Source organism: Mesorhizobium sp. BHbdii (assembly GCF_053848045.1).
Genome location: NZ_JBSPKX010000001.1, coordinates 2360747 through 2589479 on the forward strand (window position 1 = coordinate 2360747; position 228733 = coordinate 2589479).

Here is a 228733-nt window from a genome sequence, read left to right on the forward strand (position 1 = left end):
CCGTCGACCTTGATCAGGGCAAGGTCGGTCTTCGGATCGGTGCCGACGACCTTTGCGCTGTAATTCTGCCCGTCATTGGTCGTGACCTCGACCAATTTGGCATGATCGACGACATGGTTGTTGGTCACGGCATAGCCGTCCGCCGAGATGAGGAAGCCGGAGCCCTGGCCGATCATCACTCCGCTTCCGCCACCGCTATCGGGAGAACCGTCTTGACCCTCGTCTGCAGTCTGTTGCGTTCCGTCGAGTTCCACCCGCACGGAAATGACCGCAGGCTTCACCCGCGCAACAATATCGGCAAAATCGCCCGGCTCAGCCGCGGCTGGTGGTGTCGCCGCCTGCGCCGCAGCATTCCAGCCCGGCGCATTAGCACGGTGTAGCGCGACGGGTTCCATCACGATCGCCGCGAGACTCAGTACGGAGACGGACGAAAGGGCTGCCAGAGCCGCCGTCAAGCGGCGAGCCCGCGAGTTCTTGGTTTTTACAGATCTGGCCATGACATGTTTCCTTCTAGTAAGTCGAAGTTGCCGATCGCGGCTATCAAAGGTGATGCACACGGTGTGCCAGATACTAGAGATTGATTTTTCGTGATATTTTCCGACTGATGGGCGATTAGCAGTGGATATCAACCACTCGGATGTGGCTAATCCACCACTTGTGTGGCCTCGGCTCCGGGAAAATCGACAACGACCCGGGTGCCACGGTCGCTTGCGTGGACGGTGACAACGGCTCCGAGCTTCACCGCCATCGCCTCGATGATAAGTTGTCCAAGCCCTGTGGAACCCTCTGCGGAACGTGATCGGGTACCTATTCCATCATCCTCTACGCAAAGGCGAATGTCGCTTCCGGACGGCGCATGCAGAGCCACGCGAACGGGACCCTTCCCGGAGGGGTACGCGTGTTTCATCACGTTGATGATCAATTCGGTAACAATAACGCCCACCGCTACGGCACGGTCCGGGTCAACCGCGACCGGATCGGCCGCAAGCGAGAGCCACCCGTTGCCGGCGGCAGCGGAGGCGCCAATATCTGCGACGAGCGCGTGGAGATGGCTGTCAAGTGCGACTGTGCGCACATCGTCTGACGTATAGAGGCGTTTGTGCACCTGGGCGATGGCAAGCACACGGCCATAGGCGGAGGCGAGAGCGCCCTTTACGTGCGCATCGTGGCTCATGTCGCTTTGCATCAGGAGGAAGGAAGAGACAAGTTGCAGACTGTTGCCGACCCGATGGTTCACTTCGCGAAGCAGCAAGGCTCTTTCGGCCGCGAGTGCCTCAAACCGGTCACGGGTGGCGCGGACCTCCGCTTCCGCCTCCTCCTTTTCGCGCTGCAGCTTCGCCTGAGCCAGGGCGCCCTCGATTGCTACCCGCAATAGCGCGAGAAACTCGCCACCGACATCCTTGATGACGTAGTCTGCCGCGCCTGCCTTCAGCGCCGCGATCGCCACCCGCCCCTCCTCCGAGCCGGTCACATAGACCACCGGCGGCGCATCGGGATCAGCGCGGATGGAGGCGAGCGTCTGAAGCCCATCCTGGCCCGGCATGTAATGATCGAGCGCCACGACATCTATGCCGCCTGCGCGCAAGCGGCGAAGCCCCTCCTCTCCTGTCGCTGCGAGCTGAACGCTATAACCGTGCCGCTCGAACTCCTTGCTGACCAGGCGCCGAAGGGCGGGATCGTCGTCTATATAAAGGAGCCGGATCGGCGCCATCACGAATTCTCTGCCACTTGGATAACCGAGAAGAAGAGCCCCAATTGCCGGATGGAATGGGCGAAGCTTTCATATTCGACCGGCTTGGTAATGTAGACGTTGCAGCCAAGATCATAGCACCGCCTAATCTCGTCCTGATCGTCCGTCGTTGTCAAAATCACCACGGGCGAACGCTTCAGATGCTCGTCTGCTTTGATGCGTTTCAGAATGTCAACGCCCGACATATCCGGCAGGTTGAGGTCGAGCAGTATGAGCAGTGCCCGGCCGGCGTGCGTGCTGCCCGCGCCATTTCCACCGAACAGATAGGCAATCGCGCTCGTGCCGTCGCGGAACGCGACAATGTCGTTGCGTACGCCGGCCCGTCTAATATTTTTCTCGATAAGGCGCGCGTGGCCCTCATCGTCCTCGATCATCACAATCGTGACATGGGTAGTCATTGGTTTTCTCCGGCAAATTGCCCGACGCGTGGCGCGGCAGCGTCACCGCGAAGGTGCTCCCCCGACCAGCATCGGAACGGACGGTAATGGCGCCGCCGAGGCGACGGACAAGAGTTCGTACATATGTGAGGCCAATCCCCTCCCCCGGACGGTCCTGAGGGCCCGAGCGGCGGAATATCTCGAAGATACGTTCGCGGTCCTTGGGATCGATGCCGCGTCCGTTGTCATTCATCTCGTAGACGACCTCCGACGCCGTCGCTCGACCGGTCACACGGATCTCGCCCGGCGTGTCGTCGCGCAGGTACTTCAAGGCGTTCTCCAGGAGATTGGCGAAGATCTGCTCGAGAGCAAGGCGGTCGCCGACGCATGGCGGCAAGGGCTCGATCGTGATCGAAGCGCCGGCCTCCTGTGCCTGATAACTGAACCCATCGGCCGCTGCACGGGCGAGCTCCGTCATGTCGATTTGTTCCAGACGGAGCTCGCGGCGGCCTTCGCGGGTGAGCTTGAGAATGGCCTTGATGAGCCGGTCCATGCGCGTGATCGAGCTTTTGATAAACCCCAGCGCTTCAGCAAATTCCAACGCAAGCCGCTCATCCGGCTCCGAATCGACTTCAAGGCGCGCCCTGAGCAAGGAAATGCGTCCGAAGAGCTCCTTGCGCAGCACTTCCAGCTCACCCGTAAAGCCCATGATGTTGACGAGCGGCGAGCGTAAGTCGTGGCTGACGATATGGGCGAAGTGCTGGATTTCCTTGTTGGCTTCCCGCAGTTCGGCAGTGCGTTTCGCAACCGTTGCCTCGAGAGACTCGTTTGCCTGTTCCAGCGCTCTCTGGGCGGTCTTCAGCCGGCTCGTCGAGTGACGCACCAGGGCAACCGAGGTCGCCGCCAGGGCAATGATTAGGGAGGCTCCGAAAAGGCTAGCGACCAGGAGCAGGTGAGCGGTGCTCTGCGAAGCGCCGATCGCTTGGGAAAGCAACTGCTGTTCGTGCCGGACAAGTTGCGCAATATTTGTCCGAATGTCCTCGGCTCGTGACTGCACCAGCGCATCACCTCTAAGAGAGGGGGAACGCTCGAGTTCGCCGCTTTCCCGTTTGGCAACGGCCTCTTCGAGAAGAGCGACTTCCGCCGTTACGGCCGCGTCAAGCTTTGCGACAAGCGGCAGACGGCTTTCCTCCCCCACGTTACCAGATAGTGCCGCCTTGGCTTCAGCCAGTGCAATTTTCACCGCCTCCACGTCTGCGAGAAAGGCGTCACGATAACGTTCAGCTCCGGTAAGCAGCAATCCGCGCTGATCGCTTTCGGCCCGCCAGATCTGACCCTGCAAATCAAGAAGTTTTTCCTTGGCGTTGAGGGTCCAGATCACCTGCCTGGAATCACCGCGCGACTGGGCCACCAACCATACGGATGTTCCGCTGATCATCACAAGGATCGCGAAGCCGAGCGCGAGAAGGAAGGGTTGGCGGGCGGCGAGAGAAGGAGAAGATCTCGACATCATGTTCCCACTTCAAATCCGCGCGATTGCAAGCTGCCATGGCTCACTGTTGATCGAGGTCGGGCATTACGCACAGCAAACATGTTCCACAAAGGTTCCACGATCAGGACGACGTGACGGGGTCTCTTTCCAACCGGCTGCTATCCCCGCTCCTATTATCGTCTTGCGCTCTTCCGAATTCGACTCCTTTCGCCTCCACACCGAAGCCGGCCAGAAGCACCACAGCGACGGCGACGACGCCGACAACCATGGCAAGGGCGAAAGCATAGTCACCGTTGTAGTGCTCGGCGAGCCCAGCCTGCAGAGTTGCATTGGCGGAGGCGAGGAGGTTGCCTAGTTGATAGGTGAAGCCCGGGAACGTGCCGCGGATTTCGTCGGGCGACAGTTCGTTAAGGTGCGCGGGGATGATGCCCCATGCGCCCTGGACAGCGAACTGCATGAGGAACGCGCCGAGCGCCAGCAGCAGCGGACCGGATGAGTACACCCAAAGCGGAATAACGGGAATGGCAAGTAGGGCTGCGAGCACGATAGCGCGCCGGCGGCCGATCCTTTCCGACAAGAGGCCGAAGGTGATGCCGCCAAAGATCGCGCCGACATTGTAAACCACGGCGATTGCTCCAACGGTCGTCGTTGAGAACTTTTGCTGCACCTCGAGGAAGGTTGGATAGAGATCCTGCGTGCCGTGGCTAAAGAAGTTGAAGGCTGTCATCAGGAGAATCGTATAGATCGCCAAACCCCCGTGCCGCCGCAGTGTGCGCCACAAGGCGCTCCGATCGGGCTTTTGGCGGCGCGCCAGGAAGACGGGCGATTCGTCGATATTCGAGCGGACATAGAACACGATGAGCGCAGGCAGCGCGCCGATCATGAACATACCCCGCCAACCGACCAGCGGAAAAAGCAGGTAGAAGGCAAGAGAGGCCGGAGATAGCCCGCCGGGTAGCCGGCCTGTAGGAGCCCGGAAACGAGGCCGCGAGTCTTCGGCGGGATCGTCTCCATCGTCAACGACGCCCCAACGCCCCATTCACCGCCCATCGCGATGCCATAGAGCGCTCGCAGAATGATGAGCATGGTCAAGGTCGGTGCGAAGCCGGACGCGAATTCAAGGGCCGAATAGAGGAGGATGTTGACCATCAGTACCGGCCGGCGGCCAAAGCGGTCGGCAGCGTAGCCGAAGATGAGCGCTCCCAAGGGGCGCATGGCCAGCGTCAGCGTGAGAGCGATGGTGACCCGTTCAATGTCTGTCCCGAATTCCTCAGCCACATATTTCATGACAAAGACAAGGATGAAGAAGTCGAATGCGTCGAGCATCCAACCAAGAAAACTCGCGACGACGGCGTTGCGCTGCGGCGAGGTCAGTGAGCGCAGATCTGATAGTATTGGCATGTTTTCCTCCTGGTTAGGCGGTTCGCGGCGGCACTGAGTTGGTGCGGTGTCGCTGCGATCATGTGCGCAGACCCAGCGCGCCGGTTTGTCCAGGATGATGGCGCGCATCTTTTTTGCCTCATTAACACTGCCGCCGTGGACCAGGATCACCAATCAAGGAACGGGCCAACAGCCCGATTGGGGCTTTCGATCAGCTTTCCAAGGAAACCCGCACCGCCGAACCTTCACGGTCCCGCCTGCTATGGTTTTCGGATCTGGGCCACTTCAGCCACTTGGTGGTTTTCAACCACCTCTGTAGGAGGTAGCGTAAACAAACCAACAGCCAGGATCGCGCAGCCGCCGAAAGTCGAAGTGCGATGAGTGACGAGCTTCTGATCATCGAGGACGACGCCATGCTAGGCATCGACCTCAAACGATATTTCGAACGCGTGGGCTGGAGGACGCGCCTCGTCCGCAGCCTTGAGGAAGCGGGCTCTTTCGTCTTCGGGTCTGGCTATGAAGGGCTCGTCGTGCTGTCGGATCTGCACTTGCCCGACGGTAACGCGCTCGACCTCTTGGAACGTGCCCGCCGCGAGGGCGACAGCCGCGAATGGATATTCCTCACCGGCTTCGGCGAGGCACCCGATGCGGAGCGAGCCAAGCGTCTCGGCGCCTTCGATTTTCTGACCAAGCCAATGGATCGCGAGCGGCTCGAGCGCATCGTTGCCGCAGCGCGGCGCGGCGCGCGCGCCCAGAGGCGGATCGCCGACGAAGCTTCGCAGCAGCGCAATCGCTACAGCCCGGCCGCCTTCATCGGTCGCAGCAAGGATGCCGCGCGCGCACGCGATACGCTTGAAAGGCTGTGCCAAATCCCGCTCAGCAGCGTCATCATCTCGGGGGAGACCGGCACCGGCAAAGGCCTTGCGGCGCGGATCCTGCATCACAGCGGCACGCGCGCCGATGGCCCTCTCGTCGAGGTTAACTGCGCAGCCTTGCCGCGCGACCTCGTGGAGTCCGAGCTTTTCGGCCATGAGGCCGGTGCCTTTACCGGAGCGAAAGGCAGCCATCGCGGCTTCATGGAACAGGCGAGCGAAGGCACACTGTTTCTCGACGAAATCGGCGAACTCAATCTCGACCTTCAGGCAAAACTCCTCAAGGCGCTCGAGGACAAGGCGATCCGCCGCGTCGGCGGCGAGCGGATGATACCCGTCGACGTGCATGTCGTGGTGGCGAGCAACCGAAATCTGCCGGAACTCGTGGCCGAAAAAGCATTTCGGGCGGATCTCTATCACCGCCTCAGCGTTTTCCAGCTCGATCTGCCTCCATTGCGGGCCCGCAAATCGGATATCGACGAGATCGTCGACGGTCTCATTCGCGAGTTCAACGCGATTGCCGGCAAGCGGGTTAAACGCGTTCCTCAATCCGTGCGCGCGCTCCTTGCCGCATACGACTGGCCGGGAAACGTCCGCGAACTGCGCAATGTGGTGGAGCGGTCGGTGCTTCTTTCCACCGGCGAAGAGCTGCCAGGCGAGTGGCTGCAAATCGCGCCGGCCGGTACCCTCCCGAAGACGATGGCTTCAGGCGACGTCATCTCTCTTCCGTTGGACGGCTCCATGACATTCGATGCGATGGAGAAGTTGATAGTGGAGTCGATCCTGCAGCGCGAGGGCTACAATGTCGTGGCGGCAGCGCGGAGGCTTGGCCTCACGCGCGAAACCCTACGGTACCGCATGGCTCGCCATAACCTGCAGCGGCAGAACGCGCCACGCTGAGAGCCACGCAAGCCACCGATGAGTGGTGGATATCCACCTTCCACTCTCCGGTCCCACCCCAATAGCGTAAGCCCGACAAACGCTTAGCCCACTGGCGCGGCGCTTGCTTCCATTGCTGCGGCGGGCCGCTCCGGTTGCCCGCGGGGTAGTCGTTGAATGGAGGCAAATCGGTGCCGGCCATTCCGACAGAACACTCGCCCGTATATCAGGAGGCTTCGATGCGTTTGGGCCAACTTCACTATCTCCCTCTTCCTGCGCCTCTTTTTTTCGCGCTGACGCTGTCGTTCCTTGTTCTGGTGGCGCTGATTCAGCTCGGAGTGTTGCAATATGCGTATACACGCCTCGGTATCAGCGCCCGTGCTGCGCTGCTCCTTCTCCTCGGCTCACTTCTCGGCAGCTACCTCAATCTTCCTCTGGCGGAATTGCCTGGTCAGGAAGTCCTCTCCGGCCGAGTGGTGGATTACTTCGGCATGCGTTATTTCGTGCCAGTCTTCCTCGATTGGCCTGGGACCATCATCGCGGTGAATGTCGGCGGGGCGCTGATCCCGATATTGATGTCGATCTATCTGCTTTCGAAAAACGGACTGTGGGGCCGCGGCTTGCTGGCGACTGCCGTCGTCGCCGCCGTCTGCCACTGGCTGGCTCGACCGGTGCCCGGGCTCGGCATTGCGTTGCCGGTGTTCGTTCCCGCGATCAGCACCGGTCTCGTGGCTCTGCTGCTTTCCCGACAATATGCGGCGCCGCTTGCTTACGTCGGCGGCAGCCTCGGCACACTCGCCGGCGCGGACCTGCTCAATCTCGGAAATCTGCAAGGACTTGGCGCGCCCGTCGCCTCGATCGGCGGCGCCGGAACATTCGACGGGATCTTCGTCACTGCGATCCTTGCCGTGCTCATCGCGAGCCTCTCTCGCGGTCTGCGCGGCTCGCCGTCGAGCCGGCTGGCCTCAGCCGCGACAATGCCGGAAGCGCCTACATACGGACCCCCTGAGGCTGATGGTCGTCACCCATAAATACAAAGGGGGCGCGGGAGTGATTGCCAACATCGGCTCACGCCGAACGTGCTACCTTTCTTATAATGCAGGAGGGCAGCATGGGCGAACTCATTTCGTGGATGATTTACATCGGCCTGAGCGTTTCCACGCTATCTGGCTCGCGTGAGCGCCAGGGTTAGTCCAAATTCCCAGATCCCGGGAGGATCGCCCGCCATTCTTTTCGTTGCGCTTTCAAGCCTAAAGGCCGAAAACCAGAAATTATGATGTGTAATCAAACTGGTGGGCGATGACGGGCTCGAACCGCCGACATCTTCGGTGTAAACGAAGCGCTCTACCAACTGAGCTAATCGCCCGCTCCGGGCCGGACCTTTAAGCAGTTAGGACGGGGTTCGCAAGGCCAAATGAGCGCACGATGCCCTCACCGTTGATCGTTTTCGGCAACAAAATTCGGCTTGTCAAAAAACCTTCTCCTGTTTGCTGTTATGCTGTCGCGCTCCGCTTGACACCCGGTGGCTTACGCCTTATCCACCGCCCCAACGACGAACACGGCTGACCGTGCTCGTCTTGCGCGGGTGTAGCTCAGTTGGTTAGAGTGCCGGCCTGTCACGCCGGAGGTCGCGGGTTCGAGCCCCGTCACTCGCGCCATTTTCAATCACTTAGCTGATTGGAAATGAAGAAAACTCTGAATGCCGGACCGGCAATTCAGATGTTCGTGTCGACCTTGGCATGCAATAAATTCTAGCGTTTGGTCTGATTTTCAGAGACCCGTTCGATTTGGCTCATCACCGCTTGAGGATCGACGTTCTGAGCTAGCTGGGGCAGTTCGTCATCTGCTGGCGTCGGTACCTTCAAACGCTCCGTCAGAGCGGACATCATTTCGATCAGTCGCGTGGTTTCGTGCTCGTTGAGCAGGCTGATTTGCAGATTCAGCTCAGCGCGGCGCTCGCTGAGCTCAGCCATTCTGTTCTGGTTGATCAGTACAAAGGTAGACAGGAAGATCGCCTCAACCGAGGCTACCATTGCCAATATCACAAAACTTGGGTCCCAGGGTGGAATAGCCCGGATCGCCCCAAGGTTCAGCGCAACCCAGACGATCAGGATTGCAAGGTGCAGATACACGAATGACATGCTCCCCGCGAAACGGGAAATGACGCCGGCAATTCGATCTTGAAACGCCCGATGCTGCTCCTGCTCTCGTCGATGGTCAACCAGAGCCTGAATGTTGTTGTGGAGGACCGACTGCATGTCGGCGGATTGTGGCGCGGCCATGGACATCAAGGCCCGACTTGAAGCGCTAGAGGCGCCGGGGTTTTCCCGACAAACTTGCCAACGAGACCAGCCATTTCCGAATTCCTTTCCCGAATTTTCGTCCAGGAACGCGCAAGACTTGCAGTGATTTATTCACCCGTTTCGTCGGCACTTCCGTGGAAGAAGGATCGGATTTCCTCCCTGTCGATGCTGTCATCGCCGTTCTCGTCGACGGCGTTGAATATCCGCCCGATGAAATCCTGAACTTCGGTTTGAGAAAGCGCACCGTCGCCGTCGGCGTCCACTATGGCGAACATCATTCGCATCCGTGCGCCATGCATCATCCCGCCTCCCATTCGGCGCCCGTCATGCGGACCTCTACGGAAATCCCGATGCCAACGGTCGCCACCTCGTCGTTCTGCTCGGGGTCGGCGATGCTCTTGCATTCTCTCCTCCAGCATCTCGGTCATCATCTGACGCATCATATTGCGCATGGAGTCTTCGGTTGGCCCGCTCACTCCTGGCGCTGGCTCTAAGCCACGATCCTGTGCAGGTGCGGCGGGCGCAGGTGAGCTCGTCTGGGATACTGCCGGGGAAGCCAGCATAGCCAACGCCGCGGCAACTGCTGTGGTCTTGCTTGCTAATGTCATCGTATTCTCCTTGGAGAATGGTGGACCGAACGTGTCGGCATCCAAGCCAAACCCGCTGCTCCCCGCATGGTTCCTGGCGAGTTGGTAGATGATCGCTGTGTGCCGGTTCATCCTTCCAGAAAAATGCGGTCCCTACAGCGACATAGCGCAGCGATTCGCTTTAACAGCGGGCCAGAAGCTATTTCCGACCGGCCGTTTGGGCCTTGTGGCGGTGTTCGAGCCCGAGGGGCTCTCGACCCCTGGCGAGTAACGCCTCACACCGGCGGCTTATCCTCCGCCCCAACGACGAACGCGGCTGACACGTTCTCGTCTATGCGCGGGTGTAGCTCAGTGGTTAGAGTGCCGGCCTGTCACGCAGGAGGTCGCGGATGGTCTTGGTTCCTTAATACAAAAGGTTTCGACTTTCAGTTTCCTGAGAGTTTCAACTTTTTGTATTTGTTGCGTTCCAAGCCTGTCATATGCGTTTGAGCATTGGACTTTCCCGAATCCGGTTCCCACTTTGGGTCCGATGCTCTAACGGAGAAGAAGCCTTGGACGCCCTGAAATCGCTTATCGAATCGCGCCATTTCGACCTCACGATCATGGTCCTGATCCTGATCAATGCCGTCACGCTCGGCCTCGAAACCTCGCCCGATGCGATTGCTGTTTTTGGCCCGCTGCTAACAGCCATCGACCGCGCGATCCTCGCCGTCTTCGTGCTCGAACTCGCGATCCGGGTGGTCGTCTACAGGACGAATTTCTTCCGCGATCCATGGCGCATCTTCGACCTTTTCGTCGTCGGTTTCGCGCTCATCCCCGCGACCGGTTCGCTCTCCGTGCTGCGGGCTCTGCGCATCCTGCGGGTCCTGCGCCTGATCAGCATCGTTCCGTCGCTGCGCCGTGTCGTCACCGGCTTCATCACCGCCCTGCCCGGCATGGGCTCGATCATGCTGTTGCTTGGGCTGGTGTTCTACGTCTTTGCGGTGATGGCGACGAAGCTCTACGGCTCGTCCTTTCCCGAACTGTTCGGCGGCATACCGGAATCGCTCTTCACGCTTTTCCAGGTGATGACTCTCGAAGGCTGGTCGGACGGCGTGGTGCGCCCGGTCATGGCGGTCTATCCGACCGCCTGGCTGTTCTTCATCCCCTTCATCATCGCGACCTCGTTCACCGTGCTCAATCTGTTCATCGGCGTGATCGTTTCGGCGATGGAAGCCGAGCATGAGGCCGTAGAATCAGCCGACAGGGCAACGCTGCACAGCGATCAAGCCATCATCCTCGCGGAGTTACACGCGCTGCGGGCAGAGGTTCGCGAATTGTCCGGCGTTCGCGGCTAGATCGCCTCATTCGGCGCGACAGGTACTTCCCCGCGAACATTGCAGAACACAGCCATTCCTATCCGTCGGCGGTCTCTGATGGTGTAGTGCCGTGAAAAAGCCCGCCGCTCCATTTGCGGAGCGGCGGCCCCCCCAGATTACCCCCCGATTGCGAGGTCAAGGTGCCCCCCGGCATTGCTGACCGTGCAATTGCGGCGCCAGACCCAGTGATCCATTACGGGACACCTATGCCAATGACGCAAGATAGGTTTGCCGATTCATATTAACTGTGGCTAATATGTCACCGTGGTCGGAACGGACTAAAGTCGAGGGCGCCGGCGAGGCTGGGGCGGCCTCACCCCTTGGCGAGCAATGCCTCGACCTCTTGTAGCGTCGGCATCGACGGCGCCGTGCCGGGCCGGGTGACCGAAATGCCGGCGACGGCGCAGGCGAAGCGGACCGCTTGCAGCGGTTCCACCTGTCTCGCAAGTGCTGCGGCCAAGCCGCCATTGAAGGCGTCGCCTGCTCCGGTGGTCTCGACCACAGCGCCGGCATTGATCGCGCCGACATAGTCGGAGCGGCTGGCCGTTTGCAATAGCGCGCCTTTGTCGCCGAGTGTTACAATGACCGCGCCGACGCCCTTTTCGAGCAGGCTGTCGGCGGCGCGGCGGGCGTCGTCGATGGAAGACACCTTGATACCGGTCAGTTCCTCGGCCTCGGTCTCGTTCGGCGTGACATAGTCGCAGAGCGTATAGATGCGGTCAGGAAGCTTTGCCGCCGGCGCCGGGTTGAGGATGGTCGTCACGCCTGCCCCGCGCGCGATCTCTAACGCTCGCATCGCCGCCTCGATCGGCTGCTCGAGCTGGGTGACGAAGACGCCCGCCGAGCGGATCAGGCCGGCGTTAGCCTCGATGTCGTCGGGCGAAATCAGCATGGCCGCACCCGGACTGACGATGATGGCGTTGTTGCCGGTGGTCTCCTCGACGAAGATATAGGCCGCACCCGTATAACTCTCCGGCGTGTCGATGACGGCGCTCTTCACCCCGGCCTGCGCCCAGGTCTGCCTAGCCATATCGGCAAAGGGATCGACGCCGAGGCGCGTCAGGAAAGTGATGTCGGCACCGAGACGGCCGGCCGCAACCGCCTGGTTGGAGCCCTTGCCGCCGGGGCCAAGCGTGAAGGAAGTTCCAAGGAGCGTCTCGCCCATGCGCGGCTGGCGGGCGGCGCGGTAGGCAGTGTCGGCGACGAAGACGCCGAGTATGACGACAGGCTTGCCTGGCATCTCCCTACTCCGCATCCGGCGGAACGACGCCCTTGCGGAAGGCGAAACAACCATAGAAGCGGCGCTCGCCGGTCTGGATGACGCAATAGGCCTTTTTGGCACGTTCGTAGAAGGCGTAGCGTTCGACCGAAATCATCGGCCATGGCTTGCCCTCCGCCGCGTCGATCTCGTCTTGCACTTGCCTCTGCACTGCGGGAATCTCGTCCGGCTTGCCGACGATCTCCATGCGGGCGGCCGCATCGTCGACGAAACTGTCCAGCGGATAGAGCGACAGCACCGCCTTGACCACGTCCGCGGCCGGCGCATCGATGCGCAGCAGTCGGCCGAGGACGGTCTGGCGGGCCACCGAATCGGAGGGGAAATTGGTGTCGGCGATGATCAAATCGTCGCCGTGGCCCATCGCCCGCAGCGCCTGGAGCACATCGGCATTGAGCAGCGGATTGATCCCTTTGAGCATGGCATTCCTCCCGAACGGGCTTTTTGATGTGAAACCTAGCGCGTGATCCCGAAAAGTGTTGTCGGTTTCGAATAAGATCATGCGCAAATTCAAAGTGTTAGAGACGACGGCCGGTCTCTGCGTCGAAGAGGTGGACCTGGTCCAGCCGTGGTTTCAGGTGCAGCGTGTCGCCCGGCTTGAAGTCGTGGCGCTCACGGAACAGCGCCACCATCTCGCCCTCGCCGAAACGCAGAAACACCAGCGTTTCGGAACCGGTCGGCTCGACCACCGAAATCTTCGCCGGCACGCCGTCGGGGTGGATTTCGAGATGCTCGGGCCGGACGCCGTAGACAACATTGCGCCCATCCTCCACGGCGCTGTTCGCGGCGATAGGGAACGGCGTCCCGGCGATCTCGACGACAGGCTTGTCGCCCTTGCGCACCACGCCCTTGAGCAGGTTCATCGACGGCGAGCCGATGAAGCCGGCGACGAACAGATTGGCCGGCCGGTCGAACAGTTCCAGCGGCGCGCCGACTTGCTCGATGCGGCCGTCGCGCATCACGACGATCTTGTCGGCCATGGTCATGGCTTCGATCTGGTCGTGCGTGACATAGATGGTGGTGGTCTTCAGCCGCTGGTGCAGTTCCTTGATCTCGGTGCGCATCTGCACGCGCAGCTTCGCGTCGAGATTGGAGAGCGGCTCGTCGAACAGGAACACCTGCGGGTTGCGCACGATGGCGCGGCCCATGGCGACGCGCTGGCGCTGCCCGCCCGAGAGCTGGCGCGGATAGCGCTTGAGATAGGGATTGAGGTCGAGGATATCGGCGGCGCGCTTGACCCGCTCGGCGACCACAGCCGGATCGGTCTTCCGCAGCTTCAGCGCAAAGGCCATGTTCTGCTCGACCGTCTTGTGCGGATAGAGTGCGTAATTCTGGAACACCATGGCGATGTCGCGCTTGGCCGGCGGCAGATGATTGACGACACGGTCGCCGATGGCGATTGTGCCGCCTGAAACGGTCTCCAGCCCCGCCACCATCCTGAGCAGCGTGGACTTGCCGCACCCCGAAGGACCGACCAGCACCACGAACTGCCCGTCGGCGATGTCAACGCTGACATCGTGCAGGACCTTGACGGTTCCGAACGCCTTGGCCACATTGCTGATCGCGACTTGAGCCATGGGCCCCCCTTTCGTTGCGGTGAAGCTAAACAACGCAAACGGCGAGGGCAAGTCAGTCTTTTATAGATAAAAAACCCCATCCTCGTTGACACGGCACTTGGTTGTGAGAATAGTGAAAGGGCTCGGGTTATGACCCTGTTCCGGGCGCGCCGACACGCTCGTCCGGGCCACGGAAATCGAAGTGTCGCGGAGGAAAACTTGGGCCGCTAATTCTAGGAGTCGCTGTTGTTGGGAACACGTCCAGCGCTCCAGACACCCGAAACAATCACCATTGAGATTCTGGGAGGAACGAAATGAAAGTCAGCCTTTACAACCAATTTATGCGCGCGGGTGCCACTCGCCGCGATGTCCTCAAAGGTGCGGCCAGCATGGCCGCGATCGCAGCGGCGTCTGGCGCCGGGCTCGGCGCGCTGACGCGCCCGGCTTCCGCCGCAAGCGAATTGCGGGCGCAGATCCTGCAAATCCCCGGTGTCGGCAAGGGCCAGCCGACCGATGCCGACTTTCAGCAGGTCGGCGAGCTCTGCCTGGAGGCGACCAAGGCCAATGTCAAGGAGGGCGAGTTCGCCGGCGTTGAGCTCAGTTTCATGGGACTCAACAACCAGAACCTGCACAATGTGCTGTTCCGCGGCTTCCTGAAGCCGTGGGAGGCCTATACCGGCGCCAAGATCAACTGGATCGACCTGGCGCAGGCCGACTACAATCCGCGTCTGCAACAAGCGATCGCAACCAACACCATCGACTTTGATATAGTCGAGATGGGCGCACCGTTCGAGGGCGATGTCTGCGGCAAGGGCCTGACCTCGGAAATGCCTGATTGGGTCAAGAAACAAATCGATATGGACGACTTGGTGGCCTATCTGAAGCCGCCGGTCGGCACCTGGGACGGCAAGCAGTACCGCGTCACCGTCGACGGCGACGCGCATAACTTCAACTACCGCACCGACGTGTTCGCCGATGCCGGACTGGCAGAAGCCTGGAAAGCTGACAGCGGTGACAAGGCGGGCTTGACGGAATGGGGTGTGCCGAAGACCTGGCAGCAGGTTCAGGCGGTGACCAAATTCCTCAAGGGCAAGCAGTTCCAGGGGCAGGACGTCTTTGGTTATCTCGACGCGCCCAAGCCCTGGGGCGGTTTCGGTTTCTATTTCCTCGGCAGCCGCGCTTCCGCCTATGCCAAGCATCCCGACGACAAGGCCTGGCTGTTCGATCCGGATACGATGAAACCGCGCCTCAACAACCCAGCCTGGGTGCGTGCGATCCAAGACGTGATCGATGCGCTGCCTTCCGAACCACCGGACCAGATCAATGCCGATCCGAACCAGACCTGTTTCTCGCAATTCCTGGGCGGCACCGGCTCGATGCTGGCCTGGTGGGGAGACGCCGGCTCGAATGCGAAGACCAACGACAGTTCGGTGGTCGGCGACGTCACCGGCTTCTCGATCTTGCCCGGCTCTGACGATGTCTACAATTCGAAGACAGGCGCCTGGGACAAGCTCGCCAGCGGTCCGAACTATGCACCGAACTGCGCCTATCTCGGCTGGGGCGTCTATGTCATGGCCCGCGTCGATTCCGACGAAAAGAAGAAAAAGGCGGCATGGTCCGCCGCCGCCCATCTCGGCGGCAAGGACCTGTCGCTCTGGTGCGCGGCATACCCGTCCGGCTTTCAGCCCTACCGCAACTCGCATTTCGACATTCCGGAATGGGTGGCGGCCGGTTACGACGAGGCGTTCATCGCCTCGTACCTGAAGTCGGAGGCCGACAGCTACAACCATCCGAACGCCGCGATTGAGCCGCGAATCCCCGGCATCTTCCAGTATTACAGTGCCGCCGAGGACATTCTGGCCAACACGTTCGCCGGCAAGATGACGGCGCAGGAAGGCGCCGATGCCATCGCAGCCGCCTGGGAGAAGCTGACCGACCAGATCGGCCGCGAAAACCAGATCAAGCTCTACAAGGCCTCGCTCGGCATGTAGGCTGAGACTATGGTGAACCTTGGTCCGGCGACGCAAAGCCGCCGGACTGCACCTTGACCGGCCAGCCGGTCATGAAGCCTTCAGTGAACGGACGAGACGCGTGGCTGAACAGACCTTGCCCACCGATGCGTGGCCGGCAAACGCCGCTCCATCCGATCTGATCTCGCCGGGCCGCAAGCGGCTCGGCCGCGCGTTGATGGCCGCTGCGACGCTCGGCCTACTGGCAGTGATCGCAGTTCAGATCCTCTACAAGACCGAGGTCGACACGATCGGCTTCGAGACATGGCGGCCAGTCGTCTATGCCTATGTGCTGTGGGGCGTTGCGCTTGGTATCGGCCAGGTGCTGACGCGTGGCGAAGACGGCCAGCGCGCGCTGTTCCTGCTACCGGCGCTTTTGTTCACCATTGCCATGGTGATCTTCCCGACACTGTTCGGCTTCTACATCGCGCTGACCGACTGGAATCTCTCTTCCTTCGCCGGCCGCAAGTTCAACGGGCTCGACAATTTCTGGCAGATGCTGGCCGACCCCTACTACCGCAACGCGCTGTTCAACATGGTGCTCTATGTGCTCGCGGTCTTTGTCGAATATGTCATCGCCTTCGGGCTGGCGCTGCTGCTCAACGCGCAAATCCGGGCGCGCAAATTCTTCCGCGTCGTCTTCCTGCTGCCGCTGATGCTGTCGCCGGTCGCGGTGTCGTGGATGATCGGCAAATCGCTGATGGAATACCGCTTCGGCCCGGCCGCAACGCTGGCGCGCTATCTCGGCTGGGACAATCCGACCTTCTTCTCGAATCCGATCACCGCCCGCATCTCGATCATGGTGCTCGATGCCTGGACCTTCATCCCTTTCATGATGATCATGCTGCTCGCCGGCCTGCAGGCGATGTCGCGCGAGGTGCTCGAGGCCGCTAGGGTAGACGGCGCCAATGCCTGGCAGACCTTCTGGCAGGTCACCTTCCCGCTAATGCTGCCGGTTTCGGTGACGGCGGTCATCCTGCGCATCATCTTCAAGCTGAAGCTTGCCGACATCATCATCACCGTCACCTCGGGCGGCCCAGGCGGCGCGACCGATTCCGTCTCGAGCTTCATCTACCGCGAGTATCGCGACCGCTCGAATGTCGGCTACGGCACCATGCTGGCGATGGCTTATTTGATCATCATCATCGTGTTCGTGACGTGGTTGTTGAAATTCGCCAACCGCTTCGTGCGCAACGTCAATTGATAGGGGCGGCGACATGAGCGTCCAGACCACCGACTACGCCGCTTCCGAAATCCGCTCGCCGGCGAGCTTTTTCGCCAACCGCGTCTTCGTCTATGGCGCGCTGGTGTTCTGGGCCTTCATCTGCCTGTTCCCGATCTACTGGACGATAACCACCTCGTTCAAAACCGCGGTCGACGTCACCCAGGGCCATCTCATCCCCTTCGTCGACTTCCGGCCGGACTGGAAGGGCTGGCGCTCGCTCGGCCTGTCGCCGGACTCGATCTTCCGGACCTCGACGGTGCGCGACGAGTTCATCAAGCGCTTCATGAACTCGGTCATCACCTCGGTCGGCGCATCGAGCCTCGCCATTGTTATTGGCAGTCTCGCGGCCTACGGCCTCACCCGCTATCGCTATCACTTCGCCTGGTTCAAGAACGAGGACATCTCCTTCTTTTTCCTGTCGCAGCTGATCCTGCCGCCGGTCGTGCTCGCCCTGCCCTTTCTCGTGCTGTACCGGGAAGTCGGCATGCTCGACACGCGCATCGGGCTGATCCTGCTCTACACGCTGATGGTGCTGCCGATCGTCATCTGGATCATGCGCGACCAGTTCAATTCGATCCCGGTCGAACTGGAGGAAGCAGCCCTCGTCGACGGCCTGTCGATCTGGGGCGCCTTCTTCCGCATCGTCATGCCGATTGCGCTGCCGGGCATGGTTGCCGCATTCATCCTGGCGATGGTGCTGTGCTGGAACGAGTATTTCTTCGCCGCACTTCTGACCTCGACCGACGCCAAGACCATTCCCGTGATGGTGGCGAGCCAGACCGGTTCGCAAGGCATCAACTGGTGGTCGATGGCGGCGCTGGCCACCGCCGCAATCACGCCGCTTGCCGTCATCGGCATCGCGCTGGAGCGCTATCTGATCATGGGCATGACTGCCGGCGCGGTGAAGTAGCGGCTCCTTCTTGCCATCTCCCCTTGTGAAGGGGGATCGGCGCGTAGCGCCGAGACGGATGAGGGGTGCTGGAAGAAATGAGGCGTAGCGCTCCCTGGAACACCTCTCACCCGGCCGAGCTTCGCTCGGCCACCTTGTCCCACAAGGGGAGAAGGAAGAACCGCGCTAGGCCCTCAACATCGCCCGCAGGTGATCGAGTATCATCGCGACGCCCTTTTGCCCCAGTTCAATCGAGGCCTCAGGGGCGCTCGCCGTGTACCATCCCGTATTGTCGGTAAAATTTCCGGCGTCCACCGCTTCCGGGCATAGCGCCAGCATCAGCGACGTCTCGCCGATGCCGGCATGATCGAACGGATACTGGCCGTTGATTGCTGCCGGCATCAGCGGATGCACCCGTATCCAGTTGAAGAAATTGGCGCCTTCGGCATGTTCGGCATAATAGCCTGCCATAGCGTCGGAGCCCCACCAGCCCTCGCCGCGCTCCTTCTCCAGAAAACGGAAGATCGCCTGGCGGCCGGCGGTCTTGAAGGCGAGATCGGTCGGCATGCCCGCAACAAAATTCTCGGTCTGGTGATGGATGATGGCGTGGATGTTGCGAAAGCCGATGCGCAGCAGGCTGTAGAACAGTTCATCCGCGAACGGCGCCAACGCATTGCCGCCGACCTGAACCGAGCCATTGCCCTCCGGCGGCGCCACCGCGTAGCTCGCCGCGCCATAGTAGAACGGCGGCAGGATGACGATGTCGGCTTCTTTTTCGAACAGCTCCAGCATCTTGACGACTGCCAGCGTATCCATGCCGACGGCCATGTGCTCACCGTGGTATTCGAGCACGCCGAGCGGGAGCACGACCGGCCAGTTTTCGGCGATCGCCTTGCGGATCTGGTGCGGCAGCATCAGCTCGTAGCGCATGACGCCTACTCCATGTTGGTGTGGCGGGCGGCGTCGATGCGGCTCTCGCCGATCCGAGCCACCACAGTGCCAAGCTCGTCGAGCGCAACCCCGAACAGGTTTTTGCCAGCAAATGGAACCGGAGCCTGCCTGAATGTTTGGGCCACGTTTTTCCCCGAACAGGTTGTTTTTGCTCATGCTATCACCGTGAAAATCCGTGTCCAATGGCTCGGAGTGCTTTTGCAGTGCCCCAGGCGTGATAGTGTCATGGCAATTGCGTAGGTGAGGAAACGGCAGGACATGAAGACACGGCATTTCGACCGCATCGGCAATGGCGGCATCGCGTTCACGGAACTCGGCTTCGGCACGGCGCCGCTGGGAAACCTCTATCGCGCTGTCTCCAACGAGGATGCCAACGCCACCTTGGAGACCGCCTGGCGAGTGGGCTGCCGTTACTACGACACCGCGCCACTCTACGGGCTTGGCCTGTCGGAAACGCGACTCAATCCGTTCCTGCGTTCGAAAAAGCGCGACGACTTGGTGCTGTCGAGCAAAGTCGGCCGCATCATGCGCGCCTGCCCGCCGGACCAACGCACCGGCATCGGCAAGTTCTTCGACACGCCGTCGCGCCGCGAGGTCTACGACTACAGCTATGACGGCGTCATGCGCTCCTTCGAAGCCTCGCTCGAGCGCCTCGGCGTCGACCGCATCGACATCCTTTTCGTGCATGATCTCGACATCTTCACCCATGGCAGTAAGGAGGCCTCGGACCAACGCATCGAGGAGTTCATGCGCTCGGGCTATTACGGGCTGCTGGCCTTGCGTGACCAGGGCGTCATCAAGGCATTCGGCGGCGGCATCAACGAATGGCAGGTTGCCCAGACACTTGCCGAGCGTGGCGACTTCGACCTTTTCCTGCTTGCCGGGCGCTATACGCTGCTGGAGCAGGAGGCGCTGCAATCCTTCCTGCCGCTATGCCAGAAGCGCGGCATCGGCATCGTTCTCGGCGCGCCGTATAATTCCGGCATCCTGGCAACCGGACCGAAGCCCGGCGCCTATTACAATTATTCCGAGGCGCCGCAGGACATCCTCGACCGCGTCGCGCGCATCGAGGCCATTTGCAAACGCCACGGCGTGCGCCTGATCGAGGCGGCATTGCAATTTCCGCTACTGCACCCTTCGGTCGTGTCGGTGATCCCCGGCGGCCAGCGGCCGGGCGAGGTCGAAAGCAACCGGTCGCTGCTCGACGCGAAACTGCCATCGGCACTCTGGGCCGATCTCAAAAAGGAAGGGCTGATGCGCGCGGATGCGCCGACGGCATAGAGCCGTCCGCTGCCCGCCAAAGCGGGTGCAAAGGAAAAGCCGGGGAATGCCCGGCTTTTCTGGTCTCTGAAAAGGGTAAGAAGGCGCTTAGTTGACTGCGTCCTTGAGGCCCTTGCCGGCCGAAAACTTCGGCACGGTGCGCGCCGGAATCTGCACTTCCGCGCCGGTCTGCGGATTGCGGCCGGTCGAGGCAGCGCGTTTTGACACTGTGAAATTTCCGAAGCCGACAAGCCGGACATCGCCGCCCTTCTTCAGTTCGCCGGTGATGACGGAGAACACCGCATCAACCGCCGACTGCGCGTCACCCTTCGAAATACTCGCGGCATCGGCGACAGCGGACACCAGTTCGTTCTTGTTCATAAAAATTCCCTTCCATGAGAAACCGGAACGTACGACTCATCCGGCAGGAAACGGACTTTAGAAAGAAGCGCTTCCGCAACCAAGTCGAAAAGCGTCAAACGAGTCGAAAAAACCCCGGAATTCCGGGGTTTTTCACATGAAAAAGCCGGGCGCTAGGCCCGGCTCTCTCTTGTGCATTGCAACTTTAGCAGTAACTAATGGGCGAGTGACTTGCCGGCGTCGTCCCCGGCATCCACCGCAGCCGGCGCATTGGCTGGTTCGACCCAGTCGATCGGCTCCGGCATACGCACCAGCGCATGGCGCAAGACTTCACCAACCCGCGCGACCGGAACGATCTCCATACCGTTCTTTACGTTGTCCGGAATCTCCGCCAGATCCTTGGCGTTGTCTTCCGGGATCAGCACCTTCTTGATGCCGCCGCGCAGCGCTGCAAGCAGCTTCTCCTTGAGCCCGCCGATCGGCAGCACCCTGCCGCGCAGCGTGATCTCGCCGGTCATCGCCACATCGGCCCTGACCGGGATGCCGGTCAGCACCGAGACGATCGCCGTCGCCATCGCCACACCCGCCGACGGTCCGTCCTTGGGCGTTGCGCCCTCGGGCACGTGGACGTGGATGTCGCGCTTGTCGAACAGCGGCGGCTCGACGCCGAAATCGATAGCCCGCGAGCGGACGTAGGAGGCCGCCGCCGAGATCGATTCCTTCATCACGTCGCGCAGATTGCCGGTCACGGTCATGCGGCCCTTGCCGGGCATCATGACACCTTCGATCGTCAGCAACTCGCCGCCGACTTCCGTCCAGGCAAGCCCGGTGACGACGCCAACCTGATCGTCGGCCTCGACCTGACCGAAGCGGAAGCGCGGAACACCAAGGTAATCGGCGAGATTGTCCGCTGTGATGTCGACCGTCTTCTTCTTGGTCTTCAGGATCTCTGTCACCGCCTTGCGGCCGAGCTTCATCAGCTCGCGCTCCAGGCTCCTGACGCCTGCTTCACGGGTGTAGGTCTGGATGATGCCGCGGATCGCGTCCTCGCCGACGGAGAACTCCTTCGGCTGCAGGGCGTGATCGCGGATCACCTTGGGCATCAGGTGACGCTTGGCGATCTCGATCTTCTCGTCCTCGGTGTAGCCGGCGATACGGATGATCTCCATGCGGTCCATCAAGGGCGCAGGAATGTTCAGCGTGTTCGCCGTCGTCACGAACATCACACTCGACAGGTCGTATTCGACCTCGAGGTAGTGGTCCATGAACGTCGAGTTCTGCTCGGGATCGAGCACCTCAAGCAAGGCCGACGACGGGTCGCCGCGGAAATCCTGGCCCATCTTGTCGATCTCGTCGAGCAGGAAGAGCGGGTTGGACTTCTTCGCCTTCTTCATCGACTGGATGACCTTGCCGGGCATCGAGCCGATATAGGTGCGCCGGTGACCACGGATCTCGGCCTCGTCGCGCACGCCGCCCAGCGCCATGCGGATAAACTCGCGGCCGGTCGCCTTGGCGATCGACTTGCCGAGCGAGGTCTTGCCGACGCCGGGAGGTCCGACGAGGCACAGGATCGGCCCCTTCAGCTTCTTCTGGCGACTCTGCACGGCGAGATATTCGACGATACGGTCCTTGACCTTGTCGAGGCCGAAATGGTCGGTGTCGAGCACGTTCTGCGCGAAGGCCAGATCCTGCTTGACCTTGGAGTTCTTGCCCCACGGTATCGACAGGATCCAGTCGAGATAATTGCGCACGACAGTCGATTCAGCCGACATCGGCGACATCGTCCGCAACTTCTTCAGTTCGGCTTCCGCTTTTTCGCGGGCCTCCTTGGAGAGCTTGGTCTTCTTGATGCGCGCCTCGATCTCGGCGGCCTCGTCGCGGCCGTCCTCGCCCTCGCCGAGCTCCTTCTGGATCGCCTTCATCTGCTCGTTGAGGTAGTATTCGCGCTGGGTCTTCTCCATCTGGCGCTTGACGCGCGAACGGATGCGCTTCTCCACCTGCAGGACGGAGATTTCGGCTTCCATGAAGCCCATCGCCTTTTCCAGCCGCTCCTTGACCGAAAGCGTGGCCAGCATCTCCTGCTTCTCGGGGATCTTAATGGCAAGATGCGAGGCAACCGTATCGGCGAGCTTGGAATAGTCGTCGATCTGGCTGGCGGCACCCACCACTTCGGGCGAGATCTTCTTGTTCAGCTTGACGTAGTTCTCGAAGTCGGTGACGACGGAACGGGCCAGCGCCTCGACCTCGACCTCTTCCTCATCCGGTTCGACCAGCGCCGTGGCGCGGGCCTCGTGGAAGTCGGGACGGTCGGTGAACGAAACGATTTTCGCGCGCGAAGCGCCTTCCACCAGCACCTTCACGGTGCCGTCCGGCAGCTTCAGCAATTGCAGCACATTGGCGAGCGTGCCGATGTCGAAGATGGCATCGGCCTCGGGATCGTCATCGGCGGCATTCATCTGGGTCGCAAGCAGGATCTGCTTTTCCTGACCCATCACCTCCTCCAGCGCCTTGATCGACTTTTCACGCCCGACGAAGAGCGGAACGATCATGTGCGGGAACACCACGATGTCGCGCAGTGGGAGGACTGCGAAGACGCCGTCGCTGGGAGCCCTGGATATTTTGGCCATTGTCCAACCTTTCTTGTCGCGACTGCCAATCGGCCAACCGCGAATCTCATATTAACGACCGAGGATCGATCCGCCTACCACCGTTTGTGACGGGAGTTTTACAGCACAGAATTCGGCACCCCGGCCTTCCTCAGTTAGTTGGAGGCACGGGGGGCAAAGATCAAGGGTCAACACGAAACCGTTCATCCAATCTGTCACAATCCGTTCATCATAAGTCGGCCCGTCCGCAAAGCAAAACGGCGCCTCACGGCGCCGTTTGAAGAATTCCACTGCAGGGGCTCACGTCAGGCGCTGACGTTGCCCTTTTTTTCCTTCTGCTCGGAATAGATGTAGAGCGGCCTGGCGTTACCGGACACCACCTCTTCCGAAATAACCACTTCGCGCACGCCTTCCAGTGCCGGCAGTTCGAACATCGTGTCGAGCAGGATCGCTTCCATGATCGAGCGCAGGCCGCGCGCGCCGGTCTTGCGCTCGATGGCGCGCTTGGCGATCGCCGACAGCGCATTCTCATGGAAGGTCAGGTCGACATTCTCCATCTCGAACAGCCGCTGGTACTGCTTGACCAGCGCGTTCTTCGGCTCAGTCAGGATCTGGATCAGCGCCGGCTCGTCGAGGTCCTCCAGCGTCGCCAGGACTGGCAGACGGCCGACGAACTCGGGAATGAGGCCGAACTTCAACAGATCCTCAGGCTCGACCAGGCGGAAAACGTCGCCGGTGCGGCGATCCTCGGGCGAAGCGACGGTGGCGCCGAAGCCGATCGACGTCTTGCGGCCGCGATCCGAGATGATCTTGTCGAGGCCGGCGAAGGCGCCGCCGCAGATGAACAGGATGTTGGCGGTGTCAACCTGCAGGAATTCCTGCTGAGGATGCTTCCTGCCGCCCTGCGGCGGTACGGAAGCGACCGTACCTTCCATGATCTTCAACAGCGCCTGCTGGACGCCCTCGCCCGACACATCGCGGGTGATCGAAGGATTGTCCGACTTGCGCGAGATCTTGTCGATCTCGTCGATATAGACGATGCCGCGCTGGGCTCGCTCGACATTGTAGTCGGCCGACTGCAAGAGCTTCAGGATGATGTTCTCGACATCCTCGCCGACATATCCGGCCTCTGTCAGCGTCGTCGCATCGGCCATGGTGAACGGCACGTCGATGATGCGGGCCAGCGTCTGCGCAAGCAGCGTCTTGCCGCAACCGGTCGGGCCGATCAGCAAAATGTTGGACTTCGCCAGCTCGACGTCATTGTTCTTGCCGGCATGAGCGAGGCGCTTGTAGTGGTTGTGGACGGCTACCGACAGCACGCGCTTGGCGTAGGGCTGGCCGATGACGTAGTCGTCGAGAACCTTGAGGATCTCCTGCGGGGTCGGCACGCCCTCGCGTGACTTCACCATCGAGGTCTTGTTCTCCTCGCGGATGATGTCCATGCAGAGCTCGACGCATTCGTCGCAGATGAACACCGTCGGGCCGGCGATCAGCTTGCGCACTTCGTGCTGGCTTTTGCCGCAAAACGAGCAATAAAGCGTGTTCTTGGAATCGCCGCCGTTGTTGCCGACCTTGCTCATTTTCATGTCCTTTCATAGCCGCCCGCCGATGGTCTGGTTGAAAGGGCGCATATCTCAATCTATCGCGGGAAATCGCCGCCGCCAGCATTCCGGCTCCCGCAACGCATTCCGTACGAAACACATATCAGAAAACGTCGCAATGATTCGCACCAACCCCGCACAAAGCTAAGCCGTCGAAAATCAACATAGGCTTAACGTAGGCAATTGCTCCCGTCGAGGGAACAGCCAATTGTGGCCGAAATGCCGCAAGCGGCATCAAAAAGCGGGTTTTCCCACCAGTCAACTGCCACCGGTCTTATGTGGCAATACCTTCGAGCGGCTCACGCGACGAAATGACCTTGTCGATGAGGCCGAAATCCTTGGCCTCGTCGGCGGTCATGAAGTGGTCACGGTCGAGCGTCCTTTCGATCTCGTCGTAGCTCTTGCCGGTGTGCTTGACGTAGACCTCGTTGAGACGACGCTTCAGCTTGATGATATCCTGGGCGTGGCGCTCGATGTCGGAAGCCTGGCCCTGGAAGCCACCGGAAGGCTGATGGACCATGATGCGGGCATTCGGCGTAGCGAAGCGCATGCCCTTCTCGCCTGCGGTGAGGAGCAGCGAGCCCATCGAGGCGGCCTGGCCGATGCACAGCGTCGCCACCGCCGGCTTGATGAACTGCATGGTGTCGTAGATGGCCATGCCCGAGGTGACGACGCCACCGGGCGAATTGATGTAGAGGTTGATTTCCTTCTTCGGATTCTCCGCTTCGAGGAACAGAAGCTGCGCGCAGACCAGCGTCGCCATGCCGTCCTCGACCGGACCGGTGATGAAAATGATGCGCTCTTTCAGGAGCCGCGAGAAAATGTCGTAGGCCCGCTCGCCGCGATTGGTCTGCTCGACCACCATCGGAACGAGGTTCATGTAGGTTTCGACGGGGTTCTTCATGGATTATCCCTTATTGAAAGATGGGATTCCGGCGCCGGGAGTTAGCAAATCGGGCAGAATCGGTTCTGGATCGTTATCCTGTAGATAGGATGTCGGCTCACCCTAGCGCAAGGCCGCCCCTCCTAGCCATCCGGTTAAGTCGAATCAAGGTTTCTGCACAGGATTCGCCCGAGGCCGCGTCGGCGCTAATGCGGTGTGGCTGCGCTGCCGAGTAGCACTTTCTTAACCGCGTCGCTTAACGAAATATCTCGAAACTGCTTTCCCGCGATGGCTCTTCCCCTACAATTCAACGTTGAGCTTGCGCTGAAGGTTCAAACAGGGGGAGTGCCATGATCAGGAAAACTGCTTCCTCGGCCATCGCCAGCCTTGCTGTTTTCGGCATGGTGTCCGAAACGGCTGCCGGCGGACGCGCCGTCGAATGCTACGAGCCGGTCAACAGGCCGTCCGTTTACGACACCGTTCACGAAAAGGTGCTAGTCAGCCCCGGTGGCCAGATCGTCGACTACGATCCGCCAATCTACGGCACGCGCGAGAGCGTGGAGCAGATCGCTCCGGCCCGCGTCACTTACGAGGTGGTGCCGGCCGCCACGCGCACCATCTACCACACGGTCAAGGTAGACGACGGCGGCTATGCCTGGGAATGGCGCACAATCCACGGCCGCAAAGTGCTGTGCAAGGTGTGGCGCAAGCCCCGATATGCGCGGGTCGCCGAAACCGTGGTGGTTGAATCCGAACGCACAAGGCGCGTGGTCATCCCTGCCGAGTATGAAAGCGTGGCCCGAGAGGTGCTGGTACGGCCCGAGCAGCGGCGTGTCATCGAAATCTGCCCGTCCTACCAGACGGTGGCACGGCGAGTGCTGGTCAGGGAAGGTTCGTCGGGCTGGCGGCGCGTTCATACACCAAGGCATTGCCGGTATTAGGTCACACGGCCTCCGCCCGCAGCCAGGCCTTCAAGCCGGCGACGTCGTCATTGCCGACCGTCGCCGCCACGCGCCTGCCGACCGCCGCGCCGAACTTGTAGCCGTGGCCGGAGCAGGCCGAGACAACAAGGCATCTGCCTTTTTCATGAGCCAGAAATTTCTCGTCGGCGGTGAAGGTGTAGGCGCAGGTGACGACCTCGGTGATCTTGTATTCTTCGACACGGGCGATCGGCGGCGAAAACAGGTCGCGGATCGCCTCACCCTCGCCCGGCACCGGCTGGCGGTTCCAGTCGGCGTCGCTGGTCGGCACCCTGTGCAGCCCTGAGCCGAATTTCATGCCGGCGCCGCCGGACGGCGGGATCACGTAGCCGTCGACAGCGCCGCCGACATTCAGGATTACGGGGGCTGCCTGCCATGCCGCTTTCAGATCCGCCGGTGGTTCGACATAGGCGAGCGCCGTGCGCCAGGTCTTCAGTTCGCCGTCCAGTTCAGGAAACAGTTTCAGCACCCAGGCGCCGGCGGCGACGACGATGCGGTCGGCCTGCATCGTCTCGCCGCTTTCAAGCACGATGCGGCCGGCCTCGGCGTCAACTTCCACCACCTTGCTGTTTTCGTAGACATTGGCGTGGTTCACGCGCAGCCATCTAGCGAGGCGGGTCGCAATCTTGCGACAATGCAGCGCACCGCCGTCCGGTGAAAAATACGCGTAGCGGAACGAGCCGGGCTTCAGGAACGGCCAGCGTTTAGCCGCGGCGTCCGGCTCGAACAGTTCGAATGGATAGTTCCCGGCTTCCATGCCTTCGCGGTATTCCTCGGCTTCGTCTCCCGGCTCCCGCGAAATGCAGATGAAGCCGCGCGGATCGAGATGGTTTTCGCCGAGATCGGCCCACATCTCGTCCCAGGCCTCATAGGCTTCGGTGATCAGCCTGCCATAGCCCGCCGCTGCGCCATAGGCGCGGCGGATGATGCGATGATGATCGCCCGAGGCAGCAAGCGGATTGGGAATCGGTCCCTGCTCGACGATCGAGACCCGGTGCCCAGCTTTGGCCAGCGACCACGCCGTCGACAGCCCTGCAATGCCTGCGCCAACCACGATCACATTCATCAAGTCAGTCTTTCCGCAGCCGCTTCGGCCGGCTCAACGCGCTTTTGTGCATGTCATTGTCCCAAAACCGCTTCACACTTTTGGGCGACATGCATCGGATTGTCGTGCGCCAACATACGGTCTGGCGCCAAGCTGGCAAGCCTTGGAGCGCCGCGCGTCGATGGACGCGCAAAGGACGCTCCAACACTTTGAATCTGCGCATGATCCCGAAAACCGATTCCGGTTTTCGGGGTCATGCGCTAATGATCCAGAATGACCGATTTGGCACCACCAACTTACCTGGCCTTCGATCCAGCCACCCGCCATGTGCGGCTCGATCCGCACGAGCCGGCTTTCTTCCAGAATCCCTGTGAGGCCTATGCCTTTATGCACGGCCGATCGAATGTCATCTTCTGGGAAGAGTTCGGCTTCTGGTGCTTTGGCGGCTTCGACGACGTCAACCGGCTGCTGCGCGATCGCCGCTTCGGCCGCCAGAACCCGGCCGGCATCCCTGACCGCCGGAGCATAGACCAGGACCGCACGCATCTCAGCGCCTTCGACGGCATCGAGGCCAATTCGATGCTGGAACTGGAACCGCCCGTTCACACCAGGCTCAGAACGCTGGTCAACCGCGCCTTCGTCTCGCGTCAGGTCGAGCGGCTCAGGCCGCGCGTAGAGGCGCTGGCCAACGAGCTGATCGACCGTTTCGAACCGGGCCAGGTCGACCTGCTGCCGGCTTTCGCATCGCCTTTGCCGATCACCATCATTGCCGAAATGCTCGGCGTGCCGGTCGAGATGGGGCCGCAACTACTCGACTGGTCGCATCAGATGGTCGCCATGTACATGCATGGCCGCACACGTGAGACGGAAGAGACGGCCAATCGCGCGGCGCGGGATTTTTCGGATTTCCTGCGCGGCTATGTTGCCGAGCGGCGCAAAAACCCCGGCGACGATCTGTTGTCGCTGCTGATCTCGGCGCAGGACGATGGCCAAAAACTCTCCGAGGACGAACTGGTGTCCTCGGCTGCCCTGCTGCTCAATGCCGGCCACGAGGCGACCGTCCACCAGACCGGCAATGCGGTGCACGCGATCCTCGCGCAAGGCGGCGACCCCCGCCGCTTCTTCACCTCGCCACAAACGACAGCCGCCACGGTCGAGGAATGCCTGCGCTTCGACGCGCCGCTGCACATGTTCACGCGCTATGCCTATGAAAAGATCGAGGTGGGTGCCGGTGTCATCGTGCGGCCGGGCGAGACGATCGGCCTGCTGCTCGGTATGGCCAACCACGACCCGGCGGCGTTTGCCGAACCCTTCGCCTTCAGGCCGGATCGTGCGGACCAGAAGAACGTCTCGTTCGGCGCCGGCATTCATTTCTGCATCGGCGCGCCGCTCGCCCGGCTCGAATTGCAGGTATCGCTGAAAACCCTGTTCGACCGGCTACCGCGGCTCTATCTCGCCGAACAGCCGCGCTTTCGCGACACCTATCATTTCCATGGGCTGGAAACGCTCGCCGTGCACACCGGACAAGTGATCAAAGCTTGATCACATACTCCTTGCGAGTCGTTTCAAGCACTTCCCAGCTGCCCTTAAAGCCCGGCCTGAGCACGAAACTGTCGCCGGCCCTGACGGTGTGCGCCTCCCGGCCCTCCTCAGCGATCACTGAAACGCCCGACAGGATGTGGCAGAACTCCCACTCGTCATACTCGATGCGCCATTTGCCCGGGGTCGCCTCCCAGATGCCGGCATAGAGCCCGCCGTCGCGTTCCTCGACATTCCAGGTGCGAAGTTTCGGATCGCCTGAAATCAGACGATCCGGCGCCGGCGCGCCAAGTTCCGGTTCGATGCTGTCGACATTGACGGAAAGAAATTTCGGCGCGGTCATGGAAGCTCCTTCCAAGCAGAATCAAACCTTGGCGAGAGCCTGTTCCAGATCGGCGACGATGTCGTTGACATCCTCGATGCCAATCGAGAGCCGGACCGTATCCGGCCCTGCGCCTGCCGCGACCTTCTGCTCGTCGGACAGCTGCCGATGCGTGGTCGATGCCGGATGGATGACCAGCGACTTGGTGTCGCCGACATTGGCAAGGTGCGAGAACAGTTCGAGCGCCTCTACGAATTTGATGCCTGCCGGATAGCCGCCCTTCAGGCCGAAGGTGAACACGGCACCGGCGCCAAGCGGCGAGTACTTCTTCTGCAGTGCATTGTTCTTGTCACTGGGCAGGCCAGGATAGGAGACCCAGGCGACCTTTGGGTGGTTAGACAGCCACCCGGCGACGGTGACCGCATTGTCGCAATGGCGCTGCATCCTGAGCGGCAGGGTTTCAAGCCCGGTCAGGATCAGGAATGCATTAAAGGGCGAGATCGCCGGGCCCATGTCGCGCAGGCCAAGCACGCGCGCGGCAATGGCGAAAGCGAAATTGCCGAAGGTTTCGTGCAAGACGAGGCCGCCATATTCGGGCCGCGGCTCCGACAGCATCGGATATTTGCCGGATTTCGACCAGTCGAAGGTGCCGCCGTCGACAATGGCGCCGCCGATCGAATTGCCATGGCCGCCGATGAACTTGGTCAGCGAATGCACGACAATGTCGGCGCCATGCTCGATTGGCCGCACCAGATAGGGCGAGGCCAGCGTGTTGTCGACGATCAGCGGCAGGCCGTGCTTGCGGGCGATATCGCCGATCTTCTCGATGTCGACGAAGACACCGCCCGGATTGGCCAGGCTCTCGATGAAGATCGCCTTGGTCTTTTCGTCGATCTGGCTTTCGAAGGTCGAGATGTCGTTGGTGTCGGCCCAGCGCACCTGCCAGCCGAAATTCTTGAAGGCGTGGCCGAACTGGTTGATCGAGCCGCCGTAAAGTCTTGTCGCGGAGACGAAATTGTCGCCGGGCTGCATCAGATTATGGAAGACGAGCACCTGCGCGGCATGGCCCGACGCCACGGCCAGCCCCGCCGTGCCGCCTTCGAGTGCCGCGATACGCTCTTCCAGCACCGACTGCGTCGGGTTCATGATGCGGGTGTAGATGTTGCCGAAGGCCTTTAGCCCGAACAGCGACGCGGCATGGTCGGCATCATCGAAGACAAAGGAGGTCGTCTGGTAGATCGGCGTGGCACGCGCGCCGGTCGCCGGATCGGGCTTGGCACCGGCATGGACGGCGAGTGTGTTGAAACCGGGCGTGCGGGTCATCGAATACCTCCCCTGAATGCTGAATGCTGAATGCTGAATGGTGAATGGTGAATGGTGATGGCAAAGTCGGCCAGCCTCATCCTGATTGCAAGCGGCTCATATGCCGCTTTGCCCGCCTTCCAGAAAAATCCTTCTATTCACCATTCGCTACCTATTTCTGGCGAACGCCGAAGCTCTGGAATCCCGGCCGCATCAGCGGCTTCTTCGACGACAGCACGCCGGAATTAACGCCGGTCCAGCCGATTTCGCCCGACAGCTTGCCATATTCGATCTTGGGGCAGCGGTTCATCACCACCTTGATGCCGGCGGCCTCTGCGCGCGCCGCCGCCTCGTCATGGCGCACGCCAAGCTGCATCCAGATGACTTTCGGCAACGGATCGAGCCGCAAGACCTCGTCGACGACGCCCGGCACTGCCGTGGAGCCGCGAAAAACGTCGACCATGTCGATCGGCTCGGGAACATCGGCGAGCCTGGCATAGGTCATCCGGCCAAGGATTTCCTTGCCGGCCTGGCCGGGGTTGATCGGGAACACCGAAAATCCCTTGCCCAGCAGGTATTTCAGCACGAAGTAGCTCGGCCGGACATCGTTGGCGGACGCGCCGACCATGGCGATGGTCTTCACCGAATTGAGGATGCCGGCGATATAGGCATTGTCGTAGGCGTCGTGGTTCATGCCTCGTCCTCATACAGAGCTTCGGCGAGAAAACCATCCGGGTCGTTGCAGAAACTGCGCATCATGCGGAAATGATCGGTATCGTGAAAATCGGTCGGGTCGAGGCCGAACCGGCTGATGCGGAACAGCCGCGCGCCGGGACAGGCCATCAGCAGCGGCGAATGCGTCGCCATGACCACTTGCGCCGTGCCTGATAGATCCATCCGCCGCAGCATCCTGATCAGCTCGATCTGACGCGTCGGCGACAACGCGCTTTCGGGCTCGTCGAGGATGTAGATGCCTTGCCGACGGCAGCGCTCCTCGAAGAAGCGGATGAAGCCCTCGCCATGCGACCAGGACAGGAAGTCGGGCGGCGCCGCACCAGAATCCAGCGCCGCTTGGTCGAGATAGCGGGCGACCGAATAGAAAGATTCGGCGCGAAAGAACCAGCCGGCGGTGACCTTTGGCAGCCAGTGGCCGCGCAGCGTTGCGGCGAGCGCCGCGCCGCTCTTGTCGATGGCGCGGGAGTGGTCGATGGGCATGTAGCCCTTGCCGCCGCCGGCTTCATCGTATCCGGCCAGCGCGCCGATCGCCTCGAGCAGCGTCGATTTGCCGGTGCCGTTCTCGCCGACGATGATGGTGATCGGCGTGGTGAATTCGAGTTCGAAATCGTGGCTGCGGAAGATCGGCAGATTCCAGGGATATTTTTCCCAATCTGCGACACGGCTGGGCTCGATCAGTATGCGCTTGAGATAGGGCGCATTCAGCCGCGCCAGTTCCTTGCGAGGAGCCATGCGGCGGCGGTCAGCCCGGCAGCGAGATGCTGCCGTCCTCCGCAATCGGAAAAGCCGGATTGTGCGCCACTTCCCAAACATGCCCTTCCGTGTCGGCGAAATAGCCATACCAGCCGCCCCAAAACGCGCGGCCGGCCGGCTTGACGATACGACCGCCGGCCTTCTCGGCCATGGCAAGCATGTGATCGACTTCCGTGTCGGAGCGGGTGTTGTAAGCGAGGTAGATCGCCGACGGCGCCGTGCCGAAGGTGATGCCTGAATCCTCTTCGGCGCTTTCGCGCGGAAACAGCCCGAGAATGACGCCGCCCATCTGGAAGAAGGCGACGCCATCGGTGATTCCAGCATGGCGGGTCAGGCCCATCGCCTCGTAGAAGCGTGTGGCGCGCTCCAGATCGTCGACGGCGATGGTGATAATGGAGATGCGAGGCTCCATCTCTATTCCTCCGTCCATTCCGGCTTGCGCTTGCCGATGAAGGCGCCGATCCCCTCTTCCGCGTCGCGCGCCAGCATGTTGTCGACCATGACGCGGCCGGTATAGGCATAGGCCTCGGCAAGCCCCATCTCGGCCTGCGCGTAGAAGGCTTCCTTGCCGGTCTTCACGACCAAAGATGATTTGGCGGCAATGGTTTGCGCGTATTTGGTGACAATCGGATTCAGATATTCGCGCGGCACGACCCGGTTGACGAGGCCGAATTCCTTGGCCGTCGCAGCATCGATCGTCTCGCCGGTCAAAAGCATCTCCATAGCGTGCTTTCGCGAGACATTGCGCGACAGCGCCACCATCGGCGTCGAGCAGAACAGGCCGATATTGACGCCTGGCGTGCAGAAGGTCGCCTCATGCGAGGCGATCGCCAGATCACAGCTCGCGACCAGTTGCGCCCCCGCGGCCGTCGCCAGACCATCGACCTCGGCGATCACCGGCCTGGGATGGCGCACGATCGCCTGCATCAGTGCGGCGCAAGCGGTAAACGTTTCCTCGAAGAACGCCTTGCCGCGGTCGGGATCGCCACGGTGCGCGGTCATTTCCTTGAGATCGTGACCGGCGCAGAACACCTTTCCGGCGGCCGCCACGATGATGACGCGGACGGATCTGTCTGATTTCGCGCGGTCGAGTTCCGCCGTCAGCGCCGCCATGAGCGCCAGCGACAGGGCATTGGCCGGCGGATTGGCGAGCGTGAGGCGCAGTACGCCCTTGTCCAGCTTTGCGACGACAGGACCTTCGGCAACAGCCGGCTTGATCGCGACGATTTCAGCCATTTCTCCAACCTCTTCATCGGCCAGCGGCATCGCATGCGCGGGCCATGGAACAAAAGAACTAGCACGCTGCCGATTGAAGAACAGTCGTCAGACGTGTTTTCTCATGAGCAACAATTGGCCCAGCCGCCTTATTCGGCAAGCCGAGATCAGCACCATCAACGAGGAACATAATGGCCGAGCAGAGCAACCTCAAACCGGTGCTAACCGCGACCGAAGTCAATGCCTTGATGGCAAGCGTCTATCCCCAGCTCAACAACCAGTTCACCTTCTACGAGGCGATCGACGTGTTTCCGGGCGGCTGCACGGTGCGGCTGAATGCCGGCGAGCGGCATTTGCGCCCTGGCGGAACGGTGTCCGGCTCGTCGCTGTTCACACTGGCCGACATAGGCGGCTATGTCTGCGTGCTTTCGCATGCCGGGCCCGATGCGCTTTCTGTCACCACCAATCTCAATATCAATTTTGTCCGCAAGGCCGAGGCCGGGCCGATCGACGGCCATTGCCGCATCCTGAAGCTGGGCAAGAGCCTGATGGTGTTCGATATCGACATCGTCGCCGGACCGGACGGACACACGGTGGCGCACGCCACGGGAACCTATTCGATCCCGCCGAGGAAGAGCTTTCAATCGCAAGCCTGATTTGCCGGCGAATACGTTTTGCGCTCGTTCCAAGCGAACCCAACGGAACGAAACGTCCGACAAAACGTTCGCAGCACGAATCAGACCCGCAAAAACATGCCCGAACTTCCCACCTATCTGGCGTTCCTGGTCGCAGTGCTTGGCTATCAGCTGTCCGGCCCCGGACCGGACATGCTTCTGGTGATCAGCCGCGGTATCGGAGAGGGCCGGCGGGCGGCGCTGGCAACGGCGACCGGCTGCGTTTTCGCAGGCGTGATCCAGATTCCGTTGCTGGCAATGGGACTTGCATCGCTAATCACGTCCTCGCCTATCGCGTATGGCCTGCTGCAAGTGCTCGGAGCGGCGTACCTCATTGCAATCGGGACAAAGTTCTTGCTCGTGCGCAACGAAGCGGAAACAAACAGCATCGTCGCGGCCAAGGAGGGAGGCCTGGCGGGCGCCTTTCAGCAAGGCATGATCTGCAACCTGACCAACCCTACCGCACTCGTTTTCATGCTCGCAGTGCTGCCGCAGTTCGTCCATGCCTCCACAGGATCGTCGGCGATGCAGTTTATCGTACTCGGGACCACCATGAAGGCTACGGGCCTTCTGGTCCTGGGGGCTGTGGCCTTGGCCTCAGGTGCGGTCGGCGCCTGGCTGGCACGCAACTCCGGTTTTCTTGTCTGGCAAGAACGCCTGGCCGGTGCGATCATGATCGCCGTCGGCATCAAACTGCTGCTGGCCGCAATTATTCCGGGCCGGCGCTAAACCAAGTTTGATGGATTCGAATGCGGTATAATAATACCTCAACTACAACCCGTTGATTTTACACCATAATCCTTTTAGAGTGACGGGAAAAGTAGCTTGACTGCATAACTCTCCTCCCCTATAAGCCTTCACGAAGCAGCGGCCCCACAAGGCCGCCGTTTTGTTATTGGCGGCGGGCAAGCGCTCACGGTCAATCCAAGCAACAAGAAACGCCTTTCCTTGTCGTTCGTCGATGGGGAAGGTCCGAACCGAAAGCAACAATTCATGGCAACCTTTTCGCAGAAGCCTGCGGATGTGGTGAAGAAGTGGGTGCTGATCGACGCCGAGGGTCTCGTCGTCGGCCGTCTCGCCACTGTCATCGCCAATCATCTTCGCGGCAAACACAAGCCCACCTTCACCCCGCATGTCGACGACGGCGACAACGTCATCGTCATCAATGCCGACAAGGTGGTGTTCACCGGCAAGAAATTCACCGACAAGGTCTATTACTGGCACACCGGCCATCCCGGCGGCATCAAGGAGCGCACCGCGCGGCAGCTGCTCGAGGGCCGTTTTCCCGAGCGTGTCGTCGAGAAGGCCGTCGAACGCATGATCCCGCGTGGCCCGCTCGGCCGTCGCCAGATGAAGAATCTCCGCGTCTATGCAGGCACGGAACATCCGCATGTCGCCCAGCAGCCCGTCACGCTCGACGTGGCCAAGCTGAACGCCAAGAACAAGAAGGTTTCGTAAAATGGCTGAGCTTTCCTCGCTCGCAGAACTCGGAACTGCCACCGGCAACACCAACACGCAGCCGGCTGCACCCGTCCATGTCCAGAAGCTCGACAAGTCGGGCCGCGCCTATGCCACCGGCAAGCGCAAGAACGCCATCGCGCGCGTCTGGGTGAAGCCCGGCTCCGGCAAGATCGTCGTCAACGACAAGGTGTTCGCCGAATATTTCGCGCGTCCGGTCCTGCAGATGATCCTTAACCAGCCGATCATCGCCGCCAACCGCGCCGGCCAGTACGACATCGTCGCCACCGTCATCGGCGGCGGGCTTTCCGGCCAGGCCGGTGCCGTGCGCCACGGCATCTCCAAGGCGCTGACCTATTACGAGCCGGCGCTGCGCGCCGTGCTCAAGAAGGGCGGCTTCCTGACCCGCGACAGCCGCGTCGTCGAGCGCAAGAAGTACGGCAAGGCGAAGGCCCGCCGCTCCTTCCAGTTCTCCAAGCGCTAAACTCTACGCAGCCGCATAGGTCAAAGGCCGCCTTCGGGTGGCCTTTTTCTTTGTGCCGACTTCGCTGAATGTCGGGATCGATCGGCCGATGCCTTGATGAAGTCGATAAACGCGCGCAGTGGAGCCGGCACGAGACGCCGGCCGGGATAATAAAGGAACGGCCCCGAGAAGCTCTGCCACCAGGGTTCGAGGACGGGTTCGAGCACACCGCTTTCGAAATGCGGGCGAAGCCAGTCCTCGAAGAGGCTGACAATGCCGGTACCGGCAATGGCTGCATCGACGGCGAGATCGGCCGCCCGCCCAGGGTCACGAGAAGCGGCCCCGCCGGATCGACCTGCACCACCTCGCCGCCTCGCTCGAATTCCCAAAGCGGCATCGCGCCGCTGGCGAAGCGGCCGCGCAGGCAGGCGTGGCCGAGAAGATCGCGCGGGTGCTCAGGCCGGCCTTGGCGATCAAGGTAGGCGGGGCTGGCAGCGGTGGCGAAGCGCTGCACGCGCGGCCCGATCGGCACCGCGATCACGTCTTGTTCCAGCCGCTCATCGTAACGGATCCCGGCATCGCACCCCGCCGCCAACACATCGACAAAACTCTCCTCGGCGATCACCTCCAGCCGGATGCCGGGATAGGCGGCGAGGAACCGCGGAACAATGCCGGGCAGCACCAGCCGCGCCGCGCTGACCGGCACATTAAGGCGCAACGTACCTGCCGGCCGGTTCGCGGAAGCCGTTCACAACGTCAAGTGCTGCCTCGACCTCGGTTAAGGCTGGACCGAGCCGGGCCAGCAAGCTCGCACCCGCTTCTGTCAGGACGACGCTGCGGGTCGTCCTGTTGAGCAGCCTGACACCGAGCTGCGTCTCGAGCCGGCGCACCGCCTCGCTCAAGCCCGACGCGCTGCCGCCGTTCGCGCGGGCGCCATCGCGAAAACCCTTGGCCCGCGCCACGGCCACGAAGGCGTTCAGGTCTCCGAGATCGATCTTCATTGTTCGATATTCCGTACAGCCCGTGCGGAATGTAGCCAATTATCGTAAGATCGGACAGCGCCTATCTCAGCGTCATCTTTGAACGGAGATAGACTATGTCCAGCATCGACTTTTCCGGCACGTTCACTCTCGGCGACCGCACCGTGAAGCGGCTCGGCTACGGCGCCATGCAGCTCGCAGGATCCGGCGTCTTTGGTCCGCCTAGAGATCACGACGCAGCCTTGGACGTGCTGCGCGAAGCCGTTGCGCGCGGGGTGAACCACATCGACACCAGCGACTTCTACGGCCCGCACGTCACCAATCTGCTGATCCGCGAGGCGCTCGCGCCCTATTCAGACGATCTGACGATCGTCACCAAGATCGGTGCGCGTCGCGGCGCGGATGGCTCGTGGCTCCCCGCCTTCTCGTCCGAAGCGCTAACCCTGGCGGTGCGCGACAATCTGCGCAATCTCGGTCTCGACGTGCTGGACGTGGTCAATCTCAGGATCATGTTCGACGCGCATGGGCCCGCCGAAGGATCGATCGAGGCGCCGTTCACTGTGCTGGCCGAGCTGCAGCGACGCGGTTTTGTGCGCCACATCGGGCTAAGCAACGTCACGTCAGCACAGATCGAAGAGGCGCGACGGATCGCCGAGATCGTCTGCGTGCAGAACCAATACAATCTAGCGCACAGGGACGACGATGCCTTGATCGACAAACTCGCCCGCGACGGCATCGCCTATGTGCCGTTCTTTCCACTCGGCGGCTTCAGCCCGATGCAGTCGTCTACCCTATCCGGCGTCGCTCAGCGCCTCGGCGCCACACCGATGCAGGTCGCGCTCGCCTGGCTACTCGGTCGCGCGCCCAATATCCTGCTCATTCCCGGCACCTCATCGGTCGCACATCTCATTGAGAACCTTGCCGCAGCCGAACTCGATCTGCCGGAGGATGCCGCCAGGGAATTGGACGGAGTAGCGATGGCCGCCTGACAGCAGGCTGGCGACCAGCCAGGGAAGCGGCTCCCTTGCCCCGCTCCGATCCAGTCAGTTGATGCTTGCGGTGTTCGCCGGCTCCGCCGGCCGCGTCTCATCAGAATAAGGCACTCGGTAGCCGTTCGTTGCCAGCCAGTCGATCGCCGCTTTCGGCTCGTCGGTCTGGATGATGGTGGCGCCGCGCTCGGCCCAGAAGCCGTACGTCTCGCGCGGTAGACTGGCGAGCACCGCCAACTCGTCGCCGCGACCGCCGGCAAGGAAGCCGCCCGGCTTATTGACGATAGCGTAGGTATTGGCCCAGATGTGCCAGTCGCCCCTTATCGCGGCCGCGCGCATACGGGGGCTGAACAGCGGACCGCCGGTGTCGGTCAGCGTCTCCGATCCCGCGCGCCAGTTGATCATCTCGACCGCGCGCGGCGAAAAGATCCCGCTGACTTTCTCGGTGAAACCGGCGTCGCGAACCGCGTCATCGGCGATAATCGGCATGAACTGGAAACCACTGCCGATCGCGCCCATGGCGGCTTTGACAGTGGTGATTCTGGCCGGATTCCACAGGTTCTCCTTGACGATCACCTGTTCGGCCATGCCCAGATCGCGCGCGACTGCGATCATGCCGGCCAGGCTGTCGACATCGAGCTTGTTGTCGATGTTGATGAGTATCCTGTCCTTGGTCGCCATCAGCATTTCGCGCAGCGTCGAAACCGGCTCATCGGTGACAGCGCCGGTGCCTTCGATCACCAGTCTGCAGGTTTTGAGCTCGGCCAGCGTGCGCTTGATCACCTCGCCATTGCAATTCGTCGTGCGGTCGAGCCAGCTGTCATGCATGACGACGAACTGGCCATCCTTCGAGCGCCTGACGTCGACCTCGACAATTTCGGCACCCAGCGCGATCGATGCCTCGACGGCGGCGATCGAGTTCTCCGCATAGAGCGTCTTGCGGGCCTGCATACTGCCGGCGCGGTGTGCCGCCACCATGACATGGTCGCGCCACTGGTTGGCGTGTTCGAAACGGTCGAGAATTTGTCTGGCGCGTGTTTCGCCTGCCGATGCCGTGCCTGTGAAGAGCACCGAGGCGGCGGCAAGCAGCAGGTTCAGCCAGGTCGTTCGCATGAGAATCGCTCCGTACCGGATGCAAACCCGGTTAAGCGACACACGTGACAGCCTGGTGAACGAAGCCGGCTTCGCAAATGCCGGAAGTCCGGGTCAATGCCGGCTGAAGCGGCCGTTCTGAAACCTCGAACCGGCAATCAGCAGGTCGCCGGCAATCAGCTTGCCGAGATGCTTGGCGCGCCCATATCTGTTCCGCTCCGCGGCCGACACCATCCCATGCGGAGGCGGCTATCTACTTACGGTTGCATTCATGCTTACCTAAGCAATTTCCGGGTTGGCCATGCGGGCTCACCTGACAAGCAAGAATTTGTGACCGGGCTCGAATGGCCCAGGCCCCGGAAGGGGTCGCATTTCTGAGAATTATATCCAATAAGGTTGCGCCTCGACGCACAGGAGATCGCTTCATGCCGAACAGCAACATCGACCACGCCTTCACCGCCCGGGCCAGGACGGGTGCGTCCTTCGAGCCGACCTATGCCGGCGCGCTGTCGTTCATGCGACGCAAGTACACGAAGGACGTGAAGGGCGCGGACGCGGTGGTGTGGGGCATCCCCTTCGACGCCGCCGTCACCAACCGGCCGGGCGCGCGCTTCGGGCCGCAGGCGATTCGCCGCGCCTCGACCATCCTCGACAACGATCCGCAGTATCCGTTTTCGCGCGATCTGTTCGAATATCTCGCCGTGGTCGACTATGGCGATTGCCTGCTCGACAGCGGCAATCACCAGAAGACTCCGGGTACGATCGAGCGCGAGGCAGCAAAGATCCTGAAATCCGGCGCCTTCCTGCTATCGCTCGGCGGCGACCATTTCGTCACCTGGCCGCTGCTCAAGGCGCATGCCGCCATCCACGGCCCACTTGCCCTCGTGCAGTTCGACGCCCACCAGGACACTTGGCCGGACGATGGCAAGCGCATCGACCACGGCTCCTTCGTCGGCCGTGCGGTCAAGGAGGGCATTGTCGACCCCGACCGTTCGATCCAGATCGGCATCCGCACCCATGCGCCCGAAACCTTCGGCATCAAGATCCTGCACGGCCACGAAGTTGAGGAAATGCGCGCGTCCGATATCGCTTATGCCATCGTCGATCGTACCGGCGGCAAAAAAGCCTACGTCACCTTCGATATCGATTGCCTGGACCCGGCCTTCGCGCCCGGCACCGGCACCCCGGTCGCCGGCGGGCCGTCCTCGGCAAAAATCCTGTCGGTGCTGCGCCAGATCAATCAGGTCGATATCGTCGGCGCCGATGTCGTGGAGGTTGCGCCGGCCTATGATCACGCCGATATAACGGCAATTGCCGGGTCGACAGTCGCCATGCACTATCTCGGGCTCCTGGCGGAACGAAAGGCTCGACTCGAAGAGCTGAACAGCGGCAATCACGCCGTCGCCGCATTGAATCAGGCAAGTGGCATATAACTTCGAAATATCAGGGAATTCAGGCAGGCAATGAAACCGAAAATCTTCATCGACGGCGAGCACGGCACCACCGGTCTGCAGATCAGGGCGCTGCTTGCCGAACGCGGCGACCTGGAGATCATCTCCATCCCGACCGAGCGCCGCAAGGAACCGGCAGCTAGAGCCGAGTTCCTCAACGCCGCCGATGTCGCGATCCTGTGCCTGCCGGATGCAGCCGCAAAAGAAAGCGTTTCGCTGATCACCAACGACACCACAAGGGTTATCGACGCCTCGACCGCGCATCGCGTCGCCGAAGGTTGGGAATATGGCTTCGCCGAAATGGACAAGGATCAGGCGCGGAAAATCGCTTCGGCGAAGCGCGTCGCCAATCCGGGCTGCTGGCCGCAAGGCCCGATCGCGACGCTCAGGCCGCTGGTGGCAGCCGGGCTGTTGCCGCCGGATTTTCCGGTCACCGTCAATGGCATTTCGGGCTATTCGGGCGGCGGCCGGCCGATGATCGAGGACTATGTCGCCAAGGGCGAGAATGCCTCGGAATTCCTGCCCTACGGGCTCACCCTGCAGCACAAGCATGTGCCGGAGCTCAGGACCTATGCGAAGCTGTCGCATGACCCGATCATGCAGCCGGCGGTCGGCAATTTCGCGCAAGGCATGATCACCGTGGTACCGTTGCAGCTCGGCGGCCTCGACTATGTACCGACCGGCGCCGAGCTTCATGCGGCGATTGCCGACCATTTCGCCGCGATAGATGGCGGCGTGGTCGAGGTGGCGTCCTACGCGCATCTTGAACGCGTGCCGGAGATCGACCCCGAAATCTACAACGGAACCAACCGGATGAAGCTCTATGTCTTCGCCAATGACGACAGGGCCCAGGCGCTGCTGCTCGCCGTCTACGACAACCTCGGCAAGGGCGCCTCGGGTGCTGCCGTGCAGAACATGGATCTGATGATCGGCCTCAAGCCCTGAATGGACGCTCCGACATTTCCAGAACGCTGGAAGGTCAGCGCGCCAGAACTGATTGCCGAGACGTTCAGCAGCCGCATCTGGAAGGTTGTTCGCGCGGATGGCGCGCCGGCGATCGTCAAGGCTCTCAAACCCTTCGACGATGTCGAAGACGAGTTGCGCGGCGAGCATTTTCTCGCCTGGCGGCGTGGCGAAGGCGCAGTGCAGCTGCTCGGCAGCGACGGCCACTGCATGCTGCTCGAATATGCCGGTGACAGGATGCTGTCGCAGGTTCTCGCGGAGCAGGGAGACAATGCCGCCACAGCAATCGCGGCCGAGGTGATGGCAAGCCTGTTCTCGCCATCTGACCACCCTGCCCCACCGGATCTGCAGCCGCTGCGGGTACGGTTTTCCAGTCTGTTCAAGAAGGCGAAGATCGATCGCGACGCCGGCGAAAAAAGCCTCTACGTCGAAGCCGCTGCGACCGCGGAACGGCTGTTGGCCGATCCTGTCGACGTGCTGCCGCTGCATGGCGACCTGCATCACGACAATATCATGCAGGGACCGCGCGGCTGGCTGGCGATCGACCCGAAGGGCGTTCTCGGCGATCCCGGCTTCGATGCGGCGAACATGTTCTACAACCCGCTCGACCGCGACGACCTTTGCAGCGATCCCCGGCGGATTGCCCACATGGCTGAGATCTTTGCCGTAACACTCGGCCAAACGCCCCCAGCCATCCTGGATCATGCCATCGCCTATGGCTGCCTGTCGGCATCGTGGCATCATGAGGACGGCAACGCGATCGAGGAAAGCCGCGAGTTGTCCATTGCCACGGCGATCAGGACGGTGCGGCTCAGCCCCTGACGGCGATCTGGTTGGGCAGCGGATAAGCGCCTTTGGTGCCGCGCCAATGCGCTGCGGCAAACCCTAGCAGGACAAGCGCGAATGCCTGATGCGTCAGCGCCATGTGCAGCGGCACCTGCATCAGCAGCGTACCGATGCCGATCAACGCCTGCGCCAGCACCAGCAGAAACAACAACGTCGCGCGGTGCGCATGCGTCGTGCCTGGCTGGCGGCGGTGTGTCGCGATCATGTGCCAAAGTGCTGCGGCGAAGATCGCGTAGGCGCCGAGCCGGTGGATGAACTGAACCGTCTTCGGGCTCTCGAAGAAGTTGCGCCATGCCGGCTCGAGGATCATCAGATCGCCGGGGATGAGCTTGCCGTCCATCAACGGCCAGGTGTTGTAACTCAGGCCGGCATCGAGGCCGGCGACCAGCCCGCCGAGATAGATCTGGATCAGCGCCAGCAGTACCAGAAAGCCGGCCAGACGCTGCGTCGAACGGTCGGCGGCCGGTTCGGAATGAGGCGCGAGCCCGCGCGCCACCACCATGGTCGCGGTGAAGATCAGCGCGGCCAGCGTCAGATGCGTTGCCAGCCGGTATTGGCTGACGGAGACCCGGTCGACCAATCCGGACGCCACCATCCACCAGCCGATCGCGCCCTGCAAGCCGCCGAGAAGAAGAATGCCTGATAGTTTCGGCCCAAGGCCGCGTTCGATGCGGCGCGTCGCCCAGAAAAACACCAGCGGCACGGCGAAAACCACGCCGACACCGCGCGCCAGGATCCGGTGCACCCATTCCCACCAGAAGATCGATTTGAACGCTTCGATGCTCATGCCCTTGTTGAGCTCGGCATATTGCGGGATCTGCTGATAGCGCTGGAATTCCTCCTGCCATTCGGCGTCGTTGAGCGGCGGGATGATGCCGTGGATCGGCTTCCATTCGGTGATCGACAGGCCGGATTCGGTGAGCCTGGTGGCGCCGCCGACCAGCACCAGGACAAACAGCACCAGAAGAACGGCGTAGAGCCAGCCGCGCACCAGCGCCCGGTTGTGCAGGTCGCGGTCGCGAGCCACGAAAGGCGCGGCAGCTGAGATGGCAGCCATAGGCTTGTCCCGGCAGGTTGCAGTCGCGGATTGGTGAACCATCGCAACCCCGCTGGCAAGACCGGACAGCGCGGCACGCCGTCGCGCCGCTTCTTGCGGGTTGCGTGTCTCTTTTGTTGGGCCTAAGCGATAGAGATCAACGGGATCGCGAAATGCCCATTCGCCTGAAAAAGCTGATCGGAACCTTCCTGCTGGTGGCGCTGGTCATCGTCTACGCACTGGTCGCATCGATCGTGGCGGTTGCCCAACTGGCAGAATCGGGACCGTGGGCGCATTTTCTGTTCTTCCTGCTGAGCGGCATGCTGTGGGTGCTGCCGGCTATGGGCATCATCAAGTGGCTGATCCTGGAGCCGCCGCGGCCGAAGAATTGACGCTCGCTTGCCGCCGCTAGATGGTGACAAGCCTGACGCTTGCTACCCGACGTGTAGGGCAACTCAGGGTGGTCTTCTGCCTTCCGTGTCGCCCATCGGAACGCGCAGATAGCGCCTCTTGCCGACCTCAGCACCTCTAAGCGAACGTCTGGTGTGATGCCCGATGCGGGCGTTCATAGGGCATCTCGCTGTTACATCGCGGTGACAAAAGCACCGCCACGGTGGCGTCAACCGGTTACACAGAGCAGGAAATATCTCCGGCCTTCTGGGAGTGCGGGTCAGCGTCCCCAGAGGCTGCGTGGGCGTGTCGCCGGTTGGCTGTTAGCGCGGCGACTGGATCGCTCCACGCCTCGCAAGCGGGATAGCGAAATCTCGTGAAGGCAAGGTCAAGCTGCGTTCTCCGTTCTGAATCGGCGACGGGCGGCGGCTGGGAGAGATGGATGCCATGCACGTTGAGCGTCTGGAAGTTGGCGGGGCATGGGCGCGAGGCAGCCCGCGTGCACGCGCCTGGCCGGGCGGTGCAATGACCGCGCAGCGCCGCCTCGCAGCGATCCTGGCTTGCGACGTGGTCGGCTATTCGCGCCTGATGGAGCGCGACGAGCGCGGCACGCTCGAGCGGCTGAAGACATACCGCAAGGACCTCCTCGAACCGCTGGTCTCCGAGCACCAGGGTCGGATCGTCAAGCTCACCGGCGACGGGATGCTGTGCGAGTTCGCGAGCGTCGTCAACGCGGTGACCTCGGCGATGGCGATCCAGCAGGCCCTGGCAGAACACGAGGCGGAGACGCCCGAGGAAGAGCGGATTCGCTTCCGCATCGGCGTCAATCTCGGCGACGTGGTCTGCGAGGAGGACGGCGACCTCTACGGCGACGGGGTCAACATCGCCGCCCGCCTCGAAAGCATCGCCGATCCCGGCACCGTGGTCGTCTCGGGCACCGCCTACGACCACCTTCAGGGCAAGCTCGACGGCGGCTTCACACTGCTCGGCGACCTGCGCCTCAAGAACATCGAGCGGCCTGTGCGCGCCTACCGCGTCGAGACCGACGCCAGCGCCTCGGGGGCTGCACTGCCTCCCCTGCCCGCGAAACCCTCGATCGCGGTTCTGCCTTTCACCAACATGAGCGGCGATCCCGACCAGGAATACTTCGCCGACGGACTGGTGGAGGACATCATCACGGGATTGAGCCGGGTGAACTCCTTCTTCGTGATCGCCCGCAACTCGTCCTTCACCTACAAGGGCCGAGCGGTGGACCTGCGCCAGGTCGGGCGTGAGCTGGGCGTCCGCTACGTGCTCGAAGGTAGCATCCGCAGAGCAGGATCGCGGGTGCGTATCAGCGGGCAGCTGGTGGACGCGATCAGCGGACACCATGTCTGGGCCGACCGCTTCGAGGGCGACGTGAGCGACATCTTCGACCTACAGGACAAGGTGACCGAGAGCGTCGTCGGTGCGGCCGAGCCGAGCATCCGGCTGGAGGAGATCAAGCAAGCGCGCATGAAGCCGACCGACTACATCGGTGCCTACGACCTCTACCTTCGTGCGCTGCCGCGCTTCTACAGCATGACGCGCGAAGGCTTCGCCGACGTGCGCCGGCTCACCAACGAGGCGCTCAGCATCGACCCAGGTTTCACCCTGGCGAAGGCACTCGGTGCCTATATCCGCAGCCTGTCCGTGAGTCAGTGCTGGCACGAGCCCGACGATATCCGCGTCGCCGTGCGCATGGCCCGCGAGGTGCTGGCGGACGCGCGAGACGACCCGACAAGCTTGCGTTTCGCCGCGCAGGTGATCGCCTACAGCGCCAAGGATTACGAGACGGCGCTGGACACGATCGAACGGTCCCTGCTGCTCAATCCCAATTCGGCGCAGGGCTATACGGGCAGCGGCTGGGTGAACGCCCATTCCGGCCGCCCCCTCGTCGCGATCGAGCACTTCCACAGGGCAATGCGGCTGAGCCCGGTCGACCCCGAGAAGGGCATCGCGCTCTCCGGCATCGGGATGAGCTACCTGATGCTCGAACGCTACGAGGAAGCGCTGGCTTGGGGAGAACGAGCGCTGCGCGAGATGCCGAATTACGGCTCCTCGCACCGGGTGGTGATCATGGCGCTGGTCAAACTCAATCGGCCGGACGAAGCGCAGGCGGCGGCGCGGCGGCTGATGGAAGCGTTCCCGACCTACACGCTCGCCCTGCAGAGGCAGATCAACCCATGGCGGGACAAGGTGTTCGCCGAGCGCTACGTCGAGGCGCTGGGTATTGCCGGCGTGCCGGAGTGATCGTCGCGTTTGCAAAGATGCCCTCTCCTGCGCGTCACGTCCGGCCAGGCGACGTCCCTTGATCCCGCGTCGCTTCTGGAAGGATAGTTCTCTGGCCGGGTTGTCCGAGGACTGAGCGCGTAGAGCAGCTGTGAACAGCCGGCGAGTTCTCTGTTGGGTCCGCGTCGAACTTCCGGTTTCCACCCTGACGAGACCTACCGACGGTCCAGAAAAATGTCGCCTTCGGGTCACGACGTTCCCTTGACCCTCCCATCAGGGATGGTCCTCAAGACGTCGGTTCTTGCCGGACTTTCACCACTAGATGGTGACGACCATCTTGCCGGCATTGGCCAGCGGCGTCGTCACACCCGACAGCATCGTGCGGATATGGGCAACGCTCTGATAGCGACCGTTGACCGAAATGCGCGGCAGCGCTTGCAGGAAACCGGCATGTTCGGCGCGCAGCACGCCGTGGCGTGTCGTCACCGCCGAGGCATAGCCGGCGTCGCGGGCAAAGCCGACTTCGCGGTCGCCAACGGCACTGGCATAGCCATAGGGATAGGCGAAATGGCGCGGCGCCTCGCCGAGTTCGGCCTGCAATATGCGCCTGACGTCGTCGACCTCGTGCCGCGCATCGGCTTCGGAAAGCCGCTTCAGATTGCGATGATTTACGGTGTGCGCGCCGATCGTCACCAGCGAATGCCCTGCAATGGCGCGGATCTCGTCCCAGTTCATCAACATGCTCTGGCGCGCGCCCAACTCGATACCGTTCGACCGCGTCAATTCGCGCAGCACCGCGCGCTGGTCGTCCTCGCGGACGTCCAGCGTCAAATAGTCGTGCAGGCGCGCGAAGGCCTGAAGTTTCCTGCCCGGGGTCGAGCAGTCGATCGTCACCGGACCGTTCGGTGTTGTCAGAATCAACCGGTCCCGCGCGCTGACGATGTCCTCGACCACCTCCCACCACAGATCGGCGGCGCCGTTTATCAGCCCTGGCGCGACATAGATGGTGACCGGCGCGCCGTGCTTTTCCAGCACCGGCAGCGCCTCGGTCATGTTGTCGCGGTAGGCGTCGTCGGCGGTGATCGCCGCGAACTGGCCACCCTTGCCGCCGGCCTTGATGCGCTCTATCGCCTCGTCCAGCGTGACGAACGTATAGCCGTGCGCCTTCATGTCGGCGATCACGGCGTCGAGGAACTCAGGCGCGATGTTGAGATGCCGGTTGACGCCATCAGGCTTTTCCGGCGTGGCGGTGACCCGATGCAGCATCAGGATGGCGCCGATGCCGCCGACGAACGGCTTGGCCAGCGGGGCAAGACCGGTATAACGGACGACGTTGAGCGCCAGTTTCCGGATTGCCTCGCCCCCGTCGATCATTCATTCACCTTTTGCGCCTAGGCTCATCCAAGCACGGAATGCGCCTATGCGGGCCCCAATCGCGGTGAATACGCCCTAAAGGATTGAGGTATGGTTGACGCCACCGCGTCATTTGACGGCAATCGGCTCGAAGCAATGGAGGCGACGCCGCGCGCGTTGCCTGCGGATCATGCCGGCCTGTCGGTCTCGGTCGCCGACGGTGCGGCACTTGCGGCCTATGCCGAGTTCTGCCGTTCGGCGCTGTTCGCGCCGGCGCAGAGCCCGGCCTGGATCCTGAACTGGGCCAGATATGCCGAAGCGGATACTGTTTTGGCGACGCTGAACGCTGAAGGCAGGCCGGCTTTTTCGTTGGCGCTGGAAGTCACCAGCCGCGGTCCGTTCCGCGTCGCCCGTTTCATGGGCGGCCGCCATGCCAACGGCAATTTCGCCGCCGCCGACCCGGATTGGCTGACCAGGGCGGATGGCGCGGCAATCCGGTCGATGCTGGCGGCGGTCGCCAGGGCGCGGCCGGACATCGACCTCGTCGCACTGGAACGGCTGCTGCCCGATCTCGACGGCGTTGCCAATCCGCTTGCCTCGCTTGCGCATTTTCCCAGCCCCAACTTGTCGCTGGCCGTCGACTTGGCGGGAGGCTTTGATGCACTGCTATCCCGCGCGAGCGGCAAGCGCCGGCGTAAGAGGCACCGCTCGCAGGCGCGCAAGTTAGAAGCCGTCGGTAGCCACCGCCGCATCGAGGCCCAGACAGCGGACGAGGCGAACAGACTGCTTGACGCGTTTTTCGAGATGAAGGAGTTCCGCTTCCGCAAGATGGGCATCGCCAACGTCTTCGGTGAGCCGGAGGTTCGTGCTTTCTTCAGCGCGTTGTTCGTCGAAGCGCTTTCCGACGACAAGCCGTCCTTCGTGTTGCATGGGCTCGAAGTCGCCGGCAAGCTTCGCGCCGTCACCGGATCGAGCCGCTCGGGAAAACGCTTGATCTGCGAGTTCGGAGCGATCGCCGACGACGACCTCGCCCATGCCAGCCCCGGCGACTTCCTGTTCTTCGACAACATCGAGGAAGCCTGCGCGAGGGGATTCGAAGTCTATGATTTCTCGGTCGGCGACGAACCCTACAAGCGACTGTGGTGCGATATCGAGACCCAGCATTTCGAGGTCCTGATTCCGCTGACGATGAAGGGCCGCGCGCTGGTGCTTGTCCTGCGGCAAGGCGCGCGCCTGAAAACCTTCGTCAAGAACAGCCCGACGATCTGGAAGCTGACCAAGATGCTGCGCCGCAAGACGGCCGGACAGGCAGCACGTGCCGCGGGCGAAGACGACAGCTGACCGCTGCCGAGATTTCCGGAGCGTTTGAGCAGAATTATCGAACCCGTCTCAGGCGGCGGAGCGTCGTCCGGGTACCGGCGTCCCTGGCGTTTCATAGCCGACCGGCGTCACCAGCGTCAGGTCGGGATAGCCGCTCTCGATCAGCTCGACTGCGGCCTGCGCCACCTCGTCGTTCGGCTCCAGCAGCGACAGGAAGACCTCGGTGCCCTCGCCGACAAGGCGGTCGATGCCTTGCGCGTCGGCGGGTCCGCATTCGACCACGACCAGATCGTAGGCGGTGGTGAGTGACTGCATGATGATCGGCAGCCGGTCGGCGGCGCGCATGGCGCGGACCGGATCGGCAGTGCCGACGGGAATGACGTGGCAGTCCGAATAGAGATCGGGGTGGATCACGTCGCTGAACTGCGCTTCGGAGGCGAGCAGATTGGTAATGCCCGGGAACAGCCCGCTGTCCAGCATCGGCCGTGAGGCGGCGCCCGAGGCGGTGAGATCGAGCAGGAGCACACGCAGGCCGGCGTCGGAGACCTCACGCGCCACTAGCACCGACGAGGCGGCCGCTTCGTCGCCTTCCGGCGACACGAATATGGCGCGCGCCGCCCCGGTTGTGATCAGTTTTTCCACCGCCTTGTCGATTTCGACCTCGCCAAGGGTGGGGCGCGCCGACTTGACGTCCTCGCCAGTTGCCGGGGCAGTTGCTGGCGCCGCGCCAGCCGCCTGCGGCTCTGCCTGGGCTTCCGCCGTCCGATCCTCGAGGTCTTCGATATCGGCCGGTTCGTGATTGGACGGTTCGTGGGCAACCGGCATTGTGACCTGTTCGATCTGATCGAAGCGGGCGCCGGCGGCCGGCCGCATGGCGCGACCCGAAAACAGCTCTTGCAGAAGCGTCACGATCGCCATGAGCAGCAATGAGCCGACGAAGGCCGCAGCGGTGATCGGCAGGATCTTCGGGAAATAGGGCTCGGACGGCGCAACCGCGCGGGAAAAGACACGGGCGTCCACCGGCAGATAGTTGCTGTCCTTGCGCGAAGACGCCTCACGGTAACGGGTCAGGTAGGATTCGAGCAACTGCCGCTGGGCGGTCGCTTCGCGCTGCAGCGCATCCAGTTCGACCTGCTGGTCGCCGGCGCGCGCCGATGCAGCCTTCAGCGTGTTGACGTCGGCGACAAGCTGGTTTTCGCGGGCCTGGGCCGTCTGCGCCTGCGTCATCAGCCCTTTCATGATCTTTTCCGCCTCGTTGCGGATCTGGCGGTCGAGATCGGCAAGCTGCGATCTCAGCGCCCGGATGCGCGGATGATTGTCGAGCAAGGAGGTGGCAAGGTCGGCGATATTGGTCTTGAGCTCGACTTGCCGCTCGCGCAGCCGCTGGATGAGTTCGGAAGACAGCACCTCTGGTACCGCATCCAGCGAGCCGCCATTCTGCAGCGCCCTGCGCACGCTGTCGGCCGTCGCTTCCGCCGATGCGCGATTGGCCCGCACCCGCGACAGTTCGCTGGACAGTTCGGAAAGCTGTTGGGTGGCGAGCACCGAATTGTTGCCGCCCATCAAAAGATCGGACTGGGCGCGGTAGCTTGCTACCTTGGCCTCGGCGTCCTTCACCCGCTTCGACAGGTCGGCGATCTCAGGCGCCAGCCAGTCGGTTGCGGCGGAATTCGATTCGATGTTGGCATTGCCTTGGACGGAGATGTAGGCGTCGGCGATGGCGTTCGGAATTTCGGCGGCGAGCCTAGGATTTTCCGAAGAGAATTCGATGACGATAACCCGTGATTTTTCAACGCGATAGACGTTGAGCTTCTCGCGCATCGTCGTCAGCACGCGTTGTTCAGGCGGAATCTCGTTGGGGTCGCTTTTCAGGCCGGCGATGACAAGCAGACGGCTCAACATCGGCATGTCCGCCGTCTCGTCGAATTCGGGAAGCCGCGACAGATTGAGCTTCTGCGCCACCTGCTTGAGGATGTCGGTCGAAGACACAACCTCGACCTGGCTGGTCACGCCTTCCTCGTCGAGAATCGGCTTGTCGTTGTCATTGGTGCCGTCGGGGCGCGTGTAAACCGATTCGCGCGTCTCGATCAAAAGCCGTGTTTCGGCCCTGTAATGCGGCGTGGCGAGCCAGGTGAGCGCGAACGCCAGGCCGGTTATCAACAGCGCCACGACAAGAATGCGCAGCCAATTTCTCGCAAGGCTTGCGAAGAGCTGCCTGAGATCGACGTCGACATCTGCGGCCACGGATTTAACGGACATGCATCCTGCTCCGGTACTTAAAGCACGTCGCGTTTGAACAGATTGATACGACCCGCTTTAAGCTCTTGTTTTCATGCATGTCGTTGTCCCAAAACCGCTGCGCACTTTTGGGCGACATGCATTGGTCAGGATGCACCGTAAACAACTATGGTAACTCAGCCGTTAATATCGCGGTAAGTATCTGTTAGGTTTTGCTCGCAAGCGGCAACAAAAGCATTAAAACCGGCCGTGTTTTGTCGGTTGCCGCCGCTTCGGACCGCCCGCCTTTACCGGCCATTAACCCTAACGGGATGATAACGGACTTCGATCCCCAGAGTTTGCCGCGGTAACAGCGGCCAATCGAAGGTACGTGTCCGGCCATGAAAAGCACTGCTTCCCTCTTCCGCGCGCTGCTCGCCGTGTCGTTGCTTGCCGGCTGCTCCAGCTACCGGCCGGCGCCGGCCGCCTTCCATAAAATGCTCGACCAGCCTTATCGCCTCGGTGCCGGCGACCGGGTCCGCGTCACCGTGTTCGAGCAGGAAGGATTGACCAACGTCTACAGCGTCGACCAATCCGGTTACCTGTCCATCCCGCTCGTCGGCGCCGTACCGGCGCGCGGCCACACCGCACAGCAACTCGAAGGCGAGATCGCCGACAAATTGCGCCAGGGCTACCTGCGCGATCCGGACGTTTCGGTCGAGATAGACCGCTACCGGCCGATATTCATCATGGGCGAAGTCGGTGCCGCGGGCCAGTACTCCTATGTTCCCGGCCTGACCGTGCAAAAGGCGATTGCCATCGCCGGCGGTTTCAGCCCGCGCGCCAACCAGGAAAGCGTCGACATCACCCGCGACATCAATGGCAAGGTCATGACCGGTCGCGTGGCCACCTCCGACCCACTCCTGCCCGGCGACACGGTCTACGTTCGCGAACGCCTGTTCTAGACCACGTGGCGGACACACTCAGGATCGTCCACTGCTTTCGCTCACCTGTCGGAGGGATTTTTCGTCACGTGCGCGACCTGACCGAGGCGCAGGTCGCCGCCGGGCATGCCGTCGGCATCGTCTGCGATTCGACGACGGGTGGCGATTTTGAGGAACATTTGTTCGAACAAATGAAGGGCAAAATGGCGCTCGGCATCCATCGGACGCCAATGCAGCGGCATGTCGGACCGGGCGATCTCGCCTCGGCCTGGCGCACCTTCGGGCTTATCAAGGGATTGCGGCCGGACGTGCTCCACGGGCACGGCGCCAAGGGTGGCGCCTATGCCCGCCTGTTCGGCTCATTGTTGCGGGTATCAAGGTCTCGCGTAGCCCGCCTTTATTCGCCTCACGGCGGCTCTCTTCACTATGACGAGACTACCGCCACGGGGAAGCTGTTTTTCGCGCTCGAACGGTTCATGGCGCGCTTCACCGACTATCTTCTGTTTGTCTCCGATTATGAAAGGCAGACATATCACAGGAAGGTCGGCGAACCGCCCATCCCGAACAACCTTGTCTACAACGGCTTGAGCGCCGCCGAGTTCGAGCCGGTGCGAACCGGGCAGAATGCGGCCGATGTCCTCTATATCGGCATGATGCGCGACCTCAAGGGACCGGACATCTTCATCGATGCGCTCGTCCTTGCCGGAACGCGGCTCGGCCGCCCGGTGAAAGCGGTGATGGTCGGCGACGGCGACGACCTGCCGCGCTACCATGCGCAAGTGAAGCGCCTCGGTCTCGAAGGCCATACGCGCTTCCTGCCGCCGATGCCGGCGCGCAAAGCCTTCGCGCTGGCCGAACTGGTTATCGTTCCCTCGCGTGCGGAAGCCATGCCTTACATCGTTCTGGAAACGCTCGCCGCCGGCAAATCGATGATCGCCACCGCCGTCGGCGGCATCCCGGAAATCTTTGGCGCCGGCTCCCCTGCCCTGATCCGGCCTGACCCGCGCGAACTCAGCAACAAGATGAGCGCGGCGCTGGCCAACCTCAATGCCTACGGCAGCTTGATGCCCGACAGCGCCGACCTCAAGACGCGATTCGGCGCCGACGTGATGGCCGCCGCGATCGAGACGGCCTATTTCGCCGCGCTCAAGCGGTAACCCCTAAAGGGCGCTAACCCCAGAGCTTCTCTAAAGCCACCTGTTGTTTCAAGGGTTTCTTAGCTCTCTTTTGCTATTCACCTGAGGGAAGCTTTGCGGATGCACCCATGAACGAGATCAATCCCGCACGCCGCTTTTCGATAGACGCGGTGCGCAAATTCGACGGCCCGGCCAGCGGCGATAACCTTGGCGGGATGAACGACGTCGCCCGTCAGGTCGCGTCGCAATACCGGCGCGATACCATGTCGCCGATCATGGTCAGCGGCGTCTTGCGCATGGTCGAATTCGCGCTGCTGTTCCTGTCGGGCCTCTGCGTGTATTTCTACTATGTCGGCTTCTTCAGCCATCTCGCCTGGCAATACCCGCTGACGATTGCCGCCGCCTCGTTCCTCGCAGTGGTGCTGCTCGACGTCACCGATTGCTACCAGGTCGCCTCGTTGATGCGGCCGCTCGCCAATTTCGGCCGTCTCCTGCTGGTCTGGGCCGGCACCTTCGCCTTGATGGCGCTGACGGCATTCGCCATGAAGATGTCGGAAGACTATTCGCGCCTGTTTTTCGGCACCTGGTTCGTCGTCGGCTTCATGCTGATCTTCGGCCTGAGGCTGCTGATGTCGAAGCTGATCCGGCGCTGGGCGCGAGACGGGCGCATGGAGCGCCGCGCCGTCATCGTCGGCGGCGGCACGGCGGCGGAAGTCCTGATCCGCTCCGTCGAAAAGCAGCCCTACAACGACATTCGTATCTGCGGCATCTTCGACGACCGCGGCGACAAGCGCTCGCCACCCATCGTCGCCGGCTATCCGAAGCTCGGCACCGTTTCCGAGCTCATCGAGTTCGCCCGCATCGCCCGCATAGACATGCTGATCGTGTCGCTGCCGCTGACCGCCGAATCGCGCGTCCTGCAGCTTTTGAAGAAGCTGTGGGTGCTGCCGGTCGATATCCGGCTCTCGGCGCATTCGAACGCGCTGCAATTTCGGCCGCGCGCCTATTCCTACATCGGCTCGGTGCCGATGCTCGATATCTTCGATAAGCCGATCAACGACTGGGATTCGGTCGCCAAACGCGCCTTCGACATCGTCTTCTCGATCGTGGGCATCATCGTGTTCTTGCCAGTCATGCTGGTGACCGCGATCGCCATCAAGCTCGACAGCAAGGGACCGGTGCTGTTCCACCAAAAGCGGCATGGCTTCAACAACGAGATCATCGAGGTCTACAAGTTCCGTTCGATGTACACAGACAAGGCGGATCCGACGGCCAAGCAGACGGTGACCAAGAACGACCCGCGCGTCACCCGCGTCGGCCGCTTCATCCGCAAGACCTCGATCGACGAGCTGCCGCAGTTCTTCAATTCGCTTTTCGGTTCGCTGTCGCTGGTTGGGCCGCGCCCGCATGCCATTGCCGCGCAGTCGCACAACCTTCTCTACAATGAGGTGGTCGACGGCTATTTCGCACGCCACAAGGTCAAGCCCGGCGTCACCGGTTGGGCCCAGATCAATGGCTGGCGCGGCGAGATGGACACCAACGAGAAGATCCGCATGCGGACGGAATACGACCTCTATTATATCGAGAACTGGTCGCTGCTGTTCGATCTGAGAATCCTGTTCCTGACACCGATCCGGCTGCTCAATACGGAAAATGCCTATTGAGCGCCGTCGCGCATGAGCTGCCGCCGGCTGCAGTCAACGCCAAGCTGATCGCGCTGATTGCGTCGACCGCGGTTTTCCTCGGCGCCTTCCTGTCCGGCTTCGTCATCGCCGAGCCGGCGCCACACGACCTCTACATGGTCGGGCTGATGGCAGTGTGGGCCTTGTTCGGCCTGCGCATATCGCGCGCGGCGGCGCCACTGCTGGTGCTGCTGGTGGTCATGAACATCGGCGGCATGATCTCGATGACCCAGATGTCGGATATTGCCGGCACCCCGCTCTATCTCTCCGTGTCGCTGTTCCTGGCCTTCACCGCGGTGTTCTTTGCCTCGGTGACATCGATCCAGCCAAACCTCTACCGGGTTATCTTCCTGGCCTATGTGATGTCGGCGGTGCTGACCTCGCTGCTCGGCATAGCAGGCTATTTCCATGCCTTTCCCGGGGCGGAGATCTTCACCAAATACGACCGCGCGACCGGCGCCTTTCAGGATCCGAACGTGTTCGGGCCGTTCCTGGTGCTGCCCGGCATTTACCTGCTCTATCTCTTGCTGACAGGCCCTATCTCACGCATGCCGTTGCTAGCGGTGCCGCTGCTGATCATCACGGCCGGCATTTTCTTCTCCTTCTCGCGCGGCGCCTGGGGCATGTTCGGCGTTTCGGCGATCCTGCTTACCGGCGCCCTGTTCCTGCAGAGCGCCAGCGGCAAGTTCCGGCTGCGTGTCGCCGTCATAACCATCGCCGCCGTCTCGCTGCTGGTCATTGCGATGCTCGTCATCCTGCAACTGCCGGGCGTCTCGGAGATGTTTTCCAGCCGTGCCCAGCTGGAACAGAGCTACGATACCGCCCGCCTCGGCCGTTTCGCCCGCTACACGATCGGTTTCCAGATGGCGCTGGAGCATCCGCTCGGCATCGGCCCGCTCGTCTTCGGCACGATTTTCGGCGAGGACACGCACGACATCTGGCTGAAGATGCTGATGGATTATGGCTGGCTCGGCTTCGTGTCGTTCCTGACGCTGACCTGCTGGACGATAGCGGCCGGTTTCCGCATTCTCCTGCGCGACAGGCCGTGGCAGCCCTATCTTCTGTGCGCCTATGTCGCCTTCGTCGGCAATATCGGGCTGGGCACCTTCATCGACATAGATCACTGGCGCCACGTCTATCTGCTGCTCGGCCTGATCTGGGGCGCCATCGCATTGGAATACCGTCACCAGCGGCAGTTGCGGCCGGTGGAGCTGACCGCGCCGGCGGCTAAGGCATGATGGATTTCTGGGGGCAAGTCGAAGTTTTGAAATGGTCGGAGTGGCCGGATTCGAACCGACGACCCCTTGACCCCCAGTCAAGTGCGCTACCGGGCTGCGCTACACTCCGGACCGGTCGCGATGTATCGTGATAACCCGGTTCGGGTCAACCGAATTCGGCGGCCGTCACGCCGATGCCCAGCACGGTGGATTTGAAGTTCCTGCTCTGTTGGACGTCGTCAACATTCAGAAACTTCAAATCCAGAATTACACTCGTTTGTCTGGCTTGATCCTCTGGCGTCGCTAGCTATCAGACGGGTCGTTGATTTTCCACGGATTGCGTCAGCACGGCTGTATTGATCAGCGCGTTTTCCGGAAGCCGAAGCGCGGAGGCTATTCGCCGAAGCTTCGACGGATCGGCATTCTTGCCGTTCTCGATGTCCGCGATTTCATCGATCGCCAGGCCGCACGTCAGAGACAGCTCTTCCATGCTGTATCCCCTGGTTTCTCGGATGGCCTTGAGGGCGCTGTGGTCGGGCGCAGCTTCGGTCGCCGACAGTTCGGAAAAAGCTTCGCTTCTTGCTATTTGGGGCATTTGGCAACTCCGTGGATTTAAAGAGTTTGATCAAATCAAGATGTTGCCTGAGACGGCGCAGAGAATGCCCTCTCGGTAGTGATTTGCCAAGCGCCAAAGGTGCCGTCACAGCATCGTGATACCGATCGGCGCAACCCCGGCAGGCCTGGGCGGCACCGGCACGGGACCGCCATTCCGATCGAGTTCTTTGACTGGCCGATCGCCGAAATTGTTCGACCTCCCTTGTTTAACCGGCTGTCGCTGGCTCGGCAGCCGTTTTGAAAGGACGGCGGAAGCCTGATGCAACGCAGAACGCATCAGGGCTGCGAATTTTTTTTGACCGACGCGTGAACCTTTCCTCTCCGGGTCGCACCAAGACGGTATGAGACGCCATAAGGCGATAGCCAACCGGGAAGGACGCCCTGACGGCGATCCTCGATGCAGAGAAGGAAATGCTCAAATGACTGATATTTCGAACTTCAAGCGCCTTTCGCTCGCCGCCGCCATTGTTGTCTCGGACTTCGGCTCCATTTCCGTTCCGAGCTCGGCCTTCGCCAACGGCACGCATCCGAGCGGCGGCGGCGCGGTTTGTAAGGGCGCGGGTCACTGCCTAGTGCTGCAGCTCGACTGCAAAGGCACATACACGGATGCCACCGACTCCAACGGCACCGTCTACGGTAAATGCAGCCAGACCGCGCAGGTCAGCCCGAAGAACAAGCTCAAGCTCGCGCGTTGATCAACTTGTTATCAACGAAAATGGCGGCCGTCAGCGCCGCCATTTTCTTGTCTCAACGTGCCGATCTCGTTCTCGTTCGCGACGTTTTCTGCTGGCGGCTGAGGAACAGGCTTGCGACGAGCCCGACCACAACCAGCCCGACAGCAGCCGCTGTCGCCGGGTGATCGCGGGCTGTCTTTTCTATCACTCTGCTATGCCTCCTGATCGCAGGCAGAGCCTCACTGAAGCGCTCGGCAAGATCCGAATAGTAGTCAGAGGCGGTGTCACGCCCGTCCTCGTAATAGGCGCTCCCGCGCCTGGACACGGCTTTTCTCAGCGCCGCCAGTTCCCTGGAGAGGGCTGCGACCTGCTTTTCAAGGTCAATGTCGGAGAGGGTCGAAAATGATACCATGATATGCTTCCTTCCTTTGCGAAAAGGAACGCATGATTTCGGAAGCAGTTCCGGTTTCTGACGCAATCGGTCGGCCCTTAAAGCGCGTCGCGTCTGAAGGGGTTCATGCGACCCGCTTTAAGTTCTTTTATCCATGTCGTTATCCCAGACCGCTGCGCGCCCTCGTGTCAGGCCTGAGGGTATGCCTTTGGGCGACATGGACTACAGCGCCGCGCGTCCTATTGGACGCGCAAAGGTCGCTGTAGCACTTTAATTTTGCGTATGATCCTTTCCGAAATCGATTCCGATTTTTGGGATCATGCGCTAGCGCACCTGATCGAGCAGGCGCTTGCATTCCAGCAGGTCAAACAGCGCTTCCTGCAGCAAGGCACGATTGTCGCGCGAGAGTTTCGACGTGCCTGGCTGCACCGGGCCTTCGTCGTCGGCCTTGCCCAGGCCGAAAAAGCGCCGGCTGGGTTTCACCTTGGGCTCGCCGACCAGCATCTCGTCATCGGCGCCGCGCGGCTGGGCCGCCGGCGTCAGCGGCACCGCATCGGCCTGTCGCCGTTGCGAGATCGCCTCGACGGCCGCCATGTCGCCACTGCCGATGGCGACCAGGAAATGGTTGCCGTTCTCGCGCAGCAGCTTCTGCACGCCCTTGATCGTATAGCCCTGGTCGTAGAGCATGTGGCGGATGCCCTTGATCAGTTCGACATCCTGCGGCCGGTAGTAGCGGCGGCCGCCGCCGCGCTTCATCGGTTTGATCTGGTTGAAACGCGTTTCCCAGAAACGCAGCACATGCTGCGGCAGGTCGAGATCTTCTGCGACCTCACTGATGGTGCGGAAAGCATCGGGGCTCTTGTCCATGGGCGAAATCCTCACGCTGGAGCATGATCCCGAAAAGTGGGAATCGGTTTTCGACCAAGATCACGCTCAACAAAGAGTCATTCCGATCCGGCTTGTTCTGCCGAATCGGGCCATATTTCAGCGGTTTATAAAACAATATTCAAGCCCGGCGTCAAAGGGGGCAACCGTTTTCAACCGGGCTTTTGAAGCGCAGGCGCTATTTGCTGCCCTTGGCCTTGCTGTTCTGGTGGGCGCGCAGGATGCGGTTCTTCAGCACATTCGACGATTTGAAGGTCATCACGCGGCGCGGCAGGATCGGCACTTCCTCGCCGGTTTTCGGATTGCGCCCGATGCGCTCGTTTTTGGAGCGGACATGGAATGTCGCGAACGACGACAATTTCACCGTCTCACCGCGAACGATAGCTTCGCAAATCTCGTCCAGAACCGCTTCGACGAGCTCGGCCGATTCAGTGCGCGACAAGCCAACCTTGCGATAAACGGCTTCAGCAAGATCGGCGCGCGTAAGTGTCTTTCCCCCCATGCGAACCGTCCCCATCAGCGCTCAAAAACATAACTCTATATAAGCAAAGATAGAGCCTAAGTAATTGATCCGGCAAGGTCAAGGACCGAACCTGTCAGTTCGGCACTTACCAGCGAACCAAAACCGCGCCCCAGGTGAAGCCCCCGCCCATCGCCTCGATCAGCACCAGATCACCCTTCTTGATACGGCCGTCGGCGACCGCCACCGACAGAGCCAGCGGCACGGAAGCCGCCGAGGTGTTGCCGTGCAAATCGACCGTAACCACCACCTTTTGCTCTCCTATCCCGAGCTTTTTGGCTGAAGCGTCGATAATCCGTTTATTGGCCTGATGCGGCACGAACCAGTCGAGATCCTCAGCGGTGATGCCGGCAGCTGAGAACGTCGCCTCGATGACGTCGGTGATCATGCCGACCGCGTGCTTGAACACTTCGCGGCCTTCCATCCTGAGATGCCCCACCGTTCCGGTGGTCGACGGTCCACCATCGACGAACAGCTTGTCCTTGTGGGCCCCGTCGGAGCGCAGGCTGGCCGCCAGCACGCCGTGGTCGGCAATGCTGCCCGCCCCCTCTCCTGCCTCCAGCACCATCGCCCCGGCGCCGTCGCCAAACAGGACGCAGGTCGAGCGGTCGCTCCAGTCAAGGATGCGCGAGAAGGTTTCCGAGCCGATCACCAGCACGCGTTTGGCCAGACCGCCGCGGATATAGAGATCGGCTGTCGTAACCGCATAGACGAAGCCCGAGCACACTGCCTGCAGATCGAAGGCGAAGCCGTGATGCATGCCGAGCCGTTTCTGGATGTCGACGGCGGTCGCCGGAAAGGTGTTGTTGGGCGTCGACGTCGCCAGCACGATCAGGTCGATATCGGCAGGCATCAGGCCGGCATTGTCGAGGGCTGCGCGCGCCGCCGCCTCGCCGAGCGAAGCCGTGGTCTCGTCGTCGGCCGCGATATGGCGTTGGCGGATGCCGGTGCGCTGGGCGATCCATTCGTCGGAGGTCTCGACCATGCCTTCGAAATCGGCATTCTTCATGATGCGGCGGGGCAGCGCGGCGCCTGTGCCGCGCACGACTGATCTGATCAAGGCTCTTTCCTATTCCTCTGCGTCGGCAACGACGTCGGATTTCCTGGAAGTCTGGGCATGCGGATTGCGCGCATGGAACAGGTCGAGATCGGCTTCGATGCGATCGAGCAGATTGTTGCGCACCATGTCGTAGCCAAGCTCGATCGCCGCCGCGAAGCCGTCCGAATCAGCCCCGCCATGGCTTTTCACCACGATGCCGTTCAGACCCAGGAAAACCCCGCCATTGGAGCGGCCGACATCCATCTTTTCGCGCAGGCGATCGAAGGCGCCCTTGGCAAATATATAGCCGATCCTGGCCATCAGCGTCCGGTCCATCGCGGCGCGCAGGTACCCGGCGATCTGTCTTACCGTGCCTTCCGCCGTCTTCAGCGCGATGTTGCCGGCAAATCCTTCGGTGACGACCACGTCGACCGTGCCCTTGCCGATGTCGTCGCCCTCGACGAAACCATGGTAGTTCATCGAGGCCATGTTGGCCTCGCGCAACATGCGGCCCGCTTCCTTGACCTCTTCCTGGCCCTTGATCTCCTCGACGCCAACGTTGAGCAGACCGATGCTCGGCCGTTCGATGCCGAACACCGAGCGCGCCATGCCGGTGCCCAAAATGGCGAAATCAACCAGTTGATGCGCATCCGCGCCGATGGTGGCGCCGACGTCCAGCACCACGCTTTCGCCGCGCAATGTCGGCCAGAGCGCCGCGATCGCCGGACGGTCGATGGTCGCCATGGTGCGAAGGCAGAATCTCGACATCGCCATCAGCGCGCCGGTGTTGCCGGCCGAGATGCAGGCGTCGGCAGTGCCTGCCTTGACCGCCTCGACCGCTTTCCACATCGACGATTTCCAGCGGCCATGGCGCAGCGCCTGGCTCGGCTTGTCGTCCATCCTGACTGCTATGTCGCAGTGGATGAACTCGCTCACTTCCGCCAGCTTGGGGAGTTTTGCGAGTTCGGGGCGCACCGCCTCCTCGCGACCATAGATGACGAAGCGGATGTCGGGACGCCGGGTCGCGACCGTCATGAGCGCCGGGATGACCACGCTTGGTCCGTGATCGCCACCCATGGCATCGATGGAAATCCTGATCACGCGGTGTTCATCTCACAGTTTGCTTGAGCGAGCGCCTGGCGCTGGCAACGGTTTTGGGGGCTCGCGAAGGTTCGGCGAAAATAGCGTTTTTGGGCTGCCGCACAACCGGCTTTCTCCGATTGGGTCGGGTTTTCAGGATTTTCCCAGCAGGGAACGCAGCTTTTGCTGGAATTGGCTTTCCGCAGTCCCGGCATCGTCGGCAGCCTCCATTGAAACGCCTTGCTTGCGCGGATAGGGATCGATCGCCAACCCAAAGAACTGTTCGGCGAGCGCCCCGACATCGATCGTATTGCCGGAAAATGTTTCCGGGCTGTCCGGCCCTTCGGCATCGAGCATTATCTCGCCGCCGCCCTCGAAACCCTGCCGCCCGAGCTTGGACTGCTCCGGCAGAAACAGTGCGTCGACCGCCTCGTCGATATGCGCCTCGACCGGGTCGAGGGTGACGACGCAGGCTTGGGTGATATCGGCCTCGACGCGGCCGCTGACCTTGACGCCGTTGCGCTTCCATGGCGCCACCAGCAGTTCGGCGCGGTAGTTCTCGACCGAGAGCAACTCGTGCTCGCCCGCCAGCGCGGCGCGCTGCGCGGCGTCGGCCTCGATCACCACCGGCAGTCCCTTTTGCGGCAGCTTGGCGACATTGGCCACGAAGGACACGGGGCTCTGGTGATCGGGGCTCTGGGAATCGGCGTGTTTCATCTTTTCCTTAGATAGTCTTGGCCATGGGGAATGCCACCGTGCCGGAAACAATCGATTCGGTCGGCTGTTCTGCGAGTCGCCTGGAGACGTCGGCGACGTAGCCGGCCAATTGCGTTGCTTGCGGCCAGGTGGCGGCATCGGGCCTGATATTGCGGGCAAGGGCGGCGATGAGTGCATTATGGTCGTTTCGTTCCAGCGCATCGTCATAGGCGGCGGTGCGACCATAGAACATCTTCGCCAGTTTCTTCATGCGCTTCGGCACGCCGACGTCGCCGATGCCCAGTTCCCGCAGCGAATGCTCGACATCCATGAAGAATTCGTCGATCAGCACCTGCGCGACCTCTCCGGCGACACCGCCCTCGCCGCGCAGCCGGTGCTGAAACAGGAACATGTGCAGCGACAGCATCTCGAAGCGGCCAAGCGGCGTGTCCGGTATATTCCAGTCGGAATAAAACACGGTTTGCCGCGCCGCTGCCACGATTTGTGCGTAAAGCGCCTCGGTGATAGCGCGGTTGGCGTGACGTTCGCGACCAAAAAGGCGCTGGAACATTGAGGGTGGTCTCCTGGGGACCGTTTGTTTGAATTGGCCTTGTTGCATCGGCGACCAAGCTGGTTTACCGGTTTTGCGGCCCAGCGCAAGTTGCGGCCAGCTAATGGAGTTGTAGTTGCGCGCGCTGAAATTCAAGTCGACTTTTCTGTCCAGGTCCGCTTTGTCCAGGTCCACCCGCGCGGTCTCGCTGCTGGTGGTTGCATCGGCGCTGTCCGCCTGCAACTCGTCGAAAATGATTGGCGATCTCAATCCGAGCGAGACGCTGACGCAGGGCTACGTGATCGACCAGCAGGCGATCGACCTGGTGCCGGTCGGCTCGAGCCGCGAACAGGTGCTTCTGGCGCTCGGCACCCCGTCGACGAAGGCGACTTTCGACAACGAGGCCTTCTACTACATCTCGCAGACGCGCAAGCGTTACGTCGCCTTCGACAAGCCGAGGCTGGTCGACCAGAAGGTGCTGGCGGTCTATTTCGGCGAGGACGGGCGCGTTACCCAGATCGCCAATTACGGCCTGAAGGACGGCAAGGTGTTCGACTTCATCTCAAGGACCACGCCGACCGGCGGCAAGGACCAGAACTTCCTCAGTCAGATCATCAACGGCGCCAGCAAGCTGGCGCCCGGCCTCCCTGGCGGCGGCGGCAGCTCGCTCGGCGGCACCTGATCCATCCCGACAGAATCGGCTTCTCATCCCTTCCTTTTGCTTCCCTGAAGCAGCAACATCTCAGGCGACCGAAAACCCGCGGGAGCGATCCTGCGGGTTTTTGTTTTGAGACAGCAAGCCATCATCGCAGGCTGCGGGCCGCAGACGACTTGAACGCGAGCTTTGGAGCCGTCACGGGCATCAATGCCCTGATGCTCTGTACGTCCAAAATAGAAGAACCCGCGGGATAGCTCCCGCGGGTTCGGTTCTGGATTTCGGGCCCGGAAGGGCCGAGCGGCCTCAGCCGTGCGCGAGCACGGCCAACAGCAGCAGGGCGACGATGTTGGTGATCTTGATCGCCGGGTTGACAGCCGGACCGGCGGTGTCCTTGTAGGGATCGCCGACCGTGTCGCCGGTCACCGAGGATTTGTGCGCCTCGGAACCCTTGAGGTGCTTGATGCCGTCCTTGTCGGTGAAGCCGTCCTCGAACGATTTTTTCGCGTTGTCCCAGGCGCCGCCGCCAGAGGTCATCGAGATGGCGACGAACAGGCCGTTGACGATGACGCCGAGCAGCGAGGCACCAAGTGCTGCAAAGGCGGACGCCTTCGAGCCCGAGAGCAGCAGCACGCCGAAATAGACGACCAACGGCGCCAGCACCGGCAGCAGCGACGGAATGATCATTTCCCGGATCGCCGCCTTGGTCAGAAGATCGACCGCACGCGCATAGTTCGGCTTCGACGTGCCGGCCATGATGCCCGGATCCTCGCGGAACTGCTTGCGCACCTCTTGGACGATGGCGCCCGCCGCACGGCCGACGGCGGTCATGGCGATGCCGCCGAACAGATACGGAATCAGACCGCCGAAGATCAGGCCGGCGACGACGTAAGGGTTGGAGAGGTCGAAAGAGACTTCGCTCATACCCTGGAAGTAAGGATATTTGTCGCTATTGGCGGCAAAGAACTTCAGGTCGTTGGAGTAGGCCGCAAACAGCACCAGCGCGCCGAGACCGGCCGAACCGATGGCGTAACCCTTTGTCACCGCCTTGGTGGTGTTGCCGACGGCGTCGAGCGCATCGGTGGACTGGCGCACTTCCTTGGGCAAGCCGGCCATTTCGGCAATGCCGCCGGCATTGTCGGTGACCGGGCCGAAGGCGTCGAGCGCAACGATCATGCCAGCAAGGCCGAGCATCGTGGTGACTGCGATCGCGGTGCCGTAGAGGCCGGCGAGCTGGTAGGTCGATATGATGCCGCCGACGATGACGATCGCCGGAAGTGCCGTCGATTCCAGCGAGACCGCAAGACCCTGGATGACATTGGTGCCGTGACCGGTGACCGAAGCCTGGGCGATGGAGTTCACCGGGCGCTTGCCGGTGCCGGTATAGTATTCGGTGATCACCACGATGAGGCCGGTCACCGCGAGACCGATCAGGCCGCAGATGAACAGGTTCGTGCCGGTGATGGCCATGCCGGCGACCGTTCCGATCTCGCCCCAGCCCAGCGTTGCCGAGGTGGCGATGCCGAGGCCGACGATCGACAGCAGGCCGGTGACGATCAGGCCCTTGTAGAGCGCGCCCATGATCGAGCCGTTGGAGCCGAGCTTGACGAAGAAAGTGCCGACGATGGAGGTCAGGATGCAGGCGCCGCAGATGGCCAGCGGATAGAGCATCGTGGCACTGAGAACGGCGGTGCCGCCGAAGAAGATGGCGGCGAGGACCATGGTGGCGACCACGGTCACCGCATAGGTCTCGAACAGGTCGGCGGCCATACCGGCGCAGTCGCCGACATTGTCGCCGACATTGTCGGCGATGGTGGCTGGATTGCGTGGATCGTCTTCCGGAATGCCGGCTTCGACCTTGCCGACGAGATCGCCGCCGACGTCGGCGCCCTTGGTGAAGATGCCGCCGCCGAGACGGGCGAAGATCGAGATCAGCGAGGCGCCGAAGCCGAGCGAAACCAGCGAGTCGATGACGACACGGTCGTTTGGCTGAAGGCCCATGAATTGGGTGAGGATCAGGTAGTAGATCGAGACGCCGAGCAGGGCCAGGCCAGCGACCAGCATGCCGGTGATGGCGCCCGACTTGAAGGCGATCTCGAGGCCGGCAGCGAGGCTGTTGGAAGCCGCCTGCGCGGTGCGGACATTGGCGCGCACCGAGACGTGCATGCCGATGAAGCCGGCAGCGCCCGACAGAACGGCGCCGATCAGGAAGCCGATGGCGGCGGTGATCGAAAGCAGCCACCAGGCGAGCAGCAGGACCACGACGCCGACGATGGCGATGGTGGTGTACTGGCGCGCCAGATAGGCCTGCGCGCCTTCGCGGATGGCCGCGGAAATTTCCTGCATGCGTGCATTGCCCTGATCGGCCGCGAGGACCGAACGTGTCGCCCAGATGGCGTAAAGGACTGAAAGCAGACCGCAGGCGATGACAGCTGAAATTATAGTCATTGCCGGATTTTCCTCGCTTGATGACCCAAAAGAACCCCTCCCTGGGCCGTTGAGACAGGGGAGCGGATTCCGCGCGCGGAATCCGCTCCCTTCGCACCGGCTTATGCGAAACAGGGTTGCGAACGTCAAGATATTGTTCGGTTTTTGCCCGGCTTTCGCCTAAAGCCTCTCGGTAGAGCCGCTATCTTTCACTTCAGAACCCGGTCGGGTCATGGAAATCACTGTTCCCGTCGAGATAAGCAAGGCGATATCTGAGCTGATTTGTCGGCTACGCCGTCTCCTGCCCCATGCGGCGCGCGGTGTAGCGCTCGATCGCCGACAGCCCGTCATAGATCAGCACGGCAAGGGCGGCAACGATCAGGCCGCCCTGCAGGACGAAGGCGAGGTTGTTCGACAACAGACCGGCGATGATCACCTCGCCCAGCGTCCTGGCCGCCACGGTCGAGCCGATCGTCGCGGTGGCGAGGCTGATGACCACCGACAGCCGGATACCGCCGAGGATGATCGGCGCGCTGAGCGGCAGCTCGATCTTGACCAGCCTTTGCCAGCCGGTCATGCCGGCGCCGCGCGCCGCCTCGACCACGTTGGCCGGCAGCGTCGTCAGCCCGGTCAGCGCGTTCTCGAAGATCGGCAGAAGGCCGTAGAGAAACAGCGCGATCAGTGTCGGCTTCTCGCCAAAGCCGACCGCCGGCACGGCTAGCGCCAGCACCGCCACCGGCGGAAAGGTCTGGCCGATATTGACCAGGCTGCGCGACAGCGGCAGGAATTCGACGCCGGCCGGCCTGGTGACCAGGATGGCGAGCGCCACGGCAACGATGGTCGCCGCCACCGTCGCGATCAGCACGGTCCGCAGATGCAGCAGCGTCAACGTCAAAAGGCTGCCCTGATTGTAGATTGCCGGCGCGTTGTTCTCGGTCAGCGGCTTCAGCAGCGGCTCGAACCAACCGGGATTGGTCACGAACGCAACCAGCAACACCACCAGGACAAGCCTGAGCAGCGACGGAAGCCAGGCTTTTACACCGGCCTCTTTCACGCCGGCCTCGCCGCGCGTTTCACCAGCCCGTCCACGGTCACGCGGCCGAGCGGCTTGCCGTCGGCGCCTTTCACCGGCAGCGCCGGGCGTCCCGACCAGAGGAGTTCAGCCAGCGCATCTCGCTGGCTGGCGTCGTCGGGGATCGCCTCGCCTTCGGCGGTGCCCGTCTCCACCGCGTCGCGCACGCGGCCGAGCGACAGCAGTCTGAACGGTTTTTCGCTGGCGCCGACCAGTGTCTCGACGAAGGCGCTGGCCGGCTTCGCCAGGATCTCGGCGGGCTTGGCATATTGCACGAGCTTGCCGGCATCCATCACCGCGATCTTGTCGCCCATATGGACCGCCTCCTCCATGTCATGGGTGACGAGGATGATGGTGGTGCCAAAGCGCTTCTGGATCGCCAGAAGATCCTCCTGCGCCTTATTGCGGATGATCGGGTCGAGGGCACCGAACGGCTCGTCCATCAGAAGCACGTTCGGCTCGGCGGCAAGCGCGCGGGCAACGCCGACGCGCTGCTGCTGGCCGCCGGAAAGCTCGTGCGGATAGCGCGGCCCGAACGCCTCGGGGTCGAGCTGATAGAGCGTCATTAACTCTTCGACACGGGCCTTGATGCGAGCCTTGTCCCAGCCGAGCAGCACTGGCACGGTGGCGATGTTCTGCGCCACCGTGCGGTGCGGAAACAGGCCGTGGCCCTGGATGGCGTAGCCGATGCTGCGCCGCAGTTCGTAGCCGGGCAGCGAACGGTTGTCGGCGCCGTCTAGCTTGATGACGCCCGAGGTCGGCTCGACCAGCCGGTTGATCATGCGTAGCAGCGTCGTTTTGCCGGAGCCGGAAGTGCCGACAATCACGGCGATGGTGCGTGGTTCTATCAGCATCGACACGTCGTCGACGACGGTCGTCGCGTCATAGCGCTTGGTAATGCCTTCGATCTCGATCATGCCGTTTTAACCCTGCGCTTGGTGGCGGTCATTTCGATCACTGCGTCGAGGATGATAGCGGCGGCAAAGGCCATCGCCACCGTCGGCACGGCGCCGAGCAGCACCAGGTCCATCGCCGTCTGGCCGACGCCCTGGAACACGAACACGCCGAAGCCGCCGCCGCCGATCAGCGCGGCAATGGTGGCGAGGCCGATGTTCTGCACCAGCACGATGCGGATGCCAGTGAGGATGACCGGAAAAGCCAGCGGAAACTCGACGCCGAACAGGCGCTGGCGATCGGTCATGCCCATGCCGCGGGCGGCGTCGTTGGCGGCGCGCGGCACGCCGGCAAGGCCGACCACGGTGTTGGCCACCACCGGCAGCAGCGAATAGAGGAACAGCGCGAGGAAGGCGGGGGCGGTGCCGATGCCGCGAATGCCAAGCGCCGCCGCTCCCGGCACATGCGTGGCGACCCAGCCGAGCGGCGCGATCAGCAGGCCGAACAGCGCGATGGAAGGAATGGTCTGGATGATGTTGAGCACATTCAGCACGCCGGCGCGAAATTTGTCGACGCGGTGGCAGAGGATGCCGAGCGGCAGACCAACGACCACCGCCGCCGCCAGCGAGCCCAGCGCCAGCGTCACATGCTTGGAGCCCTCCGCCCAGAAAGTGTCGGCGCGGTTCGCATATTCCTTGAGGATCGACAGGCTGTTCCAACTTCCCGAAGCCAAAAGCAGGCCGATTGCCAGCGCAGCTATGACGAGCCCGCCGAGGCGTGCCCATGGCGACAGATTCAATCGCGTCAGCACATCGGCAAGCAAAAGCGTGAAGGCGAAGATGAGCAGCCAGAAACCCGAGGCAGGCGAAATGCGCGCGAACGTATTACCCTCAGGCGTCAGGAAGCTGCCGGCGACGCCGATCAGTATGGCAAGGGCTGCAAGCGCGATCACGCTAGCCACAAGGCGCAGGACGAGCGGCGTTTTCAAGAGCGCGATGATTGCCGCGATGACGAGGATCGCCAGCAGCAATGGGCCGACCGCCGCCGGCAAGGAATCAAGGATCGAGCGCGCCTCGCCGGGCACGATGCGGTTGGCGCGGAAGGTGGCGAAGGGTGCTGCGAACGCCGCATAGGCAACGATCGCGACAATGACCACGCCGAGCTTGTCGAACCGGACTGTCATGACTTGCATGTGCGATCGCGGCGACTTGAGGATCTGACGTCAGGACCGTCGCGCTCCGTCGCGCCCCCCTCTGTCCTGCCGGCCATCTCCCCCTCAAGGGGAGAGATTGGCAGCGTCAGCGCCGGTATACACCTTGCACAGCTGAAAGGTGGCGAAAGCCGTCGCGACATCTGATCTCCCCCCTTGAGGGGGAGATGGCCGGCAGGCCAGAGGGGGGCGCCGCGCACCGATGTCACGATTTCAGGAACGGCCTACTTCAAAAACCCGTTCTTCTTCAAAAAGTCTTCGGCGACGCCCTTGACCGGCTCGCCGCCGACCTGCACGCGGCCGTTCAGTTCCTGCAGGGTGACGAGGTCAAGCTTGGCGAAGACCGGCTTCAGCAGCGTCTCGATCTCGGGATGCTCGTTCAGCACCGCCTCGCGGATGATCGGAGCCGGCTGGTAGACCGGCTGCACGCCCTTGTCGTCATCGAGCACGACCAGGCCGGACGGCGCGATGCCGCCATCGGTGCCGTAGACCATGGCGGCATTGGCGCCGTTGGTCTGGTTCGCCGCAGCGGCGATGGTCGCCGCCGTATCGCCGCCGGACAGCGTGATCAGCTGGTCCGGCTTAAGCGTGAAGCCATAGGTGGTCTGGAAGGCCGGCAGCGCGGCAGCCGAATTGACGAACTCGGCCGAGGCCGCCAGCACCACCTGGCCGCCGCCGGCGACATATTTGCCGAAGTCGGACAGCGTCGCCAGCTTGTTGGTCTCGGCGACATCCTTGCGCAGCGCAATCGCCCAGGTGTTATTGGCCGGCGACGGCGACAGCCAGACGATCTTGTTGGCGTCATAGTCGAGCTTCTTGGCCATTTCATAGCCCTTGGCGGCATCCTTCCACACGGGGTCGTCGGCCTTTTCGAAGAAGAAGGCGGCATTGCCGGTGTATTCCGGATAAATGTCGATCTCGCCGGCGGTGATCGCCTTGCGCACCACCGGAGTGCCGCCGAGCTGGATACGGTCGGTGGTCTGGATGTCGTTGGCGTTCAGCACGAGTTGGATGATGTTGCCGAGCACACCGCCCTCAGTGTCGATTTTCGACGACACGACCACCTGAGCGCGCGCCGAGGCTGCGGTGATGCCGAGCGCCAGAGCCGCGCCGGCCAAAACCTTGACTGAAAACATTTCACAAATCCCTTGCTGAGAACCGGACTACGGCTGCCGCATATGAGCATGGCTTCAATGCTCCGTCGGGGTACACGGTTTCATAAGAAGGGGCATGGGCGCAATAATTGTTCAGAAGCGGGTGAGCTCGCGGCTGCCTCGTCATGACAGCGTCATGTCACTACAGCGCCGCGCGTCCGCTTGGACGCGCAAAGGACGCTGTAGCAATTTTGATTTTGCGCATGATCCCCAGCGAAATCGATTCCGATTTCGCCGAAGCGAACCTTCGGTTCGGGGTCATGCGCTGGTCGGCCGCGCGCTTGTCATCTTCAACACACCCAGTGCCACGAAGCACAGCACCGTCACCGGGAAGATGATCCAGTTCAGCATCTCCCAGCCCCAGGCGTTGTAGACGGCGCCCGACATCAGCGATGCGAAAGCGACGGAGCCGAACAGGACGAAGTCGTGAAAACCCTGGACCTTGCCCTTTTCGGATGGCCGGTAGCTGTCGGCGACCATGGCAGTGGCGCCGATAAAGCCGAAATTCCAGCCGAGGCCGAGCAGGATCAGCGCTGTCCAGAACTGCCACAGTGCCAAGCCCGACAGCGCCACCACTGCGCAGCCGACGAGCAACACAAGTCCGGTTGCGACGATCCGTTCGGCGCCAAAGCGATAGATCAGCGAGCCGGTGAAGAAGCTCGGCGCGAACATCGCCATCACATGCCAGGAAATGCCGAGCGTGGCGTCGTCCGTCGACAGGCCGCAGCCGACCATGGCGAGCGGTGCGCCGGTCATGACGAAGCTCATCAGCGCGTAGCTGCCGACGGCACAAAACAGCGCCGCCACGAAGCGCGGCCTTGTGACGATCTCGGAGAGCGGCCGCGCATCGCTGTCGGCGATTTCCACCTTGCCGGCTGCCTTGGCCGGGATGCGCAGGAACGACAGGATGGCGGCGCCGACAGCTGCCAGCCCCAGGATCGACGCGAACGAGCCGGCAAACATCACCGGCGCAAACAATTCGCGGGTGAAGATGACGATCTGCGGCCCAAGGATGGCGGTGACGATGCCGCCGGCCAGTACGAAGGAGATGGCGCGCGCCTTGAATTCAGACGGAGCGTTGTCGGCGGCGGCGAAGCGGAATTGCTGGACGAAGGCACCGCCGATGCCGATCACCAGCAGGCCGAAGGCGAAGAGCCAAAAGCTGGCTTGAAACAGCGCCAGCGTGGCGATCAGACCACCGAGCGCAGTGACGATCGTGCCGGTCATGAAGCCGTCGCGCTGGCCGAGCCGGCTGATGATGGCGGCGGCCGGCAAGGCGCCGAGCGCCACGCCGACGTTGAAGCCGGTGATCGGTGCGGTCGCCAGCGACTTGTCGGAGCCGAGCAGATAATGTCCGGCCAACCCGCCCACGGAAATGGCGATGGGTGCGGCCGAACCGATAATCGCCTGCGAAGCGGCAAGGATGAGCGCGGTGCGGCGCGCTTCCCTGCCAGCCTCGGCGATAGCGACGGCCGTCATGAAGCGTCCTTGCCACGCCCTTCGCCGCGCACCCGGCGCGACACGCGATCGAGCACCGCGTTGACCAGCTTCGGCTCGTCTTCTTCGTAAAACGCCTTGGCTATGTCGACATATTCCGAAACGATGACAGCCACCGGCACGTCCTCTCGCTTCACCAGTTCGTAGACGCCGGCGCGCAATATGGCGCGCAGCGTCGAATCGAGCCTGGACAGCGGCCAGTCCTCGGTCAACGCCTGGCGGATGACCGGATCGATGGTTTTCTGGTTCTCGACGACGCCGGCGAGGATGGCGCGAAACCATTGTGCGTCCGCCTCGCGATAGAGCGCGCCGTCGACTTCCTTGCCGAGCCTGAATGCCTCATATTCGGCGGTGATTTCGAAGACGCCGCTGCCGGCCACATCCATCTGATAGAGCGCCTGCACTGCGGCCAGACGGGCAGCACCGCGCTTGTTGGCGAGGCGTGCTGCGGCCTGGCCGGGTGATGCGGGCCCGCTCACGATCGCTCTCCCAATTGTTGTTTGAGGGCAATCATAGTCAGCGCCGCACGCGCGGCAAAGCCGCCCTTGTCGCCTTCCGAGCGTTTGGCCCGCGTCCAGGCCTGTTCGTCATTTTCGGTGGTCAGGATGCCGTTGCCGATGCAGACCGCTTCCTGCACGGACAAGTCCATCAGGGCGCGGCTCGATTCATTGGCTACGATGTCGAAATGATAGGTGTCACCGCGCACGATGGTACCAAGGGCGACAAAACCGTCATAGCTCGGCCCGCCTTCGGCCGCGCTGTCAAGCGCGAAGGAAATCACCGCGGGAACCTCGAGCGAGCCCGGGACGGTGACGACATCGTATGTCGCGCCCGCTTCCTCGAGCGCGCTTGTCGCGCCTTCGAGCAGCGCATCGGCAAGATCGTCGTGGAAGCGTGCCTCGATGATAAGAAGGTGGGCCTTCTTCTTCGGGCGAATGAACGCTTTGCCGTGTTGGGATGTGCCAGCCATAGATGTCTCCGGGATCGCCGGTGACTTAGGCCGAAGCCGGTTTGATCGCAAGCAGAAGATTGGTGGAGATGCGGGAGGTCTGCCGAAACTATTTTATTTTCCGGCGCGGAGTCTGACGCCGATCCCTGGGATCAAGGCTCAAAGCCCAAGCCTGCACGACATGGTGGTCAATCACATTACCGGCGTCAACATCGGCTAACGCTTCGCGCGTCAGTTGCTCTTCCTGTCTGGAAGTCCTTCTGCCCTCAATCATCAAAGCCCCACTTTCTCGGCCTCGGCCAAACGCGCCGCGTAGCGGGCCATGGTGTCGATCTCAAGGTTGACCCGGTCGCCGACCTGGCGTTCGCCCCAGGTGGTCACCGTCAGCGAGTGATGGATCAGAAGCACGTCGAAGCGCGTGCCCTCAACCTTGTTGACGGTGAGCGAGGTACCGTCGAGCGCGACCGAACCCTTGGGCGCGATAAATTTGGCCAGGTCGCGCGGCGCTTCCAGCGTGAAGCGCACAGCATCGCCCTCGTCCTTGCGTTCGATGATCTCGGCCGTGCCGTCGACATGGCCTGAAACGATGTGGCCACCAAGCTCGTCGCCGATCTTCAGCGCCCGCTCCAGATTGATCCTCGTGCCGGATTTCCAGCCCATGGCGGTTGTCAGCCTGAGCGCCTCTTCCCAGGCCTCGACCTCGAACCAGCGCGCATTGGCGCCGCTTTCCGGCAAGGCCGTCACCGTCAGGCAGACGCCGCCACAACAAATCGAAGCACCGATGGCGATGGTCTGCGGGTCATAGGCGGTGTCGATGCGCAGGCCGACGCCCTCTCTCAGCGGCTTCACCGCAGCGACGGTGCCGACATCGGTGACAATCCCGGTAAACATCAGATGTCCCTTATCCACTCCGCGTAGCTATCTTCGCCGAAACGCATGTCGCGCAATTTGCGAAATCCTGCCGGGATATGGTTGGCGTCGATGGGCGATACAATGCCGCTCCTGCCGATCGGCTCCTGCCCCTGGAACAGCACGATGCGGTCGACCAGCCCTTCGGCGAGGAAGGCCTTGGCCACCTTGGCGCCGCCCTCGACCAGCACGCTCGCCATCCCAAGCGCCGCCAGATCCTCGAGCAGTTCCGGCAACGCTATATCGCCTTCATACGTCTCGGTGCCGATGAAGCGCACGCCGGCGCGTTCCAGCGCGGCCCGCCGGTATGGGTCGGCTTCGGCGCAGGCGGCGACATAGAGCGGAACCCGGTCGACGCCGGCGACCAGCTTCGACGTGTCCGGCAGCCTGATCTGGCGGTCGAGCACGATGCGCGCCGGCGAACGGTTTTCCAGCCCCGGCAACCGCACCGTCAGCGCCGGATCGTCCTCCAGCGCCGTGCCGATGCCGATCAATATGCCGTCGGCTTCGGCCCGCATCAGATAGACTTCGCGCCGGGCGATGTCGCCGGTGATCGAGACTTGCCCCTCGCCTTCCATGCCGATCTTGCCGTCGCTGGAAAGCGCAAGTTTCAGGATCACTTCCGGACGTTTTTTCAGAGATCGAATGAGATAGCCGGCCATCTGCTCGGCGGCTTCTGCCGCGAGCACCCTTTCGACAACCTCGACACCGGCGGCACGCAGGATCGCATAGCCCTTGCCGGACACGCGTGGATCGGGGTCGCTCACAGCCCCAACCACCCGCGTGACGCCGGCATTGAGCAGTGCATTGGCGCAAGGCGGCGTGCGGCCATGGTGGGCGCAGGGCTCCAGTGTGACATAGGCGGTGGCGCCGCGTGCGAGCTCGCCGGCCTCGGCCAGCGCCTCGGTCTCAGCATGCGGCCGGCCGCCGACAGCGGTGACACCGGTGCCGACGATCACCGGTCCGGTGCCGTCGTCACGCACGATCAGCGTGCCGACGGAAGGGTTGGTCCCGGTCCGCCCGGCATTTTTGCGCGACAGCCTGAGTGCTGCCGCCATGAAGCGGCGATCAAGAACCTCTTGTTCGGCTTGGCTACGCCCGGGCCCTGCCATGCTCAGCCGGCGTCCTCTTCCTTGATCTCGTCACCTTTGAGCTCACCCAGCACGTCGTGAAAATCCTTGGCCTCGCGGAAATTGCGATAGACCGAGGCAAAGCGCACATAGGCGACGTCGTCGAGCGATTTCAGCGCCTCCATCACCAGGCGGCCGACCTCGCCCGAGGCGACCTCGGTCTCGCCCGAACTTTCGAGCTGGCGCACGATGCCGGTCACCGCGCGGTCGATGCGCTCGGGATCGACATTGCGCTTGCGCACCGCGATCTCGACCGAGCGCAGCAGCTTGTCGCGGTCGAACGGCACCTTGCGTCCGGACTTCTTTACCACCACGAGGTCGCGCAACTGCACACGCTCGAACGTGGTGAAGCGGCCGCCGCAATCGGGGCAGACGCGCCGCCTGCGGATCGCCGCGCCGTCTTCGGCGGGGCGCGAATCCTTCACCTGCGTATCTTCGGACTGGCAGTAGGGACAGCGCATGGACAGCCTTGTGTTCGCGATTCTCGTGGAGCGAAAGGCTTAGAGGTTTTTGCCGCGATGGCAAAGTATCGGGGTGGTCTCTCGCGTCTCAGAGATAGCGAGGCGCGAGGAAAATTGCCAGATCATACCATCGGCAACACCGGCCGATTACGGCGCGACGTCGACGGTTGGGAATCCACATGACACGCCGAGGCTGCGATAGGCCTTTGTGAAGCCGTCCATCGATACCGTCGCGACCGGTGTGTCGGCGAAGATCACATCGAGTGCGCTGGCGCGGCGCATGGCACGCAGCAGCGCCAGGCTGATCTCGGGCTTGTTTTTCAACATCCATTTTCCGCCGGCACCCGCCATGGCATCGACGGTCGCCTTGACCTTGCCGTTGCTGTCGCCGAACACCGCCGGAATGTTCTCGCCAGTCGGCAAGTCCTTGTTCTTCATGGCGATGACAAGGATTGGATAGCCATCGGGCGGCAGTGCATCACCATTCGAGATGGCGAGCGTGAGGGTGCCGCTGGCACCGCTCGCGTCGAGAAAGGCGGTCGAGGCGACACAGGTCCTGCGCAGATCCTCACTGGTATCGATCTCGTCCACAGTGGTGGACCACTTGCCGAAGGTTTCGGTCTTCGGTGCGGCTGGGGTGGGCGCAGACTGTGCCAAAGCGGACAGCGGCAAGGTGGTCAGTGTCGCCAACACGCCAAGCGCGGCAAAGCCAGCGACACGGAAAATCTGCATCATCATCAAGGCTCCTGTCCGGACTCCGTCCCCACTGAAACAGTGCTTTTCGTCCGGCTGATAAGGGACGACACTTTGCGTGAGCTCAACCGAGATAGGGATAGAGCGGAAAACGATCCGTCAGCGCGGCCACCTTCGCCTTCACCGCTGCCTCGACGGCTGCATTGCCCTCGTCGGAATTCGCGGCCTTGAGCCCGTCCAGCACCTCGGCGATCAGCTTGCCGATCTCGCGGAACTCGGCCTGGCCGAAACCGCGCGTGGTGCCGGCCGGCGTGCCGAGCCGCACGCCCGAGGTGACGAACGGCTTTTCGGGATCGAAAGGGATGCCGTTCTTGTTGCAGGTGATGTTGGCGCGGCCAAGCGCTGCCTCGGCGCGTTTGCCGGTGGCGTTCTTCGGGCGCAGGTCGACCAGCATCAGATGGTTGTCGGTGCCGCCGGAGACGATGTCGAGACCGGTTTCCTTTAGGCTGGAGGCAAGCGCCTTGGCATTGGCGGCAACGCTCTCGGCGTAGAGTTTGAAGCTTGGCTTCAGCGCTTCGCCGAAGGCCACCGCCTTGGCGGCGATGACATGCATCAGCGGGCCACCCTGCAGGCCCGGAAACACGGCCGAATTCATCTTCTTGGCGATATCCTCGTCGTTGCACAGGATCATGCCGCCACGCGGGCCGCGCAGCGACTTGTGCGTGGTGGTGGTCACCACATGGGCATAGGGCAGCGGCGACGGATGCACGCCACCGGCGACCAGGCCGGCAATATGGGCCATGTCGACCATCAGATAGGCGCCGATCGAGTCGGCGATCTCGCGAAAGCGCTTCCAGTCCCAGACGCGCGAATAGGCGGTGCCGCCGGCCAGGATCAGCTTCGGCTTGGTCTCGTGGGCGGTCTTCTCGATCGCATCCATGTCGAGCAGATGATCGTCCCTGCGCACGCCGTAGGAAACGACCTTGAACCATTTGCCGCTCATATTGACCGGCGAGCCATGGGTCAGATGCCCGCCCGAGTTCAGGTCGAGACCCATGAAGGTATCACCGGGCTGCAGCAGCGCCAGGAACACCGCCTGGTTCATCTGGCTGCCGGAATTCGGTTGGACGTTGGCGAAGTTACAGCCGAACAGCTTTTTCGCACGCTCGATGGCTAGTTCCTCGGCCACGTCGACGAACTGGCAGCCGCCATAGTAGCGCTTGCCCGGATAGCCCTCGGCGTATTTGTTGGTCATGATCGACCCCTGCGCTTCCAGCACGGCGCGGGAGACAATGTTTTCCGATGCGATCAGCTCGATCTCGTGGCGCTGGCGGCCGAGTTCGTTGCGGATCGCGCCGAAAATCTCCGGGTCGGCATCGGCAAGCGTGGTTTCGAAGAAGGATTCGAATTTGTTCGACGCTGCCGCTGCTGTTGCCATGCTTGAGATCCTTGTCGTCCGGGGGGTCTGCCGCGCCATTAACACAGTTGATTTCGCCCCGCCACGTTTGCGGCGCGAAATTTGCTGGTCGGATTGCGGCAGCCAGGCCAAAGAGCCACCTATTTTCTTGCCTGCCGGCCGTTCAGCAACGCCTCGGTGAGCGTGATCTCGGTCAGCAGCGCCTGCTTCGTATGGTCGTTGATCTGACGGCTGCGAAACATGGCGAGCACGGCCGCGCGCTCCGCCTCGATGCCGGCGAGTCTCATTTCGAGCTCCAGCCGTCCGGCTTCACGGGCCTTAGCGCGTGCCTCATCGGCCTCGTCGGAGGCGGCGATGCGGCGGCGGTAGCCGGCGACAATGTTGTCGGCCGCGGCAAGCCTGATACCAGGCACCTCGCCTTCGTCCCCGTCTTCGGCTCTGGCGATGCTCTCGATTCGGGCGATGGCCGCCTTGGCCGCGCCGACACGTGCCAGGCGTTCCTCGGCAGCGCCGGCATCTTCGCCCGGCTCGACAAGTCCACGCGCTATCCGGGGCAGCGCTAGGCTGGCGATGGCCAGCGAGCTGATGATGACGCCGGCGGCCAGGAAGATCACCTTGTCGCGCGCCGGAAAGGGCGAGCCATCTGGCATGGCGAGTGGCAGCGACAGGATGCCGGCCAGCGTTATCGCGCCACGCACCCCAGCCACCGAGCCGGCGAGCCGGATACGTAGCCCGAACGGCTCGGCCTTGCGCTTGCGCAATCGCGCTACGGCGCGGGCCGCGATATCGCCAATCCAGATCCAGACAAAGCGCAGCGCGATCAGGCACAGCGTCAGCGCCAACACCGTCAGGATCGGCTGGATGACCGGATAGCGGCCGCTGAGCTCAGGCGGCACGTTGCCGATGATGTCGGGAAGCTGCAGGCCGAGCAGAATGAAGAGAGCGCCGTTGAAAACGAAGGACAGCGTCGTCCACAGCGACATCGTCTGGATGCGAGCCGAAACGCCGAGGAAACGGAAAATCCCGGACCCGCCGGTCAGCACGCCTGCGGTGACCGCTGCCAGAATGCCCGAAGCCCCGAAATGCTCCGCGCCGAGATAGGCGACGAAGGGCAGCAGGATCATGACAAGGACCTGCGCCTCGGCCGGCACGCCGCCGATGCGGCTCAGCAATTGCAGCGCCTTGGCGGCAACGAACAATGCCACCACGCCGGCCAGGATGCCGACTGCCACGGCGTAGAGGAAAGTCAGAGATGCCGCGGCGAAGGAAAAGCTGCCGGTCAACACCGCCGCCACCGCGAAGCGGAACATGACCAGCCCCGACGCATCGTTGAGCAGCGACTCGCCCTCCAGAATGTGCATCAGCCGCGCCGGAACCACATTCTTGTCGACGATCGAGGACACGGCCACCGCGTCAGTCGGCGACAGCACCGCGGCAAGCGCAAAAGCGACGACGAGGGGAACGCTCGGCACCAGCCAGTGCAAGGCGTAGCCGAAGCTGCCAATGGTGAAGAAGACCAGCCCGATGGCAAGATCCAGTATCGGCCCGCGCAGCGCCACCAGTTCGCGCTTCGGCGCGCTATAGGCATCGCTGAACAGCAGCGGCGGAATGAACACCAGCAGGAAAAGCTCGGGATCGATTTCGACATGGATGCCGCGCATCGGCCAGGCGAGTGCGGCACCTATGGCAATCTGCAGCACCGGCAACGGCACCCGTACCAGCCGGACCAGCGCGCCGGAAACGGCGACGAAGACGAGCACGACCAGGATGAAGATGGCGACTTGCATGGCTCTGTACCGAACGGCGCTTTCCGGACCCGGCGCGAAGCGCGCCCTCCAGCCGGATACAAAAAGGCCGCCCTCACCGGCGGCCTTTCAGCAAGAAGATCAGTCGCTTAGAGCGCAGAGGTGATTTGCAGCTCGTTGGCTCCGTCGAGCCCGTAGATGTCGTCGCGGAACTGCACGACGCCAGGCCCCGTCGACCAGGCCGAGATGTAAAGGAAATAGACCGGCACCGGATTGGTGACCTGCACCGGGATGTTCTCGCCGCTCTTGATCGCCGACTCGAAATACTGGCGGTTCCAGCCCGGCGTGTCGCGCAGGATCCAGGTGACGAGGTCGCGCACGTTCTGGACGCGCACGCAGCCCGAGGAATCGAAGCGCATCATCTTGCCGAACAGGCTCTGCTGCGGCGTGTCGTGCATGTAGACGCCGTCCGGGCTCGGGAAATTGATCTTGACCGAGGCCATTGCGTTGTCGGCGCCCGGGTCCTGACGGAAGCGGTATTTCTCCGCGTCGTCGGTCGACCAGTCGACGGTGAGCGGATCGACCTCGCTGCCATCCGGTGCGAACAGGCGGATCTTGCTGTCCTTGAGGTAGTTGGGGTCCTTCCGCATCAGCGGAATGATATCCTTGCGCACGATCGATACCGGCGCGTTCCAGTAGGGATTGACGATGATCTCGTTGATCTTGGAATCGACGATCGGCGTCTGGCGGTCGATCTTGCCGACAACGGCGGTGTGGCGCAGCACGACGCGGTCGTTCTCGACCGCCTCGATCTGGGCGCCCGGGATGTCGACCAACACATAACGGTTGCCCAGCGTGCCGGCGCGTTCGTTCAGCCGCTGCAAATTGGTCTGCAGCTGGCCAAGCCGGACCTGCGCCGAAACATTCATCGCCGCATAGGTATATTGGCCCAGGGTCCCGTCGGAAGGCAGGCCATGGCGCGCCTGGAAGCGCTTGACCGCCGCATCGACATAGGAATCGAAGGCCTCTGACAGGCCGGCGCTCTGCGCCAGGTCGCCCGAAATCATCAAGCGCCTGCGCAATGGCACCACGTCGGGGTCGACAACACCGAGCTGCAATTTCTTGGTATCCGGGACCGGCTCCCAGCCGCCCTGCGCGACAATGTTCTGATACTGCGCTATCGCCTGCTCGGTGTACGCAACGGTCTGCAGGCTGACGATCGGCAGCGTCGAGGCCACCTTGCCGCCCTGGCTGGCGCGGGCGTCGAACTGGTCGTTCCAGTTGCCGCGGCCTGAGGATTTCAGGATATCCGCGATCACGTCCTGCGCGCTGGCACCACCGGCAAGCATCGTCGCGGCCAACGCGGAGGCTCCGGAAAGGAAGAAACGGCGACTGGTTCTCATGTACGCTCCAGACATTCCTGTAACAATTTCACCGGGCGATGCCGCCCGCACTCTAGGGTTGGCATTGTTAACAATTCGCCAACCATGACCCCTATCACTTCGTGAGAGCGCGCCGGGGGCGACGCGCGTTCAGGGAGACGCCGGTTTTCGCCGCAACATCACCCGCATCCTCGCTTTCACCGGGAATATGGCGGCAACGTGGCCCTGACCGTGATTTGGATCGGCCGGTATCACGAAACGGAAAGACCGATGCTTTTCGGCACCGGTCCTTGATTGGCTGTCCCCGACCGCGCTTCTATGGGGCGGCTCCCGATCTCGATGCGGCGCCTTACATCCGATACGCAATCGTGTCGTTCCAGAACCGATCCAGCCGCTGCAGGGCGCGGTTCATCTGCTTAAATTCTTCCGTGTTGATGCCGCCGACCTGCTCGATCGAGCCGACATGGCGCTCATAGAGGCCGCCGACAACTTCCGCCACCTCACTGCCCTTCGGCGTCAGCGAGACCCGCACCGAACGACGGTCGATGCGCGAGCGCTGGTGGTTGATGAAGCCGAGATCAACCAGCTTCTTCAGATTGTAGGAGACGTTCGAGCCGAGATAGTAGCCGCGCGAGCGCAGTTCGCCGGCGGTCAGTTCCGAATTGCCGATGTTGAAGAGCAGCAGCGCCTGGATGGCGTTGATGTCGGAACGGCCGTTGCGGTCGAATTCGTCCTTAATCACGTCAAGCAGACGGCGGTGCAGCCGCTCCACCAGCTGCAGCGATTCCATGTACAGCGAACGGATTGCCTCGCGGCGGTCATCGGATACGTTGGCGGTCTTCGCCGCCGGACGGGAATTGATCATTGTCTTTGCCTCTCGTTTGTCGCCTGGTGATTTTTTTGTTTTTCACCTTGATCGCGACACTATCGAATACTCATAAAATTCGACTTAAACGCTAGGGCTAACAAGAGCTTACCGGTAAGAGGTTTCGAAAGAGGCTTAACGAAGGGTCACCCGAACAAGGATGATTAACCTAAAGATTTAGCCAATGGTTCCGGGCGAAATTTGCGCGTCCAATGGGACGCGCGGCGCTATTCTTGTTGAGTATCGGTCCGATGCTCTATTGCCGGCTCTGGCGCTTCTGCATCCAGATCACCACGCGAAAGACGATGTAGAGCAGCGCCACCGCCGCATGCGAGGCGAGGATCAGCGGCCGGTGGCCGAAGAGCTCGGGAAAGCCGGCATACATGACGATCTCGGTCGCCGCGCAGATGAACCAGATCACCGGCCCCCAGGAGGCCAGCATCCACAGACCGGCGGCGGCGAAGGGGAAGAAGACGGCGAGCGTCACCGCCGCCACCTGCCAATGCACCGGCATCAGGTCGAAGCGCCACAACGAGCCGGGATAGAAGCCGATCAGCCGGATCCAGTACAAAATCCCGAACCACAGGCAGTAGCCCGATATGACGCGCTGGAACCAGGCGAAGATGACCTCGACCGTCGAGGGCTGGAGCACGACGCGTCTCGACGTGACGTCGCTCACAGCTCGAGTTCCCGTTCGCCAAGCGGAGCAAAATAGGCATCGACCTCGGCAGCACTGACGCCGTCGATGCCTGCCGGCCGCCATTGCGGCGTCGAGCCCTTGTCGATGATGGCAGCGCGGATGCCTTCGTAGAAATCGTGGCCGGCAAGCATGCGGTTGAGGATGCGGAATTCCATCCGCATGCACTGGTCGATCGATAGCGTCAGCCCGGCGTTGATCTCGCGCCAGGCGACATGCAGACTGGTCGGCGAGCGGGTACGGATCGTCGCCAGCGTCTTTGTCGCGAACGCATCGGCGGGTGCGGCGCGCTCCAGGCTGCCGATGACGTCACCCAGCGACGTTTGCGCGAAATGCCGGGCGATCGCTTCCAGCGTCCGACTGTCAGTCTCGCGGCGGGCCGGGACGGAAAAGCCGCGCAGCGCCGATTCCGGGTCGCCGGTCGCGACCAGCCGGTCGAGAAAACCGGCCTGGTCCTGCGCCTTGATCGTATGCGTCGCCAGGCCCGACCACAAAGCGTCGCCATAGCGGATGCGGTTTCCGGTCAGGGCCAGATACATGCCGAAACTGCCGCCAAGGTTCGGCAGGAGATGACTGGCGCCGACATCCGGGAAAAAGCCGATGCCGACTTCCGGCATGGCGAATTGGGCGTTTTCGGTCAGCACCCGATGCGAACCGTGGAACGAGATGCCGACGCCGCCGCCCATGACGATGCCGTCGATCAGGGCGACATAGGGTTTTTTGAACCGCGCGATGCGGGCGTTCAGCCGGTATTCGTCGGCGAAGAAATCGACCGGCGGCTTTCCCGCCCCGCCGGCCTCGTAGATGTGGAGGATGTCGCCGCCGGCCGAAAACGCCCTACCCTCGGCCTTGACGACGACGACGTCGACGCCGTCGTCCCGCTCCCAGGCGCGCAGCGCCTTGTCGAGCGCCTTGACCATGCGGTGGGTGACGGCATTGAGCGCTTGCGGTCGCGTCAGCGTGACGATGCGGGCCCTGTCCAATCGTTCGAAGCGGATCTCGTCGCTGCCGCCAAAATCCATCGCCTGACATTCCCTCCCTGCGCCGCCGGGACTGAAGTGCTAAAGCGTGGCGCATGGGTGCGTCAATGCCAAGGTCAATCCTGTCCTGCAACGGTCAGCCGGATTTGGTATACCGATATCCAGGTAATGCCAGCCTGGCACAATCGTGCCGCATTGGTCAGCGGCGGAAGCTCGTGGTAAAAGCTGCCGATCTGGAGTTTTGGCGATGAACAAATTCACCCCAGCAAAGCCTGCCGGCGCGCGCAGCGTCGACGAGATCACCGGCAGCCACCGTTTGCGCCGCATGCGCAAGGCCGACTGGTCGCGCCGCCTCGTCCAGGAGAACCGGCTCTCCGTCGACGACCTGATCTGGCCGATCTTCGTCGTCGATGGGAAGAACATCCGCGAACCGATCGCCGCCATGCCCGGCGTCTTCCGCCTGTCGCTCGACCTTGCCGTCAAGGAGGCCGAGCGCGCGGCAAAGCTCGGCATTCCGGCGATTGCCACCTTCCCGAATGTCGAGCTAGGCCTGCGCGACCAGACCGGCTCGCATATCCTCGATCCGGAAAACGTCATCAATCGCGCCACGCGCGCCATCAAACACGCGGTGCCGGAGATCGGCATCATCACCGATGCCGCGCTCGACCCCTTCACCTCGCACGGCCATGACGGCATTTTGCGCGACGGCATCATTGTCAACGACGAGACGGTGGAACAGGTGACCGCGGCTGCCGTCATCCAGGCGGCGGCAGGCGCCGACATCATCGCGCCTTCCGACATGATGGACGGCCGCATCGGCGCCATTCGCGACGCACTCGACGCCAACGGCTTTTCCGATGTGGCGATCATGTCTTATGCAACGAAGTTCGCCTCCGCCTTCTACGGCCCCTACCGCGAGGCGGTCGGCACCGCCGGTCTGCTCAAGGGCGACAAGAAGACCTACTATCTCGACCACGCCAATTCCGACGAGGCCGTGCGCGAGGCCGAGCAGGACCTCGCCGAGGGCGCCGACATGCTGATGGTCAAGCCCGGCCTGCCCTATCTCGACATCGTCCGCAGACTGAAGGACGAATTCCGGATGCCGACCTTCGCCTATCAGGTGTCGGGCGAATATTCGATGATCAAGGCGGCCGCTGCCAATGGCTGGATCGACGGCGACAAGGCGATGTTGGAATCGCTGCTAGCCTTCAAGCGCGCCGGCTGCGACGGCATCCTCACCTATTTCGCGCCCGAAGTGGCGGCGATGCTGAAGGGGTAGCATCCCCTTAGCCGAACATTGGTTCGCGGCGCGAACAATAGCCGGCGATCCGCTTCGACATACAGGACAATTTCAGTTTCCGGCCGGTGAAACGCAGCGAGAGTCGCCTGGCCCTTCGCTCTCGCCTTGCCGTGTTCCAGAAAACAGCTTGCAATTCGCAATCAGTTAAGCTACCCAATAACTGATTGCAAAACGCAACTGGTTATCGAGGAGGCTCTCATGTCCAAACTTCGCGTCAACGCTTTCACCCTGTCGCTCGACGGGTTCGGCGCCGGTCCTGACCAGGATCTCAGCAATCCTCTCGGTGTCGGCGGAGAAGATCTGCACAAATGGATGGTCGGCACCCGCACATTTCGTGAGATGGTCGGCAAGGAGGGCGGCACCATGGATACCGACGAGGCGTTCACCGTGCGCAGCTTCGAAAATGTCGGCGCCTGGATCCTGGGCCGCAACATGTTCGGCCCGATCCGCGGCGAATGGCCGGACGAGAACTGGAAAGGCTGGTGGGGCGACAATCCACCTTACCACGTACCGGTCTTCGTGCTGACCCACCATCCACGCGACCCTATTGTAATGGAAGGCGGCACGACCTTCTATTTCGTCACCGACGGCATCCACTCGGCGCTGGAACAGGCGAAGGCGGCGGCCGGCGGCAAGGATGTTCGGGTCGGCGGCGGCGTCGCCACCATCCGTCAATATCTGCAGGAGAAGCTGATCGACGAGATGCACCTTGCGGTGTCGCCGCTGCTGCTCGGCAAGGGTGAGAACCTTTTTGCCGGCCTCGACATGCTCAAGCTCGGCTATCAGTGCACCGAACAGGCGGTGACGCCGCTTGCCACGCACGTCATCATCAAGCGGGCTTAGCGGCACTTCTGCAACGTTGGTGATTGGCGAAAGCCCATTTCTCCCCGTCACTATACCGGGAGAAATGCCCGGCAATGCAATGAGGGGCGGCTCCCGATATACTGACGGGGAGAAGGGAACCCTGCCTCAATACTTCTCGGGTACATACAGCTCGCGCGGCAGCACCTGGCGCTCGTATTCGGGATTGAAGACGCGGTCGGGCAGCGTGATCTCTTCGTGCGGCACTTCTTCATAAGGCATCTGCTTGAGGAGATGATCGATGCAGTTCAGCCGCGCCCGCTTCTTGTCGTTGCCTTCGACGATGAACCAGGGGGCTTCGGGAATGTTGGTGCGGGCGAACGTCTCTTCCTTGGCCTTGGTGTACTGCTCCCAGCGCACGCGCGACTGCAGGTCCATCGGCGACAGCTTCCACTGCTTCATCGGATCATGGATGCGCATCTGGAAACGCATCTGCTGCTCCTCGTCGGTGATGGAGAACCAGTATTTGACCAGCGTGATGCCGGAGCGGACGAGCATGCGCTCGAACTCCGGCACGTCGCGAAAAAACTCCTCGACCTGATCCGGTTTGGCAAATCCCATCACCCTTTCGACGCCGGAGCGGTTGTACCAGGAGCGGTCGAACAGCACGATCTCGCCGCCTGCCGGCAGATGCGGGACGTAGCGCTGGAAATACCATTGCGACTTTTCGCGTTCGGTCGGCGCCGGCAAGGCTACGACGCGACAGATGCGCGGATTGAGCCGCTGGGTGATGCGCTTGATGACGCCGCCCTTGCCGGCCGAATCGCGGCCCTCGAAAATCACGACCAGCTTTTTCTTGTGATATGCCACCCAGGACTGCAGCTTGATCAATTCGGATTGCAGCGTGATCAGGTCGCGAAAATATTGCTGGCGATCCATCGAGGGCGGATGCGCTTTCTTGTAGATCTTGGCGATCTCCAGCGACAGCGCCGGTTCCGACATTTCCAGCTCGTAATCTTCGTCAAGTGTGTCGGCGAGCTCCGCCTCCAGCCAGTCCTTGGCAGGAGAATTCTGTTTTGCTTCGGTCATTTATGCTGCTCCGCGTGCGAGCCCCTGTCGGCGTCCGGCGTGCCGGCCAAGATCGAACACCTTGAGCCGACTTGCATACAGGCCGGCCAATGACGGTTTTATTGCAGCCGGCCTGTGTGCCGGTCGCGCAAATCCGTGAGATATGATCGATCAGCCTCCATGGCATGCACGACAAGCGGCTCGAATTGTCCTACAAATGCCAGGCTCCCCTCGGGCGGCCTTCGAAGCAGCCCTTCTCAACGCAATTGCGAGGATCTGACATGGAATACCGCACTCTCGGCCGTTCCGGGCTGAAGGTTTCGACGCTGACCATGGGCACCATGACCTTTGGCGGCGCCGGCGCATTTTCGGCGGTCGGCAAGACCGATCTCGACGAGGCGCGCCGGATGATCGACCTCTGCATCGATTCCGGCATCAATCTCATCGACACCGCCAATGTCTATTCGAACGGGCTTTCGGAAGAGATCATCGGCGAAGCGCTCGGCGGCAAACGCAAGGGCGATGTGCTGATCGCCTCCAAGGCGCGGATGCGGATCGGCACGGGCCCCAACGACGAAGGGCTGTCGCGCTACCATCTGATCCGCGAGTGCGAGAAGAGCCTGAAGCGCCTCAGGACCGACGTCATCGACATCTATTTCCTGCACGAATGGGACGGCACGACGCCGCTCGAGGAGACCGTCGCCGCGCTCGACACGCTCGTCAGCCAGGGCAAGGTCCGCTATGTCGGCTGTTCCAACTATTCCGGCTGGCAAGTGATGAAGGCGCTGGGGATCAGCGACCGCCAGCACCAGCCGCGCTTCGTCACCCAGCAGATCCACTACACGCTGGAAGCACGCGAAGCCGAATATGAACTGCTGCCGATCTCGGTCGACCAGGGGCTTGGCGTGTTGGTGTGGAGCCCGCTCGCCGGTGGACTGCTGTCCGGCAAATACCACCGCGACCAGGCCACCTCCCGCCAGCTCAGCGGCTGGACGGAACCGCCGATCCGTGATGGAGACCGGCTGTGGCGGATCGTCGATGTGCTTGCCTATATCGGCAAGAACCATGGCGTCTCGGCAGCGCAGGTGGCGCTTGCCTGGCTGCTAGGCCGGCCGGCCGTCAGCTCGCTGGTGATCGGCGGACGGACCGAAGCGCAGTTCAAGGACAATATCGCCGCTGCAAGCCTGGTGCTGACCAGCGATGAGCGCGCACGCCTGGACGCTGTGAGCCGCCCGCCCGTTCTGTATCCCTACTGGCACCAGCAATTCACGGCAAAGGACCGGTTTGGTCCGGCCGATCTGGTTCTTGACCGGGAAGATATCTGACAACGGTCCTGATCAGGTCGAAGGTCGCCGCGGGTTAGCCTGAGATAAAACGCCAGACCTCGGGATCAGGCTCGATCTGGCCGCTGAGCACGAAGTACTTGTAGAGCACGAGCAAGCAGATCGCCTGCTCGGCCCGTTCGTCGGCGAACTTGCGGCAATAGGCGTTGGCGGCGGCAACGATGCGCTCGGCCTCAGTCGGATGACGTTCGAGATATTGCACCCGCTCGGCAAGATCCGTGAAATCAGGTTCGAGCGGCACATAGTGAACATCGGCCATGAGTTCGCTTTCGGCGAACCATGTCTCATACGTCGGCGGCGGCATCAGGCACAGCGAATTCGAACTCATGATCCATTTTAGGTTGGTCGCCACATCGTTGCCTTCGAGCGAAATGATATAGCGACAGCGCCGCTGCTGATCGATGCTCAGATAAGATTTGCGATATTCCGGCGCTGCCGTCGGTTTGGGCGTGCCGACATCGCAAAAGGGCAGATCGCGCGCGGCCTCCAGAAGCAAGGTCCTTATCGGGTTGTTGAGCTCGCCGCGCCACACCGCAACCGGAAGCTTGTCCGCGAAGGCTACATCGTCGGCGGGCATGTGGAAGTGGCGGAACTTGTTGAGCTTGAACAGGACCCCGTTCCTGTTGTCGCCGGCGATCGGCCGATCCTTGACGATCGACGGCATCGCAGGCACTTCAATGACGTCGCCGAATTCGAGGTCGATGCGCAAATCGGGATCGAAGTAGCGGGCAAATTCCTTCAGATCGTAGTAATACATGCTCCGACCTCTCGGCAGCCGGCTGACCGGCACGGCGCCGGCGCTCGGCGCGAAAGGGTCCTGCAACCTATTGTAATAATTGAGACGCGCGCGGACCGATCCATCCGAAAGCCTGGCCTGATCGAGCAGCCCGGCGAGCCTGCGGCGGAACATCGCCTGCGGTGCAAAATCGCGTACGGCATTGCGCGCATAGTAGAATAGCTTCTGTGCGTTTCTTTGAAGGGTGGCCATCGGTCACTTGATAAAAAGTCGGCTTGTGATTTGCCCCCCGGCCCCTCCTACACCATTGTGCCAGCTATCTTGCAAGCCACAGAACCGTGTTCAGCTAGCCTGCCGGCTGTGTATGGAGCCGATCGCTCTTTGCGGTGTTGTGTTTGGAGCCCAATGCTCCTAGGCAGGGCTAAGAACCTTGGGATTGTGAAAGGAAGAGATATGGCGCGAGCACCGAATTACGGCCAGGAACGCAAGGAACGCGACCGGCAGAAGGCCGCCAAGAAGGCGGAAAAGCAGGTGGCCAAAGTGGCAGCCAAGGAACGTTCGAAACCCGAAGACGAGACCACGTCCGAGACCGAAACGGAAACGGCAGAGTAAAACGCATCCGGCCCGCGAGGCGGATCGGATTTGGCCTAGGAATCCCGCTGCGTCTTCAGGCCGGCGCCTTGTCGCTGACGAACACGTTCACCTCGCGCGCGGCGGCGATGAAGGCGCGCCTTGCGGTCATCGCCGGTTTGTCCCCGGCCAGCGCATCATGGCAGGCCTGCAGCGCTTCGCGATGCTTTGGACTGCGCTTGCCGGGCCAGCTGTTGAGGAGGTAGTCGGAAGCCTCGCGGACGGTACGCAAGAGCTGAGTGGTTCCTTCCGCGCCCGACTTGACGGTCACGGGTATTTCAAATCGGTTGTTTTCCATCGCCGCTCTTACGCCATCGGCGCTCGCGAAGCGAGGGCGAAAGTGGTTGCCTCCGCAATCACGCCGCGACGACGGCAAATCCCCTGGCGCGCAGGCCGCGCCGGTCATTGTGCAATGACATCACCAGCCGGTCGCGGCTGCCGACGATATGGGCCGAAAGCCGCCGTGCCGCCTCATCGGCATCGCCGGTCCGCACCGCTGCCAGAATGGTATGGTGCTCGGCCCAGGCACGGCCGAGTGCCGCCTCGTCGCGCACCTCCAGCCAACGGGCGCGTGACAGGCGCGTCATGGCATCGCGAACCGCCTTGAACAGGAACTCATTGCCGGACAGGCCTGCCAGCTCGATGTGAAAATCCATGCCGACGCGGTGCCATTCCTCGCGCGGGGTATTTTGGTCGCAGGAATCGAGCATCGCTTCGATAACATCAACGCCGCCTCTGTCACTCTGCGCACAAGTCAGCCTGAGTGCCGCGACCTCGACCGCCTCGCGGTAGACGGCGATCTGCTCGAGCTCGGCGAGATTGATCGGCGATACCGTCCAGCCGCGCCCGTCGCGGCAGACCAGACCTTCTGTTTCGAGCCGCAGCAATGCTGCCCTGACCGGCGTGCGCGAGGCGCCGAAGCGGCTTTCGATCCAGCGTTCTGTCAGCCGCTCGCCCGGACCGACCTCAAGGCCGAGGATCATCTCCCGAAGCTGTTTTTCGACATGCTGCATCTGCGACATGGTGTTCCGTTCTGGCTATTTGTTCTGGCTATCTGGTCGCTGCTCAGCGTTGAGAGCGCCGCATTGACAGCCGTCGAGCTTGCGTCCATGACGGGTACCAACTTGGTATCCCAAAACGGTATCTGCAGCAAGCCGCCGACAGACTTGCCGGACAGGACAGGACATGCCGCAAGACGCGACCCCTGCCACGCAAGGCGCCCACAACATCCACTGGCGCCGCAATCTCGCCGTGTGCTTTGCCGGCTCGTTCAGCACGCTTGTCGCGATGACGCTGCTGTTGCCCTTCCTGCCGCTTTACGTCGAGCAGTTGGGTGCCGAGGGGCACGCGGCGATCGTGCAGTGGTCCGGCATCGCCTATGGCGCGACGTTCTTCGCCGCCGCGCTGGTGGCGCCGCTGTGGGGACGGCTGGGCGACCGCCACGGCCGCAAGCTGATGCTGGTGCGTGCCAGTTTCGGCATGGCCGTCTGCATGTCGCTGACCGGCATGGTGGAGACTGTCTGGCAATTGGTGCTGCTGCGCCTGCTGATCGGTTTCGCCGGCGGCTATTCCTCGGGCTCGACCATTCTCGTCGCCATGCAGACGCCGAAGGACCGGTCAGGCTGGGCGCTTGGCGTGCTGTCGGCCGGCATCACCGCAGGCGCCCTCGTCGGCCCCCTGCTCGGCGGCGCGCTGCCGCCTTTGATCGGCATCCGCGCAACCTTCCTGCTCGCCGGCGGCGTCATTTTCCTGGCGTTCCTGGCAACGACTTTTCTCATCGAGGAGAACCCTCGCCCAGTAGCCGACAAATCAGCATCGACTGAGAAGCCGAAACGCGGCTGGTCGCAAATCTCGGACAAGCGCCCGGTCGTCGCCATGCTGGCGACCGGCACGCTGTTGAGCTTCGCCACAATGTCGATCGAGCCGATCATCACGGTCTACGTCCAACAGCTCATAGCGGATCAAAGCCGCGTCACGCTGATCTCGGGCGTCGTCATGTCGGCGGCAGCACTTGGCGCCATTCTGTCGGCCTCGCGTCTCGGAAAACTCGCCGACCGCGTCGGCCATTGGAACGTCATCATTGGGGCGCTTGCCGTCTCGGCGCTGCTGCTCATCCCGCAAGCCTTCGTCACGCAGGGCTGGCAGCTCGTCGGCCTGCGTTTCCTGATGGGGCTGGCGCTTGGCGGTCTTTTGCCCTGCATCACCAGCGTCATCCGCCACAATGTTCCGGACGGCGTCGGCGGCAATGTGCTCGGCCTATCGATCTCGGCGCAATATGTCGGACAGGTCGCCGGACCACTGCTCGGCGGCTTCGTCGGCGGTCATTTCGGCATGCGCGCGGTGTTTCTCGGCACATCCGTGCTGATGGCGGGCGGAGCTGCGTATAACTGGCTGGTCCAGTCGCGACGCGCGCGCGACATGCTGGTGCAGGCGGGCAAGTCGTGACACCGTTCGCGAGCTATCATTATTTGACGGAGACCACAGACATGAGCACGGCCGAGCAGCCAGCAAGCGGCAGTGGCCGCATTCTCATTTTCACCGGCGGCCTGTGCGGCGCGGCCGGCGTGGCACTCTCCGCCGCGGCCGCGCACCTGGGCGGCGCTTTCGTCGGCACGGCCGCGTCCTTCCTGCTCATGCATGCGCCGGTCTTTCTTGCCGTCGGCCACGTCGGCGCAAACCGGATCCTGCGAAGCGCAAGCCTTGTCCTTCTTGTCGGGCTTGTATTGTTCTGCAGTGATCTCCTCGCCCGTGACTTTCTCGGCTCGCGGCTTTTCCCGATGTCGGCGCCGATCGGCGGCACCCTGCTCATCGCCGGCTGGCTGGCGGTTGCAGCCTCGGCGCTCATGCGGCCGCGCTCCTGAGATGCGCTTGCGGGCAAACGGCCGGGGCCCGTTTCCGCCAAACGACGATCAGTCAGACGATGACCAATCCTGCCGGCGTTCGGGCCGGACCGGCAGGTCGCGATTGCGTGCAGCCGGCTTGGTCAGGCGGCGCCGCTCCGGCCTATCGATGGCCGGCGAGATGCCCCAATAGTTGTGATAGATGTCTTCGAACAGATGATTGATCGGATGCATGGCTGGGCTCCTTTTTCAACTTGAATCGATCCAATCGACACGCCCGAAAATGCCGTGCCGATCAGCTCCGCCTGCGCTCCACCAGAAAACGCAGATCGCGGATCCACGGGCCCGCCCTGCCGCGACGTGTCCGGGTCACCGCGTTCGAGGTTATGCTCCAGTCGTTGCGATAGATGTCTTCGAAAAGATAATTGACGGGATGCATGGCTGTCTCCTTCCTGAATCGAGCTAATTGACAGACGGCACTGGACTTGGATCGATTCAAAAATACACCCAACCGCACCGATGTCAAGCAAAAATTTGAATCGATCCAACGAAAGTGATAGACAGGAGTCTGGAGGCAAACAATGGCGTCATCCACCGAAAGCAATACAAGACCCATCCGGCTGGCCGACATCGCCAAGGCCGCCGGGGTTTCGCACGGCACCGCCTCCAACGTGTTCAGCCGCCCTGAGATCGTGCGCGAGGAGGTCCGCGAACGGGTCAAGGCGGCCGCCGAGGCGCTGGGTTATGCCGGGCCCGACCCCAAGGGCCGGCTGCTGCGCGCCGGCAAGGTCAACGCGATCGGCGTCGCCACGACCGAGCCCCTCGCCTATTTCTTCGACGACCCCTTTGCCCGCGCGATGATGGCCGGGATTTCCGAGGCATGTGACGCCACCGGCGCCGGCATCGCGCTGGTATCGGCCGGCAACCAGGAGAAGCTTGCCTGGAACATCCAGAGCGCCCTGGTCGACGGCTTCATTCTTTTCTGCATCGAGGGAGGTCCGCGCCTCGTCGAGCTAACACGCGAACGCAAGCTCCCCTTCGTTGCGCTCGAGCTCGGTTCCGAGGACGACACCGTCTCGGCGATCGGCGTCGACAATGTCGTCGGCGCCCGCATGGCGGCACGCCATCTGGCGGAGCTTGGTCATCGCCGCTTCGCCGTGCTGTCGCTTGCCCTCGCCGACGGTCGCACCGGTCTGGTCACACCAGAGCAGGTCCGCTCGGCGGTCTACACGGGAACACGCGACCGCTATGCAGGCTATTTCGAGGAGCTCTCCCGCTTCGGCGTGGATACAGCCAGCGTACCGGTCTTCGAGACCGAGAACGACGAGGCCAGCACCAGAGCGGGCCTCGAAACGGTATTCGCCTCGGCCGAGCCGCCCACCGCCATCCTGGCGATGTCGGACAGGATCGCCATGATCGCCATCGAGTGGCTGAAGGCACGTGGCCTCTCGGTTCCCGGTGACGTTTCCATCGTCGGCTTCGATGGCGTGCCGGACGCGGCGCTTTGCGATCCTGCGCTCACCACGATCGCCCAGCCGATCGCCGAGATCGGCCGCCGGGCGGCACGAACGATCCTTGATTTCGACGGCACGGTGCGGCGTGAGACGCTCGGCGTCGAGCTTGTCGTCAGGGCATCTTCCGGACCGCCGCCCAAAACAGCTTGAATCCGGACGCTTACGGATTGCTAGTCGCCATGGCCCCCACACCGAAGGGCGTATGGACAGGCGGCGCCTCGCTACGGACCGGCTTGCTCTTACCGGACTGTCCAATACCCGACAGCCATTCAAGATAATAAGCGAGCGCGAACTGCATGGCGATGCCGGCGGCGATAAGCAAACTGTCATAGGCAAACCCGCCCGGGTTGATCAGCTTCATCACCTGCGCCACCATAGCGATCACCGTGCCGGCGATGAAAACCGGCAGCGAACGTTTGCCCAATATGGCGAGCGGATGGTCGCGACTGGTCCGGAACAGGTTCGAGACAGAAGGAAAGGCCACAATCAGGTAGCTCACCGCCAGGATGTGGACCAGCCTCGGCAGCGACAGGAATGTCTTGTCGAAGCCGGTCAGCACCACGGGCAGGTTCAGCCACGATACGTGCCCCCATAGCGGGCTGTGCACCCAAATCAATGCCGCCGCGACATAGACCGCCGCCGTGCCGACCAGCCAACGGTTGACCGGAATGGTGCCGCCGCGCTTGATATGCAGCATACTCGCCAGGCCGATGTTGAAAAGGAACTGCCACGACAGCGGATTGAGGAACCAGAAGCCGGGCTCAGGATAATTCGGCGGCGCGATCTGATAGATCCCGGCAACCAGCCACAGAGCTCCCGATATCGCGAGCGCCGCCACGGGCCTGTAGCTGATGAACAGCAGGAAGGTTGGCGCCATCAGCAGCAGCACCGCATAGACCGGCAGGATGTTGTTGTAACCGAGCTGATGGCCAAGCGTGACGATGCCGATCAGCACTTGCTGCGGGTTCCTGATCAATGGTTCGATGTTGATCAGCGTCAGCATGTCCGGCCGCTTCTCGAACACCGCCGCCGCGCAGAAAATGGCCACCACCACCATCGTCGTGACGATGTGGGCGACATAGAGCACACCGGCGCGGCGCCACAATTTCAGTATCGCCATGAGCCGGTTTCCGGGCTGGAATTTTGAACCATAGGCGAGCGCAACGGACATGCCGGAGATCAGCACGAAGGCTTCCGCGGCATCCGAAAAGCCGAAATTCTTGTAGGTCAGGGTTTCGAAAACCGTGCCCGGGACATGGTCGACAAATATGATCAGCAGAGCGAGAGCGCGGAACACATCGATACGCGTATCGCGTTCCGAATTTGGCATGGTCATCGATAAAAGGCCTCAAAGCTGGTTGTTCATGCCGGCGATCGATGCGACCGCCCGACGCACCGTTTCGATTCCTCCCCGCAGGAGCATATCGCGAACAAACGGACGGAAATGCGCCCGGTCCAATCAACTTTGAAGGAGCCCGAAAATATTCCGTTTTGAAGCCGGCAAATGAACAAAAACGACGCGAAATCAAAAGGATGCAACTATGGCCGAAAAACCTCCGGAAGACGGCTTTTTGCGGCGCGACCTGCCGTTTTTCTATCGCCTCTACAGACCAGCAGAATCAACCGGCGAATGCCTTTTTCTTCTGCATGGATCCGGTGTCGACGAGACGACGCTGGTGGCGCTGGGGCAGAAAATCGCGCCGCACGCGTTGTTGGTGGCGGTGCGTGGCCGTATCGCTCAGGAGGACGGTTTCCGCTGGTTCAGACGGATCTCGCCCATACGCTTCGAACAGGGTAGCATCCGCAAAGAGGCGGACGCTTTCGCGGCCTTCATCACCGAGGTGGCGAAACGCCACGACCTCGTCCTTTCCCGGGCAATTTTTCTTGGCTATTCGAACGGCGCCAACCTGGTTTCAAGCGTGATGCTGCTGCATCCGCAGCTCATCGCCCGAGCAGCATTGCTGCGGCCCATGCCCGTGCTGGACGAGGTGCCGCCGGCGGATCTCCGCAAGGCACGGGTGGCAATCATATCCGGCGCCGCCGACCTGACCTATGGGCCCTTCGCACTCGCGCTGGTCGGACTGCTCGGCCGGCATGGTGCCGAGGTCGAGGCCCACACGATCGCCTCCGGCCATGAAATCGGCGATCGCGATGCTGAAATCGTCAGGCAATGGCTGGCCGGCCCCGCAACCACTATTGCGCAGGCAAATTGATGAGCCGAGATCTTACCCTCGCCCATCCGGTTCCAGGCATCCAGCCCGGCGATCTTGTAGGCTTCGGCCAGCGTCGGATAGTTGAAGGTGTTGTTGACGAAGAAATCGACGGTGCCATCGAGATTGATCACCGCCTGGACGATATGGATCAGTTCGGTCGCGCCCTCGCCGACGATAGCCGATGACCAGCATGTCGTAATCCATGTCGCCCCGTCCCTCGCCTGCACTTTGTTGCGCTGCAGCAAGCTAGCGCTATCGGCGCTGCAAATTCAACCGATTCCGGCTGTACCCGGTGCTGGTTCCCACCGCCTGCCGCGGAAACGCCGATCTTGATTCCGTCGCAAGACTTCACCATTTCAAAACCAGGCGGCCCGCACCCTATCCCGGGCCTGATTGCGAGGAAATCACATGAACGCGCGCGTTCTCGACGGCGAAATCATCACCTCCCGGCTCGATGATATCAGGGCCTATGACGGCGTGCGCACGCGGCGTGTCCTCGCCTTCGTCATCGACTATTGCATCGTCGCGCTGCTCACCATTCCGTTCGCGATCCTGGTATTCTTCCTTGGGATTCTGACACTCGGCCTCGGCTGGATGCTGTTTTCCGTCCTCGTGCCGGCCGTAGCCATCCTCTACATCTGGAATACGCTCGGCAGCGCCGACCAGGCCACGACAGGCATGAAGATGATGGGGATCCGGCTCGACCGTCTGGACGGCACCCGCATCGACGGGCTGACGGCGGTGGTGCATTCGGTGCTGTTCTGGGCCGGCAACGTCATCCTGACGCCGCTGGTCCTTCTGGTGTCGCTGTTTGCCGACCGCAAACGCACGTTGCACGACCTGCTGCTGGGCACAGTGGTCAGCCGCAGTGACCGCTAAGATCAGCTTTTCATCAGTCCCGCGAGCTTTTATGTGCAAAGTGACGGCTTCCGCTCCCCCACGCCTTCACAATCCTGTTGAATTTTTTGCCGTCCGCGCCAAAGGTATGATGATTCGCAGGAGTGTTTCCAAGGTTCGATGACGCACCATCCTACCCAGTCGCCGCAGTTCTTCCTGACCGCGCCGTCGCCGTGCCCATATCTTGAGGGCCAGTTCGAGCGCAAGGTGTTCACGCATCTGGTCGGCGACAAGGCACCGGAGATGAACGACCTATTGACGCAAGGCGGCTTCCGGCGATCGCAGAACATCGCCTACCGGCCGGCCTGCGAGACCTGCCGCGCCTGCGTTTCGGTACGCATCCTGGCCCAGGAATTCACTGCCAGCCGCAACATGAAGCGAGTGATACAGCACAATTCAGACCTCATCGGCGCCATGCACGATGCGCAACCATCCACCGAGCAGTATTCGCTGTTCCGCAGCTATCTCGATGCCCGCCATCGCCGCGGCGGCATGTCCGACATGACGGTGCTCGACTACGCCATGATGGTCGAGGACACCCATGTTGATACCAAGGTCATCGAATACCGGCGCCGCGGCCCCGACAGCTTCATCACCGGCAAGGGCCAGGGCGAGCTGATCGCGGTGGCGCTCACCGACAAGATGGCCGACGGCCTGTCGATGGTCTATTCCTATTTCAATCCGGACTTCGAGGACCGCTCGCTCGGCACCTTCATGATCCTCGACCACATCGCCCGCGCCAGGGCGATGGGCTTGCCCCATGTCTATCTCGGCTACTGGGTCAACGGCTCGCGCAAGATGAACTATAAGATGCGCTTCATGCCGCAGGAGCATCTCGGCCCGAAAGGCTGGGAACGCTACGACCACGAAGCGGTTTCGCGCTGATCCGCCCTTTCGCCAACCATCCTTAAAACTGTTTCAAGGAGGATGCCGCTGGTTTTCGGCCGCTTGGCTGGAACGACAGACGCTGGGCCAATTTTGCGCCTGCCTCCACATCATTGCGAGAATTGCCATGTCGTCCCACAACGATCACCAGAAGGGCCTTCTCATCACCGCCATCGGCGGGCTGACGCTGACCATCGACATTCCACTGATCCGGCTCGCCGACGGCGGCGCGTGGACGATCCTCCTGCTGCGCACCGGCACCACCTTGGTCGCGGCGCTGATCATTTGGGCCGTCTGGCGCTCGCTGAGCAGGAACGCGCCGCAGCTCATCCCCGGCTGGTCGGGGCTCGTTGTCGCGATATGCTATGGGCTGACCTCGGTCACCTTCGTCACCAGCATCTATTATACCACGACCGCCAATCTGGTCTTCATCCTGGCTTTCAACACCGTGTTCGCGGCACTGCTGTCCTGGCTGTTCCTGAAGGAGCGGCCACGACTGGTCACGGTGGCCGCGATGCTGGTCATGATTGTCGGCGTCGCGATCATCGTCGGCGATTCGATCGGCACCGGGCACCTGTTCGGCGATCTCATGGCGCTGTGCTCGGCTTTCTTCATCGCGCTGGCCATCACCATCTCGCGCGCCAGCGGCAAGGACATGGGGTTCACATCGCTGGTCGGCGTGATCCTGCCCCTGGCCGTCGCAGTGTTCATGGTCTCAGGCGAAGGCCTTCAGGTGAACGCGCCGTGGTGGATCATCTTCAATGGCGCCGTCATCATGCCGATCTCGTTCTTCTGCCTCGCCAACGGGCCGAAATATATTTCCGGACCGGAAGTGGCGATGTTCTATCTACTCGAAACCGTGCTGGCGCCGGTCTGGATGTGGATGATCTTTGCCGAGACGCCGTCGCGCAACAGCCTGATCGGCGGCGCGATCCTGATCGTCACGCTGGTCGCCCATTCGCTGTGGCAGCTGCATGAGGGGCGCAAGCGCCGCGCAAGCCTTGCGGTCAGTCACCCGGCCTGAGACTTCTTCTCGGCAACGATTTCGATTTGCGGCGGCGACCCTTCCAGCTCCGCCGGTGCTGCGGGGGCGAGTTCGTCGGCCAATTCAACCTCGCGCAGCCATTCGCGCCAGATCGCGACCAGCAACGCCATCAGCACCGGGCCGATGAACAGGCCGAGAAAGCCCATCGTCTTGACGCCGCCGATCAGGCCGAAAAAGGTCGGCAGGAACGGCAGCTTTATCGGGCCGCCGACCAGTTTCGGGCGCAATGTCTTGTCGACGATGAACAGTTCGACGCTCCCCCAGATGAACAGCGCCAACCCGGCCATCGGCGAGCCGCTGGCGGCGAGATAGATCGAAACAAGCGTGAAGGACAGCGGTGCGCCGCCGGGGATCAGCGCCATGATGCCGGTCAGGGCGCCGAGCGTCACCGGCGACGGCACGCCGGCCAGCCAGTAGGCCACGCCCAGCACCACTCCCTCGCCGATGGCGATAATGGTCATGCCGGTTACCGTCGAGGAAATCGTCGCCGGCACGACGCGTGAAATCCGCTCCCACCTGGTCGGCAGGATGCGTTCGCCGAGACGGTCGACCTGCCCGGCAAAATGCTCGCCGTCGCGATAGGCAAAGAACAGCGCGATCATCATGAACAGCAGCGCCAGCAGAAGGCCGAAGGCGCTGCCGCCGGCGGCCAGCACGCCGCGGTAGATGCTGCCGATGTTGGCGCCGCTGATCAGCTGGATCAGTTCGCCGATGCCGCCGGGATGGCCGAGATTGCGCGTCCACTGCTCGTTCAGCCAGTCGCCCACCACAGGCAGCGTGGCGATCCAGTGCGGCGTCACCGCGCCTTCGCGGTTGGTCTCGATCGCCCAGCCGACCCATTCGCGGACTTCGTTGCTGGCGTAGGCGCCGGCGAGCGCGATCGGCACCACCAGGAAAGTGAGGATGAACAGGATCGCCAATGTCGCGGCGATCGTGCGGTTGCCGCCGACAGCAGCCAGCAGCCGCCGATAGAGCGGCCAGCTGGCAAAGGCGATGACGAGAGCAGCCAGCACCGGGACCAGGAAACCATGAAAGAAATAGACCCCGGCGGCAACGATCAGCACCAGGAGCCAGCGCGCCGCCGACAGCGGCGGAATGACGGCGGATCTGACCGGCGTCGACAGGCCGAACAAGCGCTGCTGCCCTTCCGGTTTCTTAATCCTGGCTTCTTTCAAATGCCCATTTCTCCCAAAGGCGTGTGTCCCGCCTTATGTAGCGATGCTTATGTACCATCATAGTGCAGCAATCGTGACGACATTCCAAATGTTTGCATGGAGGCGCTAATCTCCCCCCTTGAGGGGGAGACGTCGCCGCAGGGCGACAGAGGGGTCGGGACGTTCAGACGCGACCTCTTATTGCGAACAGGGGAGGCTGGCGCTTCATGCGCGGGGACCCCCTCTGGCCTGCCGGCCATCTCCCCCCTCAAGGGGGAGATTACCTACCCAAACTTCCCCGCCCTCGGGAAGCCCTTCGGCACCATGCGTCCGGCCGAGGCTCGAGCACCGATCCACTCAATCAGCTCTTCGCGTGACTTGACGAAGGTGCGGTCGGCCGAATCCTGCCAGGAGAGACCGCCTGCGAGCGTGAAGGTCTTGAGGTCGAGGACGCCGCCATCCTTGTATTTCTGCAGGCGAACGCCCTTGCCGCGACCCATCTCAGGGATCTCGGCGAGCGGGAAGACCAGCATCTTGCGGTTCTCGCCGACGATGGCGAGATGGTCGCCGGCGACCGGCACACAGCGCTGGGCCTCGTCGGGCGCCTTGACGTTCATCACCTGCTTGCCCTTGCGGGTGTTGGCGACGACTTCCTCTTCCGGCACGATGAAGCCATTGCCGTCGTGAGACACCAGCAGCAGCTTGCGTTTGGGATCATGGACAAAGGCGGTGACGATGTCCTGGTCGTTGTCCATGTCGACAATGATGCGGATCGGTTCGCCATGGCCGCGCCCGCCCGGCAGCCGGTCGGCGCCGATCGTGTAGAACTTGCCGCCGGTGGTGAAGACCAGCACCTTGTCGGTGGTCTGAGCGTGGAAGGCGAGCTTGAGGCTGTCGCCCTCCTTGAAGGTCAGCAACGAATGATCGGTCAGGTGACCTTTCATCGCCCTGAGCCAGCCCTTTTCCGAAACGACCACGGTGACCGGCTCGCGCTCGATCATCGCATGGGCGATATCGGTCAGGTCATGTTCGGGCGCGTCGGCGAACTGGGTCCGGCGCTTACCGAGCTCGGTCTCCGGTCCGAATTTCTCGCGGATGCTGGAGACTTCCCACTTGATCGTCGACCACTGCCTGGCGTCGGACGCAAGCAGCGCCTCGATCTGCTTTTTCTCGATAGTGAGGCCGTCGAATTCCTTGCGGATCTCGAATTCCTCGAGCTTGCGCAGGGCCCTCAGCCGCATGTTGAGGATGGCTTCGGCCTGGTTGTCGGTGAGCGACCAGCGCGCCATCATCACTTGCTTGGGCTCGTCCTCCTCGCGGATGATCCTGATCACCTCGTCGATGTTGAGATAGGCGATCAGATAGCCGGCGAGGATCTCCAGCCGCCTTTCGATCTCGCCCAAGCGATGCCTGGAGCGGCGGATCAGCACCTCGCGGCGGTGCTCCAGCCATTCCTTGAGCACGCCTTTCAGCGACAGCACGTTGGGTATCTTGCCGCGCGACAGGACGTTCATGTTGAGCGGAAAGCGGCTTTCGAGCTCGGTCAGCTTGAACAGCGATTCCATCAGGATGCCGGGATCGACTGAACGGCTCTTCGGCACCAGCACGACGCGGACGTCTTCGGCGCTCTCGTCGCGGATGTCTTCGAGCAGCGGCAATTTGCGCGCCATCAGAAGCTCGGCGATCTTTTCGATTAGCCGCGCCTTCTGGACGCCGTAGGGGATTTCGGTGACGACGATGCTCCAGGTGCCCCTGCCCTGGTCCTCCTGGCCCCATTTCGCCCTGACGCGGAAACCACCGCGACCGGTTTCATAGGCTTCGAGGATCGAGGCGCGGCTATCGACGATGATGCCGCCGGTCGGAAAATCCGGACCTTGGAAGAAGTCCATCAACGCCGTCACCGGCGCATCGGGGTGCTCGATCAGATGCAGCGCGGCGTCGCAGAGCTCGGCGGCATTGTGCGGCGGGATCGAGGTCGCCATGCCCACGGCAATGCCGGACGAGCCGTTGGCGAGCAGGTTCGGGAAGGCGCCGGGCAGCACGACCGGCTCCTCGTCCTCCTCATTGTAGGTCGGCCGGTAGTCGACCGCATCCTCGGTGATGCCGGACAGCAGCTCGGTCGCGACATCGGTCATGCGCGCTTCGGTGTAGCGCATGGCGGCGGCGTTATCGCCGTCGATATTGCCGAAATTGCCCTGCCCGTCGACCAGGGGATAGCGCATCGAAAAATCCTGCGCCAGCCGCACCAGCGCGTCGTAGATCGACTGGTCGCCATGCGGATGAAACTTGCCCATCACCTCGCCGACGATGCGGGCGCATTTGGCGAACCCCTGGTCGGGGTTGAGCCTGAGCAGCCGCATGGCATGCATGATGCGGCGATGGACCGGTTTCAGCCCGTCGCGCACGTCCGGCAGCGCCCGGTGCATGATGGTCGACAGCGCATAGGCGAGATAGCGCTCTTCCAGCGCTTTCTTCAGATCGACCGGCTCGATGTTGTCGCCACCGCCATCGCCAGGCGGCAAAAGCCTTTTTCCCATGGGCTGGGACTAGCCGAGCGGGTGATTCGCGGCAAGAGGCGCTTGACTGCGCCTCCTTCCGCAACACGAACTGGACGCACTGCTGCGCCGACCAACATCAATCGGTTACATCCCGGCTCTATGGCAATGGATCGGATTTGCCTTTCGCCATGGTTTTCGACCATTGTGCGGGAGAACGCCTTTTTCCCGTCCAGTTCATCACGGAAGGGTGACGGCGCAACGAGTTGAAAAAACAATCTTCAGGACACTCTCAGGGGACTCGCGATGACGATCAGACGCTCGACACTCAACAAGCTTGCTTTTTCGACGTTTTTGCTGGCGCTGCCGCTGAACGCGGCCTTGGCGCAGGATGCGGCGGTCGCCGACCGGCTGAAGGCGGCTCTCGCCGCCCAGGGCGTCGACATCTCCTGGACCGGGGTGACGGGCGATGCCTCCAGCATGGTGTTGCAAGGCGTGGCCTTCAAACCGGCGGCCGAAAAGGAAGCGTTCAAGATCGGCGACGTCACACTCGAAGGCGTGACCGAAGCCAATGGCGGCTATGAAATCGAAACCGTCTCTACTACGGCGTTCCGGCACAGCGAGGACGGCGTCACGGTCGACCTCAGCCCATTCATCATCCACGACATCACGGTTCCGGCCGACGGCGCCACAGGCCCGCTGGGCTCAATGATGATGTATAAATCGGCCGAACTCGACAACATGACGGTCAAGGTTGCCGACAAGACCGCATTCTCGATGGACGGACTCGCCATCGAAATCACTCCACCGGCCGACGGCAAGGCGATGGAATTTTCCGGGACCACGGAAAAGTTCAATGCCGACCTGACGCTGGTCGAGGACCCGAAGTCCAAGGACGTGATCAACGCGCTCGGTTACCAGAACATCACCGGGAACCTTGCAATGAAGGGCAGCTGGCAGCCTGCGGACGGCAAGATGGAGCTGTCGAAATACGACATCTCCGTCGACAATGCCGGAACGCTCGGCATGACCTTCGGTCTCGGCGGCTACACGTTGGACGTCATCAAGTCGCTGCAGGAGATGCAGAAGAAGATAGCGGCTCAGCCCGAAGGCGCCGACAACTCGGCGCAAGGCATGGCCATGCTCGGCGTCCTGCAGCAGCTTTCATTCAACAGCGCTTCCATTCGCTTCGACGACGATTCGCTGACCAACAAGGTGCTGGACTACGTCGGCAAGCAGCAAGGCATGTCCGGCAAGGACATCGCCAACCAGGCCAAGGCGATCGTGCCTTTCGGCATGGCGCAGCTCAACAATCCCGAATTGACGGCGCAGGTGTCGGCGGCAGTCGGCAAATTTCTCGACGATCCGCAGAGCCTCGAGATCTTGGCCGAGCCGCCGGCGGCAGTGCCGTTCGCGCTGATCATGGCGGGCGCCATGTCCAACCCGCTCGACCTGCCGAAGACGCTTGGCGTGACGGTCAAGGCGAACGAAGACTGACCGGCACGTCTCTGGCCGGTTCTGCAAAATGCGCTTACATTGGAAGTGTCAGCGCCGCCCCTCATCCGCCCTGCCGGCACCTTCTCCCCGTATAGTGACGGGGAGAAGGGAAATGGCCGCGACCTTGGCGCCCATTTTGCAACGCAGGCAGCTGGCGAAACCATTCGTGACGGCGTCTTTCTCCCCGTCACTATACGGGGAGAAATGCCCGGCAGGGCAATGAGGGGCAGCGCAAACCGACAGCGTTTAGAATCGGTTGCTGGAGGTTTTTAAGCCTCTTTCTTGGTCACGGCGACGCGCAGCGATAGTTCGCGGAGCTGCTGCGGGCTGGCTTCCGACGGCGCGCTCATCAACAGGTCATAGGCCTGCTGGTTCATCGGGAACATCGTCACTTCGCGCAGGTTTTTGGCGCCGACCAGCAGCATGACGACGCGGTCGATGCCGGCCGCCATGCCGCCATGCGGCGGTGCGCCGTACTGGAAGGCGCGGTAGAGGCCGCCGAAGCGCTCCTCGACCGTCTCGCGGTCCAGCCCGACAGTCTCGAACGCCTTGACCATGGTTTCCGGCAGATGGTTGCGGATTCCGCCAGACGCGATCTCGAAACCATTGCAGACCATGTCATACTGGAACGCCTTGATCCCAAGCAGATCCTCGCCGTTGAGCGCGTCGATGCCGCCTTGCGGCATGGAAAACGGATTGTGGGCGAAATCGATCTTTTTCTCGTCCTCGTTCCATTCGAAGAAGGGAAAGTCGACGATCCAGCACAGTTCGAAGCGGTCGCGGTCGACAAGGTTCAGCTCCTCGCCGGCGCGAGTGCGCGCCGCGCCCGCGAACGAGACGAATTTCTTCGGGTCGCCGGCGACGAAGAAGGCGGCGTCGCCATCGGCAAGACCGAGTTGCTGGCGGATCGCCTCGGTGCGCTCCTCGCCGATGTTCTTGGCGAGCGGACCGGCGCCTTCGAGCTTCTCGCCCTCCTTTCGCCAGAAGATATAGCCGAGGCCCGGCTGGCCCTCGCCTTGCGCCCAGGAATTCATGCGGTCGCAGAAGGCGCGCGAACCGCCGGTCTTGGCCGGAATGGCCCAGACCTCGGCCTTCGGGTCGTTGGCGAGGATATTGGCGAACACCTTAAAGCCGGAATCGCGGAAATGATCAGAGACCGCCTGCATCTCGATCGGGTTGCGCAGGTCCGGCTTGTCGGTGCCGTATTTGCGCATGGCGACGTCATAGGCGATGCGCGGAAACTCCTGCGTCACCGGCTTGTCGGCGGCAAAGGTCTCGAACACACCGCGCATCACCGGCTCCATGGTCGCCAGCACGTCGTGTTGCTCGACGAAGCTCATTTCCACGTCGAGCTGGTAGAATTCGCCCGGCAGGCGGTCGGCGCGCGGATCCTCGTCGCGGAAGCACGGCGCGATCTGGAAGTAACGGTCGAAGCCTGAAACCATGATCAGTTGCTTGTATATCTGCGGCGCCTGCGGCAGCGCGTAGAAGGTGCCGGAATGGATGCGCGACGGCACCAGGAAGTCACGCGCCCCTTCAGGCGACGAAGCGGTCAAGATCGGCGTTGAGAATTCGGTGAAGCCGACCTCGCCCATGCGCTTGCGCATCTCGGCGATGATTTTCGTACGCGCCACGATGTTCTTGTGCAGCGTGTCGCGGCGCAGATCGAGGAAGCGATATTTGAGACGTATGTCCTCGGGATAATCCGGCTCGCCGAACACCGGCAGCGGCAGTTCCTTGGCCGCCGACAGCACTTCGATCTCGCGCGCGAAAACCTCGATCTCGCCGGTCGGCAGGTTGGCGTTCGCGGTCTCGGCCAGGCGCGCCTTGACCTCGCCGTCGACACGGATGACCCACTCGCCGCGCACCGTCTCCGCGATCTTGAAGGCCGGCGAATCCGGATCGGCGACGATCTGGGTCAGGCCATAGTGGTCGCGCAAATCGATGAAGAGCAGGCCGCCATGATCGCGCACGCGATGCACCCAGCCCGACAGGCGAACGGAAGAGCCGACGTCGCTCTTCCTCAACTGGGCACAGGTATGGCTGCGGTAACGATGCATTGTCATTGATAAGTCCGGATGTTGATTGCGGCCAAGGCATGATGGCCCGGCCCGAAAATTTGGGCGAAAAGCACATGAGAGGCCGCCTTTGTCAAGGCAGGCGGCGCACGGGCAGCATCTCTCGGTTTGAACTTCGGCTTGTAAACCCTGGCTGTGTGAAAACTCCACACCACAATCAAAGCGTAGAATTTGCTCCGCTTGATCGTGATCGGGGTGGTCAAGCCGTGTACAATGGCCATTACACGGACGGGAGGACTACCATGAGCATTCGCACATTGACTGTCCTGGTGACGCTGCTTGTCGGCACCTGCGCATTTGCACACGCTCAGACAAAGACGATGTCAATCGAGGTGTTTCCATTCGAATTGGAGGACAAGAGCGCTGGGGCGGGAATAATTCCGCCGGATGAACACGATAGGCGCTATCTGTCCGAGTCGGCACAAGTGGCGAAGGACATGCTCTCCCAGTCCGGACGTTTTACAGTGGTTGATGCGCCGGCGACAGATGAGCAGGCGGTTGCACCGCACGGATTGCGCAATTGCGGTGGCTGTGAAAGCAAAATCGCCAAAGAGCACGGCGCATCTCTTGCCTTGCTAGGCGTCGTAACGCGCGTCAACCGAACAGAACATACCATGTTCATTCGCATCCTCGACGCTGAAACCGGGAAACCTGTTTCGCAGGGCTTTACCGATCTTCGCATGGGTCCGAACTACGCGTGGCCCCGCTCCGTGAAATGGCTGATGACAAACAGAATTCTGCGGTAGGACGCCCACACCCCAGCGCCATCGGGAGCGCGAAAGATCGCCCCTCAGCTAAAAATCAAACCGAGAAACTGATTGTCGGCGCTGGTCTGCTAATCGCCGGAACTTGCCGCTGGCATTGGCGCGGGCGATGGTTCAAGAAGGATCAACGACAGGCCTTCCTTCATGTCCTCCATGCGCCCGCTGATCCCGCTCCTTATTGCCGCCGGCATCCTGCTCGGCGGCAACGGCCTGCAGAGCACCCTGATCGCGCTGCGCGGTGCGCAGGAGGGATTTTCGGCCTCGACCATCGGCCTGATGGGCACGTTCTATTTCGCCGGCTTCCTGCTCGGCTGCCTCGCCGTCACCCACATCATGAAGGCCGTCGGCCATGTCCGCGCCTTTTCCGCACTGGCGGCGATCGCTTCCGCCGGGACATTGCTTTTGGTGCTGGTCGTCGACCCGGTCATGTGGTGCGTGTTGCGCCTCGCCGGCGGCTTCTGCTTCGCCGGCCTGTTCACCATCATGGAAGCCTGGCTCAATTCCGGAGCCGCCAACAAGGATCGCGCGCGGGTGCTGGCCATCTACCGGATGGTCGACATCGGTTCGGTCACAGGCGCACAGTTCCTGATCCCGATCGTCGGCGCCGGCGGTTTCGCCATCTTCGCCGTCATGTCGATCATGATCACGCTCTCGCTGGTGCCGGTGTCGCTCGGCGACCGCTCCAACCCGACCCCGCCGGACGACGTCAAGCTAGACCTGGCCCGCGTCTGGCGGATTTCGCCGCTCGGCTGCTTCGGCTGCATTGCCGTCGGTGTCACCAACAGCGCCTTCCGCACATTGTCGCCGGTCTATGCCGAACAGATCGGCATGTCGGTCACCGACGTCGTCACCTTCGTCAGTGTCGGCATCTTCGGCGGCGCCATCATCCAGTATCCGCTCGGCTATCTGTCCGACCGCTGGGACCGGCGTTCCGTGCTGCTGATAACGACGTGCTGCGCGCTGCTCGCATCGCTGGCGCTGGTGTTCTGGGCGCGCAGCGACCCGTCCCTCAACTTTGTGATCGTCTTCATCTTCGGCTGCTTCGCCATGCCGCTCTACTCGCTATCGGCGGCGCATTCCAACGACCGCGCCGACAAGGGCGAGTTTGTGCTGATCAACGCGGCGCTGATGCTGTTCTATTCCTTCGGCGCCATTGGCGGGCCGTTCGCCGCCTCGACAGCGATGCAGTATTTCGGGCCAAGCGCGCTGTTCGTGTTCACCGCCACAGTCTACGCCATCTTTGTCGTCGTCATCCTGTACCGGATGCAGGTGCGATCGGGCGTGCCGGCCGGCCATCGCAGCCGTTTCATCGGCCTTTTGCGCACATCGACGGTGTTCGCCCGACTGGCCAAGCGCAACGATGATTCCGACGGGCCTGCGAAGCAATGATGACGGTCCCCGATGTCTTGAACCCGGGGCTGCCGCTTGACGAAAGCCCGCGCGGCTGAAATTGAAGGAGACCTCCTTTGCCAAAAGCGATTTGATGCACGTCATATCAACCCAAGAAGAGCTCGAAACCGCTGTTGCCGCGTTCGAAAAGTCGGATTTCGTCACCGTCGACACCGAATTCATTCGCGAGACGACCTTTTGGCCGATCCTCTGCCTGATCCAGATGGCGGCGCCCGGGGTGACGGCGCTGATCGATCCGCTGTCACCCGATATCGACCTGAAGCCGTTCTTCAGGCTGATGGCCAACGAGGCCATCGTCAAAGTCTTTCATGCTGCGCGCCAGGACATCGAAATCATCGTTCATCTCGGCGACCTGGTCCCGCATCCGGTGTTCGACACCCAGGTGGCGGCGATGGTTTGCGGCTTCGGCGACAGCGTCTCCTATGATCAGCTCGTCCAGAAGATCACCGGCGCTCGGCTCGACAAGTCCTCACGTTTCACCGACTGGCGCCACCGGCCGCTTTCCGAAAAGCAGCTCGACTACGCGCTCGCCGATGTCACCCATCTAATCGAGGTCTACCAGCGACTCAGCGCCGAACTGGTGCGGGAAAACCGCGCTCATTGGCTGAACGAAGAGATGGAGGTGCTGACTGCGCGTGAGACCTACGATCCGCATCCGGAGGATGCCTGGAAGCGGCTGAAGATGCGGCTGCGCAAGCCGCAGGAGCTGGCGATCGTGCAAGCGGTGGCGGCATGGCGCGAGCGCGAGGCGCGCGAACGCGACGTGCCGCGCGGCCGGGTGCTCAAGGACGACGCCATCTACGAGGTGGCGCAGCAGGCGCCGCGCGATGCGGCAGCACTCGGCAAGCTGCGCACCACGCCGAAGGGTTGGGAACGGTCGGCGACGGCAACGGCGCTGCTTGGCGCGATCAACAGCGCGCTTGCCTTGCCCAGGGAAGAGATGCCGAAGCTGCCGAAGAGTTTTCAGCCGCCCGAAGGCTCCAATGCCGCCGCGGAATTGTTGAAAGTCCTGTTGCGGATCGTCGCCGAAAGGGAGGGCGTCGCTTCGAAGGTGCTGGCCTCCAGCGACGACATCGACCGCATCGCCGCCGAGGGCGAGGCCGCCGCCGTGCCGGCCTTGCAAGGCTGGCGACGCGCCGTGTTCGGCGAGGCCGCGCTCAAACTGGTGCGCGGCGAGATTGCGATCAAGTTCGACAAGCGCAAGATCGCGCTGTTCGATTTGTAACGTCTGCCACATCCTTCTCCCTTTGTTGTGGGAGAAGGAAAGTCAACGCTGGCGCGGCTGACCCGTCAGGTGCAAAACCGCGATGACGATGACCGGTATCGCCAGAAGCGCGAATTTGGTGACGATCAGCGCCGAGGCGAAGGACAGCGAATCCGGATTGGCCGACAGGAAATCCGAGAGCAGGCGGGCCACAGCGATGTTCTGCGCATAATCGGCAAGCGTGTAGGGCAGCACCAGGACAAGCGCGAACAGCGACTGGAGCTGCGCGGGCAGAGCCCGGAAGTTCTTCAACCGCCGCCCCGTGGCCAGGATCAAGCTGACCAGCGTCAGCGACAGCAGCGCCGGGAACAGCAGGTCGAAGGTCAGGTAGTGCCAGACCAGAATGATCTCGCTGCCGCGCCGGCCGAGCGCCGTCAGCCAGGCCATGCCCTCATCCGGGGTGAAGCCGGTCCAGCGCAAATCGAGTGACGGCAGGCCACCACTCAGCTGGCGGAAATAGAGGAATTCCATCGCGGTCATGGCGACGAAAACCGCCGCGCAGGCAAAACAGAGCGCGGCAGCGTGGCGCGACAGCCGCAGCGTCATTGCCGTCAGGCTCCGTGCGAGTTGGTTAGGCTCCGCCGGGGTAATTCGGGCTTTCGCGGGTGATCGTGACGTCATGGGCGTGGCTTTCACGAAGTCCGGCGTTGGATATGCGTACAAAGGTGGCGCGGTCGCGGAAATTGGCAAGATCGCGACCGCCGACATAGCCCATAGCGGCTTTCAGGCCGCCGGCAAGCTGGTGCAGCACGCCGGACACAGGTCCTTTGTAGGGCACCTGCCCTTCGATGCCTTCCGGCACCAGTTTCAGCGTGTCGCGCACCTCGGCCTGAAAGTAACGGTCGGCGGAGCCGCGGGCCATGGCGCCGACCGAGCCCATGCCGCGATAGGCTTTGAACGAGCGGCCTTGGTGCAGATAGACTTCGCCCGGGCTCTCGTCGGTGCCGGCCAGCAGCGAGCCGATCATTGCGGCACTGGCGCCGGCGGCGAGCGCCTTGGCGAGATCGCCGGAATATTTGATGCCGCCATCGGCAATGACCGAGACGCCCGATTTCTGCGCTGTCTCGACCGCCGACATGATTGCCGAAAGCTGCGGCACGCCGACGCCGGCGACGATGCGGGTGGTGCAGATGGAGCCGGGCCCGATGCCGACCTTGACGGCATCGGCGCCGGCATCGATCAGCGCCAGCGTGCCTTCTGACGTGGCGACGTTGCCGGCCAGGATGCGGACCGAATTGGACAGCTTTTTAGCCCGCGTCACCGCATCGAGCACGCGTTGCGAATGACCATGGGCGGTGTCGATCACCAGAAGGTCGACGCCGGCATCGATGAGGCGCTCGGCGCGCTCGAACCCGTCATCGCCGACGCTGGTGGCGGCCGCCGCGCGCAAGCGCCCCTGCACGTCCTTGGTGGCGTGCGGGTTGAGCTGCGACTTCTCGATGTCCTTGACGGTGATCAGGCCGACGCAATTGCCGTCGCTATCGACCACGACCAGCTTTTCGATGCGGTGCTGGTGCAGGAGCCGCTTGGCCTCGTCCTGATCGACATTTTCCTTGACCGTGATCAGGTTCTCACGGGTCATCAGCTCGTAGACTTTCTGGGCCGGGTCGGAAGCGAAGCGCACGTCGCGGTTGGTCAGGATGCCGACCAGCCGTCCGACCTTATGCCCGCCGGCGCCGCCATTCTCGACCACCGGAATGCCCGAGATGCTGTAGGTGCGCATCAGCCCCAAGGCGTCGGCGAGGGTCGCGTCGGGGCCGATGGTAACGGGGTTGACCACCATGCCGGATTCGAATTTCTTGACCTGCCGCACCTGCTCGGCCTGTTCGGCCGGCGAGAAATTGCGGTGGATGACGCCAATGCCGCCAGCCTGGGCCATGGCGATGGCAAGACGCGCCTCGGTCACGGTATCCATGGCGGCGGACAGGATCGGCACGTTGAGGTCGATGTCGCCGGCAATGCGGGTGCGGATGTCGGTCTCGCCCGGCATGACCTCGGAATGACCCGGCTGCAGCAGCACATCGTCAAAGGTCAGCGCCAATGCGCCCGTGGACGTTTCGATAATCTTTGCCATGGCCAGCCCTCGGAATGCATGAAAAGCGCTGGACCGGATGGACAGCGCCGACTCGTCTTCTTCCCTTTCAGGATTGGCGCTGGCTCGTAACACGTCCCGTCGCCGATGAAAAGCCGATTGCTTGTGCACGGCAGGGCTGCGAACTCAGCTTGGTGCCTTCGCGGTGATGGATTGGTGACCGGCATTCGCCGCTGCTCTGCGAGCGCAGCGGGAAAGATACGCGCTCGGATAGTCGCTCGGGTAGTGGGTCAGGTTGAAATTTGAGCGCCGGCAGGCGATGGTGGCCTAATAGTAATCGTAAACGCGCCGCTTGCCCCGCTTGCACTTGATCTCTTCCTTGTATTCGTCACCTTCCCACTTGCGCTCGATCGTGCAGTTGCCGCGCCGATATTCCTCTTTGTAGCTGTAGTGTTCCCGCTTCCGCTCATAATTATCTTCGTATCGGTAGCGGTCCTGCCATTTTCCATGGCCGCTCTCGTCCTTCCACGGATCGGCAGCAGCCACGCTGTTGCCTGCGACGATTGCAACCCACGCGGCAAGTATGGTGCCTAGCATCTTCATGACGCATCTCACTTCAAAGGAGTTTAACTCGGATAAACCCGTTCCGGTTCCCGGCGCTTCCGCGCTCGTGATCCGTTGCTTTTGGCGGCAGTTGATTTGTGCATGGTGCTGATTTGCCCCAACCGACCCGCCGCCGAGGCGGGTCTTTTATTATAAGCGCCATTCTTCGCAAGGCTTCGGACTGGCACGGCTGCCAGGGTCGCACAAATGTGACGGCAAATTAAGGCGACATCCGACCCAACCCGTGGTAACCCGCCCTGCCTGTCGGCCTGCCCCTCCCCTGGACCGGCAAAGCAATCGACGACGCAACATTCAAATCCGGACGCGTTCCATGAACCGCACCATTCCGCTTATCCTGGCGGCCGCTCTGTTCATGGAAAACATGGATTCGACCGTTATCGCAACGTCGCTGCCGGCGATCGCCACCGACCTCCAGACCAGCCCGGTCGCGCTCAAGCTGGCGCTGACCGCCTATCTGGTGTCGCTGGCGGTCTTCATTCCGATCAGCGGCTGGATGGCCGATCGTTTCGGCGCCAAGAACGTGTTTCGGGCGGCGATCGCCGTGTTCATCGTCGGTTCGGTCGCTTGCGCCGTGTCCAATTCGCTGCCGGCTTTCGTGATGTCGCGCTTCCTGCAAGGCATTGGCGGCGCCATGATGACGCCTGTGGGACGGCTTGTGCTGGTGCGCGCCACGCCGAAAAGCGAGCTTGTCGCCGCCATGTCCTGGCTGAGCATCCCGGCGCTGGTCGGGCCGCTGGTCGGTCCGCCGGTCGGCGGTTTCATCACCACCTATTGCAGCTGGCACTGGATCTTCCTGATCAATGTGCCGATCGGGCTGATCGGCATCTGGCTCGCCACGAGCTTCCTGCCGGAGACCGAATCGGCGCAGACGCCGCCGCTCGACTTCATCGGCTTCGTGCTGAGCGGGCTGGCGGCATCGGGCATCGTGTTCGGCCTGTCGGTGGTCAGCCTGCCCGCTTTGCCGCCGATTGCCGGCTTTCTCACCGTGGCTGTCGGGCTGGCGTCAGCCGTGCTTTATCTCCTGCATGCGCGCCGCGCCAAGAATCCGCTATTGGCGCTCGAGCTGTTCCGCAACCAGGTGTTCCGCTCCTCGGTTCTCGGCGGCGGGCTGTTCCGCATCGGCATTGGCGCCGTGCCTTTCCTTTTGCCGCTGATGTTCCAGATCGGCTTCGGGCTGACGCCGTTCCAGTCGGGAATGATCACCTTCGTGGCGGCGATCGGCGCGATCGGCATGAAATTCGTCACGGCGCTGATCTTCAGGGTCGCCGGCTTCCGCCGGGTGCTGATCTTCGGCTCGCTGATAGCGGCGGCGTCGATCGCCATCAACGGCTTGTTCACGCCCAACACGCCCTATGTGCTGATCCTGGCCGCCCTGCTCGTCGGCGGCTTCATCCGCTCGATGTTTTTCACCGGCATCAACGCGCTTGCCTATGCCGAGATTTTGACCGCCGACACCAGCAAGGCAACGCCGATCGCCGCGGTGTTCCAGCAACTGTCGATCGCGCTCGGCGTGGCGCTGGCCGGCGGCATCCTAGAAGTGTCGACGACAATCCATGGCGGACCGCTGATGCTGAGCGACTTCCACATCGCGTTCTTCATCGTCGCGGCGGTGTCGGCGGCCGCATCGCTGTCATTCATGCGGCTGGCGCCGGACGCCGGCAACGCCGTGTCAGGATATGGCGGGCTGACGGCGCCCAAGGCGCTGGAGGCGGGTCCACCGGCGAGTTGAGGCTCCTTCCGTTCTCCCCATGTGGGAGAGGCGCGCAGCGCCGAGACGGATGAGGGGTGTTGCAAGAACGAGGCAATGATAACTGCAGGCGTGTTGCCAAGCTGGAACACCCCTCATCCGACCTCGCTTCGCGAGGCCACCTTCTCCCACAACGAGGGGAGAAGGGAAAGACGCTAACCCTTAAAATCCTTCGCCAGCAGATAAAGCTCGACCGACTCGTCCCGCGAGGCCGGCGGCTTGACGTGATGGACCGAGCGGAAATTCTGCTTGAGCCTGGCGAGCAATTCGTTCTCGGCGCCGCCCTGAAACGTCTTGGCAAGGAAATGGCCGCCCGGCTTCAACACCGAAAGGGCGAAATCAGCCGCCACCTCGCACAGATACATCGTGCGGATGTGATCGGTCCGGCGGTGGCCGGTCGTCGGCGCCGCCATGTCGGACAAAACGATGTCCGGTTGGCCACCGAGCGTTTCGGCGAGCTTTTCCGGCGCCTGCGGGTCGAGGAAATCCATCAACAGCACCGGCGCGCCGGGCACCGCGTCCATCTCCAGATAGTCGATGCCGACGACATGCGGGTGTTCGGCCGTCGATTTCGTCCGCGCGGCGGCGACCTGGCACCAGCCGCCGGGTGCCGCACCAAGGTCGATGACCTTCATGCCGGGCTTAAGCAGATGGTGCTTGTCGTCGATCTCGATCAGCTTGTAGGCCGCGCGCGAGCGGTAGCCGTCGGCCTTGGAGCGCTGGACATAGGGATCGTTGATGTGGCGCTGCAGCCAGCGGCGCGACGATTCCTTCAGGCCGCTCTTCTTCTTGATCCGCGTCTTCAGCACGCGAATGCCGGCTGAGCCTGGTTTTTCCGGCTTCTTGGTCATCGCCTATCACGCCCATTGCTGCGCCAGACGCCGTCGTCGGCCATCAATTCGCTCAATATGCCCTCGCGCAGGCCGCGGTCGGCGACACGCAGCCTTTCGGACGGCCACACCGCGCGGATCGCTTCCAGGATGGCGCAGCCGGCCAGCACCAGATCGGCGCGATCGGCGCCGATGCAAGGGTTGGCGACGCGCTGCTGGAAATCCCAGCCGACCAGCTTCTCGACCATCCGGTCGACGCTGTCGCGGTCCATCCACAGCCCGTCGACCCGGCGGCGGTCGTAGCGTTCCAGGTCAAGGTGGACGCCGGCCAGCGTCGTCACCGTGCCCGAGGTGCCGAGCAAATGAAATTTCGGGCTGGCGAGCACATGGCTGAGCCGGTCGCGCCCATCGAAGGCATGCAGGCGCACAGCCACATCTTCGACCATGGCGGCGAAAACCTCGCGGGTGACGGTGCGGCCGCCGAAGCGCTCGGCCAGCGAAACCACGCCGACCGGCAGCGACGTCCAGGAGACGATATGGTTGGCGAGCCTCGGCGAGCGGTGGCCGGTGAGGTCGATCAGCGCGATTTCCGAGGAGCCGCCGCCGATGTCGAACAGGACGACGCCTTGTGTGTCGCGGTCGACCAGCGAGCCGCAGCCCGACACCGCCAGCCGCGCCTCGGTTTGGCGGTCGATGATTTCGAGCTTCAGGCCCGCCTCGCGCTCGACGCGGTCGAGGAACTCGGCGCCGTTCGCGGCAGTACGGCAGGCTTCGGTGGCGATCAGTCTTGCCTTCCTGATCCTGCGGCTGCGCAATTTGTCGCCGCAGATCTTCAGCGCCTCGACCGCGCGGTCCATTGCGGGCTGCCCGAGCCGGCCATTGGCGGTGAGGCCCTCGCCCAGCCTGACGATGCGCGAGAAAGCGTCGATGACACGGAACTGGCCGTGGCGCGTCGGCACCGCCACCAGCAGCCGGCAATTGTTCGTGCCGAGATCGAGTGCGGCAAACACCGGCAGTTCCTGCAGCGGTGGGCGGCGAACATCCTGCTCCGGCCTTGCCTGCAAGGCTGAGGGCAAAGGCGCGACCGTCACCTCGGGCGGACGGCTGGCGGGAGCGCCGGTTGCGGCAGGCGCTGACAGTCCGGCGGCTGCGAAGTGAGCGTCATCGCGCACGAAAACCTTGCGGCCGCGCCGGCGTTTGCGCCGCTTCCTGGTCTTGGCCTTCTGATTCTGGCCATTCTGATGCTGGGACGCGTCGCCTGCCTGTCCGTGACCGGACCAAGGCTGCACCGGGCGGCCATTCTGCCGGCCGGCGGATGGGCTTGCCTGGCCTGAAGGCGGCGGCGAAGCCCTGGACACGCCCACTTCCGGCGCGCCAGCGCCGGTGTCGTGGTCTTCCACTTCAGTTCCTTCCGGCGCCGCGCGAACCGGAGATCGGACGCAGCAGGCGCTTTCATGTGTTCTAAGTTGCCGCCAGACTAGCAGCGCCGGGCCAGATCACCAAGAGCGCAGAGGCCGAATTTTGCCGGCGGCATGAAGCGGCAGCAGGAAGAGCCGCGCGCTGCCGGTTGAATAGCCGGCTTCGATAAGGCATTTCTGAAATGGCGGAATGGAACATTCGGAATCGCGGCCAGTTTCCCTGACGCGAACCGAAAGAGGGCAACGGGGCTGCAACGCATGATCGTCACGCCATGAACTGGAGGCGCTATTTCTGGCCGGTCGTCGGCATTGCGGCGGTCGTATTCTCGCTGTGGCTGCTACTGCACGAACTGCGCGGCATCTCGCTCGACGATGTCTGGGACGGCATCGTCGCCATCCCTGCCCGCGGCTGGATGCTCGCCGCGCTGAGCTCGGTTATCGCTTATGCATCGCTGGCCGGCTACGACCACATCGCACTCCTGCATATCGGCAAGAAGGTCTCTTGGCTCTTCGTCACCTTCTGCTCATTCACTACCTATGCGCTGTCGCACAACATCGGCGGCTCGGTATTTTCAGGCGCGGTGATCCGCTACCGCGCCTACGGAACCAGGGGCCTCACCGGAAAGGATGTCGGCGTGCTGGTGGCGATCTGCTGGATCACCTTCGTCCTGTCGACGATCCTCGTCTCCGGCCTCGTGCTGGTCTTCGAGCCTGAAATCATCGACCGGTTCTCCGGCGCACCGCATCATGGCCTGACCATGGCCGCGGGCGTCGCCATGCTGCTGCTGGTGGCGGCCTATGTCTTCGGCAGCTGGCTGCATCTCAGGCCGCTGAAGATCGGCAGCTTTCAGATTCATTATCCGGCCCTGCCGATCGTCGCGCGGCAATTGCTGATGGGCCCGATCGAGCTTCTGGCGGCGGCGGCGATCATCTACTTCGCCCTGCCTGCGGCTGGCAATCCCGGCTATTTCGTCGTGCTCGGCGTCTTCCTGGTGTCGTTCTCGGTCGCTCAGATCTCGCATGCGCCGGGCGGACTCGGCGTGTTCGAAGTCGTCTTCCTCGCCGGGCTTTCGCGTATGGACCCGGTCGGCGTGCTGGCAGCGCTGCTGGTGTTCCGGCTGTTCTACCTGATCATCCCGCTGGTGATAGCGCTCGGCGTCGTGCTGTATTTTGAGCACTCGCAACTCGGCCGGAGTGAGAATTGAGATGCCGGGCAATCGTTTCGGACTGCGTGCGAAGAATCCCAACGCCGGGCGAGGCGCCGCCCTGCTGTTCAACGCCTCAGCGCACAGAAGTCACGGCATGGATCCTAGGGTCTCCGCGACGTCGCTTCGCTCCTGCTCCGCCCTAGGATGACGAACGGAGTCTTGTTTCGGCCATCGCGGAGACCCTAGGATCCATGCCGTTACAGTAGCCGAAGAACGCAGCGATGCGGTGGCTTCACTATCTCGCCCGGAATGTGTAAGGGTGAGGGACGCATCAAAAAAACCTGAAACGATTGCCCAAATGAAGCATGGCACAGGCTTGACTATTTTCCGGCGGCGGCTACAAGGCACGCGCGGCGACCATCGTCGCCCTGCCCGCGCAGTTTCTTCAACCGCGCCCTGCTGGGGAATAGGTTAACGGTAGACCCACGGACTCTGACTCCGTTAGTCCTGGTTCGAATCCAGGTTCCCCAGCCAGCAATTTCCTAAGTGAATACAGCAGCTTAGTCCTGCCTGGATTTCCAATTTACGCGATTTCGTGCCGCGACAGGTTGCGACACATTCTCCTTGATTCTTAACGGTTCGCTTCCATTCGCGGCAACTCGACGCGACATGGACGCGACATGAAAGGGCAATGTTGTGGCATGGTCTGACCTTATTTTGTTTGCCCCCGGCATCCTTGGCGTGGGCGCCATGGTACTGTCCAAGCTACCTAACATCATCGACGCCACCACCGGGGACGATCAGGGTCTGTTTGAGAACTTCGTCGACGATGCCCGCCGGCGGCGCCTCAATTATCATGAGATGAACAAGGAGTGGGATGTCCGTACCGTGTTCGCCCAGCTGCGGCGCGAGGCCAGTGCCGCGGTCATGGCTGATATCGAGAACTGGAAGCCGATCCTCGACGCCAAAATTGAGGAGATGCTGAAGGCGAACCCGCAGCATGCCAAAGAACTCGTGGGCATGATGGGAGGGTTAAGCTACGGCCATATCCTTTACGAGCACGAGGCTCGTGCCGTCGACAATCTCTTTCACCGCAGAGCGCTCCGGCAGCGGCTCAGCCAGGATGCCCGCAGCGCGCTGCGAATTGTTGGTTAAGAAGAAATGGCCCTCAAGGGCCATTCAATTGATCCTTTCAGATCAGGGATCCGCGCCCCCCGGCGCCCTTACGCCGGGTTTCCCGCTCCCTTTCCTCTAGGATCGCGCGCCACAGATCATATGTCTCGCGGACCATCAAATCCAAATCGTCAAAGCTATACAGATCAACGCCGCGCGACAGGTGGAGCCGCGTCGTGCGGGAACCGTCATCATTCGCATCCAATTGGAAGATTGCGAATTCCACGTCCGCGAAGTCTTCGTCCGCAGCCCGGATTCGCTCGTGCATCACGGAAAATGCAAACCGGCGGCCTTCGGCGGTAAGCTTCTTCGATTGCCGGGGATCGATGAACGGAACAACTGCCTGATCATCAAGCGCTCCAACCGCAGGAAGCCAAAACTTCACTTTTTCCGAAAGGCCTATTGAAAGCGGAAAGAAATCGTGACGGCGGCCATGAAGATGCGTGACTTCGGCAAAATCAAACAGCGCCTTGGCCACACCCAGATTGGCTTTAGTTTCTTCCGGTGAATGACAGCGCCGCGAAATAGCCGCCGACAACTCTGTCCATGACGCACGCCCAACCACACCTAAAGGACCGGCATCGACGTTGAGCAATTCCAGCGCTGATTTGCGCACGGAGTCGTAGGAATACGGAGGTCGCCCAGCCTTCATTTTTTCGAGGGCGCGGATCTTTTGGTCACGCGGTAGTGGGGCGATGCGAGCTAGATCGATATCAGGCAAAGGGCGTATCTTCACCGGGTTCTCCACTCATCGGCACAGCGCCTACGCTGACCTTGTGAAATTTGAATCGCTCAAGAATCACATTATCAGGGATTCGGAGTCCGAAAGCCATCTTGGACCGGGCTTGATCCACGACATATTCCCAAGGCGCACCCTTGGCGTGGGATATTTCCACCAACCTGCCCGGCGTCAGCTTGCCGTATGAGCTGATGACCCATTTCACCAGACGAATCGTTGAGGTGTCGGCGGGCGTGGGGAGCGTATCTAATTTCCCTGTGAGAAGGTTCTGGCGCTGTGCCCGGAACGAGATGTGCTGGTCACCTGCTGCTTTGAAAGCATTGTATGCCGCAGGATGGACGGGACCGAATTGCCAAGCTTCAAAATATCCAGAAACCAGCGGACGCCCCGTCTCAATCAGATGCCTGGAGTGCGAAAAATAGAGCAATTTTTGCAGAGCCAAATTGCTAATTCCAATACCATCTCGCGCTGCCTCGTCCAGCATGAGATTGCAGATAGCACGAGGATCAATGGGCTGGTGGCTCATGGAGCACCTAATATCTGATGTGACCAGAGTCGACCATCGCAATGTGCCCAGAAAAATGTGACAATCTCAAATGGCAAACTCTTTGCCTTGGAAGCGCCTCCAAACTGGTACCGGCGGAGATCGGTCCAAAATCGTTGTGCGGTCGTCGACGACAGGGCTTTCCGAATGCGGAAAGCTACGCTACCTGTCGTCACGCGCAAGCTCGGCATAAGCATGTGGTGTTCTTACATTGTTCACTGTAGGCTGTGGCAATAAGCAGGAGCTGACAATTTGTTGATATATCGCCGCACGAGCCTTCTAGAATCCTCTGCTCAAACCCTAGTCAACACCGTCAACTGCGTGGGGGTGATGGGAAAGGGCATCGCTCGCGAATTCAAGGAGCGCGAGCCTGATATGTTTCTCGCCTACAAAAAGATATGCGAGCAGAAAAAGCTGCAGCCCGGCAAGCTGTGGCTCTGGAAAGGAGCGGCCCAATGGGTGCTAAATTTTCCTACGAAAATACATTGGAGGAACCCATCCAAGATTGAATGGATCGAATCTGGATTAAGGAGATTCGTCGCCGCCCACGAGAAAGCAGGCATACGCGAGATTTCGTTCCCGCGGCTAGGCTGCGGGAACGGAGGGCTGGACTGGAAAGATGTCCAGCCGCTTATGGAGCGGCACCTCTCAAGGCTCGCGATCCAAGTTTTTATCCACGATTACACGGTAGACATTGGTATTCCCGAGCATCTTGAAGAGGTGGCCAGAAAGCTTCGCCGCCAAAAAACCGATGATTTCTCGTTCAAGGGCTTCGTCACGGCTCTGGAACGAGCCACCTCAATCTCAAACGACTGTTTGGCCGACTTGGAAACCGAAGAGCCGATCGGCGCCGAAATGCGAGAGGGGGCGCTTACGCTGCGAACAACTCGCGGGGTATGGAAATTTGATACGGAAGATTTATGGGGTGTTTGGGTTGCGCTTCAGAAAGGGCTTCTCACCCAGGACAAGGCTGGTTGGTCTGCATCGGAGGCAGGCAAACCACTTCTCTCAGTTCTCAGCCTGCTACCGAACATTCGCCCAATACAAATTCAACGACTGAACTCGGAGCCTGAGCTAGCCGTCGAAGTCCAACGTGGCGGCACTGGAGCGGAGACTGTTCCAGCCCCATCTTCTCAGATGCAGCTTTCATGGCACTGAGCCTCGACGCAATAGAGAGGCATATAACGACATGGGAGGCTAATCTCGACCGGCCTTTCTATTCTTTTCGAAAAAAATGGCCGAGTAGGCTCTTTCATCACGCTCCGTTGGAGAATGCGGTAGACATTCTTAGAGACGGGTGTCTGCGTTCTCGGCAGGACCCAAAAAACACCAAACGACGCGATGTCGCGGGTGCCGGGGTGATAGATGCTCGGACACACGCCCATAGCTCGGCTCGGCTTTATTTTCGACCGAGAACCCCGACGCAATATCACATCGAGGGCATCCGCAAGAGCAACGAATGCAATTACGGACCAGATGCACATGCACCTGTCCTCTTCATGATGGTTTTCGACGCACGTGCGGTTCTTAGCCAAAAGGGGGTAATGGTATCGGACCGAAATATGCAACTGGGTGACGCCTGTCCCAGTGACGAAGATGCCTATTTCGAGGTCATCCCATTCGGTAAGGTCTACCATGAGGGCGGTATCGGCGGCGATCGGACGATAGTTGCTCACCGGTGCGCAGAGGTTTTGGTGCCCTCGCCTTTGATGCTCGATGGATCCCTCCAATGGGTATACTGCAGAAGTGTCGCAGAGCGCGCCACCCTTTTGCATCTGCTCGGACCGGCCGCAAAGAACTGGCTTTCGAGGATTATCGTTTCAGATGATCTGCTCGTGTTCCTGCGTGATTTCGTTTTCGTTGAAGATGTAACGATCGGACCAGAGGGCTTGGTATTTCAGCTGAACTCGAGGCGCGATCTGGCTGAAGTTGATGTGCAGATAACAGCGCAAAATTCCAAGGGCGTTGTGTTCGTAAATTTTGGCAACAAAGCGATGAAAGCTCGCCCTCCTGGCGGTAAGCGCTGGAGGATTGAAGCGAAGTTTCCATCTGGCACTTACCATGTGCAAGTGAGACTTGAGCAGCATTTGGCCTTTGATGCTTTGATAAATTTCGGCACTGGCCTGATCTGACTTCGATGACCAACGTCGACCGGTCATTCGAAATCCCCGTGACAGTTCGCATTGGCGCGACGTTGCCGCGCGCCTGCGGCCCACCGCTCAAGAATGTGGTCGGAATCGATCTTAGAGCTGATTCAGCGCGGCGTCGCCCGGAGCCGATCGGCGAGCTTCAAGGCAAGTCGAAAGCTGAATCGATCTGGCGGTGATCGCCAGCCGATTTGTAGTAAGAAATGACGGGTCGCGCATTGGCGAGTTCATGCGACAGCAACAACTAGCAAAGATCGGGAAACCTCGCCTGGTCTTTGATGCACGTGGCAGTCGCAGATTGGCAGAAAGACGACACCGGATCATAGCCCGCCTGCTTACAAAGACGAATTGTTCTCTCCAACACGGTATGGTCGAACTCATCTTTTTTGGCCTGCTTTTCCGCAGTCGACTTTTGGTATGATTCCGAAATAGACGACCATACGAATTGGCCGACATAGACGGCCGCAGCAACCCCAACCAAAGCAAAAACAGCGTTCCTCATTAATTTCCCCCGTTGACCAGATCGGGGAGTTGAGAAGCCTTCAGGTGGAAGGCCGCATACGTCTTTAGGCTTTCGCCTGGACATACACGTATGCCTCCCCGACCTTGGTCGGAGAGTGCGGGTATCGGCAGCACTGATGCCGCCACCTGAAGGGGTTCTCACGCCCCTGAGCGTTAGCTCCAAGGGCGTTATAGAGATCAAAGCCGCCTATGCCATGGCGCCCTGGCCGGCTGCCGAAATCGGTCGTACCTGCCGATCACACACGGACACTTTTGGGAGCGGGATTTCTAAGACGTTCGGCCACTTTCACGTCGCCCAGCCGATATGGGTCCACAATTGCCTCGCGCTCATCATAGTAGGACTCGTCTGCGCGCAACACGAACACGGCCTCTGCCGGAACAGTTGTTTCCAGGATCACGCCGTCTCCAAGGACATCAGACCAATGAAGAGCGAAGCCTCGAGCTGTTTCCTTGTCGGTTGTCCATGAAAATCCGTAAATGCGGCGAGTACGCTCGGATTGTCGCGTTCCGCGGTAGAGTGTGAGGGGGCCGCCTGAATAGGCGCGCGGCATAAGTAGCCGAAGGGCAGAAGCCGTCAGGGCCCGGTTGCCTATCCTGTATGCCAGCTGCTTGGACTGAATCCAGATTTCGAGAAATGCCGCCGCGATTTTCGGATTGGCAACTTCGTTGGCTTGCACGATGCGCCGAAGCCCATGCGACCAGCCATCCGCCGCATTCACCGCATCGATAGCTTGCCAGAAGAGTTCGGGGTCGTCACCCCGGCTTGCATTGAATAGGAACGAGCCGGCCTGAGCCGCCTCTCGATAGTCGCGTCGTACCTCCTCATCCCATTCGGCAATTCCAGTTAGGCGGTAGCCAGCCACTGTTCTACTCCATGGCGATCTTTATGGGCGGGCGCTTCGATCATTCGACGATGTTTCAGACGCATTAGCGTTCGGCAGAGTGGCCGCTAGCGCCTTTTTGCGGAGGCGCATTTCCGTTTCGGTCAGCGGCAGAGTTTCTGCTATCGTCACCGGGGCCTCCACTTGGGGCGTGACAGTTGTCACATCGTCGGACTTCCGCGCCTCACTTGGACCCCGGCTATTTCGCCTCTTTCGTTGACGATCGGATCCCATCTCCTGACTCAACGATAACGAAGTGATCTTGTCACTAGTTTGTCAGCACGACACTCCGAACACTGACCGGTGCTTCTATCAAAATCGGTAGTTAAGCCAAGCGAACGGGCAACCACATTCACCTGCTGTCGAGGCGAGGTGCCTGTCATGCTGGCCATGCAATCATCGCAAATTCGCGCCGGCGTCCGGACGGTTAGCAGTCGGTGAATTTGTTCGGGATTGTCCATAGGTCCACGAGCCGTATTGACGATGCGGTGAGCGCCAAGCTCCAAGCCTGCTGCATCAATTTCAACGACGCAATTAAGGATCTTGCGGTCCAAATCGTCCCGCCTGGATCGGAGATAGAGGAAAAGCTCAACATCGTCCTGAAAGAGGTAGAGAAGAGAAGGTACCTTTCCTAGGGAGGTGGTGAAAATCATCCGCGCCGAAGGGTGGAACGGGTTTACTAAAGATGCTCACAACAAGCTGTGGAAGAAGCTTGAGGCCAAAAAAGCCGTGAAAGGCTACGGGCAATTGCCGTTGGCAAGACTTGGTGCTGGTATGAGACTTGGCTCAATCGTGTTCGGGAAGAATGCAAGCGCTACCCGGATCGATATCGAAAGCCCAAACTGCCGCCATGGCCGGGTCCGCTCCCTGGAGCTAGACAAAGCACCAAAACCCGAGAAGATTGTCCCGAATGTTGAACCAGTCCGGTTTGCCGGGAGCTATCGCCGCCGTGCCGAAAGGTGCGGCGGGCTTTTTGCGTCTGAAACAAACGCAACGGAAGGCGGTTCGGGTCCTGCGCATCTCCTGTGCTGCGAGATCGGGATTGCACCCTCCGATCAGCCCGCGATAGCCATGCGAACTAGCTGTAGACCGGCCCGTTCACCGCGGTCGTTTGGGGCACTCTCTCTGATGCGCTCGCGGAGCTTCTCGGAAAAATCCTGTTCCGTTTCGCCCATTTGATCCTTCTGGCTGCGCGATCGTATTAAGCGCAACGAACTGCAGTCTGCTCTAACGCTGGATTGCGGTTACTCGCTGATCCTGCCCGGCAATCGTGAAGATCTAAGTTTGGAACAGCTGTTAGCTTCGGCTACACAGTGGGGCCGTACGCCGTCCCAAATACCCGGTTCGCAATCTTCTTGCCGCTCGCAGACCCCTCAGTCGAATCGAAGGTCCAATGCACGCCTAAGAAGACGCGTGAAATGGAGTTGCCCATATCGAGATCGTCAATTGTATGAAAATTCATAAGCACTTTGTCTCGGTCAATCCCGGTGAAGTTATCACGTGAGATGATGTTGTCGGCGACTCTTCGATTAACCTCTCCTGATCGCACTCCTCGCAAACGGATTCTGTTAGCGGCACCTTCGCTGATAAGGGTTTCCTTCCTGATAAGCCGCAGCATCTCAAAGCAAGCACCTCCGAAAGTAGCGTGACCTGATGGATAGGCTGGGAAATTCGGTGTAAACGCAGCCATTGGGTACGGAATTTTACGCGTGCCGGTCACAACCTCCATCGCCGCTGGTGCCGCTTCTGAGGGCAAAGCCTCCAACCGAGTTGCACCTAGCAGGACCTGAGTCGTATTTATTTCAAACTCTGCAGCCCCCGGTGCGGTCAGGCCAGAGTTGGTCCTTGGTGCGCCGAGCGGATGCCAGTTTGTATCGCCCATCTCATAAATCGCGCGAACAGGCCTCCAAACTTCGTGGAAGTATTTAGACGCCCAAGCTACAATTCCCCCATCTGCCATCGCTATGTTACACAACGCCAGCAGGCGGGCTACAGAAGCGTCTGTCATTGACGTATCAGTGTCTGCGTATTGCCATAAGATCTCATTGTAAAGAACGGGAGGAGTACCGAGATACCGGGCGCCATCGTAAGCCCAAAAGAGTCCAATGTTAGTCTCCGGGCCTGTTCGTGCTTTTTCGCCGTCGACGTCAACGGGATTCAGCCCGCCCTTCGCTTTGACAAATGCGATCTCCTTGGGCGTGATTGCAGGCGGAGGCGGAGGAGCCAACGGGCCCTTGTCCGGGTTCACATCGCTCGCTGTAAGAACCAGAGGCGGGTGTGAGCCCCAGCCAGCCCCATAGAACCCCTGCCCTTTATTAAAAGGATCGACATTATGCTTGCCCGGTTTGGTGTCATAGTCTTGGAACAGCTTCTCCTTGATGACTTTGGCGTCCCACCTCTTCAAGAACTCGGCACTAACGAAATCTTGCCCGCCCTTCCACGATACAGGAACCCGCAGGTCCCCTTCCCCTAACGCCCTACGGAATGTTCCTTTTCTCGCATCGAGTTCCGATTCATGGAGCGGGGAATTCTCGAAAATCGCAGTGAGAACGCGGAATGCTGCGCCCCCTACGAACGCAGCTGGATGATCGATCGGACCCGGCTTAGCGCCCTTGTGGAACTGGGGCTCATACCTGGCCCCGTACGCGTAGCGCGCCGCATCGGCTATAGCCGCGTGGACCAACGCAAGTGCGAGAGACGAGGCGCATGGTCCAGGCGCGATGGCCTGTTCCGGCTTAACCGAATGATCAAGAGCGATCATGTCTAAAGCGGCAAAACTCCAGAACCTGACAGCGTAAAACTTGGCGTCAGGCTTGATGTTGCTGAAAAGACCGATGCCGTTGAAACTCAGCTCTTGAGCAAATGATCCACGGACCCGCAGATTGGCCGTACTGGCTAAAAGAGCCATTCCCAGTACAGAGCGCCTAGACAGTCTTTTCATCAGAACCTCCCTCTCTGGCTAGCAAGCAGTTGGACCACTCCTAAAAGTAGTAGTTAATTAACAAAGGGCACGCTGAGGATGTGAATTGCATTCGGATGCGCGACAGGCGCCGGCTACAGCCGAAGCACGGCCATTGAACATCATAATGTCTGGATCTCTACCATTCGTATGCCACGATGACATCTGCCCCGACGGCCACATTCCATCTGGAAAGCTGCCGCTCGGCTCATCTGCAGAACGAGCATGTTGCGCCAAAAGCGGCGTCTTTAGCCGCCGTTTGATGTTCAGCCATCGTCTCCAAGCGCTTCTCGGGCCAAGTGAGAAATGGAGGCTGCGTTCCGCGACGAACCAACAGCGAATGCTCGATCCCAAGTATCTTCCGCACACTCGCCAGTGCCGCCTCATTCACCTCGATATAAGCGACGATGTACCATTCGCCGTTCTCTTCCCTGGCCATACCCATCGGCTCGACTCGCCATTTGAGGGCACCGTGGTGGGGCATGAAGTAGGTTTCCTGGACGCCGCCGACGGCGCTGAGACCCTCATCGAGGGCGTATTCCATAACCGCGCAGCACAGCTGCGTCAGCGTCCCCCGCAACCCGGTCGAGCGTTTGTCGGGAACGACGAAGGTGCGTGTCCATTCGGCCCAATCGGGACGTCTCGGGACGCCCGATTTTTCGCACATGTGAGAAAAGACCTCCGAGACCATGTGCGGCTCGCTCGTTGGGATCAATCGAGCCGAGGTCACGACGCGACCGTCTTCAATACCCAGCAGGTAGGTCGCCGCGTCCGTATCGAACTGGTCTAGCTCGCGACCGTCCGGGCTCGGAGGGCGCCAATGTTTTTGATGCACGAAAAAATCGTGCCGCCGGCGCAGGAATTCGTCGAATTCGTTCTCGTACAGATGCTTGTTGTACGCATTGATTACGTGAGCCGTGATCATGGCCGCGATCCCCCGATCGTTCTCGGGGGATAGTTGCAGTGTTCCTAATATAGGTCACCTGTCCGATCGGACAGTTGACGCGTTCAGGGATGAATCAGGCGCCTGCGTACTGCTTCAACGACGGCTTGCGTGGTCGTGGCGACGCCAAATGCCTCGCGAGCTCGCATCGAATGCCATTTGACAGTGCGCTCGGTCAGGCCAAGGATTTGGGATGTCTCCGCCGATGTCTTGCCGGCCGCAGCCCACAAGAGCACCTCTTTTTCCCGGTCGGTCAGCAGGCCTTCATCGCCGTCAACGTCATTCGACAAAGCCTGGATCGACATGCCGGCATAGACCGCCATGGTGACCAGTTGCACTTGATGTCGCGGCGACAGGATGCAGGACTTTGCGGACGACGCAAACGACAGAACGGACTGCCAATGGTGGACGCTGAGCATCGGGACGGCAAAGCCGCTCCAGATGCCGAACTCCGTCGCCTCGCCGGCGACGCGTCGTGAGCCTTCTGTATCTGACCACTTTGCCGGGACTTCGGACCAAAGGAACGGCTTCAAGGTCTTTGCCGAGTAGATGCAAACACCATCGACCGCGGCATGCTCGGCTTCGACATAGCGTTCGAACCAGCCGGCCGGCCAGCCATTCAGTTCAACCATCGGTGCAAGTTTCTGACCACTGAGCGGCACACCGCTCAGGATAAGATGCTCGAAGCCGAGATTCCTCACGGTTTCAAGAAGGTCGCTCAGCAGCGGCCCGGTAGCTGTGTGCTTCCTGCAGCGTTCGACAAAGTCGAACACGTCTGAATCGATCATGCCAGAGACCCCGTCTCCTCGTCGAAATATTAGCATACCTCAAATTAGAATCTTCAAATATACGATTGCTATCTTGCCCAATCAAAGCGGTTGCGCCCCCCATCGTGCCAGCGCAAAGTGATCGCAATCGGCACAGGCTCGCCGGCTGGCATAACTTACGTGAGAAGAGAGTGGATCGCTTCAACCGCGGCACCCGTCGGCGACCCATCTCCGGTGCAACGCTGCGCGCAGCAGTAATTCTTGAAAGCCGCCGCTGAGAACAGCAAACGGACTCTCGATGCTATCTTCGCCATAGGCACGCGCATCGGACGAACGAATGAAAAAGGCCAGCGCCTCTGGCGGAGAGCGGGCGCGATCGGATTAGGCCCGACCTGCAGCGGGGAAGCGCGAGATGGCACTCCCACTGCTGACGGACAATCATTAGAGATCGCTAATTTTACGCTTGACGATCGCTTCGCCAGCACCAAAATCATGGGGTTCAAACGGGGGGATATCGCCATGCCTGACGGCATCGAAATCTACTTCAGTGCGAGCCTGGCACCGGGTCAGCGCGAGATAGTCGAGCGGTCGATCGCGTCGGCGGTGGAGCGCACGCGTGCGGAGGCCGACGCCGCGCGCGAGCGAGCGGCCGAGGAGGACAAGCTGCATGACGCGATCACGGCGCGCCTTGCGAAGCTGATCCGAGCGGACCCCGGAGTTGCAGAGGCGCGCGAAGGGGTCGGCATGCGGCCATTCAAGGCTAAGGACAGCCTGCGCCTGCAGGGCCCGCCTGGCGGAGGGCGCGATCACGTGATCCCTGCGTCGCCGACCGACAGCAGCGTCGAGCAGCGGCTTCCTCCCTACGACTTCGCCTGGAGATGGCATCACAACGGAGGGGCCCCTCCGTTCAGCCAGAGCGGCGACCAACGGGGACGCCTCGGCGTGGATGCGCGGGCCGGCGGCGGGGTCGCAGGCGGCGCCAGCCGTTTTGTCCACGCACACATCGGCGTCGGCTGCATCGTGCGGACCGATCGTCCGATCGCGGTTGAGTTGTTCGCGCCGCGCTCATCGCGCCATTCCTTCACCATTGGCGCACGCGGCATTGGTGCGAGCGCCACCTCGGAGGGTGGCCTGGAGACGACTTTTATGAAGGGTGGCCAGGTCTTGATGGCGGGCACCTTTCCGTGGTGGCGCAGGCGCGGGAGCAGCCTCTCAGAGAATGAGAGCGTTCGGACCAACTTCACGAGCGTCTTCCCCAGTGGCATGGGAGGACGAATCGACCCCGGCGAATACACCTTCAACGTGGGCATCTGGGCATTCGCCGATTACGCTTCAGGCATTGGAAGCGCGGGAGTGCAGTCGCTGGTCGAGAGCAACATCATCGAGATGCGTATCCATCGCCGAGACTGAACCGGTCGAAAGACAGATTCACGCACCAAGCCAGTCATACACCGCTGCCGTACAAGCCTCGTCGTGTGCGTGCAGAACCAGCCGCTTCCCTGCCGGAGGCCTTGAGGCGGACGTCAACAGTTAGCTGGCCGTGCGCAGACGCCGAGATCGAACAAAGGCCTTTAGTCCTTCGGAATCCAACGCATGCCCGAAGGCATAACCCTGCAGTATGTCGCAGCCCAAGCTCTTGAGTGTCTGTGCGTGCTCCATCGTCTCGACACCCTCCGCTACGACCTCAATACCCAGGGATTTGCCGATTTCAATGATCGACGAGACGACCTGCCTTCGTTGCGGCGATTTGACAATTGGGACGACCAGCTGGCGATCTATCTTCAGCCGGCGAGGCTGCAGCTTGAGCAAGCTGACTATTGAGGCATAGCCCGTACCAAAATCGTCTATTTCTATGTCAATGCCGAGATCTTTTATCTGCTCAAGATTCCAGGTAACAAAATCATCATTTTCGTCAAGGAAAATTGACTCAACGAGCTCGAATGAAATCGTTCCTTTCTTGATATTCAGCTTCCTAAGACTCTTTATGAGTTCGTCATCTTGAAGGCGGCGCGCCGAAACGTTGACTGACACCCGCGGAATGTGAAGATTCGCAGCAGACCACCCTTCGAAATCCAAAAGCGATTGCTCTAATATGGTTCGATCGATGATCGAGACGACATTCAGTTCTTCCGCAATCCTTAGGAATACATCGGGCGCCAAAATACCCTTCTCCGGATGTCTCCATCGCGCCAGCGCCTCAACCCCAACAATTTCGAGCGTTTTTGCGTCAAATTGCGGCTGGTAGAAGGGAATGAACTCGTTGCGCTCAAGGCCGCCGAGAATTTCGTCGGCAATCCGTTTTGTGTCGACGATTTCGCTTTGCATCGCCTCGGTGAAGAATTCGTATCGATTGCGCCCACGCCCCTTTGCTCGGTAAAGCGCGATGTCAGCGTTGACCAGCAGGTGTTTGGCTTCGACATCTTTTCCGTTGTCGACTGCAATTCCCACGCTCACGCCAAAACGGCATCGATGGCCCTGATAGTAGACGGGTTCGCGCATCTGGCTGATGATCCGGTCAGCGAGCCGCGCCAGTTGCTCGACATCGTCATGCACCACGCACAGGACGATGAATTCGTCTCCTCCGATCCGAGCGACGAATCCCTCACCATCGACCTTGGATCGGAGGACAGTTGACGCGTGAACAAGCATTGCGTCGCCTGCGGCGTGGCCAAGCGTATCGTTGATGTGCTTGAACCGATCCAGATCTATGTGAAGCAGTGCCGCATACCCGCCGGCGCGCCTGGCGTTTGCTGCGTAATCTTCCAGCACTTGGTCGAGGTAACGCCGGTTGGGCAAACCGGTCAGCGAATCGTGGAGCGCAATGTGCTCTATGCGCGCCTTGGCCGACTCGAGTTCTGCGTTTTTCGACTCGGAAAGCTGTTTTGCGCGAACCAGGTCCTTGTTCAGCAGGACATCGGCTGTCACATCCCATTCGGCGCCAATCATTTTTGGGGTGTCGTTTGCGACCCGGTGAATTATCGCTTTGGATCGGACATGGCGAATCTCGCCATCCGGCCGAATGATCCGGTACTCCGACAAATATGGCCCGCCGACGGCCATCGCGCTGTCGAAATCGGCGTGGGCGCCAGCCAAATCATCCGGGTGGATTGCTCCCGCCCAGTCCAGGTAGCCGCGGTGCTCCCCAGTCGGTTTGCCGTATATTTCGTTGACGCGGTCGTCCCACGTAAGTTCGTTGGTCGCGAGATCGTGTTCCCAAACGCCAATAGCTGACGCTTCCAGGGCGAGTTCCAGGCGTCTCGACAATCGACTCAGTTCCGCATAGTTGCGCTGTCTCTCGCCAATCAGTCGACCCGTAACCAGGAATGGGATCACAACCAACGCCCCGGCCACCGCCATGATTGCGCGCAAGAACAACGCGTTGTCGGGCGTCGAAGGCCAGCCGTTTTTGGGAATGGCTGCGATACGCCACGAACCGGACGGGAGCAGAACGTCGGCTGTCACCGGATTGCTTTTGGCGACGCCCTCATTGCCGAAGAATTGATCTCCACTTGGACCGAGAGCGTCCTTGCCGATCAGCGCTATGTCAATCCCGAGATCGTCGTCAAGCAGGCCGCTCGCCTTATAAAGGCGCTGAACGTCGACAACGGCCGAAATGATGCCCCAGAACCTTTCGGTGTTGCCCGCACTCCGTACAAAAACCGGAATACGACCGACGAAGCCTTGCCCTCCCTGCCTCAAGTCGACGGGACCGGCAAGAATTAGCTCGCGCTCGTCTCGCGCCCTTAGCGCGGCCACACGCTGGCGCTCGTCCTTGCGGTAATCGAGGCCTATCGCCTTCTCGTTGCCCTCCATCGGGTACATCAGGGAAATGACCAGATCGGGCGCGCCGGCAATATTTTTCAATTGCGAGCCCCCGCCAAACAGGTTGCTCGCGAGCGAGGCGAAGCGTTGCTGTCCCATATAGGGCTCAGTCACGACTGCCGCGACCAGGCCCTGCACCAGTTGAAGGTTTCCGTTGATGTTACCTTCAAGCTTGGCGCGGATAAGATTGACCTTGGCCAGGACATCCGCACGGGCGGCTTGATCCGAGACGACTTTGTTCTGGTGGTCCGCAAACGCTGCGCCAACGGCAATAACTATCACTGCCATTGCCGCCGGGATATTTGCCGACGAAAAAACAGCCTTCTTAATACCGCCGAACTTAGCGCGGAAAAGAGCCAATAGGCGATTCCTCAGCTGCTATTCAGGTTCTCGGGCAACCCGACCAAGGAATATTAGCTATCAATATTTAATTTTGACCTTCACGGGTCCTAAAATTTTTGCACTTTCCGACCGCCTGGTGGCCGCCGGAGTGGTTGGAACAGACCTGCGGCTCGCTTGACACCTCAGAATTGCTTGCAGTTGCTGAAGGTGCATGGGTTGCTCTCGTGGAGGGATAACCGTGCTCACCTTTCCGGCATCAGATCGACGAGATGACAATGCAAAATCTGGAATAAGAGTAGGATTAGTGGCCCTCAATTGTCTTGGGGGTAACAAGATATGGGATCTTGCCGACGCTACGCTTCGTCGCGCCAATGGAATAGGCCATTGGGATCTTGGGAGAGTTCTCTGGCAAGCCGTACATATCCTTGCCGGCCCTCACGGCAAATGAAAAGTGCTGCCACGAAACCGTGTCATGCTCATTGAGAAAATCAAGCGTCAGCCCAGCTGAAATCAGCGCGTTCACCACGTCACTGACCGGATGAATCCACTCATAGTAGCGAGGATGCTTCAAGATGCGGTCGTCGCCGGTATAGGTGAGTTCCTCATTCCATGCGAGTGGTCGAGCTATTGGCGTTCGCCAGTCATGCTTGAACTCCAGCGCCGCAGCCTTGCGGTCACACTGGAACATCAACGGGTGGCCCTCGGCCAGATAGAGCCGGCCGCCGGGGCGCAGGAGATCGGCAACCACTCGCGCCCAGCGGAACACGTCGTCCAGCCAGTTTACCGAACCCCAGGTAACGTAAGCGATGTCAAAGGTTCGGCCGAGCGCCTCGACTGCCTCGAACAGTGGCGCCTCCACGAAGCGCACATTAGTCCCTGCCTTTGCAGCGAAATCCCGCGCCGCTGCGATCGCTGTCGGCGAAAAGTCGAGGCCGGTCACGCTGCCCGCGCCCAGGTTCTTCAAGCTGATTGTGTCGAGCCCGATATGACATTGCAGATGGACGATATCTTTGCCGAGAATGTCACCGACCTCGCGCGTTTCCAACTCATAGAGATTGGATCCGCCTGCCAGCACATTTTCTATGTGGTAGCTGCCCGTTGTGTCGGTCGAATGCAGTTCGGCCCGATCATCCCAATTAAGGCGGTTCGCACCCAGAAACGGTTCCAAATTGCCCCCCCAGTCCCTGCCGAGACTAATATTTGGTAAACAGAACGTTAATATACTTTGCAGCTTAAGGATCGCGCGTCAATCCGAGGCGGGCCGGTGCACCATCGCTGCAGGCCAGGCCTGGCCAAGGTGGAGGTGCCCGTCACGTGTCGGTGCAGAACGAGCGCGCAATCAGGACAAGGCTGCTGTCATGAAGGTGCCGGCTTCTCGCCCTATCAGCCTCGCGGCGCGATTTCACGCGGCGGCGTCCAGCCCCTGCGCCGGCACATAGTTCAGGATCGGGCCGAGCCAGCGCTCGACCTCGGCGAGCGGCATGCGCTTGCGGCGCGCGTAATCCTCGACCTGGTCGCGTTCGACCTTGGCCACGCCGAAATAATAGCTTTCGGGATGCGACAGGTAGATGCCGGACACCGAGGAGCCCGGCCACATCGCAAAACTTTCGGTCAGGCTGACGCCGGCATTGCGCTCGCCGTCGAGCAGGCGAAACAGCGTCGCTTTCTCGGTGTGATCGGGCTGCGCCGGATAGCCGGGCGCCGGGCGGATGCCGCGATAGGGTTCGCCGATCAGCTCGTCCGGCGCCAGATCCTCATCCGGGGCATAGGCCCAGAATTCCTTGCGCACGCGTTCGTGCAGGCGCTCGGCGAAGGCTTCGGCGAAACGGTCGGCCAGCGCCTTGACCATGATGGACGAGTAGTCGTCGTTCGCCCGCTCGAAGCGCTCGGCGATTGCCGCTTCCTCGATGCCGGCGGTGACGATGAAGCCGCCGAGATAGTCGGCCTTGCCGCTGTCAAAAGGCGCGACGAAATCCGAGAGTGCGACATTCGCCTTGCCGTCGCGCTTGGTCAGCTGCTGGCGCAGCGTGAAGAAGCTCGCCAGTTCCTGCGATCGCGCGTCGTCGGTGAACAGCCTGATGTCGTCGCCGACAGCGTTGGCCGGCCAGAAGCCGATGACGCCCTTCGGCGCGAACCATTTTTCCGCGATGATCTTCGCCAGCATCGCCTGGGCGTCCTCGAAGAGCTGGCGTGCCGCCGGCCCTTGAGTCTCGTCGTCGAGGATTTTCGGGTAACGGCCCTTCAGCTCCCAGGTCTGGAAGAACGGCGTCCAGTCGATATAGCGCGCGAGCTCGGCCAGATCCCAGCCTTCGAAGACTTTCACGCCGAGGAAGGACGGCTTCGGGGGCGCGTAGGCCGACCAGTCGATCCTGTGGGCGTTGGCACGCGCCTTGACGAGCGGCAAGCGCTGCTTGTCGGCTTCGCTGCGCGCGTGCGCATCGGCAACCTTCTTGTATTCGGCACGAACGTTGTCGACATAGCCGCCCTTGGTCTCGTTCGACAGCAGTGCCGACACCACGCCGACCGCGCGGCTGGCATCGGTGACGTAGACCGTCTGGCCCCTGATATAGCGCGGATGAATCTTTACCGCCGTATGCACGCGGCTGGTCGTCGCGCCGCCGATCAACAGCGGAATGTCAAAACCTTCGCGCTCCATCTCGGCGGCCATATGCGCCATCTCGTCGAGCGAAGGCGTGATCAGGCCGGATAGGCCGATGATGTCGACCTGCTGCTCGCGCGCCGTCTGCAGGATCTTCGCCGCCGGCACCATGACGCCGAGGTCAATGATCTCGTAATTGTTGCAGGCCAGAACCACACCGACGATGTTCTTGCCGATATCGTGCACATCGCCCTTCACCGTCGCCATCAGGATCTTTCCGGCGGTCTGGCGCTCGCCGGTGTCGACGCCATTGGCGGCGTTCGCCAGCTTCTCCGCCTCCATGTGCGGAAGCAAGCCGGCAACGGCCTGCTTCATGACGCGGGCGGACTTCACCACTTGCGGCAGGAACATCTTGCCGGCACCAAACAGATCGCCGACGACATTCATTCCTGCCATCAAAGGACCTTCGATGACATGCAGCGGGCGCTCGGCGGCAAGTCGTGCTTCGTCCGTGTCCTGGTCGATGAATTCGGTGATGCCGTTGACCAGTGCGTGCGAAATGCGCTGCTCGACCGGCCAGTCGCGCCAGGCGAGATCGCGTCCCTGCGCCTCCTTGCCCGCTGTGCCCTTGAAGCGTTCGGCGAGTTCCAGCATGCGTTCGGTCGCTGTGCCGCCGCCCTTCGGCTGACGGTTGTTGACGACGTCCTCGCAGGCTTCGCGCAGTTCCGGATCGATGGACTCGTAAACGGCAAGCTGCCCGGCGTTGACGATGCCCATGTCCATGCCGGCCTGGATGGCATGATAAAGGAATACGGCATGCATGGCCTCGCGCACCGGCTCGTTGCCGCGAAACGAGAAGGAGAGGTTCGACACGCCACCCGATATGTGGACATGGGGAAGCGTCGCGGTGATCTGCCGTGCTGCTTCGATGAAGTCGACGCCGTAATTGTTGTGCTCGTCGATGCCGGTGGCGATGGCAAAGATGTTCGGGTCGAAAACGATATCCTCGGGCGAGAATCCGGCCTGCTCGGTCAGCAGCTTATAGGCGCGGGTGCAGATTTCGACCTTGCGCGCCTGTGTGTCGGCCTGACCGTCTTCGTCGAAGGCCATGACGACCACTGCCGCGCCATACGCGCGGACGAGCTTCGCATGGTGCAGAAAGGCCGCTTCGCCTTCCTTCATGGAAATGGAGTTCACCAGCGGCTTGCCTTGCACGCATTTCAGGCCGGCTTCGATGATCTCCCATTTGGAGCTGTCGATCATCACGGGAACGCGGGCGATATCCGGCTCGGCTGCGATCAGGTTGAGATATTCGACCATCGCCTTTTTCGAATCGATCAGGCCTTCGTCCATGTTGATGTCGATGATCTGCGCGCCATTGGCGACCTGGTCGCGGGCGACTTCGAGCGCGGCGGCATAATCGCCCGCCGTGATCAGCTTCCTGAACCTGGCCGAGCCCGTGACATTGGTGCGCTCGCCGACATTCACGAATGGAATCTCGTTGGTCAACGTGAACGGCTCGAGCCCCGAAAGGCGCATCTTCGGCTCGATGTCGGGAACAGCGCGCGGCGGATATTCCTTCACCGCCTGTGCGATGGCGCGGATGTGGTCCGGCGTCGAGCCGCAGCAGCCGCCGACGACATTGACCAATCCGTCGCGTGCGAACTCCTCGATCTGCGCGGCCATGAATTCCGGGCTCTCGTCATAACGGCCGAATTCATTGGGCAGACCGGCATTCGGATAGGCACAAACAAAGGTGTCGGCGACACCGGAAATTTCGTCCAGATGCGCGCGCATGGCCTTGGCGCCCAGCGCGCAATTGAGGCCTATTGTGAACGGGTTGGCGTGACGGACTGAATGCCAGAAAGCCGTCGGCGTCTGGCCGGACAGCGTGCGGCCGGACAGGTCGGTGATCGTGCCGGAGATCATGACCGGCAGATGCATATCCTTCTCGATGAAGATCTCTTCTGCTGCGAAGATCGCCGCCTTGGCGTTCAACGTATCGAAGATGGTCTCGATCAGGATGATGTCGGCGCCGCCGTCGATCAGACCGCGCAGCTGCTCGCCATAGGCAAGGCGCAATTCGTCGAATGTCACGGCCCGGTAGCCGGGATTGTTGACATCCGGCGACATCGAGGCGGTGCGGTTGGTTGGCCCCAGCGCACCGGCGACGAAACGACGCCTGCCGTCCTCCTGCTCAGCCCTCACCGCTGCCCTACGCACCAGCCGCGCACCGTCGCGGTTCAGCGCGTAGACCGCATCCTCCATGCCGTAATCCGCCTGGGCGATGGCGGTCGAGGAGAAGGTGTTGGTCTCAAGAATGTCCGCCCCGGCGATGGCGTATTGATAGTGAATCTCCTCGATCGCCCTGGGCTGCGTCAAGATCAGCAGGTCGTTGTTGCCCTGCTGATGGCAGGCGCAATCGGCGAATTTGTCACCACGGAAGTGGTTCTCGTCGAAGCCCAGGCCCTGGATCTGCGTGCCCATGGCGCCGTCGAGAATGAGGATGCGCTCGCGCGCCGCCGCCGTCAGCGCCGCACGGACTTCCGACCTATCGGGCGCAGCCGCGGCGTGACCGAACAGGTCGTCCAGCGATGATGGGGTTTGCGACATATTCCGTCCTCGAGGCGACAGTCGCGCTTAAGCGACATAAAGACATCTTTATGTCAATATACGCTATTCGCTTGTTGCTGTCACCCCTGCCGCGGAGAATGCTGCCCGCTTATGCTACGAGGCCGCCTGCGCGGTCTTTCAGGCGATCGCCGACGGGACGGCAGGTAAGGTCTCCGACGCGGATGTCGCATTCATGATGTGGTAGGCGGGAGCGACCTCTCTCGTCAGGAGAAGATTTCCGCCAATTCATCGACGCTGGTGCCTTCCTTAACCTGCCGCAACTCGACATAGCTAACCGCGGTGGCGACCGAGGATCGGACGCAAGATCGGCTCAACGCCGCAGGCGCATGATGCCCGCCCGTTCCTGACGGCGTATTACGGCAGCTCCGAGCCCATCTCGAGCGGAAGCTGCTGCTCGGCAACCGCAAGGCCGACAAGCATGTGCGCGGTAGACTGAAGAGGCCGGAGGCGATGCAGATCAAAATAAGCGGGACTGAAGAATCCAGAATTGAGCGCGCAATTCAGGCAGCAGTGTCTGGGTCTTGGGAAGAGTTTAGCAGACTCACTGATGCACCTTTTCCAAACGACGAATCGATGAAGGAGCAATTCGACGATTCTTCCCGCCGACTTCAGCAGGCGGGAGGAAATTGGAAAACGGGCTCCGGCATCGAACTCCTAGCAGACGGAGCCCGCTTCATAATAACAAGGATAGAGGCGCCACCGGAGGTGGATATCGTACTTTCACTGCACAGCACGAGTGAGCACAGTGACAGCACAATCAGTATCTGGACGTTTCATCAGCAGTTGAACTGGGAAGACTAGCCACCGGCCGACCTCTCAAGCCGCTGCCTTACCCCACCCACTTCTCGTAGTCGGACACGAGCAGGTGCAGCGGCGCGACATCCTCGTCGATGTCCGCGAAGCGGCCGATCGGTTCGCGGAAGACATTGTCGGTGAGATCGTCATTGACGGTCGAGACCTCGCCGATCAGCACGTCCTTGCCTTCGGCCCAGAAGGCGTGCCAGACACCCGGAAGAAGCGTGACGCTCTGGCCCGGGTCGAGCTTCAGCAGCCCGCCCGCAGGCAGCCTGTGGATGGTTCCGTCGACAGGCACCGATACCTCGGCCTTCGGATCAATGCCGCCATCGCGATCGTGCATGAACAGTTCCAGCACAAGCTTGCCGCCGCCACGATTGATGATGTCCTCGGCCTTGATGTTGTGGCGGTGCATCGGCGACAGCTGATCCTTGCGCGAGATCATGATCTTCTCGGCATAGAGCATGCCCATGCCCTTCTTCATGTCCTCGTAGCGACCGTTGCGGACAGTGAACAGGAAGAGGCCAAGATCGCTGAACTTGCCCTGGCCGTAATCGGTGATGTCCCAGCCAAGCCGGGACGAGAAGATGGCCGACGAATCCTGCCGGCGCGCCTTCATCTCTTCGGGTGACCAATAGGCGAAGGGCGGCATTATGTAGCCGAACGAGCGAATGAAGGTGTCGGCGTCGCGGATGATGTCGTTGATAGCGGAGCGTTTCATGATCGTGGTTCCTTCCAGTCGGCCTAGGCGATCTCCAAACCGAATAGCCGAACGCCGATCCGGTGTCGACGTAAACTGCATGAGCTGGCCTCATGACATCCGGTTCGATCGAGGTCATAACGGCAACCAGTTTCCTGATGATGGCATTCCATGCTGAGTATAGAAGATCTCGATACGCCGGCGATCCTGATCGATGTCGACCGCGCCGAAGCCAACATCGCGCGGGCGCAGGCCCATGCCGATCGCCATGGTCTGAAGCTCAGGCCGCACATCAAGACCCACAAACTGCCTTACTGGGCAAAGAAGCAGATCGCAGCGGGTGCGGTCGGCATCACCTGCCAGAAGATCGGTGAAGCCGAGGTGATGGCCGATTCCGGCCTCACCGATATTTTTCTCCCTTATAACATTCTGGGCAAGGCCAAGCTGGAGCGCCTCAAGGCGCTGCACGGTCGTGTGACGCTGTCGGTGACATCAGACAGCCTGGAAACACTTGCGGGTCTCGCCGCCACCTTCACCGATCCAGGCCAGCCGCTACAGGTGCTGGTGGAATGCGACACCGGCATGGGCCGCTGCGGCGTCCAGTCGGCCAGCGAGGCGGTCGCATTGGCCAGAGAGATCGACAAGGCCAAGGGGCTCGCCTTCGGCGGGCTGATGACTTATCCAGCGGCACGCCGCGCTGCCGAGGCCGAGACGTGGCTCGCCGGCGCGCGCCAAGCGCTCGCCGCATCCGGCTTTGGCTGCGAATGCATCTCCAGCGGCGGCACGCCGGATATGTGGCGCTCAAACGAGGCTTCCGTCGTTACCGAGTACCGCCCCGGCACCTACATCTATCTCGACCGCTACCAGGTCGCCAAAGGCGTCGGCAGTCTCGACGACTGCGCGCTGACGGTGCTGTCGACGGTGGTCAGCCATCCGACGCCGACACGGGCCATCCTCGATGCCGGCAGCAAGGCCTTGTCCAGCGATACGCTGGGGCTGCCTGATTTCGGCGAATTGCTGGGTATTCCGGGCGCTACCGTCACCGGCCTCAGCGAAGAGCACGGCAACGTCACGCTTTCCGGCGACGCCAGGCTGCGTATCGGCGATCGCGTGCGAATCGTGCCCGACCATTGCTGCGTCGTCACCAATCTGTTCGACGAGGTCCACCTGATCGCCGGAGAACGGGTGCTGGAGACGCTGCCGGTGGCGGCGCGTGGCCGCATGGGATGAGGTCGACGTCGTTCGGACCGAACGACCGTTTAATCAAAGTTGGACAAGCGGACCCAGTGCAGCCTTCAATGGATCGAGGGCATCGCCGTACAGTTTCCAGCGCTCTACAGAGGACGAATAGATCGGCTGGCGCACCTGCCAGCGGCTTGGCGTTCGTACCGTGCGCTCGGTTTCGTGGAAATGCAGGCAAGCATCGTCCCATTCCATGCCGAGAAATCCGATCAATCCACGGGCGCGGGTTTCGAAATCGGCCACGGTTTCTTCGTAAGGCATGTCGTGGATGGCCAGCGGAACGACCTTGGCCCAGTGGCGCATCAAGCGATCATATTGCCGGTAATACTGCCCAAGCTTGGTCAGATCGGCATTGTAGCCGTGGGCATCGGAAAAATTATGCATGAAACAGGACGTGCAATTGTCCATCGGGTCACGCCGGCAGTGGACGATGCGGGCATTTGGCAAAATGAGACCGATGAAAGCCAGCAGCTCGAAATTATGCGGCATCTTGTCGACGACACGCGCCGCCTTGCCGTTGCGCTTATTGAGATGGCCTAGATATTTCGAGCCAAGCTCCTTCGCCTTCGTCGGTGTGAGCGAAACCATGGCCTTGGCGAAAATCGCCGGATCAGGCTGGTCGAATCCAAGTTCGCCGACCAATGAACGGATGGTCGGCAACTCGCCGGCGCCATAGATATCGTGATGGCTGGCGCAAATCTGCTCGGTCAGCGTCGTTCCTGAACGTGGCATACCGACGATGAAGACCGGCCGTTCGGATGGATTGCCGAAATTTGGCCGCGCTTCGAAAAAGCCGGCGTCGAAAGTTTCGATGAAACTGTCATACAGCCGCGTGTGCAGGGCAATGTCGAAATCATTGCCGGAGATTGCCTTGGCCCTGGCGAAATGGCGGATGGCCAGGCCATACTCGTGCTGGTCGTTGAGGATTTTTCCGGCGGCGTGATGCAGGATAACCCGCTCGCGATCGGTGGTCATCGGCAGTTCGAGGCGGGCCTGCACCAAAGCCAGAGCTGGATCGCCCTTGACGGCCCGACGCGCGAGCGCCAGCCCGGACAGCGCCTCGACATTTGCCTTGTCGATGGCGATGGCACGGCCAAAGCATTCGACCGCCTCGGCTTGCCGGCCCATGTCGGTGAGCAGGTCGCCCATACCGACCAGCGCCGTCAGCGATTTGCTGTCGACCGCCAGCGCACGGCGATAGAAACCCTCGGCGATGTCGCCCTCGAGTTGGCTCCGGTAGGATTTCCCGAGATTGCACAATGCCTCGACAAGCCGGCCGTCGAGCTCGATCGCTTTTCTCAGCTGTTTGCGCGCCAGCTCGATGTTGCCGATCAGGTTGTAGGCGTTGCCGAGATTGTTGCGGAAAATGGCGTTGCCCGGTTCGATCTTGACCGCACGCTTCATGAAGTCGATGGCCGTCTCATTTTGCTGGGCCTCGATCGCCAGCGTGCCCATCAAATTGAGCGCCATGGCATTTTTGGGCTGACGTCGAAGCACGGTTTGATAGCAGAACTCGGCTTCGCGAAAGCGCTTGCGGCGCTGCAGGTCGATGCCGCGCTGCAATGTCTCCGGCGCCGGCTCGCCAGCGCTCGGCAGTAAACCCTGGACCATGGCCGGCACGCCGAAGGGTTGCCGGCGCGGCAGATGCGGCATCCTTCACCCCCAATCGCTGCGTGCGACGGCAGTCAGCCTGAACCAACAGGAATTCGAAGCAATCAGAATTTGAATGTAACGCCAAGTTGCAGATTGTGGGAATTCAACTTGCCGTTCGAGAATACAGCATCGCCTTCGCGGGAGGAATCGAAGTCGACGCCTGAAACGGCCTTGAACCTGTAGCCGAAATCGAGGTCGATATTCTGCGCCAGCGCGTAGGTGACGCCGGCTCCCAACTGGCCGGCGAAACCCCACCCACCACGCCCGTATCCGTACAAGTGACCACCCCAAGTTGTGTCGGCGGTCACATGGGCGGCGCCGATGCCGCCGCCGACGTAGAGCTTGGCATCTCCAAAATGAGCAACGTCGGCCCAGACATTGGCGAGCAGATAGGTAGCGGACAAATCGCCGTCAGCCGGAAACCAGGCACTCACACCCTCCTGATACGAATTCGCCTTGTAGCGGGCATAGGACAGTTCGCCTTCGACCCGAAACACATCGTTGATCCGCCTACCGACGACGCCGCCGATCACGAAGCCGGTGTCGAAGTCCATCGAAAAGTCGTTGTTGTAGTAATCGGCATGTGTTTTCACGCGATTCGGGAAGCTGGCGCCACCAAACAGCGTGACATACCAGAGATCCTGGGCCGCCGGAATTTCGACCGCCGCTTCGGCGGCATTGGCCGAATTCCAGCCAAGCATCAGGGCCATTGCGGACACGCCAGCCAGCAAGCGCATTTTCATCGACAAATCCCCCACGACAATTAACAGGCAAATATCACGTCCAGTGCACGCATAACGTCCAGTGCATGGCTGAACTGTCAACGTGGAAACCAGGGTGGGGTCGACCTCCGGAAATCGCTGTTGCAAAGTTGCAACATTTTTACTTGCGCCTCATCGTGTCGGGTGCATTCGAATGAAGGCTCAAAGACCGGTAGTCAGGGTGCAACCTAGCCGGGCTTGTCTGCCTGCCTCGCCGCGACTCGGCGCATGGAGATGACGCGGCGGCGGCGAATTTCCGTGCGCATCGCCATCAAATGCAACGCGAAGAACAGCACGGTAAAGCCTAGAGTCATCACCAGCAACGGCCTCAGCATAGAGGGGTCAATGGTCGAGCCACCCATGCGGAACACCGAAGCCGGCTGATGCAGCGTGTTCCACCAGTCGACCGAGAACTTGATGATCGGGATGTTTATGAAGCCGACCAGGGTGATGATTGCGGCGGCCCAGGCGGCGCGCGCCGCATCGTCGAGTGCCCGCGTCAGCGCGATGATGCCGAGATACATCAGAAACAGCACGAACACCGAGGTCAGCCGCGCGTCCCACACCCACCAGGTGCCCCACATCGGCTTGCCCCAGATCGAGCCGGTGATCAGCGCGAGTGCTGTAAAGACGGCGCCGATGGGTGCCGCCGATTTCAGCGCGACATCGGCCAGCGGATGGCGCCATACCAGCGTGCCCAACGCGAAAACCGCCATCAGCGTGAAACACATCATGGCCAGCCAGGCGAAGGGCACATGGATATACATGATGCGCACGGTGATGCCTTGCTGGAAATCCTCCGGCGCAGCGAAGCTCATATAGAGCCCGGCGGCCAAGATGAGTGCGGCGATGGTCGCCAGCCACGGCACCACCTTGTCGGCCAACCAGACAAACCGCGTCGGGTTGGCGAAATCCATCCAGCCGCTGAGGCGTGAAGTCAGGTAACTCATGCGGCTTTACATAAACCGGCGACGCTTTTGGGGCAATCGAGTGGTGGTGTCGCAGGCTGCCTTCCTTTCTCCCATAGGACAGGTGAGAAGGGAAGGCAGCCTGGCCGCTCAGGCGGCCTCGTCCGTGATGGCGCGACTGAGGCGGCGGACTTCCTCGTCGTTGAGCAGGCCGCCGGCGCGCAGCAGGCTGGCGAAGCGGCCATTGCGCATCGACAATTCGGCGAAGCCACCCATTTCGACCACCTTGCCCTTGTCCATGAACACAACCAGATCGGCATCTCGAACGGTGGTCAAGCGGTGGGCGATGATGAAGGTAGTGCGGCCGCGCCGCAATTCGTCGATCGCTTCCTTGACGCGGTCTTCCGTCTCGACATCGAGCGCGCTGGTCGCTTCGTCGAGCACCAGGATGGGCGAATCCTTCAGCACGGCGCGCGCGATCGCGATACGCTGGCGCTCGCCGCCCGAAAGCTGTCCCCCGCGTTCGCCGACGACCGTGTCGTAGCCGTTGCTCTTCGACAGAATGAAATCCTGCGCGGCAGCGGCATTGGCGGCAGCGTGGACCTCATCATAGGTCGCCTCGGCGCGCCCGACGCGGATATTGTCCTCGATCGAGCGGTTGAGCAGGCCCGCATCCTGGAACACGGTGGCGATCGAGTGGCGCAGCGACTTGCGGGTCACCGTACGGGTATCGATGCCATCGATCAGAATCCGGCCGCTGGACGGCGCAAAGACGCGCTGCAAAAGATTGATGAGCGTGGTCTTGCCCGCGCCCGTCGGACCGACGACGGCGACGGTCTGGCCGGCATGGACCTCGAACGACACGTCGTTCACGCCCTGCCCCGAATTGGCGAATTCGAAGCTGACGTTTTCAAAACGCACATGACCAGTGACGTTGCCGAGGTCACGCAACCCGTCCGGCTCGGCGGCGTCGGCCGCGGAGTCCTCGAGGCGGAAAAATTCCTCGAGCTTGGCCCTGGCCTCCGAAATCTGGTTGGCGAAGGCCGACATCTGGTCGAGCCGGGCGATCAGCAGCGTTGCAAAGCCGGTAAAGGCGATGACGTCACCGATACGCAATTGGCCATGCATGACCAGATAGGAGCCGATCAACAGCACGACCATCATCGAAATGGTGGACGACAGGCGGTGCAGGGCGTTGGCCAATGCCCACCAGTCGAGCACCGGATATTGGGCATCAAGCAGATTCTTGACATAACGCTTCAAGGCGTCGGTCTCGTGGCCGATTCGATTGTAGCTCTGCAGCACGGCGACGTTGCTGACCGAGTCGCTCACATGCGCGAACACCTGGTGAAAATGCCGCTCCACGGACGCCTGGCCTTCCCTGGTACGACGCATCACCAGCCGCCCGATTCCGACATAGAGCGCGCCCAGCGCCAGCAGGACCATCGACATGCGAATATCCATGCTGAGCGCCGTCGGCACCAGCAGGACCAGTGCCACGACAGTGGCCAAATGCTGCCTCATGAACTCGAGCCAGAGGCTGAACAGGGTCTCGACCGCGCGCAGAAGCGTATGCAGAGAATTGGAGGTGCCGCGCTGATGATGCCAAGCAAGCGGCATGGTGATCACGCGCTCGAATGACTGACAAAGCACCTCGCTGCGTCGTGCATGGGCAAAGCGGTCAGCGCCGCGCGCCACCAGAACGAAGGCGACGACGTTGAAGACGCCTATACCGGCCCATACGGCGAGCGTCGAAAAGACCGAGCCGCCGTCCGAAATAGCATCGATCACCCGTCCGAACATGATCGGCTCAAGGATGGCGATAATGGCCAGCGCGACATTCGCCCCGCAGATAAACGCTACGCGTTTTCTGTCGGCAGCGAGATAACCAAGCGCTCTCCAGTAGATCTGCAGAAGGGACACTTCAGCTACTCCGGCAAATTGTTATTGTGCACTGCATCATTTTCTACACGTACCCGTTGACGTGTCGCGAAACAATGCTCGTGTACCCCTTCAGTTCCCAATTCGCGAACAAAAGATGGCGACGCTGCGAAATCTGTCGTGATCACCTAACGGTTTGAGAAAAAAGGTAAAATGTCAGCCCTGCGGCAAAATCGTGGCAGGCTGCAAGCACTGCCGCAATTTTAATCAGCAACCGGTCATGTACGAATCCCTAAAGGCTGCACCGGCTTTTGGGAAAGCTCATGCGCAATAGAATTTCTAGAGAGAACCTTAAACAACGCGCATCCCCAAGACGTGCAAAAACGCCAAAATCCTTGGAGCTACGCCGGTATCCTGACGACCACCTCGGCCTTGTCGCCGGCTTTCGGTTCGAAAGACGAAGCCTTCGTCTTTTTACCATCTACCTCTAACGAGATGGCTTTGACCTTGGCGTCGCGGACAACGCGAACCCTGAGTTCGGCCCCCAGCACCTTGAGCGTTGCTGTATAACCATTCCAATGGCTGGGGAGTTTCGGCCTGAACTGAATGCGCTCGCCCCTGCGCTCAATGCCGAGGATGCCCTCGACCGCCGCGCGATAAAGCCAGCCGGCCGAGCCGGTGTACCAGGTCCAGCCACCGCGGCCGCCCTTGCCTTGCCCGGCGTAGACGTCGGCCGCGACGACATAAGGCTCGACGCGGTAGTGCTCGGCAGCGGCCTCGTCGAGCGCGTGGTTGACCGGGTTGAGCATCGAGAGACAGCGATAGGCGTCGTCGGTGCGCCCCATTTCGGCGAGCGCAATGACGAACCATGTCGCCGCGTGGGTGTACTGGCCGCCGTTTTCACGGACACCCGGCGGGTAGCTCTTGATGTAGCCTGGATTCTGTTCCGTCCTGGAGAAGGGCGGGGTGAAGAGCTTGACGATCTTGAGCTCGTCGTCGACGAGCATTTTCATCGCCTGCTGCATCGCCGTCGTCGACCGCGCCGGATCGCCCTCGCCCGACAGCACGCTCCACGACTGGGCAATCGAGTCGATCTTGCACTCCTGCGAACCGCGCGACCCAAGTGGCGTGCCGTCGTCGAAGCTGCCGCGACGATACCATTCACCATCCCAAGCCGTGCTTTCGAGCCCCCGCTTCAGCACGTCAGCGTGTTTTGTCCAGGCTTGCGCGCGCTTGGTATCGCCTTCCGCCTTGGCGACAGGGGCAAAGTCGCCCAGCGTCTTCAGCAGGAACCAGCCCAGCCAGACGCTCTCGCCCTTACCGTGCTCGCCGACACGGTTCATGCCGTCGTTCCAGTCGCCACCGAGGATCAGCGGCAGTCCGGCGGGGCTGCTGCGCTTGATCGCAAGGTCAAGTGCGCGTGCGCAATGATCATAGAGTGAAGCGGTCTTCTTCGAGATCTCCGGGGTGAAGAAGGCGTCGTGCTCGCCTTCTTCCAGAGGCGGCCCGTCGATGAAGGGCAGTTGTTCCCTGAGGATCGCGGTATCGCCGGTCACCTGCAAGTAGTGTGACGTGGCGTGGGCGAGCCAGACAACGTCGTCGGAAATCATGGTGCGGACGCCTGCCTCGGTGCGCGGAAGCCACCAGTGCTGCACGTCACCTTCGGGGAATTGCCGCCGCGCCGCGTTGAGGATCTGGTCGCGCGCCAATTTCGGATCATGGACAAGCAGAGCCAGCGTGTCCTGCAACTGATCGCGGAAGCCAAAAGCGCCGCTCGCCTGGTAAAACGCGGAGCGGGCGCGGATGCGGCAGGCAAGGCTCTGATAGGGCAGCCAGTGGTTGACCATGGCGTTGAGGGCCTTGTCCGGCGTCTCGACCTGGATGGTGTCGAGAAACCCCCGCCAGGTGCGTTCGTTGTCAGCCAGCCTCTGATCGAAATCCTTGCTGCTATGATGCTGCACCAGTGCGCTGGCTTCCCCGGCAGAGGCTGCATCGCCGAGCAGCCAGAGCAGCGTCACGTCCCCGCCGGCAGGGATGTCGATGTCGCGAGCAATTGCTGCACAAGGGTCGTCGCCGGCCTCGACGCGGCCCGACAGGCTGGCGCCGCTGAGCACGGCATGCGGAAGTTCGCTGGTGCCGTGCCGGCCGATGAACTCGCCGCGGTCGGCCGTCACAGAATGTGCCGCGCTGTCGGTGGCCAGGAAGGCGACCCGGTCGCTGAAGTCGAGCCCGTACGGATTTTGCGCCAGCAACGCGCCCGTCGCAGCATCCCTGGACGGAACGATGGTCGCCGCCGTGCGCGAACGATGGCTGCCAAGAACCCATTCCGCATAGGCATAAACGCGCAGGCGCGCCGGCACCGAACCCGAATTCTGGATGCGCAATCGGGAGATTTTCACCGGATCGACAGGATCCACCACATGGGTCAGGTCCATCGACAGCGGTCCGCGCTTCGAACGGAAGGTCGAAAAACCCTGTCCGTGCCATGTTTCGTAGGTCATGGCGGGATCGCGCACCACTGCGGCCAGCGGCGAGAACGCCCGGCCGTTGGCGTGATCGTAGATATAGATGCCCTCGCCGGGCCGGTTGGTGACCGGGTCGTTCGCCCACGGGGTCAATTGATAGTCGCGGCTGTTTCGGCTCCAGGTGAAGGCAGCGCCTTCAGCCGAAACATGGAAACCGAACGAGGCGTTGGAGACGACGTTGATCCAGGGCTGCGGCGTCGTGCGCCGGCCAGAAAGGCGCACGACATAGTGGCGTCCGTCGCCCTCGAAGCCGCCAAAACCGTTCCACTGGTTGAGCCCGCTGCCGTCGGCACTGCCTTCGATCGTGACTTGGGCAGCCGATGGCTGCGGCACCTGCGGAGACGGTTCGCGAAGCGCTGCTGCACCTGCCAGCTGCAAAGCGTCCCGTGCTTGCAGCGCAGCGGCCTCGGCGCGCTCGATCTGATCGAAGATGGTGCCGTTTCGCGTGTGCAGGGCGACGCGGGCGACGGCGAGCAGCGTCTTGTAGGTCGTTTCGTCCATGAGATCGCGGCGCACGGCGAAGATGTGCTGGCGGGGTCCGAGCTCCTTGCCGCGCAGACGGCTGTTTTCGCACAGCGTCTCGACTGCCCGTTGCAGATCCTGCACGTAGGATGAAGCCTGCTCGTTGACCACGACAAAGTCGATCATCATGCCGCGGGCGCGCATATATTCCTGGAAGCGGAGCGCCTGGGCAACGATTTCGAGATCGGCGACATCGCCGATCCTGACCAGGAAAATCGGAAAGTCGCCGGATATGCTGGTCGGCCAAAGACTGGACTGCTTACCGAGCCCGGAGGCGATCGATTCGGCCGGAAGGCGCAGGAACGGATCAGGATAGATCAGATAACGCGCCAGATTCTGCACATTGGCGGCATCGGCAAGGCTGAGGCCGAGATGACGGGTCTGCACCTGCGAGCGGGTCCAAGCGAGCATCGCCTGACGGGCGAAGGCTTCCGGATGATCGAGCCGCGCAATGGCATCTTCGAGTTCGGCACGGTTGGCGCCGACGGCAGTCCAGAAGGTCAGCGATATCTTCTTGTTGGCCGGCACGCGCACCTGTCGGCGAAGTGCTGCGACCGGATCCAGCGTGAAGCCGGAATGGCCGCCAAGCTTGGCGCCGGGATCGAAGGCGGCGGCCTCGGTTATGGTGCGGCCGCGGCCGATGAAGGCGCGCCGGTCGGTTTCGGCCTCGGCGTCGCGCGTCGACCCAGACGGGTCGGTGACGAAGTGCACCATGGTGACATCAGGCTCGTCCGTTTCCCGCTTGCGTCTTGTGGCGAAGATCGCCCCGTTATTCGCAGCGATTTCGGTTTCCACGAACATTTTCGAGAAGGCCGGATGCGCGTTGTCGGATGCGTCGGAGCCCAGCACCAGTTCGGCAAAGGAGGTCACTTCGATATGCCGATCGACCGGGCCGTCATTGTAGAGCGTCACCCGCCGGCCTTCGCCGTTTCCTTCCGAGATGACGATGCATTCAACCTCCGAACGCAGTGATCCCACCGACTTGATGAAGCTCGCCTTGTCGTCGGAGAACAGCGTTTGCACTTCTTCATCGGTGGCACGCTTCGGCTCGGCGGTGGCCGACCACCAGTCGCCGGTGCCGGCGTCGCGCAGGAAGATATAGGAGCCAAGCCGATCCTCGGTTGGATCCGGCTGCCAGCGCGTGACGGCAAGCTCGCCCCAGCGGCTATAGCCGGAGCCGGTCGCGGTGACCATGACCGAGTAGCGGCCATTGGACATGACGCTGGTCGAACGCAGCGCCTTGAGCGGGTTGAGCACGATGCGCGTATCGGGGCTCTCGACTTCCGTTTCGTCCTTCGACCGTTCGTCGGCCTCTGTCCTGACGGTGGCGGTCGGGATGTCGCGCGGTGCTCTTTCCTGCAGCAGCAACTCGGCCGACTCGATCACCGGATCGCTGTGGAAGCGATCGCGCAGGCGTCCTTCGAAGATGGCGTCGGCAACGGCGGCGATCGACATCCCGGAATGGTGGGCCATGTAGTTCAGCACGACGACATGGTCGGTGCCCTCCGGCACGCGCTGCGGCGTGAAATCGACCGCATCGTAGAAGCCGTGCCGGCCAAGGGCGCCAAGCCGCCTCAGCCTGGCAAGGTTCTGCACCGATTCACGCGGGGTGAACTGCGCCGCCAGCACGGTCGCATAAGGCGCAATCACCGTGTTCTGGCCAAGACCTCGCTTCAGGCCCAGCCCGGGCACGCCGAAATTGGTGTATTGGTAGGTCAGTTCGCGGTCGCGGGCATTGTAGGCCGCTTCCGAGATCCCCCAGGGCACGTTCTTCGAGCGGCCGTACTGGATCTGACGTTTGATGATGAGCTTGCTGGTCTGGTTGAGGATGCTGCCTTGCGCCTCCTTCATCACCAACGGCGGCATCAGATACTCGAACATCGAGCCGGACCAGGACATCAGTGCGCCCTTGAACCCGATCTCGACGATCGGCCGGCCGAGGTGGAACCAGTGCTCCGTCGGCAGATCGCCCTTGGCGATGGCGAACAGGCTGGTCAGCCGCGCCTCGGAAGCCAGGAGGTCGTAGCAGCTTTCGTCGAGCTGATGCTCCTCGACCCGGTAGCCGATCGACAGGAGCTTGCGTTCCTTCCGCATGAGGAAGGAGAAATCCATCTCGAAGGCGAAGCGACGCGTACGCTCGCGCAGCGAAAGAAGCTTGGCCCGCAAGGCTTCGACGGCATTGTCGTCGCTATGCGCGTCATGGACATGCGCTTCGCAGGTTGCTTCCAGTCTCGCCGCCCAGTCGGCAATGGTATCGCTCTGTGTCGATGCGGCCTCGGTATGGATGGCGATGGCGAGCTTGCGAATCTCGCCGGCCAGAACGGCCAGGTTGATGGTGCGGATCGATGCCATTTCGGGCTGTGCTTTGATCGATTCGACCGCGCGCCGCATGCCGTCGAGGCGATCGGCGAGCCGCTGGCGCAACGGCCGCAACTGGCGACGGTCGTCAGGCAACTCCGCCAGGCTTTCGTCGAGGATCGTCACCGTATCGAGGATACCCTCGAAGTCGCCCTGAAGGTGGACTGCAGGCGCTTCCGCCCATTCGGCGCAGGCGGCCGCCACCGCCACCAGATGGCCGGCAAGATTGCCGCTATCAACGGCGGAAATATAGAGCGGATAGAGCGGTTTCAGCGTCGTCGTGTCATACCAGTTGAAGAGATGGCCGCGCTCACGCGGCATGCTCTCGATGGTCGACATCGTCGCGTCGATGCGGGTGGTCGCGTCGGACAGACTGATCCAGCCGAAGTCGCGCGCTGAAATCACCGACAGGAGATAGACGCCGATATTGGTCGGCGAGGTGCGGGGCGCCACGACAGGCGCCGGACTTTCCTGGAAATTATCGGGCGGCAGGTTGTGATGCTCGGCCGTCACGAAGGTCTCGAAATAATGCCATGTGCGCCGCGCAACGGTGCGCAGCGCATGGATGTCAGCCGCCGATATGCGCAAACGGTCCTCGGTTTCGGCCGAGCGACTGATCCAGAAAGCGAACGCCGGCGAGCCGATCCAGAACAGCGCGAAGAAGAATGCGACGAAAGCTCCGGTGGAATCGGCCAGAACCGGGATGGCGAGGCCGACGACCCCGACAATCACCGCGCCGTACATCATGCCGTAATAGGAGCCGAGATCGTTGTCGCCATTCTTGTGCGCCTGCGAGGCAGTGCGCCATTCGAGCAGATTCTGCCGACTGACGAACAGACGGTAGAGTGTGCGAATGATGGCGTCGCCCATCATCCAGGCCAGATGCGCCATCAGCACGATCTTCAGCGCCACCAGGGCGGTGCCGAAGACAACGTCGCGCGCCAGCGCCGAGAAATGGCCGCGCGGCGTCTGGTCGCCGCTTTTCGGCAGGATGGCGTGGACGATATCGAATGTCGGCGCCATGAACAGCGTGAGGATCAGCAGCGCCTGCCATTGCGCGGCCTGCGTGAAAGGCAGCAACGTCCAGCCGGCGATCGCCGCCATCACCCAGAAGATCGGCGTCAGCGAGCGGCGCAGATTGTCGACCATCTTCCAGCGCGACAGCGCCGGTACGCCGGAGCGCGGATCGAGAATGAAGCCCAGAAGCTGCCAGTCGCCGCGTGCCCAGCGATGGTGGCGCGACGCGTCGACCGAATAGCGGGTCGGATAGTCCTCGACCAGTTCGACGTCCGTGACCAGTGCCGCGCGTGCCAAGGCGCCTTCGAGCAGATCGTGGCTGAGGATGGTGTTTTCGTCGATGCGGCCCTTCAGCGCCGCTTCGAAGGCGTCGACATGATAGAGGCCCTTACCGGTGAAGGAGCCGTCGCCGAAGACGTCCTGGTAGATATCCGAGACGGCAAATACGTAGGGATCAAGGCCTCGATTGGCGGAAAACACCCGCTGGAAGAAGGATGCATCGTCGCCGCTGGTCAGGGAAGCGGTGATGCGCGGCTGCAGGATGGTGTAGCCGGCGGTGACAACGCGCTTTGCCGCATCGTAATGCGGGCGGTTGAGCGGATGGCAAAGCTTGCCAACCAAACTGGCAACCGCATCGCGGGTGGTGCGCGTGTCGGCGTCGAGCGTCATCACATGGATAACGTTTTCTGGCAACGGCACATCCAGCGGCAGGAAGGTGGTGTCGCTGTCACCGCGCAACAGAAGATTCAGTTCGTGCAGCTTGCCGCGCTTGCGTTCCCAGCCCATCCAGGCGCCCTGGGATTCATTGTAGAGCCGCCGGCGATGCAGGACGTAGAAGCGCGGCGCCCCTTCGCTGGGATAACGGGCGTTCAGCCGTGCGATCTCGTCGCGAGCATATTGGAGGATCTCAATATCCGCCGCATCGATTTCGGTTTTGCTGTCCGGCCAATCCGAAAGCAGAGCGAAATGGATTTCGTCCGCCGTGTTGGCTAGGTGATGCACTTCGATATTGCGGATGTTCTCCTCGACGTCGTCGCGCGAGCCGATCAGCGACGGCACCACTACCAGCGTTCGGGCCTCGGGCGGCATGCCGCGTCTGTAGTCGTAGCCGACGAGGCGCGTGGGCTTCAGGAACAACGATACGACAGTGTTGAAGAAGGCAAGCGCGCCTTCGCTGGCCGGCACGGCAAACAGCGCCAGCATCAAGGCGATCGACCATTTGGACAGGCCGAGATTGGCAAGGGCGTTGCCGGAGAGGACCAGAAGCAGGACCGTCAGCGCGAACACCGGCAAGACAATGCCCAGCCATCCGATCTTGCGGAACGCCCGTTTGATCGTGACGCTGACGGTCGGCCGATAGCCGATCGCCTTTTCCAGTTCCAGCCGACGCGGCCCGACCAGAAAGAACCCGACGTCGGTGTGAGTGGTCGGACCGGTGCCGGTGGTATCGGCGACAGCGGCATGGCCGGCGAGTTCGATCGCCTTTTCGGCAACGCGGAATTCGGAACGATCGGAGCGGCGCGCCATTTCTTCGATCGCGGTCCGGTACTGGTCGCGCGAGAAGAAATCGAGCGCGGCGAAATCGGTGCGCTCGCGCAGCAAGGTATCGATGCGGCTGACACCTTCGAACCAAACCGTCCAGTCGATATCGTTGATCAGCCTGAGGCCACGGATGATGTTGCCGGTGGTTACATTGCCGCCGGACAGCGTGCGATGCTCGCTGATTATGATTTCCTCGGCATCGGAGCCGGACTTTTCGAGTTCGCCCTCCAGCCATTCCAGCGCCCTGCCGGCATTTTGCGACCCGTCGCGCAGGCGGTAGAGCAATTGGGTGGCAAAGGTGGTGTCTTGTGCATGGGCGACGTAGTTCGACAGGATCGCCTGACGGTCGGCGCTGTCGTCGACCGCCAGCACGCGGTCGGCAACCTCGTTGGCAATCTGGCGCATCTGCCGGGTACGATTGACCCGGACCGCGATCCGGCGAAGATTTTCGATCAGAACGAAGCGCAGCAGCGACGGCAGCGCCCAGAGTTCGCCGATCTTCAGCGGCTCGACGGACTGAAAGCCTTCGACGATCGCCTTGAACATGGTAGCCGAGACGGAACTGTCCGAATGCGCGACATAGGTCCAGGCCAGCGCAAGCGCGCGCGGCACGCTGGCGCCGTCGGACAGCTTCAGCGTCGGCAACTGCCGATAGAAACGGCGGGGCAGGTCGCGCTTGACCTGGAAGATGGTTTCCTCAACCAGATAGTTGTTGTCGAGCAGCCATTGCGCGGCCGGCGTGATCGTCTCGCCCCTCGCCTGCGCGGCATTGGTCGAGCGGTAGACTTCGAGGATCTTGCTGGCACTGTCGCGGACGCGTGGCTGGAAATCGAACGGCTCCAGGCCGAACAGATCCTTGACGTCGCCCTTGGCGAGGGTTGTACCCAGCGTGCGCAGGCGCTCTTCCGGCAGGAAATTGGAGCGTATCGGCTCTTCCGTGATGGCCGGGAAGCTCGCGCTCGTCTTTTCCATTTGGGTGGGGTCTGTTTGGATATTCATTGAAAATTCCGTATGGGGGACGCGTTAGCGGCGTCACCGCCACGGCAATGTCCCTGAAACCGATTGAAATGCAATGGTTGCATCGAAACAAGGGCCGAAAGTTTGTTTTCGCACCGCAACTTACAGACGAACCACCTCTCCCGCAGGGACTTGATCGACGGAAGGATTCGGGCTTTTTCGTGATCTGGGCTTGAGCTTACGGCATATTTTGCCGGGGTTGTGATCATGTTTCGAAACAGGCGTTAATCGTTTGCAGCAACGCGATCGATGCGGATCACGAACAGCGTCGCCGGTCGCGCAGGCTCCAGGCACCACTTCAAGGCGTCCGGCCCGAGCAACAGCGTATCGCGCGGTCCGATGCGGACAGGCGCCGCACCGGCCACCGTGATCTCGCCGTCAAAACACAGGATGAGAGTCACATCGGCCACCGAGTGGATATCCGTCGAGGTCGAAATCATCACGCGTTCGACGGCATGGGTCATCCGTCCGCGCCGCGTCATGACATTGAGATCGATAATCGGACCGGCGATCAGCGCCGCTTGCGTCGGCACATCGGCCGGAAAGGCAAGCGGGGCGGAAGCCTTGGTCACCGTAGCGGCCGGGCGGCCGGCGATGTCAAGGACAATCCCCTCGCCTTCCAGCACGGCCAAGGTTCGATCCACTTTGGCAAACCCGGAGAATGGCCCACCGCTTTCGACGCGCGCCATGGAGATGCGCCAGTCAAAATCGTCGAGCGCAGCACCTGCGGGCGAGACTGCGATTTCCGTCGTCACCCCGCCGCCGTTCTTCCACGGCATAGACCGGTATTCGGCTGCCCGGAGAATGCGCAAGGCGCGGTTCAGCCGAGGATGCCTGGCAGGTTGAGCTGGTGCTCCCTGGCGCAGTCGATGGCGAGATCATAGCCGGCATCGGCGTGGCGCATGACGCCGGTTGCGGGGTCGTTCCACAGCACCCGCTCCAGGCGTTTGGCCGCTTCGCGCGTGCCATCGGCGACGATAACCATGCCGGCATGCTGCGAAAAACCCATGCCGACGCCACCGCCATGGTGCAGCGACACCCAGGTTGCGCCGGAGGCGGTGTTGAGCAGCGCGTTGAGCAGCGGCCAGTCGGACACGGCGTCCGAGCCATCCTTCATCGATTCCGTCTCGCGGTTCGGCGATGCAACCGAGCCGGAATCGAGATGATCGCGGCCGATGACCACCGGCGCCTTGAGCTCGCCCTTCGCCACCATTTCGTTGAAGGCGAGGCCGAGCCGGTGGCGATCGCCGAGACCGACCCAGCAGATGCGCGCCGGCAGGCCCTGGAAGGCGATACGCTCGCGCGCCATGTCGAGCCAGTTGTGCAGGTGGGTGTTGCCGGGCGTCAATTCGCGCACCTTGGCATCGGTCTTGTAGATGTCCTCGGGATCGCCGGAGAGGGCTGCCCAGCGAAACGGGCCGATGCCGCGACAAAACAGCGGTCGGATATAGGCCGGCACGAAACCCGGGAAGGCAAAGGCGTTCTCGAATCCTTCCTCCTTCGCCACCTGACGGATGTTGTTGCCGTAATCAAGCGTCGGCACGCCGGCGTTCCAGAACGCCACCATCGCCTCGACATGTTCGCGCATCGACGCGCGCGCCGCCTTCTCGACCGCCTTCGGGTCGCTGGTGCGCTTCTCGCGCCATTCGGCGAGCGACCAGCCCTTGGGCAGATAGCCGTTGAGCGGATCATGCGCCGACGTCTGGTCGGTGACCATATCGGGGCGCACGCCACGCCGCACCAGTTCCGGCACGATGTCGGCGGTGTTGCCGACCAGACCGACCGATTTCGCCTCGCCGGCCCTGGTCCAGCGCTCGATCTTTTCCAGCGCCTCGTCGAGCGTGTCGGCGCGCTCGTCGACATAGCGGGTGCGCCGCCTGAAATCGATACGGTCGGGATCGCATTCGATCGCCAGGCAGCAGGCGCCGGCCATCACCGCGGCCAGCGGCTGGGCGCCGCCCATGCCGCCGAGGCCGCCGGTCAGGATCCATTTGCCCCTGAGATTGCCGCCGTAATGCTGGCGGCCGGCCTCGACGAAGGTCTCATAGGTGCCCTGCACGATGCCTTGTGTGCCGATGTATATCCACGAGCCGGCCGTCATCTGGCCGTACATCATCAGGCCTTTCTTATCGAGCTCGTTGAATTTCTCCCATGTCGCCCAGTGCGGCACGAGGTTGGAATTGGCGATCAGCACGCGCGGCGCATCGGTGTGAGTCCGGAACACGCCGACCGGCTTGCCGGACTGCACCAGAAGCGTCTCGTCATCTCCAAGCGTCTTCAGCGAGGCGACGATGCGATCAAAGTCGTTCCAGGTACGCGCCGCCCGGCCGATGCCGCCATAGACGACCAGTTCGTTGGGGTTTTCGGCGACGTCGGGATCGAGATTGTTCATCAGCATGCGCAACGGCGCTTCCGTCAGCCACGAGCGGGCATTGAGCTCGCTGCCGCGTGGGCTGCGGACTTCGCGGATGTTATGACGAGGATCGGTCATGGCGTCACTTTCCTTTCGAATGAGCTGCGCGGCGGAGCGTCAGCGCCCGGCCCAGGCAATCGCGCTTTCCAGGATCCGCTTCAGCGTGGCGCGGATCGGCGCGGCGAATGCGGGGTCGTAAGGCACCGGCCAATTGTCGGGCGTCCCCTTGCCCTCGGGCTCGCGCATATAGCCGCGGTTGGAGAGTTCCATTTGCAGCGCGTGGACGTTGTTCTGCGGCTGGCCGAAATGGCGCGTGATCCAGCCACCCTTGAAGCGGCCATTTACAACGTATGTCTCGCCGGTTCCGGCGAGGATCTCTTCGACCATCGCCTGCAAGGCCGGATCGGCGCTCTTGCCGTCATTGGTGCCGAGATTGAACACCGGCAGCGTTCCCTCGAACAGCCGCGGCAGCACCGAGCGGATCGAGTGGCAGTCATAGACCACGGCCCTGCCATGAGCGCCCTTTATCCGCGCAACTTCTCCAGCAATTGCGCTGTGATACGGATGAAAAAAGCGACGGCTCCGATGCTCTATCTCTTCAGCGTCTGGTTCCAAACCGGGGCGATAGAGCGGATCGCCGTCAAACGTCTCCGTTGGGCAAAGACCGGTAGTAGTTTGGCCGGGATACAGAGAAACACCAGCCGGATCGCGATTGACGTCGATGACGCTGCGCGAGATCGACGTCCGGACAACACTGGCGCCAAGATCAGCCGCAAAGTCATAGAGTTGCTCGATCCACCAGTCCGTGTCGCGACGTGCAAGCCACGGCGAAACGAACCGATCTTCCAAACCAGCCAGATCGGTGCCGGTATGCGGCAAGCTGACAAGCAGCGGCTTGGTTCCCTCACGGACGGTAAGCCAGTCGCGCTCGTTCATCATGCGGCTCCAGAAATCGCCGGCAGCGCCACCGCGCTCGCCGCCCTCACCGCCGCGCCGCTGCGCACCATAGCAATGGCTTTTTCCATGTCGGGATGGAAATGCCGGTCATTGTCGAGATGCGGCACTTCCGCCCTGACCAGCCTGCGCACCGCTTCGAGCGGCGCACTCGATGCGAGTGGCGCATGGAAATCGCAACCTTGCGCCGCGGCCAGCAATTCAATGCCGATGACGGCCGTCGCATTCTCGACCATGCCGATCAACCGGCGCGCACCATGTGCCGCCATCGAGACGTGGTCTTCCTGATTGGCAGAGGTCGGGATCGAATCGACGCTGGCCGGATAAGCCTTCTGCTTGTTTTCCGAGACGAGTGCTGCCGCCGTCACCTGCGGGATCATGAAACCGGAATTCAGGCCGGGCTTCGGTGTCAGGAAAGCCGGCATGCCCGACAGCGCCGGGTCGACCAGCATGGCAATGCGCCGCTCCGACAGCGAACCGATCTCGCAGACGGCGAGCGCGATCATGTCAGCAGCGAAGGCCACAGGCTCGGCGTGGAAATTGCCGCCGGAAAGCGCAGTGTCGTCCTCGGCGAAGATCAGCGGATTGTCGGTGACGCCGTTGGCCTCGGTGCCCAGTGTGTCGGCAGCCTGGCGCAGGACACTGAGCGCCGCGCCCATCACCTGCGGCTGGCAGCGGAGGCAGTACGGATCCTGCACCCGCTCGTCGCCGACCCGGTGCGATTCACGGATGGCACTGCCGGCCATCAGGTTGCGCAGCGCCTCTGCCGTCTCGATCTGGCCAGGATGCTTCCTGAGCAGATGGATGCGCGGATCGAAGGGGGCGTCGGAGCCCTTGGCGGCATCGGTCGAAAGCGCGCCGGTGACCAGCGCCGACTGATAAAGCACTTCAGAGTCGAACAGGGCGGCCAATGCATAGGCGGTCGAGAACTGCGTTCCGTTGAGCAGCGCCAACCCCTCCTTGGCGCCAAGCGTGACCGGCTCCAGCCCGTGTGAGACAAAAGCGACCTTGGCCGGAAACCGGCCATGCGGGGTAAAGCACTCGCCGACGCCGATCATCACCGCCGTCATATGCGACAGCGGCGCAAGGTCGCCGGATGCGCCGACCGAGCCTTGCGCCGGCACCACCGGAATGACGTCGTTGGCCAGCATTGCTTCCAGCAATTCGATGGTCTGCGGCCGAACGCCGGAGGCGCCTTGCGCCAGGCTGGCAAGCTTCAGTGCCATCATGAGCCGGCAAACAGCAACCGGCATCGGCTCGCCGACGCCGGCGGCATGCGACAGCACGATGTTGCGCTGGAGCGTCTCGAGGTCGGCAGGGGGAATGCGGACGCTGGCCAATTTGCCGAAACCGGTGTTGATGCCATAGACCGGCTCACCCCTGCCGACGATCCGCTCAACCGCCTCGGCGCTCGCCCTAATCTTCGGCCGGCAGGCAGCGTCCAGCTTCGGCACGGCGCCACGATAGATTTCGCGCCAGTCGGCCAGCGTTGTATTGCCCGGCTTGAGTTTGAGTTCGCTCATCGTCCTCTCCAGATTCGGGCATGCAGCGGGTTGAAACCCATACGATAGACGAGCTCGGCCGGGCGCTCGATGTCCCAGATCGCCAGATCTGCTGACTTTCCGGCCTCCAGCGTGCCGGTCTGTCCGAGCAGCCCCAGCGCGCGAGCAGCCTCGCGGGTGACACCGGCAAGGCATTCGTCAACAGTCAGACCAAACAAAGTCGCCGCCATGTTCATGGTCAGCAGCAGCGAGGTCAGCGGCGATGTGCCGGGATTGCAGTCCGTGGCGACCGCCATTTTGACGCCGTGCTGGCGAAACAGACCGATCGGCGGCTTCTTGGTCTCACGGATGAAATAGTAGGCGCCAGGCAGGATCGTCGCCACGGTTCCTGCCCTCGCCATCGCCGCCGCACCCGCCTCGTCAGTGTATTCGAGATGGTCGGCCGACAGGGCGCCATAACGCGCCGCAAGTTCTGCGCCGTGCAGATTGGACAATTGGTCAGCGTGGAGTTTCACCGGCAGACTTAGCGGCTTGGCCGCGTCGAACACGCGAGAAATCTGCTCGGGCGAAAAGGCGATGCCCTCGCAAAAGCCATCGACCGCATCGGCCAGGCCTTCGGCAGCGACGGCCGGCAAAATCTCGTTTGCGACCAGATTGATAAAAGCGTCCTTGTCGCCTTTCGCTTCAGGCGGCAGGGCATGTGCGCCGAGGAAGCTCGTCCTCACTGTTACTGGACGATGTTCGCCTAGGAGCCGCGCGGCGCGCAGCGATTTCCTCTCGTTTTCAAGATCGAGCCCGTAGCCCGACTTGATCTCGATGGTGGTGAGGCCTTCCGCGATCAACGCGTTGAGGCGCGGCACCGACTGCGCAACCAGTTCGTGCTCGCTGGCAGCCCGCAGCGCCTTGACCGACGAGACGATGCCGCCGCCCGCTCGAGTCACCTCCTCATAAGTCGCGCCGGCCAGCCGCATCTCGAATTCGTTAGCGCGGTTGCCTGCATGGACCAGATGAGTGTGGCAGTCGATCAGGCCCGGCGTTATCCAACGCCCTTCGCAATCGATAATCTCGGCTGCTTGGCCCAGCGCTGCCGGCATGTCGGCTTCGGGGCCGGCATAGACGATCAGGCCATCGCGCGCGGCGATCGCGCCGTCTTCGACGATACCCAGTGCGGCGGCGCTGTCAGCCATGGTTGCCAGACGCGCATTGCGCCAGAGGCGAACCTCCCCTGCCCGACCTTTGCTCTCTCCAGCCATCATCTTTTCCGTTTCAATCTGCGGCGATTATGTATATACATATTGAGATGCACTGCAAGTGGTATCATTGCACGGGACACAGGGAATCGGAGAGAAAAACGTGACGGCGATCTTTGCGGAACAGGTGCTTCTGCCCGACGGCTGGCATTCCAATGCCCGGATCGTCGCCAGTGAAGGCCGCATCGCCACGGTCGAACCTAACACCACCCCCCGGCCCGGCGACGAACGCCATGCCATTCTGCTGCCAGGCATGCCGAACCTGCACAGCCACGCCTTTCAGCGCGGCATGGCCGGTCTCGCCGAGTTGCGCGGCCCTTCTGCCGACAGCTTCTGGAGCTGGCGCGAGGTGATGTACCGCTTCGCGCTGTCGATGACGCCGGACCAGGTCGAGGCGGTCGCCACCCAGCTCTATGTCGAGATGCTTGAGGCCGGGTTCTCCCGGGTCGGCGAGTTTCACTATCTCCACCACGACCGTGACGGCCAGCCCTATGCCAACGTCGCCGAGATGGCTGAGCGCATCACTGCCGCGGCTGCCGACACCGGCATTGGGCTGACGCTGCTGCCGGTCTTCTATGCGCATTCCTCCCTCGGCGGCGCTGCGCCGAACGAAGGCCAGCGGCGATTCATCAACGATGTGAAACGGTTCTCGCGGCTTGTTGAGAAATGCCGCGAATCCGTTCGCACCTTGAATCACGCGGTCGTCGGCATCGCCCCGCACAGTCTGCGCGCCGTGACACCGGAGGAGTTGGAAAACATCGCGGCAATGGTACCCGGCGGACCGATCCACATCCATATCGCCGAGCAAGTGAAGGAGGTTGAGGACTGCCTTGCCTGGTCCGGGGCGCGGCCGGTCGAATGGCTGCTCGCCAATGCCAATGTCGATAAGCGCTGGTGCCTGATCCACGCCACCCACATGACCGAGACCGAGACCGCGGCCATGGCGAAAAGCGGGGCCATCGCCGGCCTCTGCCCGATCACCGAGGCCAATCTCGGCGACGGCACCTTTGCAGCACCTTTGTTTAAACAACATGGCGGCCGCTTCGGCGTCGGCTCCGATTCCAACGTGCTGATCGGCCTGCCCGACGAATTGCGGCAGCTTGAATATTCGCAGCGCCTCGCCAACCGTGCCCGCAACATGCTGGCGGTCGCCGGCGGTTCGACCGGCCGCGCACTGTTCGATGCCGCGCTCGACGGCGGCAGCGCCGCGCTTGGCACAGGCCTCTCGCGGATCGCCACTGGTGCCTCAGCCGATTTCGTCTCGCTGGACGGTGATCACCCTTCGCTTGCCGGCAAGACGGGCGATGCGGTGCTCGACGCCTGGATCTTCGCCAACGCCACCAAGGTCGATTGCGTCTGGGTGCATGGCAAGAAACTGGTCAGCGGCGGCAGGCATGCAAGGCGCGATGCCATTGCCGAGCGTTTTCGCAAGGTGATGACGGCGCTTTCGGCATGAGCATGATCGGAACAATCGATGTGGACGTCGGCGAGCCTCTCTCGCTGCATCAGCGCATCCTGTCCGACATCAGCGAGCGGATTCTGTCCGGCGCCTGGGCGCCCGGCCACCGCATTCCGTTCGAGCACGAACTGACGGCCGAGTACAACTGTTCGCGCATGACGGTGAACAAGGCGCTGTCGCAGCTTGCCAAGGCCGGGCTGATCGAGCGCCGCCGCCGCTCCGGCAGCTTTGTCCGGCGGCCGCATTCGCAAGCCGCGGTACTGGAAATCCACGACATCAGGATCGAGGTCGAAGCGCTCGGCCTGCCCTATCGCTACGAGCGTGTGGCGCGACATAAAAGGCGCAGCAGCGCGGAGGATCGCGCCTTGCTGGAACTCGCTTCTGCCGGACCTGTGCTGGCGCTGGAATGCCGGCATTTCGCCGGCAAGCGGCCGTTCGCCCACGAACAGCGGCTGATCAACCTGGCCGCCGTGGCCGAGGCCGCCGACGAGGAATTTCATGCCATCGCGCCCGGGCCGTGGCTGATCGCCCGCGTGCCATGGAGCGCCGCCGAGCACCGCATCCGCGCCGTCGCCGCCGACAGGCACATTGGGGCGGCACTCGACATCGAGGCCGGCGCACCGTGCCTGGTGGTCGAGCGGCGGACTTGGAGCGCCGAGCACCCCGTCACCCATGCCCGTTTCACCTATGCGGCCGAGAGCCACACGCTGGTGGCAAGATTCACGCCTTCGCAGGGGTAACTCTTACCCTCCCCCTTGAGGGGAGGGTCGCGGTGCAAATGCCGCAGGGCGGCTTTTTGCGACGCGGGGTGGGGTCGGTGCAGCTTCGCCGACCCCACCCCGTCTCGCAGTTTCCGCTTCGCTTCGACTGTTCGCCCGACCTCCCCTCAAGGGGGAGGGTAAAGAGCTCTGCCTCAGATCGCGGCCGTGACAATGATCTCGACCAGATATTCCGGTCCGGCAAGCTTGGCCTCGCCGGTGGCGCGCGCCGGGGTATGGCCCTGCGGCACCCACTTGTCCCACTCCGCGTTCATCTCGGCGAACGTGCTCATGTCGGCCAGCCAGATGATCGCCTGCAGGATCTTGGTCTTGTCGGTACCGGCCTTGGCCAGCAATTCGTCGATGGCCCCCAGTATGTCCCTTGTCTGGGCGCCGACGTTTCCGCCCGGCTCGCCGACCTGACCGGCCAGATAGACGGTATTGCCGTGGATGACGATCTGGCTCATGCGCGGGCCAACATCGATGCGACGAATGCTCATGGGACGTTTCCTTCCTTTGTGGGTCGCGCCTCTTTAGAGTCGCGGTCCGCCGGGGGCAAGGTTGCATGAGCGAATCCTCTTGAGCCAGCAGGCGTGGGGCGAAAATAGGCACACGCCAAATTGCTCCGGTCGCCGCAATTCCGCCGGATTGACTTGTTGACTAATGTAATAACATCACATATCAACCGCCGCTGCCGTATTAGTCGTGTCCCACGGATCGTCACATGACCAAAACCTGCCTGACCTTCCGCGACCTGACACTGGGCTACAACAGCCATCCGGCAATCCATCATCTCGACGGCACGATCCGCCGGGGATCGCTGACCGCCGTCGTCGGCGCCAACGGCTCGGGCAAGTCGACCCTGATGAAGGGTATCGTTGGCGTGTTGAAACCGATGGCCGGAACGGTTGTCCGGGCGCCCGGCGTGCGCGCCGCCTATCTGCCGCAACAGTCGGAGCTCGACCGCTCCTTTCCGGCTAGGGTCGTCGATCTGGTTTCGCTCGGGCTGTGGCCACGGCGCGGGCTGCTCGGCCGCTACACCAGGGAAGATCGCGAGTCGGTCAGCCAGGCGCTGATGGCCGTCGGCCTCGGCGGCTTCGAGAAACGCCCGATCGACACGCTGTCGGGCGGCCAGTTGCAGCGCACGCTGTTTGCCCGCGTGCTGCTGCAGGATGCCGATCTCATCCTGCTCGACGAGCCGTTCAACGCCGTCGACACCAAGACCGTCGGCGACCTGATCGCACTGATCAAGCGCTGGCATGGTGAGGAGCGCACCATCATGGTCGTTGTCCACGACCTGGATCTGGTGCGCCAGAATTTCCCCGAAACGCTGCTGCTGGCGCGCCAGCCGATCGCCTGGGGCGAGACAAAGGAAACGCTGCGGCCGGAAAACCTGTTGCGCGCGCGCCGCTTCCATGAAGCCTGGGAGGAGAACGCGCCCTGGTGCGAGCCCGACAACCACGAGCACGATGATCACGCTCACGACCATAATCACGGCTCCGGGCCGAGGGCGGCATGATGGACACGCTCTACGGTCTTTTCATCGCTCCGTTTGCCGATTTCGCCTTTATGCAGCGGGCGCTTGCCGGGTCGCTGATGCTGTCGCTCGGCGCCTGCCCGGTCGGCGTGTTCCTGATGCTGCGCCGCATGAGCCTTTCCGGCGACGCCATGGCCCACGCCATCCTGCCAGGTGCCGCCGCCGGTTTCCTGTTCTATGGGCTGGAGATCCTGCCGATGACCATCGGCGGGTTGATTGCCGGCATCATCGTCGCGCTCGGCGCCGGCGCCGTCTCGCGCTTTACCATCCAGCGCGAGGATGCCTCGATGGCGGCCTTCTATCTGATTTCGCTGGCCATCGGTGTGCTGATGGTGTCGATCCGCGGCTCCAGTGTCGATCTCATGCATGTGTTGTTCGGCACCGTGCTGGCGCTCAACAATGAAGCGCTGACGCTGATCGGCGGCATCGTGCTGGTTACGCTGGTCAGCCTCGCCATCTTCTGGCGGGCGCTGGTTGCCGAATGTCTCGACCCGCTGTTCCTGCGTTCGGTTAGCCGGTTAGGCAGTCCGGTGCATTTCATCTTCCTCGGCCTCGTCGTGCTCAACCTGGTCGGCGGCTTTCAGGCGCTCGGCACGCTGCTTTCCGTGGGGCTGATGATGCTGCCTGCGGCCGCCGCCCGCTTCTGGACCATGCGCGTCGAGCCGATGTGCGTGCTGGCGGTGCTGATCGGCTTTGCCTCCTGCGTCGCGGGGCTGCTTCTGTCCTATCACGTGTCGCTGCCTTCCGGCCCGGCCATCATCCTGTCTGCGGGCGTCGTCTATTTTGCCTCGATCCTGTTCGGCACGCGCGGTATCCTGCGCGCCCGTATTATCCATCACCGCCACAGAACCGCCTGATCAACAGAGGAGAGCTGTCCATGCTGAAATCGATCCGCGCCGCCTTGGCAATGAGCGTTATAACGTTAACTGCCTTTGGTGCGTCATCGGCCGTCGCGGAGCCGTTGAAAGTGGTCGCCAGCTTCACGATCATTGCCGATTTCGCAAAAAATGTCGGCGGCGACCGCATCAATCTGACCACCATCGTCGGGCCGGATGGCGATGCCCATGTCTACGAGCCGAGCCCGGCTGACGCGGTGGCGATGGCGAGTGCGGATGTGGTGCTGGTAAACGGCCTGCATTTCGAAGGCTTTCTGCAGCGCCTGGTCGACGCCAGCGCCACCAAGGCGACGATCGCCGTTCTGACCAAGGGCGTCACGCCGATCAACTTCAAACCCGAATTCGCCGATGCCGATGCCGCTGAAGGCGCCCATACCGATGGCGAAACGGCCACCGATCCGCATGCCTTCCAGTCGATTGCTAATGCCAAAATCTATGTGAAGAACATCGCCGACGCCTTCTGCACCGCCGACGCCGCGGGTTGCGACAGCTACAACGCCAATGCCGCAGCATACACCGCGAAGCTCGATGCGGTCGAAGGCCAAGTGAAGGCGGCAATCCAGTCGATCCCGGAAGAGAAACGCGTCGTCATCACCTCGCATGACGCCTTCGGCTATTTCGAGAAGGCCTATGGTCTCACCTTCCTGGCACCCGAGGGGGTGTCGACCGAGTCGGAGCCGTCCGCTGCCGACGTCGCCAAGCTGGTCAGCCAGGTGAAGCAGGACAAGGCGGCGGCTGTCTTCATCGAAAACATCACCAACGCGCGGCTGATCGAGCAGATCGCCAGCGAGACCGGCATCAAGGTGGGCGGCACGCTCTATTCGGATGCGCTGTCGCAGCCCGACGGCCCGGCCTCGACCTATATCGACCTGATGCACAACAACATCGCCCAGATCAAAGGCGCGATCCTCGGAAGCTGACTCGAGCGTGTCTATGCGATCGGGGGCATTATCGCCCCGGTTGGATTTTCCGGCCTGCAATATCTATTTGGCAGAGAATTCCCCCGATGCGGATTGCCGCGCATGCCAGGGAGTGGCAAGACTGCCGCTAAATTCAGATTGCGAGGACAGAGCCATGGAATACCGTCAGATCAGCGAGGACTATTCGGTCTCCGGCCAGATCCAGCCCGAGGACGTCGCCGCCATCAAGGACGCCGGCTTCAAGAGCGTGATCTGCAACCGGCCCGACGACGAGCAACCCGGCCAGCCATCGGCCGACACCGTCAAGGCAGCAGTGGAGGGAGCCGGGCTTGCCTTCCGCTACATCCCGGTGATCAGCGGCCAGATCACGGCCGAAAACGTCGAGGACCAGGCCGAGGCCCTCGACGAACTCGAAGGCCCGGTGTTCGCCTATTGCCGTTCGGGCGCACGCTGCACCAATCTTTACGGACTGATCCAGCAGTCGAAGGGCTAAATCGGCAGCGCGCCGGTTTCCTTCAGCGTTTCGAGCACGATCGCCGTCTTCACGTGCTGCACGGATTCGTGCGGCAGAAGCACGCCGTTGACGAATTCCGACAGTGACTTCAGGTCCGGCGTCACCACCTTCAGGATGTAGTCCATCTCACCGGTCAGCGCGTGTGCCTCCTGCACTTCCGGCAGCCGCGCCACCAATTCGCCGAAGCGTTGCGCATTGTCGCGGTTGTGGGTGGCGAGCGTCACTGAGATGACATTGACAAGCGAGAAGCCGAGCTTGTCGCGATCGAGCACCGCCCGATAGCCCCTGATGTAACCGTCCTCTTCCAGCCTCTGACGCCGGCGCGAACATTGCGACGCCGACAGGTTCACCCGTTCTGACAAATCGTTGTTGGTCAGCCGCGCGTCGCCCTGCAACAGAGCCATTATCTTGCGGTCAAACTGATCGACACGCGCATCATCCATGGATTACTTCCTATGTATGCACAGTCCGCGCATCACCTGATCATTTCAAGCGTTTGAATGCAAGCACCATGCACCCGCTCCGCTCTATAATCGGGTTGAAGTGGCCTTTTCTGGCCACGCCAGCTTTTTTGGAGGAAAATGCCATGGGTCCCTTCCCGCACGACGCACCGCCCGCAAAGATCAGCAAGGCCAATCCCGCCGGAACCGACGGCTTCGAATTCGTCGAGTTCGCGCATCCCGAACCGGAAAAGCTGGCCGAGCTTTTCACCCGCATGGGTTATATGCCGGTGGCCAAGCATCGCACCAAGAACATCACCGTCTGGCGGCAGGGCGACATCAACTATGTCGTCAATGCCGAATCCGGCTCGCATGCGATGAAGTTCGTCGACAAGCATGGGCCGTGCGCTGCCTCGATGGCCTGGAGGGTGGTTGACGCCAAGCATGCCTTCGACCATGCCGTCGCCAAGGGCGCCACACCCTATGAAGGCAAGGACAAGGCACTCGATGTGCCGGCGATATCAGGCATCGGCGGTTCGCTGCTCTATTTCATCGAAGCCTACGGCAAGAAAGGCTCGGCCTATGATGCCGAGTTCGACTGGCTGGGCGCGCGCGACCCGAAGCCGGAAGGCGTCGGCTTCTATTATCTCGACCACCTCACCCACAATGTCTATCGCGGCAACATGGACAAATGGTGGGATTTCTATCGCGACCTGTTCGGCTTCAAGCAGATCCATTTCTTCGACATCGACGGCAAGATCACCGGCCTGGTCAGCCGCGCCATCACTTCGCCCTGCGGCAAGATCCGTATCCCGCTCAACGAGTCCAAGGACGACACCAGCCAGATCGCCGAATATTTGAAAAAATATAATGGCGAAGGCATCCAGCACATCGCCGTCGGCACGGACGAGATCTACGGCGCCACCGACAGACTGGCAGCTAACGGGCTGAAGTTCATGCCGGGCCCGCCGGAAACCTATTATGAGATGTCCCATGCCCGCGTGCACGGCCATGACGAGCCGATCGAGCGGATGAAAAAGCACGGCATCCTGATCGACGGCGAAGGCGTGGTTGACGGCGGCACGACCAAGATCCTGCTGCAGATCTTTTCAAAAACCGTAATCGGCCCGATCTTCTTCGAATTCATCCAGAGGAAGGGCGACGAAGGCTTTGGCGAGGGCAATTTCCGCGCTTTGTTCGAATCGATCGAGCAGGACCAGATCAAGCGCGGCGTGCTGAAGGTGCAGGCTGCGGAATAAGCGGCCGGTCGAGTGGCTTACAGTCCCAGCCGCTCGACCTCTTCTTTCCTCAGCTTCAGATCATAATCGAGGAAGAACTCGTCGAGCTGCGGCGGCTTCACCGAAGTGCCGGACAGCATCGCGTGCACCTGCCCGCGATGGTGGATGTCGTGGATGAAGAGATGAGCGAGCAGATCGCCGACCCGCTCCGGTATCCGGCCATCCTCGCGCCGGTCGGTGATGACGCTGCGGTCGAGATCATCCGCCGACAAATGATCGCAAAAGTCGATCAGCCGCCGGTCGGCCGCAACTTGGGCGGCAAACAGCGCTGGTGGTTCATCGATCGGCACGAAATCGTCATGGGCCGCGGCGCCTACGCCGCCCTCTTCGAGAAAATCGAGATAGAGATGATCGACCGCCAGGATGTGATTGAGCGTTTCCTTGATTGACGGGAAGAAGCTGGTTCGCTCGGCTTCGAATTCACCAGGCTTAAGCTGCAGAACGGCGCGATAGAGCCGGTCGTTCGACCAGAGGTTGTTGCGCGCCATGCGGCGATTATGGTCCAGCAGGTCCACGTCACATACTCGCCCAACCAGCCCCGGCAATCAAGTTCACAGCAATACCGATAGCACCTATAGCTAGCAGACGAGCGATCATGCCGCGCCGCAGCGCTTGCGTTTCAACATCGCTTGCAAACGTCCCGGTTCAAAGCGACGTAAATAAGCTTCGCCCGACGCGCAACGCTGCTGAAGTTGCGGAGTCTTTCAGATCGGTCCTCAACCTGATGGCAAAGTCGGATTGCCGAAATTAGAAGCCAGGCAGTAGCGATGCCACAAATTCCCACAAACCAGAGATAAGTAGCAGTGTACGGCATCCTGATCCTGCCAGCGCTTCGGAACGACGCTAGATATAGGATTGCTTCAAATTGCGTACTTCTCGACCTTCTGCTCGATCGCACCAAAAACCGAATGTCCGGTCCTGTCCTTCATTTCGATGCGCACCGTGTCGCCGAAGCGCAGGAATGGCGTTTTCGGTTCGCCGGCCTCGATGGTCTCGATCATACGCAACTCGGCAATGCAGGAATAGCCGGCGCCGCCCGCCGAGACTGGCTTGCCCGGGCCGCCGTCGAGCTTGTTGGAGACCGTGCCCGAACCGATGATCGTGCCGGCGGCCAGCGGCCGGGTCTTCGCGGCGTGCACAATCAGCGCCGGAAAATCGAAGGTCATGTCGACGCCGGCGTTTGCCCGGCCAAACGGCTTGCCGTTGAGATCGACCAGCAGCGGCAGTTTGATCTTGCCGCCATCCCAGGCTTCGCCGAGCTCGTCCGGGGTCACGGCGACCGGCGAAAACGCGGAGGACGGCTTTGATTGGAAGAAGCCGAAGCCCTTGGCCAGCTCTGGCGCAGTGAGGGAGCGCAGCGTGACGTCATTGACCAGCATGACCAGCCGGATCGCGGCCCGCGTCTCATCCAGGCTTGCTCCCATCGGGACATCATCGACAATGACGGCGACCTCCCCTTCCATATCGACGCCAAAGGCCTCGTCGGCCGCCCGGATCGGGTCACGCGGCGCGATGAAGGCGTCCGAACCGCCCTGATAGATCAGCGGATCGGTCCAGAAGCTTGCCGGCATCTCGGCGCCGCGCGCCTTCCGCACCAGTTCGACATGGTTCACATAGGCCGAGCCATCCGCCCATTGATAGGCGCGCGGCAACGGCGAATGGGCGTTATGCTCGTGAAAGCGCGCTGACGGCACCGCATTATTCTCCAGCGATTCCGCCATGGCGGCGAGATGCGGCGCTATCCGGCTCCAGTCGTCGAGCGCGGCCTGCAGCGTCCTCACGAGGAACGAGGCATCGGTAAAGCGCGTCAGGTCGCGCGAGACGACGACCAACTTTCCGTCGCGCGTCCCGTCCTTCAATGTGGCAAGCTTCATGTGTCCTCCCAGGGCGTTTACTCGTAGTATTTGCCGGCATAGATAACTCTGGCTGCGGCTTTCCAGGGATTGTCACCCGCCAAAAAAGCCGAGTCGCCCCGCCCATTGTCTTCGAACCAAGCGACCGCTGATTCAAGAAATGTGCTGAGCGAGCCATTATTCCATCCGTTCCAGCCGGTATCAGATCCTGCTGGCGTCGTTGCCTCCTTGCGGTCCGCGTCCTTACGGTCCTTGCTCAGCGCGTCGATCAACCGGACGAACGATGGCAGATCCTGCACCTTCTCTAGAAGCATCGAGAGTTGCGTCGCGGATCTCTCCTCGGATTCGCGCACCTCTTCCCAAAGCTAGTCGTTGGCCATCCTCACTCCCTAAGCCCCACAACAAGGCCGTCGCGGGCGATCGTCAAGTCGCCGGCCCATGTTTTCCTGACAGCGGCGATCCAGTCGGCCTCGCCAATCTCGGGGTCGTCGGCCGGAATGAGGTGGTTGAGCACCAGTCTGCCTACCCCGGCATCGGTGGCGATTCGCCCCGCCTCGCCGGCAAAACTGTGGCTGGCGAGCAGATGCTCCCTCAGCCGCGCGCCGTTGCCGGTTTTCGCGACGAGCCGCTCGATGCCTTCCTCCAGCATGGCTTCGTGGACGAGGATATCGGCGCCTTTGGCAAAGTCGGCCAATGGCGGGAAGAATGCCGTATCGGCGGAGAACACGACGCTTTGTCCGGCATGCTCGAAGCGAAGCGCAAAGCAATCGGTCACCGGCGGATGGTCGACGCATAGCGCTGAAGCCTTCAGGCCGCGCTCCTCCATCACCCGGCCTTCGCCGAACTCGACAATCGAAACCATATCTTCGATATCAGGCCGGCCTTCGTCGACAATGCGTGTCTCTATGTCGAATTCCATCGCCTGGCAAAAACGCTGCCAGTAATGGCCGGTGCCGGGCGGGCCGAACACGGTGACCGGTGTCGCCAGACCCGCCGTCCAGGCGGTGTGGACCAGCGGACCGAGTTCCAGCACATGGTCGGAATGCAGATGCGTGATGAAGACCAGGTCTAGCGCCTTCAGGCTGATGCCGGAGTCGGCCAGCCCGCGCGTCACGCCAAGCCCGCAATCGACGACGATGTTGCGCCCGCCGATCTCCAACACCGACGAGTTCGGCCACGGTCCGCCCGGCCGAAGTGCCGGGCCGCCCTTCGAGCCCAGCAGCACCAGCCGATCCCGCGTTGGATCAGCACTCAAGACCAGTCGCCCTCGGGCGTGCCGTTGAAACGCTTCTTCAGATCGGCCCAGCAGTCGATGTAATTGTCCTGCCGGGTTTCGAGCTCGGCGGCGTAGCGGGTCAGCATCTGCGGGAATCGCGTCTCGAACATGAAGGCCATGGTGTTGTCGAGCTTGACCGGTTTCAGTTCAGCGCGCGAGGCCTTTTCGAAGCCAGACGCGTCAGGCCCGTGGGCCAGCATCAGATTGTGCAGGCTGATGCCGCCCGGAACGAACCCCTCCTCCTTGGCGTCGTACTGGCCGTGGATCAGGCCCATGAACTCGCTCATGATGTTGCGGTGGTACCAAGGCGGGCGGAACGTGTTTTCGGCCACCAGCCAGCGCGGCGGGAAGATGACGAAGTCGATGTTGGCGGTGCCCTCCTCGCCGCTCGGCGCGGTCAGCACCGTGAAGATCGATGGATCGGGATGGTCGAACAGGATCGCGCCGACCGGCGAAAAGGTCGCAAGATCATATTTATAGGGCGCGTAATTGCCGTGCCACGCTACCACGTCGAGCGGCGAATGGCCGATCTCGGTGACATGGAATTGGCCGCACCATTTCACGGTCAGCCGGCACGGCGTCTCCTTGTCCTCGAACCAGGCGCAAGGCGTCTTGAAATCGCGCGGATTGGCCAGGCAATTGGCGCCGATCGGGCCACGATCCGGCAGCGTCAGCTTGGCGCCGTAATTCTCGCAGACATAGCCGCGCACTGTTTCATCGACCAGTTCGACCTTGAACACGAGGCCGCGCGGCAGCACGGCGATCTCGCCCGGTCGCAATTCGATGACGCCCATTTCGGTAACGAAGCGCAGGCTGCCGACCTGCGGCACGACCAGCAGCTCACCGTCGGCGTTGAAGTAGTGGTCGTCGACCATCGAACGGTTGGCGACATAGACATGAGCCGCCATGCCGGTCTGGCCGAGCACGTCGCCAGCGGTGGTGATGCTGCGGATGCCGGCAATGAAGTCGGTCGGCTCCTTCGGCATCGGCACCGGGCTCCAGCGATATTGGCCGAGCGCCAGTTCGTGATCGCCGACATTCGGCGCGCTCTTCCACAGCGGATAGTTCGCTGGTTTGAAGCGGCCGGTGTGCCTGACGCTCGGCCTGATGCGATATAGCCAGGAGCGCTCGTTGGTGCCGCGCGGCGCGGTGAAGGGCGAGCCGGAAAGCTGCTCGGCATAGAGACCGTAGGCCGGCCGCTGCGGCGAATTCCGCCCCTGCGGCAGCGAGCCAGGCAAGGTTTCGGTTTCGAAGTCGTTGCCGAACCCCGGCATGTAGGAATAGGCCATGGCATCCTCCCTGGAAACTGACAGAGCGCTCCTCGCCTCCAACGGTTGCGGCACGCTGGCATTGACGTAATTGGTTTCATTTGTAACCATCGAAAATGTAACTATCAACCGCGGTGTCTGCCGGGATACAAAATCATGGACGTCCTGGAACTCGAAAGCTTCCTGCCCTACCGGCTCTACCGGCTCGCCGATGCCGTCAGCCGCGAATTCTCAAGGATTTACAAGGATCGCCACGGCCTGACGCGGCCCGAATGGCGCACGCTGGCCGGCCTCGGACAGCACGGCAGCATGACCGCAACGGCGCTCGGCGAACAGTCGGCGATGCACAAGACCAAGGTTTCGCGCGCCGTCGCCGAGCTCGAACGGCGCCGCTGGCTCACGCGAAAACCGGATGAAAATGACCGCCGAATCGAGCACCTGATGCTGACTGGAGCGGGCCTTGCCGCCTATCGCGAGATGGTGCCGCTAGCAAAGGCGTTCGAGCAGGAATTGCTGGCAAAGCTCAGTGCTGGCGAGCGCACCGCGATCACAAATGGATTGGGTGCGCTCAAGGAGGCTCTGGGCAAGGATTAGGCGCTCACCAGTCCATCACCACCTTGCCCGAATTGCCGCTGCGCATCGCGTCGAATCCGGTCTGGAAATCGTCGATGCCGATGCGGTGGGTGATGAGGCCGGTGACGTCGAGCGGGCCTTGCACCAGTGCGATCATCTTGTACCAGGTCTCGAACATCTCGCGGCCATAGATGCCCTTGAGATGCAGCATCTTGAAGATGACCTTGTTCCAGTCGATCTCGAAGCCGGTCGGCGCGATGCCGAGAATGGCGATCTTGCCGCCATTGTTCATGGCGTCGATCACGTCGCGGAAGGCGGGTGCGGCGCCAGACATTTCGAGGCCGACGTCAAAACCTTCGGTCATGCCGAGCGCCGGCATGATATCGCGCAGCTTTTCCTTCGACGCGTCGACCACATGCTGGACGCCGAGCTTTTTCGCCAGTGCCAGCCGCACCGGGTTGATGTCGGTGATGACTACTTTTCGCGCGCCGACGCACTGCGCCACCAGCGCACCCATGATACCGATCGGCCCGGCGCCGGTGACCAGCACGTCCTCGCCGACGAGATCGAAGGACAATGCGGTGTGCACGGCATTGCCTAAGGGATCGAAGATTGCGGCAATCTCGTCGGGCACGTCGTCGGGGATCGGCACGACATTGTGCTGCGGGATCGCCAGATATTCGCCGAAGGCGCCCGGCCGGTTGACGCCGACGCCGAGCGTGTTGCGGCACAGATGCCCCCTGCCCGCCCTGCAGTTGCGGCAATGACCGCAGACGATATGGCCTTCGCCCGAAACACGCTGGCCGACCTTGTATTCGGTGACCGCCGCGCCGAAGTCGGCGACCGTACCGACGAACTCGTGGCCGGTCACCATCGGCACCGGCACGGTCTTTTGCGCCCACTGGTCCCAGTTGTAGATGTGAACGTCGGTACCGCAGATCGCTGTCTTCCTGATCTTGATCAGAACGTCGTTCGGGCCGATTTCCGGCACCGGCACCTCTTCCATCCAGATGCCCGGCTCGGCCTTGGCCTTGACCAGCGCCTTCATCATGTTCGACATTCTTTTGTCCCTTGAATCTCTTGATCCGAATGACCCGAATCGCTTTTCTGCCGGCCGTTCAGGAAATCACACCGAGTTCGCGCCCGATCGCGCCGAACGCCTCGACCGCGCGATCGATGTCGGCGCTGGAATGGGCGGCCGACATTTGCGTGCGGATGCGCGCCTGGCCCTTCGGCACCACCGGAAACGAGAAGCCGATGACATAGATGCCGCGCTTCAGCATGCGCGCCGCCATCTCCTGCGCCAGCGTCGCATCGCCCAGCATGACCGGGATGATCGGATGATCGGCGCCGGCAAGCGTAAAGCCGAGCTTACCCATTTCAGACCGGAAGCGCGCCGCATTGGCATAGAGGCGCTGACGCAGCGCATCGCCATTGCCGATCAGTTCGAAAACCCGGATCGAGGCGCCCGCAATCGCCGGCATCAGCGTGTTGGAAAACAGATAGGGACGCGAGCGCTGGCGCAACCAGTCGACCACCTGGCTCTTGCCCGATGTATAGCCGCCCGACGCGCCGCCCAGCGCCTTGCCGAGCGTGCCGGTGATGATATCCACCCTGCCCTCAACGCCGCAATGCTCGGCCGAGCCGCGGCCGTTCCTGCCAACGAAGCCGACTGCATGGCTGTCATCCACCATTACCATTGCATCGTACTTCTCGGCGAGATCGCAGACGCCCTTCAGATTGGCGATGATGCCGTCCATGGAAAATACACCATCGGTGGCGATCAGCCGAAATCGGCAATCCCTTGCCTCCTTCAGCCGCGCCTCCAGATCGGCCATGTCGTTGTTGGCATAGCGGAAGCGCTTCGCCTTCGACAGCCGCACGCCGTCGATGATCGAAGCGTGGTTCAGCGCGTCGGAGATGACCGCATCCTCCTCGCCCAGCAGCGTCTCGAACAGGCCGCCATTGGCATCGAAGCACGAGCCGTAGAGGATCGTATCCTCCATGCCGAGGAAGCCAGAAATCGTCGCCTCGAGCTGCTTGTGCTCTTCCTGCGTGCCGCAGATGAAGCGCACCGACGCCATGCCATAACCATAGCGGTCGAGTGCCTGCTTGGCCGCGTCGCGCAATTCGGCGCTGTCTGCGAGGCCGAGATAATTGTTGGCGCAGAAATTCAGCACCTTTTCGCCGCCCACCTCGATCTCGGCCGACTGCGTCGAGGTGATCACCCGCTCGGATTTGTAGAGGCCGGCCGATTTCAGCCCTTGAAGCTCGCTATCGATATGGGAGAGGAATGCCGCACTCATGATCAGGCCCTGTTGAGATTGAATGGACTGTCGCCCCGCGCGGGCGAAAAATCCACCGCAAAAGCGACCGCTTCGGTGATGCGACGTTCAGTGACCAGAATGTGGCCCCAGAATGCCGCCAACTGGCGGATGCTCAAATGCAGCTGCGGCGCGAAAGAACGCGATAACCATTTCGCGAGCTTTCCACCGCCGCCGCTGTCGCAGCTCTGTCGACTTCCAGAGCTGTTAACACTTTCAAGCCAATGGTTCTCACACCTAACAATCTGTCGGCGAGAGGGACCGCCTCAGAGAATGTCGCAGCAACCGGCGCAAACCATTTCGGGCAGGCTTATACTGTTGATCAAGGCCGGCTATTGGCTGGCGCTGCTGATCATTGCAGCCATGGTGATGGCCTCCTTCATCCTTCTCCAGCAGATGATGGCTGACCAGCGGCACGACGATACGCTGCTCAATATTGTCGGCATGCAAAAGACGCTGTCGCAACGCATTGTCTTCCTTGCCAACGCGGCAGGTACTGCTTCGCGCAACCAACAACCGGCTCTGGTCACCGCATTCAAACAGGCAACGGCGGAGTTCGAGAGGAACTATGACCTTCTGCTCGAGCGGGTCGTCGCCGACCCGGCGTCACCGGCAAGGTTCGATCCGAAATCAGTCGAGAGCGTGCTTTTCGCCAAGCCGTTTCATCTCGACTACTTCTCGGTCGGGCTTATCGCCAACGGCCAACGCCTGGTTTCGGCGTTCGAATCACGACTCGGTATGGCAGATAATGGCGGCTACAAGGGCGGCGGCGAACGCGTCAACCTCGACGCTTCCATCGCCAATGCGACCCTGTCGGGCTATGCGGCACTCGGCCAGCGCATCAGCGCCCATGCCGATGCGCGATCGGAAACACTTCTCGATCTCCATCGAACGCTGTTCTACACCACCATCGGCGTCATCGTGCTGGTGGCACTTTTCATCTTCAGGCCGATGTCGAAGGCCATTCTGCGCAAGACACATGAACTGATCGATGCCCGCAATTCCATGGCTTTCATCGCCGTGCATGACGGCCTTACCGGCCTGCACAACCGCACGTTCCTGACCGACCATTTCGATACGCTGATCAAGGGTGCACAGCGTCGGCGAGAGCGGCTTGCGGCGGTCCACCTCGACCTCGACCGGTTCAAGCAGATCAACGACACGCTTGGCCACGCCGCCGGCGACTATGTGCTGGTGGTGACGGCGCAGCGCATGCGCGATTCCTGCCGGGCATCGGATCTCTGCGTGCGTCTCGGCAGCGACGAGTTCGTAATGATCCTCAATGGTGCCGGCGGCACCGAGGACATCAACATGGTCGCCAGGCGCGTCCTGACGCAGATCAACGAACCGATCGTCTTTCAGGGCACGACCATCCTTCCAGGCGCCAGCGCCGGCGTCGCCGTCTATCCGGTCGACGCCGACAATGCGCAAGATCTGCTCGTCCATGCCGACCTCGCGCTCCACTCCGCCAAGAAGCAGAGTGGCAGTCTCTCATTCTTCTCCGAGGAATTGCGGCATGAACTCGATTACCGCAAGCAGCTCGAGCATGACATCAGGATCGCAATCGCGGAGAAGGCGTTCCAGGTCTATTTCCAGCCACAGGTTTCGTTGTCGAACGGTACGATCGGCGGCATCGAGGCGCTGGTTCGCTGGGAACATGCCGAGCGCGGCATGATCGCACCGGGCGAGTTCATTCCCGTCGCCGAGAAATGCGGACTCATGCCTGCGATCGGCCGCATTGTCATCGCCAAGGCAATCAGCGAGGCGGCCGAGTGGAACCACGCCGGCGTCGCCTTCGGACGGCTCGCGGTCAACGTATCCGGCAGCGAATTGCGCGAGCCCGATTTCGACGCCTTCCTCTTCGATACGCTGGAAAAGGCCGGCCTGCCGCCACAAAGACTTTCGCTGGAAATCGTCGAATCCGTCATTCTCGACGACGAGAAGACCGGCATCGCGGCAAAGCTACGGCACATCCGCGCCGCCGGTGTTCATCTCGAACTCGACGATTTCGGCACCGGCTACGCCTCGCTCAGCCACGTCAACCCGAACGAGATCGACCGGCTGAAGATCGATCGCCGCTTCGTCCAGAACATCAATGAGAACGGCGACAACACCAAGATCGTGCGAGCCATCACCGAACTCGCCCGCGGCCTCGGCATCTCGATCGTCGCCGAGGGCGCAGAAACCGAGGCCGAGCTCGATTCGCTGATGGCGATCGGCTGCGACCAGGTGCAGGGCTATTCCATCGCTTTCCCGATGCCGCCGGAGCGGGTGCGCGACTGGCTGGTGGCACGGACGCCAAAGAAAGCCAGGCTAACGGTGCTGCAGGGCTGCCGGGCGTAGATCCGTTTTCCTATCCTAATTTCTAACCCTCGACATTGGCCCGTAGCGCAGCCAGCACCTCTGCAAACTCCGCCAGCCTGTCGTTGGACAGTCCTTTCCGCAGCCGTTTGTCGAAGGCTAACGCGGCGGTGCGCAATTTCAGGAACAACGCTTCTCCGGCTTGAGTCAGCTCGACCTGATGGACCCGGCGGTTTTCCGGATCGCGGCGCCGGGTCAGCAGGCCTTGCGTCTCCATCGCGTTCAGATGATGGGTCAGCGTCGCGCCTTGGATTCCGATCATGCCGGCGAGCTCGCGCTGGTTGGCCAGCTCGCGCGACTTGATCGACAACAGAGTGACCCAGACCGGTAGCGTGCCGCCAGCCTCGACCAAGGCGGCGTCGAATGCCTGTGCGACAAGCTTTGCGGTGCGGGCGAGATTCATCCCGATTGGCGGGGGATCAAAAGGCGTCATGATCCGACACTAGAGCAAGGGAAAGGCCGATGGAACTGGCGCACGCTTATACATTGACACCTAATCATTAGATATCTAACCTTATGGTGAGCGTGGGGAAAGGAGGAAATGCGGTCATGCAGTATGTCTACATCATTGTCCTCGGCCTTCACGTATTGGCCGGTGTGTTCTGGGCTGGAACGACCATCGCTGTCGCCCGCGATCCGGAGATTCGGATCGAACGGTTTTTCCGGCCGCAAATGCGGGCGGCCGGCATGGTTTTCCTGACCGGCGCCCTCCTCTGGTATTTCTTCCACGGCGGCTATTTCGGTTCGATGGAAATGGTTCTGGCCCTGGGTATCGCCACAGCCCTGATTGCCGCCGGCGTCCAGGGCGCGCTGGTCGGCTCTGCCAGCAGGCAGCTCGCCGGCACCGACGCGGCGACGGAAACCCAGCTGCGCGCGAAAATGACAAGGGGCGAACGCATCGCTGGTGGGCTGCTGGTCATCACCGTACTTTGTATGGCTACCGCCAGGTTGTTCTGAGCGGGGCCCGCCGCAATTGACAAGATCGTACGATTTCCGGCCGCAAGCCGGCGGCGGGTGGCGCGCAGATCGGTCCGACTTGCCTGGTGGCTCTCCGTACGGAGGTTCGGCTGCGCGCCACCAATCCAAAGCGATCCTCAGATCCTCAGGCCGAACCTGATGCCGTCGTAGATTGCGGCGTGGATGTTGCGCGAGGCGACCGCATCGCCGATGCGGAAGAGCACGAAACCGCCTTGCTGATTGCGCGCCGGAAAAATGTCGCCGCCATTGACCAGCCGCTCGTAGTCGACCGCGCCGCCATTCTTCGACAGCGGCTTCAGTGCGAGATAGAGGTCATCGAGCGGCAGCGTGCCGTGCTCGACCACCACCTGATCGACCCGCCGCTCGCCGCGCCAGCCGTCGGCGAAGTCTGAGCCGAGCTCCGCAACCAGTTGATTGCCCTCGCGCCGTACCGAGCGCAGCCGTGTGTTTATAGTGATGGTGACGCCCTTCTCATGGAAGGCGCGCATATACGGCACGTGATTCATGCCGCCCATTTCCGGGGCGAAGAAGCGTTCGGGCGAAACAAGCTCCAGCCTTGCGCCGCTGCCCGCGATCAGCTCGGCGGCTCCCATGCCTTGATGACCGCCATTGTCGTCATAGAGCAGCACGTTTTCGGCCGGCTTGACGCTGCCGGCCATGATATCCCAGCTCGACGTGACGAGATTGTCGCCCGCCGCCAGCGGCGGGTTCTGGGGCAGGCCGCCGGTGGCTATCACCACTACGTCGGGCGACAGCGCCAGAACATCGTCCTTCTCCGCCCAGGTGTCATAGCGGATCTCGACGCCGAGCCGGTCGAGTTCGGCCAGCCGCCAGTCGATGATGCCGATCAGTTCCTTGCGGCGCGGGTTCTGTGTCGCCAGCCGCACCTGGCCGCCGGCCTGGCTCGACGCTTCCAGCACCGTGACCTGGTGCCCGCGCTCGGCAGCGACACGCGCCGCCTCCAGCCCGCCGGCCCCAGCGCCGACGACGACCACGTTTCGCTTCGGTCCCTCGGTCCTGGGGATGATGTGCGGGATATCAGCCTCCCGGCCGGTTGCCGCGTTGTGGATGCACAGGGCCTCGCCGCCTTCATAGATGCGGTCGAGGCAGTAAGTGGCGCCGACGCAAGGGCGGATCTCGTGCTCGCGGCCCTCCATCACTTTCCGAACGATGTGCGGATCGGCGATGTGGGCGCGGGTCATGCCGACCATGTCGAGCTTGCCGGTGGCGATGGCGTGACGCGCGGTGGCGACATCCGCAATCCGCGCCGCATGGAAGGTCGGGAATTTCGTCGCCGCCCTGACCTCACCGGCGAAGTCGAGATGCGGCGACGAGCGCATGCCGGTCACCGGGATGACCCTGGTCAGCGCGGCATCGGTTTCGATCGAGCCGCGGATGATGTTGAGGAAATCGACCTTGCCGGAGCCGGCCAGCCGCCTAGCGATCTCGACGCCTTCCTGCTTAGACAGGCCCTTCTCAAAATCCTCGTCGGCGACCATACGGATGCCGACGACGAATTTGTCGCCGACCGCTGCCCGCACCGCGTCGAGCACCATGCCGGTGAAGCGCAAGCGGTTGTCTAGCGAGCCGCCGAAATCGTCGTCACGCTGGTTGGTCGCGGGCGACCAGAAGCCGTCCATCAGGTGGCCATAGGCTTCGAACTCGATGCCGTCGAGGCCGGCGGCCTGGCAGCGCTGGGCGGCGGCGGCGTAGTCGGCGACGATGCGCTCTATATCCCAGTCCTCGATGGTCTTTGGGAAGGCGCGGTGCGCCGGCTCGCGCACCGGCGAGGCGGACAGCACCGGAAGCCAGTCGGCCTTGTTCCAGCCGGTGCGGCGGCCGAGATGGGTGATCTGGATCATCACCTTGCAGTCATGCTCGTGGCAGGCATCGGCGAGTTCGGTGAGCCACGGCATGATGCGGTCGTCATAGACATGCAGGTTGCCAAAGGCGGCCGGGCTGTCGCGCGAGACGATCGCCGAACCGGCGGTCATGGTCAGCGCCATGCCGCCTTTGGCCTTTTCGGCGTGGTAGAGCCGGTAGCGCTCTTTCGGCATGCCGTCCTCGGAATAGGCCGGCTCATGGCTGGTCGACATGACCCGGTTCTTCAGCGTCAGATGTTTGAGCTGATAAGGCCGGAGAAGCGGATCGTTGGTGGTCATGGTCTTCCTACTGTTTCAAATTGTGCTAAAGAGCGGCAAATTTTTGTTTTTACGCTCGTTGTCCAAAACCGCTGCGCACCCTCGGGTCTGGCCCGTGGGCAGGCTTTGGGCGACATGCAGTAGGGAACCCGCCCATGACCGATACGAAAAACCTTACCCAGCTCGGCACCAACGTCGAGACGCCACAGAGCCCTGAGGCGGCAGTCCTGGAAACCGTGCCGTTTTCCCGCGGCGACGGGCCCCCGGCCATCGTCCGCTTCACCTGCCCGGAATTCACGTCGCTTTGCCCGGTCACCGGCCAGCCGGACTTCGCCCATATCGTCATCGACTATGCACCCGATACGCTGCTGGTGGAATCGAAGTCGCTCAAGCTGTTCATGACCTCGTTTCGCAACCACGGCGCCTTTCATGAAGAGTGCACCGTCATGATCGGCCGCCGCATCATCGCCGCGACCAAACCACTGTGGTTGCGCATTGGCGGCTACTGGTATCCGCGCGGCGGCATTCCGATCGATGTGTTCTGGCAGACCGGCGCGCCGCCTGGAGGCGCCTGGCTGCCCGACACCGGCGTCGCACCCTATCGCGGGCGCGGCTGAGCGGGCACGGCGGCTCAGTTGACCTCGGTCCGGCACAGGTTTTTCTCCAGGAATGGCACCACGCGATCGCGATAAGATTGTTCGTCGAAGCGATAGAGATCGACATGCCGCGCGCCATCGAACCAGACCAGTTCGGCGTCGGCGGCATCTTTCAGCGCCAGTGTCTGTGTGCGATCGACAAAGGGATCAGCGCTGCCGGCAAGCAGCAATATCGGTCGATCGATTGTGCCGATGTAATCGACCGGCCTGACATCGGCTGCGCCAAAGCCAAGGCGCATCGGCATCTGCGCCAACAGGACGGTCGCCTGCACGTCACGCAGCATTGCCAATGGCGCCCGCAATGCCGTGGTTTCGCGCAAGGTCGCGTAGAGCTGCTCCAGCACATAGGCATCGGCATGCTGTTGCGGCGCGGCAAACACAAAGGCCGCAGCGCCGAGCGATGAGCCGACGGCCGCGACCTTGTGGCCGGCGAAGCGTTGCCGCGCGAAAGCGAGGATGCGGCTGGCATCCTGCCGTTCTGCATAACCAAAGCCTCGGACATTGCCGTCGCTCTCGCCATGCCCTGACAAATCGAACAACATGACGGAATAGCCTGTTTCGAAAAGCAATTTTGCCCTTGGAACCATGGCCCGCTTGTTCGAGCCTCGCCCATGCAACAACACGACTGTGCCGCAACTGCCCTTTCGATCAGCGACCCAGCCGGCAAGACCGGGCGCGCCATCCTGCTTCAGGACAACGCGCTCCACGAGCAAACTGGCAGGCAGCATGAAACTTTGCTGGGGTTCGCGGGCGACCGCATGGGTTCCCACGGTCCAGGTTGCAGCGCACACCGCGATGCAAAACCCCGCAAAGGCAGCCGTGAGCACAACGCCTCGTCTCATCGATCGATCTTGTCCTGCAGCGCGTTGCATCAGTTGAGCGGCAGCCGCCGGTAGCGGCCAGGGTTGTTCGGGTCGCTGAAATGGCCCATCGGCCCATGCTCGGCGAAGTGCCCCGCCCAGCGCTTCATCGCAGCGGGGTCAAGCTCAACGCCCAATCCGTTGCCCTCCGGCACCCGCACCGTGTTGCCCGCCTGCCGGAACGGACCGTCCTTGATAACGTCGCCGATCTGCCAGCGAAACAGCGATTGCGATGCTTCGGTAATCCATGGCGTCGCCGCCACGACATGCAGATAGGCTGATGTCATGATGCCGAGGTCGTTGGAATAGCACCAAAAACCCTTGCCCATCGCCTCACAGGCGGCAATGAACTTCAGGGTTTTCGACAAGCCGCCGAGTGCTGCGAAATTGCAGACGAAGTAATCCGGCGCGCCAAGCGCGACGGCCCGTCTGAGGTCCGGGATGTGCGTGGAGAACGGAATGCGCGAATGCTGGCGCAGCGCCGCCATCTCCTCGAAGGTCGCGACCGGATCCTCATAATTGCGGATGTTGAACGGCTCGATCTCGCGCAGCACCCAGCGCGCCGTGGTCAGCGACCACTGCATGTTGGAATCGAGTTTGATCTGCGCCTTATCGCCAAGCGCCTCGCGCAGCAGGCGCACGGTCCTGATCTCGAGCTCGGGATCGCCCAAGATCAGCTTGCCCTCGAAGATGGTCGAGCCATGCTCCTCGCGCATCTTTAGGCAGTACTCGACGATCGCTTCGGACGTCATTTCGCCGCCCGCTCCATTCTGCGCGGCGCGAAACGAAAAATATTCCGAAAACGGAATGTCCTTGCGCACCGCGCCGCCGAGGACTTTGTAGAGCGGCATGCCGAAGACCTTGCCTCTGATGTCCCACAGCGCCAGCTCGACGGCTCCGAACGCCACGGATGCGGCATTCTCGCCGGTGTTGGCGGTAATCTGCCAGGGCGGCACGCAGCGCGCCTCGCAGTCGGCAATGTCGAGCGGATCGGCGCCGATCAGCGCCGGCGCGATCTCGGCCTTGATCACCTCGCCGAAATGCCACCACGGCGCCTCGCCTAGTCCGACTACCCCTTCGTCCGTCTCGACCTCGATGATCGACTTCGAGGCGCCGCCATAAAGTCCGGCCGTCCACCAGAATGGCGCGTCTAGCGGAACGTTGACATGGGTGACGCGGATGTTGGTGATCTTCATCGTCTGCCTACTCGCATTGGTACTGGCTGAGCGCCCATTCGCCGGTCACCGACAGAAGGTCTGATACCTTCCAGTCGCCGTCGACTTTCCTGAATTTCCACTCCAGCCGGTGCGGAATGCCGGCGACGACGAAGGCGACGACCACCTTGGCTTCGTCGCCCTTGACCGCTTCAATGGTCTTCAGGCTCTTATCGATTTCGGTCTTGTCGTATTCCGCATTGTCCAGCGCCATGTTGGGATCGAGGCATTCGCCCTGCCCGGATTTCCGCAGCGCATCGCTCTTGTCGAGCACCGACTTCGCGGGATCGGCGAAGTGGCTGCGCTGGGCCGGATCGAGCTCGAGCCCGACATGCTCGTAGAACGGTTTCACCACCGCCGTTGGCGAACCCAGCCGCACCGGCGCTGCCGGGGCGCTATCACTGGGCTGGGACGCGGTCGGCGAAGTTGCAGCATTATCGGCCGGCGCATTTGCGGGCGGCGCGCCGAACAGGCCCTGAGCGGCGGTGCTGCTCAACCCCGCTGCCAGCAGGCACACAGTCGCCAGGGCCAGGGCGCGGGCCATAGCATCACTCCGGAGTCTGGCCAGCCAGGCACTCGAGCGCACTCAGTGTCCAGCCACTGGTCTTCGAGGTGATGTCGGCGACCTTCCATTTGCCGTCAACCTTCTTCAGCGACCAGACCATTTCGCGTTTGGAGTCATCGCCTTCCGGGAAAAGGTTAAACGTCACTGTCACGCTGGCGCTGTCGCCATCCACTGTTTCAGACAGCTTCAGTGTCTTGGCGACTGTCTCCTCGTCATAGTCCTGCGCGTCGAGACCGGGGGCGAAGTCGATGCAAGGCACCTCGTCCGGCTTGTTCTTCTGTGCCTGGTCGTTGAGGCCGAACAACTTGGTCACCGGCTCGGTGAAACGGTCGCGGTATTTCGCGTCGGGCTCGAATTTGACCTCGGGCAAGTAGAAGAACTTCACCGCATTGGCTGCCGGCCCGGCCAGGGCGGCCGCAGGCGCTGCGATCGAGAGAGCGGCGGCAAGAACAGTCAGTCTCATCCGATAATCTCCAGGTTTTCGTGGTGAGAACCGTTCAATACCACGAATCCTGCATCCCGGATTTTTTGCGGCCCATGAAATCCTCTTGGGCGCTAACTCAGGCGTCCAACCAGACGTTCTGGAGATCCATCTCGAAAGTCTGGTGGACAGCGTAATTCTTCACCTTCTTGTCCATGTGGCTGTACAGCTTCTGCCAGAACGGCTGAATGATGACGCCCGAATCCTGCAGGATCTGCTCGATGTCCTTCATCACCTCGCGCCGCTTCTCCACGTCGACGAGCGACAGGGCCTGCTTGAGCTTGGCGTCGAAATCGGGATTCGAATACGCCGTCTCATTCCAGGCCTCGCCGGTGCGATAGCCGAGCGCCAACACCTGAACCCCTAGCGGGCGCATGTACCAGATCGTCATGGAATAAGGATATTTCGTCCAGTCGTTCCAGAAGGTCGAGCCCGGCAGCACCGTTCGCTTCACCTTGATGCCGGCATCGCGCAACTGGCCGGCGATCGCATCGCCGGTGTTCTTCTGCCACTCGTCCTCGACGGTGATCAGCTCATGCTCGAAGTCCGCCTGCCCCGCGTCGGCCATCAGCTTCTTGGCGCCGGCCGCGTCCCGCGTCTTCTTGGGCAGCGGATAATATTCCGGATGGATTGGGCTGACATGGTGGTTCTCGCCGACGGTCCCTCGCCCGGCATAGCCAAGTTGCAGCACGGCGCCGTTGTCGACCGCCATCTGCAGCGCGTTGCGCACCTTTTGGTTGTCATAGGGCTTGTGGGTGATGTTGGTGCGGGCAACCAGTGTGGTCGCTGTCGCGACCTCCGATTTCACCAAATCCATCTTGTCGAGGATGTCGATGAAGTCTGCGGGCGTCTCGAAGTTGATGTCGATCTCGCCGGACTCGAACGCGTTCACGGTGGCGTTGAAGTCGGTGCCGTAGTCGATGAATTCGACACTGTCGAGAGGCGCCTCGCCGCCCCACCACTTGCCGTTCTCACGACGCTTGACGACCGCTTTCTGGCCGACATCATAAGAGACAAGCTCGAAAGGTCCAGTACCGATCGGCTTCTTGATCGGGTCGGCGCCGTCGGCGTCAAAGTTGCGGTGGACGACGAGCGCCGGATAGTCGGTGAAGTTCGGGATCAGCGAGATATCAGGCTCGTTCAGCTTCAGCTTGACGGTGTTGTCGTCAACCTTGGTTATGGCGCCATCCCTTGCCTTGCCGGTCTTTGCGTCGATCAGCGCGCCGACGCGCGCGGCCATCGAATTGCCCGAGGCGCCTTTCTCGCACCAGCGCGTCAGATTGAAGACAACGTCATCGGCGTTGAAGGCATCGCCATTGTTCCAGGTCACGCCCTTGCGCAGGTGCAGCGTATATTCGGTGGCGTCGTCATTGACGTCCCAGCTTTCGAGCAGAACCGGTTCGAAGGTGAACTGTTTGGTGTAGCGCACCAGCGGCTCCAGCCAGGTGCGGGTGACGTTTGCCATCTCCACCCAGTCATAAGTGCGGGGATCCTTCTGCGCCTTCACCGACATCGAAACGTGCAGCGTTCCGCCCTTCTTCGGTTCCTCGGCCAAAGCCTGCTCCGGCACGGCCAGACCGATCATGCCGTAGGCAAGGGCCGTCGATGCCCCAAAGGCGCTTGCCAGCGCCAGAAACTCGCGCCGGTCCATCCGGCCTGCACGCGTCTCTGCCGCCATTGCCTCGATCGCATTCGGCACGCGATCGCCGTTGCTTCTGAAGATTGTCATTTTTTCCTCCCGTCTGATTCCCGTCAGATCTTCGCCTGTCCTATTAACTAACGCTGTCCGGCAGCTTCTCCTCACGCAGCGCAATCAAATCTTCGAGACCATCGGCAATGCCCTCATCGAGCTTCGGCTCCTCATAATCCGCGAGCATGTTGCGCGCTTTCTCGCGGCCGCGCGTGTCGTGGTCCTTTGCCCCTTCAGCCTTCCACTGTTCGTAGGAATTGAAATCCATGATGCTGGGCATGAAGAAGGCGGACTCGAAATGTTCAAGCGTGTGCTGGGTGCCGAGGAAGTGGCCCTGCGGCCCTACCTCGCGGATCGCCGACATCGCTTCCTTGAAATCGTCGAACGGAAGGCCGCCAGCATATTTGTACCAGCCAACAAGCTGTTCGCAGTCCGTCGCAAATTTTGAATAGCCGCAGGTCAGGCCGGCCTCGAGCCATCCGGCGGAGTGCCAGATGTAGTTGGCGCCGGCAAGGATGGCGGCATGCATCAGCATGTTCGCCTCGTAGCCCGCCTGGGCGTCATTCAGCTTCGATCCGACATGGAAGCCCGACGTGCGCCAGGGCAGCCGGTATTTCCGCGCCAGCGCCCCCATCAGATACATCATCTGGGCCGCCTCAGGCGTGCCGCCCATGGGAGCGCCGGTCTTCATGTCCACCGTAACCATGAACTGCCCGTAGATCTGCGGCGAACCTGGACGGAGGAGCTGTGTGAACGCGACGCCAGCCAGCGCTTCCGCATTGACCTGCGCGACCGCACCTACGGCAGAGGCCGAAGTCGAGGCGCCGCAGAGGGCGAACGGCGCCAGGATCAGCGGCTGGTTGTGACGCGCATAGACCTTCATCGCGTCCAGCATGGTGGCGTCCCATACCAGTGGTGAGTTGCAATTGGTGATCGCCACCAACACAGGGTTGTCACGGACGTAGTCCTCGCCGAAAACGATGCCTGCCATCGCCATCGTGTCTTCGGCTCGCTCCCTGGACGTCACGATGCCCATGAACGGCTTGTCGGAATGCTTCAGCGCCGAATGAATGATGTGGAGGTGACGCTTCGGCACCGCAATTTCCATCGGCTCGCAGATGATCGAGCTCGACGAGTGCAGCGCTGGCGCCATGTAAGCGAGCTTATGAAAATTCTGAAGGTCGGCGAGCGTGCCATAGCGCCTGTTGTTGTCGAGGTCGCGCACGTAAGGCGCGCCATACATCGGCACGAAGATGGAATTCTTACCGCCGACGCGGACCGAGCGCTCAGGGTTGCGCGCATTGAGCGTGAACTCCGGCGGGACTTTCGAGACGAGTTCCATCAAGAGCGCGCGGTCAATGCGGACGCGCGTCTCAGAGACATCGGCTCCGGCGGCCATCCACAGTGCTATGGCCTCGTCGTCGCGGAACTCGCAGCCAACCTCTTCGAGGATGGCGAGCGACTCCTGGTGGATAAGCTCGACAGCCTCGTCCGGGACGATTTGGTATGCGGGTATGTTGCGAACGAGCGTCGGAAACGACGCCATGGGAGTTCCCCGCAGCGCCTTGCGGCCCAGGCGGCCGCCACCTCGGCGGCTGGCGTGTTCGGTGACTTCGGCGGCCGGTGCGTTCATGGCAACTCTATCCTCCCAATGATGACCAGCGTAGCGAGAGAAAATATGGCTGTGACGCTGGAAAATCCTGATCTCTTGTATAAGCTCAGCTTATGCGAAGCTTGCGCCATCTGCTGCCGTCGGCCGGCAGCCTGATCGTTTTCGAGGCCGCCGGGCGGTTGTCGAGCTTTACCGCCGCCGGGCGAGAGCTCGGCATGACGCAGGCTGCCGTGTCCTATGCGATCCGCGGCCTCGAAGAGCAGCTGGGCGCGAAACTGTTCCAGCGCCGCCATCGGCAGGTCAGCCTTACCGAAGCCGGCGACCGCTTCCACGCCGACGTCTCGCTCGGCCTGTCGCACATCCGCAGGTCAGCGGAGGACCTGCGCCAGCAGGCGACCGGCGGCCATGTGACGCTCGCCGCGTCGACGGCCTTCGCCTCGTTCTGGATGATGCCGCGCCTGCAGCAGTTTCGCGACGAACTGCCGGGTATCGACCTGCGCATCCAGACCGCCGACCGTGATCTCGACATCATCGCCGAAGACATCCCGCTCGGCGTTCGCGGCGGCGAACCGAGGGAATGGCCGGACTATCATTCGCTGCCGTTGGCCGATGAAGAAATATTCCCAGTTGCGGGCGCGAGCTATGTGGCGCGATTCGGGCTGCCGGAAACGGTCGAGGATCTCCCATCACACCGGCTCATCCATCTCGAAGAGCCGTTTCGCGATGCCGCGAGCTGGGACGAGTGGTTCCAGTCGGCCGGGGTCAACATCGCCGATGCCGGGCGCGGCTTGCGCATCAACGATTATGCGCTGGTGATCCAGGCGGTCATGGAAGGCCAAGGCATTGCGCTCGGCTGGGGTCACCTCGCCGAGCGGCTGCTGGCGTCAGGACTGCTGGTGCGCGCGACCGGCCACACGATGACGACCGGCAAGGGATTTCATATCATCTGGTCGAGAAACCGCGAGCTCAGCGACAACGCCCGCAAGGTTCGGGACTGGCTGGCCGCGCAAGCGCGAGGCTCCCATTAATGCTCGTCAGATCGTCACGACGATCTTGCCGAATTGCTCGTTCGACTCGAGAAAGCGATGCGCCTCGACGATCTGCTCGAATGGAAAGGTTTTGGCGATCACCGGCCGAAGCGACCCCGACATCAACCCGTCAAGGATGAACGTCTTGGCGGCCTCCAACCGCGCCGGATCGCCAGTGATTTCGTGGACGAGATAGCCGCGCAGCGTCAGCGTCTTGGCCAGCACGGCGAATAGCGGGAACGGCGTTGGCTCGGGGCTCAAGCCGCCATATTCGATGAGAATGCCACCCCGTGCCATCGCCGCCGTCAGAGGCGCGAATATCGGGCCGCCGACTGCGTCGAACACCACTCGGATGTCCTCCGGGCCGGCGATGTCCTTCAGCCGGGCTTCCAGATCTTCGTCCGCTAAAGAAATAACATGGGCGGCGCCGAACTCGAGCAAGGCCTCTCTCTTGGCAGATGTCCGCGTGGCCGCGATCGGGGTCGCGCCAACCATGTTGGCAATCTGGATCGCGGCGAGGCCGACACTGCTTGATGCCGCGGTAATGACGACAAAATCGTCCCTGCTGAGCTTGGCAATGTCGATCAGTGCGCCATAGGCGGTGAGATACTGCGTCCAGACGGCTGCCGCCTCTTCCCAGCTGAGCGATGGCGGGTGCTTGACCACGAGATGGGCGGGATATGTGGCAATCTCACCATAGGCGGGCCAGCGGGCCATCGATGGTGGCGGCACGACACTGACGGCCTCACCTGGCGCAAAACCGCCCACGCCTTCGCCGACCGCTTCGACGACACCGGCTGCCTCAAGGCCAAGACCGGAAGGCAATGGCGGCGTCTGGATATAGGTGCCCCAACGCATCAGCGCCTCGGCCCGGTTGAGCCCCAACGCCTTGACCCGGATCTGAATCTCGCCCCGACTAGGCCTGGGAATATCGACATTCTCGATGCGCAGAACCTCGGGACCACCATGCTGATGAAAACGAACAACGCGTGCCATCTTGCCATAACTCCAAAATACTTGAACCGAATACGCTATGCCAACAGCCGCCTGACGGATAAATAGCTGCTTGGGCAAGACAGTAGAAACTGAGAGTTTTGAATATGGATCGCCTTACCAGCATGGCCGTGTTCGTCAAAGCCGTTGATCTGGGCTCGTTCGCGGCGGCTGCTGCCGCTCTCGATCTGTCCGGACCGATGATCGGCAAGCATGTCCGGTTTCTTGAAGAGCGTCTGGGTGTGCGCCTCATCAACCGGACCACTCGCCGCCAGAGCCTGACAGACTTCGGGCGCGCCTATTATGAGCGCTGCCGGCTGGTGCTCGCTGAAGCCGAGGCTGCAGATGCACTCGCGGCCGATCAACTTTCCGAACCACGCGGAAAGCTGCGCGTCATCATGCCTGTGCATTTCGGCCGGCGCTGCGTAGCCCCGATCCTGCTGGAGCTTGCGCAGCGATATCCTGCTCTGGAACTCGACCTGTCGTTCAGCGATCCCATCGCCGATCTTGCAGAGGATGGCTGCGATCTTGCCATCCGGACCGGCAATCTGGAGGATCAGGCCGGCGTGATCGCCCGGCGCATCGCGCGCCAGCGCATGGTCGTCTGCGCGTCGCCATCCTATCTCGAGATGCACGGGTGGCCACGGCAGCTAGGGGATCTCGGCAGCCACCAGGCCATCATCTACCGCCGTTCGGGCCGTGTCGTTCAACCGTGGCTGTTTCCGCGCGATGAACAGGCCGCGGTGGAGGTCATGCCGGTCAGCCGCTTGCGGCTCGACGACCTCGCTGCGATCGCCGATGCCGCGGCAGCGGGCATGGGGCTTGCCTGGCTGCCATACTGGCTGGTCCGTGAACACATTCAGGCCGGCGCACTTCTCGTGCTGCTGCCGAAACAGCCGGGATTTCTTTACGACGCCTATGCGCTATGGCTGCAGACGCCTCACTTGCCGCTGAAGGTCCGTCTGGCCGTCGATGCGCTGGCGGCAGCACTGCCCAGGCTGATGACGTGAAATGCAGGAGTGCGGCGGGCGGCGCGGATTCCTCAATTCTGCCTCTCCCGCATGGGCGGCGAATCCGCGTATAGTGCCTTCATGCCCATCCGTCAGCTTTCCGAAACGATGATCAACCAGATCGCCGCCGGCGAAGTCATCGAGCGTCCGGCAAGCGTGGTCAAGGAACTGGTCGAGAACGCACTCGATGCCGGCGCTGCCCGAGTCGAGATCGTCACCGCCGGAGGCGGGCTCAACCTGATCCGCGTCACCGACGACGGCTGCGGCATCCCGGAGAATGAACTGGCGCTGGCGATCGCACGCCATTGCACCTCGAAGCTCGCCGACAACATTCACGACATCCGCTCGCTCGGCTTTCGCGGCGAAGCGCTGCCGTCGATCGGCTCGGTGGCACGGCTGTCGATCCGCTCGCGCACGGCCAACGGCGACAGCGCCGCCGAGATCGGCATCGAGGGCGGGCGCGTGTCCGCCGTCAGGCCGGCGGCCGCCAATCGCGGCACCACGATCGAGGTGCGCGACCTGTTCTTCGCCACGCCGGCGCGGCTCAAATTCATGAAGGGCGAGCGCGCCGAAAGCTCGGCGACCAGCGATGTGATCAAGCGCATCGCCATCGCTTTCCCCGCCGTGCGCTTCACGCTGGCCGGTTCCGACCGCTCGACGCTGGAACTGCCGGCGACCGACGACAGCCCGGAAGGCCGGCTGCGCCGCGTTGCGCAAGTGATGGGCGCCGACTTTCCGGAGAATGCCATTGCCATCGACGCCGTGCGGGACGGCGTGCATCTCGCCGGTCACGTCTCGATCCCGTCGTTCAGCCGCGCCAATGCGCTGCAGCAGTACGCCTATGTCAATGGCCGGCCGGTCCGGGACAAGCTGATCGCCGGCGCTATCCGCGGCGCCTTCGCCGACGTGCTGCCGCGCGACCGCCATGCAGTGACGGTGCTGTTCCTGACGCTCGATCCGGCCATCGTCGACGTCAATGTCCATCCGGCCAAGGCCGATGTCCGCTTCCGCGATCCGGGGCTGGTGCGCGGGCTGATCGTCGGCGCCATCGGCGAGGCGCTGGCCAATGCCGGCATCCGTGCCGCCTCCACCGGGGCGGCCGGCATGATGGCGGCGTTCCGGCCGGGCGCGGCGTCCTATGCCCATGCCGGTCCGGCAAACGGCCATCGCAGCTACGAAGCGGCCTACCGGGCCTCCGGCTTCGCCGGTTTCGACGCCTCCCGCTCGCCGCAACGACCGCTGGACATGGGGCTTGAAGACACGGAATTCAGAAATGGTGGCTTCGGCGAAAACGATCAGGCGGCGTTCGACGCCGGACCGCTTCACAGCGCCGACGCGCGTGCCGGGCAAGCCGAAGCGGCGGAGACGCTGCTTGGCATGGCGCTGGGCGCCGCACGCGCGCAGGTGCACGAGAACTACATCGTCGCGCAGACCAAGGATTCGCTTGTCATCGTCGACCAGCATGCAGCGCATGAGCGGCTGGTCTACGAGGCGCTGAAGAACGCGCTGCATGCGCGCGCCGTGCCGTCGCAGATGCTGCTTTTGCCCGAGATCGTCGACCTGCCGGAAGAGGATGCCGAGCGGCTTGCCATGCATTCCAAAACGCTGGCACGCTTTGGCCTCGCCGTCGAGCGCTTCGGCCCGGGTGCGGTCGCGGTACGCGAGACGCCATCGATGCTCGGCGAAACCAATGTCCAGCAGCTGGTGCGCGACCTTGCCGACGAGATCGCCGACAACGACACGGTCGACACGCTGAAGGAGCGGCTGGACAAAATAGCCGCGACCATGGCCTGCCACGGCTCGGTAAGGTCCGGCCGCCTGCTCAAGGCCGAGGAGATGAACGCGCTGCTGCGCCAGATGGAGGCGACGCCGGGGTCCGGCACCTGCAACCATGGACGGCCGACCTACATCGAGCTGAAGCTTGCCGACATTGAGAGACTTTTTGGAAGGCGGTAGGGAACTCGCAGGGCGCAGACCCCCGCCCGGACCTTCGGTCCGGCCTCGCCACAAGGGGAGGTAGGGAGCTTAGCCGCGGACGCTTCGCGAAGAGCTTACCCTCCCCCTTGTGGGGAGGGTCGCTGCGAAGCAGCGGGTGGGTCCGAAAGAGCCGCTGTACAGCGGCTCTTTCGAGTCAAGACACAGCCCCAACCCTCAGATTCACCTCTTCAAATTCACCACGATCACGCCTCCCAGCGCCAGTGCACCACCGAGAATACCGAGCAGCGTCGGTACCTCGCCCAGCCAGAAGAAGCCGATCAGCGTCGCCACCGGCGAAACCAGATAGAGGAAGTTCGAGGCACGGGCTGCAGGCAGACGGGAAAGTGCTGTTGCCCAGGCGGCGTAGGCGATGAGGCTGGGCACGATGCCGAGAAAGATCACGGCGCCGAGGCCGGCGCTATCGGCAACCGCCGCCTGCTTCAGGCTGCTCGGCAGGAAAGGCAGCAGGCAGAGCGCGCCGAGCACCATGTTCGAGGCCGAAATGGTCAGTGGATGATGACGGGCAAAGAGCGGCTTTTGCACGATGGTGTTGACGGCCGAGCACAGCGCCGAGCCGAGGATGAGCAGCGCGCCAGTGTTGAAATGCAAGCCTTGCCCCTCGCCCATGGCGATGATGCCGATGCCTGCGAACGAAATCGCGGTGCCGGCCCAGGCCAGGCCTGAGAAGCGTTCGCCGAGCAGCACCATCGCCATGATCGCGGTAAAGATCGGGCTGACATTGATGATGAAGCCGGCAGCACCAGCCGAGACGGTCAGCTCGCCGAAATTGAGCATTGCCGTGTAGAGCGCAACGAAGACGGCGCCGCCGAAGGCAAAGCGCCAAAATTCATCGAGCCGGGGCAGTGCCGGCCGCTTGACGGCGAGGAAGATCGCCGCCGGTACCGCCGCGATGGCGAAGCGCAGCGCGCCGAGTTCCAGCGGCCCGAAGGCGGCGAGGCCGGCGCGGATCGCCGGAAAGGCGGAGGCCCAGCCAACCACTGTCAGTGCCACAGCAATGACTGCTGTGGTGTCCATCCGCTGTGTCGAATTCAACGTGCCGGTATAGGCGTTCATCTCGTACCCTCGGGCCTTTATTGTCCTGAAGACACAAACGCCTTTCCTGGCCGGTTGACAAACGACCAAATCGAGGATCACCTGTGACTATGGATCACAGCTCGGATGCGATGTTGCCGCTTGAAACCCTGCGCGCCTTCGACGCCGCGGCGCGGACGGGCAGCTTTTCGGCCGCTGCCGAAAAACTCAATCTCACCCATGGCGCCGTCAGCCGGCAGATCGCCAAGCTCGAGGACTGGCTCGGGCTGAAAGTGTTCGATCGCGGCGCGCGCGGCGTTTCGCTCACGATCGAAGGCAACCGGCTGCATCTGCGCACCACTGAGGCCTTTGCGCTGATATCCAGCAATTCGGACCGCTGGATCGAGCCGCGCGGCACCGCCGTGGTGCGGCTGACCTCTATCCCCTCGGTCAGCGGGCTGTGGCTGATGCCGCGCATGGCGGCGCTGGAAAACAACCCATCCAAGCTGCGCATCGTGCTCGACGTCGATATCCGTCAGGCGGATCTTGCCGAAGAGGGCATCGATCTGTCCATCCGCTGCGGCCGCGGCCGCATTCCCAGCCGCGTCTCGGTACAGCTGTTCGAGGAACATGTGTTTCCGGTCGCCTCGCCGGACCTCGCTAGGGAGATCGGCCGTGGCGACCCAGCCCGGCTGCTCAAATTTCCGTTGATCAATGATTCGGATGCTTCGGCCTGGCGCGCCTGGTTTGCCGCCCAGGACATGGACTATCGCCCGCGTCCACAGGACCGCCGCTTCGAGGACTACAATCTGGTGCTCGATGCTGCCGCCCACGGCCTCGGTATTGCGCTGGCGCGGCCGCCAATGATCGAGCATCAACTGAAGTCAGGCCGCATCGTCGCTGTGGACGACCGCATCGTTCTCAGCCCGATATCCTACTGGCTAGACCGGCCTATAGGGCGACCGCGCGCCGCCGCCGCCGAGCTTGCCCGGCGCATTGCGGCCCAGGCCGGGCTGGCGCCGGACAAGATCGAGGATTTCATCGTAGCCGAGCAGTAGGGTGCCGGACATCCACTTAGCCGGCTTGCTCGGCTGGTTGTCGTCTGAAACAGAGCCGACCAAACCCAATCTTGCCTCGCTCCAAGCTTGACCTTGCCGGCATTTTGTGGCGATGACATCCTCATGAACCTTGGCTCCCTGTCATGATGAACCGCTTCGAAGGCCCCGGCGGCAAGGAAGCCCGTATCCGCTACCTAGACGGCGACTTCCAGGTGACCAGCCCCGGCGCCTTCGTGCGCTGCGCGGTCACCGGCGAAAGCATCCCGCTCGATGAGCTCAAATATTGGAGCGTCGCCAGGCAGGAGCCCTATGCGAGTGCCGCGGCCTCGCTGCGCCGCGAGATCGAGGCAAATCCCGAAATGCGCAGCCGGCGCTAAACCAGCTTCCGGATCGGCTGCAAAGTCAGCCCTGAAGCTTGCGCTGCCGCCAGGCATCCAGCGTCTCGTCGATGATGCGTTCAGGCACGTGGTCGGGATCGAACACGGTGTCGATCTCCAGCACATCGAGCTGTCCGAGGAAATCGGCGGACGCGGCATCATGGCGCAGCCGGGCGGCGTCCTTGGCGGTGGTGATGAGGCCAAGTCCGGCACCTCGCGCTGACGTTGCCAGTTCGGCAAGCTCGTCCTCGCCATAGAAATGATGGTCCGGAAACGACCGGGTCAGCGCAATCTCGCCGCCGGCCTCACGGACCGTGTCGAAGAATTTGTCGGGATGGCCGATGCCGGCAAAGGCGAGATATCGGTTGCCGGCCAGCCCCGCCTTGCTGCTTGGCCGTGTACGCGCCTCGAAGATCGGCCGGCCGGCACGCGCCGCTTGGCGGACGACCGCATCGGCAGCAAGGCCCTCGCCCATCTTCAGCAGCGCGCTGGTGAAAACCAGTTGGTCGACGATACCAGCCCTGAGCGGACCGCCAGGAATGACATGGCCGTTGCCGACGCCGTAGCGTGCATCGACGACGACCAGCGCATAGTCGATATGGATGCGCGCGCTCTGGAAACCGTCGTCCATGATCAGGAAATCGCAGCCATGCTTTTCCAGCAGAAGGCGCGCGCCGGCGGCACGGTTCGGCGTCACTGCGACCGGCGCGTGCTCGGCCAAAAGCAGCGGCTCGTCGCCGACATGCTTGGCGGCGTCATGATGCGGATGGACGACATGCGGCTGCGCGAAGGAGCCGCCATGGCCGCGCGACAGGAAACCGGGATTGAGCTGCATGCGCCTGGCCTGCCGGGCCAGGGCGATCGCCACCGGCGTCTTGCCGGTGCCGCCGACGGTGAAGTTGCCGACGCACAGCACCGGCGCCTCGATCTTTTCGCGCGCTGCTGAGCGCATGCGGCGGCCGGCAATGAGCGCATAGATCGCGGACAGCGGCGCCAGCGCCAGCGCCCGCCAGTCCGGTTCTTCCCACCAGAAGGGGGGCGCTTCGCTGGCCATTTTAGCGGCCGTTGGCGCCCTTGAGGCGCGACTTGACGACCAACGGCTGAATGTAGGGTTCGAGCGACTTCAACGTGAGCGCCAGCGCGCCGCGCATCTCGTCGACGGTCGCCGCGCCGGCCGCCATCATCTCATGGCGAGCCACCTCGTTGCTCAACAGGAAATTGACGGCGCCGGCCAGCATGTCGCGGTCGCGCACCAGCTTGGCGCCGCCGCTGTCGAGCAGGCGCTGATAGGTTTCGCGAAAATTCTGGACATTGCGGCCGGCCAGCACCGCCGTGTCGAGCATGGCCGGCTCCAGCGGGTTCTGGCCGCCCTCCGAGGTGAGCGAACGACCAACGAAGGCGATCTCTGTCAGCCGGAGATAAAGCCCCATCTCGCCCATCGTGTCGCCGAGCAGAATGTCCGTATCGGCGATGATCCGGTCGCCCTTGCTGCGCCGAGCGACTTTCAGGCCCATGCCGGAAATCTGCGTGGCAAGCGCTTCGGCGCGATCGGGATGGCGCGGCACGACGATCGTCAAAAGACCGTGGTGACGCTTGTGCAGCATCGCGTGAACCTCGGCAGCGACCACCTCCTCGCCGTCATGGGTCGAGATCGCCGCCCAGGTCGGGCGGGCGCCGATCTGGCGCTTCAGCGTGTACAGCGCCCTTTCATCGGCCGGCGGCGGCGTGGTGTCGACCTTGAGATTGCCGGATACGGTGACCGGCCGGGCGCCGAGCGAGAGGAAGCGCTCGCCGTCGACATCCGACTGGGCAACAACATGGGCGAGATTCTCGAACAGCGCCTCGGCGATGTTGGCGCGTTTCTTCCAGGATTTGAACGAACGGTCCGACAGCCTGCCATTGACCAGCACCTGCGGCACACGGCGCGCACCAAGCTCCAGGATGGTCATCGGCCAGATCTCCGATTCGGCGATGATCGCCAGATCCGGCCGCCAATGGTCGAGGAAGCGGCTGACCGCCGGCTTGAGGTCGAGCGGCACATATTGGTGGATGATGCGATCGCCGAGCCGTTCGTCGGCAACCTGAGCGGAGGTGACAGTCCCCGTCGTCAGCACGATGTTGACGCCGTAGTCGAGGATGCTCTCGACCAGCGGCACGACGGCGATTGTCTCGCCGACGCTCGCCGCGTGGATCCAGATCACCGGTCCCTCGGGGCGCTCGCGCCCGGCGATGCCATAGCGTTCGCGCCGGCGAATTCGGTCCTCCTTGCCCCTGGAGGTGCGCCAGGCGACATAGGGTCCGATCAGCGGGTAGGCGACTGCGCCTGCGAAACGATACGCCGTCAGGAAGGTGCGCGCCCAGCGCTCGCTCATTTTGAGCCATCCACGAGGCGATAGGCCTCGGCGGTCGCGGCGTTGAGCGCGGCCGTGACCTCCTGGCGCTTGCGTTCCATTTCGGCCTCATCCGCATTGGCCGGAACGAAAACCGGCGCTCCGACGACAATCGAGGAGCGGCCGAACGGCAGGTTGATCGTGGTCTTGTCCCAGCTGCGCTCCAGCACCTTGCGGCGGCTGGTGGCGATGGCGGCGGGCAGGATCGGTCGGCCCGAAAGCCGCGCCAGGAGAACGATGCCAAGCCCCGCATCGCGCGGCGTGCCATGCGGAATATCAGCGATCATGGCGACGTTCTTGCCGGTGGCGAGTGACTTTTTCAGGGCGATCAGCGCTGTGGCGCCGCCCTTGTCGCGACGCTTCGAGCTTTCGCGTCCGCCCGAGCCGCGCACCGCCTCGATGCCGAATTTCTCGATCATCAGTGCGTTGAGCTCGGCATCGGCACTACGCGACACCATGGCGACCAGCGGCCGTCCTTTGGGATAGTAGGCCGGAGTCAGAAGATGCTGGCCGTGCCATAGCGCGATGATGATGGGTTCGAACTGCGAGTAGGCGCCGCCCGACATCTGCGCCGACCCGTCGACGACACGGTTGGTCAGGCGGATGATGCGAACGAACTGCGCAAATAGGCTGGCGATGGCGTTCTTGACGAATCGCGATTGCGCCAGCGGTTCACGTATTTTGCGCCAGAATGTCTTCGAGGTGCCACCGCGGCGCCCCCTTACCGCGGACCTCGTGGGCGGCCCTTTCACGGCTTCATGATCCATCAATGTCAACCGGCGGCCTTGTTGTCGGGGTCGAGCAACCGGTGCAGGTGAACGACGAAATAACGCATGTGGGCGTTGTCCACGCTGGCTTGGGCCTTGGCTTTCCACGCCGTTTGCGCGGACTGATAATCCGGATAGATGCCGACGATGTCGAGCGCGTCGAGATCACGGAATTCTGTCCCGCCCAGCGTCTTCAGTTCGCCGCCGAACACCAGGTGCAAAAGCTGCTTCTTTCCGTCTTCCGCGGTCATGTCGGTCCTTCACATATCGTGAGTTTGTGACAGGTCTAGACCAAAGCCGCCGACTTTGGAACCTTTGATGATATGTTCAACCGTCCAGTCCTGCGATGATGCCGGAGAGCACGGCGAGCAGTTCGCCGCTGCCGGCAACCAGCGCGCCGTGGTGGATCACTTCGCCGGCATAGCGCGGTGCGCGGCCATTCTGGTCGAGCAATGCGCCGCCGGCCTCGCGCAGGATGAGATCCGCCGCGGCGATGTCCCAGTCATGGGCGTTGGGTTTGACGAAGGTCGCGTCGAGCCTGCCATTGGCGACCATCGCCAGCCGGTATGCGAGCGAGGGAATATAGGGCACGCGGCTCAGCCGGCCCTGCCATTCCGCCGGCATCAGCCCTATCAATGGCTTCGGCCCGCCGATTTCGACCATTGCTGCCGGGCGGCGCACGGCAATGCGACGGCCATTCAGGAACGCCCCCTCACCGGGCAGCGCCCAATAGGTCTCCTCGGTGGCGGGACATTCGAGAACGCCGGCAAGGGTGCGACCGTCTTCGACCACCGCGACGCTGACGCACCAGGAGCGAAGGCCTTCGAGGAAGCCGCGCGTGCCGTCGATCGGATCGACGACAAAGGTGCGGCGGGCGGCAAGCCTTGCCGGATCGTCGGCCGTCTCCTCCGACAGCCAGCCATAGTCCGGCCGCGCTGCAAGCAAGGTTTCGCGCAGATAGGCGTCGGCGGCGTGATCGGCCTCGCTCACCGGCGAGGTGCCGCCCTTCATCCACACCTGCGGATTGTTGCCGAAATAGCGCATGGCGATGGCGCCCGCCTCGCGGGCCGCATCGCGCAGCAGTGACAGATCCTCGCGAGCCCCGGCGGAGGTGACCTGGTCAAGCTCCGGCAAGGGTCATGCCTTCGATCAGAAGCGTTGGTGCGGCGGTGCCGAAATTGCGATCGAGATCGCTCGCCGGAACCATGTTGAGGAACATGGACTTCAGGTTCGAGGCGATGGTCACTTCCGCAACCGGATAGGCGAGCTCGCCATTCTCGATCCAGAAGCCGGAAGCGCCGCGACTGTACTCGCCAGTCACCATGTCGACGCCCTGGCCGAACACTTCGGTGACGTAAAAGCCTGATTTGAGCGACTTGATGAGGTCTTCGGGCGTCCGCTCGCCCGGCTCGATAGCGAGGTTGGTTGATGACGGCGAGACGGAGGAGCCGTTGCGCGAACCGCGCCCGTTGGTGGTCAGCCCCAATTCCCGCGCGGCCGAGGTTGAGAGGAACCAGTGGTTCAAAACGCCCTTCTCAACCATGAGCAGCTTTTCGCCCTCGATGCCTTCACCGTCGAACGGACGCGACGCCTGGCCGCGGAGCCGGAGCGGCTCGTCGGTGACGGTGACCGCGGCCGCCGCCACCTGCTTGCCCATCATGTCGCGCAGAAAGCTGGTCTTGCGCGCGACGGACCCGCCGTTGATGGCGCCGGCGAGATGACCGGCAATGCCGCGGGCGACGCGCGGGTCGAACACCACATCGACCGGCCCGGTCGCTGCCTTGCGCGCGCCGATGCGCCGCGCGGCGCGTTCGCCGGCCTTGCGGCCGATGTCCTCGGGCGCGTCCAGGTCGGAGAAATGCTGGCGCGAGGAGAATTCATAATCGCGTTCCATGCCGGTGCCCTCGCCGGCGATGACGCTGGTCGAGCGCGAAAAGCGCGACGCGACGTAGTGGCCGACAAAGCCGTGCGAGGTGGCGAGCACCAGCCCGCCAAGCCCGGCGCTGGCGCCGCTGCCGGCCGAATTGGTAACGCCCTTGACGGCAAGGGCCGCCGCTTCCGCGGCCAGCGCCGCTTCCTTCAACTGGTCGGCCGAGATTTCCGTTGGATCGAACAGATCGAGGTCGCGCGGCTTCTTGACCAGCAAGGCCGGATCGGCGAGGCCCTGATAGGGATCTTCCGGCGAGACTTTCGCCATCGCCACGGCGCGCTCGGCTAGCGCTTTCGGGTCGGAGGCAGCGGTTGCCGAGACGCTCGCCACGCGCTTGCCGACGAAGACGCGTAGCGAAACATCCTCGCTCTCGGACGCCTCGGTGCCCTCGACCTTGCCAAGCCGCACTGACACGCCGGTCGAACGGCCGCGCACCGCAACCGCGTCGGCGGCGTCGGCGCCGGCCCGTTTGGCAGCCTCGACCAGGGCCGCGACGCGGTCGGTCAATTTCGCTGAGTCCAGCGTATCGGTCATGTGCATAGTCCTGTTTTCCCGCCGGGCGGCCGCTCCGCACCATCTATTGTTCCGATGTGGCTTGTGCAATGGCAGAAGTGGCACGCAGGACAGATCGGCCAGCAGACACTCGGCTTTAGTCGGCATGATCGGAGCGGGTCCTCAAAGGCTGCTTCGCAGCGATTTCGGACTGGCCGATGGCCCTTTGACGCCGTTCTCCGACCATATGCGGACGTGCGATTGCAGTAACGCCTTTGTCCTTTCCACTCATGATCGGCACCTGCCCGAAACCGCTAAATTTAGCGATTTCTTGTGTGTCCTTGGAACTTTGTAGCTTGCGTTCCATTTTCAATCGCATGCGAGACTCTGTGATCCAAAGCATCAGGACTGCGGTGAACGTGTCGCCGCCGCGGTACTCGCTGGTCCTTCCCATATACAATGAAGAACAGGTGCTGCCTCGACTGATCGAGCGGATCAGTTCGCTGATCTGCCGGTTGGACGGCGAGGCTGAGGCGATCTTCGTCGATGACGGAAGCCTCGATGGGAGCGTCGAATACCTTCGGAACGTCGTCGCCGTCGAGCCGCGCTTCCGGCTGATCGAGCTTTCCCGCAATTTCGGCCATCAGGTCGCGATCACGGCAGGCATGGACGCGGCTGCGGGTGATGCCGTCATCGTCATGGATGCCGACCTGCAAGACCCGCCGGAGGTGGTTCTCGATCTGGTGGCGAAGTGGAAGGAAGGCTTCGAGATCGTCTATGCCCGCCGTGTCAAGCGTGAGGGCGAATCTTGGTTCAAGCGCTTGACGGCGAGTCTCTTCTACCGCCTGCTGGAGAAGATGACGTCGGTCGACATCCCGCGCGACGTCGGCGATTTTCGCCTGGTCGGGCGCAAGGCTCTGGAAACCTTCAAGCAAATGCCCGAACGTGATCGTTTCGTCAGGGGCATGTTCGCCTGGATGGGGTTCAAGCAGACGGCGGTGCCTTTCGAACGCCCCGCGCGGACCCTTGGCCAGACCAAATACCCATTCTGGAAGATGATGCACCTTGCCGTTCACGGCATCGTCAGCTTCTCCGAGAAGCCGCTGCGCATGGCGCTGTGGGGCGGATTGGCCATCTCCGCGCTTGCGCTGGTGTTCGGTACCTTCGCCATCTTCGCCTGGATTTTTGAAACCGGCATCATTGCCGGCTGGACATCCACTGTGGTGATCGTGTCGCTCCTTTGCGGCATCAATCTTTTCATGACCGGCGTGGTCGGGCTCTATGTCGGCGGTATCCACGCCGAGGTCAAACGCCGTCCGCTTTACGTGATCGATCGGGTCGCCGGCTTCGACACGGCAGTGCGTGCTGCCACCCCGGGTGATAGCCGTCGATCGTTTCGGAAACCCAGAAACGGAGCCTCGGCCGATGGCCGAACTCTTCGACAGCTATAAATCAAATTATGGCGAGGCGGTCGCAGGATCCATCCGGTTTTCCGGACTCAAGCACGACTTCTTTCTGATCGCCAAGGCCGACCTGCTGCGGCGTCTCGTGGTCGAGCGAAGGCTTCGGCAGAGTGGTGCCGGTGTGCGGGCGCTGGATGTCGGCTGCGGCGTCGGGTCGCTCCACCCTTATCTCGAAGGCGTCTTCGAGCGCCTGGATGGCTGCGACGTCTCGGAAGAATCGATCCTGCGCGCCGGCCAGGACAATCCAGGTGTGGCCTACCGCGCCTGTACCACGCCGAGCCTGCCTTACGAGGACGGCGCGTTCGATCTGGCTTTCGCCAGTTGCGTCGTCCATCATGTTCCGCCCGTCTCCTGGCTCGATTTCTTCCAGGAGATGCGACGCGTGGTGCGGCCGGGCGGCGTCGCCTGCATCATCGAACACAATCCCTATAACCTGCTGACGCGTCTTGCGGTGTTGCGGTGTCCGTTCGATCAGGACGCGGTCCTGCTCAACGCGGCCAAAGCAAGGTCTCTCTTTCAGGAGACGGGCTTCAGCGATATCCGATCCGAGCATTTCCTGCTGCTGCCCTCGGCCAGGCCCATCGCCCGAAGACTCGAACGCGTGCTCGCGCCCATGCCGCTTGGAGCCCAGTACGCGTGCAGTGCGTATGTCTGAGGGCCGTTCGACCGCCCGCATCGGGCTGAAGCTGCTGGCCCGCTTCGGGTTGGTCGGCATCGCCGCGACAATCCTGTATGCTGCCTTGGCTATCGGTTTGGTCAAATCGGAATGGATCGGCTTCTCGCCCGTCCAAGCATCGCTTGCAGCTTACGCCGCGGCTGCCGTGTTCTCGTATCTCGCCCATAAGTCAGTAACGTTCATGTCGAGTGGATCGCACCGATCGGAAGCTGCGCGTTTTCTCCTGCTGACGGCGACAGGCTTCGCCGTGGCTTACGCGGCGCCGGCGCTTTTGACCGCGAAGCTCGGCCTGCCGCCCATCATTGCCATTCTGGTTACATGCCTGCTTATTCCAGCGGTCAATCTGCTCATGCTCGACCGATGGGTTTTTGCGCAGCGTAGACCCGGCCAGCAAGGCGACCGCTCTACCTAATCCACCTCAATGGCATCCAGCCGGAACGCCACCAGCTTGATCGAGCGCTTATAGATGTTGCTGGCGGCCGGAGTTGGCGGAATGCCGTCGAGATAATCGAAGGCAATTTCGAGTGTATCGGCCTTGCCGAGCGCCGCCGGTGGAATGACGAACGAGACCATTCGTGGTTCTTTGCCAGACAGCGTCACCGCATGCGCTCGAACACCGTTCACCGAGATCACAACCCTCTGCGTGATCTGTGGAGGACGAATGACGGCGGCCATCTGCAGCGTGGCTGTCAGCCCGTTGCGCAGCGGCGGTATTTTCACGCGGAGCCGCGAGGTCTCGCCCAGGGAATGGGTGCCGTCGGCGACGGGTCCCGACCAGCCGCAAACCTTTATGCCGGCTGCTTGCTTGGCGCCGTCGTTCCGGAACGATATCGTCTGGCCAAGTGTGTAGCTGCCGACGGCATCGCGGTTGAGGCAGGTCGTCGTCCGATCGATGTAATATGCACGATAATCGGCATTGACGTTCGGATTGAGAGCAAGCGTTAGGATGACAATCTCGGACCCGGCCAGAACCGCCGCGAGCACGTAGCCGCCGAGCGAGGCGGCGCATCTGTAAGGCCCCAGAGTGTCAGACCAAGGCAAGGTAGCCTCCGATCCACGCCACCGTCGTGAAATAACAGGCGCCGAGGAAGAGAACCAAAGCTGCGAGCCAAATGAGCCTCGACGCCGACAACAGGACGGCGAGCAACATTGTCAGAGGCGCAAGCCCAACGACATATCTGACCATCGAGGCCAGGTTGGTGATCAGCGGCAGGATGATGCAGAGCGCGCAGAAGAGTGCCGCGCCATATTGTCTTCGAGCCGCCAGAACGGCCGACAGCGCCAATCCGGTGATCGCGGCCAGCGCGCTCCATTGCGGCGCCGTGGGCAGCCATCCGATGGTCGGAACAGTTGAGAGCCCGTCCCATAGGAAGACCAGCGGATTGCCGGCCACGCGTCCGAAGGCGCGCTGGACGTGCAAGAACGCAAAGCCGTCCCCGACCGTAAGGTAAAGAAACAGGATGTAAGCGAACAAACCGGCAGGCGAGATGAGGACAGCGACCAGCAGATCCGGCCGGCCAAGCACCCAGCGCGGGAAAGACAGCGTCGACCCGCCCTGCTCGCGGTGCTCCCTGAACATTTGAATCACGGTCGCAAATACGACGAAGACCCCGACTAGCCTGGTCGCCGACAGCAGCGCGGATGAAACACCCGCGGCGAGATAGCTGGAGCGCTTGAGCGCCAGAAAAACGCACGAGGTCAGGAGCACGAAAAGAGGTTCGCTCAGAAAGGTCGTGAAGTGAAAGGAGAACGGGCCGCTGAGCAGAAAAGCGCAATACAGCACATAGGCCCGCATGTTCTTGTCGAGCAGCGGCCATGCCACCAGACAGGCGGCGTAGCTGCAGACAATGGAGGTGATGGTGGCGACCAGTATCGTCTGGAAAGGGAAGATAACCCGAATCGTCGCCACCAGCATCGGGTAGAGCGGGAAGAAGCCCCAGCGACCGACATTGCTGTGGTCAGGAATGGGAAAGCGCTCGTAACCTTGTTCGCTGATGTCAATATACCAGGCGCAATCCCAGCGGCAGAGCGCGCGGGCATAAGCCGCGAAACCTGGTTCCTCCGACACAGAAGCAAATGCTGCGTAGCGAATGGCCAGTCCGCTGATCACGAACAGCAACGGCACCGCTGCGACGGTCAGGACCATGGCGCGAGCGCCAGCGCTTGCACGCGCGACATCTTCGAGCGCCAACTCTGCCTCCACCCATTCGAGTGGCTGGCGCCACTCTCCCGTCTAAACTAGCGCCGCCGGGGCAAATTCAAGACATCCCTTTCGTCGGCGGCATCATCTTCGTCCCCGGATCACGAGTCTCTCAGCCAGACGAGCATCTCGCCGGGATCGCGGTTGTCCCAGGCAAAATAGGGAACGGCGGTGACTTTCGTCTCCTCCACCGCCGGTGGTTCGGTGCGGTAGAGCCCGTCTTTCCAGTTTTCAAAGACCTCTTTCTCGGCAACTGCCGAGAGCGTTACGACGCCGCCCAACAGGTTCGGCTCCTCACGCGCCTCGATGTTTGCCGTCCGTGGCAAGGCGATGCGATGCAGCTGGCCGGCATTGTCGGTCTCCTCGACGCAATAGATCAGCGGACCGCGGGCAAGCGCGACGCGGCCGATATCCTGCCGGACCTCCGGATTGGCGTAGAGCCGATCGACGGCCATTTCGAGATCGAGCTCGACTTGATCGCCCTTGCGCCATTCGCGGCGGATTGCGGCGTAGCCGTCGCTGATTACATCCTCCAGATCGACCGCCTCCCCGTTCACCTTGAGCGCCGCCTTGCGGCACCAGGCTGGCAGGCGCAGGTGCAAGGTAAACTCGGTCTGCGCCTCGGGCTCGATCGTGATCGAAACTGCCCCGTCCCACGGATAATTGCTGGCCTGGGTCAGCTCCATTTGCGTCCCCGCGATATCGAAACGAGCCGTGCTGTTTCCATAGAGATGGACGGCGAGTGCATCGTCCGACAGACTGTAGAAATAGCTGCCGATCGAAGCCACCATGCGCCCGATATTGGGCGGACAGCACGGGCAGCGATGCCATTTCCAGCGGTTGTGCTCCCCCCGGCTTTCCAGCGGATTTTCATAGAAGAACAGCGAACCGTCGAGCGACAGGCCCGAGATCGAGCCGTTGTAGAGAGCTCGCTCCATCATGTCGGCGTAGCGGGCATTCGGACCCATGCCGAGCATGCGGCTTGCCCAGAACACCAATCCGACCGAAGCGCAGGTCTCGGCATAGGCGGTGTCATTGGGCAGGTCGTAGTCGGCGGTAAAACCCTCATTGTGCGACGACGGTCCAATGCCACCGGTGACGTAGAGGTTCTTGGTCGTGAGATCGTCCCACAGCCGGTCGAGCGCCACCCGCAGCGTGTCGTCGCCATATTCGGTGGCGATATCGGCCATGCCCGAATAGAGATACATCGCCCTGACCGCGTGGCCGACGACCTTGTCCTGATCGCGCACCGGCTTGTGCGACTGGCTGTATTCGTAGGTCTTGAAATGATAGGCTCTCGGGTCGGCGCCGCGGGCACGCGCCTCCTCGTCGAAGTAATGCGGCTGCTGCCCGCGCTGGTCGATGAAGTATTTTGCGAGGTCCATGTATTTCTGCTGGCCTGTGACCCGCGCGAGCTTGACCAGCGCCAGCTCGATCTCCTCGTGGCCGCAATAACCCTTCTTCTTGCCGAGCTCGGGACCGAACGTCTCGGCGATATGGTCGACATAGCGGCACATGATGTCGAGCAGCTTGCGCTTTCCCGTCGCCTGGTAATAGGCGACCGCGCCCTCGATCAGGTGGCCGGCGCAATAGAGCTCGTGACAGTCGCGCAGGTTGGTCCAGCGCAGGCCGGGCTGGATACGCTGGTACCAGCTCGACAGATAACCGTCGGGCTGCTGCAGCTTGCCGTACATGTCGATGACGGCGTCGATCTTCTTCTCTAGCGCGTCATTGCGAAGGCGATAGAGCGAGTAGGCTGCGGTCTCGATGGTCTTGCCCCAATCGCTGTCCCAGAACATCTGGGTCGTCACCGTAGATCCCGTGAACTCGTTGCCGGCGGTGGCTGCCTCGTCCGGCGAGGGTGAGTGGAACGGAATGACGACGCCCGGCGATGGCCGGTCCGGGTCGATCTGCTCCAGCATGCGCGCCTCGACGCAGCGCTCGTAGAGGATGTCGGCGGTCCTAGTGGCGACGGCATCGACACGGTCGCCCCAGAAGCCGCGCACATCGACCTGCGGCACGGGCAGCGGACGGAAGGCGAGTTTTGGCTTGCCCAACTTGCTGGTTTGGCCCGGCGTAGTGCCCTGACTGACGGATTGCGATGCTGTCATCAATTTACTCCGGTTCGATTCGATTGGTCACTTCACGGCCCCTGCCATGAGGCCGCGGATGTAGAAGCGCTGCAGCAACAGGAAGAGCACCAGGCATGGCACCATCATCACGGTGACGCCGGCCTGCACCGCGCCCCAGTCGATGGCGCCGAAGCGGCCGGACTGCAGCGCAGTCATCATGATCGGCAGCGTGAATTTGGACTGGTCCGTCATCAGCACCAGCGCCGCCAGGAATTCGTTCCAGGCGCCGAGGAATGCGAACAGCGCGATGGTGACGATGCCCGGCCAGACCAGCGGCAGCATCACCCTCAGCAGCATGGTGACATTGTTGGCGCCGTCCATGCGGGCGGCTTCCTCGATCTCGCGCGGCACCGCGTCGAAGGCGTTACGCATCATGAAGATCGAGAACGGCAGCTGCAGCGTGACATAGACGCAGACCAGCCCGGTCAGCGTGTTGTGCAGGCCGATCTTGGTCAGCACCAGGAAGATCGGCGTCAGGATCGACTGGAACGGGATCATGATCGTCGACAGGATGAGGACGAAGAGCAGGTTCTTCAGCGGAAAGCGGAAGCGCGAGAAACCGTAGCCGGCCAGCACGCTGACGATCACCGACAGCACCACCGTCATGGCAGAGACATAGATGCTGTTTTGCGCCGGCAGCCAGAGGCCGTCGCCGAAAGTGTTGAGCGTGGCGTAATTCTCGACCGAAAAACCCGTCGTCGGCCAGGGCGGCAGCGGCGGCTGACGCGACTCCTGCGCCGGCTTGAACGCCGAAAGCACGGTCCAGACGATCGGCGCCAGGAACAGCAATGAGGCCATGATGCCCGTCGAGTGCTCGGCGATCTGCATGCCGATGCGGGTTTTGCGGCTCCTTGCCTGCCCCATCAGTCAACGCCCTCCGGTTGGCGCAGCAGCCGCAGCTGGATCAGGCTGAGCGCGACCAGGATGATCAGCAGGATCATCGACAATGCGGCGCCGTAGCCGAGCTTGAACGACACGAATGACTGGTTGAAAATCCAGTAGACGGCAGTCAGCGTCTGGTTGCGCGGCCCGCCGCGCAGGATGATGTAGAACTGGTCAAAGGCGAGCACCGAGCCGGCAACCGACAGGATCAATGCCAGCGCCAGGGTGCGGCGCATCAACGGCAGAGTGATGGCGCGAAACCGCGCCAGCGGCCCTGCCCCGTCGATCATCGCCGCCTCCTGCAGATCCGGCGGGATGGATTGCAGGCCGGTCATCAGTATGATCATGGTGAAGCCCGCCACCTTCCAGACGACCATGGCGATGATCGACCAGAAGGCCGGCTGGAACGTCGCCAGCAGATTGACCTTCTTCTCGGTCAGGCCGAGTTCGAAGGCGGCCGGGCTGAACAGGCCGGAATCGACATTGAGAAGCCAAGACCAGAGCAGGCTGGCCGAGGCGAAGCCGATGACCGCCGGCATGAAGAACGACGTCCGGTAGAAGCCGGTCAGCGGCCGCGGCCTTTCGATGAAAAGCGCCAGCGGAAAGGCGACGGCGAAGATCGCGATCGTCACCACCACCGTGTAGTAGCCGGTGAATTTGAGTGCGTTCCAGAACCTGGTGTCGCGCAGGATCGCCCAGTAATTGTCGAAGCCAATGAAGCTGTGCGCGCCCATCAGCGGCCAGTTGTGCAGCGACATCCACGCCGTCATGCAAAGCGGGATGATGAAGAAGACGACGACAAGGGCGACGGCCGGTGCGACGTAGAGCAGGCCGATCCACTGCCGGCGGCCGGCGCCGACCAGTTTGCGGCGACGCGCTGGGGTGGAAATTGCTGCGATGGAGGTCATGCCTGTTCTTCCGTTAGCGCTACGTCCCCCTCCCCCTTGAGGGGAGGGTCCGGCCGAAGGCCGGGGGTGGGGTCGCCTCCGACGCGCGCCGACGCAAAAGAACGTCGAGCACTGCCGAGATGACCCCACCCGGACCTGCGTCCGACCTGCCCTCGAGGGGGAGGTAACGGCGCCTACTGTTGCGGCGCCGAGTCGATGATCGACTGCATGGTTTCCTGCGCATTGGCGATGGCGCCATCGACGTCTTCGCCGAAGAAGACCTCGTTGACCATCTGGTTCCACGGACCGTTGGCGGAGTTGATCAGGTCGTTGAACACCACCGAATAGGGCGTGCGGCCCTTGGCCATGGCCTCTGCGGCGACCTTGTAGCGCGGGTCGAGCTCCTTCAGCGCCTCATTGGCGATGTCGCCGCGCACCGGAAGGCTGCCATATTTCGCCAGGATGGTCTGGCCTTCGAGCGAATAGGCGAAATCGAGGAACTCCTTCACCACCGCGATCTTGGTGGTGCCCTTGGTGACGACGAAATTGTCGCCGCCGGCGAACGACGACCAGCCGCCATCCTTGCCAGGCAGGAAGGTGACGCCGTAGTCGATGTCTGGGTATTGCGTGTTCAGCGCGCCGATGGCGAAGGCGCCAGACGGTGAGATGCCGATATTGCCGGCGGCAAACGCAGCAAAGAAGTTGGAGCCGGTGTCGGTCTGCGCGCCTGCCGGCACCAGGTCCTTCTTGACCATCGAGCGGTAGAGGTCGATGGCGCCGCGCAGCTGCGGGCTGTCGAGCGTCGCCTTCGAGCCGTCCTCGGTGAGGATGTCGCCGCCCGAGGCCCAGATCAGCGGCGTGAAGGTGAAGATGTTGCAGCCGCCGCAATTGCCGGAGAAATAGAACCCCTTGGTGTCGCCGCCAAGCGCGTTGACCTTTTCGGCATAGGCTTCGATCTCGGCCCAGTTGGTCGGGCCCTTTTCAGGGTCGAGCCCGGCCTGCTTGAACAGCTTCTTGTTCCAGATCAGCACCGAACTATCGGCCGAGAACGGCAGCCCGTAGATGCGGCCCTTGTAGGTGCCGGTCTTGACGTGCGCCGGCGACAGGCTCGCGAAATAAGGCAGCGATTTCGCCCAGTCGGTGATGTCTTCCAACTGGCCGGCGGCAGCAAAGGACGGCGTGTAGATCAGGTCGAGCGACAGCGCATCGGGTGCTGTGCCGCCAGCGGCGGCCGCGCCGTATTTCGGGATGATCTCGGCATTGGGGATGATGTCCAGCTTGATCTGGTTCTCATGCCCCTTGTTGAAGGCGTCGACGATGCGCGGCATGAAGTTCGAGCCGTCGGCCCGAACCCAGATGTTGGCAGTGTCGGCGGCGGCCGGCCCGACTGTTGCGAGCGTGCCCAAAACGCTCGCGGCAAAGGCGAGCCCGGTAATGATGGTCCTCATGTTCTCCTCCTCATGGTTTTGTGTTCCTGCGGCCGCGCTCCCAAGCGGGTGACTATCGGCACGGCTGCCTCTAGTTTCATGCATGTCATTATCCCAAAACCGCTATGCACTTTTGGGCGACATGCATTCGTTCAGCCGTCCGGCAGACGGCCGCATGACTGACGCACCACCAGCCGGCACGGCAGTTTTCGGATGCCCGGCTCGGCGGGTTCGCCGCCGACGAGCGAAAGCAAGGTGAGGCCGGCCTCGCGCCCGAGTGCCGCCAGGTTCATGTCGACGGAGGTCAGCGGCGGGCGGGTTGCCTCGGCCACGATCTGCCAATTGTCGAAACCGATGACGCCGACATCGTCCGGCACGCCAAGGCCGCGCTCGCGCAGCGCGTCGATGACGCCGCGCGCGATCTGGTCGTTGCCGCAAAAGACGGCATCGGGTTTTTCGCCATTTCCCTTGAAGAGTCGGCCGTCGAAGAGCTTCTTCACCGCCTCGTGACCCCAGGCCTCCGACCAAGATCCGAGCAATGGTTCCATGACCGGCAAGCCTTTCTCGGTCAGCACGTCACGATAGGCCTGTGCACGCGCGTGCACCACCGCAAAACTCGCCGGCCCGGTGACATGGGCGATGCGGCGCCGTCCGAGCCGGCAAAAGTGCTCGACCGCCAGGCGCGCGCCGCCGGCGTCGTCAGACACAAAGGCGATGGCGCCGGGATCGGGCTGGGTGAAAGCATAGATCGTGGGAACGCCGAGATTGGACAGGTCGACCGGCAGATGGCGATCGATGCGCTTGCCGGTGGCGATGATGCCGTCGACGCGCTTGTCGAGCATGGCGTCGACATGGAGCTGGCCGAGGCGCTGGTCGTCCTCGACATTGCAGAGAAACACCGAGACGCCCTTGTCGACCAGCGCATCCGAAATGCCCGACATGACCGGCAGCGAAAAGCGGCCATAGGTATCGTTAGTGAGCAGCCCGACGGTGAAGGAGCGCCGCCGCAACAGGCTCTGGGCCAGGCTGTTCGGGCGAAAGCCAAGCCGCTGTGCCGTCTCGCGAATGCGCTCGCGCGTCTCGGCCGTCATCCGCCCCTGCCCGTTCAGCGCTTTTGAGGCCGTGGCGACGCTGACGCCGGCAAGGGCGGCCACCTCGCGCAGGGTGACGGGCTTGGTGAAGACTGGCTGGGCGTCGGAAGCCATGATGTGCGCGACGAATCCCCTTAGTTGGAAAAAGGTTTTCTCTTATCGTCCTGCGAGGCGCTGACTGGTGAAAGCGGATGCGGGCGATTTGGGAAAAGGTTTTCTCAGAGAGATTAGTGCAAGGATGCCGGGATGGCAAGAGGAACAGCTTTGGTTTTGGGCGTGTCTAAGATTTCTTGCTAGGGCGCCATTTGCAGAGGTCAGCGAGTGCAGCCACAATGGCCCAAACTCGTGTTCATATCGGACGTTTCCGGTCTGACGCCGCGCGGATCCCTCCCGCCATTGATGCGATCGAGTTCGCAGCCACCTGGCGGAAGAGGAAGGTTCTGATCCGCCCTTTCTTGCTGCTGCGGTAGGAAGACTTCTTGATTCAGCCGCAAGCCCAAATTGCTGGATTTGGCAGCCCAGGAAGGATAGGCTTGGTTTTTGGTTCAAGCGATGGAACAGAGACTAGCCGCAATTCTGGCTGCCGATATGGCGGGCTACAGTCGGCTAATGGAGGCCGACGAATCCGGCACGCTCGCGCGCCTTCGGACCCATCGCATAGAACTGCTCGATCCCGCCATCGCGAAGAACAAGGGCCGGATCATCAAGACCACCGGAGACGGCATGCTCGTTGAATTCCAGAGCGTGACCGATGCCGTGAAATGCGCCGTGGAAATCCAACAGCGCATGAAACGCCGCAATTCGGATGTGCCGCAAGAACGGCGTATCGAATTCAGGATCGGCATAAATCTCGGCGACATCATTTTCGAAGATGAGGACATTTTCGGCGACGGCGTCAATATTGCCTCGCGCATTGAACAACTCGCCGACGTCGGCGGCATCTGCGTGACCGCAGCGGTGGCGACCCAAATTGCCGACCGTCTCGAAATTGCCATGGAGGACCTGGGCGAGAAGACGTTAAAGAACATCAGCCGCCCGGTTCGCCTCTATCGCATTGGGTTTGACAGTCCTGTCCTGCCGGAAGTCGAGGCAAAGCGATCCATCTCGAAACCTTCGATAGTGGTGCTGCCATTCAACAACATGAGCGGCGACCCCGAGCAGGAATTTTTCGCGGACGGACTGACCGAGGACATCATCACCGAACTGTCCCGCCACCATGAGCTGTTCGTCATCTCGCGCAATTCCAGCTTCGTCTACAAGAACCGCGCCGTGAATGTGCGCGAGGTGGCCGAGAAACTCGACGTCCAATACCTGGTGGAGGGAAGCGTCCGCAAGATCGGCGACAGGGTGCGCGTGACGGTTCAGCTCATCGACACGGCGAATGACGCTCATATTTGGGCAGACAAATATGACCGGAAGCTGGACGACATATTTGCGATTCAGGATGAGGTGACCGCGGCGATCGCAGCCACGCTGCCCGGTCGTGTCGAGGCGGCTCAGCGGGACCAGCTCGCGCGGGCGAAACCTGCAAACATGGCCGCCTATGAATGTGTGCTTGCTGCCAAGGTGCTGCATCACCGAAGCACGATTGCGGATAATGAACGCGCGCAAACTTTGATTGGCAGGGCCGTCGCGCTCGACCCCGATTATGCTCATGCCCATGCCTGGCGGGCCTGCATCCTTGGCCAGGCCTGGGTCCATAACTGGTGCGAAGACAGGGATGGCGTCTGGAACGAAATCATGGCAGCGCTGGACAGGGCGCTGGCGCTGGACGACAACGATGCCGATGTCCACCGCATCCTCGCCGCAGTGAACGTGAACAACAATGAGCTGACCACAGCGCGCTACCATCAAGAGCGCGCCCTCGCCCTCAATCCCAATTACGACCTCGTGGTGGTGCAGCAAGGCGAGTTATTGACGTGGCTGGGGAGGCCGGAAGAGGGAATTGAATGGATCCGCAAGGCAATGCAGCTGAACCCGCACCACCCGGAGAGGTTCTGGAGCCATCTGGGAAAGGCGCATTTCGCCGCGCGCCAGTATGGCGAGGCGATCGAAGCTTTCATGCATCTGTCAACCATGGACTCGGTTCAGCACGCTTTCGCCGCTGCCTGCTACGGCTGGCTCGGCGACGAAATCGCGGCCGCGGCGCATCTAGGCAAGATCAGAACGCTCGATCCGCAATTCGACCTCGATTCATTTATCGCCACCCTGCACTTCGCCCAGGAGTCTGATGTGCAGCACGTCCGCGAAGGACTGCTGAAAGCCGGTATTGCCGACCTGTAGCCAGCCCGCAACTGCGAACCACATCCAATCGGGGACAGGCAAAAAAGACCGGCCCCACCCGATTCGGACCTTGTGGCATGACCGAAAGACGGGCGGCTTAGGGTCAGAGGCGGCCGTTCCACTCACCTACCAACACGCTGCCACGCCGGCGGTGCTTCACTGCTTGAAGCAGTGGTCGCGGTGCCAGCCGAGGCGCTGGTCGTCCTCGACATTGCAGAGGAACACCGAGACGCCGGCATCGACCAGCGCATCGGAAACGCCGGCCATCAGCGGCAGCGAGAAGCGGCCATAGGTGTCGTTGGTGAGCAGCCCGACGGTGAAGGAACGCCGGCGCAAAAGACTCTGCGCCAGGCTGTTCGGGCGAAAGCCGAGCCGCCGCGCCGTCTCGCGAATACGCTCGCGCGTGTCGGCCGTCATCCGCCCCGGCCCGTTCAGCGCCTTCGACGCCGTGGCCACGCTGACGCCGGCGGCCACCTCGCGGAGAGTGACGGGGGCGGGCACTGGCGAGGTGTCGGATGCCATAGTGCGCGGCGGATTCCTTAGTTGGGAAAAGGTTTTCTCTTGTTGGCCTGCAAGGTGCTGAGTGGTGAGGTCAGCGAGCGCGGGGCGATTTGGGAAAGGTTTTCTCAGAGGAAGATTAGGGGAAGGAGCAAGGGATGGCAAGGGGGACTTAGCCCAGCTTTAGGATCACATTTGCCACTAGGTCCGTTATCATGTCGTCAGCTTGGTGCTGGGTGATTGTAACCCGCGAAGGGTGTGCAGCCATGTTGCGGCGGCCCAATTTGTCCTTAAGGATTTGAGTTGTGTTCTTGTCGAGCAGATTCGCAGCTCGCGCGGACTCGATGAACTCAGATTCCTTCAATGCATCCGCATCCTCGTGCTTCGCCACCACTAGATTCTTCTTCGGATATTTTGACGCGATCCCAGCATTAAAGGACTGTACACGGCTTGGGTCACTGAACACCCAGCGCACTAGGTGATCGTAGGCAAGATTCCACGCCATGATGATGGTCGCACGGAATGCCCGAACGCGATAGCAATTCAGCGCCTCGGTCAAAAACTCTCGCTCTGCCAAGTCTGGTACCTGTGCGGGAAGATCGGTCAGAGCTTTCGTTACAGCGGCCACGGTTGGATCGCCGCCGAGGCGCGTATCCAGTACACGACGAACAGCGCCTGCAAGCCGATAGCCGCCCTTTTCCCTTATGAGTTGGGGAGGCTTCTTCGCGGCTAACCGCGGCAGATAAACGCTCGTATCAGGGGGATCGATACCTGCTTCTTTAAAACACTGTCGTATGTACGCGCCGTCGAAGCAGGCGCGCTGCTGACGTGCTTCCACGAACCATGCGAGCGCTAAAAGTTGATCAACCGCTGTCTTGCGATAGAAACCCGGTGAAGAGCCAGCAAAATCAGCGATGGCGCTCAAGAGGCTGCGCCCAACTTCTCAACTCTCGCGATGCCGAGGTGGTTGATGGCATACTGCCCTCGGTGGGGGCTTGTCACGAGTTGCTCCTTCTTCAAGGCTCGCAGTGGCCACGAGAAATCATCGATCCCTGAAGGCCATTTCATAGCGCGATAGCAGGTATAAACGTGGTTCGCAGTTACCGCCTCGTCCGGACGATGCTCTTTAAACCATGCGAGCACGACGAGATTGCGCTCTGTGTCGTTCTTGGGCGCATGTTCGCTAGCGAATGCCTCGAACGAAGCTCCGGAAGTGAGGTCTAGTTCCAAAACCTTCGGTACGGTCGGCCTGCGAGGGCGCGCTTCGCGTGAGGGCCGTACAGCGGCAGATTCCGTCTGGGCGTCCTCGCCAGCATCGACCAGTTCATCTTCCGCCTCCATTTCTTCGTCCTGCACACCATTCTGCAAGGCGGCAGGCGTTTGGGAAAGTAAACGTCGCTGGACGATTGTAGTTGTCGGCTTTAGGGCATTTTGGATAGCCAAGGTGATCTGACTCAGGTCGCCCTCTGGAATCTCAGCGTCGAGCATGATGAACCGAATGCGTGAAGTTCCATTCTTCGAGGTCGGCTGTTTGGCCATAAAAGGCTCCATTCTACGTGTCCGTTGGTGAACATTAGTAGAACATTGTAGTCGTGACAAGTAATGACCGCGACTTCGAATTCTTCTTAAAAGGTGTGACCGCTTTGGCGAACGCAATGGAACGTGGTAAGAAGTTTGGACCAATCCAGCCTATGGCATACGGTTGGTTAGTAACGTTCTCAGTTCAAAATCTAAGAGCAACATATCACTTACTAAAAAACAGTACTCTTCCTCGATCTACTTCGCACATATCCTGACGAACGTCTGGATACCACCTTAGCTTGTTAGCTATGATCGGTTACATCCTTACCCGGGCGGCATCGACGGTTCAAGTTAACCTTCCGACGGTTTCACTGCCGGCAGACCTAGTCGCAATCGGTCCGTCTCAGCAATTGGCTGATCCACAGATGTTTGCACTTGCGTGCGGCACCAATCGTAGAATCCGCGATGAACGAGTCGCAGTTCGAGTCGCTCAAACAGGTTAAGGCGCGAGAAAAAGATATAACGCAGCGGCCCGACCGTAAGGGTAGAATGAAAAGCGTTAGGGCCACCGGTCTTCCTGTCCCCGTAGATCACCAAGCCACCGTGTGCAGCATATCGATGCGCGCCAAACTCAGCTGAGATTTGCTTGTAAGTCCAGTCATGATCCACATCGAGCCAAACGCAATTTGTCCTCGCTTGACCGAGTGCAAAGCGAGACAGATGTTGAGGGCAAGGACCGGCAACATCTGCCAAATGGCAGCACAACAACTTTGCGAAGTAGCGAAATACATTTAAGTAGGTTTCTGATCCCACCTCGTAACGCTTATCTTTGAAAACCAGCTTGGGATCCTCTCCCCTGGCCATAAGTTCACGTGCAGCTTTGTGAAAGAAGTCAAACTCACGATCGGCGGGTTGCGTGCGAGTGTTGTTGCAGGGGCCGCACATCCGGGCGGCGAAGTGAAGAACTTTCGACTTTACTCCTTGGGCTAACCTCATGCTTTCTTTCTGTTCGCCGAAACCCCCGATCATCATTTGATCTGCACCAAACTCCGTCCGCAAAGCAGACGCCTTTATCTTATGCTCGCCAGTCAAGTCGCTGGCAGAGCCGCATAAACAGCAAGCGTTTTGCCGATAAGGGCTGAGCGTAAGTCCCGTTGGCGTTTTCCTTCTCATCCTTGCGGTCCGATGCGAACTCATGAACATTGGACGCTATCTATTGGCACCTCTGATATTTCCTCGCTTCTCGGCACCTCCTCCACCACCTTCTGATGTCTGCGGCCTTTTCAATCGGATCGAACGGCTCAATCAGATCGAACGGCACGGGCTGTAGATGCCGCAATCAATCAGACTCCTCAGCCCAATGTACACCTTCGCGCCCTTCGCCCTCGGGTGAAACCAGCATATGTCCTGGCAATGGCCAGCGGGTGCGATGAGATCCGATCTTGTATGGCACCATCGTCTCAGTGATAGCCCAACTCTCATCCTTCCGCGTTGTTGCCTCAGGAACGAAGTAGTTCCCATAGACCCATCGTAGACGCGACTTGCTTGGTTCGAAAGAGCGAGCCTCAAAAGTATTGAAAATGTGGCGTGCGAGATCAACATTCGCGCCAGCATAGGTTTCTACGCCAATATGAATCACGCCCGGCCGATCGGATGGCAGCTGTCCCTCGGCATTCGCGAGAACACTACGGAAATGCCGCGCCTTTTGGCGAATAGCTGCTCTCGACCGGCTTCGCCAACTGACGACACTTGCTTGGTAGACAGCTTCTGCATACGAGGGTCTTGATGGAGCTGGCCGCCACTTCGCAGCCATGCTGTGATCTGCCTCGTGGATATAGTAACCAACCAAGAGTTCGATCATCCGGCTAGCACCGAAGTATACGTCGTCCTTAGCTAGCACCTTTCGCGCTAGTGACCAGCTGACAGGTTTGATGCGCCCTGTGGCGAATTCATCGTCCCAAGTTCTCGAAACTCTCTTCTCAATAGCCCCTCGTGCATGCGCGAGAAGATAATCTTCGGGTACGTCAGCAAGCTCGATCTTGTAATTCACCTCGACCACAACAGATACGCCCGTTTCTAGTGAAATGGCATGGATCGGATCGGCCAACTTCATGCCGCGCAGCTTTTCCCGCGCCGCGTACGGCGACGGTGCGAGCCGCTTGCATTCCACCGCCCACCGACTCTTTGGCCGAAAAACGTGCAGGTCCGGAGTTCGTCCACGCCCCGGGGTTTCCTTTACAAACTCCACTCGCTCCCATCCGCCCCGCTGGTACGCTAGCGCGACGAGCAACTCAAATATGCCGCCATCAGGCTGGCGTCGTTCTGCCAGCATTGTGCGAGCCGCTCGTTCCTCAACGTCTTTCACTCTCAGCAAGAGCGGGAGCTCCTTTCCAATTCGGGTGAGAAAGGGAACGACCCGCATCACACCTTCCGGGCTCCAGTAGGCGCGGTCAGTAGCAAAGGTTTCCGCCTGAAGGATGTACCAAGCCATCGTATCTGCCGGATCGTAGAGGGGCGTCAGCACACCGTCACGCATGCGCTCTCGCGACGCTGCGAGGTAGGCCTTCACGGCGTCAATTCGACGTTCCATGTCCCTGCTCGGCACAAAGGACTTGAGCCAGGCAACAGCGAGCATCAATTCTTCGTCGCGCCAGTCCTGACCGATGCGGGGCGCGGTCCAATCCGGATCGATCAGCTTCATCCAAGCACAATTCGTTTGAGTTGGCAGGGGTGCGAAACGTTGGCTACAAATACCTATCCGAGTGCAAAAAGATTCGCCATTCGAGCGGAGTTGTCGCTATTGGAGCGAAGTGCCATGTTGGCATGTGCTCGCATGATCTGCCTCTGGCACTATGAATCAATTGCAATCACCAATTGGCGCCAGGCACGAGGTCGATGATTCGAAGCTCGTGCCTGACATCGGCCAAAAACAACAAAGCGCTGCGCCATTTTTCTCACGTAGCGTGTCGCATCAGCCCCGCGCCATCCGTCCTCCGCCAAAAGGAGAGCGCCATGAGAAAACTCATCGTCACCGAATTCATCAGCGTCGATGGCATCGCCGAGGTCGAGAAGCTGCCTGGCGTGACCTGGAACGATGAGATGAACAGGTTCAAGGAGGACGAGCTTGCCGACAGCGGCGCCATGCTTTTGGGGCGCACGACCTATGAGATCTTCGCCGGCTCCTGGCCCAAGGAAACCGGAGACTTCGCCGACCGGTTCAACGCGCTGCCGAAATATGTCGCGTCGACCAGCTTGAAGGCGCTCGACTGGAAGCCGGCCGATCTGCTGAAGGGCGCCTTGCCGGATGCGGTCAGGGAACTGAAGCAAGGCAACGGCGGCAACATCTATGTGCATGGCAGCCTCAGCGTGGCGCAGGAGTTGCTGCGCCATGGTCTGGTGGACCGCGTCAGGCTGCTCAGTTATCCCGGCGCCGTCGGCCAGGGCAAGCCGCTGTTCCCGCCCGGCGAGCCAGTGCCGCTCGAGCTCATTTCGGCCACGCCATTCAGCAACGGCGTGGTTGCGCTTGAGTATGCGCCGGTAATAGCGAGGTCGTAATACGCTTTACCGCTCCTCGCCCCTCCCCGTTTCACCCCATCTGCTGCTCAGCCGCAACGAGGCCTGGGCTCCGGCTTGAAACGAGAACAAGCCGCCCCAATTCCCTCCAGCAAGTCAGCTTGTATTCGGAGGGCGCCCATGGACGTTTTTTCCCCTAAGGCCGGGTTCCTTTCCGCTAGAATTGGGCTTCTCGCTCTCGTCTCGGTCGCGGCGGCCGCCTCTGGCGTGGCTCTCGCCCCCGGACCCGCGCGGGCTGAGGTTCTCGCCCGCGTTCCCGCCGCGCGCGAAATGGCGGTCTGCGGCAACGTACTGTTCGTCGGAACCAAACGTTCTTCGGTCTACGCGGTGCCGGTGTCCGGCGGCCGCGCCTGGCGGGTCGCCTCCGGATTCTCCGCTCCGAATGGAGTCGCATGCTCACGCGGTCGTTTGTTCGTAGCTTCGAGCGACCGCGTGACCGCGTTCGACATCGGGCCGGGGGGCGCTCTGAGCGGCAGGCGCGACATTCGCCGAGGGCTGCCGAATTCGGGAGCCCACAGTCTTCGCTATATTGCCGTCGGCCCCGATTCCCGGCTCTATGTCTCGTTCGGATCGCCTTGCAACATTTGTTTGCCGCGTGGACTGCAAAGCATGATCGTCAGCATGAACCAGGACGGGTCCGATCTTCGACGCGTCGCCTGGGGCGTTCGCAATTCGGTCGGCTTCGACTGGCGCGGCGGCACCATGTTCTTCACTGACAACGGCGCCGACCGAATGGGCGACGATATCCCGCCGGATGAGCTGAACGCGCTTCGGCCGGGCGGCTTTTATGGCTTTCCCTACTTCGGAGGCCGAATTCGGCTTAAAGGGTTCCGGGACGCACGGCCGCCCGCGCAGCAGATTCCGCCCGTCTTCGAATTTCAAGCGCATGTCGCAACCCTCGGAATCCATTTCTTCCGCAGCCTCGGCGGCGACGCTCTAGTCGCCGAGCACGGCAGTTGGAACAGGTCAGTTCCAGTCGGACGTCAGGTCGTGCGCGTGCGCTTCAAGGGCGGCCGGCCCGTCTCGGCGACGACTTTCCTCAGAGGCGTCGGTCGGCCCGTGGATGTCAAGGAAGCGCCGGACGGTTCCGTGCTCGTATCCGACGACGCCGGAGGCGCGATTCACATCTTCAGGCGATGACGTTTCCTTTCAGGCGAAGCGCCTAGGGTTGGCGGATTGGTTTGGCGGTTGAGCGCTTCGAAGTGGTTGGCGGGACAGCGCCCCCTCTGGCCTGCCGGCCATCTCCCCCACTTGGGGGGAGATCGGCTGTTCGGGTCTTGGCGCTCATCCTGCAACACTGGTGATCGGCGAAGGCGCGGATGACGGCCAATCTCCCCCCTTGAGGGGTTGATGCCGGGCAGGGTAGAGGGGGTCGGTTCGACCGGGCCCGGCCTCCTCTCTTGCGACAGTGGAGGTTGGCGCATTACGCTAGACGACCCCCTCTGGCCTGCCGGCCATCTCCCCCTCAAGGGGGGAGATCGGCAGCTTCAGCCTCCTCGCCCCTGCCCGACCGGCCCCATCTCCTGCTCGGCCGCGACCAGCATCTCGACAAACCTCGTCACCTTGGGCGGCCGAAAACGCGCGGCGGGGTAGACTGTGTAGATGCCTCCGGAGGGCAGCCGCCACTCGGGCAGGATGTGGACGAGCCGCCCTGCGGCCAGTTCATTCCGCACCAAAAAATCCGGCAGCACCGACAGGCCGGCGCCGGCGCGGACGGCCGCCAGCACTGCCGGCGTCGCGTCGATTGCGATCGTTGCCTGCATGGGCACGGTTTGCACGGCGTCGCCGCGCGAAAATTGCCATAGCAGCGGTTCGCGCAGCGCCATGTTGGCGACGAAGGGCAGCCCGGCCAAGTCTTGCGGTTCGCCGGCCTTAAAGCTCCCTGCGAACTCGGCGCCGCACACCATGAATTGCCCAAATGTGCCGATCCGCCGCGCCTGCAGGCTGGAATCGGCCAGCCAGCCGACGCGGATCGCCACGTCCATTCCACCGGACGCCAGGTCGATGGTCTCGTCGCCCAGCGTCAGTTCCACCCGACAGGCGGGATGGCGCGCGCTGAAGGCGGCGACCACCGGCACCACCGCCGACGTGCCGTAGTCGTTGGGCGCCGCGATCCTGAGCGTGCCGGTCGGCTCGGCGGCCGCCTGCGCGAACTCGTCGAAGGCATCCTCGGCCTGCTGCAGGACGTTTAGGCAGCGGGCATGGAATGTCCGGCCGGCCTCGGTCGGATGGACGCGCCGCGTCGTGCGGATCAGCAGCGTCGTTCCGACATCGCGCTCCAGCCGCGCCACCTGCTGGCTGACGACCGCCTTGGTGATGCCCAGCCGCTCGGCAGCTCGGGTGAACGAGCCGGCGTCGACCGGCGCGGCGAAATAGGCCAGCCGGTTCAGGTTCATGCGTGGTTCATGGCAGGGGCGATCCTATTGTCAGGCAATGGCATACATTACGTCTATTTTGTTGGCCTTCAATACGCATTCCGGCTTTGCCATCTTCCGGACATCGAGGCTGCGTGGGGGAGATGCGCCCGCCTCGCCCGAATTCCGCATCTCCCAGGAGACATCCATGTTCACACGGAGAGCCATCATGAAAACCACCCTCGCCGCCGGCGCCGCCGCCGTCTTCGCTCCCGCCGGGCTTGGCCATGCCGCCGCAGGGCTTTCCTGGAAGCATTTTCCGGCCGGCGAAAACGGCTTCTTTCGCGCCCCCGTGCTGATCACCGGCGCCTCCGAGGCGCTGCTGATCGACGGCGGTTTCACCTATTCCGACGGCCGCGCCGTGGCCGAGGCGATCAAGGCGACCGGCAAGACGCTCACCACCATCTATGTCAGCCAGTCCGACCCGGACTATTATTTCGGCCTCAAGGCCATCAAGGAGGTTTTTCCGCAGGCACGGGTGATAGCCGCTGCCGAGACGGTGGCCGCCATCAATGGCAGCGTCGACAAGAAAATCGCCGTCTGGGGGCCGCAGCTCAAGGAGAACGGCCCGCAGGCGCTCGCCGATGTCGTCATCCCCGAAGTCTTCGACGGCAAGGCGCTCACCGTCGATAGCGAGACCATCGAGATCGTCGACGCGGAAGGCCTTGCCAACCGGCGCTATCTCTCGGTGCCGTCGCTGAATGCGGTGTTCGGCGGGGTGATGATTTTTGCGGGCGTGCATGTCTGGACCGCCGACACGTCGAGCAAGGAACAGCGCGCCGCCTGGCTCGCCAATCTCGAAAAGATTGTTGCCGCCAAGCCTGAAATCGTCGTGCCCGGCCACATGACGCCGCAGGCCGCCACCGACCTTTCGGGCGTCGAGCACACCAAATCCTATCTCATCGCGTTCGAGGAAGAGCTGGCCAAGGCCAAGGACGCGGCCGCGCTCAAGGGCGCCATGGAGGCCCGCTTCCCCGGCCTCGGCATGGGCGTTGCGCTCGACATCGGCTCCAAGGTCGCCACCGGCGAGATGAAGTGGGGCTGAGGGCACGACCTGGGTTCCCCGCCCCCACCGAAAGGTGGGGGAGAGGTGGCCGCGAAGCGGCCGGAGAGAGGGCTTTCGTAAGGCGCAGTCCCCTCTCCGTCTCGGCTTCGCCGAGCCACCTCTCCCCACTTTCGTGGGGCGAGGAACCCAAGCTGGAACGAGGCCGCTCAGCCCTCTCACCCAATATTCTGAATCCGCCCCCAGGTGCTCTTGGTTCCCCAGATGCCGGAGCGTAGCGCTTCGAGCTGCACGATCTGGCTGTGGTCGACGAACAGATTGACCTCGTTGCCGTAGTTCTTGATGTACCATTCGAAGACCGCCGGGTCAGCGGCCTCGAACATCACCTTCTCCAGGCCGAGCTCGTTGATTATGCGGGCTACCATTTCGGTGCGCCAGGACGTGACGTTTTCGGTGATCCCTTCACTCTCGATCATGATGATGTCGGCACCGGCGTCGAGGGCGCGCCTGGCCTGCGCGACCAGCCAGCCGGCATCCCTGGTGCCTTCGGCTTCGAGCTCCCTGGCCGATGCGTCGCCACCGGCCCCGAACTGGATGCCCAGTTCCGGCTTGGCTTTTAGCCCGGCCTTTTTCACCGTTTCGATCAGGCGCAGCAGCGCTTCCGTCGGCAGGCTGATGAAGCCGGTCGAGATCTCGATCACGTCGAACCCGAGCGCCTTGGCTTCCTCGATGTAGCGGTCGACGGCGTCCGGGCCGAAGCGGAGGACATTCTCGATCCAGCCGCCGGTCGACACATAGGCATCGTGATCGTGCGCCAGCCTGTTGATCGATTTCACCGCTTCCGGCGGCATCAGGGCGAATGATCCGCCGGCAAACTTGATGCCGTCGATCCAGTTGCCCATGGTTTCCAGGAGGTCGGCCAAATGGCGCGGCCCATAGGCGCTGTAATAGGGTCCGCGAATCTCGGTCAGGCCGGTTTTGCGCGGCTTGGGAGAGCGTGCGGCGCGCGGGATGAAGGAGAAGGCTGGGTCGGTCATTTCTGGCCTCGGCTGTCGGTTCTCCTTGGTTAACTCGGTTCTCCTGCGTTAACGACTGGGCGCGCGATCCGATCCGCGCAACTTGGGCTGGAACCCTTGGCGTCACGGGGTGTTGGCGGGGAAGGAGGTCTGGGATGCCGCAGATCGCGAACAATGCCGCCGCAGGACCTGAACGGCCTGTCCGAAGCAGCGCAAAGCTGTTCCTGTGCGGCGACGTCATGCTCGGGCGCGGGATCGACCAGATCCTCGCCAATCCGGGTGATCCGCACCTGTACGAGCGCCACGTCAGGTCCGCGACGACCTATGTCGAGCTTGCCGAACGCACCAATGGCCCGATCCCGGGAAAGGTCGACGATGCGTATGTCTGGGGCGATGCACTCGCCGAACTGGACCGTGAAGCTCCCGACGCGCGGATCATCAACCTCGAGACCAGCATTACCACCAGCCTGTCTTTGGCGCCCAAGGGCATCAATTACAAAATGAACCCCGCAAACATCGGCTGCCTGGCGGCGGCGCGGGTAAGCTGTTGCGTGCTCGCCAACAACCATGTGCTCGACTGGGATGAGCCCGGCCTCGTCGAAACCCTCGATACGCTCCGGCATGCCGGCCTCGCCTATGCCGGGGCCGGGCTTGACGCGGATGAGGCGGCGGCGCCTGCCGTAATCGAACTGGCCGGCGGAGGCCGCGTGCTCGCCTTCGGCTTCGCGCTCGAGACGAGCGGCGTTCCGGCTTCATGGGCAGCCGGAACCTACAAGCCAGGGGTCAACCTGCTGGCGGATGTCTCGGCCCGCTCGCTCGCGCAGATCGCCCGATCCGTGGAGGCCGTAAAACAGCCTGGCGACCTCGCGGTGGCCTCGATCCACTGGGGCGGCAACTGGGGCTACGAAGTCCCCACGGAAGAACGAGCGCTTGCCCATGCTCTCATCGATGTTGCAGGTTTCGACGTCGTGCATGGGCACTCCTCCCACCATCCCAAGCCGATCGAAATCCATGACGGCCGGCTGATCCTTTATGGATGCGGCGACTTCCTCACCGACTATGAGGGAATCACAGGCTACAAGATCTTTCGCGGTGGGCTTGCGCTGATGTACCTGCCGCGGCTCGCGATGCCTGAGGGCAGGCTTCTTTCGCTCGAGTTGGTGCCGTTCGAGCTCCGCAAATTCCGGCTAAACCGCGCCTCGCCCGAAGATGTCGCCTGGCTCGCGGCCGTGCTTGAGCGAGAGAGTTCGCCCTTCGGCACTCATGTGGCGCTCGATAACCGTCTCACTGTCCTTTGGTGAAGCTGGCAGCCTGCGATATCTAGCGTTCAAGCCGCTCAGGCCGTCCTCGGCCAAGCGCACCGTCGGCGCGGGCCTGCAGATAGGCGTAGATGTCGTCGATGTAAGGAGCGACGTTGGGGTCGTCGGCGAAGCCCTTCATCACTGAAGGGCCGCTGCGCACGCCGTCGCGAACGCTGCGCCGGAAGACCTCGATGCCGGGCAGCCGGTCGACAAGGGCCGAGGCGAACGTCGAGCCCATGCCGTCGGGACCATGGCAGTGATTGCAGCTGCCATGGTAGCGACGGAAGCCATTATAAGTCCGCGCATCGACCTTGCCGCCGACAATTTCGTAGAACTTGCCCGAGGCCAGCTCGGCTTGCGAAGACGCGCCGAAGCCGGCGGCGACGGTAAAGACGGCGACAGACGGGAGGACGAGCCACAGGGGCATCGTCTGTCGCCCACGTTGCAGGCTCATCCAGCGCCGTCGCAACGCGCATGCCCCCGGATCACTCGACCTTGGATCACTCGACGGCGGTCATCAGTCGACGGCGGGCTTCGGAGAAGAAACCACGATGCCGTCTATCGGTTGTGGGCTGACGACAAGCTTGCCGCCGACACGGGATATCTTGATGATCTGGTCCGACTCTCCCAGCTTGCCCGGCACGGAGACCGCGACTATCTGGTTCTCGGTCAGTGTCGCCACGAAACGCACGGGCAAGCCAGCCTCGCCCTGCGCGATTGTGGTGACCACCCGATAGCCGTCCTCCTGAGGCGTATAATAGACGACACCAAGGAAGCCGGCGAGATCGATGCTTTCAGCCTTCATGGCTCCAAGCTCGTCGGCATGCGCGGGCATCGCCGCCGTGCAGAGTGCTGCAAAAGCAATGTATCTGTACATAATGCTGCTCCATCCCGAATTGTCCGGGTCGAGCCCGGCTTAACGTTTCAGCAATAGGCGGTCGCGCGCCGTGATAGTCGGCGCACGCAGGCAGAATTCTTGATTAATCCCCCCGGCTGCATCACAGTAGCGAAGGCCCGCGAGCCAGGAACGCGCTGAACCGCACTGGTGTCACAGCTAAGTGTGACCTTGTCTTCTGGGGCGCGAGTATTTCACCGCCCGGGTGCTTGCGCATCCCCTGTTTGGGGGAGATAATCAGAATTTAAGCGATCGCTAACATTTGGAGAGGCGAGAGCACCTGTGAGAGCGCGCTGCTTTCCGCGTCGGACGCGCTGTCGACATGCGGGGGGCCGTCGATGGCCAAGGCATTGTCGCATCATGATCTGTCGAAGCTGATCGGCTCAATCTACGATTGCGCACTCAACCCGGGGCGATGGGAACACGCGCTGGCTGGGATCAGGGATGCGCTCGATGCCCAGACTGCGGTCCTGCACCTTGACGACCTCGCCAACGACCGGCTGCTGATCTACAGGACCGTGGGAATAGAGCCATACTGGCTGGAGCAACAGGCGAAATATATCCCCGAGATCCACGCCCGGCTGCTCGAGGATCTCTCGACATGGCCTTCGCTCGATGTGCCGCATTTGGTCTCGCGTCATATCCCTCAGACCTACCTGGAGACCTCCCGATATTTTCAGGAGTGGCTGAAGCCGCAAGGCCTGATCGACGTCATGTCGTTCTTCCTGATCCACAGCCCTACCCGTCTTGCCGGCTTCGCCGTTGCCCGACACAAGCGGCAAGGCATTATCACCGAGCGCGAAATCAAGCTTGGCAGACTGTTGCTGCCGCACGTGCGCCGTTCGGTGATAATCAGCAACATGCTGGACATCGGCACTGTCGAGCGCGCAGGAATGGCCGAGGCGCTCGATGCGCTCACATGCGCCGTGGTCCTCACCAATGAACGTGGCGCCGTCCTGCACGCCAACCGCTCGGCCAAGCACATGCTGCAGAGCGGCGGCCCGATCCAGGATGTCCGGGGCATTCTGCAAGCGAAGATCCCGTCGGCTTCCAGGGAACTTCACAGCGCCATCATGCTTGCGGCTCAGGATGAGGTCAGCATCGGCAAGACAGGGCTTGCCGTCCTCCTCACCGAATCCGGCCTGCCGCCCGTCTTCGCCCGCGTGCTGCCGATGGCCGGCGGCGACCTGCGCGCCGGCATGGAACCCGCGGCGGTAGCCGCGGTGTTCATCGGCAATGCACCGGACGAGCATGACGCCGCCGGAATGCTGGCGAGAGCCTTTGGGCTTACGCTGGCCGAAACCCGTGTGCTCGCCAGCCTTGTGGCCGGGCACACCCTGGCCGAGACCGCCGCCAGCCTTCATATTGCCAACGCGACCGCCAAGACGCATCTCGACAATATCTTCCAGAAGACCGGCGCCTCCCGTCAGGCCGACCTGATGCGCCTTGTCATGCAGATCGTTCCACCCGCGGGGCAGCCTGGTCCCTGATCACACTCATTCACCGTCTTGGATACAGGTATCCCACACCGCGGATCGTCTTGATCAGTTCCGGCTTGGCCGCGTCCTTTTCGAGCCGGCGGCGCAGCCGGGTGATGCGGCTGTCGATGCTGCGATCGAACGGCTCGTCGCCCCTGGGCGGCGCCAGATCGAGCAATTCGTCGCGACCAATGACCTGGCCGGCCCGGGTGGCGAAGGCCGCCACCAGATCGAGCTCCATCGGCGTCAGCGGAATGGCCACGCCGTCGGCGTCGACGAGGTTTCTCGCGCGGGCCTCGAACACATAGGTTCCGAAGGCGAAATGCCCGGCCGGCAAAGCGTCGGCATCGTTCGACCCCTTCGGCCTGCGCCGGCGCAGCACCGCGGCGATCCGCGCTTCCAGCTCGACCGGTGCAAAGGGCTTTGCCAGATAGTCGTCGGCACCGATCTCGAGGCCCGCCACCTTGTCGAACACCGAATCGGCACCGGTCAGCATCAGGATGCCGGTGTCGTGATGTTCGCGCAGCCAGCGGGCCAGGCTAAAGCCGTTCTCGCCCGGCATGTTGAGGTCGAGAACGACAAGATCGGCCTTCGCCGACGCGATCGCCTCGCGCAATTCGGCGCCGCCGGATGCCATGCGAATGCGGTAGCCTTTCGCCTGCAAATAGTCAGCGATCATGAACGCCACGTCGGTCTCGTCGTCCACGATAATGATGTCGGCCATGCGTTCCCCCGCGGCGAGCGACGGCGCAAACCTACATGGCGCATTCACCCCGGGTCAATCGCAGGGCAACCTCATCTGCTGGCGATTTCGGGCGGGTTCGACACAATTGAAACAATAGAAGCCGGGAAATCGGTCGTACGGCATCATCGTGAAACATCCCCACGGTTATGTTCAACGACGTCGGGCAGAAGGCCGGGCAGGCCGGCTTGACAGGCCGTGGGCCGTTCAGTCCACTGGCCGCACGGGAACAGCAACCGTCGTGACGGCGCATCCGTCTGTGGAGACCTCGCCGTGCCGACCTCCTCGAAGCTGTCCAGGCATTACGCGTTGTTGATGGCAGCCTGCGTTCTGCCGCTGCTCGTGCTTGTCGTCGGCATCGGCGTCTACCAGTCCTACGCCCAGCAACAGTCGTTTATTCCTTATGCGGTCATTTTGATCGGGTCGCTTGTCTGCGTATATGCTTTGAACAGAGTGCTTCTGAGGGAGATCGTCGATCCTGCGATCTCGCTCGTCGACCATGTGCGCTCCGGCGCCGTCGGCGAGCCCACCGACAACCGCGGGGCCGCCCTCAAAAGCTCGGCGCTTTGGCAGCCCTGGATCGACATGGCCTCAAGCATCTTCGCCGAAAACCGCGCTGCCTTGCGCGAACTGGCCGACAGCGAACAGCGCTACCGCAATGTAGTCGAGGCACAGACGGAATATATCATCCGGGTTGCGCCGGATGGGCGCATGAGCTTCGCCAATGACGCGTATTGCCGCCTTGTCGGCAAGACACGCGAAGAGTTGCTGAGCCCGGACTGGCACTATTTCAACTCGTTTTCCGCCGATTTCGGCAGCTTCGACGAAATCATCGGTCGAGTGACCCCGGAACGGCCCGTTTGCGAAGTGGAAGAGACCGGCGCCCTGTACGATGGGCGCGAGATCCACATCCATTGGACCGATCGCGGCATCTTCGACGACAGCGGCAAGCTCATCGAAATACAGTCGATCGGACGCGACATAGCCGAGCAGAAACTCGCCCGTCAGGCACTCGAGGCCAGCGAGCAGCGCTACCGCAGCGTGGTCGAGCTGCAGACAGAATTCGTCGTCCGGATGTCGCCGGAGGGTCATTTGAGCTTCGTCAACGACGCCTATTGCCGGGCG

Annotated in this window: 206 protein-coding genes, 4 tRNA genes and 4 pseudogenes (2 of these 214 cut by a window edge); 78 read left to right on the forward strand and 136 right to left on the reverse strand. The window is 62.0% G+C overall.

Annotated elements, in window-relative coordinates; translation table 11 throughout:
• The 5 genes and pseudogenes from ACWTU8_RS11510 to ACWTU8_RS11530 form a co-directional block, all read right to left on the reverse strand.
• On the reverse strand, positions 1–497 hold the 5' end (the start) of the coding sequence (locus ACWTU8_RS11510) for a trypsin-like peptidase domain-containing protein (protein ID WP_455848164.1). The gene continues 976 nt to the left of window position 1, outside the view; the window shows 497 of its 1473 coding nt (coding positions 1–497); its start codon is at positions 495–497; its stop codon lies off the left edge, out of view.
• A 146-nt stretch (positions 498–643) separates the two neighbouring features.
• A complete protein-coding gene (locus tag ACWTU8_RS11515) occupies positions 644–1711 on the reverse strand; it encodes a sensor histidine kinase (protein WP_455848439.1) in 1068 nt (355 codons plus the stop codon).
• On the reverse strand, positions 1711–2148 hold the full coding sequence (locus ACWTU8_RS11520) for a response regulator (RefSeq protein WP_029353524.1): 438 nt from the start codon (positions 2146–2148) through the stop codon (positions 1711–1713). The genes ACWTU8_RS11515 and ACWTU8_RS11520 overlap by 1 nt, the downstream gene beginning before the upstream one ends.
• On the reverse strand, positions 2108–3640 hold the full coding sequence (locus tag ACWTU8_RS11525) for a sensor histidine kinase (RefSeq protein WP_455848165.1): 1533 nt from the start codon (positions 3638–3640) through the stop codon (positions 2108–2110). Before ACWTU8_RS11525 ends, ACWTU8_RS11520 begins: the two co-directional genes overlap by 41 nt.
• A gap of 100 nt (positions 3641–3740) precedes the next feature.
• A pseudogene (locus tag ACWTU8_RS11530) lies at positions 3741–5020 on the reverse strand (MFS transporter).
• Between the two features lie 356 nt (positions 5021–5376).
• Here ACWTU8_RS11530 and ACWTU8_RS11535 point away from each other — a divergent pair.
• Positions 5377–6771, forward strand: coding sequence for a sigma-54-dependent transcriptional regulator (locus ACWTU8_RS11535; RefSeq protein ID WP_455848166.1), 1395 nt, complete (start codon positions 5377–5379; stop codon positions 6769–6771).
• Positions 6772–6989: 218 nt separating this feature from the next.
• Complete coding sequence (locus ACWTU8_RS11540) at positions 6990–7781, forward strand: DUF1614 domain-containing protein (RefSeq protein ID WP_455848167.1); 792 nt, start codon at positions 6990–6992, stop codon at positions 7779–7781.
• Between the two features lie 259 nt (positions 7782–8040).
• Here ACWTU8_RS11540 and ACWTU8_RS11545 read toward each other — a convergent pair.
• Positions 8041–8116, reverse strand: a tRNA-Val gene (locus ACWTU8_RS11545).
• A gap of 215 nt (positions 8117–8331) precedes the next feature.
• Between ACWTU8_RS11545 and ACWTU8_RS11550 the strand changes: the two genes are divergently transcribed.
• Positions 8332–8408 (forward strand) — tRNA-Asp (locus tag ACWTU8_RS11550).
• A 93-nt stretch (positions 8409–8501) separates the two neighbouring features.
• Here ACWTU8_RS11550 and ACWTU8_RS11555 read toward each other — a convergent pair.
• Complete coding sequence (locus ACWTU8_RS11555; RefSeq protein ID WP_455848168.1) at positions 8502–9032, reverse strand: DUF1003 domain-containing protein; 531 nt, start codon at positions 9030–9032, stop codon at positions 8502–8504.
• A gap of 128 nt (positions 9033–9160) precedes the next feature.
• A complete protein-coding gene (locus ACWTU8_RS11560) occupies positions 9161–9661 on the reverse strand; it encodes an EF-hand domain-containing protein (protein WP_455848169.1) in 501 nt (166 codons plus the stop codon).
• A 530-nt stretch (positions 9662–10191) separates the two neighbouring features.
• Between ACWTU8_RS11560 and ACWTU8_RS11565 the strand changes: the two genes are divergently transcribed.
• Positions 10192–10977 (forward strand): ion transporter, encoded by a 786-nt coding sequence (locus ACWTU8_RS11565; RefSeq protein ID WP_455848170.1) that lies wholly within the window; start codon positions 10192–10194, stop codon positions 10975–10977.
• A gap of 334 nt (positions 10978–11311) precedes the next feature.
• Here the strand turns inward: ACWTU8_RS11565 and rbsK are convergent, their stop codons facing one another.
• The 3 genes from rbsK to ACWTU8_RS11580 all read right to left on the reverse strand — a co-directional run bounded on the left by rbsK (position 11312) and on the right by ACWTU8_RS11580 (position 13851).
• Positions 11312–12238: a ribokinase gene (gene rbsK, locus ACWTU8_RS11570; protein WP_455848171.1), complete on the reverse strand. Its 927-nt coding sequence runs from the start codon at positions 12236–12238 to the stop codon at positions 11312–11314.
• Between the two features lie 4 nt (positions 12239–12242).
• Positions 12243–12695 (reverse strand): RbsD/FucU family protein, encoded by a 453-nt coding sequence (locus tag ACWTU8_RS11575; RefSeq protein ID WP_127316286.1) that lies wholly within the window; start codon positions 12693–12695, stop codon positions 12243–12245.
• A gap of 97 nt (positions 12696–12792) precedes the next feature.
• Positions 12793–13851: an ABC transporter ATP-binding protein gene (locus ACWTU8_RS11580; RefSeq protein ID WP_455848172.1), complete on the reverse strand. Its 1059-nt coding sequence runs from the start codon at positions 13849–13851 to the stop codon at positions 12793–12795.
• 293 nt (positions 13852–14144) lie between these two features.
• On the opposite strand from ACWTU8_RS11580, the gene ACWTU8_RS11585 reads away from it, so the two are divergent.
• The 3 genes from ACWTU8_RS11585 (at position 14145) to ACWTU8_RS11595 (ending at position 17974) form a co-directional block, all read left to right on the forward strand.
• Positions 14145–15821, forward strand: a complete 1677-nt coding sequence (locus ACWTU8_RS11585) for an ABC transporter substrate-binding protein (RefSeq protein WP_455848173.1) — start codon at positions 14145–14147, stop codon at positions 15819–15821.
• A 100-nt stretch (positions 15822–15921) separates the two neighbouring features.
• Positions 15922–17043 (forward strand): carbohydrate ABC transporter permease, encoded by a 1122-nt coding sequence (locus ACWTU8_RS11590; protein WP_127209351.1) that lies wholly within the window; start codon positions 15922–15924, stop codon positions 17041–17043.
• Positions 17044–17056: 13 nt separating this feature from the next.
• A complete protein-coding gene (locus tag ACWTU8_RS11595) occupies positions 17057–17974 on the forward strand; it encodes a carbohydrate ABC transporter permease (RefSeq protein WP_455848174.1) in 918 nt (305 codons plus the stop codon).
• Positions 17975–18139: 165 nt separating this feature from the next.
• Here the strand turns inward: ACWTU8_RS11595 and ACWTU8_RS11600 are convergent, their stop codons facing one another.
• Positions 18140–18883: a creatininase family protein gene (locus ACWTU8_RS11600; protein ID WP_455848175.1), complete on the reverse strand. Its 744-nt coding sequence runs from the start codon at positions 18881–18883 to the stop codon at positions 18140–18142.
• Between the two features lie 5 nt (positions 18884–18888).
• Positions 18889–19029 carry a hypothetical protein gene (locus tag ACWTU8_RS11605; RefSeq protein ID WP_455848176.1) on the reverse strand — a complete coding sequence of 47 codons (141 nt, stop codon included), beginning with the start codon at positions 19027–19029 and terminating at the stop codon, positions 18889–18891.
• A gap of 133 nt (positions 19030–19162) precedes the next feature.
• On the opposite strand from ACWTU8_RS11605, the gene ACWTU8_RS11610 reads away from it, so the two are divergent.
• Positions 19163–20185, forward strand: coding sequence for an aldo/keto reductase (locus ACWTU8_RS11610; protein ID WP_455848177.1), 1023 nt, complete (start codon positions 19163–19165; stop codon positions 20183–20185).
• A gap of 87 nt (positions 20186–20272) precedes the next feature.
• Here the strand turns inward: ACWTU8_RS11610 and ACWTU8_RS11615 are convergent, their stop codons facing one another.
• From ACWTU8_RS11615 to clpP, 4 genes are all read right to left on the reverse strand, one after another.
• Positions 20273–20545: an HU family DNA-binding protein gene (locus ACWTU8_RS11615; RefSeq protein ID WP_023798342.1), complete on the reverse strand. Its 273-nt coding sequence runs from the start codon at positions 20543–20545 to the stop codon at positions 20273–20275.
• Positions 20546–20739: 194 nt separating this feature from the next.
• Complete coding sequence (lon, locus tag ACWTU8_RS11620) at positions 20740–23151, reverse strand: endopeptidase La (protein WP_029353488.1); 2412 nt, start codon at positions 23149–23151, stop codon at positions 20740–20742.
• A gap of 284 nt (positions 23152–23435) precedes the next feature.
• The gene (clpX, locus tag ACWTU8_RS11625; protein ID WP_029353486.1) at positions 23436–24710 is read right to left on the reverse strand and encodes an ATP-dependent Clp protease ATP-binding subunit ClpX; all 1275 of its coding nucleotides are present in this window, start codon (positions 24708–24710) and stop codon (positions 23436–23438) included.
• A 295-nt stretch (positions 24711–25005) separates the two neighbouring features.
• Positions 25006–25635 carry an ATP-dependent Clp endopeptidase proteolytic subunit ClpP gene (clpP, locus tag ACWTU8_RS11630; RefSeq protein ID WP_455848178.1) on the reverse strand — a complete coding sequence of 210 codons (630 nt, stop codon included), beginning with the start codon at positions 25633–25635 and terminating at the stop codon, positions 25006–25008.
• A gap of 329 nt (positions 25636–25964) precedes the next feature.
• Here clpP and ACWTU8_RS11635 point away from each other — a divergent pair, with 329 nt between their 5' ends.
• Complete coding sequence (locus tag ACWTU8_RS11635; protein ID WP_455848179.1) at positions 25965–26555, forward strand: hypothetical protein; 591 nt, start codon at positions 25965–25967, stop codon at positions 26553–26555.
• 1 nt (position 26556) lies between these two features.
• Here ACWTU8_RS11635 and ACWTU8_RS11640 read toward each other — a convergent pair whose 3' ends face one another.
• On the reverse strand, positions 26557–27660 hold the full coding sequence (locus ACWTU8_RS11640; protein ID WP_455848440.1) for an NAD(P)/FAD-dependent oxidoreductase: 1104 nt from the start codon (positions 27658–27660) through the stop codon (positions 26557–26559).
• Between the two features lie 252 nt (positions 27661–27912).
• On the opposite strand from ACWTU8_RS11640, the gene ACWTU8_RS11645 reads away from it, so the two are divergent.
• On the forward strand, positions 27913–29181 hold the full coding sequence (locus ACWTU8_RS11645) for a cytochrome P450 (RefSeq protein ID WP_455848180.1): 1269 nt from the start codon (positions 27913–27915) through the stop codon (positions 29179–29181).
• On the opposite strand, the gene ACWTU8_RS11650 is transcribed toward ACWTU8_RS11645, so the two are convergent.
• From ACWTU8_RS11650 to ACWTU8_RS11675, 6 genes are all read right to left on the reverse strand, one after another.
• The gene (locus ACWTU8_RS11650; RefSeq protein ID WP_455848181.1) at positions 29171–29521 is read right to left on the reverse strand and encodes a cupin domain-containing protein; all 351 of its coding nucleotides are present in this window, start codon (positions 29519–29521) and stop codon (positions 29171–29173) included. The two genes, ACWTU8_RS11645 and ACWTU8_RS11650, sit on opposite strands and share 11 nt — an antisense overlap.
• Before the next feature lie 21 nt (positions 29522–29542).
• Entirely contained in the window at positions 29543–30823 is a 1281-nt protein-coding gene (locus tag ACWTU8_RS11655) for an O-acetylhomoserine aminocarboxypropyltransferase (RefSeq protein ID WP_455848182.1), read from the reverse strand.
• Between the two features lie 151 nt (positions 30824–30974).
• A complete protein-coding gene (locus tag ACWTU8_RS11660; protein ID WP_065008091.1) occupies positions 30975–31496 on the reverse strand; it encodes a CoA-binding protein in 522 nt (173 codons plus the stop codon).
• Positions 31493–32269, reverse strand: a complete 777-nt coding sequence (locus ACWTU8_RS11665; RefSeq protein WP_455848183.1) for an AAA family ATPase — start codon at positions 32267–32269, stop codon at positions 31493–31495. Before ACWTU8_RS11665 ends, ACWTU8_RS11660 begins: the two co-directional genes overlap by 4 nt.
• Before the next feature lie 10 nt (positions 32270–32279).
• The gene (locus ACWTU8_RS11670; RefSeq protein WP_065008089.1) at positions 32280–32702 is read right to left on the reverse strand and encodes a VOC family protein; all 423 of its coding nucleotides are present in this window, start codon (positions 32700–32702) and stop codon (positions 32280–32282) included.
• A 2-nt stretch (positions 32703–32704) separates the two neighbouring features.
• Positions 32705–33526 (reverse strand): enoyl-CoA hydratase, encoded by an 822-nt coding sequence (locus ACWTU8_RS11675; protein WP_455848184.1) that lies wholly within the window; start codon positions 33524–33526, stop codon positions 32705–32707.
• A gap of 170 nt (positions 33527–33696) precedes the next feature.
• On the opposite strand from ACWTU8_RS11675, the gene ACWTU8_RS11680 reads away from it, so the two are divergent.
• The 4 genes from ACWTU8_RS11680 (at position 33697) to rpsI (ending at position 36121) form a co-directional block, all read left to right on the forward strand.
• Entirely contained in the window at positions 33697–34161 is a 465-nt protein-coding gene (locus tag ACWTU8_RS11680) for a PaaI family thioesterase (protein ID WP_455848185.1), read from the forward strand.
• A 96-nt stretch (positions 34162–34257) separates the two neighbouring features.
• Complete coding sequence (locus ACWTU8_RS11685; protein ID WP_455848186.1) at positions 34258–34908, forward strand: LysE family translocator; 651 nt, start codon at positions 34258–34260, stop codon at positions 34906–34908.
• Positions 34909–35172: 264 nt separating this feature from the next.
• Positions 35173–35637: a 50S ribosomal protein L13 gene (gene rplM / locus ACWTU8_RS11690; protein WP_023798353.1), complete on the forward strand. Its 465-nt coding sequence runs from the start codon at positions 35173–35175 to the stop codon at positions 35635–35637.
• A gap of 1 nt (position 35638) precedes the next feature.
• On the forward strand, positions 35639–36121 hold the full coding sequence (gene rpsI / locus ACWTU8_RS11695; RefSeq protein ID WP_023717316.1) for a 30S ribosomal protein S9: 483 nt from the start codon (positions 35639–35641) through the stop codon (positions 36119–36121).
• A gap of 20 nt (positions 36122–36141) precedes the next feature.
• Here the strand turns inward: rpsI and ACWTU8_RS11700 are convergent.
• Positions 36142–37101, reverse strand: a pseudogene (locus tag ACWTU8_RS11700) (LysR family transcriptional regulator).
• Positions 37102–37196: 95 nt separating this feature from the next.
• Between ACWTU8_RS11700 and ACWTU8_RS11705 the strand changes: the two are divergent.
• Positions 37197–38069, forward strand: coding sequence for an aldo/keto reductase family oxidoreductase (locus ACWTU8_RS11705; RefSeq protein WP_455848187.1), 873 nt, complete (start codon positions 37197–37199; stop codon positions 38067–38069).
• A gap of 54 nt (positions 38070–38123) precedes the next feature.
• Here the strand turns inward: ACWTU8_RS11705 and ACWTU8_RS11710 are convergent, their stop codons facing one another.
• Positions 38124–39182, reverse strand: a complete 1059-nt coding sequence (locus ACWTU8_RS11710) for a glycerophosphodiester phosphodiesterase family protein (protein ID WP_455848188.1) — start codon at positions 39180–39182, stop codon at positions 38124–38126.
• Between the two features lie 404 nt (positions 39183–39586).
• Here ACWTU8_RS11710 and speB point away from each other — a divergent pair, with 404 nt between their 5' ends.
• Genes speB through ACWTU8_RS11725 form a run of 3 tightly spaced genes read left to right on the forward strand, consistent with a single transcriptional unit; the run spans position 39587 to position 42397 of the window.
• The gene (gene speB / locus ACWTU8_RS11715; RefSeq protein ID WP_455848189.1) at positions 39587–40594 is read left to right on the forward strand and encodes an agmatinase; all 1008 of its coding nucleotides are present in this window, start codon (positions 39587–39589) and stop codon (positions 40592–40594) included.
• A 30-nt stretch (positions 40595–40624) separates the two neighbouring features.
• Positions 40625–41557, forward strand: coding sequence for an N-acetyl-gamma-glutamyl-phosphate reductase (gene argC, locus ACWTU8_RS11720; RefSeq protein WP_455848190.1), 933 nt, complete (start codon positions 40625–40627; stop codon positions 41555–41557).
• Positions 41558–42397, forward strand: a complete 840-nt coding sequence (locus ACWTU8_RS11725; protein WP_455848191.1) for an aminoglycoside phosphotransferase family protein — start codon at positions 41558–41560, stop codon at positions 42395–42397.
• Here ACWTU8_RS11725 and ACWTU8_RS11730 read toward each other — a convergent pair.
• Positions 42387–43478, reverse strand: coding sequence for a COX15/CtaA family protein (locus ACWTU8_RS11730; protein ID WP_455848192.1), 1092 nt, complete (start codon positions 43476–43478; stop codon positions 42387–42389). The two genes, ACWTU8_RS11725 and ACWTU8_RS11730, sit on opposite strands and share 11 nt — an antisense overlap.
• Positions 43479–43630: 152 nt before the next feature.
• On the opposite strand from ACWTU8_RS11730, the gene ACWTU8_RS11735 reads away from it, so the two are divergent.
• Positions 43631–43849, forward strand: a complete 219-nt coding sequence (locus ACWTU8_RS11735; protein WP_029353452.1) for a DUF2842 domain-containing protein — start codon at positions 43631–43633, stop codon at positions 43847–43849.
• A gap of 523 nt (positions 43850–44372) precedes the next feature.
• Entirely contained in the window at positions 44373–46118 is a 1746-nt protein-coding gene (locus ACWTU8_RS11740; RefSeq protein ID WP_455848193.1) for an adenylate/guanylate cyclase domain-containing protein, read from the forward strand.
• 297 nt (positions 46119–46415) lie between these two features.
• Here ACWTU8_RS11740 and ACWTU8_RS11745 read toward each other — a convergent pair whose 3' ends face one another.
• Positions 46416–47471, reverse strand: coding sequence for a polysaccharide deacetylase family protein (locus ACWTU8_RS11745; protein ID WP_455848194.1), 1056 nt, complete (start codon positions 47469–47471; stop codon positions 46416–46418).
• Between the two features lie 90 nt (positions 47472–47561).
• Between ACWTU8_RS11745 and ACWTU8_RS11750 the strand changes: the two genes are divergently transcribed.
• A complete protein-coding gene (locus ACWTU8_RS11750; protein ID WP_455848195.1) occupies positions 47562–48791 on the forward strand; it encodes a GNAT family N-acetyltransferase in 1230 nt (409 codons plus the stop codon).
• 48 nt (positions 48792–48839) lie between these two features.
• Here the strand turns inward: ACWTU8_RS11750 and ACWTU8_RS11755 are convergent, their stop codons facing one another.
• The gene (locus ACWTU8_RS11755; protein WP_455848196.1) at positions 48840–51029 is read right to left on the reverse strand and encodes a GumC family protein; all 2190 of its coding nucleotides are present in this window, start codon (positions 51027–51029) and stop codon (positions 48840–48842) included.
• 359 nt (positions 51030–51388) lie between these two features.
• On the opposite strand from ACWTU8_RS11755, the gene ACWTU8_RS11760 reads away from it, so the two are divergent.
• From ACWTU8_RS11760 to ACWTU8_RS11775, 4 genes are all read left to right on the forward strand, one after another.
• Positions 51389–51952 (forward strand): polysaccharide biosynthesis/export family protein, encoded by a 564-nt coding sequence (locus ACWTU8_RS11760; RefSeq protein ID WP_029353441.1) that lies wholly within the window; start codon positions 51389–51391, stop codon positions 51950–51952.
• A 5-nt stretch (positions 51953–51957) separates the two neighbouring features.
• Positions 51958–53088 carry a glycosyltransferase family 4 protein gene (locus ACWTU8_RS11765; RefSeq protein ID WP_455848197.1) on the forward strand — a complete coding sequence of 377 codons (1131 nt, stop codon included), beginning with the start codon at positions 51958–51960 and terminating at the stop codon, positions 53086–53088.
• Positions 53089–53195: 107 nt separating this feature from the next.
• The gene (locus tag ACWTU8_RS11770) at positions 53196–54731 is read left to right on the forward strand and encodes an undecaprenyl-phosphate glucose phosphotransferase (protein WP_455848198.1); all 1536 of its coding nucleotides are present in this window, start codon (positions 53196–53198) and stop codon (positions 54729–54731) included.
• Positions 54728–55987, forward strand: coding sequence for an O-antigen ligase family protein (locus tag ACWTU8_RS11775; protein WP_455848199.1), 1260 nt, complete (start codon positions 54728–54730; stop codon positions 55985–55987). Before ACWTU8_RS11770 ends, ACWTU8_RS11775 begins: the two co-directional genes overlap by 4 nt.
• Before the next feature lie 32 nt (positions 55988–56019).
• On the opposite strand, the gene ACWTU8_RS11780 is transcribed toward ACWTU8_RS11775, so the two are convergent.
• A tRNA-Pro gene (locus ACWTU8_RS11780) sits at positions 56020–56096 on the reverse strand.
• Between the two features lie 180 nt (positions 56097–56276).
• Positions 56277–56561, reverse strand: coding sequence for a helix-turn-helix domain-containing protein (locus tag ACWTU8_RS11785; protein WP_455848200.1), 285 nt, complete (start codon positions 56559–56561; stop codon positions 56277–56279).
• A gap of 439 nt (positions 56562–57000) precedes the next feature.
• Between ACWTU8_RS11785 and ACWTU8_RS11790 the strand changes: the two genes are divergently transcribed.
• The gene (locus tag ACWTU8_RS11790; protein WP_455848201.1) at positions 57001–57276 is read left to right on the forward strand and encodes a hypothetical protein; all 276 of its coding nucleotides are present in this window, start codon (positions 57001–57003) and stop codon (positions 57274–57276) included.
• A gap of 52 nt (positions 57277–57328) precedes the next feature.
• On the opposite strand, the gene ACWTU8_RS11795 is transcribed toward ACWTU8_RS11790, so the two are convergent.
• The 7 genes from ACWTU8_RS11795 to ACWTU8_RS11825 form a co-directional block, all read right to left on the reverse strand.
• The gene (locus tag ACWTU8_RS11795; RefSeq protein WP_455848202.1) at positions 57329–57667 is read right to left on the reverse strand and encodes a hypothetical protein; all 339 of its coding nucleotides are present in this window, start codon (positions 57665–57667) and stop codon (positions 57329–57331) included.
• A 303-nt stretch (positions 57668–57970) separates the two neighbouring features.
• A complete protein-coding gene (locus ACWTU8_RS11800) occupies positions 57971–58513 on the reverse strand; it encodes a MerR family transcriptional regulator (protein WP_455848203.1) in 543 nt (180 codons plus the stop codon).
• Between the two features lie 196 nt (positions 58514–58709).
• Complete coding sequence (locus tag ACWTU8_RS11805) at positions 58710–59033, reverse strand: integration host factor subunit alpha (RefSeq protein ID WP_095485783.1); 324 nt, start codon at positions 59031–59033, stop codon at positions 58710–58712.
• A 106-nt stretch (positions 59034–59139) separates the two neighbouring features.
• The gene (locus ACWTU8_RS11810; protein WP_455848204.1) at positions 59140–60111 is read right to left on the reverse strand and encodes a beta-ketoacyl-ACP synthase III; all 972 of its coding nucleotides are present in this window, start codon (positions 60109–60111) and stop codon (positions 59140–59142) included.
• A 9-nt stretch (positions 60112–60120) separates the two neighbouring features.
• Positions 60121–61191: a phosphate acyltransferase PlsX gene (gene plsX / locus ACWTU8_RS11815; protein WP_029353422.1), complete on the reverse strand. Its 1071-nt coding sequence runs from the start codon at positions 61189–61191 to the stop codon at positions 60121–60123.
• Positions 61192–61323: 132 nt separating this feature from the next.
• The gene (locus tag ACWTU8_RS11820; RefSeq protein ID WP_455848205.1) at positions 61324–61887 is read right to left on the reverse strand and encodes a YceD family protein; all 564 of its coding nucleotides are present in this window, start codon (positions 61885–61887) and stop codon (positions 61324–61326) included.
• A gap of 7 nt (positions 61888–61894) precedes the next feature.
• Positions 61895–62437, reverse strand: coding sequence for a ubiquinol-cytochrome C chaperone family protein (locus tag ACWTU8_RS11825; protein WP_455848441.1), 543 nt, complete (start codon positions 62435–62437; stop codon positions 61895–61897).
• 115 nt (positions 62438–62552) lie between these two features.
• Here ACWTU8_RS11825 and ACWTU8_RS11830 point away from each other — a divergent pair, with 115 nt between their 5' ends.
• Positions 62553–63098, forward strand: coding sequence for an outer membrane protein assembly factor BamE (locus ACWTU8_RS11830; RefSeq protein ID WP_455848206.1), 546 nt, complete (start codon positions 62553–62555; stop codon positions 63096–63098).
• A 279-nt stretch (positions 63099–63377) separates the two neighbouring features.
• Here ACWTU8_RS11830 and ACWTU8_RS11835 read toward each other — a convergent pair whose 3' ends face one another.
• From ACWTU8_RS11835 to ACWTU8_RS11920, 18 genes are all read right to left on the reverse strand, one after another.
• Complete coding sequence (locus ACWTU8_RS11835; protein ID WP_455838128.1) at positions 63378–65519, reverse strand: sodium-translocating pyrophosphatase; 2142 nt, start codon at positions 65517–65519, stop codon at positions 63378–63380.
• Positions 65520–65787: 268 nt separating this feature from the next.
• Positions 65788–66552, reverse strand: coding sequence for an ABC transporter permease (locus ACWTU8_RS11840; protein WP_455848207.1), 765 nt, complete (start codon positions 66550–66552; stop codon positions 65788–65790).
• A complete protein-coding gene (locus ACWTU8_RS11845; protein ID WP_455848208.1) occupies positions 66549–67487 on the reverse strand; it encodes an ABC transporter ATP-binding protein in 939 nt (312 codons plus the stop codon). The genes ACWTU8_RS11840 and ACWTU8_RS11845 overlap by 4 nt, the downstream gene beginning before the upstream one ends.
• Complete coding sequence (locus tag ACWTU8_RS11850) at positions 67484–68647, reverse strand: ABC transporter permease (protein ID WP_455848442.1); 1164 nt, start codon at positions 68645–68647, stop codon at positions 67484–67486. Before ACWTU8_RS11850 ends, ACWTU8_RS11845 begins: the two co-directional genes overlap by 4 nt.
• A 251-nt stretch (positions 68648–68898) precedes the next feature.
• A complete protein-coding gene (gene osmF, locus ACWTU8_RS11855; protein WP_455848209.1) occupies positions 68899–69810 on the reverse strand; it encodes a glycine betaine ABC transporter substrate-binding protein OsmF in 912 nt (303 codons plus the stop codon).
• A gap of 276 nt (positions 69811–70086) precedes the next feature.
• Entirely contained in the window at positions 70087–71307 is a 1221-nt protein-coding gene (locus ACWTU8_RS11860) for an MFS transporter (RefSeq protein ID WP_455848210.1), read from the reverse strand.
• A complete protein-coding gene (gene nusB, locus ACWTU8_RS11865; RefSeq protein ID WP_455848211.1) occupies positions 71304–71804 on the reverse strand; it encodes a transcription antitermination factor NusB in 501 nt (166 codons plus the stop codon). The genes ACWTU8_RS11860 and nusB overlap by 4 nt, the downstream gene beginning before the upstream one ends.
• Entirely contained in the window at positions 71801–72295 is a 495-nt protein-coding gene (gene ribH / locus ACWTU8_RS11870; protein ID WP_455848212.1) for a 6,7-dimethyl-8-ribityllumazine synthase, read from the reverse strand. The genes nusB and ribH overlap by 4 nt, the downstream gene beginning before the upstream one ends.
• 252 nt (positions 72296–72547) lie before the next feature.
• A complete protein-coding gene (locus ACWTU8_RS11875; protein WP_455848213.1) occupies positions 72548–73165 on the reverse strand; it encodes a riboflavin synthase in 618 nt (205 codons plus the stop codon).
• On the reverse strand, positions 73165–74295 hold the full coding sequence (ribD, locus tag ACWTU8_RS11880; protein WP_455848214.1) for a bifunctional diaminohydroxyphosphoribosylaminopyrimidine deaminase/5-amino-6-(5-phosphoribosylamino)uracil reductase RibD: 1131 nt from the start codon (positions 74293–74295) through the stop codon (positions 73165–73167). The genes ACWTU8_RS11875 and ribD overlap by 1 nt, the downstream gene beginning before the upstream one ends.
• A gap of 2 nt (positions 74296–74297) precedes the next feature.
• On the reverse strand, positions 74298–74774 hold the full coding sequence (gene nrdR / locus ACWTU8_RS11885) for a transcriptional regulator NrdR (protein ID WP_455848215.1): 477 nt from the start codon (positions 74772–74774) through the stop codon (positions 74298–74300).
• A 147-nt stretch (positions 74775–74921) separates the two neighbouring features.
• Positions 74922–75509 carry a hypothetical protein gene (locus ACWTU8_RS11890; protein WP_455848443.1) on the reverse strand — a complete coding sequence of 196 codons (588 nt, stop codon included), beginning with the start codon at positions 75507–75509 and terminating at the stop codon, positions 74922–74924.
• Between the two features lie 82 nt (positions 75510–75591).
• Entirely contained in the window at positions 75592–76905 is a 1314-nt protein-coding gene (gene glyA, locus ACWTU8_RS11895; protein ID WP_455848216.1) for a serine hydroxymethyltransferase, read from the reverse strand.
• Positions 76906–77024: 119 nt separating this feature from the next.
• The gene (locus tag ACWTU8_RS11900) at positions 77025–78671 is read right to left on the reverse strand and encodes a Na+/H+ antiporter (protein ID WP_455848217.1); all 1647 of its coding nucleotides are present in this window, start codon (positions 78669–78671) and stop codon (positions 77025–77027) included.
• A 107-nt stretch (positions 78672–78778) separates the two neighbouring features.
• Positions 78779–80032, reverse strand: coding sequence for a L,D-transpeptidase family protein (locus ACWTU8_RS11905; protein ID WP_455848218.1), 1254 nt, complete (start codon positions 80030–80032; stop codon positions 78779–78781).
• A gap of 328 nt (positions 80033–80360) precedes the next feature.
• Positions 80361–80876 (reverse strand): transcriptional regulator LdtR, encoded by a 516-nt coding sequence (gene ldtR / locus ACWTU8_RS11910; RefSeq protein ID WP_095485756.1) that lies wholly within the window; start codon positions 80874–80876, stop codon positions 80361–80363.
• Between the two features lie 256 nt (positions 80877–81132).
• Positions 81133–81555: a DUF6163 family protein gene (locus ACWTU8_RS11915; RefSeq protein ID WP_455848219.1), complete on the reverse strand. Its 423-nt coding sequence runs from the start codon at positions 81553–81555 to the stop codon at positions 81133–81135.
• Positions 81552–82595 carry a 3-hydroxyisobutyryl-CoA hydrolase gene (locus ACWTU8_RS11920; protein ID WP_455848220.1) on the reverse strand — a complete coding sequence of 348 codons (1044 nt, stop codon included), beginning with the start codon at positions 82593–82595 and terminating at the stop codon, positions 81552–81554. The genes ACWTU8_RS11915 and ACWTU8_RS11920 overlap by 4 nt, the downstream gene beginning before the upstream one ends.
• A 205-nt stretch (positions 82596–82800) precedes the next feature.
• Between ACWTU8_RS11920 and hemB the strand changes: the two genes are divergently transcribed.
• Positions 82801–83832, forward strand: a complete 1032-nt coding sequence (gene hemB / locus ACWTU8_RS11925) for a porphobilinogen synthase (protein ID WP_455848221.1) — start codon at positions 82801–82803, stop codon at positions 83830–83832.
• A 219-nt stretch (positions 83833–84051) separates the two neighbouring features.
• Positions 84052–84696, forward strand: coding sequence for a dihydrofolate reductase family protein (locus ACWTU8_RS11930; RefSeq protein WP_455848222.1), 645 nt, complete (start codon positions 84052–84054; stop codon positions 84694–84696).
• A gap of 126 nt (positions 84697–84822) precedes the next feature.
• Here ACWTU8_RS11930 and ppk2 read toward each other — a convergent pair whose 3' ends face one another.
• Positions 84823–85743 (reverse strand): polyphosphate kinase 2, encoded by a 921-nt coding sequence (gene ppk2 / locus ACWTU8_RS11935; RefSeq protein ID WP_455848223.1) that lies wholly within the window; start codon positions 85741–85743, stop codon positions 84823–84825.
• Between the two features lie 260 nt (positions 85744–86003).
• Between ppk2 and ACWTU8_RS11940 the strand changes: the two genes are divergently transcribed.
• Positions 86004–87047, forward strand: a complete 1044-nt coding sequence (locus ACWTU8_RS11940; protein WP_455848224.1) for an aldo/keto reductase — start codon at positions 86004–86006, stop codon at positions 87045–87047.
• 34 nt (positions 87048–87081) lie between these two features.
• Here ACWTU8_RS11940 and ACWTU8_RS11945 read toward each other — a convergent pair whose 3' ends face one another.
• Complete coding sequence (locus ACWTU8_RS11945; RefSeq protein WP_455848225.1) at positions 87082–88053, reverse strand: glycosyl transferase family 90; 972 nt, start codon at positions 88051–88053, stop codon at positions 87082–87084.
• Positions 88054–88254: 201 nt separating this feature from the next.
• Here ACWTU8_RS11945 and ACWTU8_RS11950 point away from each other — a divergent pair, with 201 nt between their 5' ends.
• Positions 88255–88413: a hypothetical protein gene (locus ACWTU8_RS11950; RefSeq protein WP_455848226.1), complete on the forward strand. Its 159-nt coding sequence runs from the start codon at positions 88255–88257 to the stop codon at positions 88411–88413.
• Between the two features lie 55 nt (positions 88414–88468).
• On the opposite strand, the gene ACWTU8_RS11955 is transcribed toward ACWTU8_RS11950, so the two are convergent.
• Together ACWTU8_RS11955 and ACWTU8_RS11960 are read right to left on the reverse strand one after the other, a co-directional pair.
• A complete protein-coding gene (locus tag ACWTU8_RS11955) occupies positions 88469–88702 on the reverse strand; it encodes a DUF982 domain-containing protein (protein ID WP_245316534.1) in 234 nt (77 codons plus the stop codon).
• Between the two features lie 85 nt (positions 88703–88787).
• A complete protein-coding gene (locus tag ACWTU8_RS11960; RefSeq protein WP_455848227.1) occupies positions 88788–89453 on the reverse strand; it encodes a GntR family transcriptional regulator in 666 nt (221 codons plus the stop codon).
• A 163-nt stretch (positions 89454–89616) separates the two neighbouring features.
• On the opposite strand from ACWTU8_RS11960, the gene ACWTU8_RS11965 reads away from it, so the two are divergent.
• Together ACWTU8_RS11965 and ACWTU8_RS11970 are read left to right on the forward strand one after the other, a co-directional pair.
• Positions 89617–90876 carry a multidrug efflux MFS transporter gene (locus tag ACWTU8_RS11965; RefSeq protein WP_455848228.1) on the forward strand — a complete coding sequence of 420 codons (1260 nt, stop codon included), beginning with the start codon at positions 89617–89619 and terminating at the stop codon, positions 90874–90876.
• Between the two features lie 41 nt (positions 90877–90917).
• A complete protein-coding gene (locus ACWTU8_RS11970) occupies positions 90918–91292 on the forward strand; it encodes a DUF423 domain-containing protein (protein ID WP_455848229.1) in 375 nt (124 codons plus the stop codon).
• A 48-nt stretch (positions 91293–91340) separates the two neighbouring features.
• Here ACWTU8_RS11970 and ACWTU8_RS11975 read toward each other — a convergent pair whose 3' ends face one another.
• Entirely contained in the window at positions 91341–91505 is a 165-nt protein-coding gene (locus tag ACWTU8_RS11975) for a hypothetical protein (protein ID WP_455848230.1), read from the reverse strand.
• Positions 91506–91566: 61 nt separating this feature from the next.
• Positions 91567–91710, reverse strand: a complete 144-nt coding sequence (locus ACWTU8_RS11980) for a hypothetical protein (protein ID WP_455848231.1) — start codon at positions 91708–91710, stop codon at positions 91567–91569.
• Between the two features lie 142 nt (positions 91711–91852).
• Between ACWTU8_RS11980 and ACWTU8_RS11985 the strand changes: the two genes are divergently transcribed.
• A complete protein-coding gene (locus tag ACWTU8_RS11985) occupies positions 91853–92935 on the forward strand; it encodes a LacI family DNA-binding transcriptional regulator (RefSeq protein ID WP_287149634.1) in 1083 nt (360 codons plus the stop codon).
• A 10-nt stretch (positions 92936–92945) separates the two neighbouring features.
• On the opposite strand, the gene ACWTU8_RS11990 is transcribed toward ACWTU8_RS11985, so the two are convergent.
• Positions 92946–94121 (reverse strand): OpgC family protein, encoded by a 1176-nt coding sequence (locus ACWTU8_RS11990; protein WP_455848232.1) that lies wholly within the window; start codon positions 94119–94121, stop codon positions 92946–92948.
• A 205-nt stretch (positions 94122–94326) separates the two neighbouring features.
• Between ACWTU8_RS11990 and ACWTU8_RS11995 the strand changes: the two genes are divergently transcribed.
• Positions 94327–94998, forward strand: coding sequence for an alpha/beta hydrolase (locus ACWTU8_RS11995; protein ID WP_455848233.1), 672 nt, complete (start codon positions 94327–94329; stop codon positions 94996–94998).
• An 11-nt stretch (positions 94999–95009) separates the two neighbouring features.
• Here ACWTU8_RS11995 and ACWTU8_RS12000 read toward each other — a convergent pair.
• Positions 95010–95174 (reverse strand): annotated as a pseudogene (locus tag ACWTU8_RS12000) (Si-specific NAD(P)(+) transhydrogenase); the annotation flags it as partial.
• Positions 95175–95406: 232 nt separating this feature from the next.
• Here ACWTU8_RS12000 and ACWTU8_RS12005 point away from each other — a divergent pair.
• The 3 genes from ACWTU8_RS12005 (at position 95407) to ACWTU8_RS12015 (ending at position 97804) form a co-directional block, all read left to right on the forward strand.
• Complete coding sequence (locus tag ACWTU8_RS12005) at positions 95407–95877, forward strand: RDD family protein (protein ID WP_029353972.1); 471 nt, start codon at positions 95407–95409, stop codon at positions 95875–95877.
• A gap of 138 nt (positions 95878–96015) precedes the next feature.
• Positions 96016–96780, forward strand: a complete 765-nt coding sequence (locus ACWTU8_RS12010) for an arginyltransferase (RefSeq protein ID WP_029353973.1) — start codon at positions 96016–96018, stop codon at positions 96778–96780.
• A gap of 127 nt (positions 96781–96907) precedes the next feature.
• The gene (locus ACWTU8_RS12015; protein ID WP_455848234.1) at positions 96908–97804 is read left to right on the forward strand and encodes a DMT family transporter; all 897 of its coding nucleotides are present in this window, start codon (positions 96908–96910) and stop codon (positions 97802–97804) included.
• Here the strand turns inward: ACWTU8_RS12015 and ACWTU8_RS12020 are convergent.
• Both ACWTU8_RS12020 and parC read right to left on the reverse strand, forming a co-directional pair.
• Positions 97792–99000 (reverse strand): AI-2E family transporter, encoded by a 1209-nt coding sequence (locus ACWTU8_RS12020; RefSeq protein WP_029353978.1) that lies wholly within the window; start codon positions 98998–99000, stop codon positions 97792–97794. The genes ACWTU8_RS12015 and ACWTU8_RS12020 overlap by 13 nt on opposite strands.
• A 263-nt stretch (positions 99001–99263) precedes the next feature.
• Positions 99264–101516 carry a DNA topoisomerase IV subunit A gene (gene parC, locus ACWTU8_RS12025; RefSeq protein WP_455848235.1) on the reverse strand — a complete coding sequence of 751 codons (2253 nt, stop codon included), beginning with the start codon at positions 101514–101516 and terminating at the stop codon, positions 99264–99266.
• Between the two features lie 264 nt (positions 101517–101780).
• Here parC and ACWTU8_RS12030 point away from each other — a divergent pair, with 264 nt between their 5' ends.
• The gene (locus tag ACWTU8_RS12030) at positions 101781–102971 is read left to right on the forward strand and encodes a hypothetical protein (RefSeq protein WP_455848236.1); all 1191 of its coding nucleotides are present in this window, start codon (positions 101781–101783) and stop codon (positions 102969–102971) included.
• A gap of 269 nt (positions 102972–103240) precedes the next feature.
• On the opposite strand, the gene aspS is transcribed toward ACWTU8_RS12030, so the two are convergent.
• Positions 103241–105031 (reverse strand): aspartate--tRNA ligase, encoded by a 1791-nt coding sequence (gene aspS, locus ACWTU8_RS12035; RefSeq protein WP_455848444.1) that lies wholly within the window; start codon positions 105029–105031, stop codon positions 103241–103243.
• A gap of 260 nt (positions 105032–105291) precedes the next feature.
• Between aspS and ACWTU8_RS12040 the strand changes: the two genes are divergently transcribed.
• From ACWTU8_RS12040 to rnd, 3 genes are all read left to right on the forward strand, one after another.
• Entirely contained in the window at positions 105292–105795 is a 504-nt protein-coding gene (locus tag ACWTU8_RS12040; RefSeq protein ID WP_455848237.1) for a DUF3280 domain-containing protein, read from the forward strand.
• Positions 105796–105957: 162 nt separating this feature from the next.
• Positions 105958–107202 carry an MFS transporter gene (locus ACWTU8_RS12045; RefSeq protein WP_455848238.1) on the forward strand — a complete coding sequence of 415 codons (1245 nt, stop codon included), beginning with the start codon at positions 105958–105960 and terminating at the stop codon, positions 107200–107202.
• A 94-nt stretch (positions 107203–107296) separates the two neighbouring features.
• Positions 107297–108448, forward strand: coding sequence for a ribonuclease D (gene rnd / locus ACWTU8_RS12050; RefSeq protein ID WP_455848239.1), 1152 nt, complete (start codon positions 107297–107299; stop codon positions 108446–108448).
• Between the two features lie 42 nt (positions 108449–108490).
• On the opposite strand, the gene ACWTU8_RS12055 is transcribed toward rnd, so the two are convergent.
• The 3 genes from ACWTU8_RS12055 to ACWTU8_RS12065 all read right to left on the reverse strand — a co-directional run bounded on the left by ACWTU8_RS12055 (position 108491) and on the right by ACWTU8_RS12065 (position 111122).
• Positions 108491–109033 (reverse strand): hypothetical protein, encoded by a 543-nt coding sequence (locus ACWTU8_RS12055; protein ID WP_455848240.1) that lies wholly within the window; start codon positions 109031–109033, stop codon positions 108491–108493.
• 25 nt (positions 109034–109058) lie between these two features.
• Positions 109059–110561 carry an IMP dehydrogenase gene (gene guaB / locus ACWTU8_RS12060; protein WP_455848241.1) on the reverse strand — a complete coding sequence of 501 codons (1503 nt, stop codon included), beginning with the start codon at positions 110559–110561 and terminating at the stop codon, positions 109059–109061.
• Positions 110562–110846: 285 nt separating this feature from the next.
• Positions 110847–111122 (reverse strand): hypothetical protein, encoded by a 276-nt coding sequence (locus ACWTU8_RS12065; protein ID WP_455848242.1) that lies wholly within the window; start codon positions 111120–111122, stop codon positions 110847–110849.
• Between the two features lie 331 nt (positions 111123–111453).
• On the opposite strand from ACWTU8_RS12065, the gene ACWTU8_RS12070 reads away from it, so the two are divergent.
• A complete protein-coding gene (locus ACWTU8_RS12070; protein WP_455848243.1) occupies positions 111454–112872 on the forward strand; it encodes an MFS transporter in 1419 nt (472 codons plus the stop codon).
• 173 nt (positions 112873–113045) lie between these two features.
• Here the strand turns inward: ACWTU8_RS12070 and ACWTU8_RS12075 are convergent, their stop codons facing one another.
• Together ACWTU8_RS12075 and ACWTU8_RS12080 are read right to left on the reverse strand one after the other, a co-directional pair.
• On the reverse strand, positions 113046–113741 hold the full coding sequence (locus tag ACWTU8_RS12075; RefSeq protein WP_065008018.1) for an RlmE family RNA methyltransferase: 696 nt from the start codon (positions 113739–113741) through the stop codon (positions 113046–113048).
• Entirely contained in the window at positions 113738–115120 is a 1383-nt protein-coding gene (locus tag ACWTU8_RS12080; RefSeq protein ID WP_455848244.1) for a Ppx/GppA phosphatase family protein, read from the reverse strand. The genes ACWTU8_RS12075 and ACWTU8_RS12080 overlap by 4 nt, the downstream gene beginning before the upstream one ends.
• A gap of 290 nt (positions 115121–115410) precedes the next feature.
• Between ACWTU8_RS12080 and ACWTU8_RS12085 the strand changes: the two genes are divergently transcribed.
• The 3 genes from ACWTU8_RS12085 (at position 115411) to ACWTU8_RS12095 (ending at position 117441) form a co-directional block, all read left to right on the forward strand.
• Positions 115411–116343 carry a lysylphosphatidylglycerol synthase domain-containing protein gene (locus ACWTU8_RS12085; protein WP_455848245.1) on the forward strand — a complete coding sequence of 311 codons (933 nt, stop codon included), beginning with the start codon at positions 115411–115413 and terminating at the stop codon, positions 116341–116343.
• Positions 116344–116746: 403 nt separating this feature from the next.
• A tRNA-Gln gene (locus tag ACWTU8_RS12090) sits at positions 116747–116820 on the forward strand.
• A 162-nt stretch (positions 116821–116982) separates the two neighbouring features.
• A complete protein-coding gene (locus ACWTU8_RS12095; protein WP_455848246.1) occupies positions 116983–117441 on the forward strand; it encodes a hypothetical protein in 459 nt (152 codons plus the stop codon).
• 37 nt (positions 117442–117478) lie between these two features.
• Here the strand turns inward: ACWTU8_RS12095 and socB are convergent, their stop codons facing one another.
• Both socB and socA read right to left on the reverse strand, forming a co-directional pair.
• Complete coding sequence (socB, locus tag ACWTU8_RS12100) at positions 117479–118195, reverse strand: type VI toxin-antitoxin system SocB family DNA replication inhibitor toxin (RefSeq protein WP_455848247.1); 717 nt, start codon at positions 118193–118195, stop codon at positions 117479–117481.
• Positions 118173–118724 carry a type VI toxin-antitoxin system SocA family antitoxin gene (gene socA / locus ACWTU8_RS12105; protein ID WP_455848248.1) on the reverse strand — a complete coding sequence of 184 codons (552 nt, stop codon included), beginning with the start codon at positions 118722–118724 and terminating at the stop codon, positions 118173–118175. The genes socB and socA overlap by 23 nt, the downstream gene beginning before the upstream one ends.
• A gap of 270 nt (positions 118725–118994) precedes the next feature.
• Between socA and ACWTU8_RS12110 the strand changes: the two genes are divergently transcribed.
• From ACWTU8_RS12110 to ACWTU8_RS12120, 3 genes are read left to right on the forward strand one after another with little or no spacing between them, the layout of a single operon-like run.
• Positions 118995–119900 (forward strand): macro domain-containing protein, encoded by a 906-nt coding sequence (locus ACWTU8_RS12110; RefSeq protein WP_455848249.1) that lies wholly within the window; start codon positions 118995–118997, stop codon positions 119898–119900.
• Positions 119891–120874 carry a DarT ssDNA thymidine ADP-ribosyltransferase family protein gene (locus tag ACWTU8_RS12115; protein ID WP_455848250.1) on the forward strand — a complete coding sequence of 328 codons (984 nt, stop codon included), beginning with the start codon at positions 119891–119893 and terminating at the stop codon, positions 120872–120874. Before ACWTU8_RS12110 ends, ACWTU8_RS12115 begins: the two co-directional genes overlap by 10 nt.
• Before the next feature lie 5 nt (positions 120875–120879).
• Positions 120880–121068: a hypothetical protein gene (locus tag ACWTU8_RS12120; protein WP_455848251.1), complete on the forward strand. Its 189-nt coding sequence runs from the start codon at positions 120880–120882 to the stop codon at positions 121066–121068.
• Between the two features lie 579 nt (positions 121069–121647).
• Here the strand turns inward: ACWTU8_RS12120 and ACWTU8_RS12125 are convergent.
• The 4 genes from ACWTU8_RS12125 to ACWTU8_RS12140 all read right to left on the reverse strand — a co-directional run bounded on the left by ACWTU8_RS12125 (position 121648) and on the right by ACWTU8_RS12140 (position 126982).
• The gene (locus ACWTU8_RS12125; RefSeq protein WP_455848252.1) at positions 121648–122274 is read right to left on the reverse strand and encodes a hypothetical protein; all 627 of its coding nucleotides are present in this window, start codon (positions 122272–122274) and stop codon (positions 121648–121650) included.
• A 1324-nt stretch (positions 122275–123598) separates the two neighbouring features.
• Positions 123599–125233, reverse strand: a complete 1635-nt coding sequence (locus ACWTU8_RS12130; protein WP_455848253.1) for a vanadium-dependent haloperoxidase — start codon at positions 125231–125233, stop codon at positions 123599–123601.
• A gap of 226 nt (positions 125234–125459) precedes the next feature.
• Positions 125460–126176, reverse strand: coding sequence for an acyl-homoserine-lactone synthase (locus tag ACWTU8_RS12135; protein ID WP_455848254.1), 717 nt, complete (start codon positions 126174–126176; stop codon positions 125460–125462).
• Positions 126177–126259: 83 nt separating this feature from the next.
• Positions 126260–126982 (reverse strand): helix-turn-helix transcriptional regulator, encoded by a 723-nt coding sequence (locus tag ACWTU8_RS12140; protein ID WP_455848255.1) that lies wholly within the window; start codon positions 126980–126982, stop codon positions 126260–126262.
• Between the two features lie 240 nt (positions 126983–127222).
• Between ACWTU8_RS12140 and ACWTU8_RS12145 the strand changes: the two genes are divergently transcribed.
• Positions 127223–128371: a hypothetical protein gene (locus tag ACWTU8_RS12145; RefSeq protein WP_455848256.1), complete on the forward strand. Its 1149-nt coding sequence runs from the start codon at positions 127223–127225 to the stop codon at positions 128369–128371.
• Between the two features lie 120 nt (positions 128372–128491).
• On the opposite strand, the gene ACWTU8_RS12150 is transcribed toward ACWTU8_RS12145, so the two are convergent.
• From ACWTU8_RS12150 to metH, 3 genes are all read right to left on the reverse strand, one after another.
• Positions 128492–131071, reverse strand: a complete 2580-nt coding sequence (locus ACWTU8_RS12150) for a bifunctional diguanylate cyclase/phosphodiesterase (RefSeq protein ID WP_455848445.1) — start codon at positions 131069–131071, stop codon at positions 128492–128494.
• A 355-nt stretch (positions 131072–131426) separates the two neighbouring features.
• Entirely contained in the window at positions 131427–132293 is an 867-nt protein-coding gene (locus ACWTU8_RS12155) for a class I SAM-dependent methyltransferase (protein ID WP_455848257.1), read from the reverse strand.
• Positions 132294–132527: 234 nt separating this feature from the next.
• On the reverse strand, positions 132528–136337 hold the full coding sequence (metH, locus tag ACWTU8_RS12160) for a methionine synthase (RefSeq protein ID WP_455848258.1): 3810 nt from the start codon (positions 136335–136337) through the stop codon (positions 132528–132530).
• 471 nt (positions 136338–136808) lie between these two features.
• Between metH and ACWTU8_RS12165 the strand changes: the two genes are divergently transcribed.
• Entirely contained in the window at positions 136809–137159 is a 351-nt protein-coding gene (locus tag ACWTU8_RS12165; RefSeq protein WP_455848259.1) for a hypothetical protein, read from the forward strand.
• Between the two features lie 28 nt (positions 137160–137187).
• Here ACWTU8_RS12165 and ACWTU8_RS12170 read toward each other — a convergent pair whose 3' ends face one another.
• Positions 137188–137874, reverse strand: coding sequence for a D-lyxose/D-mannose family sugar isomerase (locus ACWTU8_RS12170; RefSeq protein WP_095521782.1), 687 nt, complete (start codon positions 137872–137874; stop codon positions 137188–137190).
• 150 nt (positions 137875–138024) lie between these two features.
• On the opposite strand from ACWTU8_RS12170, the gene ACWTU8_RS12175 reads away from it, so the two are divergent.
• Positions 138025–139083, forward strand: coding sequence for a D-TA family PLP-dependent enzyme (locus ACWTU8_RS12175; RefSeq protein WP_455848260.1), 1059 nt, complete (start codon positions 138025–138027; stop codon positions 139081–139083).
• 33 nt (positions 139084–139116) lie between these two features.
• Here the strand turns inward: ACWTU8_RS12175 and ACWTU8_RS12180 are convergent, their stop codons facing one another.
• The 10 genes from ACWTU8_RS12180 to hutI all read right to left on the reverse strand — a co-directional run bounded on the left by ACWTU8_RS12180 (position 139117) and on the right by hutI (position 159401).
• Positions 139117–140748: a tetratricopeptide repeat-containing sulfotransferase family protein gene (locus ACWTU8_RS12180; RefSeq protein WP_455848261.1), complete on the reverse strand. Its 1632-nt coding sequence runs from the start codon at positions 140746–140748 to the stop codon at positions 139117–139119.
• A gap of 62 nt (positions 140749–140810) precedes the next feature.
• Positions 140811–141572, reverse strand: coding sequence for an outer membrane protein (locus ACWTU8_RS12185; protein WP_455848262.1), 762 nt, complete (start codon positions 141570–141572; stop codon positions 140811–140813).
• A gap of 125 nt (positions 141573–141697) precedes the next feature.
• Complete coding sequence (locus ACWTU8_RS12190; RefSeq protein WP_455848263.1) at positions 141698–142459, reverse strand: heme ABC transporter permease; 762 nt, start codon at positions 142457–142459, stop codon at positions 141698–141700.
• Between the two features lie 108 nt (positions 142460–142567).
• Positions 142568–144340: a glucan ABC transporter ATP-binding protein/ permease gene (locus ACWTU8_RS12195; RefSeq protein WP_455848264.1), complete on the reverse strand. Its 1773-nt coding sequence runs from the start codon at positions 144338–144340 to the stop codon at positions 142568–142570.
• Between the two features lie 359 nt (positions 144341–144699).
• Positions 144700–153261, reverse strand: coding sequence for a GH36-type glycosyl hydrolase domain-containing protein (locus ACWTU8_RS12200; protein WP_455848265.1), 8562 nt, complete (start codon positions 153259–153261; stop codon positions 144700–144702).
• A 242-nt stretch (positions 153262–153503) separates the two neighbouring features.
• A complete protein-coding gene (locus tag ACWTU8_RS12205; protein ID WP_455848266.1) occupies positions 153504–154091 on the reverse strand; it encodes a HutD/Ves family protein in 588 nt (195 codons plus the stop codon).
• Between the two features lie 8 nt (positions 154092–154099).
• Complete coding sequence (gene hutU / locus ACWTU8_RS12210; RefSeq protein WP_455848267.1) at positions 154100–155770, reverse strand: urocanate hydratase; 1671 nt, start codon at positions 155768–155770, stop codon at positions 154100–154102.
• A 39-nt stretch (positions 155771–155809) separates the two neighbouring features.
• Positions 155810–156628, reverse strand: coding sequence for an N-formylglutamate deformylase (hutG, locus tag ACWTU8_RS12215; RefSeq protein ID WP_455848446.1), 819 nt, complete (start codon positions 156626–156628; stop codon positions 155810–155812).
• Positions 156628–158169 carry a histidine ammonia-lyase gene (gene hutH, locus ACWTU8_RS12220; RefSeq protein ID WP_455848268.1) on the reverse strand — a complete coding sequence of 514 codons (1542 nt, stop codon included), beginning with the start codon at positions 158167–158169 and terminating at the stop codon, positions 156628–156630. The genes hutG and hutH overlap by 1 nt, the downstream gene beginning before the upstream one ends.
• A complete protein-coding gene (gene hutI / locus ACWTU8_RS12225) occupies positions 158166–159401 on the reverse strand; it encodes an imidazolonepropionase (RefSeq protein ID WP_455838295.1) in 1236 nt (411 codons plus the stop codon). Before hutI ends, hutH begins: the two co-directional genes overlap by 4 nt.
• 100 nt (positions 159402–159501) lie before the next feature.
• On the opposite strand from hutI, the gene ACWTU8_RS12230 reads away from it, so the two are divergent.
• Together ACWTU8_RS12230 and hutC are read left to right on the forward strand one after the other, a co-directional pair.
• A complete protein-coding gene (locus tag ACWTU8_RS12230; protein ID WP_455848269.1) occupies positions 159502–160854 on the forward strand; it encodes a formimidoylglutamate deiminase in 1353 nt (450 codons plus the stop codon).
• Positions 160851–161597: a histidine utilization repressor gene (gene hutC / locus ACWTU8_RS12235; RefSeq protein WP_455848270.1), complete on the forward strand. Its 747-nt coding sequence runs from the start codon at positions 160851–160853 to the stop codon at positions 161595–161597. The genes ACWTU8_RS12230 and hutC overlap by 4 nt, the downstream gene beginning before the upstream one ends.
• A 173-nt stretch (positions 161598–161770) precedes the next feature.
• On the opposite strand, the gene ACWTU8_RS12240 is transcribed toward hutC, so the two are convergent.
• On the reverse strand, positions 161771–162115 hold the full coding sequence (locus tag ACWTU8_RS12240; protein ID WP_095521795.1) for a RidA family protein: 345 nt from the start codon (positions 162113–162115) through the stop codon (positions 161771–161773).
• Positions 162116–162339: 224 nt separating this feature from the next.
• Between ACWTU8_RS12240 and aztA the strand changes: the two genes are divergently transcribed.
• From aztA to ACWTU8_RS12260, 4 genes are all read left to right on the forward strand, one after another.
• Positions 162340–163134, forward strand: coding sequence for a zinc ABC transporter ATP-binding protein AztA (aztA, locus tag ACWTU8_RS12245; protein WP_455848271.1), 795 nt, complete (start codon positions 162340–162342; stop codon positions 163132–163134).
• Positions 163134–164009: a zinc ABC transporter permease AztB gene (gene aztB / locus ACWTU8_RS12250; protein ID WP_455838294.1), complete on the forward strand. Its 876-nt coding sequence runs from the start codon at positions 163134–163136 to the stop codon at positions 164007–164009. Before aztA ends, aztB begins: the two co-directional genes overlap by 1 nt.
• Before the next feature lie 20 nt (positions 164010–164029).
• A complete protein-coding gene (aztC, locus tag ACWTU8_RS12255; protein ID WP_455848272.1) occupies positions 164030–164968 on the forward strand; it encodes a zinc ABC transporter substrate-binding protein AztC in 939 nt (312 codons plus the stop codon).
• 154 nt (positions 164969–165122) lie between these two features.
• Positions 165123–165461: a TIGR01244 family sulfur transferase gene (locus tag ACWTU8_RS12260; RefSeq protein ID WP_095521799.1), complete on the forward strand. Its 339-nt coding sequence runs from the start codon at positions 165123–165125 to the stop codon at positions 165459–165461.
• Here ACWTU8_RS12260 and ACWTU8_RS12265 read toward each other — a convergent pair.
• Positions 165458–165925 carry an Lrp/AsnC family transcriptional regulator gene (locus tag ACWTU8_RS12265; protein ID WP_077372472.1) on the reverse strand — a complete coding sequence of 156 codons (468 nt, stop codon included), beginning with the start codon at positions 165923–165925 and terminating at the stop codon, positions 165458–165460. The genes ACWTU8_RS12260 and ACWTU8_RS12265 overlap by 4 nt on opposite strands.
• A gap of 143 nt (positions 165926–166068) precedes the next feature.
• On the opposite strand from ACWTU8_RS12265, the gene hppD reads away from it, so the two are divergent.
• Positions 166069–167181, forward strand: coding sequence for a 4-hydroxyphenylpyruvate dioxygenase (gene hppD, locus ACWTU8_RS12270; RefSeq protein WP_455848273.1), 1113 nt, complete (start codon positions 166069–166071; stop codon positions 167179–167181).
• 17 nt (positions 167182–167198) lie between these two features.
• Here the strand turns inward: hppD and ACWTU8_RS12275 are convergent, their stop codons facing one another.
• The 5 genes from ACWTU8_RS12275 to hmgA form a co-directional block, all read right to left on the reverse strand.
• Positions 167199–167735: a DinB family protein gene (locus ACWTU8_RS12275; RefSeq protein ID WP_455848274.1), complete on the reverse strand. Its 537-nt coding sequence runs from the start codon at positions 167733–167735 to the stop codon at positions 167199–167201.
• A 345-nt stretch (positions 167736–168080) separates the two neighbouring features.
• The gene (locus ACWTU8_RS12280) at positions 168081–169094 is read right to left on the reverse strand and encodes a fumarylacetoacetate hydrolase family protein (RefSeq protein WP_455848275.1); all 1014 of its coding nucleotides are present in this window, start codon (positions 169092–169094) and stop codon (positions 168081–168083) included.
• Between the two features lie 17 nt (positions 169095–169111).
• A complete protein-coding gene (locus tag ACWTU8_RS12285; protein ID WP_455848276.1) occupies positions 169112–169426 on the reverse strand; it encodes a hypothetical protein in 315 nt (104 codons plus the stop codon).
• A gap of 29 nt (positions 169427–169455) precedes the next feature.
• Complete coding sequence (locus tag ACWTU8_RS12290) at positions 169456–170328, reverse strand: MBL fold metallo-hydrolase (protein WP_455848277.1); 873 nt, start codon at positions 170326–170328, stop codon at positions 169456–169458.
• Positions 170325–171638: a homogentisate 1,2-dioxygenase gene (hmgA, locus tag ACWTU8_RS12295; protein WP_455848278.1), complete on the reverse strand. Its 1314-nt coding sequence runs from the start codon at positions 171636–171638 to the stop codon at positions 170325–170327. The genes ACWTU8_RS12290 and hmgA overlap by 4 nt, the downstream gene beginning before the upstream one ends.
• A gap of 135 nt (positions 171639–171773) precedes the next feature.
• Here hmgA and ACWTU8_RS12300 point away from each other — a divergent pair, with 135 nt between their 5' ends.
• Positions 171774–172211 (forward strand): MarR family winged helix-turn-helix transcriptional regulator, encoded by a 438-nt coding sequence (locus ACWTU8_RS12300; RefSeq protein WP_029354053.1) that lies wholly within the window; start codon positions 171774–171776, stop codon positions 172209–172211.
• Between the two features lie 4 nt (positions 172212–172215).
• Here ACWTU8_RS12300 and tdh read toward each other — a convergent pair whose 3' ends face one another.
• From tdh to ACWTU8_RS12315, 3 genes are read right to left on the reverse strand one after another with little or no spacing between them, the layout of a single operon-like run.
• A complete protein-coding gene (gene tdh / locus ACWTU8_RS12305) occupies positions 172216–173250 on the reverse strand; it encodes an L-threonine 3-dehydrogenase (protein ID WP_455848279.1) in 1035 nt (344 codons plus the stop codon).
• 58 nt (positions 173251–173308) lie between these two features.
• Positions 173309–174496, reverse strand: coding sequence for a glycine C-acetyltransferase (locus ACWTU8_RS12310; RefSeq protein WP_029354057.1), 1188 nt, complete (start codon positions 174494–174496; stop codon positions 173309–173311).
• 2 nt (positions 174497–174498) lie between these two features.
• Positions 174499–174633: a hypothetical protein gene (locus tag ACWTU8_RS12315; RefSeq protein ID WP_455848280.1), complete on the reverse strand. Its 135-nt coding sequence runs from the start codon at positions 174631–174633 to the stop codon at positions 174499–174501.
• Between the two features lie 154 nt (positions 174634–174787).
• Here ACWTU8_RS12315 and ACWTU8_RS12320 point away from each other — a divergent pair, with 154 nt between their 5' ends.
• Complete coding sequence (locus tag ACWTU8_RS12320; RefSeq protein ID WP_455848281.1) at positions 174788–176857, forward strand: putative bifunctional diguanylate cyclase/phosphodiesterase; 2070 nt, start codon at positions 174788–174790, stop codon at positions 176855–176857.
• A gap of 22 nt (positions 176858–176879) precedes the next feature.
• Here ACWTU8_RS12320 and ACWTU8_RS12325 read toward each other — a convergent pair whose 3' ends face one another.
• A complete protein-coding gene (locus ACWTU8_RS12325) occupies positions 176880–177227 on the reverse strand; it encodes a MarR family winged helix-turn-helix transcriptional regulator (RefSeq protein WP_455848282.1) in 348 nt (115 codons plus the stop codon).
• Between the two features lie 197 nt (positions 177228–177424).
• Here ACWTU8_RS12325 and ACWTU8_RS12330 point away from each other — a divergent pair, with 197 nt between their 5' ends.
• Complete coding sequence (locus tag ACWTU8_RS12330) at positions 177425–177832, forward strand: hypothetical protein (protein WP_128344251.1); 408 nt, start codon at positions 177425–177427, stop codon at positions 177830–177832.
• Between the two features lie 137 nt (positions 177833–177969).
• Here the strand turns inward: ACWTU8_RS12330 and ACWTU8_RS12335 are convergent, their stop codons facing one another.
• Complete coding sequence (locus ACWTU8_RS12335) at positions 177970–180015, reverse strand: oxidoreductase (RefSeq protein WP_455848283.1); 2046 nt, start codon at positions 180013–180015, stop codon at positions 177970–177972.
• A gap of 134 nt (positions 180016–180149) precedes the next feature.
• Between ACWTU8_RS12335 and queF the strand changes: the two genes are divergently transcribed.
• Positions 180150–180611: a preQ(1) synthase gene (gene queF, locus ACWTU8_RS12340; RefSeq protein WP_455848284.1), complete on the forward strand. Its 462-nt coding sequence runs from the start codon at positions 180150–180152 to the stop codon at positions 180609–180611.
• Between the two features lie 14 nt (positions 180612–180625).
• Here the strand turns inward: queF and ACWTU8_RS12345 are convergent, their stop codons facing one another.
• From ACWTU8_RS12345 to ACWTU8_RS12370, 6 genes are all read right to left on the reverse strand, one after another.
• Positions 180626–181378, reverse strand: a complete 753-nt coding sequence (locus ACWTU8_RS12345) for an alpha/beta hydrolase (RefSeq protein WP_455848285.1) — start codon at positions 181376–181378, stop codon at positions 180626–180628.
• Between the two features lie 143 nt (positions 181379–181521).
• The gene (locus ACWTU8_RS12350; RefSeq protein WP_455848286.1) at positions 181522–182706 is read right to left on the reverse strand and encodes a mandelate racemase/muconate lactonizing enzyme family protein; all 1185 of its coding nucleotides are present in this window, start codon (positions 182704–182706) and stop codon (positions 181522–181524) included.
• A gap of 7 nt (positions 182707–182713) precedes the next feature.
• On the reverse strand, positions 182714–183268 hold the full coding sequence (locus tag ACWTU8_RS12355) for a hypothetical protein (RefSeq protein WP_455848287.1): 555 nt from the start codon (positions 183266–183268) through the stop codon (positions 182714–182716).
• Between the two features lie 4 nt (positions 183269–183272).
• Positions 183273–183752, reverse strand: coding sequence for a DUF3828 domain-containing protein (locus tag ACWTU8_RS12360; RefSeq protein WP_455848288.1), 480 nt, complete (start codon positions 183750–183752; stop codon positions 183273–183275).
• A gap of 97 nt (positions 183753–183849) precedes the next feature.
• Positions 183850–185499, reverse strand: a complete 1650-nt coding sequence (locus ACWTU8_RS12365) for an ABC transporter substrate-binding protein (RefSeq protein ID WP_095521814.1) — start codon at positions 185497–185499, stop codon at positions 183850–183852.
• Between the two features lie 43 nt (positions 185500–185542).
• Entirely contained in the window at positions 185543–187093 is a 1551-nt protein-coding gene (locus tag ACWTU8_RS12370) for a trimethylamine methyltransferase family protein (protein ID WP_455848289.1), read from the reverse strand.
• Positions 187094–187185: 92 nt separating this feature from the next.
• On the opposite strand from ACWTU8_RS12370, the gene ACWTU8_RS12375 reads away from it, so the two are divergent.
• The gene (locus tag ACWTU8_RS12375; RefSeq protein ID WP_287338769.1) at positions 187186–188100 is read left to right on the forward strand and encodes a LysR substrate-binding domain-containing protein; all 915 of its coding nucleotides are present in this window, start codon (positions 187186–187188) and stop codon (positions 188098–188100) included.
• Between the two features lie 6 nt (positions 188101–188106).
• On the opposite strand, the gene ACWTU8_RS12380 is transcribed toward ACWTU8_RS12375, so the two are convergent.
• Positions 188107–189096, reverse strand: coding sequence for a zinc-dependent alcohol dehydrogenase family protein (locus ACWTU8_RS12380; RefSeq protein ID WP_455848290.1), 990 nt, complete (start codon positions 189094–189096; stop codon positions 188107–188109).
• A 104-nt stretch (positions 189097–189200) separates the two neighbouring features.
• Between ACWTU8_RS12380 and ACWTU8_RS12385 the strand changes: the two genes are divergently transcribed.
• Positions 189201–190103: a LysR family transcriptional regulator gene (locus tag ACWTU8_RS12385; RefSeq protein WP_455848291.1), complete on the forward strand. Its 903-nt coding sequence runs from the start codon at positions 189201–189203 to the stop codon at positions 190101–190103.
• An 81-nt stretch (positions 190104–190184) separates the two neighbouring features.
• Positions 190185–192059, forward strand: a complete 1875-nt coding sequence (gene mutL, locus ACWTU8_RS12390) for a DNA mismatch repair endonuclease MutL (RefSeq protein ID WP_455848292.1) — start codon at positions 190185–190187, stop codon at positions 192057–192059.
• 201 nt (positions 192060–192260) lie between these two features.
• Here the strand turns inward: mutL and ACWTU8_RS12395 are convergent, their stop codons facing one another.
• A complete protein-coding gene (locus tag ACWTU8_RS12395; RefSeq protein ID WP_287338772.1) occupies positions 192261–193154 on the reverse strand; it encodes a DMT family transporter in 894 nt (297 codons plus the stop codon).
• Positions 193155–193243: 89 nt separating this feature from the next.
• On the opposite strand from ACWTU8_RS12395, the gene ACWTU8_RS12400 reads away from it, so the two are divergent.
• Positions 193244–194170 carry a LysR substrate-binding domain-containing protein gene (locus tag ACWTU8_RS12400; RefSeq protein ID WP_455848293.1) on the forward strand — a complete coding sequence of 309 codons (927 nt, stop codon included), beginning with the start codon at positions 193244–193246 and terminating at the stop codon, positions 194168–194170.
• 143 nt (positions 194171–194313) lie between these two features.
• Positions 194314–194547, forward strand: a complete 234-nt coding sequence (locus ACWTU8_RS12405) for a DUF2093 domain-containing protein (protein WP_029354089.1) — start codon at positions 194314–194316, stop codon at positions 194545–194547.
• Positions 194548–194572: 25 nt separating this feature from the next.
• Here the strand turns inward: ACWTU8_RS12405 and lpxK are convergent, their stop codons facing one another.
• The 7 genes from lpxK to ACWTU8_RS12440 all read right to left on the reverse strand — a co-directional run bounded on the left by lpxK (position 194573) and on the right by ACWTU8_RS12440 (position 200493).
• Positions 194573–195601 carry a tetraacyldisaccharide 4'-kinase gene (gene lpxK, locus ACWTU8_RS12410; protein WP_455848294.1) on the reverse strand — a complete coding sequence of 343 codons (1029 nt, stop codon included), beginning with the start codon at positions 195599–195601 and terminating at the stop codon, positions 194573–194575.
• 1 nt (position 195602) lies between these two features.
• A complete protein-coding gene (waaA, locus tag ACWTU8_RS12415) occupies positions 195603–196919 on the reverse strand; it encodes a lipid IV(A) 3-deoxy-D-manno-octulosonic acid transferase (protein ID WP_455838056.1) in 1317 nt (438 codons plus the stop codon).
• Positions 196916–197704: a lysophospholipid acyltransferase family protein gene (locus ACWTU8_RS12420; RefSeq protein WP_029354095.1), complete on the reverse strand. Its 789-nt coding sequence runs from the start codon at positions 197702–197704 to the stop codon at positions 196916–196918. The genes waaA and ACWTU8_RS12420 overlap by 4 nt, the downstream gene beginning before the upstream one ends.
• A gap of 5 nt (positions 197705–197709) precedes the next feature.
• Positions 197710–197955, reverse strand: a complete 246-nt coding sequence (locus tag ACWTU8_RS12425) for a DUF4170 domain-containing protein (protein ID WP_029354097.1) — start codon at positions 197953–197955, stop codon at positions 197710–197712.
• 76 nt (positions 197956–198031) lie between these two features.
• Complete coding sequence (locus ACWTU8_RS12430; protein WP_455838055.1) at positions 198032–198838, reverse strand: 3'(2'),5'-bisphosphate nucleotidase CysQ; 807 nt, start codon at positions 198836–198838, stop codon at positions 198032–198034.
• Positions 198825–200168: a TldD/PmbA family protein gene (locus tag ACWTU8_RS12435; protein WP_455848295.1), complete on the reverse strand. Its 1344-nt coding sequence runs from the start codon at positions 200166–200168 to the stop codon at positions 198825–198827. Before ACWTU8_RS12435 ends, ACWTU8_RS12430 begins: the two co-directional genes overlap by 14 nt.
• Before the next feature lie 115 nt (positions 200169–200283).
• Entirely contained in the window at positions 200284–200493 is a 210-nt protein-coding gene (locus tag ACWTU8_RS12440; protein WP_455848296.1) for a hypothetical protein, read from the reverse strand.
• Between the two features lie 10 nt (positions 200494–200503).
• On the opposite strand from ACWTU8_RS12440, the gene ACWTU8_RS12445 reads away from it, so the two are divergent.
• From ACWTU8_RS12445 to ACWTU8_RS12455, 3 genes are read left to right on the forward strand one after another with little or no spacing between them, the layout of a single operon-like run.
• Positions 200504–201577, forward strand: coding sequence for a glycosyltransferase family 2 protein (locus ACWTU8_RS12445; protein WP_455848447.1), 1074 nt, complete (start codon positions 200504–200506; stop codon positions 201575–201577).
• On the forward strand, positions 201552–202244 hold the full coding sequence (locus tag ACWTU8_RS12450; protein ID WP_455848297.1) for a class I SAM-dependent methyltransferase: 693 nt from the start codon (positions 201552–201554) through the stop codon (positions 202242–202244). The genes ACWTU8_RS12445 and ACWTU8_RS12450 overlap by 26 nt, the downstream gene beginning before the upstream one ends.
• Positions 202237–202677 (forward strand): GtrA family protein, encoded by a 441-nt coding sequence (locus ACWTU8_RS12455; RefSeq protein ID WP_029354108.1) that lies wholly within the window; start codon positions 202237–202239, stop codon positions 202675–202677. The genes ACWTU8_RS12450 and ACWTU8_RS12455 overlap by 8 nt, the downstream gene beginning before the upstream one ends.
• Here the strand turns inward: ACWTU8_RS12455 and ACWTU8_RS12460 are convergent.
• The 7 genes from ACWTU8_RS12460 to ACWTU8_RS12490 form a co-directional block, all read right to left on the reverse strand.
• A complete protein-coding gene (locus ACWTU8_RS12460) occupies positions 202674–203306 on the reverse strand; it encodes a hypothetical protein (RefSeq protein ID WP_455848298.1) in 633 nt (210 codons plus the stop codon). The two genes, ACWTU8_RS12455 and ACWTU8_RS12460, sit on opposite strands and share 4 nt — an antisense overlap.
• Complete coding sequence (locus ACWTU8_RS12465; protein ID WP_455848448.1) at positions 203293–204390, reverse strand: hypothetical protein; 1098 nt, start codon at positions 204388–204390, stop codon at positions 203293–203295. Before ACWTU8_RS12465 ends, ACWTU8_RS12460 begins: the two co-directional genes overlap by 14 nt.
• 176 nt (positions 204391–204566) lie before the next feature.
• Positions 204567–206576 carry a glycoside hydrolase family 127 protein gene (locus tag ACWTU8_RS12470; protein ID WP_455848299.1) on the reverse strand — a complete coding sequence of 670 codons (2010 nt, stop codon included), beginning with the start codon at positions 206574–206576 and terminating at the stop codon, positions 204567–204569.
• 27 nt (positions 206577–206603) lie between these two features.
• Positions 206604–207461: a carbohydrate ABC transporter permease gene (locus tag ACWTU8_RS12475; protein ID WP_455848300.1), complete on the reverse strand. Its 858-nt coding sequence runs from the start codon at positions 207459–207461 to the stop codon at positions 206604–206606.
• Complete coding sequence (locus ACWTU8_RS12480; protein WP_455848301.1) at positions 207461–208387, reverse strand: carbohydrate ABC transporter permease; 927 nt, start codon at positions 208385–208387, stop codon at positions 207461–207463. The genes ACWTU8_RS12475 and ACWTU8_RS12480 overlap by 1 nt, the downstream gene beginning before the upstream one ends.
• A gap of 173 nt (positions 208388–208560) precedes the next feature.
• Entirely contained in the window at positions 208561–209814 is a 1254-nt protein-coding gene (locus ACWTU8_RS12485; protein ID WP_455848302.1) for an ABC transporter substrate-binding protein, read from the reverse strand.
• A 131-nt stretch (positions 209815–209945) separates the two neighbouring features.
• Positions 209946–210998: a LacI family DNA-binding transcriptional regulator gene (locus tag ACWTU8_RS12490; protein WP_455848303.1), complete on the reverse strand. Its 1053-nt coding sequence runs from the start codon at positions 210996–210998 to the stop codon at positions 209946–209948.
• Positions 210999–211436: 438 nt separating this feature from the next.
• Here ACWTU8_RS12490 and ACWTU8_RS12495 point away from each other — a divergent pair, with 438 nt between their 5' ends.
• On the forward strand, positions 211437–213167 hold the full coding sequence (locus ACWTU8_RS12495; RefSeq protein WP_455848304.1) for an adenylate/guanylate cyclase domain-containing protein: 1731 nt from the start codon (positions 211437–211439) through the stop codon (positions 213165–213167).
• A gap of 186 nt (positions 213168–213353) precedes the next feature.
• On the opposite strand, the pseudogene ACWTU8_RS12500 reads toward ACWTU8_RS12495, so the two are convergent.
• The 5 genes and pseudogenes from ACWTU8_RS12500 to ACWTU8_RS12520 all read right to left on the reverse strand — a co-directional run.
• Positions 213354–213689, reverse strand: a pseudogene (locus ACWTU8_RS12500) (LacI family DNA-binding transcriptional regulator); the annotation flags it as partial.
• A 148-nt stretch (positions 213690–213837) separates the two neighbouring features.
• Positions 213838–214590, reverse strand: coding sequence for a hypothetical protein (locus ACWTU8_RS12505; RefSeq protein WP_455848305.1), 753 nt, complete (start codon positions 214588–214590; stop codon positions 213838–213840).
• Positions 214587–215204 carry a hypothetical protein gene (locus tag ACWTU8_RS12510; RefSeq protein WP_455848306.1) on the reverse strand — a complete coding sequence of 206 codons (618 nt, stop codon included), beginning with the start codon at positions 215202–215204 and terminating at the stop codon, positions 214587–214589. The genes ACWTU8_RS12505 and ACWTU8_RS12510 overlap by 4 nt, the downstream gene beginning before the upstream one ends.
• A 333-nt stretch (positions 215205–215537) precedes the next feature.
• On the reverse strand, positions 215538–216359 hold the full coding sequence (locus ACWTU8_RS12515; RefSeq protein WP_455848307.1) for a hypothetical protein: 822 nt from the start codon (positions 216357–216359) through the stop codon (positions 215538–215540).
• 166 nt (positions 216360–216525) lie between these two features.
• Positions 216526–217887 carry a hypothetical protein gene (locus ACWTU8_RS12520; RefSeq protein WP_455848308.1) on the reverse strand — a complete coding sequence of 454 codons (1362 nt, stop codon included), beginning with the start codon at positions 217885–217887 and terminating at the stop codon, positions 216526–216528.
• A 311-nt stretch (positions 217888–218198) separates the two neighbouring features.
• On the opposite strand from ACWTU8_RS12520, the gene ACWTU8_RS12525 reads away from it, so the two are divergent.
• The gene (locus ACWTU8_RS12525; RefSeq protein WP_455838042.1) at positions 218199–218741 is read left to right on the forward strand and encodes a dihydrofolate reductase family protein; all 543 of its coding nucleotides are present in this window, start codon (positions 218199–218201) and stop codon (positions 218739–218741) included.
• Positions 218742–218879: 138 nt separating this feature from the next.
• Positions 218880–219899: a PQQ-dependent sugar dehydrogenase gene (locus tag ACWTU8_RS12530; protein ID WP_455848309.1), complete on the forward strand. Its 1020-nt coding sequence runs from the start codon at positions 218880–218882 to the stop codon at positions 219897–219899.
• A 347-nt stretch (positions 219900–220246) separates the two neighbouring features.
• Here the strand turns inward: ACWTU8_RS12530 and ACWTU8_RS12535 are convergent, their stop codons facing one another.
• A complete protein-coding gene (locus tag ACWTU8_RS12535; RefSeq protein ID WP_455848310.1) occupies positions 220247–221155 on the reverse strand; it encodes a LysR family transcriptional regulator in 909 nt (302 codons plus the stop codon).
• Between the two features lie 166 nt (positions 221156–221321).
• Between ACWTU8_RS12535 and ACWTU8_RS12540 the strand changes: the two genes are divergently transcribed.
• On the forward strand, positions 221322–222218 hold the full coding sequence (locus ACWTU8_RS12540) for an MBL fold metallo-hydrolase (RefSeq protein WP_455848311.1): 897 nt from the start codon (positions 221322–221324) through the stop codon (positions 222216–222218).
• Positions 222219–222394: 176 nt separating this feature from the next.
• On the opposite strand, the gene ACWTU8_RS12545 is transcribed toward ACWTU8_RS12540, so the two are convergent.
• Positions 222395–223213 (reverse strand): phosphosulfolactate synthase, encoded by an 819-nt coding sequence (locus tag ACWTU8_RS12545; protein WP_455848312.1) that lies wholly within the window; start codon positions 223211–223213, stop codon positions 222395–222397.
• 134 nt (positions 223214–223347) lie between these two features.
• On the opposite strand from ACWTU8_RS12545, the gene ACWTU8_RS12550 reads away from it, so the two are divergent.
• Positions 223348–224493, forward strand: a complete 1146-nt coding sequence (locus tag ACWTU8_RS12550; RefSeq protein ID WP_455848313.1) for a CapA family protein — start codon at positions 223348–223350, stop codon at positions 224491–224493.
• Between the two features lie 19 nt (positions 224494–224512).
• Here the strand turns inward: ACWTU8_RS12550 and ACWTU8_RS12555 are convergent, their stop codons facing one another.
• Positions 224513–224920, reverse strand: a complete 408-nt coding sequence (locus ACWTU8_RS12555; RefSeq protein WP_455848314.1) for a c-type cytochrome — start codon at positions 224918–224920, stop codon at positions 224513–224515.
• A gap of 90 nt (positions 224921–225010) precedes the next feature.
• The gene (locus ACWTU8_RS12560) at positions 225011–225370 is read right to left on the reverse strand and encodes a hypothetical protein (RefSeq protein ID WP_455848315.1); all 360 of its coding nucleotides are present in this window, start codon (positions 225368–225370) and stop codon (positions 225011–225013) included.
• A 356-nt stretch (positions 225371–225726) separates the two neighbouring features.
• Between ACWTU8_RS12560 and ACWTU8_RS12565 the strand changes: the two genes are divergently transcribed.
• Entirely contained in the window at positions 225727–226878 is a 1152-nt protein-coding gene (locus ACWTU8_RS12565) for a helix-turn-helix transcriptional regulator (protein WP_455848316.1), read from the forward strand.
• Between the two features lie 10 nt (positions 226879–226888).
• Here ACWTU8_RS12565 and ACWTU8_RS12570 read toward each other — a convergent pair whose 3' ends face one another.
• Positions 226889–227590 (reverse strand): response regulator transcription factor, encoded by a 702-nt coding sequence (locus tag ACWTU8_RS12570; protein ID WP_455848317.1) that lies wholly within the window; start codon positions 227588–227590, stop codon positions 226889–226891.
• Between the two features lie 291 nt (positions 227591–227881).
• On the opposite strand from ACWTU8_RS12570, the gene ACWTU8_RS12575 reads away from it, so the two are divergent.
• Positions 227882–228733: the beginning of a hybrid sensor histidine kinase/response regulator gene (locus ACWTU8_RS12575; protein WP_455848318.1), read on the forward strand. Its footprint extends 1812 nt past the window's final position; 852 of the gene's 2664 nt are visible here — the first part of the coding sequence; the start codon lies at positions 227882–227884; the stop codon falls past the right edge of the window.

Coding starts and splice junctions, on each gene's coding strand:
- ACWTU8_RS11515 (WP_455848439.1), bottom strand. CDS start 1,711: ATGGCGCCGATCCGGCTCCTTTATATAGACGACGATCCCGCCCTTCGG.
- ACWTU8_RS11520 (WP_029353524.1), bottom strand. CDS start 2,148: ATGACTACCCATGTCACGATTGTGATGATCGAGGACGATGAGGGCCAC.
- ACWTU8_RS11525 (WP_455848165.1), bottom strand. CDS start 3,640: ATGATGTCGAGATCTTCTCCTTCTCTCGCCGCCCGCCAACCCTTCCTT.
- ACWTU8_RS11535 (WP_455848166.1), top strand. CDS start 5,377: ATGAGTGACGAGCTTCTGATCATCGAGGACGACGCCATGCTAGGCATC.
- ACWTU8_RS11540 (WP_455848167.1), top strand. CDS start 6,990: ATGCGTTTGGGCCAACTTCACTATCTCCCTCTTCCTGCGCCTCTTTTT.
- ACWTU8_RS11555 (WP_455848168.1), bottom strand. CDS start 9,032: ATGGCCGCGCCACAATCCGCCGACATGCAGTCGGTCCTCCACAACAAC.
- ACWTU8_RS11560 (WP_455848169.1), bottom strand. CDS start 9,661: ATGACATTAGCAAGCAAGACCACAGCAGTTGCCGCGGCGTTGGCTATG.
- rbsK (WP_455848171.1), bottom strand. CDS start 12,238: ATGCCAGGCAAGCCTGTCGTCATACTCGGCGTCTTCGTCGCCGACACT.
- ACWTU8_RS11575 (WP_127316286.1), bottom strand. CDS start 12,695: ATGCTCAAAGGGATCAATCCGCTGCTCAATGCCGATGTGCTCCAGGCG.
- ACWTU8_RS11580 (WP_455848172.1), bottom strand. CDS start 13,851: ATGGCTCAAGTCGCGATCAGCAATGTGGCCAAGGCGTTCGGAACCGTC.
- ACWTU8_RS11585 (WP_455848173.1), top strand. CDS start 14,145: ATGAAAGTCAGCCTTTACAACCAATTTATGCGCGCGGGTGCCACTCGC.
- ACWTU8_RS11595 (WP_455848174.1), top strand. CDS start 17,057: ATGAGCGTCCAGACCACCGACTACGCCGCTTCCGAAATCCGCTCGCCG.
- ACWTU8_RS11600 (WP_455848175.1), bottom strand. CDS start 18,883: ATGCGCTACGAGCTGATGCTGCCGCACCAGATCCGCAAGGCGATCGCC.
- ACWTU8_RS11610 (WP_455848177.1), top strand. CDS start 19,163: ATGAAGACACGGCATTTCGACCGCATCGGCAATGGCGGCATCGCGTTC.
- ACWTU8_RS11615 (WP_023798342.1), bottom strand. CDS start 20,545: ATGAACAAGAACGAACTGGTGTCCGCTGTCGCCGATGCCGCGAGTATT.
- lon (WP_029353488.1), bottom strand. CDS start 23,151: ATGGCCAAAATATCCAGGGCTCCCAGCGACGGCGTCTTCGCAGTCCTC.
- clpX (WP_029353486.1), bottom strand. CDS start 24,710: ATGAGCAAGGTCGGCAACAACGGCGGCGATTCCAAGAACACGCTTTAT.
- clpP (WP_455848178.1), bottom strand. CDS start 25,635: ATGAAGAACCCCGTCGAAACCTACATGAACCTCGTTCCGATGGTGGTC.
- ACWTU8_RS11635 (WP_455848179.1), top strand. CDS start 25,965: ATGATCAGGAAAACTGCTTCCTCGGCCATCGCCAGCCTTGCTGTTTTC.
- ACWTU8_RS11640 (WP_455848440.1), bottom strand. CDS start 27,660: ATGAATGTGATCGTGGTTGGCGCAGGCATTGCAGGGCTGTCGACGGCG.
- ACWTU8_RS11645 (WP_455848180.1), top strand. CDS start 27,913: ATGACCGATTTGGCACCACCAACTTACCTGGCCTTCGATCCAGCCACC.
- ACWTU8_RS11650 (WP_455848181.1), bottom strand. CDS start 29,521: ATGACCGCGCCGAAATTTCTTTCCGTCAATGTCGACAGCATCGAACCG.
- ACWTU8_RS11655 (WP_455848182.1), bottom strand. CDS start 30,823: ATGACCCGCACGCCCGGTTTCAACACACTCGCCGTCCATGCCGGTGCC.
- ACWTU8_RS11660 (WP_065008091.1), bottom strand. CDS start 31,496: ATGAACCACGACGCCTACGACAATGCCTATATCGCCGGCATCCTCAAT.
- ACWTU8_RS11665 (WP_455848183.1), bottom strand. CDS start 32,269: ATGGCTCCTCGCAAGGAACTGGCGCGGCTGAATGCGCCCTATCTCAAG.
- ACWTU8_RS11670 (WP_065008089.1), bottom strand. CDS start 32,702: ATGGAGCCTCGCATCTCCATTATCACCATCGCCGTCGACGATCTGGAG.
- ACWTU8_RS11675 (WP_455848184.1), bottom strand. CDS start 33,526: ATGGCTGAAATCGTCGCGATCAAGCCGGCTGTTGCCGAAGGTCCTGTC.
- ACWTU8_RS11680 (WP_455848185.1), top strand. CDS start 33,697: ATGGCCGAGCAGAGCAACCTCAAACCGGTGCTAACCGCGACCGAAGTC.
- ACWTU8_RS11685 (WP_455848186.1), top strand. CDS start 34,258: ATGCCCGAACTTCCCACCTATCTGGCGTTCCTGGTCGCAGTGCTTGGC.
- rplM (WP_023798353.1), top strand. CDS start 35,173: ATGGCAACCTTTTCGCAGAAGCCTGCGGATGTGGTGAAGAAGTGGGTG.
- rpsI (WP_023717316.1), top strand. CDS start 35,639: ATGGCTGAGCTTTCCTCGCTCGCAGAACTCGGAACTGCCACCGGCAAC.
- ACWTU8_RS11705 (WP_455848187.1), top strand. CDS start 37,197: ATGTCCAGCATCGACTTTTCCGGCACGTTCACTCTCGGCGACCGCACC.
- ACWTU8_RS11710 (WP_455848188.1), bottom strand. CDS start 39,182: ATGCGAACGACCTGGCTGAACCTGCTGCTTGCCGCCGCCTCGGTGCTC.
- speB (WP_455848189.1), top strand. CDS start 39,587: ATGCCGAACAGCAACATCGACCACGCCTTCACCGCCCGGGCCAGGACG.
- argC (WP_455848190.1), top strand. CDS start 40,625: ATGAAACCGAAAATCTTCATCGACGGCGAGCACGGCACCACCGGTCTG.
- ACWTU8_RS11725 (WP_455848191.1), top strand. CDS start 41,558: ATGGACGCTCCGACATTTCCAGAACGCTGGAAGGTCAGCGCGCCAGAA.
- ACWTU8_RS11730 (WP_455848192.1), bottom strand. CDS start 43,478: ATGGCTGCCATCTCAGCTGCCGCGCCTTTCGTGGCTCGCGACCGCGAC.
- ACWTU8_RS11735 (WP_029353452.1), top strand. CDS start 43,631: ATGCCCATTCGCCTGAAAAAGCTGATCGGAACCTTCCTGCTGGTGGCG.
- ACWTU8_RS11740 (WP_455848193.1), top strand. CDS start 44,373: ATGACCGCGCAGCGCCGCCTCGCAGCGATCCTGGCTTGCGACGTGGTC.
- ACWTU8_RS11745 (WP_455848194.1), bottom strand. CDS start 47,471: ATGATCGACGGGGGCGAGGCAATCCGGAAACTGGCGCTCAACGTCGTC.
- ACWTU8_RS11750 (WP_455848195.1), top strand. CDS start 47,562: ATGGTTGACGCCACCGCGTCATTTGACGGCAATCGGCTCGAAGCAATG.
- ACWTU8_RS11755 (WP_455848196.1), bottom strand. CDS start 51,029: ATGTCCGTTAAATCCGTGGCCGCAGATGTCGACGTCGATCTCAGGCAG.
- ACWTU8_RS11760 (WP_029353441.1), top strand. CDS start 51,389: ATGAAAAGCACTGCTTCCCTCTTCCGCGCGCTGCTCGCCGTGTCGTTG.
- ACWTU8_RS11770 (WP_455848198.1), top strand. CDS start 53,196: ATGAACGAGATCAATCCCGCACGCCGCTTTTCGATAGACGCGGTGCGC.
- ACWTU8_RS11785 (WP_455848200.1), bottom strand. CDS start 56,561: ATGCCCCAAATAGCAAGAAGCGAAGCTTTTTCCGAACTGTCGGCGACC.
- ACWTU8_RS11790 (WP_455848201.1), top strand. CDS start 57,001: ATGACTGATATTTCGAACTTCAAGCGCCTTTCGCTCGCCGCCGCCATT.
- ACWTU8_RS11795 (WP_455848202.1), bottom strand. CDS start 57,667: ATGGTATCATTTTCGACCCTCTCCGACATTGACCTTGAAAAGCAGGTC.
- ACWTU8_RS11800 (WP_455848203.1), bottom strand. CDS start 58,513: ATGGACAAGAGCCCCGATGCTTTCCGCACCATCAGTGAGGTCGCAGAA.
- ACWTU8_RS11805 (WP_095485783.1), bottom strand. CDS start 59,033: ATGGGGGGAAAGACACTTACGCGCGCCGATCTTGCTGAAGCCGTTTAT.
- ACWTU8_RS11820 (WP_455848205.1), bottom strand. CDS start 61,887: ATGAAACACGCCGATTCCCAGAGCCCCGATCACCAGAGCCCCGTGTCC.
- ACWTU8_RS11825 (WP_455848441.1), bottom strand. CDS start 62,437: ATGTTCCAGCGCCTTTTTGGTCGCGAACGTCACGCCAACCGCGCTATC.
- ACWTU8_RS11835 (WP_455838128.1), bottom strand. CDS start 65,519: ATGACTATAATTTCAGCTGTCATCGCCTGCGGTCTGCTTTCAGTCCTT.
- ACWTU8_RS11845 (WP_455848208.1), bottom strand. CDS start 67,487: ATGATCGAGATCGAAGGCATTACCAAGCGCTATGACGCGACGACCGTC.
- ACWTU8_RS11850 (WP_455848442.1), bottom strand. CDS start 68,647: ATGACAGTCCGGTTCGACAAGCTCGGCGTGGTCATTGTCGCGATCGTT.
- osmF (WP_455848209.1), bottom strand. CDS start 69,810: ATGTTTTCAGTCAAGGTTTTGGCCGGCGCGGCTCTGGCGCTCGGCATC.
- ACWTU8_RS11860 (WP_455848210.1), bottom strand. CDS start 71,307: ATGACGGCCGTCGCTATCGCCGAGGCTGGCAGGGAAGCGCGCCGCACC.
- ribH (WP_455848212.1), bottom strand. CDS start 72,295: ATGGCTGGCACATCCCAACACGGCAAAGCGTTCATTCGCCCGAAGAAG.
- ACWTU8_RS11875 (WP_455848213.1), bottom strand. CDS start 73,165: ATGTTTACCGGGATTGTCACCGATGTCGGCACCGTCGCTGCGGTGAAG.
- ribD (WP_455848214.1), bottom strand. CDS start 74,295: ATGGCAGGGCCCGGGCGTAGCCAAGCCGAACAAGAGGTTCTTGATCGC.
- nrdR (WP_455848215.1), bottom strand. CDS start 74,774: ATGCGCTGTCCCTACTGCCAGTCCGAAGATACGCAGGTGAAGGATTCG.
- ACWTU8_RS11890 (WP_455848443.1), bottom strand. CDS start 75,509: ATGATGCAGATTTTCCGTGTCGCTGGCTTTGCCGCGCTTGGCGTGTTG.
- glyA (WP_455848216.1), bottom strand. CDS start 76,905: ATGGCAACAGCAGCGGCAGCGTCGAACAAATTCGAATCCTTCTTCGAA.
- ACWTU8_RS11900 (WP_455848217.1), bottom strand. CDS start 78,671: ATGCAAGTCGCCATCTTCATCCTGGTCGTGCTCGTCTTCGTCGCCGTT.
- ACWTU8_RS11905 (WP_455848218.1), bottom strand. CDS start 80,032: ATGAGAACCAGTCGCCGTTTCTTCCTTTCCGGAGCCTCCGCGTTGGCC.
- ldtR (WP_095485756.1), bottom strand. CDS start 80,876: ATGATCAATTCCCGTCCGGCGGCGAAGACCGCCAACGTATCCGATGAC.
- ACWTU8_RS11920 (WP_455848220.1), bottom strand. CDS start 82,595: ATGGATTTTGGCGGCAGCGACGAGATCCGCTTCGAACGATTGGACAGG.
- hemB (WP_455848221.1), top strand. CDS start 82,801: ATGAACAAATTCACCCCAGCAAAGCCTGCCGGCGCGCGCAGCGTCGAC.
- ACWTU8_RS11930 (WP_455848222.1), top strand. CDS start 84,052: ATGTCCAAACTTCGCGTCAACGCTTTCACCCTGTCGCTCGACGGGTTC.
- ppk2 (WP_455848223.1), bottom strand. CDS start 85,743: ATGACCGAAGCAAAACAGAATTCTCCTGCCAAGGACTGGCTGGAGGCG.
- ACWTU8_RS11940 (WP_455848224.1), top strand. CDS start 86,004: ATGGAATACCGCACTCTCGGCCGTTCCGGGCTGAAGGTTTCGACGCTG.
- ACWTU8_RS11945 (WP_455848225.1), bottom strand. CDS start 88,053: ATGGCCACCCTTCAAAGAAACGCACAGAAGCTATTCTACTATGCGCGC.
- ACWTU8_RS11950 (WP_455848226.1), top strand. CDS start 88,255: ATGGCGCGAGCACCGAATTACGGCCAGGAACGCAAGGAACGCGACCGG.
- ACWTU8_RS11960 (WP_455848227.1), bottom strand. CDS start 89,453: ATGTCGCAGATGCAGCATGTCGAAAAACAGCTTCGGGAGATGATCCTC.
- ACWTU8_RS11965 (WP_455848228.1), top strand. CDS start 89,617: ATGCCGCAAGACGCGACCCCTGCCACGCAAGGCGCCCACAACATCCAC.
- ACWTU8_RS11970 (WP_455848229.1), top strand. CDS start 90,918: ATGAGCACGGCCGAGCAGCCAGCAAGCGGCAGTGGCCGCATTCTCATT.
- ACWTU8_RS11975 (WP_455848230.1), bottom strand. CDS start 91,505: ATGCATCCGATCAATCATCTGTTCGAAGACATCTATCACAACTATTGG.
- ACWTU8_RS11980 (WP_455848231.1), bottom strand. CDS start 91,710: ATGCATCCCGTCAATTATCTTTTCGAAGACATCTATCGCAACGACTGG.
- ACWTU8_RS11985 (WP_287149634.1), top strand. CDS start 91,853: ATGGCGTCATCCACCGAAAGCAATACAAGACCCATCCGGCTGGCCGAC.
- ACWTU8_RS11990 (WP_455848232.1), bottom strand. CDS start 94,121: ATGACCATGCCAAATTCGGAACGCGATACGCGTATCGATGTGTTCCGC.
- ACWTU8_RS11995 (WP_455848233.1), top strand. CDS start 94,327: ATGGCCGAAAAACCTCCGGAAGACGGCTTTTTGCGGCGCGACCTGCCG.
- ACWTU8_RS12005 (WP_029353972.1), top strand. CDS start 95,407: ATGAACGCGCGCGTTCTCGACGGCGAAATCATCACCTCCCGGCTCGAT.
- ACWTU8_RS12010 (WP_029353973.1), top strand. CDS start 96,016: ATGACGCACCATCCTACCCAGTCGCCGCAGTTCTTCCTGACCGCGCCG.
- ACWTU8_RS12015 (WP_455848234.1), top strand. CDS start 96,908: ATGTCGTCCCACAACGATCACCAGAAGGGCCTTCTCATCACCGCCATC.
- parC (WP_455848235.1), bottom strand. CDS start 101,516: ATGGGAAAAAGGCTTTTGCCGCCTGGCGATGGCGGTGGCGACAACATC.
- ACWTU8_RS12030 (WP_455848236.1), top strand. CDS start 101,781: ATGACGATCAGACGCTCGACACTCAACAAGCTTGCTTTTTCGACGTTT.
- aspS (WP_455848444.1), bottom strand. CDS start 105,031: ATGCATCGTTACCGCAGCCATACCTGTGCCCAGTTGAGGAAGAGCGAC.
- ACWTU8_RS12040 (WP_455848237.1), top strand. CDS start 105,292: ATGAGCATTCGCACATTGACTGTCCTGGTGACGCTGCTTGTCGGCACC.
- ACWTU8_RS12045 (WP_455848238.1), top strand. CDS start 105,958: ATGTCCTCCATGCGCCCGCTGATCCCGCTCCTTATTGCCGCCGGCATC.
- rnd (WP_455848239.1), top strand. CDS start 107,297: ATGCACGTCATATCAACCCAAGAAGAGCTCGAAACCGCTGTTGCCGCG.
- ACWTU8_RS12055 (WP_455848240.1), bottom strand. CDS start 109,033: ATGACGCTGCGGCTGTCGCGCCACGCTGCCGCGCTCTGTTTTGCCTGC.
- guaB (WP_455848241.1), bottom strand. CDS start 110,561: ATGGCAAAGATTATCGAAACGTCCACGGGCGCATTGGCGCTGACCTTT.
- ACWTU8_RS12065 (WP_455848242.1), bottom strand. CDS start 111,122: ATGAAGATGCTAGGCACCATACTTGCCGCGTGGGTTGCAATCGTCGCA.
- ACWTU8_RS12070 (WP_455848243.1), top strand. CDS start 111,454: ATGAACCGCACCATTCCGCTTATCCTGGCGGCCGCTCTGTTCATGGAA.
- ACWTU8_RS12075 (WP_065008018.1), bottom strand. CDS start 113,741: ATGACCAAGAAGCCGGAAAAACCAGGCTCAGCCGGCATTCGCGTGCTG.
- ACWTU8_RS12085 (WP_455848245.1), top strand. CDS start 115,411: ATGAACTGGAGGCGCTATTTCTGGCCGGTCGTCGGCATTGCGGCGGTC.
- socA (WP_455848248.1), bottom strand. CDS start 118,724: ATGAGCCACCAGCCCATTGATCCTCGTGCTATCTGCAATCTCATGCTG.
- ACWTU8_RS12115 (WP_455848250.1), top strand. CDS start 119,891: ATGGCACTGAGCCTCGACGCAATAGAGAGGCATATAACGACATGGGAG.
- ACWTU8_RS12120 (WP_455848251.1), top strand. CDS start 120,880: ATGACCAACGTCGACCGGTCATTCGAAATCCCCGTGACAGTTCGCATT.
- ACWTU8_RS12130 (WP_455848253.1), bottom strand. CDS start 125,233: ATGAAAAGACTGTCTAGGCGCTCTGTACTGGGAATGGCTCTTTTAGCC.
- ACWTU8_RS12135 (WP_455848254.1), bottom strand. CDS start 126,176: ATGATCACGGCTCACGTAATCAATGCGTACAACAAGCATCTGTACGAG.
- ACWTU8_RS12140 (WP_455848255.1), bottom strand. CDS start 126,982: ATGATCGATTCAGACGTGTTCGACTTTGTCGAACGCTGCAGGAAGCAC.
- ACWTU8_RS12150 (WP_455848445.1), bottom strand. CDS start 131,071: ATGGCAGTGATAGTTATTGCCGTTGGCGCAGCGTTTGCGGACCACCAG.
- metH (WP_455848258.1), bottom strand. CDS start 136,337: ATGTCGCAAACCCCATCATCGCTGGACGACCTGTTCGGTCACGCCGCG.
- ACWTU8_RS12165 (WP_455848259.1), top strand. CDS start 136,809: ATGCAGATCAAAATAAGCGGGACTGAAGAATCCAGAATTGAGCGCGCA.
- ACWTU8_RS12170 (WP_095521782.1), bottom strand. CDS start 137,874: ATGAAACGCTCCGCTATCAACGACATCATCCGCGACGCCGACACCTTC.
- ACWTU8_RS12175 (WP_455848260.1), top strand. CDS start 138,025: ATGCTGAGTATAGAAGATCTCGATACGCCGGCGATCCTGATCGATGTC.
- ACWTU8_RS12180 (WP_455848261.1), bottom strand. CDS start 140,748: ATGCCGCATCTGCCGCGCCGGCAACCCTTCGGCGTGCCGGCCATGGTC.
- ACWTU8_RS12190 (WP_455848263.1), bottom strand. CDS start 142,459: ATGAGTTACCTGACTTCACGCCTCAGCGGCTGGATGGATTTCGCCAAC.
- ACWTU8_RS12200 (WP_455848265.1), bottom strand. CDS start 153,261: ATGAATATCCAAACAGACCCCACCCAAATGGAAAAGACGAGCGCGAGC.
- hutU (WP_455848267.1), bottom strand. CDS start 155,770: ATGACCGATCCTCGTCATAACATCCGCGAAGTCCGCAGCCCACGCGGC.
- hutG (WP_455848446.1), bottom strand. CDS start 156,628: ATGAACGAGCGCGACTGGCTTACCGTCCGTGAGGGAACCAAGCCGCTG.
- hutH (WP_455848268.1), bottom strand. CDS start 158,169: ATGAGCGAACTCAAACTCAAGCCGGGCAATACAACGCTGGCCGACTGG.
- hutI (WP_455838295.1), bottom strand. CDS start 159,401: ATGGCTGGAGAGAGCAAAGGTCGGGCAGGGGAGGTTCGCCTCTGGCGC.
- hutC (WP_455848270.1), top strand. CDS start 160,851: ATGAGCATGATCGGAACAATCGATGTGGACGTCGGCGAGCCTCTCTCG.
- ACWTU8_RS12240 (WP_095521795.1), bottom strand. CDS start 162,115: ATGAGCATTCGTCGCATCGATGTTGGCCCGCGCATGAGCCAGATCGTC.
- aztA (WP_455848271.1), top strand. CDS start 162,340: ATGACCAAAACCTGCCTGACCTTCCGCGACCTGACACTGGGCTACAAC.
- aztB (WP_455838294.1), top strand. CDS start 163,134: ATGGACACGCTCTACGGTCTTTTCATCGCTCCGTTTGCCGATTTCGCC.
- aztC (WP_455848272.1), top strand. CDS start 164,030: ATGCTGAAATCGATCCGCGCCGCCTTGGCAATGAGCGTTATAACGTTA.
- ACWTU8_RS12260 (WP_095521799.1), top strand. CDS start 165,123: ATGGAATACCGTCAGATCAGCGAGGACTATTCGGTCTCCGGCCAGATC.
- ACWTU8_RS12265 (WP_077372472.1), bottom strand. CDS start 165,925: ATGGATGATGCGCGTGTCGATCAGTTTGACCGCAAGATAATGGCTCTG.
- hppD (WP_455848273.1), top strand. CDS start 166,069: ATGGGTCCCTTCCCGCACGACGCACCGCCCGCAAAGATCAGCAAGGCC.
- ACWTU8_RS12280 (WP_455848275.1), bottom strand. CDS start 169,094: ATGAAGCTTGCCACATTGAAGGACGGGACGCGCGACGGAAAGTTGGTC.
- hmgA (WP_455848278.1), bottom strand. CDS start 171,638: ATGGCCTATTCCTACATGCCGGGGTTCGGCAACGACTTCGAAACCGAA.
- ACWTU8_RS12300 (WP_029354053.1), top strand. CDS start 171,774: ATGGACGTCCTGGAACTCGAAAGCTTCCTGCCCTACCGGCTCTACCGG.
- tdh (WP_455848279.1), bottom strand. CDS start 173,250: ATGTCGAACATGATGAAGGCGCTGGTCAAGGCCAAGGCCGAGCCGGGC.
- ACWTU8_RS12310 (WP_029354057.1), bottom strand. CDS start 174,496: ATGAGTGCGGCATTCCTCTCCCATATCGATAGCGAGCTTCAAGGGCTG.
- ACWTU8_RS12320 (WP_455848281.1), top strand. CDS start 174,788: ATGTCGCAGCAACCGGCGCAAACCATTTCGGGCAGGCTTATACTGTTG.
- ACWTU8_RS12330 (WP_128344251.1), top strand. CDS start 177,425: ATGCAGTATGTCTACATCATTGTCCTCGGCCTTCACGTATTGGCCGGT.
- ACWTU8_RS12335 (WP_455848283.1), bottom strand. CDS start 180,015: ATGACCACCAACGATCCGCTTCTCCGGCCTTATCAGCTCAAACATCTG.
- queF (WP_455848284.1), top strand. CDS start 180,150: ATGACCGATACGAAAAACCTTACCCAGCTCGGCACCAACGTCGAGACG.
- ACWTU8_RS12345 (WP_455848285.1), bottom strand. CDS start 181,378: ATGCTGCCTGCCAGTTTGCTCGTGGAGCGCGTTGTCCTGAAGCAGGAT.
- ACWTU8_RS12350 (WP_455848286.1), bottom strand. CDS start 182,706: ATGAAGATCACCAACATCCGCGTCACCCATGTCAACGTTCCGCTAGAC.
- ACWTU8_RS12355 (WP_455848287.1), bottom strand. CDS start 183,268: ATGGCCCGCGCCCTGGCCCTGGCGACTGTGTGCCTGCTGGCAGCGGGG.
- ACWTU8_RS12360 (WP_455848288.1), bottom strand. CDS start 183,752: ATGAGACTGACTGTTCTTGCCGCCGCTCTCTCGATCGCAGCGCCTGCG.
- ACWTU8_RS12365 (WP_095521814.1), bottom strand. CDS start 185,499: ATGACAATCTTCAGAAGCAACGGCGATCGCGTGCCGAATGCGATCGAG.
- ACWTU8_RS12370 (WP_455848289.1), bottom strand. CDS start 187,093: ATGAACGCACCGGCCGCCGAAGTCACCGAACACGCCAGCCGCCGAGGT.
- ACWTU8_RS12375 (WP_287338769.1), top strand. CDS start 187,186: ATGCGAAGCTTGCGCCATCTGCTGCCGTCGGCCGGCAGCCTGATCGTT.
- ACWTU8_RS12380 (WP_455848290.1), bottom strand. CDS start 189,096: ATGGCACGCGTTGTTCGTTTTCATCAGCATGGTGGTCCCGAGGTTCTG.
- ACWTU8_RS12385 (WP_455848291.1), top strand. CDS start 189,201: ATGGATCGCCTTACCAGCATGGCCGTGTTCGTCAAAGCCGTTGATCTG.
- mutL (WP_455848292.1), top strand. CDS start 190,185: ATGCCCATCCGTCAGCTTTCCGAAACGATGATCAACCAGATCGCCGCC.
- ACWTU8_RS12395 (WP_287338772.1), bottom strand. CDS start 193,154: ATGAACGCCTATACCGGCACGTTGAATTCGACACAGCGGATGGACACC.
- ACWTU8_RS12400 (WP_455848293.1), top strand. CDS start 193,244: ATGGATCACAGCTCGGATGCGATGTTGCCGCTTGAAACCCTGCGCGCC.
- ACWTU8_RS12405 (WP_029354089.1), top strand. CDS start 194,314: ATGATGAACCGCTTCGAAGGCCCCGGCGGCAAGGAAGCCCGTATCCGC.
- lpxK (WP_455848294.1), bottom strand. CDS start 195,601: ATGGCCAGCGAAGCGCCCCCCTTCTGGTGGGAAGAACCGGACTGGCGG.
- waaA (WP_455838056.1), bottom strand. CDS start 196,919: ATGAGCGAGCGCTGGGCGCGCACCTTCCTGACGGCGTATCGTTTCGCA.
- ACWTU8_RS12420 (WP_029354095.1), bottom strand. CDS start 197,704: ATGGATCATGAAGCCGTGAAAGGGCCGCCCACGAGGTCCGCGGTAAGG.
- ACWTU8_RS12425 (WP_029354097.1), bottom strand. CDS start 197,955: ATGACCGCGGAAGACGGAAAGAAGCAGCTTTTGCACCTGGTGTTCGGC.
- ACWTU8_RS12435 (WP_455848295.1), bottom strand. CDS start 200,168: ATGACCGATACGCTGGACTCAGCGAAATTGACCGACCGCGTCGCGGCC.
- ACWTU8_RS12440 (WP_455848296.1), bottom strand. CDS start 200,493: ATGGAACGCAAGCTACAAAGTTCCAAGGACACACAAGAAATCGCTAAA.
- ACWTU8_RS12445 (WP_455848447.1), top strand. CDS start 200,504: ATGCGAGACTCTGTGATCCAAAGCATCAGGACTGCGGTGAACGTGTCG.
- ACWTU8_RS12450 (WP_455848297.1), top strand. CDS start 201,552: ATGGCCGAACTCTTCGACAGCTATAAATCAAATTATGGCGAGGCGGTC.
- ACWTU8_RS12455 (WP_029354108.1), top strand. CDS start 202,237: ATGTCTGAGGGCCGTTCGACCGCCCGCATCGGGCTGAAGCTGCTGGCC.
- ACWTU8_RS12470 (WP_455848299.1), bottom strand. CDS start 206,576: ATGACAGCATCGCAATCCGTCAGTCAGGGCACTACGCCGGGCCAAACC.
- ACWTU8_RS12475 (WP_455848300.1), bottom strand. CDS start 207,461: ATGGGGCAGGCAAGGAGCCGCAAAACCCGCATCGGCATGCAGATCGCC.
- ACWTU8_RS12480 (WP_455848301.1), bottom strand. CDS start 208,387: ATGACCTCCATCGCAGCAATTTCCACCCCAGCGCGTCGCCGCAAACTG.
- ACWTU8_RS12485 (WP_455848302.1), bottom strand. CDS start 209,814: ATGAGGACCATCATTACCGGGCTCGCCTTTGCCGCGAGCGTTTTGGGC.
- ACWTU8_RS12490 (WP_455848303.1), bottom strand. CDS start 210,998: ATGGCTTCCGACGCCCAGCCAGTCTTCACCAAGCCCGTCACCCTGCGC.
- ACWTU8_RS12495 (WP_455848304.1), top strand. CDS start 211,437: ATGGAACAGAGACTAGCCGCAATTCTGGCTGCCGATATGGCGGGCTAC.
- ACWTU8_RS12510 (WP_455848306.1), bottom strand. CDS start 215,204: ATGGCCAAACAGCCGACCTCGAAGAATGGAACTTCACGCATTCGGTTC.
- ACWTU8_RS12515 (WP_455848307.1), bottom strand. CDS start 216,359: ATGAGAAGGAAAACGCCAACGGGACTTACGCTCAGCCCTTATCGGCAA.
- ACWTU8_RS12520 (WP_455848308.1), bottom strand. CDS start 217,887: ATGAAGCTGATCGATCCGGATTGGACCGCGCCCCGCATCGGTCAGGAC.
- ACWTU8_RS12525 (WP_455838042.1), top strand. CDS start 218,199: ATGAGAAAACTCATCGTCACCGAATTCATCAGCGTCGATGGCATCGCC.
- ACWTU8_RS12530 (WP_455848309.1), top strand. CDS start 218,880: ATGGACGTTTTTTCCCCTAAGGCCGGGTTCCTTTCCGCTAGAATTGGG.
- ACWTU8_RS12535 (WP_455848310.1), bottom strand. CDS start 221,155: ATGAACCTGAACCGGCTGGCCTATTTCGCCGCGCCGGTCGACGCCGGC.
- ACWTU8_RS12540 (WP_455848311.1), top strand. CDS start 221,322: ATGTTCACACGGAGAGCCATCATGAAAACCACCCTCGCCGCCGGCGCC.
- ACWTU8_RS12545 (WP_455848312.1), bottom strand. CDS start 223,213: ATGACCGACCCAGCCTTCTCCTTCATCCCGCGCGCCGCACGCTCTCCC.
- ACWTU8_RS12550 (WP_455848313.1), top strand. CDS start 223,348: ATGCCGCAGATCGCGAACAATGCCGCCGCAGGACCTGAACGGCCTGTC.
- ACWTU8_RS12555 (WP_455848314.1), bottom strand. CDS start 224,920: ATGCCCCTGTGGCTCGTCCTCCCGTCTGTCGCCGTCTTTACCGTCGCC.
- ACWTU8_RS12560 (WP_455848315.1), bottom strand. CDS start 225,370: ATGTACAGATACATTGCTTTTGCAGCACTCTGCACGGCGGCGATGCCC.
- ACWTU8_RS12565 (WP_455848316.1), top strand. CDS start 225,727: ATGGCCAAGGCATTGTCGCATCATGATCTGTCGAAGCTGATCGGCTCA.
- ACWTU8_RS12570 (WP_455848317.1), bottom strand. CDS start 227,590: ATGGCCGACATCATTATCGTGGACGACGAGACCGACGTGGCGTTCATG.